The organism is Streptomyces sp. I05A-00742, assembly GCF_013055795.1.
Taxonomy (GTDB): Bacteria; Actinomycetota; Actinomycetes; order Streptomycetales; family Streptomycetaceae; genus Streptomyces.
Window position 1 is genome coordinate 56541 of sequence record NZ_JABETO010000002.1, and the last position, 230686, is coordinate 287226.

At 72.0% G+C, this 230686-nt stretch carries 177 protein-coding genes and 1 riboswitch (2 of these 178 only partly in view); of the genes, 65 read left to right on the top strand and 112 right to left on the bottom strand.

Annotation, left to right across the window (positions count from 1 at the left end; all coding sequences use genetic code 11):
- The 3 genes from murC to HN013_RS02300 form a co-directional block, all read right to left on the bottom strand.
- On the bottom strand, positions 1-867 hold the 5' portion of the coding sequence (gene murC / locus HN013_RS02290) for a UDP-N-acetylmuramate--L-alanine ligase (RefSeq protein WP_171162363.1). The gene continues 531 nt to the left of window position 1, outside the view; only the first 867 of its 1398 coding nucleotides appear in the window; the start codon lies at positions 865-867; its stop codon lies off the left edge, out of view.
- Between the two features lie 273 nt (positions 868-1140).
- Positions 1141-1629: an indole-3-glycerol phosphate synthase gene (locus HN013_RS02295; RefSeq protein WP_171162365.1), complete on the bottom strand. Its 489-nt coding sequence runs from the start codon at positions 1627-1629 to the stop codon at positions 1141-1143.
- 158 nt (positions 1630-1787) lie between these two features.
- On the bottom strand, positions 1788-2570 hold the full coding sequence (locus tag HN013_RS02300) for a pyrimidine reductase family protein (RefSeq protein WP_171162367.1): 783 nt from the start codon (positions 2568-2570) through the stop codon (positions 1788-1790).
- A gap of 95 nt (positions 2571-2665) precedes the next feature.
- On the opposite strand from HN013_RS02300, the gene zapE reads away from it, so the two are divergent.
- Positions 2666-3757: a cell division protein ZapE gene (gene zapE, locus HN013_RS02305; protein ID WP_171162369.1), complete on the top strand. Its 1092-nt coding sequence runs from the start codon at positions 2666-2668 to the stop codon at positions 3755-3757.
- Between the two features lie 231 nt (positions 3758-3988).
- Here the strand turns inward: zapE and HN013_RS02310 are convergent, their stop codons facing one another.
- Complete coding sequence (locus HN013_RS02310) at positions 3989-4654, bottom strand: ABC transporter (RefSeq protein ID WP_171162371.1); 666 nt, start codon at positions 4652-4654, stop codon at positions 3989-3991.
- On the bottom strand, positions 4651-5502 hold the full coding sequence (locus tag HN013_RS02315; RefSeq protein WP_312018473.1) for an ABC transporter ATP-binding protein: 852 nt from the start codon (positions 5500-5502) through the stop codon (positions 4651-4653). The genes HN013_RS02310 and HN013_RS02315 overlap by 4 nt, the downstream gene beginning before the upstream one ends.
- 75 nt (positions 5503-5577) lie before the next feature.
- Between HN013_RS02315 and HN013_RS02320 the strand changes: the two genes are divergently transcribed.
- Both HN013_RS02320 and HN013_RS02325 read left to right on the top strand, forming a co-directional pair.
- Complete coding sequence (locus tag HN013_RS02320) at positions 5578-6306, top strand: peptidyl-tRNA hydrolase (protein ID WP_171162376.1); 729 nt, start codon at positions 5578-5580, stop codon at positions 6304-6306.
- Positions 6307-6733: 427 nt separating this feature from the next.
- Positions 6734-6982, top strand: a complete 249-nt coding sequence (locus tag HN013_RS02325; protein ID WP_171162378.1) for a BlaI/MecI/CopY family transcriptional regulator — start codon at positions 6734-6736, stop codon at positions 6980-6982.
- Positions 6983-7003: 21 nt separating this feature from the next.
- Here HN013_RS02325 and HN013_RS02330 read toward each other — a convergent pair whose 3' ends face one another.
- The 6 genes from HN013_RS02330 to HN013_RS02350 all read right to left on the bottom strand — a co-directional run bounded on the left by HN013_RS02330 (position 7004) and on the right by HN013_RS02350 (position 14087).
- Complete coding sequence (locus HN013_RS02330) at positions 7004-7876, bottom strand: hypothetical protein (RefSeq protein WP_171162380.1); 873 nt, start codon at positions 7874-7876, stop codon at positions 7004-7006.
- Positions 7877-8053: 177 nt separating this feature from the next.
- On the bottom strand, positions 8054-9862 hold the full coding sequence (locus tag HN013_RS02335; protein ID WP_171162382.1) for a phospholipase C: 1809 nt from the start codon (positions 9860-9862) through the stop codon (positions 8054-8056).
- A complete protein-coding gene (locus HN013_RS34075; RefSeq protein ID WP_398978052.1) occupies positions 9859-10050 on the bottom strand; it encodes a hypothetical protein in 192 nt (63 codons plus the stop codon). The genes HN013_RS02335 and HN013_RS34075 overlap by 4 nt, the downstream gene beginning before the upstream one ends.
- On the bottom strand, positions 9960-11165 hold the full coding sequence (locus tag HN013_RS02340; protein WP_398978213.1) for a Dyp-type peroxidase: 1206 nt from the start codon (positions 11163-11165) through the stop codon (positions 9960-9962). Before HN013_RS02340 ends, HN013_RS34075 begins: the two co-directional genes overlap by 91 nt.
- Before the next feature lie 238 nt (positions 11166-11403).
- Positions 11404-12585, bottom strand: coding sequence for an EfeM/EfeO family lipoprotein (locus HN013_RS02345; protein WP_171162384.1), 1182 nt, complete (start codon positions 12583-12585; stop codon positions 11404-11406).
- Positions 12586-13379: 794 nt separating this feature from the next.
- Entirely contained in the window at positions 13380-14087 is a 708-nt protein-coding gene (locus HN013_RS02350; RefSeq protein WP_171162386.1) for a nuclease-related domain-containing protein, read from the bottom strand.
- A gap of 163 nt (positions 14088-14250) precedes the next feature.
- On the opposite strand from HN013_RS02350, the gene HN013_RS02355 reads away from it, so the two are divergent.
- Together HN013_RS02355 and HN013_RS02360 are read left to right on the top strand one after the other, a co-directional pair.
- Positions 14251-15030 (top strand): TIGR04222 domain-containing membrane protein, encoded by a 780-nt coding sequence (locus HN013_RS02355; RefSeq protein ID WP_171162388.1) that lies wholly within the window; start codon positions 14251-14253, stop codon positions 15028-15030.
- A gap of 140 nt (positions 15031-15170) precedes the next feature.
- On the top strand, positions 15171-16784 hold the full coding sequence (locus tag HN013_RS02360; RefSeq protein ID WP_171162390.1) for an alpha/beta hydrolase: 1614 nt from the start codon (positions 15171-15173) through the stop codon (positions 16782-16784).
- 82 nt (positions 16785-16866) lie between these two features.
- Here HN013_RS02360 and hemQ read toward each other — a convergent pair whose 3' ends face one another.
- Together hemQ and hemG are read right to left on the bottom strand one after the other, a co-directional pair.
- Positions 16867-17583, bottom strand: a complete 717-nt coding sequence (gene hemQ / locus HN013_RS02365; RefSeq protein ID WP_171162392.1) for a hydrogen peroxide-dependent heme synthase — start codon at positions 17581-17583, stop codon at positions 16867-16869.
- A 5-nt stretch (positions 17584-17588) separates the two neighbouring features.
- Positions 17589-19013 carry a protoporphyrinogen oxidase gene (gene hemG / locus HN013_RS02370; RefSeq protein WP_171162394.1) on the bottom strand — a complete coding sequence of 475 codons (1425 nt, stop codon included), beginning with the start codon at positions 19011-19013 and terminating at the stop codon, positions 17589-17591.
- Positions 19014-19167: 154 nt separating this feature from the next.
- Here hemG and HN013_RS02375 point away from each other — a divergent pair, with 154 nt between their 5' ends.
- The 4 genes from HN013_RS02375 to pcaG are packed head-to-tail and all read left to right on the top strand — an operon-like array spanning position 19168 to position 22873.
- Positions 19168-20361, top strand: coding sequence for a thiolase family protein (locus tag HN013_RS02375; protein ID WP_171162396.1), 1194 nt, complete (start codon positions 19168-19170; stop codon positions 20359-20361).
- A gap of 57 nt (positions 20362-20418) precedes the next feature.
- Complete coding sequence (locus tag HN013_RS02380) at positions 20419-21606, top strand: 4-hydroxybenzoate 3-monooxygenase (RefSeq protein ID WP_171162398.1); 1188 nt, start codon at positions 20419-20421, stop codon at positions 21604-21606.
- Between the two features lie 44 nt (positions 21607-21650).
- On the top strand, positions 21651-22334 hold the full coding sequence (pcaH, locus tag HN013_RS02385; RefSeq protein ID WP_171162400.1) for a protocatechuate 3,4-dioxygenase subunit beta: 684 nt from the start codon (positions 21651-21653) through the stop codon (positions 22332-22334).
- Positions 22334-22873 carry a protocatechuate 3,4-dioxygenase subunit alpha gene (gene pcaG, locus HN013_RS02390; RefSeq protein ID WP_171162402.1) on the top strand — a complete coding sequence of 180 codons (540 nt, stop codon included), beginning with the start codon at positions 22334-22336 and terminating at the stop codon, positions 22871-22873. Before pcaH ends, pcaG begins: the two co-directional genes overlap by 1 nt.
- Before the next feature lie 127 nt (positions 22874-23000).
- Here pcaG and hemE read toward each other — a convergent pair whose 3' ends face one another.
- Entirely contained in the window at positions 23001-24056 is a 1056-nt protein-coding gene (gene hemE / locus HN013_RS02395) for a uroporphyrinogen decarboxylase (RefSeq protein WP_171162768.1), read from the bottom strand.
- 100 nt (positions 24057-24156) lie between these two features.
- Between hemE and HN013_RS02400 the strand changes: the two genes are divergently transcribed.
- From HN013_RS02400 to HN013_RS02425, 6 genes are all read left to right on the top strand, one after another.
- On the top strand, positions 24157-24819 hold the full coding sequence (locus HN013_RS02400) for a DUF3000 domain-containing protein (RefSeq protein ID WP_171162404.1): 663 nt from the start codon (positions 24157-24159) through the stop codon (positions 24817-24819).
- Positions 24820-24993: 174 nt separating this feature from the next.
- Positions 24994-25653, top strand: a complete 660-nt coding sequence (locus HN013_RS02405) for a response regulator transcription factor (RefSeq protein ID WP_171162406.1) — start codon at positions 24994-24996, stop codon at positions 25651-25653.
- A gap of 75 nt (positions 25654-25728) precedes the next feature.
- Positions 25729-27006, top strand: a complete 1278-nt coding sequence (locus HN013_RS02410; protein WP_171162408.1) for a ribonuclease D — start codon at positions 25729-25731, stop codon at positions 27004-27006.
- Between the two features lie 308 nt (positions 27007-27314).
- A complete protein-coding gene (locus HN013_RS02415) occupies positions 27315-28529 on the top strand; it encodes an acetyl-CoA C-acyltransferase (RefSeq protein WP_171162410.1) in 1215 nt (404 codons plus the stop codon).
- Positions 28526-30655 (top strand): 3-hydroxyacyl-CoA dehydrogenase NAD-binding domain-containing protein, encoded by a 2130-nt coding sequence (locus tag HN013_RS02420; RefSeq protein WP_171162411.1) that lies wholly within the window; start codon positions 28526-28528, stop codon positions 30653-30655. Before HN013_RS02415 ends, HN013_RS02420 begins: the two co-directional genes overlap by 4 nt.
- Before the next feature lie 214 nt (positions 30656-30869).
- The gene (locus tag HN013_RS02425) at positions 30870-33467 is read left to right on the top strand and encodes an MXAN_6230/SCO0854 family RING domain-containing protein (protein WP_171162413.1); all 2598 of its coding nucleotides are present in this window, start codon (positions 30870-30872) and stop codon (positions 33465-33467) included.
- A 212-nt stretch (positions 33468-33679) separates the two neighbouring features.
- Here HN013_RS02425 and HN013_RS02430 read toward each other — a convergent pair whose 3' ends face one another.
- Positions 33680-34756 carry a hypothetical protein gene (locus HN013_RS02430; RefSeq protein ID WP_171162415.1) on the bottom strand — a complete coding sequence of 359 codons (1077 nt, stop codon included), beginning with the start codon at positions 34754-34756 and terminating at the stop codon, positions 33680-33682.
- 148 nt (positions 34757-34904) lie between these two features.
- Here HN013_RS02430 and HN013_RS02435 point away from each other — a divergent pair, with 148 nt between their 5' ends.
- Entirely contained in the window at positions 34905-35300 is a 396-nt protein-coding gene (locus HN013_RS02435) for an NTP pyrophosphohydrolase (protein WP_171162423.1), read from the top strand.
- A 21-nt stretch (positions 35301-35321) separates the two neighbouring features.
- On the opposite strand, the gene HN013_RS02440 is transcribed toward HN013_RS02435, so the two are convergent.
- The 10 genes from HN013_RS02440 to ngcE form a co-directional block, all read right to left on the bottom strand.
- Complete coding sequence (locus HN013_RS02440) at positions 35322-36815, bottom strand: glycosyltransferase family 39 protein (protein WP_171162425.1); 1494 nt, start codon at positions 36813-36815, stop codon at positions 35322-35324.
- A gap of 99 nt (positions 36816-36914) precedes the next feature.
- A complete protein-coding gene (locus HN013_RS02445; RefSeq protein ID WP_171162427.1) occupies positions 36915-38432 on the bottom strand; it encodes an amino acid permease in 1518 nt (505 codons plus the stop codon).
- A 222-nt stretch (positions 38433-38654) separates the two neighbouring features.
- Positions 38655-40634, bottom strand: a complete 1980-nt coding sequence (gene dxs / locus HN013_RS02450; protein ID WP_171162429.1) for a 1-deoxy-D-xylulose-5-phosphate synthase — start codon at positions 40632-40634, stop codon at positions 38655-38657.
- Positions 40635-40879: 245 nt separating this feature from the next.
- Positions 40880-42157 carry a sugar ABC transporter permease gene (locus tag HN013_RS02455; RefSeq protein WP_171162431.1) on the bottom strand — a complete coding sequence of 426 codons (1278 nt, stop codon included), beginning with the start codon at positions 42155-42157 and terminating at the stop codon, positions 40880-40882.
- Positions 42154-42933: an ATP-binding cassette domain-containing protein gene (locus HN013_RS02460; protein ID WP_171162432.1), complete on the bottom strand. Its 780-nt coding sequence runs from the start codon at positions 42931-42933 to the stop codon at positions 42154-42156. Before HN013_RS02460 ends, HN013_RS02455 begins: the two co-directional genes overlap by 4 nt.
- 30 nt (positions 42934-42963) lie before the next feature.
- The gene (locus tag HN013_RS02465) at positions 42964-44073 is read right to left on the bottom strand and encodes a sugar ABC transporter substrate-binding protein (protein ID WP_171162435.1); all 1110 of its coding nucleotides are present in this window, start codon (positions 44071-44073) and stop codon (positions 42964-42966) included.
- Positions 44074-44255: 182 nt separating this feature from the next.
- Positions 44256-45452, bottom strand: coding sequence for an ROK family transcriptional regulator (locus tag HN013_RS02470; RefSeq protein ID WP_171162769.1), 1197 nt, complete (start codon positions 45450-45452; stop codon positions 44256-44258).
- A gap of 295 nt (positions 45453-45747) precedes the next feature.
- Positions 45748-46668, bottom strand: coding sequence for a carbohydrate ABC transporter permease (locus tag HN013_RS02475; protein ID WP_171162436.1), 921 nt, complete (start codon positions 46666-46668; stop codon positions 45748-45750).
- A 55-nt stretch (positions 46669-46723) separates the two neighbouring features.
- On the bottom strand, positions 46724-47638 hold the full coding sequence (locus HN013_RS02480; RefSeq protein ID WP_171162439.1) for a carbohydrate ABC transporter permease: 915 nt from the start codon (positions 47636-47638) through the stop codon (positions 46724-46726).
- 50 nt (positions 47639-47688) lie between these two features.
- Positions 47689-49131 (bottom strand): N-acetylglucosamine/diacetylchitobiose ABC transporter substrate-binding protein, encoded by a 1443-nt coding sequence (ngcE, locus tag HN013_RS02485; protein ID WP_171162441.1) that lies wholly within the window; start codon positions 49129-49131, stop codon positions 47689-47691.
- A 403-nt stretch (positions 49132-49534) separates the two neighbouring features.
- Between ngcE and HN013_RS02490 the strand changes: the two genes are divergently transcribed.
- From HN013_RS02490 to HN013_RS02505, 4 genes are all read left to right on the top strand, one after another.
- A complete protein-coding gene (locus HN013_RS02490; protein WP_171162443.1) occupies positions 49535-53416 on the top strand; it encodes a GH92 family glycosyl hydrolase in 3882 nt (1293 codons plus the stop codon).
- A 106-nt stretch (positions 53417-53522) separates the two neighbouring features.
- Positions 53523-54413, top strand: coding sequence for a VCBS repeat-containing protein (locus HN013_RS02495; RefSeq protein WP_171162445.1), 891 nt, complete (start codon positions 53523-53525; stop codon positions 54411-54413).
- Positions 54414-54526: 113 nt separating this feature from the next.
- Positions 54527-55405, top strand: coding sequence for a VCBS repeat-containing protein (locus HN013_RS02500; RefSeq protein ID WP_171162447.1), 879 nt, complete (start codon positions 54527-54529; stop codon positions 55403-55405).
- A 123-nt stretch (positions 55406-55528) separates the two neighbouring features.
- A complete protein-coding gene (locus HN013_RS02505) occupies positions 55529-56449 on the top strand; it encodes a VCBS repeat-containing protein (RefSeq protein WP_171162449.1) in 921 nt (306 codons plus the stop codon).
- 83 nt (positions 56450-56532) lie between these two features.
- Here HN013_RS02505 and HN013_RS32615 read toward each other — a convergent pair whose 3' ends face one another.
- Positions 56533-58011 carry a DUF5701 family protein gene (locus HN013_RS32615; RefSeq protein WP_249374670.1) on the bottom strand — a complete coding sequence of 493 codons (1479 nt, stop codon included), beginning with the start codon at positions 58009-58011 and terminating at the stop codon, positions 56533-56535.
- Positions 58012-58114: 103 nt separating this feature from the next.
- Between HN013_RS32615 and HN013_RS02515 the strand changes: the two genes are divergently transcribed.
- From HN013_RS02515 to HN013_RS02525, 3 genes are all read left to right on the top strand, one after another.
- Positions 58115-58774, top strand: a complete 660-nt coding sequence (locus tag HN013_RS02515) for a TetR/AcrR family transcriptional regulator (RefSeq protein ID WP_212763870.1) — start codon at positions 58115-58117, stop codon at positions 58772-58774.
- Positions 58775-58906: 132 nt separating this feature from the next.
- The gene (locus tag HN013_RS33850) at positions 58907-59818 is read left to right on the top strand and encodes a VCBS repeat-containing protein (protein ID WP_171162451.1); all 912 of its coding nucleotides are present in this window, start codon (positions 58907-58909) and stop codon (positions 59816-59818) included.
- A gap of 55 nt (positions 59819-59873) precedes the next feature.
- Positions 59874-60707 (top strand): helix-turn-helix transcriptional regulator, encoded by an 834-nt coding sequence (locus HN013_RS02525; protein ID WP_171162453.1) that lies wholly within the window; start codon positions 59874-59876, stop codon positions 60705-60707.
- Between the two features lie 103 nt (positions 60708-60810).
- Here HN013_RS02525 and acnA read toward each other — a convergent pair whose 3' ends face one another.
- From acnA to HN013_RS02540, 3 genes are all read right to left on the bottom strand, one after another.
- A complete protein-coding gene (gene acnA, locus HN013_RS02530) occupies positions 60811-63528 on the bottom strand; it encodes an aconitate hydratase AcnA (RefSeq protein WP_171162455.1) in 2718 nt (905 codons plus the stop codon).
- A 265-nt stretch (positions 63529-63793) separates the two neighbouring features.
- Positions 63794-64279 carry a MarR family winged helix-turn-helix transcriptional regulator gene (locus tag HN013_RS02535; RefSeq protein WP_171162457.1) on the bottom strand — a complete coding sequence of 162 codons (486 nt, stop codon included), beginning with the start codon at positions 64277-64279 and terminating at the stop codon, positions 63794-63796.
- Between the two features lie 422 nt (positions 64280-64701).
- Complete coding sequence (locus tag HN013_RS02540) at positions 64702-66198, bottom strand: MFS transporter (RefSeq protein WP_171162459.1); 1497 nt, start codon at positions 66196-66198, stop codon at positions 64702-64704.
- A 300-nt stretch (positions 66199-66498) separates the two neighbouring features.
- On the opposite strand from HN013_RS02540, the gene HN013_RS02545 reads away from it, so the two are divergent.
- Positions 66499-67488 carry a glycerophosphodiester phosphodiesterase family protein gene (locus tag HN013_RS02545; RefSeq protein ID WP_171162461.1) on the top strand — a complete coding sequence of 330 codons (990 nt, stop codon included), beginning with the start codon at positions 66499-66501 and terminating at the stop codon, positions 67486-67488.
- A gap of 88 nt (positions 67489-67576) precedes the next feature.
- Here the strand turns inward: HN013_RS02545 and HN013_RS02550 are convergent, their stop codons facing one another.
- From HN013_RS02550 to HN013_RS02565, 4 genes are all read right to left on the bottom strand, one after another.
- Entirely contained in the window at positions 67577-67732 is a 156-nt protein-coding gene (locus HN013_RS02550; RefSeq protein ID WP_171162463.1) for a hypothetical protein, read from the bottom strand.
- A 176-nt stretch (positions 67733-67908) separates the two neighbouring features.
- Entirely contained in the window at positions 67909-68313 is a 405-nt protein-coding gene (locus HN013_RS02555; protein ID WP_171162465.1) for a DUF1992 domain-containing protein, read from the bottom strand.
- Between the two features lie 78 nt (positions 68314-68391).
- Positions 68392-68754 (bottom strand): GntR family transcriptional regulator, encoded by a 363-nt coding sequence (locus tag HN013_RS02560; protein WP_171162467.1) that lies wholly within the window; start codon positions 68752-68754, stop codon positions 68392-68394.
- 1 nt (position 68755) lies between these two features.
- Entirely contained in the window at positions 68756-69751 is a 996-nt protein-coding gene (locus HN013_RS02565; protein ID WP_171162469.1) for a DUF1648 domain-containing protein, read from the bottom strand.
- 117 nt (positions 69752-69868) lie between these two features.
- Here HN013_RS02565 and HN013_RS02570 point away from each other — a divergent pair, with 117 nt between their 5' ends.
- Positions 69869-71398, top strand: a complete 1530-nt coding sequence (locus HN013_RS02570) for a UDP-N-acetylglucosamine 1-carboxyvinyltransferase (protein ID WP_171162471.1) — start codon at positions 69869-69871, stop codon at positions 71396-71398.
- A 41-nt stretch (positions 71399-71439) separates the two neighbouring features.
- Here HN013_RS02570 and HN013_RS02575 read toward each other — a convergent pair whose 3' ends face one another.
- The 4 genes from HN013_RS02575 to HN013_RS02590 form a co-directional block, all read right to left on the bottom strand.
- Positions 71440-71835 carry a cupin domain-containing protein gene (locus HN013_RS02575; protein ID WP_171162473.1) on the bottom strand — a complete coding sequence of 132 codons (396 nt, stop codon included), beginning with the start codon at positions 71833-71835 and terminating at the stop codon, positions 71440-71442.
- A gap of 46 nt (positions 71836-71881) precedes the next feature.
- The gene (locus HN013_RS02580) at positions 71882-72385 is read right to left on the bottom strand and encodes a DM13 domain-containing protein (RefSeq protein ID WP_171162476.1); all 504 of its coding nucleotides are present in this window, start codon (positions 72383-72385) and stop codon (positions 71882-71884) included.
- Between the two features lie 69 nt (positions 72386-72454).
- Positions 72455-72910 carry a RidA family protein gene (locus tag HN013_RS02585; protein ID WP_171162477.1) on the bottom strand — a complete coding sequence of 152 codons (456 nt, stop codon included), beginning with the start codon at positions 72908-72910 and terminating at the stop codon, positions 72455-72457.
- Positions 72907-74046, bottom strand: a complete 1140-nt coding sequence (locus tag HN013_RS02590) for an acyl-CoA dehydrogenase family protein (RefSeq protein WP_398978217.1) — start codon at positions 74044-74046, stop codon at positions 72907-72909. Before HN013_RS02590 ends, HN013_RS02585 begins: the two co-directional genes overlap by 4 nt.
- A 196-nt stretch (positions 74047-74242) precedes the next feature.
- Here HN013_RS02590 and HN013_RS02595 point away from each other — a divergent pair, with 196 nt between their 5' ends.
- Together HN013_RS02595 and HN013_RS02600 are read left to right on the top strand one after the other, a co-directional pair.
- Positions 74243-75883 carry an AMP-binding protein gene (locus tag HN013_RS02595; RefSeq protein ID WP_171162481.1) on the top strand — a complete coding sequence of 547 codons (1641 nt, stop codon included), beginning with the start codon at positions 74243-74245 and terminating at the stop codon, positions 75881-75883.
- Positions 75876-76730: a PaaX family transcriptional regulator C-terminal domain-containing protein gene (locus HN013_RS02600; protein WP_171162483.1), complete on the top strand. Its 855-nt coding sequence runs from the start codon at positions 75876-75878 to the stop codon at positions 76728-76730. The genes HN013_RS02595 and HN013_RS02600 overlap by 8 nt, the downstream gene beginning before the upstream one ends.
- Before the next feature lie 174 nt (positions 76731-76904).
- Here the strand turns inward: HN013_RS02600 and HN013_RS02605 are convergent, their stop codons facing one another.
- The 5 genes from HN013_RS02605 to HN013_RS02625 all read right to left on the bottom strand — a co-directional run bounded on the left by HN013_RS02605 (position 76905) and on the right by HN013_RS02625 (position 83958).
- Positions 76905-79145 carry a bifunctional salicylyl-CoA 5-hydroxylase/oxidoreductase gene (locus HN013_RS02605; RefSeq protein WP_171162485.1) on the bottom strand — a complete coding sequence of 747 codons (2241 nt, stop codon included), beginning with the start codon at positions 79143-79145 and terminating at the stop codon, positions 76905-76907.
- A 1-nt stretch (position 79146) separates the two neighbouring features.
- Positions 79147-79974 (bottom strand): enoyl-CoA hydratase family protein, encoded by an 828-nt coding sequence (locus tag HN013_RS02610; protein WP_171162487.1) that lies wholly within the window; start codon positions 79972-79974, stop codon positions 79147-79149.
- 71 nt (positions 79975-80045) lie between these two features.
- Entirely contained in the window at positions 80046-81110 is a 1065-nt protein-coding gene (gene argF / locus HN013_RS02615) for an ornithine carbamoyltransferase (RefSeq protein ID WP_171162489.1), read from the bottom strand.
- 75 nt (positions 81111-81185) lie between these two features.
- Positions 81186-82487, bottom strand: a complete 1302-nt coding sequence (locus HN013_RS02620) for an arginine deiminase (protein ID WP_249374671.1) — start codon at positions 82485-82487, stop codon at positions 81186-81188.
- Positions 82488-82506: 19 nt separating this feature from the next.
- On the bottom strand, positions 82507-83958 hold the full coding sequence (locus HN013_RS02625; protein WP_249374672.1) for an MFS transporter: 1452 nt from the start codon (positions 83956-83958) through the stop codon (positions 82507-82509).
- 71 nt (positions 83959-84029) lie between these two features.
- On the opposite strand from HN013_RS02625, the gene HN013_RS02630 reads away from it, so the two are divergent.
- Positions 84030-85127, top strand: a complete 1098-nt coding sequence (locus HN013_RS02630) for a GlxA family transcriptional regulator (RefSeq protein ID WP_249374673.1) — start codon at positions 84030-84032, stop codon at positions 85125-85127.
- A 52-nt stretch (positions 85128-85179) separates the two neighbouring features.
- On the opposite strand, the gene HN013_RS02635 is transcribed toward HN013_RS02630, so the two are convergent.
- The 4 genes from HN013_RS02635 to HN013_RS02650 form a co-directional block, all read right to left on the bottom strand.
- On the bottom strand, positions 85180-87906 hold the full coding sequence (locus HN013_RS02635) for a polynucleotide kinase-phosphatase (protein ID WP_171162492.1): 2727 nt from the start codon (positions 87904-87906) through the stop codon (positions 85180-85182).
- On the bottom strand, positions 87903-89567 hold the full coding sequence (locus HN013_RS02640) for a 3' terminal RNA ribose 2'-O-methyltransferase Hen1 (RefSeq protein ID WP_171162494.1): 1665 nt from the start codon (positions 89565-89567) through the stop codon (positions 87903-87905). Before HN013_RS02640 ends, HN013_RS02635 begins: the two co-directional genes overlap by 4 nt.
- 88 nt (positions 89568-89655) lie before the next feature.
- Positions 89656-90627: a homocysteine S-methyltransferase gene (gene mmuM / locus HN013_RS02645; protein WP_171162496.1), complete on the bottom strand. Its 972-nt coding sequence runs from the start codon at positions 90625-90627 to the stop codon at positions 89656-89658.
- 51 nt (positions 90628-90678) lie between these two features.
- Positions 90679-91602 (bottom strand): LLM class F420-dependent oxidoreductase, encoded by a 924-nt coding sequence (locus HN013_RS02650; protein ID WP_171162498.1) that lies wholly within the window; start codon positions 91600-91602, stop codon positions 90679-90681.
- 248 nt (positions 91603-91850) lie between these two features.
- Between HN013_RS02650 and HN013_RS02655 the strand changes: the two genes are divergently transcribed.
- Entirely contained in the window at positions 91851-92054 is a 204-nt protein-coding gene (locus HN013_RS02655; protein WP_212763872.1) for a hypothetical protein, read from the top strand.
- 11 nt (positions 92055-92065) lie between these two features.
- Here HN013_RS02655 and HN013_RS02660 read toward each other — a convergent pair whose 3' ends face one another.
- The 6 genes from HN013_RS02660 to HN013_RS02685 all read right to left on the bottom strand — a co-directional run bounded on the left by HN013_RS02660 (position 92066) and on the right by HN013_RS02685 (position 95898).
- A complete protein-coding gene (locus HN013_RS02660; RefSeq protein WP_171162500.1) occupies positions 92066-92524 on the bottom strand; it encodes a DUF6099 family protein in 459 nt (152 codons plus the stop codon).
- 117 nt (positions 92525-92641) lie between these two features.
- A complete protein-coding gene (locus HN013_RS02665) occupies positions 92642-93031 on the bottom strand; it encodes a nucleotide pyrophosphohydrolase (RefSeq protein WP_171162502.1) in 390 nt (129 codons plus the stop codon).
- Positions 93028-94212 (bottom strand): AAA family ATPase, encoded by a 1185-nt coding sequence (locus HN013_RS02670; protein ID WP_171162504.1) that lies wholly within the window; start codon positions 94210-94212, stop codon positions 93028-93030. Before HN013_RS02670 ends, HN013_RS02665 begins: the two co-directional genes overlap by 4 nt.
- A gap of 24 nt (positions 94213-94236) precedes the next feature.
- A complete protein-coding gene (locus HN013_RS02675) occupies positions 94237-94650 on the bottom strand; it encodes a cell division protein SepF (RefSeq protein WP_171162506.1) in 414 nt (137 codons plus the stop codon).
- Between the two features lie 235 nt (positions 94651-94885).
- The gene (locus HN013_RS02680; protein WP_398978100.1) at positions 94886-95197 is read right to left on the bottom strand and encodes an AzlD domain-containing protein; all 312 of its coding nucleotides are present in this window, start codon (positions 95195-95197) and stop codon (positions 94886-94888) included.
- Complete coding sequence (locus tag HN013_RS02685; protein ID WP_171162508.1) at positions 95194-95898, bottom strand: AzlC family ABC transporter permease; 705 nt, start codon at positions 95896-95898, stop codon at positions 95194-95196. The genes HN013_RS02680 and HN013_RS02685 overlap by 4 nt, the downstream gene beginning before the upstream one ends.
- Before the next feature lie 46 nt (positions 95899-95944).
- Here HN013_RS02685 and HN013_RS02690 point away from each other — a divergent pair, with 46 nt between their 5' ends.
- From HN013_RS02690 to HN013_RS02700, 3 genes are all read left to right on the top strand, one after another.
- Positions 95945-96529, top strand: coding sequence for an XRE family transcriptional regulator (locus HN013_RS02690; protein WP_312018475.1), 585 nt, complete (start codon positions 95945-95947; stop codon positions 96527-96529).
- A gap of 185 nt (positions 96530-96714) precedes the next feature.
- Positions 96715-97020: a hypothetical protein gene (locus HN013_RS02695; protein ID WP_171162512.1), complete on the top strand. Its 306-nt coding sequence runs from the start codon at positions 96715-96717 to the stop codon at positions 97018-97020.
- A 1279-nt stretch (positions 97021-98299) separates the two neighbouring features.
- Entirely contained in the window at positions 98300-99934 is a 1635-nt protein-coding gene (locus HN013_RS02700) for a translation initiation factor 2 (RefSeq protein WP_171162514.1), read from the top strand.
- Here the strand turns inward: HN013_RS02700 and HN013_RS02705 are convergent.
- Positions 99922-102018, bottom strand: coding sequence for an NB-ARC domain-containing protein (locus HN013_RS02705; RefSeq protein ID WP_171162516.1), 2097 nt, complete (start codon positions 102016-102018; stop codon positions 99922-99924). The two genes, HN013_RS02700 and HN013_RS02705, sit on opposite strands and share 13 nt — an antisense overlap.
- 136 nt (positions 102019-102154) lie before the next feature.
- On the opposite strand from HN013_RS02705, the gene HN013_RS02710 reads away from it, so the two are divergent.
- Entirely contained in the window at positions 102155-102574 is a 420-nt protein-coding gene (locus HN013_RS02710) for a hypothetical protein (RefSeq protein ID WP_171162517.1), read from the top strand.
- On the opposite strand, the gene HN013_RS02715 is transcribed toward HN013_RS02710, so the two are convergent.
- The gene (locus HN013_RS02715) at positions 102502-103413 is read right to left on the bottom strand and encodes a polyphosphate polymerase domain-containing protein (protein WP_312018476.1); all 912 of its coding nucleotides are present in this window, start codon (positions 103411-103413) and stop codon (positions 102502-102504) included. The two genes, HN013_RS02710 and HN013_RS02715, sit on opposite strands and share 73 nt — an antisense overlap.
- Entirely contained in the window at positions 103410-104042 is a 633-nt protein-coding gene (locus HN013_RS02720; RefSeq protein WP_171162519.1) for a DUF4956 domain-containing protein, read from the bottom strand. The genes HN013_RS02715 and HN013_RS02720 overlap by 4 nt, the downstream gene beginning before the upstream one ends.
- 499 nt (positions 104043-104541) lie before the next feature.
- On the opposite strand from HN013_RS02720, the gene HN013_RS02725 reads away from it, so the two are divergent.
- Positions 104542-106224, top strand: coding sequence for a hypothetical protein (locus tag HN013_RS02725; RefSeq protein WP_171162521.1), 1683 nt, complete (start codon positions 104542-104544; stop codon positions 106222-106224).
- Positions 106225-106239: 15 nt separating this feature from the next.
- Here HN013_RS02725 and HN013_RS02730 read toward each other — a convergent pair whose 3' ends face one another.
- Together HN013_RS02730 and HN013_RS02735 are read right to left on the bottom strand one after the other, a co-directional pair.
- The gene (locus HN013_RS02730; protein ID WP_312018477.1) at positions 106240-108417 is read right to left on the bottom strand and encodes an NB-ARC domain-containing protein; all 2178 of its coding nucleotides are present in this window, start codon (positions 108415-108417) and stop codon (positions 106240-106242) included.
- Between the two features lies 1 nt (position 108418).
- Positions 108419-108871 carry a hypothetical protein gene (locus tag HN013_RS02735; RefSeq protein ID WP_171162524.1) on the bottom strand — a complete coding sequence of 151 codons (453 nt, stop codon included), beginning with the start codon at positions 108869-108871 and terminating at the stop codon, positions 108419-108421.
- 373 nt (positions 108872-109244) lie between these two features.
- Between HN013_RS02735 and HN013_RS02740 the strand changes: the two genes are divergently transcribed.
- The 4 genes from HN013_RS02740 to HN013_RS02755 are packed head-to-tail and all read left to right on the top strand — an operon-like array spanning position 109245 to position 117507.
- Positions 109245-110837: a TIGR02677 family protein gene (locus HN013_RS02740; RefSeq protein WP_171162526.1), complete on the top strand. Its 1593-nt coding sequence runs from the start codon at positions 109245-109247 to the stop codon at positions 110835-110837.
- Positions 110834-112081 carry a TIGR02678 family protein gene (locus tag HN013_RS02745; RefSeq protein WP_171162528.1) on the top strand — a complete coding sequence of 416 codons (1248 nt, stop codon included), beginning with the start codon at positions 110834-110836 and terminating at the stop codon, positions 112079-112081. The genes HN013_RS02740 and HN013_RS02745 overlap by 4 nt, the downstream gene beginning before the upstream one ends.
- On the top strand, positions 112078-116211 hold the full coding sequence (locus HN013_RS02750; protein WP_171162530.1) for a TIGR02680 family protein: 4134 nt from the start codon (positions 112078-112080) through the stop codon (positions 116209-116211). Before HN013_RS02745 ends, HN013_RS02750 begins: the two co-directional genes overlap by 4 nt.
- Positions 116212-116259: 48 nt before the next feature.
- Entirely contained in the window at positions 116260-117507 is a 1248-nt protein-coding gene (locus tag HN013_RS02755; RefSeq protein WP_171162531.1) for a TIGR02679 family protein, read from the top strand.
- Positions 117508-117775: 268 nt separating this feature from the next.
- Here the strand turns inward: HN013_RS02755 and HN013_RS02760 are convergent, their stop codons facing one another.
- A complete protein-coding gene (locus tag HN013_RS02760; protein WP_171162533.1) occupies positions 117776-118756 on the bottom strand; it encodes a serine/threonine-protein kinase in 981 nt (326 codons plus the stop codon).
- Between the two features lie 247 nt (positions 118757-119003).
- Here HN013_RS02760 and HN013_RS02765 point away from each other — a divergent pair, with 247 nt between their 5' ends.
- From HN013_RS02765 to HN013_RS02775, 3 genes are all read left to right on the top strand, one after another.
- A complete protein-coding gene (locus tag HN013_RS02765; RefSeq protein ID WP_171162535.1) occupies positions 119004-124289 on the top strand; it encodes a DEAD/DEAH box helicase in 5286 nt (1761 codons plus the stop codon).
- A gap of 119 nt (positions 124290-124408) precedes the next feature.
- Positions 124409-127360, top strand: coding sequence for a helicase-related protein (locus tag HN013_RS02770; RefSeq protein WP_171162537.1), 2952 nt, complete (start codon positions 124409-124411; stop codon positions 127358-127360).
- Positions 127357-131490 carry an Eco57I restriction-modification methylase domain-containing protein gene (locus HN013_RS02775; protein ID WP_171162539.1) on the top strand — a complete coding sequence of 1378 codons (4134 nt, stop codon included), beginning with the start codon at positions 127357-127359 and terminating at the stop codon, positions 131488-131490. Before HN013_RS02770 ends, HN013_RS02775 begins: the two co-directional genes overlap by 4 nt.
- A 161-nt stretch (positions 131491-131651) precedes the next feature.
- On the opposite strand, the gene HN013_RS02780 is transcribed toward HN013_RS02775, so the two are convergent.
- Genes HN013_RS02780 through HN013_RS02795 form a run of 4 tightly spaced genes read right to left on the bottom strand, consistent with a single transcriptional unit; the run spans position 131652 to position 134982 of the window.
- Positions 131652-133391, bottom strand: coding sequence for an ABC-three component system protein (locus HN013_RS02780; protein WP_171162541.1), 1740 nt, complete (start codon positions 133389-133391; stop codon positions 131652-131654).
- On the bottom strand, positions 133369-133635 hold the full coding sequence (locus HN013_RS02785; protein WP_171162543.1) for an ABC-three component system middle component 6: 267 nt from the start codon (positions 133633-133635) through the stop codon (positions 133369-133371). Before HN013_RS02785 ends, HN013_RS02780 begins: the two co-directional genes overlap by 23 nt.
- Positions 133632-134573, bottom strand: coding sequence for an ABC-three component system protein (locus HN013_RS02790; protein ID WP_171162545.1), 942 nt, complete (start codon positions 134571-134573; stop codon positions 133632-133634). The genes HN013_RS02785 and HN013_RS02790 overlap by 4 nt, the downstream gene beginning before the upstream one ends.
- Before the next feature lie 25 nt (positions 134574-134598).
- Positions 134599-134982 (bottom strand): DUF4357 domain-containing protein, encoded by a 384-nt coding sequence (locus HN013_RS02795; protein WP_171162546.1) that lies wholly within the window; start codon positions 134980-134982, stop codon positions 134599-134601.
- Positions 134983-135098: 116 nt separating this feature from the next.
- Here HN013_RS02795 and HN013_RS02800 point away from each other — a divergent pair, with 116 nt between their 5' ends.
- Positions 135099-137258 (top strand): UvrD-helicase domain-containing protein, encoded by a 2160-nt coding sequence (locus HN013_RS02800; RefSeq protein ID WP_171162548.1) that lies wholly within the window; start codon positions 135099-135101, stop codon positions 137256-137258.
- Between the two features lie 94 nt (positions 137259-137352).
- On the top strand, positions 137353-139374 hold the full coding sequence (locus tag HN013_RS02805; protein WP_171162550.1) for an N-6 DNA methylase: 2022 nt from the start codon (positions 137353-137355) through the stop codon (positions 139372-139374).
- Between the two features lie 50 nt (positions 139375-139424).
- Here HN013_RS02805 and HN013_RS02810 read toward each other — a convergent pair whose 3' ends face one another.
- Entirely contained in the window at positions 139425-140909 is a 1485-nt protein-coding gene (locus HN013_RS02810; protein ID WP_171162552.1) for a serine/threonine-protein kinase, read from the bottom strand.
- Positions 140910-141090: 181 nt separating this feature from the next.
- Here HN013_RS02810 and HN013_RS02815 point away from each other — a divergent pair, with 181 nt between their 5' ends.
- The 5 genes from HN013_RS02815 to HN013_RS02835 all read left to right on the top strand — a co-directional run bounded on the left by HN013_RS02815 (position 141091) and on the right by HN013_RS02835 (position 153003).
- Entirely contained in the window at positions 141091-142836 is a 1746-nt protein-coding gene (locus HN013_RS02815; protein ID WP_249374674.1) for a PD-(D/E)XK nuclease family protein, read from the top strand.
- Entirely contained in the window at positions 142829-144106 is a 1278-nt protein-coding gene (locus HN013_RS02820) for a hypothetical protein (protein WP_171162554.1), read from the top strand. The genes HN013_RS02815 and HN013_RS02820 overlap by 8 nt, the downstream gene beginning before the upstream one ends.
- Complete coding sequence (locus HN013_RS02825; RefSeq protein WP_171162556.1) at positions 144099-147824, top strand: hypothetical protein; 3726 nt, start codon at positions 144099-144101, stop codon at positions 147822-147824. The genes HN013_RS02820 and HN013_RS02825 overlap by 8 nt, the downstream gene beginning before the upstream one ends.
- A 95-nt stretch (positions 147825-147919) precedes the next feature.
- Complete coding sequence (locus HN013_RS02830) at positions 147920-150982, top strand: pPIWI_RE module domain-containing protein (RefSeq protein WP_171162558.1); 3063 nt, start codon at positions 147920-147922, stop codon at positions 150980-150982.
- Positions 150983-151035: 53 nt separating this feature from the next.
- Positions 151036-153003: a DUF262 domain-containing protein gene (locus HN013_RS02835; protein ID WP_249374675.1), complete on the top strand. Its 1968-nt coding sequence runs from the start codon at positions 151036-151038 to the stop codon at positions 153001-153003.
- A gap of 343 nt (positions 153004-153346) precedes the next feature.
- Here HN013_RS02835 and HN013_RS02840 read toward each other — a convergent pair whose 3' ends face one another.
- The 9 genes from HN013_RS02840 to wrbA all read right to left on the bottom strand — a co-directional run bounded on the left by HN013_RS02840 (position 153347) and on the right by wrbA (position 164364).
- On the bottom strand, positions 153347-154675 hold the full coding sequence (locus HN013_RS02840; protein WP_171162560.1) for a class I SAM-dependent RNA methyltransferase: 1329 nt from the start codon (positions 154673-154675) through the stop codon (positions 153347-153349).
- An 85-nt stretch (positions 154676-154760) separates the two neighbouring features.
- The gene (locus tag HN013_RS02845; RefSeq protein ID WP_171162562.1) at positions 154761-156815 is read right to left on the bottom strand and encodes an APC family permease; all 2055 of its coding nucleotides are present in this window, start codon (positions 156813-156815) and stop codon (positions 154761-154763) included.
- A 122-nt stretch (positions 156816-156937) separates the two neighbouring features.
- A complete protein-coding gene (locus HN013_RS02850) occupies positions 156938-158050 on the bottom strand; it encodes a cytochrome P450 (protein WP_312018478.1) in 1113 nt (370 codons plus the stop codon).
- Entirely contained in the window at positions 158047-159711 is a 1665-nt protein-coding gene (locus tag HN013_RS02855) for a cytochrome P450 (RefSeq protein ID WP_398978125.1), read from the bottom strand. Before HN013_RS02855 ends, HN013_RS02850 begins: the two co-directional genes overlap by 4 nt.
- A gap of 722 nt (positions 159712-160433) precedes the next feature.
- Positions 160434-161036 carry an ATP/GTP-binding protein gene (locus tag HN013_RS02860; RefSeq protein WP_171162566.1) on the bottom strand — a complete coding sequence of 201 codons (603 nt, stop codon included), beginning with the start codon at positions 161034-161036 and terminating at the stop codon, positions 160434-160436.
- Positions 161014-161376, bottom strand: a complete 363-nt coding sequence (locus tag HN013_RS02865) for a DUF742 domain-containing protein (protein WP_171162568.1) — start codon at positions 161374-161376, stop codon at positions 161014-161016. Before HN013_RS02865 ends, HN013_RS02860 begins: the two co-directional genes overlap by 23 nt.
- Positions 161373-161798: a roadblock/LC7 domain-containing protein gene (locus HN013_RS02870; RefSeq protein WP_212763910.1), complete on the bottom strand. Its 426-nt coding sequence runs from the start codon at positions 161796-161798 to the stop codon at positions 161373-161375. The genes HN013_RS02865 and HN013_RS02870 overlap by 4 nt, the downstream gene beginning before the upstream one ends.
- An 8-nt stretch (positions 161799-161806) precedes the next feature.
- Positions 161807-163468, bottom strand: a complete 1662-nt coding sequence (locus HN013_RS02875; protein WP_249374676.1) for an ATP-binding protein — start codon at positions 163466-163468, stop codon at positions 161807-161809.
- Positions 163469-163746: 278 nt separating this feature from the next.
- Positions 163747-164364, bottom strand: a complete 618-nt coding sequence (gene wrbA / locus HN013_RS02880; protein ID WP_171162573.1) for an NAD(P)H:quinone oxidoreductase — start codon at positions 164362-164364, stop codon at positions 163747-163749.
- Positions 164365-164616: 252 nt separating this feature from the next.
- On the opposite strand from wrbA, the gene HN013_RS02885 reads away from it, so the two are divergent.
- Together HN013_RS02885 and HN013_RS33560 are read left to right on the top strand one after the other, a co-directional pair.
- Positions 164617-165783, top strand: a complete 1167-nt coding sequence (locus HN013_RS02885) for a transaldolase family protein (RefSeq protein ID WP_171162575.1) — start codon at positions 164617-164619, stop codon at positions 165781-165783.
- Between the two features lie 139 nt (positions 165784-165922).
- A complete protein-coding gene (locus HN013_RS33560) occupies positions 165923-167887 on the top strand; it encodes a helix-turn-helix domain-containing protein (RefSeq protein ID WP_312018479.1) in 1965 nt (654 codons plus the stop codon).
- Here the strand turns inward: HN013_RS33560 and HN013_RS02895 are convergent.
- A complete protein-coding gene (locus tag HN013_RS02895; RefSeq protein WP_249374677.1) occupies positions 167875-169101 on the bottom strand; it encodes a transposase in 1227 nt (408 codons plus the stop codon). The genes HN013_RS33560 and HN013_RS02895 overlap by 13 nt on opposite strands.
- Before the next feature lie 500 nt (positions 169102-169601).
- On the opposite strand from HN013_RS02895, the gene HN013_RS02900 reads away from it, so the two are divergent.
- Together HN013_RS02900 and HN013_RS02905 are read left to right on the top strand one after the other, a co-directional pair.
- A complete protein-coding gene (locus HN013_RS02900; protein ID WP_171162579.1) occupies positions 169602-170270 on the top strand; it encodes a TrkA family potassium uptake protein in 669 nt (222 codons plus the stop codon).
- Positions 170270-170959 carry a TrkA family potassium uptake protein gene (locus HN013_RS02905; RefSeq protein WP_171162580.1) on the top strand — a complete coding sequence of 230 codons (690 nt, stop codon included), beginning with the start codon at positions 170270-170272 and terminating at the stop codon, positions 170957-170959. The genes HN013_RS02900 and HN013_RS02905 overlap by 1 nt, the downstream gene beginning before the upstream one ends.
- A 67-nt stretch (positions 170960-171026) precedes the next feature.
- Here the strand turns inward: HN013_RS02905 and HN013_RS02910 are convergent, their stop codons facing one another.
- The 4 genes from HN013_RS02910 to HN013_RS02925 form a co-directional block, all read right to left on the bottom strand.
- The gene (locus tag HN013_RS02910) at positions 171027-171764 is read right to left on the bottom strand and encodes a DUF3159 domain-containing protein (protein ID WP_398978133.1); all 738 of its coding nucleotides are present in this window, start codon (positions 171762-171764) and stop codon (positions 171027-171029) included.
- A gap of 3 nt (positions 171765-171767) precedes the next feature.
- On the bottom strand, positions 171768-172166 hold the full coding sequence (locus HN013_RS02915; protein WP_171162582.1) for an OB-fold nucleic acid binding domain-containing protein: 399 nt from the start codon (positions 172164-172166) through the stop codon (positions 171768-171770).
- A 133-nt stretch (positions 172167-172299) separates the two neighbouring features.
- Positions 172300-172989 (bottom strand): response regulator, encoded by a 690-nt coding sequence (locus HN013_RS02920; protein WP_171162584.1) that lies wholly within the window; start codon positions 172987-172989, stop codon positions 172300-172302.
- Positions 172990-173062: 73 nt separating this feature from the next.
- Positions 173063-175615 carry a sensor histidine kinase KdpD gene (locus tag HN013_RS02925; RefSeq protein WP_171162585.1) on the bottom strand — a complete coding sequence of 851 codons (2553 nt, stop codon included), beginning with the start codon at positions 175613-175615 and terminating at the stop codon, positions 173063-173065.
- Between the two features lie 350 nt (positions 175616-175965).
- Here HN013_RS02925 and HN013_RS02930 point away from each other — a divergent pair, with 350 nt between their 5' ends.
- Entirely contained in the window at positions 175966-176721 is a 756-nt protein-coding gene (locus HN013_RS02930; RefSeq protein WP_171162587.1) for an SDR family oxidoreductase, read from the top strand.
- Positions 176722-176781: 60 nt separating this feature from the next.
- Here the strand turns inward: HN013_RS02930 and kdpC are convergent, their stop codons facing one another.
- From kdpC to HN013_RS02965, 7 genes are all read right to left on the bottom strand, one after another.
- The gene (gene kdpC, locus HN013_RS02935; protein WP_171162589.1) at positions 176782-177432 is read right to left on the bottom strand and encodes a potassium-transporting ATPase subunit KdpC; all 651 of its coding nucleotides are present in this window, start codon (positions 177430-177432) and stop codon (positions 176782-176784) included.
- A gap of 7 nt (positions 177433-177439) precedes the next feature.
- On the bottom strand, positions 177440-179548 hold the full coding sequence (kdpB, locus tag HN013_RS02940; RefSeq protein WP_171162592.1) for a potassium-transporting ATPase subunit KdpB: 2109 nt from the start codon (positions 179546-179548) through the stop codon (positions 177440-177442).
- Positions 179545-181236: a potassium-transporting ATPase subunit KdpA gene (kdpA, locus tag HN013_RS02945; RefSeq protein ID WP_171162594.1), complete on the bottom strand. Its 1692-nt coding sequence runs from the start codon at positions 181234-181236 to the stop codon at positions 179545-179547. The genes kdpB and kdpA overlap by 4 nt, the downstream gene beginning before the upstream one ends.
- 8 nt (positions 181237-181244) lie before the next feature.
- On the bottom strand, positions 181245-181334 hold the full coding sequence (kdpF, locus tag HN013_RS02950; protein WP_171162596.1) for a K(+)-transporting ATPase subunit F: 90 nt from the start codon (positions 181332-181334) through the stop codon (positions 181245-181247).
- Between the two features lie 314 nt (positions 181335-181648).
- Entirely contained in the window at positions 181649-182416 is a 768-nt protein-coding gene (locus HN013_RS02955; RefSeq protein ID WP_171162598.1) for a DUF3710 domain-containing protein, read from the bottom strand.
- Between the two features lies 1 nt (position 182417).
- Positions 182418-182918: a dUTP diphosphatase gene (gene dut / locus HN013_RS02960; protein ID WP_171162599.1), complete on the bottom strand. Its 501-nt coding sequence runs from the start codon at positions 182916-182918 to the stop codon at positions 182418-182420.
- Positions 182915-183499, bottom strand: coding sequence for a PaaI family thioesterase (locus HN013_RS02965; protein WP_171162601.1), 585 nt, complete (start codon positions 183497-183499; stop codon positions 182915-182917). Before HN013_RS02965 ends, dut begins: the two co-directional genes overlap by 4 nt.
- A gap of 59 nt (positions 183500-183558) precedes the next feature.
- Between HN013_RS02965 and HN013_RS02970 the strand changes: the two genes are divergently transcribed.
- Positions 183559-184002 carry a DUF3093 domain-containing protein gene (locus HN013_RS02970; protein ID WP_171162603.1) on the top strand — a complete coding sequence of 148 codons (444 nt, stop codon included), beginning with the start codon at positions 183559-183561 and terminating at the stop codon, positions 184000-184002.
- Between the two features lie 28 nt (positions 184003-184030).
- Here the strand turns inward: HN013_RS02970 and HN013_RS02975 are convergent, their stop codons facing one another.
- From HN013_RS02975 to HN013_RS02990, 4 genes are all read right to left on the bottom strand, one after another.
- A complete protein-coding gene (locus HN013_RS02975) occupies positions 184031-184882 on the bottom strand; it encodes a hypothetical protein (protein WP_249374678.1) in 852 nt (283 codons plus the stop codon).
- A gap of 13 nt (positions 184883-184895) precedes the next feature.
- A complete protein-coding gene (locus HN013_RS02980) occupies positions 184896-185192 on the bottom strand; it encodes a DUF4193 domain-containing protein (RefSeq protein WP_004949312.1) in 297 nt (98 codons plus the stop codon).
- A gap of 415 nt (positions 185193-185607) precedes the next feature.
- Entirely contained in the window at positions 185608-186900 is a 1293-nt protein-coding gene (locus HN013_RS02985) for a cell wall metabolism sensor histidine kinase WalK (protein ID WP_171162605.1), read from the bottom strand.
- 4 nt (positions 186901-186904) lie between these two features.
- Positions 186905-187558 (bottom strand): response regulator transcription factor, encoded by a 654-nt coding sequence (locus HN013_RS02990; protein ID WP_171162607.1) that lies wholly within the window; start codon positions 187556-187558, stop codon positions 186905-186907.
- Positions 187559-187928: 370 nt separating this feature from the next.
- Between HN013_RS02990 and HN013_RS02995 the strand changes: the two genes are divergently transcribed.
- Positions 187929-188096, top strand: a complete 168-nt coding sequence (locus HN013_RS02995) for a hypothetical protein (protein ID WP_171162609.1) — start codon at positions 187929-187931, stop codon at positions 188094-188096.
- A 76-nt stretch (positions 188097-188172) separates the two neighbouring features.
- On the opposite strand, the gene HN013_RS03000 is transcribed toward HN013_RS02995, so the two are convergent.
- Positions 188173-188982 carry an inositol monophosphatase family protein gene (locus HN013_RS03000; RefSeq protein ID WP_171162611.1) on the bottom strand — a complete coding sequence of 270 codons (810 nt, stop codon included), beginning with the start codon at positions 188980-188982 and terminating at the stop codon, positions 188173-188175.
- Positions 188983-189025: 43 nt separating this feature from the next.
- Positions 189026-190153, bottom strand: a complete 1128-nt coding sequence (locus tag HN013_RS03005) for a ferrochelatase (protein ID WP_171162613.1) — start codon at positions 190151-190153, stop codon at positions 189026-189028.
- Between the two features lie 192 nt (positions 190154-190345).
- Here HN013_RS03005 and HN013_RS03010 point away from each other — a divergent pair, with 192 nt between their 5' ends.
- Both HN013_RS03010 and HN013_RS03015 read left to right on the top strand, forming a co-directional pair.
- A complete protein-coding gene (locus tag HN013_RS03010) occupies positions 190346-191623 on the top strand; it encodes an MFS transporter (protein ID WP_171162614.1) in 1278 nt (425 codons plus the stop codon).
- Entirely contained in the window at positions 191589-192902 is a 1314-nt protein-coding gene (locus HN013_RS03015) for a D-arabinono-1,4-lactone oxidase (RefSeq protein ID WP_171162617.1), read from the top strand. The genes HN013_RS03010 and HN013_RS03015 overlap by 35 nt, the downstream gene beginning before the upstream one ends.
- Positions 192903-192911: 9 nt before the next feature.
- On the opposite strand, the gene HN013_RS03020 is transcribed toward HN013_RS03015, so the two are convergent.
- The gene (locus tag HN013_RS03020; RefSeq protein WP_171162619.1) at positions 192912-193946 is read right to left on the bottom strand and encodes a hypothetical protein; all 1035 of its coding nucleotides are present in this window, start codon (positions 193944-193946) and stop codon (positions 192912-192914) included.
- A 379-nt stretch (positions 193947-194325) separates the two neighbouring features.
- Here HN013_RS03020 and sepH point away from each other — a divergent pair, with 379 nt between their 5' ends.
- Complete coding sequence (gene sepH / locus HN013_RS03025; RefSeq protein ID WP_171162621.1) at positions 194326-195348, top strand: septation protein SepH; 1023 nt, start codon at positions 194326-194328, stop codon at positions 195346-195348.
- 118 nt (positions 195349-195466) lie between these two features.
- Here the strand turns inward: sepH and HN013_RS03030 are convergent, their stop codons facing one another.
- Positions 195467-196306, bottom strand: a complete 840-nt coding sequence (locus HN013_RS03030; protein ID WP_171162623.1) for a sulfurtransferase — start codon at positions 196304-196306, stop codon at positions 195467-195469.
- A gap of 312 nt (positions 196307-196618) precedes the next feature.
- On the opposite strand from HN013_RS03030, the gene HN013_RS03035 reads away from it, so the two are divergent.
- The gene (locus HN013_RS03035) at positions 196619-197416 is read left to right on the top strand and encodes a VOC family protein (protein WP_171162625.1); all 798 of its coding nucleotides are present in this window, start codon (positions 196619-196621) and stop codon (positions 197414-197416) included.
- On the opposite strand, the gene HN013_RS03040 is transcribed toward HN013_RS03035, so the two are convergent.
- The 4 genes from HN013_RS03040 to HN013_RS03055 form a co-directional block, all read right to left on the bottom strand.
- Positions 197391-198080 carry a thymidine kinase gene (locus HN013_RS03040; protein ID WP_171162627.1) on the bottom strand — a complete coding sequence of 230 codons (690 nt, stop codon included), beginning with the start codon at positions 198078-198080 and terminating at the stop codon, positions 197391-197393. The two genes, HN013_RS03035 and HN013_RS03040, sit on opposite strands and share 26 nt — an antisense overlap.
- A gap of 67 nt (positions 198081-198147) precedes the next feature.
- The gene (locus HN013_RS03045; RefSeq protein ID WP_171162628.1) at positions 198148-199356 is read right to left on the bottom strand and encodes an alkaline phosphatase family protein; all 1209 of its coding nucleotides are present in this window, start codon (positions 199354-199356) and stop codon (positions 198148-198150) included.
- Positions 199356-199943 (bottom strand): DUF5998 family protein, encoded by a 588-nt coding sequence (locus HN013_RS03050; RefSeq protein ID WP_171162630.1) that lies wholly within the window; start codon positions 199941-199943, stop codon positions 199356-199358. Before HN013_RS03050 ends, HN013_RS03045 begins: the two co-directional genes overlap by 1 nt.
- Positions 199944-200032: 89 nt before the next feature.
- The gene (locus tag HN013_RS03055; protein ID WP_171162632.1) at positions 200033-202819 is read right to left on the bottom strand and encodes a bifunctional GNAT family N-acetyltransferase/acetate--CoA ligase family protein; all 2787 of its coding nucleotides are present in this window, start codon (positions 202817-202819) and stop codon (positions 200033-200035) included.
- Between the two features lie 108 nt (positions 202820-202927).
- Between HN013_RS03055 and HN013_RS03060 the strand changes: the two genes are divergently transcribed.
- Positions 202928-203209, top strand: coding sequence for an HPr family phosphocarrier protein (locus HN013_RS03060; protein ID WP_171162634.1), 282 nt, complete (start codon positions 202928-202930; stop codon positions 203207-203209).
- A 171-nt stretch (positions 203210-203380) separates the two neighbouring features.
- On the opposite strand, the gene HN013_RS03065 is transcribed toward HN013_RS03060, so the two are convergent.
- From HN013_RS03065 to HN013_RS03080, 4 genes are all read right to left on the bottom strand, one after another.
- On the bottom strand, positions 203381-204088 hold the full coding sequence (locus tag HN013_RS03065) for a GntR family transcriptional regulator (RefSeq protein ID WP_312018480.1): 708 nt from the start codon (positions 204086-204088) through the stop codon (positions 203381-203383).
- Between the two features lie 314 nt (positions 204089-204402).
- A complete protein-coding gene (locus HN013_RS03070; protein WP_171162637.1) occupies positions 204403-205209 on the bottom strand; it encodes a M23 family metallopeptidase in 807 nt (268 codons plus the stop codon).
- A 13-nt stretch (positions 205210-205222) separates the two neighbouring features.
- Positions 205223-205379: riboswitch (cyclic di-AMP (ydaO/yuaA leader) on the bottom strand.
- A 224-nt stretch (positions 205380-205603) separates the two neighbouring features.
- Positions 205604-206971 (bottom strand): pitrilysin family protein, encoded by a 1368-nt coding sequence (locus HN013_RS03075; RefSeq protein ID WP_171162796.1) that lies wholly within the window; start codon positions 206969-206971, stop codon positions 205604-205606.
- A gap of 44 nt (positions 206972-207015) precedes the next feature.
- Entirely contained in the window at positions 207016-208389 is a 1374-nt protein-coding gene (locus tag HN013_RS03080) for a pitrilysin family protein (protein WP_171162798.1), read from the bottom strand.
- A 247-nt stretch (positions 208390-208636) separates the two neighbouring features.
- Between HN013_RS03080 and HN013_RS03085 the strand changes: the two genes are divergently transcribed.
- Positions 208637-211096: a DNA topoisomerase (ATP-hydrolyzing) subunit A gene (locus HN013_RS03085; RefSeq protein ID WP_171162639.1), complete on the top strand. Its 2460-nt coding sequence runs from the start codon at positions 208637-208639 to the stop codon at positions 211094-211096.
- 6 nt (positions 211097-211102) lie between these two features.
- Here HN013_RS03085 and HN013_RS03090 read toward each other — a convergent pair whose 3' ends face one another.
- Entirely contained in the window at positions 211103-212137 is a 1035-nt protein-coding gene (locus tag HN013_RS03090; RefSeq protein WP_171162641.1) for a GTP-binding protein, read from the bottom strand.
- A 163-nt stretch (positions 212138-212300) separates the two neighbouring features.
- Here HN013_RS03090 and HN013_RS03095 point away from each other — a divergent pair, with 163 nt between their 5' ends.
- Together HN013_RS03095 and HN013_RS03100 are read left to right on the top strand one after the other, a co-directional pair.
- A complete protein-coding gene (locus HN013_RS03095; RefSeq protein ID WP_171162643.1) occupies positions 212301-213239 on the top strand; it encodes a sucrase ferredoxin in 939 nt (312 codons plus the stop codon).
- Positions 213240-213356: 117 nt separating this feature from the next.
- Positions 213357-214034, top strand: a complete 678-nt coding sequence (locus tag HN013_RS03100) for a response regulator (protein ID WP_171162645.1) — start codon at positions 213357-213359, stop codon at positions 214032-214034.
- Between the two features lie 58 nt (positions 214035-214092).
- On the opposite strand, the gene HN013_RS03105 is transcribed toward HN013_RS03100, so the two are convergent.
- The 4 genes from HN013_RS03105 to HN013_RS03120 all read right to left on the bottom strand — a co-directional run bounded on the left by HN013_RS03105 (position 214093) and on the right by HN013_RS03120 (position 218867).
- Entirely contained in the window at positions 214093-214815 is a 723-nt protein-coding gene (locus tag HN013_RS03105; protein WP_171162647.1) for a response regulator transcription factor, read from the bottom strand.
- Positions 214816-214915: 100 nt separating this feature from the next.
- On the bottom strand, positions 214916-216112 hold the full coding sequence (locus HN013_RS03110) for a histidine kinase (RefSeq protein WP_312018481.1): 1197 nt from the start codon (positions 216110-216112) through the stop codon (positions 214916-214918).
- Positions 216105-216593 (bottom strand): DUF1453 domain-containing protein, encoded by a 489-nt coding sequence (locus tag HN013_RS03115; protein ID WP_171162649.1) that lies wholly within the window; start codon positions 216591-216593, stop codon positions 216105-216107. Before HN013_RS03115 ends, HN013_RS03110 begins: the two co-directional genes overlap by 8 nt.
- Before the next feature lie 153 nt (positions 216594-216746).
- Positions 216747-218867, bottom strand: coding sequence for a type IIA DNA topoisomerase subunit B (locus HN013_RS03120; RefSeq protein ID WP_171162651.1), 2121 nt, complete (start codon positions 218865-218867; stop codon positions 216747-216749).
- Positions 218868-219300: 433 nt separating this feature from the next.
- Here HN013_RS03120 and HN013_RS03125 point away from each other — a divergent pair, with 433 nt between their 5' ends.
- The gene (locus HN013_RS03125; RefSeq protein ID WP_004949045.1) at positions 219301-219531 is read left to right on the top strand and encodes a hypothetical protein; all 231 of its coding nucleotides are present in this window, start codon (positions 219301-219303) and stop codon (positions 219529-219531) included.
- A gap of 142 nt (positions 219532-219673) precedes the next feature.
- On the opposite strand, the gene HN013_RS03130 is transcribed toward HN013_RS03125, so the two are convergent.
- The 7 genes from HN013_RS03130 to HN013_RS03160 form a co-directional block, all read right to left on the bottom strand.
- Positions 219674-220543: a serine protease gene (locus tag HN013_RS03130; RefSeq protein ID WP_171162653.1), complete on the bottom strand. Its 870-nt coding sequence runs from the start codon at positions 220541-220543 to the stop codon at positions 219674-219676.
- A gap of 134 nt (positions 220544-220677) precedes the next feature.
- Entirely contained in the window at positions 220678-222231 is a 1554-nt protein-coding gene (locus HN013_RS03135) for an RNA polymerase sigma factor (RefSeq protein WP_312018482.1), read from the bottom strand.
- A gap of 422 nt (positions 222232-222653) precedes the next feature.
- On the bottom strand, positions 222654-223592 hold the full coding sequence (locus HN013_RS03140; RefSeq protein WP_312018483.1) for an FCD domain-containing protein: 939 nt from the start codon (positions 223590-223592) through the stop codon (positions 222654-222656).
- Positions 223593-223846: 254 nt separating this feature from the next.
- On the bottom strand, positions 223847-225640 hold the full coding sequence (locus HN013_RS03145; protein ID WP_171162659.1) for an ATP-binding cassette domain-containing protein: 1794 nt from the start codon (positions 225638-225640) through the stop codon (positions 223847-223849).
- A 145-nt stretch (positions 225641-225785) separates the two neighbouring features.
- A complete protein-coding gene (locus HN013_RS03150; protein WP_171162661.1) occupies positions 225786-226547 on the bottom strand; it encodes an NUDIX domain-containing protein in 762 nt (253 codons plus the stop codon).
- A gap of 98 nt (positions 226548-226645) precedes the next feature.
- Positions 226646-228688, bottom strand: coding sequence for a glycogen debranching N-terminal domain-containing protein (locus HN013_RS03155; protein ID WP_398978165.1), 2043 nt, complete (start codon positions 228686-228688; stop codon positions 226646-226648).
- A 111-nt stretch (positions 228689-228799) separates the two neighbouring features.
- Complete coding sequence (locus HN013_RS03160) at positions 228800-230197, bottom strand: DUF4192 domain-containing protein (RefSeq protein WP_171162664.1); 1398 nt, start codon at positions 230195-230197, stop codon at positions 228800-228802.
- 139 nt (positions 230198-230336) lie between these two features.
- Between HN013_RS03160 and HN013_RS03165 the strand changes: the two genes are divergently transcribed.
- A protein-coding gene (locus tag HN013_RS03165) for a RecQ family ATP-dependent DNA helicase (RefSeq protein WP_171162666.1) crosses the window boundary here: on the top strand, positions 230337-230686 show its beginning. The gene runs 1816 nt beyond the window's last position; 350 of the gene's 2166 nt are visible here — the first part of the coding sequence; it begins with the start codon at positions 230337-230339; the stop codon falls past the right edge of the window.

The window sequence follows — 230686 nt, forward strand, 5'->3', positions numbered from 1 at the left end:
GTGGGCGTAGTGCCGGCCGGGGACGGAGACGCCGAAGGTGAGCTCACGGCCGTCGAGGGCCACGGTGACCTCGCTGGTCAGGCCGCGCGGGGTGACGTCGAGGACGCGGACGTCGGCGCCCTCGGACTCGCCGTAGGTGACGACCCGGACGTCACCGGTGCGCCCGGCGAGCCGGCGGGTCAGCTCTCGGGCGCCCTCCTGGTCGGCCGCGACGACGAGCGTGCCGCCCGGGCGGATCCGGCCCACGAAGATCTCGAACGACTCGTGGATCTCCTCCATCGAGGCATAGTTGGCGTGGTGGTCCAGCTCCGCGTTGAGGATGATCGCGACCTCGGGCGCGTACTTGTGGAAGCTGCGGTCGCTCTCGTCCGCCTCGGCCACGAAGATCTCGCCCGCGCCGTGCCGGGCGTTGGTCCCGGGGCCCTGGAGGTCACCGCCGATGGCGTACGACGGGTCGAGGCCGAGGGCGTCGAGCGCCACGGCCAGCATGGAGGTGGTGGTGGTCTTGCCGTGCGTCCCGGCGACGGCGATCGGGCGCAGCCCGTCCATCAGCCGGGCGAGGGCGTCCGAGCGGTGCACGACGGGGACGCCGCGCTCGGCGGCGGCCACCAGCTCGGGGTTGTCCTGCCGGATGGCGCTGGAGACGACCACGCAGGTGGCGTCCTCGGCGAGGTGCTCCGCGGCGTGCCCGACGTGGACGGTGGCCCCGAGGGCGCGCAGCGCCTCCGCGGTCGCGGACTCCTTCGCGTCGCTGCCCGCGACCCGGGCGCCGCGCTGGGCGAGGATCTTCGCGATGCCCGACATGCCGGCGCCGCCGATGCCGATGAAGTGCGGACGGTCCATCGTCGGGGGGACGGCCGGTGCCATGGTGACGGTGCTCCCTGGGGTCGGTGCTGGGGCTACAGGCTTGATTGTTGCACCCACCGCCGACAGTCCCGCCCGCCCCCGTCGTGCCGGGCGGACCGGCCCCCGCGGCCGGGCTCCCCGGGGCCCCGGCCCGGGCCCCGGCGACCGCCCCCGCGCCGGGGCTGTTCACCCCATCGAGCGTACGGACCGGGGGCGGGCGGCCGCCGCAGGGCCAGTGGTCCGGCCGTCCCGGCCGCGGGGCCGATCCGCCGCCCCGGACGCCGGCGTCACTCCTCACTCCTCGGCCGCGACCCGCTCCTCGTCCGCGTGGGCGTACAGCTTGAGCACGGGCACGCCGACCTTGTGGCGGGCGCGCGAGGCCCAGTCGCGGTGGAAGAACTCCTCGACGAGATGGGGCGCGGTCAGCACGATCACCTCGTCGGCATGGGTCTGTTCGACGACGGACCGCAGCAGGTCGAGCGGGTGGTCGTCGATGATCTGGCCCACCGCCTCGCAGCCCGCCGCCCGCAGGCTGCGCAGCGAGTGCTCCAGGGCCAGCGCGGCCGGCCGGAGCGCGGCCTCGCCCTCGGGCTCGTCCGCCTCGTGGACGGCCTGTTCCAGCTCCCCGAGGGCCACGTCGTCGATGGCGCGCAACAACCGGTCCTCGGCGCCTCTGGGCTGCATCAGGACCACGAAGGACATGTCGTCGTCGTGCAGGCCGGTGACGAACTCGACGTCCGTCGCGGACAGCGGCTGCTCGATCATCAATACGCTCGTGAACACGGTCGGCGCCCTTCTCCTCCGTGGGCCCCGGGCCCACACAGAAACCATCCTGCGCGTGCTCCCTCGGAGCCCGCTGTTTCGAACCCGTGCCCCCGGGGGAGCGTCCGACACAATTCTGCCCGTCGGACGGTAAGCGGAACAGGGAATTCCGCCGATTGTCAGATTCCTTCGCCCACCCGGTACCGGGTGAAGAGGAACCCGCCCTCCTCCAGCACCGAGGCCAGGGCGAACCGCCGCGGAACCTCCAGCGGCGGACCGCCCGCGATCCGGGGGGCCACTCCGGCGGCGACCATCGGGGCGAGCGAGAGGCACAGCTCGTCCAGCACCCCGGCCGCCGCGAACTGCCCCAGCAGCCGCGGGCCGCCCTCGGTCAGCAGCCGCGGCATCCCGCGCGCGGCCAGCAGCTCCGGTATGCGCGCCACGTCCACCGTCCTCCCCTCGCCGGCCACGACCACCTCCACGCCCGCCGCGGCCGCCGCGTCCCGCCGCTCGGCGGGGGCGGCCTCACCGGTCAGCACCAGCGTCGGCACCAGCGGCTCGGTGAACAGCGGCAGCGAGAAGTCCAGGTCGAGCCCGGCGCTCACCACCGCGATCACCGGCGCCGGTGACTGGCCGAGCGCGGCACGGCGGGCGGCGAACGCCTCGCGGGCGCGCGCGGGGCGGTAGCCCTCCTGCCGTACGGTCTCGGCGCCGACCACGACGGCGTCGGCGAGCGCGCGCAGCGTACCGAAGATCCGCATGTCGGCGGAGGAGGAGAGGGGCTGCGACCGGCCCTCGTGGTGGGCGGCGCCGTCGAGCGAGGAGACCATGTTGGCCCGCAGCCAGGGCCGGCCGTCGGCGGGGGGCCCGGGGTACGCGTAGAGGTCGGCCAGCTCGTCGAGCCCCCATTCGCGGTCTTCCAGGTCGTTGGGCACGGTGGGCGGGGGGAACAGGCGTCGCATGGGCCGCAGTCTGACACGCCTCGCCGTCCCCGGTGTGACATGCCTCGCTCCACCCCCGGCCGTCCCGCTCCCGTCAGCGGCTACGCTGGAGAGTTGTGCCGTCCTCCACCGCAGCATCCCCAGACGCCCGCGCGACGGGCGAACAGCCCGTCGCGCTCACCTCGCGCGCCCCGCACGTCCCGGCCGAGCGCCTGGTCGCCGAGATGGTGCCGCCGCCGCGCTTCGACGCGGTGCGGTTCGACACGTACATACCGGACCCGAACCAGCCCAGCCAGACCGAGGCCGTCCGGGTGCTCTCCGGCTTCGCGGCCGGGCTCGGCGGCGCCCCCGCCGACGGCGGCCGCAGGCGCTGGTTCCGGCGCGAGGCGAAGCCCGCCGCGAGCGGCCCGCGCGGCGTCTACCTCGACGGCGGCTACGGCGTCGGCAAGACCCACCTGCTGGCCTCGCTCTGGCACGCGGCACCGGCCGCCCCGGAGCAGAAGGCGTTCGGCACCTTCGTCGAGCTGACCAACCTCGTCGGCGCGCTCGGCTTCCAGCAGACCGTGCGGACGCTCGGCGAGCACAGGCTGCTCTGCATCGACGAGTTCGAGCTCGACGACCCGGGCGACACCGTCCTCGTCTCCACCCTGCTCGGCAAGCTGGTCGAGGCGGGCGTCGCGCTCGCCGCCACCTCCAACACGCTCCCCGGCAAGCTCGGCGAGGGCCGGTTCGCCGCCGCCGACTTCCTCCGCGAGATCCAGGGCCTCTCCGCCCACTTCCGCGCCCTCCGCATCGACGGCGAGGACTACCGCCACCGCGGCCTCCCCGAGGCCCCCGCCCCCCACGACGACGAAACCGTCAAGCGGGTCGCCCACTCCGTCGCCGGAGCCTCCCTCGACGACTTCCCCGCCCTCCTCACCCACCTCTCCCGCGTCCACCCCAGCCGCTACGGCGCCCTCTGCGACGGCGTCCAAGCCGTCTGCCTCACCGGCGTCGAGCCCATCCCCGACCAGTCCACCGCCCTCCGCCTCGTCGTCCTCGCCGACCGCCTCTACGACCGCGAGGTCCCGGTCCTGGCCTCCGGCCGCCCCTTCGACCAGCTGTTCAGCGAGGAGATGCTCGCGGGCGGCTACCGGAAGAAGTACTTCCGCGCCATCTCCCGCCTGACGGCCCTGGCGCGGGACGCGAAGCCTTTGGCGGAGGGCTGACTTCAGCCCGTTGGGGGTGCCCCCTCTGGGGGAGTTTGAGGACGCGCGCCGCAGGCGCGCTCAGGGGGTGCGGGGGCGCAGCCCCTGCAAGAAACGGTGAAATGGGGGTGCCCCCTCTGGGGGAGGGGCCGGGGCATCTCCCACCACGCCGCGCCACAGTGCCGCGGTGCCGGGCGAATACCCGGCCCGGCTCGGCCGTGGCAATACACCGCACCCGCAGCGCCGGGCGCCCTACCGCCGGGAGCTCAAGGCACAGGCCACCGCCGTGGCCCCCGCCGCGAACACAGCCGCCACGGCAAGCGGCAGCAGCAGCCAGGTAACCGTCCCACTGCGGGAGCCGGTGACCAGCTCGGTCACAGCCGCATGAGCGGGCGACCCCCCGGGAAGCAGCACCAGAAAGACGGCCAGCACAGTGGCCGGCACCGACCGGACGGTGCTGCGCAGCAACGGCCGGTTGCAGAGCGCACCGACGGCCGTACCGAGCAGCGCACAGCTCACGGCGGCCAGAAACCCGGCCCCTGCGGCGGACGCGAGCGGCACGGCCGTCCGCCGGTCGCTGCTGTGCGGATCGGAGATCAGCGCCACGACCGCGGTACCGGCCGCCGCGAGGACGAGCGACGCCGACAGCGCGGTCAGCACGCCCGCGAGATGGACGCGCCAGGGCCCGGCCGCGGCGGCGGCGCAGTCCCGGGCGGCGTCCGGCTCGTTGGTGACGCACACCCGCACCAGCCAGGCGGCCACCGGCAGCAGCACACCCGCGGCGAGGCCGAAGGAGCCGAGGACGGGCTCCCCGGCGCGCACCCCGATCGTCAGGAGGACGGCGTACAGCAGCAGCGGCGGGAGCCAGCGGTGCGAGCGCAGCAGCAGAACGGTCTGATAGCGCAGGAGCGCGGTCATCGGGGCGGGTCCTCCGGAGCGGGCACGGGGGTCACCGAGCGGACATGCCACGGCGGCACGGCGGTGAGCAGGGCGCGGAGCAGGGCGTCGGAGTCCCGCGCGGCCACGGTGAACCGGACGGCGCCGCCGAGCGCCTCGCGGACCGGTTCGCCGGGCAGGAGCTCCGGCAGCGGGGAGGCACCCTCCGCCTCCACGCGAACACGCGGTCCGGGCGACAGGGGCACGGCCTCCGCGCCGAGGGACACCGGGACGAGCCGTCCCGCCGCGACGCGATGGACCGCGTGGCAGGCGCCGGCCAGCCGCCGGGGATCGTGGTCGACGAAGACGACGGTGGCGCCGTCGGCGACGCGGTCGAGGACGGCCCGGTCGAGGACCGCGCGGGAGTCGCGGTCGAGGCCGGTCCACGCCTCGTCGAGGACGAGCAGGTCCGGGCGGCCGAGCAGCCCCTGGGCCACGGCGACCTTCTGGCTCGTGCCCTTGGAGAGTTCCGGCATCGGGGTGTGGGCGTGCCCGTCGGCGCCGAAGCGTTCGAGCCAGTCGCGGGCGGCGCGGTCGGCCGCGCGCCGGCCGAGCCCGTGGACGCGGCCGAGCCGGGTGAGGTAGCCGAGGGCGGTGAGCGGCAGCGCCGCGGGGAACCGCTCGGGCACGTACGCGGTGCGGGGCCGGCCGGTGATCCGTCCGGTGCTGGGGGCGTCGATGCCGGCCAGCAGCCGCAGCAGGGTGGACTTCCCGCTGCCGTTGCCGCCCTCGACCCTCAGCAGCGTGCCCCGCCGCACCCGCAGATCGACGTTCCTCAGCACCCACCGGCCGCGCACACCGTACCGGCGGCCCACGTCCCGGAGTTCCACAGAATCCCCCTTCCCCGTCCCCGCGATCACCATAGCGGCCTCGGGCCTCCCGGTGACGGCTGGCAGACTGGGCGCGTGACCAGCTCCGAAACCGGTATCCCCGCCGATTCCTCCGACCCGCGCGACAACGCGCGGCAGTTCGTCCTGCCCCTGGTGGTGCGGATCGAGAAGACCGACCCGCCGGCCCGTACGGACGCCCTGGAGACGGCGGCGCGCGCGGTGCTCGTCCTGCTGTCCGACGAGCGCTCGCTCACCGGGCCCGACGGCGACGGGGAGTGGGCCCGGGCCGTGCAGGGCTGGCAGGACGCCCGGATCCGCAAGGTCGTCCGCCGGGCCCGCGGCGCCGAGTGGCGCAAGGCCACCGGCCTGCCGGGGATCACGGTCACGGGCGGCTCGGCCGAGGTACGCGTCTTCCCGCCGGTGCCGCTCGACGGCTGGCCCAAGGAGCTGGCGAAGCTCCAGGTCTCCGGCACCGACCTCGACGACCCCGCCGCCCCCGCGCCGGCCGCCCCGGACCGCCCGGTGCTGTGGCTCAACCCGGCCCTGGACATGTCCGCCGGCAAGGCCATGGCCCAGGCCGGTCACGGCGCCCACCTGACGTGGTGGGAACTGGACGACACCGCCCGCAAGGCCTGGCGCGAGGACGGCTTCGCCCTGTCCGTGCGCACCGCGGACCCCGCCCGCTGGGCCGAGCTGACGACGAGCGGACTGCCGGTCGTCCGCGATGCCGGATTCACGGAGATCGCCCCCGGCTCGTGCACGGTCGTCGCCGACCACCCCGCGCTGCGCGACCGCCGGCCGTAGGCGGGCCGCGGCCCGCTGCGTCACGCAGCGGGTGAGCAGACCGCTCACAGCGATGAGGACGGCCAGGGCGATCACCGAAGAGTCCCATGACGCCACCTCGAAGGGGGCAAGGCTCTCTCTCCTCCTGCTCTCCTCCTGTCCGCTCCTGTCCACGCCATGGCGGGAGGCCGACGGGTGCGCGCCGAGCTGTGGTGACCGGGTCGCACGGGGCGCCCGCGCCCCGCGCACCCGGCCGGCAGCAGGCTGACGAACCCCGCACCGCGCGACCGTTCCCGACCGCGTTCCCCCGAGGACCGGCCGCTTCCCCCGCCGGACCCTTACACTCGTCTGTCGGACCCGACGAACCACGTCGGACAGCCGAACCATGCCGGACGGACGAACCCCGTCCGCCGGACGTGTCACGCCGGACACCGGAGGAACCGAGGACATGGGAGCGGGCACACCTGCCACCGCGGTGCGCCGCGGGCGCCGCAGCGCGAGCGGCGCGCTGGAGTGCGAGGTCCTCGCGGCGCTGCAACGGGCCGACGGCCCGTTGACCCCGCGCGAGGTGCAGGACGAGCTGCCGGGCGCGTTCACCTACTGCACGGTGGTGACGATCCTGCGGCGGCTGCACGGCAAGCGCGTCCTGACCCGGACCCGCCAGGGATTGTCGTACGCCTACGCGGCCGTCCGCTGACCCGCTCCGCCCGCCCGCGGTTCAGCCGCGCCGCGCCTTCTCCATCGCGTCCTTGAGCATGCGCGCGAAGTCCACGGTCTCCTTGGCCGGTGGCGCGGTCACCCGGTGGCGGGTGCTGTAGTCCGTGAAGTCCGATGACGTCGTGACGGTGCCCTTCGGGGTCTTCATCTCGACCTTCATCCGGACCGGAAGGTCGCCGTCACCCACCCAGACGTCCGTCCCGCACCCTTCCAGCCCCTGCTGCTTCATCTTCTTGTAGGCCTTCTCCCGGTCCTTCTGGTCGAGGAGCCGGACCGCCTTCCTGCTTTCGAGCATCTGCTTCGGCGTCAGCGTGCCCCGGTAGTGCTGGGTCCGCACGCCGTTGACCTTCTCCTCGCCGACATGCTGGAGGTCGGACGAGGAGAGCAGCAGGGCCATCTGCTGGTCGGGGCTCTGGTTCCAGTCGTCCAGACCGGCGGCCATCTGCTTCCTGACCTCCGGGCCGCGCTCCTTGCCGAGCTCGCTCGCCAGGCCTCCGAGGTCCAGCTTCATCCACTTCCTGCCGCGCATCTCCGGCGGTGCGTCCGTCATCTCGTCCGGCCGCATCTCCCCGTAGAAGGCGGTACCGATGACGATCATGCGTCTGCGCTCCGGGACGCGCATCGTGACGTCCATCGACGAGGACGACCCGTCCCAGGTCATGATCCCGTCCCCCGTCGTGTCCCCGCCGTCCTTGGGGTCGACGGACTTGGGCACCGACATGGTCATGTGGACCTTCGCGGCCTTCGCGGCGGACGTCTTCTCGTACGCCGCCCGCACGGCCCGCACCGGCGAGTCCCCGCCCGACTTCCGGTCTCCGGTCTCCTGGCCGCAGGCGACTGCTCCCCCGAGCAGAGCGACAACGGAAACGGACAACGACACCCTTGTGCGGCGATTTACTGACATAAAACCGGACAACTGCTTCCCCACCCCTGAAATTCTTCCCGCCCCCGGAAAACGACTCATTCGTTTTCGACCCTCGCACGATAGTGCGGGGGTCTGACAACGGTGCCTGATTTTCCCGGAATCCGGCCTCCGTCGCCGTCCCGGTCCCTACCGCTTCCGCATCCTCCGCACCGCCACCACCGCCGCGACGACCGCCCCCGCCGCCACGACGTGGGCCCACCGCGGCGGCCCGGACGTCCCGGTGTGCCGGACCGCGGCCACGTACCGCGCGTCCACGGTGGCGGCCTCGGCCACCGGCACGGAGCGCGGGATCCGCCCGGCCGAGCGCACGGAACCGTCGGGGTTGAGAAGCACCCGCCTGCCGTTCGGGTGCCGGAAGTCGAAGAGGTTGAGCAGGGAGCCGGCGCGGGCGTCGAAGGAGGTGCCGCCGATGCGGCCGGTGTGCCAGTTGTCCTCGATGAACCGGAGGACGGAGGTCTGTTCGGTGGGCGTGTGGTCGACCGCGTTCACCTTGCTGTAGGGGGAGATCACCAGCAGCGGCAGCCGGGGACCGGGGCCGCAGCGGCCCTGGTGGCGGCCGGCCGGCGCGGGGCCCGACCGGCAGGCCGGGGCGTCGAGGGGGAGGCCGCCGCGGCCCTTGTCCCGGAGGCCCGAGCCGTTCAGCGGCCGGGCCCAGGCGTGGTCGTACCAGCCGTCGGAGTCGTCGTAGGCGAGGACGACGGCCGTGTGCTTCCACTGCGGCGCGCTCTGGATCCGGTTGATCCAGGTGACCAGGAACCGCTGTTCGTCGAGCGGCCCGGAGTAGCCGGCGTGCCCGTCCTGGTGGGCGGGGGCCTTGAGGAAACTGACCGCCGGGAGGCGGCCGGTGCGCAGGACGGCGTCGAAGTCGGCCAGGTCGTACTGGTGGTTGGCCTGCCCCGCGTGCCCGATCTCGGCGAGGGAGGCGGGTGGCAGGTGGTGCGGGTTGGCCGTGGAGCGGTAGTACTGGAAAGGCTCGTGGTGCGGGATGTAGTCGATCACCTCCGCGCCGCCGGAGTTGGTGTGCGTGGTGCCGGAGCAGCGCGCGTGGTGGCCCGGCCGTCCGTTCCAGGGGGTGCTCGGCCGGAAGCCGCCCTGGAACCAGCCCCAGCTGACCTTCCGGGCGTTCAGCAGGTCACCGATGTTCCGGCCCCGGAGGGCGGCGAGTGAACTCCGGCTCGTCCGGTCCGCGCCCGAGCAGTCGTCGTGGGCGGGGTGCGGATCGGTGAGGAGCGTGCCCACGCCATGGGCGTCGGGGGCCGTCACCACGCGCGGGTCGGGCGTACGGGTCTGCCGGGGCCGCTCGCTGCCGGAGGCGGGGTCGGTGGAGACCACCCCGTGGGTCTGCCCGGAGACGAGGTTGACCGCGCCGGGGGTGGAGGGGCCGTACGTCGTGCCGAAGGACCGGTCGTTCAGGGCGTAGTGCTGGGCGTAGTTCCACAGCGCGGTGACCGTGTTGCCGTCGTAGTGGTCCATGACGAGCCCGGGTTCGCCGTAGAGGCGCCCCGAGCACCGCCCGGAGTCGGTGTGCTCGACGTACCGGTCGGCCCTGCCCCCGTCGGCGGCGTACTGCTCGGGCCCGTAGGAGTGGTTCTGGTCGCAGGTCAGGGCCTGCGCGGGGCCGAGGCGGCGGGGCGGGTACCGGTTGGGGTTGCGCGTCAGCAGCCCCGCCGTGCGGAGGTTGTCGATGTCCCGGGGGGTGCCGCGGGCCGGGACGAAGCGCGTCCCGTCGGTGTTCGCGGCCCGCGGGTAGGTGGCGAAGTAGTGGTCGAAGGAGACGTTCTCGCCGAAGACGACCACCAGGTGTTCGACGGGGGTCGCCGTGGCGGGGGTGCCCGGGCCGGCCCCGGGGGCCTTCGCCGGGGCGGTGGCGCCCAGGGCGGCCACGGCGGCGAGGGCCGCCACCGTCGTCCGGGCGCGTCTGCCGCTGCGGGTCATGCCGGGGTCCGCCTTTCGCTCGTCATCGCGCGCCCGAACCAGTCGGCGCGGTCGCGCACTCCGGGGAGCACGAAGAACCAGCCGCCGCCGAACGGCGTCACGTAGTCGGTGAGCGGTTCGCCCGCCAGCCGCCGCTGCACGGCGGTGAACTGCCGTACGGGGTCCCGCTGGTAGCAGCAGAAGAGCATGCCCACATCGAGGTCGCCGTCGGTCCGCGTCCCCNGCCGCCGCCGAACGGCGTCACGTAGTCGGTGAGCGGTTCGCCCGCCAGCCGCCGCTGCACGGCGGTGAACTGCCGTACGGGGTCCCGCTGGTAGCAGCAGAAGAGCATGCCCACATCGAGGTCGCCGTCGGTCCGCGTCCCCCGGTCGTAGCTGTACGAGCGGCGCAGCAGGCGCTGTCCGCGGGTGCCCGGGGTGCGCGGGTCGGCCGCGCGGATGTGGCTGTCCAGGGGGATCACCTCGCCCTCGGGGTCGTGCGCGTACCGCGGGACGTCGTCCTCCCGCTCGCCGTCGAGCGGTGCGCCGGTGTCGCGGGCGCGGCCGAGGAGCCGTTCCTGCTCGGTCAGCGTGACGCGGTCCCAGAACTCGACGTGCATCCGGATCAGGCGGACGACCTGGTACGTCCCCCCGGCCGCCCATCCGGGCTCGTCCGGTCCCGGTCCCGTCCCCGGTCCCGTCCACACCAGACGGTCCATCAGCCGGGCGTCGGCCGGGTCGGGGTTGGCGGTGCCGTCCTTGAAGCCGAAGAGGTTGCGGGGGGTGCCGGAGGGGCGGGGCGGGCCGGTGAAACCGTTGAGGCGCCAGCGGATCTGCATCGCTCCCCGGGTGTGCCGCGCGAGGTCGCGCAGGGCGTGCAGGACCGTGTCCGGGCTGTCGGCGCAGAACTGGACGGCGAGGTCGCCGTGGCACCAGGCCGGGTCGAGGTCGTCGTCGGGGAACACCGGCATGGGCCGCAGCCTGCGCGGCGCACGGCCGGCCAGTCCGTACCGGCCGTCGAAGAGCGAGGCCCCGACGGAGACGGTGACGCGGACGGCGTCCTCCGCCGGTACGCGGGGCCCCAGGAGGCCGGAGTCCGCGGGCGGCGCGGTGATGCCCGTGGGCGGCGGGGTGCCGCCGGTGGTGAGGAGGCGGGCCCGTTCGGTGACCGTCCGCAGCAGATCGGTGAGTTCGGCCGGGTTCTCGGCGGTGACGTCGAAGGCCGTGAAGGCGGTGCAGCGGGCGGGCGGCGTCAGGACGGCCCGCTGCCGCGCGTCGTGGAAGGGCACTCGGGTGCCGTGCCGCGCGGCGGCCGGTCCCGCCACGGCGCACGCCGCGCCGACGACGGCACCGCCCNCGTCGAAGGCCGTGAAGGCGGTGCAGCGGGCGGGCGGCGTCAGGACGGCCCGCTGCCGCGCGTCGTGGAAGGGCACTCGGGTGCCGTGCCGCGCGGCGGCCGGTCCCGCCACGGCGCACGCCGCGCCGACGACGGCACCGCCCAGGAAGCGACGGCGGCGGACGGCGGTCACGGCAGTCTCCCGGAGATCACACTGGTCACGGTGATCACGGCACCCTCCTCACGTCGCACACCGCCGCCACCGACGCCAGCCGCTCGGCCAGGTCGCCGAACCGGGCGTCGACCGCCTCCCGGTCGGCGCGGCCGAGCCGGGCGAGCGGGGTCCAGCCGGCGCCCCGGTGATGGCGGTCCAGGGTGTGCCGGGCGCGGTCGAGGCGGCGGTCGAGGGCCGTGGTGTCGATGTGGCGGGCGCGGAGCAGGGGGCGCAGCGGGGCGAGGGCCCGGCGGGCGCCGTCGAGCCGGGCGCGGGCGGCGGCGAGGGAGGTGCCGCTGCCGTGGTCGGTACGGTCGGTGAGGTCGCGCAGGAGGGCGTCCTCGACGACCTCGTGGGCCCGCCGACCGAGCTCGGCGGGGTCCATACGGGCGCCCCGCACGCCCCAGTCGTCGCGCAGGGCGCGGACGTCGGCGGCGAGGCGGTGGGCGGCAGCACGCAGGGCGGGTCCGCGTTCGCCGTGCCACAGGCCGTGCTCCACGCGGTGGAAGCCGGTGAAGCGCGGGTCGCGGAGGCCGGCTGGCAGGCCGGCCGCGGTCCGGTCGACGGCCTCGCCCAGGTCGCCGAAGGCGCCGTAGGCGGCGCCCAGGCGCAGATAGCGGAGGTGGGCGACGAGCCAGGCGGCCCTGGCGCGCTCCCACCGGCCGGCGTCGACCTCGTCCCGCAGCCGGCGGACCGCCCCGTCCACGCCGCGGAGTTCGCGTCCGGCCCACCGCTGGTAGGCGAGGGCGGCCGGGATCAGCTCGCCGCGGGTGACGGGGACGACGGCGGGCCCGGACACGCCGCGCCCGGTGACCCGGACGACGGGCCCGGTACCGGGGTCGCCGTCGTCGGGCAGGCAGACGAAGGTGTACGTGCCGGCGCCGATCCTCGCCGTCAACTGCCGGGCGGTACCGGGGGCGACACCCTCCACCTCACCGAGGACCGCCCCGGTCCTGGCCTCCTGGAGCCGGGCCTCCACGGGCCCGGCGGCGGTGTTGCGCACCGCGAACGTCCGGACCCCGGCCCGCCCCGACGCCCACCCCCGCCCGCAGCCGCCCGGCGAGACGTCGACGGTGACGGCGGCGGGCTCCCCGGCGGCGTCCGGACCGGCCACCGGCTGCCGGGACGCCGCACCGCACGCGCAGAGGACGAGCGAGAGAGCACCGGCACCGAGGACCGCCCGACGGGACGTCACGCGAATCCCGCACCCCGCACGCCCGGGGACCGCGAAGGGCCGGTCCAGGGGCACTCCCCCGCACCGGCCCACCACACCCACCGCGCCTCCCGGATCCACGGGCCCGTCCGGGCGCCACCGTCTCGCGAGCCGCCATCGTAGGCAGCGCTCCACGCCACGAGCGGCGCCACCCGGCCGCGCGGAGAGCGCGCCGCCCGGACTTCACCCGTCCGTCCGCACCCGCACCGACAGCGAACCGGCGGCGGAGCCGGAGGGGCTGGCGGCCCGGGGTCACCGCGTGGGCATGGCCCACCCGGCGGGTACAGCGCGCCGCCATGGACTCAACCGCGGCCCCGCATCCCGCCGACCGCGGGCCCAGCAGCGCAGCCGGAGGCGGCGGTCGCCGCCGACCGTCCGGCCACGGGGCACGCGTCCAGATGAAGCGCGCCGCCGAAGACCCCTGGCCCAGCGTCCGAGTCCTCGCCGATGACCGCTCGGCAACGCAGCCGGAGACGACGGCCACGCGCCACCACCCGGACACACCCCACCCGGCGGACGCAGCACGCCACCCAGGACTCACCCCCGGCGTCACACCCCCACCGACCGCAGCTCAGCAGCGCAGTCAGAGGTGACGGTCACAGACCACCCCGTGAACTCGGTCCCGACCCCGACGTCCCATCCCGCCGACCCCAACTCAGCAGCGGAGTCGAAGGCGGCGGTCGCCGCCGACCGTCCTGCCACGGGGCACGCGTCCACAGTGAAGCGCGCCACCGAAGGCCCCCGGCCCCAGCGTCCACGTCCCCGCCGATGACCGCTCAGCAACGCAGCCAGAGGCGGCGGTCACGCGCCACCGTATGGACACGGTCCACACGGTCGGGGTGAAGCGCTCCCCCAAGCGCCCCCAGCCCCGGAACCTGATGCTCCATCAGAACCCGGACATCCTCCGGGGCATCCGTGACATCCACGTCCGCGGCACCGACCAGGACCACCACAGGACCCACCGGAACCGGGAAGCCGCAGCCGCGGGTGAGGGCGAGGGAGGCGCGGGCCGCGCTCTGGCGGGCGTGGCGGACGGTGGGGCGGGGGTGTCGCTCACCGGCGACGCGGATCAGGGCGCCGTCCACGCGGGCCGGGGCCCGGCGGGTCGGTTCGACGAGGACGGAGAAGACGCCGCCGGGCCCGATGAGCAGGTGCGGGACGACGGCGTCGCCGGGCAGCAGGACGGAGTGCACGACCTCCCAGCCGCCGGGGGCCAGGGCGTCCAGGGCGGCGCCGACGAGCTGTTCGGCGGCCAGGGCCCTGCGCCAGCGGTCCTCCACGGGACGGCGGCCCAGCAGCCGGGCCAGCAGGAGGGTGCCGCGGCCGGAGGGGGACGCGTCGAGCCGGGCGCGGAGGGTCTCACCGGGGCGGTTGGGGGCGAGGTCGTCGTCGGGCGGCAGGAACAGCCGGTCCGGGTCGTACCTCTTCCCGACGGCTCCGCTCTTGGCTCCCGTTCCCGGTCCCGATCCCGGCCGCTCGCGCACGCCATCACCCCCACCCGCCATCTTGCCGCAGCGGGACGGGCTCCGGCCCGGGTCCAGCCGATCGTCACCCGCTGTTCCGAAGGACTCGGCGCTCCGGAACAGCGGGTGACGGATTCCGGGAACGGAGGTGCGCACGGGGCGGCCCGTCGAGTAGAACACCCGTATGTGGGTCGTCCTGCTGATCGTCACCTGTGCCGTCGCCGTCGCCGCCTGTGCCCGGCTGTGCTCCGCCGCGGTGGCCGCCGCCCGTCCCCGGCTGAGCCCGGCCGCCGCCGGGATAGATGTGCTGACGCTGTACGAGACGGCGTTCCTGAGCGGCGGCCCGCACCGGGTAACGGACCTCACACTGGTCTCGATGGCCCGCCAGCGGCGGCTGCTGCTGGCCCGTACGGGGTGGGCGACGGTCGTCGACCCGGTCGGCCGGGACGAGGTCGAACGCTCGGTGATCACGGCGATAGGCCCCGGGGGCCAGTCCCCCGTCCCGCAGATCCGTGTCGCCCACGGCGCTGCCGACGCGGTGCGCACCCTCGCCGACCGGCTCACGACGGCCGGCCTGGCGGTGCCCGCGCAGGTCCGCCGGGAGGTGTCCGCGGCGGTCCGGCAGGTCCGGGCGGCCTGCGCGCTGTCGGTGCTGACCGCGGCGGCCACCCTGCTGACCCTGCCGGACGGCGCGGCGTTCGGGCAGGCCGTCGGCTGGCTCGTCCTGCCGCTGGTGCTGACGGGCGGATGCCTGGCGATCGCCCACTACGAGGTGAACCCGGAGACGCACTGGGCCTCCCCCGCCGGCCGGGCCCTGCTGGACCACGCGCCAGTCGTCCACCCGGCCGGCGCCCGGGACGAGCAGGGCCTGCTGACCACGCTCGCCGTCCGGGGCCGCCGCGCCCTGCGCGACCCAGAACTGCGCGCCGCCCTCGCCGAGACGCTGGCAGCCCACCGCTACTGAGGCCGCCGCCGGGCGCCGAAGGGCTGTTCCACCGCCACCTCTTCGGGCACAACGCGGCCGACATCGGGGCCGGGTCCTTTACTTCGCCGGGCCGTCAATCAAATATCCCTTTTGTCACAAATAGACACGAAGGGACGCCAGTGCGCGCAGTCGCCCTCTACGGAACCGTCGGATCCCTCCTCCTCACCGGCCTCACCGGTCTCACCGCCACCGCCTCCGCCCCGGCCGCCGCCCATGGCACCGGGGCGCTCGTCCCCGGAACCCCGGGAATCCCCGGAAACCCCGACAGCCCCGCCGAGGCCCGCGGCGTGGTCCTGGCCGCCGAACGGGCCGCGGCCAAGGGCATCGCGTTCGGCGCCTGCCCGGCCGCCGAGGGCCTGCCCGCGCCGGTGGAGTGCGGCACGTTCTCCGTCCCGGTGGACTACGCCCGCCCCAACGGCAAACACATCAGCCTCACCGTCAGCCGGGGCCACGCCCTCGGCAGCCGCTCCGTGCGGCAGGGTGCCCTGGTCTTCAACCCGGGCGGTCCCGGCGGCTCCGGCATGATCTTCCCCCTGCTGGCCGGGCTGTCGCAGTGGCGCAAGCTCGCCGAGGCGTACGACTTCATCGGCTACGCGCCACGCGGCGTCGGCCGTTCCGCGCCGCTGTCCTGCGCGGACCCGGCCGGCTACGGCCGGGGCCCGAGCGAGGCGCCCGAACACCCCACCGCCGCCTACAAGAAGCGGCAGATCGCCAGGGCGAAGGCGTACGCGCAGGGCTGCCTCCGCAGGTCGGGCCCCGACCTGAAGCACTTCACCAGCCGCAACAACGCCCGCGACCTCGACGTGCTGCGCGCCGCCCTCGGCGAGCAGCGGCTCAACTTCGTCGGGGCGTCGTACGGCACGTACTTCGGCGCCGTCTACGCGACGCTCTTCCCCGGGCACGTCCGGCGGATGGTCTTCGACAGCGTCGTCAACCCGTCCCCGCAGAAGATCTGGTACCGGAACAACCTCGACCAGTCCGCCGCGTTCGAACGCCGCTGGTACGACTGGCGCCGCTGGGCGGCCCGGCACCACGCGGTGTACCACCTGGGCCGCACCGAGCGCGAGGTGCTGGCCTCGTACCACAAGGCCGTCGAGCGGCTGGGCCGCCGGGCGGCCGGCGGCAAGGTCGGGCCCGGTCAGCTCCAGGGCGTGTTCGTCAAGGCCGGTTACACCGACAGCGCCTGGGCGTCCGGGGCGCGGGCGCTCAGCGCCTACCTGCGCGGCGACGAACGGCCGCTGGTCGCGCTCGCCTCGCCCAGTGCGGCCGGGGCGCCGGCCGCCGAGAACGGCAACGCCGTCTACACGGCCGTCGAGTGCAACGACGCGCCCTGGCCGCGCTCCTGGTCGCGGTGGGAGCGGGACAACGACCACCTCGCCCGGCGGGCGCCCTTCGAGACGTGGAGCAACGCCTTCATGAACCTGCCGTGCGCCTACTGGAAGGTGCCCCGGCAGCGCCCGCTCGACGTCGGCACGGCCCGCAAGGCCCTCCCGCCGGTCCTGCTGCTGGCCGCCGAACGGGACGCGGCCACCCCGTACTCGGGGGCCCTGGAACTGCTGCGCCGGCTGCGGGGCTCGGCGGCGCTGGTCACCGAGCGGGGCGCGGGCACGCACGGGATCGGGGGCGGGCCGAACGCCTGCGTCAACGGCTACTTCGAGAAGTACCTGCTCACAGGGGTGCTTCCGAGCCGGCGCACCACGTGCGCGGGGCGCCCGGAGCCGCGGGCGAGCTGAGCGCGCACCCGCGGGAAGCACGCGGACGGGCCGGGAGACCGGCCCGTCCGGCGTTTCCGGGACCGGGCCGGATCGGGCCGGCTCAGGCCAGCCCGGCCACCAGGTCGGCGACGGCCTTGCGGCGGCCCGTGTAGAACGGGACCTCCTCGCGGACGTGCATCCGCGCCTCGGACGCCCGCAGGTGGCGCATGAGGTCGACGATCCGGTACAGCTCGTCCGCCTCGAAGGCGAGGATCCACTCGTAGTCGCCCAGCGAGAAGGAGGCGACCGTGTTGGCCCGGACGTCCGGGTAGCCGCGGGCCATCTTGCCGTGGTCGGCGAGCATGCGGCGGCGGTCCTCGTCCGGCAGCAGGTACCAGTCGTACGAGCGCACGAAGGGGTAGACGCTGACGTAGTCGCGCGGCGTCTCGTCCGCGAGGAACGCCGGGATGTGCGACTTGTTGAACTCGGCGGGGCGGTGCAGCGCCATGTTCGACCACACCGGCTCCAGCGCCCGCCCGAGGCGGGTGCGGCGGAAGCGGTTGTACGCGTCCTGGAGCGCGTCCGAGGTCTCCGAGTGCCACCAGATCATCACGTCGGCGTCGGCCCGGAGCCCGGAGAGGTCGTACGTGCCGCGGACGGTGACGTCGTCCTTGGCGAGCGTCGCGAACAGCTCCTCGACCTCCTCGGCGTAGCCGGCCCGGTCCTCGGGGAGCACGTCGCGCAGCTTGAACACCGACCAGAGGGTGTAGCGGATGACCTCGTTGAGGTCCTTGGCCTTCTTGCCGGCGTTCGGGGTCTTCTGGGCGTCAGTCGTCATGCCCCCTATTGTCCCCCCGCGCCGACGGCGCCCACGGGCAGGGTCGCGATGAGTTCCTCGGCCGCCCGGCGGGCGTCGCCGACGCACGCCGGGATGCCGACGCCGTCGTAGGCGGCGCCGCAGATCCGCAGCCCGGGCAGGCGGCCCACCTGCTCGCGGACGCGGGCGACGCGCGCGAGGTGGCCGACGGGGTACTGCGGCAGGCCGTGGTCCCAGCGGGTCACCCGGCTCGCCAGCGGCACGGCGTCCAGGCCGACCGCCTCGCCGAGGTCCGCCAGCGACAGCCGGACCAGGTCGGCGTCGTCCCGGCCCAGGTCGCGCTCGTCCCCGTACCGGCCGACGGAGGTGCGCAGCACGAAGACGCCGGGGTCGGCGGCGGCGATCCAGCCCCACTTGTTGCTCGCGAAGGTGGACGCCTTGATCCGCCGTCCGTCGCCGGGCGGTACGAGGAAGCCGCTGCCGCGCGGCAGCCCGGCCACGTCGGCGCGGCGGAAGGCCAGGGTGACGAGGGCCATGGACGCGTACTCGACGCCGGCGAGCTCGGCGGCGGCCGCGGGCACCGGGCCGGCGAGCAGCCGCGCCGCGGCGGGCGCGGGCGTGGCGAGGACGACGCCGTCCACCTCCAGGGCGGAGTGGCCCAGGTCCAGCCGCCAGCCGTGGCCGTGCCGGGCCAGCCCGGCGACCGGGGTGAACACGCGGATCTCGCCGCCGGCCGCGCGCACGGCGTCCGCGACGGCGAGCGGCAGCAGGCCGACCCCGCCGTCGATGCCCGCGAAGACCGCTCCGGCCTGCGGCGTGACGGAGGCGGTCAGCGCGCGGACGGCCTCGGTGAGCGAGCGGTGGGTGCGGGCGGCCTCGAAGAGCCGGGGGACGGCGGCCCGCAGGGAGGTGCGGTAGGCGTCGCCCGCGTAGACCCCGCCGAGCAGCGGTTCGACGAGCCGGTCGACGACCTCGGGGCCGAGCCGTTCGGCCACGTAGGTGCCCACGGCGATGTCCTCGCCGATCTCGGTGGGCGGCAGTTCGGCGTCGCGGGCGACCGCGGCCAGGCCCTGCTCCGAGAGCACCCCGGAGGCGGCGAGCGCCGCGAGGTCTCCGGGGACGCCCATCATGTGGCCCTTGGGCAGCGGCCGCAGTCCGTCGCGGGTCCACACGCCGGCGGTGGTGGTGGCGGGCGCCTGGAGCCGGGCGCCGAGGCCCACGTCCCGGGCCAGCTCGACCGCCTCAGGACGCCGGGCGAGCATCGACTCGGCACCCAGGTCCACGGGGACGCCGGCGATCTCTCCGGCGAGCAGCTTCCCGCCCAGGCGCCCCGAGCCCTCCAGGACCGTGACGCGCACGCCCCTCTCCAGCAGCCGGAGGGCCGCCGTCAGCCCGGAGATGCCGCCGCCGACGACGGCGACATGGTGCGCGTGGGTGTGGACTTCGCTCATGGGCCCACTGTCTCAGACGTCCCGGGGCCGCTTCTCCACACCCCATTGACACGCCCGGGGCGCCCGCGAAGACTCTCGACCGAACGGTCAGTAGGGACCGAGGGAAGGCCGTTCACCGAGCTCCGCCGTCCGCCCGACCGCTTACGGAGACCCCATGAACGACCGCATCCGGGACGTGTACGTCGTCGACGCCGTCCGCACCCCCGTCGGCAGATACGGCGGCGCCCTCGCCGGCGTCCGCCCCGACGACCTGGCCGCCCACGTCGTCCGGACGCTGGTGGGCCGGGCCCCCGCGCTCGACCCGGCGCGGATCGACGAGGTCGTGCTCGGCAACGCCAACGGCGCGGGCGAGGAGAACCGCAACGTGGGCCGGATGGCCGTGCTGCTCGCGGGCCTGCCGGTGACCGTGCCCGGGTCGACGGTCAACCGGCTGTGCGCCTCCGGTCTGGAGGCCGTCGTCCAGGCGTACCGGGCGATCGCCGTCGGCGACGCGTCGGTGGTGGTGGCGGGCGGCGTGGAGTCCATGAGCCGCGCCCCCTGGGTGCTGCCCAAGCCCGGGCGCGCCTTCCCGGCGGGCCACCAGGAGCTGTACTCGACGACGCTCGGCTGGCGGATGACCAACCCTGCGATGCCCGCGCGGTGGACGGTCTCCCTGGGCGAGGGCGCGGAACTGATCGCCGACAAGCACGGCATCGGCCGCGAGGCGCAGGACGCCTACGCCCTCGCCAGCCACGAGAAGGCGGCGCGGGCCTGGAAGGACGGCGCCTTCGCCGACGAGGTCGCGTTCCTGCCGGACGTGGACCTGGCCCGGGACGAGAGCATCCGCGACACCACGTCGGCGGAGGCCCTGGCCCGGCTGAAGCCGGCCTTCCGGACGGACGGCGGCACGGTCACACCCGGCAACTCCTGCCCGCTCAACGACGGCGCTGCGGCCCTGCTGCTCTGCGACGAGGAGGGGCTGCGGGAGACGGGCCGCGAGCCGCTGGCGCGGATCCGGGCCTCGGCCGTCACCGGCACTGAGCCGGATCTCTACGGGCTGGGCCCGGTCGAGGCGGTGCGCCGGGCGCTGGCCAGGGCCGGACGCTCCTTCGCCGACCTGACACATTTCGAGCTCAACGAGGCCTACGCCGCGCAGGTCCTGGGATGCTTCGCGGAGTGGCCGGAACTCGACCCCGACCTGGTGAACCGGCGGGGCGGGGCGCTCGCCATCGGGCATCCCCTGGGGTGTTCCGGCGCCCGGCTGGCCGGTACGGTCGCCCATCAGCTCGCGGCCGCCGGTTCCGGCACCGGGGTGGCGGCTCTCTGCATCGGCGTGGGCCAGGGCCAGGCACTGGTGCTGGAACGCTGACCCCGGCGGTGCCGCGGCCCGCCGTCGCCCGCACCGGATTCTGGAGAGGCATCGCGCATGCGCACCACCGTCGGCATCATCGGGGCCGGCCCCGCCGGCCTCCTGCTCGCCCGGCTGCTGCGCCGGGCGGGCGTCGACTGCGTGGTGCTGGAGGCGCGCGACCGGGCGCACGTCGGGCGGCGGCAGCGGGCCGCCCTCCTCGAACAGGGGACGGTGGACGTCCTCCGGGCCTGCGGCGCCGCCTCCCGGCTCGACCGGGAGGGCGTACGGCACGACGGCTTCGAGCTGCGCCACGGGGACCGCGCGCACCGGTTCGACGTGGCGTCGCTGACCGGCGGCCGGGCCAACACGCTGTACCCGCAGACCGAGATCGTCAAGGACCTGACCGCGCTCGCGGAGGCCGACGGAACGCCCCTGCTCTTCGGCGCCCCGGTGACCTCCGTGGACGGAACCGAAGGCGACCGGCCCGTGCTGCGCTACACCCACCGGGGGCGCGAGGAGACGCTGGAGTGCGACTGGGTGGCGGGCTGCGACGGCTCGTACGGCGTCGCCCGCAGGACCGCGTTCGCCTCCGGCCGCGCCCGGCTGTACGAGCGGACCTACCCCTACGCGTGGCTGGGCGTCTTCGCCGACGCCCCGCCCTCCTCCGACGAGCTGGTCCTGGCCTCCCACGAGCGCGGCTTCGCCCTCCACAGCATGCGGTCGCCGGCCGTCTCCCGGCTCTACCTCCAGGTCCCGGCCGGCACCAAGCCGGACGAGTGGCCCGACGACCGGCTCTGGGCCGAGCTCGACGCCCGGCTGGCCGTGGCGGAACGGCCGCTCCAGCAGGGCCCGGTGACCGACCGGAGCGTCATCCCGCTGCGCGGCCAGGTGGTCGAGCCGATGCGCCTCGGCCGGCTGCTGCTGGCCGGTGACGCCGCCCACCTCGTCCCGCCCACCGGCGCCAAGGGCCTCAACCTCGCCGTCGCGGACGTCGTCACCATGGCCCGGGGCTTCGCCCACCGGCGGCGGACCGGCTCGACCGCGCTCCTGGACCGGTACTCGGAGCTCTGTCTGCGCCGGGTGTGGCAGGTGCAGCAGTTCTCGCACGCCATGACGGTCCTGCTGCACCCGGGGCCGGACGACGACTCCTACGACCGGCGGCTGCGCGGGACCCGGCTCGACCGGCTCGCGCACGGCACGGCGGCCGCCGCCGAGTTCGCCGAGAACTACGCGGGGCTGCCGATGGACGCGCCCGTCGTCTGACGGCCGCGCGGGTCGCCCCGGCCGCCCCTGGGTAGCCACAGCCCATGACGGCACCCTTCGACACCGCGCCGGCCCCGTACGGGGGCATACCGCAGAGACGGCCCCAGCACCCGCCGGTGCCCCTGTTGTCGGATCCCGACGCGGTCGAACTGACCGGCCCGGTCTTCGGCATCGCCGACGTGGGCCCCTACGACTCCGATCTGACCCGGCAGCACCCTGGCGAGCCGATCGGCGAACGCATCACCGTCCGCGGGTGTGTGACGGACCGTCACGGCCGTCCGGTGCGCGGCCAGCTCGTCGAGCTGTGGCAGGCCAACGCGGCGGGCCGCTACGCCCACCCGGCCGACCGGCACCCCGCCCCGCTGGACCCCAACTTCACCGGCGCGGGCCGCTGCCTCACCGACGACGAGGGCCGCTACCGCTTCACCACCATCCGGCCCGGCGCCTACCCCCAGGACGACCGCTCCTCCGTCTGGCGCCCGGCGCACCTGCACTTCTCGCTCTTCGGCACGGCCTTCGCCCAACGGCTCGTGACCCAGATGTACTTCCCGGGCGACCCGCTGCTCGCCCACGACGCGATCGCCCGTACCGTCCCGGACCCCGCCGCCCGCGAGCGGCTGATCGCCTCCTACGACCCGGCCCTCAACGTCCCGGGCCACGCGCTGGGCTACCGCTGGGACATCGTGCTGGGCGGCCCGGCCGCGACCTGGACCGAGGGGGAGCACTGATGCCGACGGCACCCGGCACCCCGTCCCAGACGTCCGGCCCGTACTCCGGGCTCGGCCTGCCCTTCCCCGGCGGCGGCGACCTCGTCCCCGCCGGGCACCCCGGGGCGGTCGCCCTGCACGGCCTCGTCCTCGACGGCGAGGGCGCGCCCGTGCCCGGGGCGCTGCTGGAGTTCTGGCAGCCGGGGCCGGACGGCTCCCGCGCGGGCGCCCCCGGCAGCCTCCGCCGCGACGGCCTGACGTTCACCGGCTTCGCCCGCGTCGCCACCCGCGGCGACGGCCACTACGTGCTGCGCACGCTGCTGCCCGGCGGTGTCCCGTACGTGTCCGTGTGCCTGCACGTCCGGGGGCTCCAGCGGCACCTGTTCACGCGGGCGTACTTCTCGGAGCCTTCGGACGATCCGCTGCTCGCCGCGGTTCCGGAGGAGCGGCGGGGGACTCTCCTGGCCGTTCCCGAGAAGCGGGGGGCGGGCGGCTGCCCGGTTTATCGGTTCGATGTGCGGCTGCGGGGCGAGGGGGAAACGGTTTTCCTGACGGTTTGAGGGGTGCCCCGGTCCCTCCCCTTCACCGCTTCTTGCGGGGGCAAGCCCCCGCACCCCCCGAGCGCGCCTGCGGCGCGCGTCCTCAAACGCCGGACGGGCCATTCGGCCCGTCCGGCCCCGAACACCCCTAGCGCGCCGTCCGCTCGTGCACGAACTCCACCAGCCGCGTCAGCGCCTCCGGCTCCGTCGTCGGCAGCACCCCGTGCCCGAGGTTGAAGACGTGCCCCTCCAGTCCGCGGGCCGCCTCCAGGACGTCGGCCGCCTTGGCCTCCACCGCCTCACGCGGGGCGAAGAGCACGGCCGGGTCCAGGTTGCCCTGGATCGCCTTGCCGGGGCCGACCCGCCGGGCGGCCTCGTCCAGCGGCACCCGCCAGTCCGCGCCCACGACGTCCGCGCCCGCCTCGCCCATGAGGCCGAGCAGCTCGCCGGTGCCCACTCCGAAGTGGATGCGCGGCACGCCGTAGCCGGCGACCGCGTCGAAGACCTTGCTGGAGGCGGGCATCACATGGCGGCGGTAGTCGGCCGGGGCGAGGGCGCCGACCCAGGAGTCGAAGAGCTGCACCGCGGAGGCGCCCGCCTCGATCTGGACCTTGAGGAAGGCGGCGGTGATGTCCGCGAGGCGGTCCATCAGGTCGGCCCAGAGCTCCGGGTCGCCGTACATCATCGCCTTGGTGTGCTCGTGGTTGCGCGAGGGGCCGCCCTCGACCAGGTAGCTGGCGAGGGTGAAGGGCGCCCCGGCGAAGCCGATGAGCGGGGTGGCGTCCAGCTCGGCGGTGAGCATCCGGACGGCCTCGGTCACATACGCCACGTCGCCGGCCTCCAGCGGGCGCAGCCGCTCCAGGTCGGCGCGGGTGCGGATGGGCCGCTCGACGACCGGTCCGACGCCGGGCTTGATGTCGAGGTCGATGCCGATGGCCTTCAGCGGGACGACGATGTCGCTGAAGAAGATGGCGGCGTCGACGTCGTGCCGGCGCACCGGCTGGAGGGTGATCTCGGTGACGAGCTCGGGCCGCATGCAGGACTCCAGCATGGGGATGCCCGCGCGGACCTTGCGGTACTCGGGGAGCGAGCGGCCCGCCTGCCGCATGAACCACACCGGGGTGTGCGGCACGGGCTCGCGCCGGCACGCCCGCAGGAAGGCCGAATCGTATGCCGCGCCGCGGCCCGTCTGCTGCTCGCCCATCTCACTCATGCCCCAAATCTTCGCACGGGCCGAACGAGTGACCCGCGCATGTGGGTGTCCCTACCCGGAACCGGCGGTCGTTCCGCCTAGTCTTCCGGGCATGGCTGCGGCGCACGGACACCACGAGGACAGTCCGGACGACGTGGGTGGGGAGGGCTCCCCGTCCGTCTTCCGGCAGGCGGTCGCCGGGCTGCAGGGCGTACTCCTGCGGCCCGAGATCGAACTCGACGCCACCCCGCCGCCCCAGCGGCTGGCCCCCTTCTCCTACGCACTGGAGGCGGCGGTCGTGGTGGACGACGAGGAACTGGCGGACGGGCGGCTGATCCTGCTGCACGATCCGGCGGGACACGAGGCATGGGGAGGGACCTTCCGGCTGGTGACACTGGTCCACGCGGACCTGGAGGAGGAGATGGCGGCGGACCCGCTGCTGCCCGAGGTGTGCTGGTCCTGGCTGACCGGGGCGCTGGAGGCGCGCCGGGTGCCGTACGCGGCGCCGAGCGGCACGGTGACCCGGGCCGGCTCGCACTACTTCGGCGGGCTGCGGGAGCGGCCACCCTCCACGCAGATCGAGATCCGGGCGTCGTGGTCGCCGATCGAGCCGGGCGGGCAGGGCGCCGGCGGCGCGCGGTCCGCGCCCGACACGGCGGCCCATCTGTCGGCCTGGTGCGACCTGCTCTGCCAGATCGCCGGACTGCCGCCCGGCGGGGCGCCGGAGGCCGGGATCGTGACGCTGCCTCAGCGGCGGGGGCCGCAGAGCCGCTGACCGGGCCACCCCGAGGCGTAGCCGGAATTGCCCGAATTGTTACTCATCAATTCGTGATCATTCCCTAAAGCCGGGCGGTTTGTCTGCCGAAGGAGCTTGTGACCCTTCCCGTACGGATCGCCCCGGCTTACCCAAAAGTCGGCACCCGTCCCCGCCACTCCCTCTGGAGGCCTGGTGTCCGTTCTCCTTGAGCAACCTGCGAGCCTCGCCTATCGCCCGACGAAGCCGACCGCCATGGTCGTCGTCGCCGACCCCCGCGTCCGGTCCACCGTCACCCGCCACCTCTGGGCGCTGGGGGTGCGGGACGTGATCGAGGCCTCGTCCATCGCGGAGGCCCGGCCCCGCATCAGCAGCCCGCGCGACATCTGCGTCGCCGACGTCCACCTCCCCGACGGCTCCGGACTGACCCTGCTGTCCGAGACCCGCGCCGCGGGCTGGCCCAACGGGCTCGCCCTCTCCGCCGCCGACGACATCGGCGCCGTGCGCAACGCCCTCGCGGGCGGCGTCAAAGGCTATGTCGTCACCGGGACCCGCACCAATCTCGGCGTTCCCGGCCGGCCCGGCCTCTCGCCCATCGGCGCGGCCGCCGCGCGGATGCAGCGCCGCCCGCCCGGCGCACCCGGCCACCCCGGCGGCTACCGCGAGCTGTCCGGCCGTGAGGTCGAGGTCCTGCGGCTGGTTGCGGAGGGCCAGTCGAACAAGGCCATCGGCGTCTCCATGGGCCTGTCCGCCCTCACCGTCAAGAGCCACCTCGCCCGGATCGCCCGCAAGCTGGGCACCGGCGACCGGGCCGGAATGGTCGCCGTGGCCCTGCGCACCGGCATCATCCACTGACCGCGCTCGTCGCCCACGCCCGCCGACGGAACGTTCCGTCGGCGGGCTTCCGTCATCCCCGGATACCCTTGACCGGTGACCGACGCCCAAGAGACCGCAGCAGACCCACCACTGCGAACCACCGGGGGCGCCCCCCCGGACGACGTCGATTCGGCGCCGATCCCTCTGCTGGAGCCACGTGAGGGCATTCCCCCGGTCGTCGCCGACCGCGACGCCCTCGCCGCCGTCGTCGCCGCCTTCGCCGGGGGCCGCGGGCCCGTGGCCGTCGACGCCGAGCGCGCCTCCGGCTACCGCTACGGGCAGCGCGCCTACCTCGTCCAGCTGCGCCGCGAGGGGGCCGGTTCGGCCCTGATCGACCCCGTCGGCTGCCCCGACCTCTCCGCGCTCGGCGAGGCCATCGGCGACGCCGAGTGGGTGCTGCACGCCGCCACCCAGGACCTGCCCTGCCTTCGGGAGATAGGGATGGCCCCGGCCCGGCTCTTCGACACCGAGCTGGCCGGACGGCTCGCGGGCTTCGCCCGGGTGGGACTCGGCGCCATGGTCGAGAACGTCCTCGGCTACGCCCTGGAGAAGGGGCACTCCGCCGTCGACTGGTCCACCCGCCCGCTGCCCGAGCCCTGGCTGCGCTACGCCGCGCTCGACGTGGAGCTGCTGGTCGACCTGCGGAACGCGCTGGAGAAGGAGCTCGACCGGCAGGGCAAGCTGGAGTGGGCCCACCAGGAGTTCGACGCGATCGCCTCCGCGCCCCCGGCCCCGCCCCGCAAGGACCCCTGGCGGCGCACCTCCGGCATGCACAAGGTGCGCCGGCGCCGGCAGATGGCCGTGGTCCGCGAGCTGTGGACCGCGCGCGACCAGATCGCGCAGCGGCGCGATGTGTCGCCCGGCAAGGTGCTGGGCGACACCGCGATCATCGAGGCCGCGCTGAACATGCCGCCCAACGCGCACGCCCTCGCCGCACTGCCCGGGTTCGGGCAGCGGATGAGCCGGCGTCAGCTGGAGCAGTGGCAGGCCGCTGTCGACCGCGCCCGCGCGGTACCGGAGTCCGAACTGCCGCAGCCGGGACAGCCGCTGACCGGTCCTCCGCCGCCGCGCGCCTGGGCGGACAAGGATCCCGTCGCGGCGGCGCGGCTCTCGGCGGCGCGGGCCGCGGTGTCGGCGCTGGCGGAGCGGCTGACGATGCCTCAGGAGAATCTGATCACGCCGGATACGGTGCGGCGGGTTTGCTGGGAGCCGCCTCGGGATCTCTCGCCGGAGGTTGTGGCGGCGGCGCTCGCCGGCCATGGCGCCCGCCCCTGGCAGGTGGAGCAGGTGACGCCGGTGCTGGTGCGGGCCCTGCGGGAGGCTTCTGTCTGAGGGGGGTGCCCCGGTCCCGCCCTTTCACCGTTTCTTGCGGGGGCGCCCCCCGCACCCCCGAAGCGCGCTGCGCGCGCTGTCCTCAACCGCCGGACGGGCTGAAGTCAGCCCGTCCGGCGTTTGAGGACGCGCGCCGCAGGCGCGCTCACCCCGGGGGTGCGGGAAGCGCGGAATGTGACCTTCGCCGCTCCCGCCCGGAGGGCTGTGCAGCTTGGTTACCCGTAAGTAGCATGAGGGTGTCAGCCCGCACCGCGGCGGAGCCGTCCCGGCATGCCCGCGCAGCGATCCGCACCTGGAGGAGAGCCAACGTGCCTCGTACCGCTAGGGACGTCGTTTTCGTCGACGGCGTCCGCACCCCGTTCGGCAAGGCGGGCCCGAAGGGCATCTACCACGAGACCCGCGCGGACGACCTGGTCGTCAAGTGCATACGGGAGCTGCTGCGCCGCAACCCCGACCTCGACCCGGGCCGGATCGAGGAGGTCGCGATCGCGGCGACCACGCAGATCGGCGACCAGGGCCTGACGCTGGGCCGCACGGCGGGCCTGCTGGCGGGTCTGCCGCAGTCGGTGCCGGGCTACTCCATCGACCGGATGTGCGCCGGTGCGATGACCGCCGTGACGACGGTGGCGGGCAGCATCGCGTTCGGTGCCCTGGACCTGGCCGTCGCGGGCGGCGTGGAGCACATGGGCCGCCACCCGATGGGTGAGGGCGTGGACCCGAACCCGCGGTTCGTCTCCGAGAAGCTGGTGGACGAGTCCGCCCTCGTCATGGGGATGACGGCCGAGAACCTGCACGACCGCTTCCCGCAGCTGACCCGGGAGCGCTCGGACGCGTACGGTCTGCGCAGCCAGGAGAAGGCCGCCAAGGCGTACGCCGACGGCAAGATCCAGGCCGACCTGGTGCCGATCGCGATCCGCCGGACCAACCCGGAGACGGGTGAGACCGGTTGGGGTCTGGCGACGGCCGACGAGCCGATGCGCCCGAACACCACCATGGAGGCGCTGGCGGGTCTGAAGACCCCCTTCCGCCCGCACGGCCGGGTCACGGCCGGCAACGCGTCCGGTCTCAACGACGGTGCCACCGCCTCGCTGATCGCCGCCGAGGACGTGGCGCGCGAGCTGGGCCTGCCGGTGCGGATGCGTCTGGTGTCGTACGCCTTCGTGGGCGTCGAGCCCGAGGTGATGGGCTACGGCCCGATCCCGGCGACGGAGAAGGCCCTCGCCAAGGCGGGCCTGACCATCGACGACATCGGCCTGTTCGAGATGAACGAGGCCTACGCGGTGCAGGTCCTGGCGTTCCTGGACCACTACGGCATCGCCGACGACGACCCGCGCGTCAACCCGTACGGCGGCGCCATCGCGTTCGGCCACCCGCTGGCCTCCTCGGGCGTGCGCCTGATGACGCAGCTGGCGCGGCACTTCGAGGAGCAGCCGCACGTCCGCTACGGCATCACCTCCATGTGCGTGGGCTTCGGCATGGGCGGAACGGTCATCTGGGAGAACCCCCACTGGGAGGGCAAGTGAGCAACACCGCTGAGCTGCTGAAGGGGGCGGCCGAGCTCTTCCCGGGCGAGGTCGTGACCCAGGCGCACGTACGCCACCTCGACCTTCCGCTCGGGGCGGGGAAGTTCGCGCTCATCACGCTGGACAACGGCCTGGACCACACCAAGCCGACCACCTTCGGCCCGCAGTCGCTGGCCCTCCTCGACGCGGCGATCGACCAGGTCGAGGCCGAGGCGAAGGCCGGGCAGATCGTCGGCGCCGGCGTCACCGGCAAGCCGTTCATCTTCGCCGTCGGCGCCGACCTCAAGGGCGTCGAGCTGCTGAAGACCCGTGAGGACGCGCTGGCCATCGGCAAGGGCGGCCACGACGTCTTCAAGCGGCTGTCGTCGCTTTCGGTGCCCACCTTCGCGTACTACAACGGCGCGGCGATGGGCGGCGGCGTCGAGGTCGGCCTGCACTGTTCGTACCGGACGGTGTCCAAGGCGATCCCGGCCTTCTCGCTGCCCGAGGTCTTCCTCGGTCTCGTCCCGGGCTGGGGCGGCTGTGTCCTGCTGCCGAACCTCATCGGCGCGGACCGCGCGGTCTCGGTCGTCATCGAGAACTCGCTCAACCAGAACCGGCAGCTGAAGGGCAAGCAGGTCTTCGAGCTCGGGATCGCCGACGCGATCTTCGAGGGCGCGGACTTCCTGGAGCAGTCGCTGGCCTGGACCGCGGCCGTCCTCAAGGGCGAGCTCCAGGTCTCCCGGCCCGAGGTCGACCGCGGTGAGGCGTGGGACGCGGCGGTCGAGCGCGGCCGCGCGTTCGCCGACTCCAAGGTGCACGGCGCGGCCCCGGCCGCCTACCGGGCGCTGGACATCATCTCCGCGGCGAAGAACGGCGACCTGCGCCAGGGCTTCGACGCCGAGAGCGAGGCGCTGGCCGACCTGATCATGGGCGGCGAGCTGCGCAGCGGCATCTACGCCTTCAACCTGGTGCAGAAGCGCGGCAAGCGCCCCGCCGGTGCCCCGGACCGTTCGCTGGCCCGCCCGGTCACCAAGGTGGGCGTCGTGGGCGCCGGTCTGATGGCCTCCCAGCTGGCGCTGCTGTTCGTCCGCCGCCTGGAGGTGCCGGTCGTCCTGACCGACATCGACCAGGAGCGCGTCGACAAGGGCGTGAAATACGTCCACGACGAGATCGACAAGCTGCTGCTCAAGGGCCGCGTCAACCAGGACAAGGCCAACCGCCTCAAGGCCGCGGTGACGGGCTCCCTCGACAAGGCCGCCGCCTTCGGCGACGCGGACTTCGTCATCGAGGCCGTCTTCGAGGAGATGGGCGTCAAGCAGAAGGTGTTCGCCGAGGTCGAGGCGGTCGTGCCGGAGCACACCATCCTCGCCACCAACACCTCCTCGCTGTCCGTCAGCGAGATGGCGTCGAAGCTGAAGCACCCCGAGCGGGTCGTCGGCTTCCACTTCTTCAACCCGGTCGCGATCCTGCCGCTGCTGGAGATCGTGCGCGGCGAGCAGACGGACGACGCGTCGCTGGCCACCGCCTTCGGCGTCGCCAAGAAGCTGAAGAAGACCGCGGTGCTGACGAAGGACGCCCCGGCGTTCGTCGTCAACCGCATCCTGGTCCGCTTCATGGGCGAGATCCAGAACGCCATCGACGAGGGCACCCCGGTCGCCGTCGCCGAGAAGGCCGTCGAGCCGCTCGGTCTGCCGATGTCGCCGCTGGTGCTGCTGGAGCTGGTGGGTCCGGCGATCGGTCTGCATGTCTCGGAGACGCTGGCCGGCGCGTTCCCCGACCGCTTCAAGGTCTCCCCCAACCTGGCCGCCCTGGTCAAGGCGGGCAAGCGCGGCTTCTACGTCTACGACTCCGGCAAGCCGGAGCTGGACCCCGAGGTCGCCGCGCTCCTGAAGCAGGGCGACACCGTCCTGACCGAGGAGCAGGTCCGCGCCCGCGTCCTGGACGGCGTGGCGCAGGAGATCGGCCTGATGCTGGACGAGGGCGTCGTGGCCGAGGCGCAGGACATCGACCTGTGCCTCATCACGGGCGCCGGCTGGCCCTTCCACCTGGGCGGCATCACGCCGTACCTGGACCGTGAGGGCGTCTCGGAGCGCGTCAACGGCAAGCGGTTCCTGGAGCCGGGCGTCGCGAGCGTCCCGGCGTAACGGCCGGAGCCAGGCGCCTGGGGGCCGTGCGGACACCGTCCGCGCGGCCCTCGCCATGTGCCGACGGTAATTCCGTGGCCCGTGGTCTCCGTGCTTTGTTAGCCTCGGTCCCGCGGGGCGGCTCCTGAACGTGCTTCCTTCTCAACTCCTTCTGATACGAGTGCGTTCGCTTCCCGCCCCGCCACCACTTCTTCAGGTCCGGGGGACGAGAACGATGACGGCGACCACCGCGACCGGAACCACCGGCACCGAGCGGAGTCTCGCCGCTGTGCTGTTGTCCCGGCGCGGGGTCGTCCACCTGCCGCCCGTCGCGCCGGGCACCCGGCCGGCGACGGGGGACGCCGTCACCCTGCTGGAGACCGACCTGCTGGACCGGGGCCACCTGCTCTCCGCCGGGCTCCGGCAGGCCCTGTCCCTGCTGGACGCCCCGACCCTGGCCGCCGAGGGCCGCGCGCTGCTGCGGGACGTCGACCACGCCCTGGGCGCCGACGTCGACCACACCCCGCTGTTCCACGGCTTCCCGCACACGATTCCCCACGACACACTCGCCTTCTGGGTCGACCGGGTCCTCACCCTGCTGTTCCAGTCGCCGCACCGGCCCTGCGTGCTGTGCGGCACCGAGGGCACCGTGCACGCCGTCGACCCGTGCGCGCACCTCGTGTGCCGGGCGTGCTTCGACGGCGCCAACTTCTCCGCCTGCCCCGTCTGCCACCGCCGCCTCGCGGCCGACGAGCCCTTCCTGCTCCCGAAGGCCCCGCGCCCGGCGGGCGGCGCCGAGCGCGCCCTCCCCGACCGGATGCGCGTCCTGACCCACGGTGGCGGCCCCGACGCCCGCGACGCGGCCGCCCGTGACGAACTCGCCGGCCTGCTCGCCCGCACCGGCGCCCTCTCCCCGCAGGACGGCGACGACCTCGACGTCCTCCTCGCCGCCCGGGACCGCACCGCGCTCGACTGGCTCCCGGCGGAGGTCCCCGGCCGGGAGACCAAGGCCCGCCTCCTGGCCTGGCTGCTCGCCGACCCCGCCGCCCACCCGGTCACCCTGCCCGCGGCCGCCGCCCTCCTCACCACCGCGACGGACGTCCTCCGGCTGCTCGTCGTCCGCTCCGGGGGCGACGCCGGCCTGGTCGACATCCCGCGCTTCGGCCCCGTACCGCGCCCGCTGCGCCGCGCCCTGCTGTCCGTCCTGGACGGGCTCGACCCGGAGCTGGCCGCCGAGGACCTGCGGCGCCACGCGACGGCCTGGAAGCACGCCGCGGAGCGCCTGCACCCCTTCGAACACGCGGCGCGCCACCCGCGGGCGGCCCTCGCCTTCGCCGCCCTGCGCGGCTTCCGGCTCTCCGACGACCGTCTGTCCCACCTGCTCCGCGCGGCCGCGGAGCGGACGCCCGCGGCCGTCGCGGGCAAGGACGGGGACGTGGTGACCCTGCCCCTCTGGGCCTCCCGCGTGGAGAGCGCGCTCGCCGCCGGCGACGTCCCGGCCGCCCTCCCGCTGCTCGCCGGGCGCCCGGGCGAACTGCTGCGCCGGCTCGACCACGTGCTGCGCCTGGCGACCGGCCCGGGCGGGGGCGGCCCGGACGCCGTCCTGTCCGCGCTCCGCCCGGCGGCGGCCCGCGTCTCCCCCGCCGTACTGCTGTCGGCGCTCGGCGAACTCCGCACCCGGGGCGCCGGGGGCCGGGACCGGGTGTTCTTCCCCAAGGGCGGCACCGCGAAGGCACACATCGTCCCCGACGGCCGTCCCGCGCTGCCCGCCGACGTGGTCGCCCGCACCGCGGACCTCCTGACCGGCGAAGTGCTGCGCCGCGCCGGCTCCCTGCCGCCGGTCGACGTCGCGGTCGTCGACACCGCGCTCGACGGCGTGACCGCCCCCTTCACCGAACGCACGGCCTCCCGCGCCCTGGTGACCCTCCCCCGCGGCAGCGAACTCCCCGTCCCCGACGGGCGGACCCTGCGCCTTTTCCTGCACTGGACCGAGAGCGCCGCCTCCGGCAGGACCGACCTTGACCTGTCCACCGCGATGTACGACGCCTCCTGGCGGCACGTCGGCACCTGCGACTACACCAACCTGCGGTTCCGCGAGTCCGCCGCCGTCCACTCCGGCGACCTCACCAGCGCGCCGCCCCCGGACGGCGCGAGCGAGTTCGTCGACCTCGACCTCGACAAGCTGGCCGCGGCCGGGGTCCGCCACGTCGTCGCCGTCGTCTTCTCCTTCAACAGCGTGCCCTTCGAAGACCTCGCCGAGGGGTTCGCCGGGCTCATGCTCCGCGACGAACCCGGCGGCACCGGGCGCGTGTTCGACCCGCGCCAGGTCGAGCAGCGCTTCGACCTGACCGGGCCGGCCCGCGCCTGCGTACCGCTGCTCGTCGACGTGACGGGGCGGACGATGCGCTGGCTCGACGTCGTTCGCGGCGTCACCGGCGACGGCCATGCGGTGCACCGGCACGCGGACGATCTCTCGTTGCTCGGGCGGGGGCTCACCGAGCTCTTCGCGTCCGGGGCGCGGGTGGGGATCGGGGAGCTCGGGCGGTTGCAGGCGGCGGCTCGGGCTCGGGTGGTCGTGCTGCGGCGCCCTGATGGTTCGTCGGTCACGTACCGGCGGCGCGTCGGTGAGGGCGTCGCCGCCTTTGCCCGGCGCATCGGGACCTCCGACGCGGATGCGGCGGTTGATGGTGCGGGGGCCGGGCTGGCTTTCCTGTATCGCGGTGATCTCGAACTGGCGCGTGGGGCTGAGGTGTTCGCTCTGCATCCGCGTGAGATCGACGCGGGTGCGGTGCGGTTGCTGACGGCGTCGGATGTGGTCGCGGCGCTGGCTTGAGGGGGGTGCCCCGGTCCCACCCTTTCACCGTTTCTTGCGGGAGGGCCCGCACCCCGTGAAAGCGGCTTCGCCGCTTGTCCTCAAACGCCGGACGGGCTGAGTCAGCCCGTCCGGCGTTTGAGGACAGCGCGCGCAGCGCGCTTCGGGGGTCTGGGGGCTCGCCCCCAGGAATCGGGAAAGGGGCGGGACCGGGGCACAGCCCGCCGCAGGCGCTACACCCGCACCCAGCGCCCCAACGCCAACCCCGCCTCATCCTTCTGCCGCGCCACGCACAACCCCCCGTCAGGGGCGAAAGCGGCCAGCACCACCCGCCCGAGCGCATCGAGCGCCATCGCCGGCGCCCCGGCACACACCTCCCCGGTCTTCGACCAGAAGGCGCCCGCGGACTCGTCCCCCGTCGGATAGGCGGCCACGGCGGGCAGCCCGGAGGCGGTGCGCTGGGCGAGGACGGTGCAGTCGTGGCCGTCGATGGTGGTGCGGAGGACGGCGACGGGGCCGGTGCCCTCGTCGTCGGAGGGGCCGAGGGGGACGGGGACGACGTCGTCCTCGGGGTCGCCAGGGGCGCGGGTGTGGACGCGGAGGGCGGAGTCGGAGGCGTCGCGCCAGAAGTGACTGACGCGGCCCTCGCCGGAGGGGGCGCAGGAGGCGGAGCCGGGGAGCGGCTCGGCGGTGATGTTGCGGACGCGCCGCAGGGGACCGCCGGGCTCGTCCTGGCGCCAGCTCTGGGCGCTCCCGTCGCAGAGGGCGAGCAGTTCGGCGCGGCCGTCGTCGGTGACGGCCGTGGCGAGGGAGTCGAGGACGTTGCTGCCCTTCATATCGGTCCAGGCGCCCCAGACGCCCTTGGCGTCCTGGCGGCGGCCGCAGACGCCGCCGCCGGCGTTCCGCACGAAGACCTGCGGGCCGTTCTTGTCGACGACCGCGGCGGGGGCGCCGATCAGGGCCGCCCGTTCGCGGTCCTGGCCGTAGGGGGTGCCGATCGAGCGCCAGGGGGTCAGGGCGCGGCCCGGCTGGAACTGCGTCGCGTAGACGACGTCGGTCTCGGTGCGGCCGTCGTCCGTCACCCGGGTGCGGACGCCGAACAGATAGACGTAGCCCTGGGGGGTCCGGCACAGGGAGAGGTACGGCTCCAGGCCCGGGACGACGAGCTGCTCGGGGCCCGTCCACCCCGGTCCGCCGGGGTGCGTCTCGGTCCAGCGCAGCAGGCCGCCCTCGGCGGGCGCGTAGGCCGTCAGCCGGCCGTCCTGTCCCCGTACCAGCCAGCCGGTCGTGGGGGTGGCCGTCCGTGCCATGACTCGCTGCCAGCCTCTCGTCTGCCCCAATTCCGCGTCGCGCGGAGCCGTTTCACCGGCGTTTTCCGACCCCCGACAATAACATTGCGCAGGTGGGCGCCTTCCGCTCGGAATCGGCCGTGCGAACCCGGCGTGCGAACCTGTCGGTATGACGCCTGATCCCGCCGTACTCGTCGTCGATGCCGCGAATGTCGTGGGCAGTGTGCCCGACGGATGGTGGCGGGACCGCCGCGCCGCCACGGAGCGGCTGCGCGACGCGCTGGCCCGGTACGCGGCCGACGGCCTGCCGGACGTGCGGCCCGCGCTGCCCGGCCCGCTGGACGTCGTCCTGGTGGTGGAGGGCGCGGCGCGCGGGACCGAACCGGTGCCGGGGGTACGGGTGGAGGCGGCGGACGGCAGCGGGGACGACCGGATCGTCGAGGTGGTCGCGGCGGAACGGGCGCGGGGGCGCCGGTGCGTGGTGGCCACGGCCGACCGGGAGCTGCGCGAACGGGTCACGGCGCTGGGCGCGGAGACGGTGGGACCGCGGTCCGTCCGGCCCTAGCCCGGCGCCGCCCGGGCGCCCTCACCGCCGGGCGTACAGCACCGCCCCCTCCACGCTCCCCACCCGCTCGTACCCGCCGCGCAGGAACGCCCGCAGGCTGGGCACCCGTCCGACCGCGTACGGCTTCCCCCGCGAGTCGTCCACGACCAGCGCGGGCGGCCGCGTCCGCAGCTCGCGGCGGAGCACGGGCCAGCCGCCGGGGACGCCGTACGCCTCCCCGACGGCCGAGGCGTCCCGGCCGCCGCTGTAGTTGGTGAGCAGACCGGCCGTCAGGAAGCGGCCGGCGGGCGGTCGGTCGGCGAACCAGTACTGCTCCGGGTGCATGCCCCAGATCAGCACGGGGTCGGCGGGCGCGGTCCTGGCCCGGACGGCGTCGGCGATCCGCAGTGAGTGCGGCAGTTCGGGCGGGGTGCCGAGGAGTCCCGCGCCCAGGAAGGCCGCACAGGACAGCGCGCACAGGCCGCCGGCGACGGGCAGCGCCGCGTCGGGGAGGGCGCGCAGGGCCGCGGTGGCCAGCAGGGTGAGGGGCGGGATCAGCTGGAGGTAGTAGTGGCCGAAGAAGTGGAAGCCGGTGGTGACGGCCACTCCCGAGGCGATCAGCCACAGCCACAGCTCGGGCGGGGCGAACCGGCGGCGGGCCAGCAGCAGGAGGCAGACCGGCGCCAGGAGCCCCGCGCAACTGGTCGTCAGAACACCGGCGTTGGCGACGGCACGGGCCGCGGAGGCGCCCACCGAGCCCTCGATGGAGGCGTACGAGCCCGAGCCGGTCACGCACCAGAACAGCAGCCGGGCGGGGCCGCACGCCCAGGCCACCGCCGCGACGGGCAGGGTGGTGCCGAGCCCGAGGGCGACCGCGCCGCCCCGGGCGGCCGGGCGGGCGGTCCAGAGCATCAGCAGGACCGGGGCGAGGACCGCTCCCCCGGTCTGCTTGGTCAGCAGCGCCGCCGCCGTCGCCAGCCCGGCCCGGCCCCAGCGGCCGCGGTCGGCGCACCACATGGCGGCGGCGGTCCAGGGCACGGCGAACACCTCGAAGGTGGCGGCCTGGGCGTCCTCGGGTTCGAGCCCGATGGAGACCAGCAGGTACAGCACCCCGGCCGTGCACCCGGCGCGCTCGCCCCAGCGGCGGCGCGCGAGCGAGGCCAGCAGGACGGCCGTCACCAGCTGGGCCACGACGGCCAGGGACTTGACGGGCAGCAGCGAGCCGTCGCCGAAGGCGCGGAAACACGCCTCGTAGAGCCAGGGCAGCAGGGGCGGCTTGCGGTCGACGACGGTGCGGTAGAGGACGGCGCCGTGGGCGAGCATGCGGGCCTGGGTGGCGAGGAAGCCCTCGTCCGGGTTCCACAGCGGGCGCAGGAAGGAGGGCAGCCGGGTGGCGAGGGCCAGGGCGGTCAGGACGGGCAGCAGTCCGGCCCAGAAGGGCAGCCCCCGCCGGGGTCCCGTGGACGGCTCGGCGCTCGGCCGGGGGCGCGGGACGGCGACGGGGGCCGGGACGGCGACGTGCTGCGCGGCTGGCATGCGGCCAACCTAGGGGTCCGCGTGGACCGGTGGCGGGTGACATACGGGTCCATCACGAGGGAAATCGGAGGGCGCCGAGATGATCGGCGCGAACGGGACCTACCGGCCCGGCGGCGCCTCGGCGGCCACCCGGCTGTGCCGCTTGCCGTACAGGAAGTAGACGAGGACGCCCAGAACCATCCACACGGCGAACCGCAGCCACGTCTCCGCCGGGAGATTGAGCATCAGCCACAGCGAGGCCAGCACGGACAGCACCGGGACGAAGGGCACGAACGGGGTGCGGAAGGCGCGCGGCAGGTCGGGCCGGGACCGGCGCAGGAGGACGACGCCGAGGGCGACGACGATGAACGCGAACAGCGTCCCGATGTTGACCAGCTCGGCCAGGACGTCGATGGACGTGAACCCGGCGACGACGGCGACGACGCCCCCGAGCAGGAGGGTGGAGCGGTAGGGCGTGCCGAAGCGGGGGTGCACGGTGGAGAAGACCCTGGGCAGCAGGCCGTCGCGGCTCATCGCGAAGAACACCCGGCTCTGCCCGAGCAGCAGGATCATGCAGACGGAGGTGAGGCCGACGGCCGCGCCGAAGCTGATCAGCCCGGCCCAGAACGGCTGCCCGGCGTCCTTGAAGGCGTCGGCGAGCGGCGCGTCGACGGAGAGCCGGCTGTACTTCTGCATGCCGGTGACGACGACGGACACGGCCACGTAGAGCACGGTGCAGATGGCGAGCGAGCCGAGGATGCCGCGCGGTACGTCGCGCTGGGGGTTGTGGGTCTCCTCGGCGGCGGTGGCGACGATGTCGAAGCCGATGAAGGCGAAGAAGACCACGGCGGCGGCGGAGAAGATGCCCATGACGCCGAAGTGGGACGGGGTGAAGCCGAACATCAGCTGGACGAGGGGTGCGGCCATGCCGCTGCTTCCCTCGCTGCCCCGGGAGGGCGGGATGAACGGGTCGTAGTTGGCGCCGGAGATGAAGAACGAGCCCGCGACGATGACGATGAGGACCACCGTCACCTTCACACCCACGACGACCGAGGTGACGCGCGACGACAGTTTCATCCCGGCCACCAGGATCGCGGTCAGCACCAGCACCAGGACGCAGGCGAGGAGGTCGAAGCCGAAGCGGCCGCTGTGCGGCCCGGAGAGGGCCGCCGGGAAGTGCCAGCCGGCCGTGTCCAGCAGTGAGCGGATATAGCCGGACCAGCCGACGGAGACGACGGCGCAGCCCAGCGCCAGTTCCAGGATCAGGTCCCAGCCGATGATCCAGGCGGGCAGTTCGCCGAGCGAGGCGTACGAGAAGGTGTACGCGGACCCGGCCACGGGCACCGTCGAGGCGAACTCGGCGTAGCAGAGCGCCGCGAGCCCGCAGACGATGCCGGCGAGGACGAAGGACAGCGCGACGGAGGGGCCCGCGCTCTCCCTGGCGACCTTCCCGGTGAGGACGAAGATGCCGGTGCCGATGACGACGCCCACGCCGAAGACGGTGAGGTCGAGGGCGGAGAGCGACTTCTTGAGGACGTGTTCCGGTTCCTCGGTGTCCCGGATGGACTGCTCCACCGTCTTCGTCCGGAACATCCCGCTCCTGCCGCGGTCGTTCCGGGTCGGTCGCTCCGTGCTCATCGGCCCACCTCCACCAGCTCGGTTGCGTCACCCTCGTGCGGGCACTGCCCTCGTCCCTGAACTGAGCGAGTGTCCGCGATGTTCGGTGCCCGCCCCGGGGGGCCACAGCCTCCCTGCCGCCGGATTCACCCGATGGAGGGCAGGCGCGGGTATGCGCGAGGGCCGGCCGGACCACCCGGGAGGATGGTCCGACCGGCCCTCGTGAGCCGCCGGTGGGCGCGGTCAGTCGCGGGCGGCCTCGGCGGGCTCGCCCGGCCCGTCCGCACCCGGGAGCACGGCGGCCTCGGCGGCCTCCGTGACGCTGCCCGCGGCGGGGGCGCCGTCGAGCTTCGCGACCAGACCGGTGACCTGACGGGCGATGTCCGGGGCGGTCAGCCCGATCTCGGCCATGACCTCCTTGCGGGAGGCGTGGTCGAGGAAGCGCTGCGGGATGCCGAAGTCGCGCAGCGGCAGGTCGACGCCCGCGTCGCGCAGCGCCTGGGCGACGGCCGAACCGACGCCGCCCACACGGCCGTTGTCCTCGACGGTGACCACGACACGGTGCTCCCGGGCCAGCCCGGGCAGCGCCTCGTCGACCGGCTTGACCCAGCGGGGGTCGACGACGGTGGAGGAGATGCCCTGCTTGTCGAGCAGGTCCGCGATCTCCAGGCACATCGGGGCGAGCGCGCCGACGGAGACGATGAGCGCGTCCGGACGGACGGCGTCGTCGGCCGGGCGGCGCAGCACGTCCATGCCGCCGACGCGGCCCACGGCGTGGACCGCCGGGCCCACCGTGCCCTTGGAGTAGCGCACCACGGTCGGCGCGTCCGCGACCTCGACGGCCTCGCGGAGCTGGGCGCGGACCTGGTCGGCGTCGCGCGGGGCGGCGATCCGCAGGCCGGGGACGACCTGGAGGATCGACATGTCCCACATGCCGTTGTGCGAGGCGCCGTCGTCGCCGGTGACGCCCGCCCGGTCGAGGACGAAGGTGACACCGCACCGGTGCAGGGCCACGTCCATCAGCACCTGGTCGAAGGCGCGGTTGAGGAACGTCGCGTAGACGGCGAAGACCGGGTGCAGACCGCCGGTGGCCAGACCCGCCGCGGAGGTGGCGGCGTGCTGCTCGGCGATGCCCACGTCGTAGACGCGGTCCGGGAACGCCTTGGCGAACTTGCCGAGTCCGACCGGCTGCATCATGGCGGCCGTGATCGCGACGATGTCCTCGCGCTCGCGGCCGAGGGCGACCATCTCGTCGCCGAAGACGGACGTCCAGCTGGCGCCGGACGCGGCGACCGGCAGCCCGGTGTCCGGGTGGATGACGCCGATGCCGTGGAACCGGTCCGCCTCGTGCTGCTCGGCCGGCTGGTAGCCGCGGCCCTTCTCGGTGAGGCAGTGGACGATCACCGGGCCGCCGAAGCGCTTGGCACGCTGGAGGGCGGACTCCAGGGCCTCGATGTCATGGCCGTCGATGGGGCCGACGTACTTCAGGCCCAGGTCCTCGAACATGCCCTGCGGGGCGATGAAGTCCTTCAGGCCCTTCTTCGCGCCGTGCAGGGTCTCGTACAGCGGCTTGCCGACGACCGGGGTGCGCTCCAGGAGGTCCTTGCCGCGGGCCAGGAAACGCTCGTAGCCGTCCGTGGTGCGGAGGGTGGCCAGGTGATTGGCGAGCCCGCCGATGGTGGGCTCGTAGGAGCGCTCGTTGTCGTTGACGACGATGACGAGCGGGCGGTCCTTGGCGACGGCGATGTTGTTCAGCGCCTCCCAGGCCATACCGCCGGTGAGCGCACCGTCCCCGATGACCGCGACGACGTGCCGGTCGTCCCGGCCCAGCACCTGGTTGGCCTTCGCGAGGCCGTCTGCCCAGCCCAGGACGGTCGACGCATGGCTGTTCTCGATGACGTCGTGCTCCGACTCGGCCCGCGACGGATAGCCGGACAGGCCGTCCTTCGCCCGCAGCCCGGAGAAGTCCTGGCGGCCGGTGAGCAGCTTGTGCACGTACGACTGGTGCCCGGTGTCGAAGAGGACCTTGTCCTTGGGCGAGTCGAAGACGCGGTGCAGGGCGATGGTGAGCTCGACCACTCCGAGGTTGGGGCCGAGGTGGCCGCCGGTCTTGGAGACGGCGTCGACGAGGAAGGTGCGGATCTCCGCGGCGAGCCGGTCGAGCTGCTCGGGGCTCAGCCGGTCAAGATCGCGCGGTTCCCTGATGCGGGTCAGCAGGGCCACCCGTGCCTCCTTAAGCTGTCGAGCTTTTGCCGGTCGGTCGAGTCTAATCTTCCGCTTGGGATGGCGGTGAACGGGTGAGGGGAACTATGTCACCCGGACGGCCCGCGTCCTCAAACGCCGGACGGGCTGTTTCAGCCCGTCCGGCGTTTGAGGACAAGCGGCGAAGCCGCTTTCAGGGGGTCTGGGGGCTCGCCCCCAGGAATCGGCGAAGGGGTGGGACCGGGGCACAGCCCGCCGCAGGCGCGCTACGCGCGCCCCGCCGTCCGCTGCGTCCGCCGCGAGACCGAGTCGATCACCACCGCGGCCAGCAGAACAGCACCCGTGATCATGTACTGCACGGCGGAGGCGATACCCAGCAGCGCCATCCCCGAAGCGATCGACTGGATCACCAGCACACCCAGCAGCGCCGACCACGTCTTGCCCCGCCCCCCGAAGAGGCTCGTACCGCCGATCACCGCCGCGGCGATCGCGTTCATCAGCAGGCTGCCCGCCCCCGACGACTGATTCGCCGCGTTGATCTGCGAGGCCAGGAACATCCCGCCCAGCGCCGCCATGGTCCCGGACAGCGCGAAGACCGAGATCCGCACCATGGCCACGTCGATGCCGGCCCGGCGGGCGGCCTCGACGCCGCCGCCGAGGGCGAAGACCTTGCGGCCGTAGCGGGTGCGGCGCAGCACCAGGTCGAAGGCGACCACGATGCCGAGGAAGATCACCACGGCCAGGGGGAGGCCCTTGTACTGGTTGAAGACCCACGCCACCGCGTACGCGGGCACCGCGAGGGCGGCCGTGCGCAGCACGGTCTCGACGAGCGGCCGGCTGGGCACCCCGGCGGCGGCCCGCCGGCGGGCGTCCCGGTGGGCGACGAGGAAGTAGCCGAGGACGGTGGCCGTGGCCAGCCCGTACGCGGCGGAGATGTCCTCGAAGTAGTGGTTGGTCAGCGCGGCGACCAGCCCCGAGTCGTCGAGGTTGATCGTCCCGTTGGAGCCGAGGACCTCCAGCATCAGGCCGTTCCAGCCGAGCAGGCCGGCCAGCGTCACGACGAACGCGGGCACGCCGATACGGGCGAAGAAGAAGCCGTGCAGCACGCCGGCGACGGTGCCGGAGAGGATCGCGAGGATCAGTGCCAGCCACTCGGGCATGCCGCGGTCGACGTTGAGCACCGCGAAGACCGCCGCGGCCAGGCCGCTGACCGAGCCGACGGAGAGGTCGATCTCGCCCAGGATGAGGACGAAGACGATGCCGACGGCGATCAGCCCGGTGCCCGCGGCGGCGATGAAGAGGTTGGAGAGGTTCTCGGCGCCGAGGAAGGCCGAGTCCTGGAGCTGGAACACCAGGCAGATGACGATCAGGCCGACGACGACGGGCAGCGAGCCCAGCTCGCCGCTGCGCAGCTTGCGGAGGAATTCGCCCCAGTAGCCGGCGAGGCCCTCCTCGCGGACGAGCAGCCGGGGGTCGACGGGGGTGACGGCGGCCGGAGCCACGGGCTGCGGGCCGTCGGGGGTCTTCGACAGGTCGGTGGTCATGCCCGGTCCTCCGCGGTACGGGCCTTACGGCGGGTGACAGCGTTGTCAGTGGCGCCGGTGATGGCCGAGACGATCTCTTCCTGGGAGGTGGTGCGCACGGCGAAGACTCCGTTGTTCCGGCCGAGGCGCAGCACCGCGACCCGGTCGGCGACGGCCTGGACGTCGGCCATGTTGTGGCTGATGAGGATCACTCCGAGACCCCGCTCGCGCAGCCGTTCCACCAGGTCGAGGACCTGTGCGGTCTGCTCCACGCCGAGCGCGGCGGTGGGCTCGTCGAGGATGACGACCTTGGGCTCGCCCAGCAGCGAGCGGGCGATGGCGACGGTCTGCCGCTGGCCGCCGGAGAGCGAGGCGACCGGGATCCGGACGCTGGGGATACGGATGGACAGGGTGGCGAGCAGCTCGCGGGCGCGCCGCTCCATCTCGACCTCGTCCAGCACCCCGAGGCGCCCGATCTCGCGGCCGAGGAAGAGGTTGCCGACGACGTCGAGGTTGTCGCAGAGCGCGAGGTCCTGGTAGACGGTCGCGATGCCGAGCTCCTGGGCGGTGTGCGGCCGGTCGATGGTGACGGGCCGCCCCTCCCACTCGATGACGCCGTCGTCGGCGGGCGCGACGCCCGCGATGGTCTTGACGAGGGTGGACTTGCCGGCGCCGTTGTCGCCCACCAGGGCGACCACCTCACCGGGACGGATCTCCAGTTCCACGTCGGTCAGCGCCTGGACGGCACCGAACCGCTTGGAGATCCCGCGCAACGCCAGCACGGGCGCAGCGGACATGTGGATCAGCTCCTCGGGGTGGGTGCGTCCCTACTTGAGGCCGGCCACGTCACAGGCGGCCCTGTACTTGGCGGTGCAGATCTCCTGGAGGGTGAAGAACCCCTCCTTGCCGACGTACTTGGGGATGTCGGCCTTGGTGAGGGCGAAGGGGTCCACGATGATCGCGGGGATCTTCTTCTGGGTGCCGCTGTCGACCGTCGTCTTCGCGACGGTCTCCACCTTCTTGCCCTGCGCGAGATGGACCGCCAGCGTGGCCGCCGCCTCCGTCTCGGGCACGTACGGTTTGTAGACGCTCATGAACTGCTCGTCCGCGAGGATCCGCTGGACGGCGGAGAGCTCGGCGTCCTGGCCGGTGACCGGCGGGAGCCTGTCGAAGCCGGCGCTCTTGAGGGCGGTGATGATGCCGCCCGCCATGCCGTCGTTGGCCGAGTAGACGCCGACGACGTTCTCCTTGCCGAGCGAGGAGATCGCGCCCTTCATGTTCTCGTTGGCGTTCTCCGGCTTCCACTCCTTGGTGTCGTACTCCTTGCCGATCTTCACCTTTCCGTCGAGCACGGAATGGGCGCCGTCCTTGTACATCTTGGCGTTGGGGTCGGTGACCGAGCCGTTCATCATGACGATCTGGCCCTTGCCGGCGTGGTCGCCGAGTTCCTTGAGCAGCGACTCGCCCTGGATCTTCCCGACCCGCTCGTTGTCCACGGAGGTGTACGCGTCGACCGGCCCTTCCGCCAGCCGGTCGTACGCGACGACGGGGATTCCCTTGTCGTGCGCCTTCTTCACCGAGCTCGCTATCGACTTGGCGTCCACCGCGTCGACGATCAGCGCGTCGACCTTCTTGGTGATCATCGTGTCGACCTGCTGCTGCTGGACGGACGCGTCCTGCTTGGCGTTCTCGTAGAGGACGGTGGCGCTGGTGCCCGCCAATTCCTTGATCTTCTTTTCGAGCAGCGGCTTGTCGAAACGCTCGTAGCGCGCGGTCTGGTTCTCCGGAAGGAGCAGCCCGATGGTCAGCGAGCCCTTGCCTTCCTTCTTCTTGTCCCCGTTGTCGCCGGCCTCTTTGGCCTTGCCGCAGGCGCCGAGCGCCACGGCCGTCGAGAAAGCGGCGACGGCCACCGCTGCACGACGCAGATGCGTATTCACGTACGGATACCTCCCTGACATGGCCGCGCCGTTGCGGCCGAGGTGACCGGAAGTCAACTCGGACCGCAAAGGGGCGTCAAGAAGTAAATCCTTAACGAGATGGCAACGATGCCATGCGTTATGAGCGTGAACTCAAGAGGTGTGTTGCCCGGGCGGCGGGCAGCGGGTTGCGCGGAGCGGCTTCAGACGGAGTCGGGCGTGTCCGCCGACGCGGTCCCGTCCAGCAGCGAGGAATCGCCCATCTCGCTGAGCACCAGCGCCAGCGCCCCGAGCACCTCGGCCCGGCCGCCCAGCGCACCCGGCACGACCTCCAACTGCCGTGCGGCGCTGGGGATCGCGTACCGTCCGACCGACTCCCGGATGGGCGCGAGGACGAGCTCGCCGGCCTCCGCGAGGTCCCCGCCGAGCACCACCCGACTGGGGTTGAGGAGGTTGCAGAGGCTCGCCACGCCGCTTCCGATGTGCCGGCCGACGTCCGCGATCACCCGGCGGCAGCCGGCGTCGCCCTCGCGGGCCAGCCGGACCATGCGCGGCGCGGTCAGGTCGGGGCCGTGGGCCGAGTGCAGCAGCGGCAGCACGTAGCGGTGGGCGGTGAAGGTCTCCAGGCAGCCGCGGTTGCCGCAGCGGCAGACGGGACCGGACTCGTCCAGGGTGATGTGGCCGATCTCACCGGCGGTGCCGCCGGGCCCCCGGTAGATCTGGCCGTTGATCACCAGACCGGCGCCGACGCCGCTGGCGACCTTGATGTAGGCGAGGTCACCGGCCCCGCGGCCGGCCCCCCAGACCAGCTCGCCGAGGGCGCCGAGGTTGGCGTCGTTGTCGACGTGCACCGGGACGCCCAGCCGCGCGGCCAGGTCGTCCCGGGGGTTGGTGCCGGCCCAGCCCGGCAGGATCGCGGTCGAGCCGAGCACCCCGGCCACATCGATCGGCCCGGGCACCCCGAGGCCCACCCCGACGATCTTCCGAGGGTTGATGCCCGTGGCCGCGATCAGCGTCTTGACCAGGTGTTCCGCCCGCTCCAGGCCCTGGGCGGCGGAGGCGTCCACGTCCAGCGGCTCGGCCTCCTCGGCCAGCACCCGGTGGGCCAGGTTGCCGACGGCGACACGCAGGTGGGTATGGCCGAAGTCGACGCCCACGACGATCCCCGCGTCGCCCGAGAGGGAGACGCTGCGGGCCCGCCGGCCGCCGGAGGAGGTGGGGGTCACCTCGACCGTGCCATTGTCCTTCAGCTCACGGACGATGTTGGAGACGGTGGCCGCCGACAGCCCGGTGGTCCGGGCGATCTCCGCCTGGGTGAGCGCCCCCGACCTTCGCACCGCGCGTACGACCCGCTCCAGGTTGGCCCGGTGCAGCGACGACTGCGACCCCGGAGTCTCCACGCCCATCCACTCCCGCCTCATCGGCACGGCACGACCGCCGTACCGGCCGCCGGACTACGACAGTGGAGCCCGGCATCCATACAACATATGAACTCTAAGCTCAGCCGCACACCCGGGAACCCGTCAAGGTCCCGAACACCCCCGAACACGTCGGGTCGGCCGGGCGGGGCCCTCCCATGGTACGGATCACTTGTTACGGATCACTCCCGCGAGGCGAGGCGAGGCGGGACGGGAGCGGTCGCGAGGGGCGGGGGCGGGGGCGGGGGCGGGGGCGGAGCGGGGAGCCGCCCGGGGGCTACTTCAGCGCCCCGGCCGTCAGACCGGACTGCACCTGGCGCTGGAAGACGATGTACGCGGCCAGGACGGGCAGCATCGCGATCACCAGACCGGCGAAGAGCCCGGACCAGTCGCCCCTGTACCGCTGGCTGGCGGCGAGCGCGACCAGGCCCTGGGGCAGCAGCTTCTTGTCCTCGTCCCCGATGTTGAGCACCGCGGGCAGCAGGTACTGGTTCCACTGGCCGAGGAAGTTGAAGATGCCCACGCTGATCAGCCCGGGCTTGGCCATCGGCAGCATCACCTGGAAGAAGGTCCGGGTGTGCGAGGCGCCGTCGATCATGGCCGCCTCCGCGACGGAGGAGGGCAGCGTCCGGAAGAAACCGGTCATGAAGAAGACCGTGAAGGGCAGCGAATAGGCGATGTAGACGAGGATCAGCCCGGGATAGGTGTTGAGCAGCTGCATGTTCTTCATCACGAAGAACAGCGGCACCAGCGCCAGGATCACCGGGAAGCTCATCCCGCCCACGAACAGGTAGTAGACGAAGCGGTTGCCGGGGAAGTCGAAGCGGGCCAGCACATAGGCCGCCATCGAGCCGATCAGCATCGTCCCGGCGAGCGAACCCGCCACCACCACGGTCGAGTTGAGGAAGTACTGGCTCATGTGGGCCTGGGACCAGGCGCGGCTCCAGGCGTCGAAGTGCAGGCTCTTCGGCAGCGCCCACGGCGAGGAGAAGATCTCCTTGTCGGTCTTGAAGGCGCTCATCACCGCCCACAGCAGCGGCAGGGTGACCATCAGGCCCCAGATGACCAGGACGCCGTGCGAGAAGACGTTGAGGGTCCTGCCCTCGCCCTTCTCCCGGCCCGCCCGCGTCCGTTCCCCCGGCGGGGCGGCCGGCGCGGGGGCGTCCGGGCGGTCCGACGGCTCGGCTTGCACGGTCACGGTGCCACCCCCGGGTGGTTGTGCGGACGGACGGTCGGCGGGAGACGCCCCGGCATCAGTACTCCAGCCGTTCGCGCCGGCCGAGCTTCATGACGATGCCCGCGAAGACCATGGTGACGATCAGCAGTGCGACGCCCAGGGCCGTCGCGTAGCCGGCCTGCCCGTCGGTGAACGCCTTGGAGTAGAGGTAGTAGGTGAGCAGCTCGGTGGAGTAGTCGGGGCCCGGCCCGTCCATCATGATCTGAACGACCGCGAAGCCGTCCAGGGCCATGATGCCCATATAGACCCAGCCCGTCTGGACCGTGTCCCAGAGCAGCGGAAGTGTGATCCGGAAGAAGGTCTGGACGCGATTGGCCCCGTCCAGCAGCGCCGCCTCGTAGAAGTCCTTGGGAATGGCGCTCATTCCGGCGGAGAACAGCACGACGTAGAAGCCGACGTTGCTCCAGACCATCACCGCCATCACGCACCACAGCGCCAGGTCGGGATCGCCCAGCCAGTCGGGGCGCACGGAGTCCAGACCGACCGCGTCCAGGAGGGAGTTGATCGCCCCGCTGTTGGGGTTGTAGGCGAACTTGAACAGCAGGGCGACGATGGCGATGGACAGGACCTGCGGGAAGAAGTAGACGATTTTGTAGAAGCCCGAGCCCCGGACCCCGGCCACCGCCGCGTTCTTCCTGCGGCGGCCCCCGACGTTGAGCATGAACGCGAAGAACAGCCCGAGTCCGAGCGTCACCAGCGGCAGCAGGAGGAGCAGCAGGACATTGTGTCCCAGTGCTTTCCAGAACAGCTCGTCGTCCCAGAGGCGTTGGTAATTCTTGAGCCCCGTGACCTTGAACTTCGAACTCAGTCCGGTCCAGTTGGTGAACGAGTAATAGATGGCCTGGACGAACGGCGAGACGACGAAGATCCCGTAGATCGCCAGGGGCACGAGCAGAAACCCGGCGATGAAACGGTACTTACCGTGCTGCATGACCTCGGACCCCGATCTTCCGTGACGGGTGCCGCCGCTGGCGAAACGGGCTACTTGTGCTTGTACTTCTTGACGGAGTCGTCCTTGCGGGTCTCGTCGGTGAACTTCTGGATCTTCTTGATGGCCTCGTCGGGGGTGAGCCGGCCGGCCATCATCTCGCCGAGCGCCGCCTTGCCGATCTTCTCCTTCTCCAGGGAGACGTACCAGTCCTGGATCCGGGGGTTGACCACGTTCCGTCCGGCCTTCGTCAGCGCCTCCTGGGACGAGGCCAGGCCGGGCGGCAGCGTGATGCCCTCGGTGCCGCCGTTGAGGGAGGTGAGCGAGGAGACGGCCTTGATGAAGTTCTGTGTGGACTTCTTGCCCAGCATGATCCGCAGCAACTCCATGCCGCCCTGTGCGTTCTTGGCGTTCTTCGGCACGATGAACGGCTCGCCGCCGGAGGCCCAGATGGTCCCGAACGGCATCTTGTCGCTCTTGTCGAGGCCGGACGGCGCGGCGACCGCCATCCGGAAGTCCTTCGGCGTCATCTGCTTGGACTCGTTCTCCACCCAGGAGCCGTTCGGGATGAACAGCGCCTTGCCCTCGTTCCACGCCGTCTGCGACTGGATGTGGTCGAGGCCCGGGGTGCCCCGGAGGATGTAGCCCTTCTTGTAGAGCTCGTAGTACGCCTCGAAGGCGGCCTTGACGGCCGGGTGCTTCCAGGCGTCGGGCTCCAGGTTGTCGATGCGGGTCAGCACCTCGGTGCCGCCGATCTTGGCGATGAACGGGTAGAGGCTGAACGGCAGGTAGTACGGGTGCTGTCCGGCGTACGTCCAGCCGGCGATGCCCTTCTTCTTCGCCTTCTCGCAGACCTTGAGCATCTCGTCCCAGGTCTCCGGGTACTGGGCGTCGAGCTTCTCCAGATTGGTCCTGGAGTACCAGACGCCGTAGACCGTGTAGGCGTAGTAGAAGACCCAGACCTCCTCGCCGTCGAACTTGCCCATGTCGACGACGCCCGGGCGCAGGGTGTCGCGCACCTTCTTCTTGGGGTCGTCGAGGGAGGGCGCGTCGAGGAGGGCGTTGAGGTCGGTGAGCTGTTTGAGGCCGACGAGGGTGCCCAGGTCCATCTGTTTGGCACCGGAGTTGTCGATGAGGTCCGGCGGGGTGCCGCCGTTGAACCGGGGCTGGATCTGCGGGGCGATGTCCTGGGTGCCGGTGTGCTTGATCTCGGCCTGCGGGTAGGCCTTCTTGTACTCGGCCTCGGCGTCCTTCGCGTACTGCTGGCCGAAACCGCCGTCGAAGATGACGACGTCGAGCGGTGCCGAGGCGTTCACGTTCAGCGGCTTCATCTCGCCCGACCCGGTGCGGCCGGGCTTGTCCGGCTTGGGGTCGCCGCTGTCGTCGTCGCCGGTCGCGCAGGCGCTGAGCGCGCTCATCGCCGGGACGGCGACCAGGCCGAGCGCCGCGGCGCGTTTGATCAGGTCGCGCCGGCTGAATTCCGAGGTGGATCCCATGCTCAAGTCCTCGCCTTCTCCAGGACTCAGGCGGTGTGGCGGTCTCCCCTGTGCAGTCGGCTCGACGAAGGGCACGACACCGCGGATCGGTCGAAGCTGGGCGTGCTGGGTGTGCGCCGGGGACGTGTCCGGGACGGGGCCGTATCAGCCGCCTTCATCCCGGTTGTTCCCCCGGTCCGCCACGGCGACGCGGGGTCGCCCCGGACGCCGACAGGTATAGTCCACTTCTCACCAACTGGGCAAGATCGGAAGCAGCTTTGGCCGTCAGTCTTTCCCGAGTTGAGACCTCTCCGACACCGGGCGACACCAGCCCCGTGACCCTTGACACCACTGAAGCGTCACGCCCTACTTAACAGAGCGCGATCCGGGTGACAACGTTGTCAGCCTTCGGGAGAGGCAAGGGATGAGACAGAGACTCAGACGTCGCCGACGGGCGCTCGCCCGTCCCGCGGCCCTCCTCGTGGCCGCCATACTGGTGACGGCCCCTCAGATCGCCCCGGGCGGCGCCCTCGCGGCCCCCGCCGGGAGGGCCGCGGACGGAGCGGCCCAGGAGCGCTTCGGCTCCTCCTTCGAGCCGGGTGACCCCCGCCCCGACTGGCGCAACACGGCCGAGACCGGCCCGGACGGCCGGGCCCGGTCGTCGGGGGTCGACGGCGGTGACGGCCAGGGCATCCCCGGCAACGCGACCGACAAGGTCACCGCGGTCCGGGCCAGCGCGGAGAACAGCGAATCCGGTGAAGTCAAGGAGAACCTGGTCGACGGCGAGTCCACGTCCAAATGGCTGGCCAGGCAGCGGACCGCCTGGCTGGAGTTCGACCTCTCCGAGCCGGTCGCGGCCGTGCGCTACGCCCTGACCTCCGCCAACGACGCCCCCGGCCGCGACCCCAGCGACTGGATCCTCCAGGGCTCGGCGGACGGCAAGACCTGGACGACCCTCGACACCCGCCGGAACGAGTCCTTCGAAAAGCGCCTCCAAACCCGGGAGTTCACCCTCTCCGGCGGCGGCGCGTACCGCCACTTCCGCCTGGACATAACCCGCAACGCCGGCGACGGCCTCACCCAGCTCGCCGAGGTGCAGTTCGCCACGGCGGACACCGGACCGCCCCCGCCCGCGGCCATGCGCAGCTACACCGACAGCGGCCCGGCCGGCTCCCCCACGGCCAAGGCGCGCGCGGGCTTCACCGGGACCCACGCCCTGCGCTACGGAGGCACCCACCGCGTCCGGGGGCACGCCTACGCGTACAACAAGGTCTTCGCCGTGCACGTCCCGGTCACCTCGCGCACCCGGCTGGCGTACAAGGTCTTCCCGGCCATGGCCGAGCGCGACCCGAGGTACCCCGCCACCCATGTCTCCCTCGACCTCGCCTTCACCGACGGCACATACCTCAGCCAGTTGGACGCCCGGGACCAGCACGGCGCGCCGCTGACCCCGCAGGGGCAGGCGGACTCCAAGACCCTGTACGTCAACCAGTGGAACAACAGGGAGGCGGCGATCGGCCGCGTCGCCGCCGGGAAGACCGTGGCGCGCGTCCTCGTCGCCTACGACGCGTCCGACGGCCCGGCGCCCTTCCGGGGCTGGATCGACGACGTCTCCCTGGCGCCCGCCCCGGAGGAGAAGACCCCGGCCCACCCCGCGGACCGCGCCCTCACCACCCGCGGCACCCTCTCCAGCTCGTCCTTCTCCAGGGGCAACACCTTCCCCGCCACCGCCCTCCCCCACGGTTTCAACTTCTGGACCCCCGTCACCGACGCGGGTTCGACCACCTGGCTCTACCGGTACGCGGCCGCCAACAACGCGGACAACCTGCCCACCCTCCAGGCGTTCTCCGCGAGCCATGAGCCCAGCCCCTGGATGGGCGACCGGCAGACCTTCCAGGTGATGCCCTCGGTCGCGGCCGGCACCCCCGACGCCTCGCGCACCGCCCGTGCCCTCCCCTTCCACCACTCCCGCGAGACGGCCACGCCGCACCACTACGGCGTCACCTTCGACAACGGACTGCGGGCCGACGTCGTGCCCACCGACCACGCCGCGATGATGCGATTCACCTTTCCCGGTGAAAACGCCAGCGTGATCCTTGACAACGTTACCAACGACGGCGGTCTGAAACTCGACCTCGCGCACGGGACGTTCACCGGCTGGTCGGACGTGCGGAGCGGGCTGTCGACCGGAGCCGGCCGGCTCTATGTGTACGGGGTCTTCGACACCCCGGTGTCCGGCGGCGGGCAGCTCCGGCGCGGCGGCGCCTCCGACCGCAGCGACGTCACGGGCTATCTGCGGTTCCGGCCCGGCGCCGACCGCACGGTCACCCTGCGGCTCGCGACCTCGCTCATCAGCACCGACCAGGCGAAGGCCAATCTGGAGCAGGAGATCCCGGCCGGCACCCCGTACTCCCGCGTCCACGACCGGGCCCGGGCGGCCTGGGACGCGCTGCTCGGCCGGGTCGAGGTCGAGGGGGCGACGGCCGACCAGCTCACCACGCTCTACTCCGGCCTCTACCGCCTCTTCCTCTACCCCAACTCCGGCTTCGAGAACACCGGTTCTGCCGAGAGCCCACGGCACCGCTACGCCAGCCCGTTCTCCCCGCCCACCGGCCAGTCCACCCCGACCCGCACCGGCGCGCGGATCGTGGACGGCCGGGTCTACGTCAACAACGGCTTCTGGGACACCTACCGCACCACCTGGCCGGCCTACTCCCTGCTGGCCCCCGGGCAGGCAGGCCGGATGGTCGACGGCTTCGTCCAGCAGTACAAGGACGGCGGCTGGGTCTCCCGCTGGTCCTCCCCCGGCTACGCCGACCTGATGACGGGCACCAGCTCCGACATCGCCTTCGCCGACGCGCACGCCAAGGGTGTCCGCTTCGACGCCGAGGCCGCGTACGAGGCGGCGCTGAAGAACGCGACGGTGGCGCCGACCGACCCGGGCACCGGCCGCAAGGGCATGGACACCTCCGTCTTCCTCGGCTGGACGAGCACAAAAACGCACGAGGGAATGTCCTGGGCCCTGGACGGCTACCTCAACGACTTCGGGCTGGCCCGGATGGGGCAGGCCCTCTACGCGAAGACGCACAAGGAGCGCTACCGCGAGGAGTCGGACTACTTCCTCAACCGCGCCCGGAACTACGTCACGCTCTTCGACCGCCGCGTCGGCTTCTTCCAGGGCAAGGACGAGGACGGCTCCTGGCGGCGGTCGCCCGAGGCGTACGACCCGCGGGTCTGGGGCCACGACTACACCGAGACCAACGGGTGGAACTTCGCCTTCACCGCCCCGCAGGACACCCGCGGCCTCGCCGCGCTGTACGGCGGCCGCACGGGCCTGGCGAAGAAGCTGGACGCCTACTTCGCCGTCCCCGAGACGGGCGACCCCGAGTTCGCCGGCTCCTACGGCGGGGTCATCCACGAGATGACCGAGGCCCGGGACGTCCGGATGGGCATGTACGGCCACAGCAACCAGCCCTCGCACCACATCGCCTACCTCTACGACGCCGCCGGGCAGCCGTGGAAGACGCAGGAGAAGGTCCGCGAGGCGCTCTCCCGCCTCTACCTCGGCAGCGAGATCGGGCAGGGGTACCCCGGCGACGAGGACAACGGCGAGATGTCCGCCTGGTACGTCTTCAGCGCCCTGGGCTTCTATCCGCTGGTGATGGGTCAGGGCGAGTACGCGATCGGGTCGCCGCTGTTCACCAAGGCCACGGTGCATCTGGAGAACGGCCGCGACCTGGTGGTCGAGGCCCCCCGCAACAGCGCCCGCAACATCTATGTGCAGGGGCTCAAGGTCAACGGCAAGCCCTGGAACTCCACGGCCCTGCCCCACTCGGTGGTGGCCGAGGGTGCCACGCTGACGTTCGACATGGGCCCCGAGCCGTCGTCCTGGGCCACCGGCGCGGACGCCGGGCCCACCTCGATCACCCAGGACGACAAGGTCCCCGCCCCGCGCTCCGACGTCTCCGTCCCGGACGGCTCCTCCCTCACGGACAACACCTCCCGCACCGACGCGGCCTTCACCACGGCCCCCCTGGAGGCCGCCCCCGGTTCGCGCGTGACGTCGTACACCCTCACCTCCTCGGACCGGACGCGGGCGCCGCGCGGCTGGGTTCTCGAAGGTTCGGACAACGGGAGTGACTGGAGTGCAACCGATCGACGTGATGGAGAGTCCTTCACATGGGACAGGCAAACACGCGTGTTCTCCTTGCACTCTCCGGTCACCTACCGTCACTACCGGCTGAAAGCTGTCGGTGGCGAGGCAACCTTGGCGGAAATCGAGCTGTTGGGTACGCCACAGCGGTAGTTGGGACCCGGAAACCTGTGCAAAGATCGTGAAGATCCTGTGGTGCCCTTCTTCACGCAAAGGGCACCACGGTGTACCTTTTTTCATGTTTTTGGGGGGAGCTTTTATGGCTCATGTTTCCGGGCGCACGCTGTCGCGTGTCGTCACCGCTGCGGTCGCGGTCGCTCTGGCCGGGGGGACGGCCGCGGGCACCGCGTCGGCGCACTCCGCGGGCGACCAGTTCGCCGGCGTCCGGGCGGCCGCCGCGAAGAAGCCGACCGCCGCCGCTCCGGTCTTCCCGGTCGGCGCCGTCACCAAGGCGAACGACTTCTACGCCTACGCGCCCGACGGCAAGGGCGGGTTCGGTCACCGCCAGGGCCCGTTCGCCAAGATGGACGACGTGGACGCCGTCCAGGTCGACCGCGACGCCGACGGCCGCCGCGACGCCGACTACTTCATCGCGAAGAACGGCGACCTCAAGTGGCACGCCGAGACCGGCCGCGACCGCACCATCGCCCGCAAGTTCGGGTTCCACCACCTGGTCTCGCCGGGCAACCTCGGCGGCTCCAAGGAGGGCGACCTCCTGGCCACCGGCCCCAAGGGCACCCTGTGGCTCTTCACCACCAAGTTCAACGGTGACATCGCGAGCAAGCAGCAGGTCGGCAACGCCAAGGAGTGGGGCGGCTACGTCCAGCTCGCGGGCCGCGGCGACCTCAGCGGCGACGGCAAGGCCGACGTCGTCGCCAAGGACACGAAGGGCGTGCTCTGGCTGTACAAGGGCACCGGCAACGCCAAGAAGCCCTTCTCGGAGCGCACCCGGGTCGGCGGCGGCTGGGGCAAGTACACCAAGCTGTTCTCCAACGGCGACCTGAACGGCGACGGCCACAGCGACCTGCTCGCCGTCGACAAGCAGGGCGCCCTGTTCCTCTACAAGGGCACCGGCAAGGCCGCCACGCCCTTCAAGTCCCCGGTGAAGATCGGCAACTCGGGCTGGAACCAGTACCGCCTGGTCTTCTGACCGGTCCGACCGGCCTTCACGGCCGGCACGCACGACGGTCGCGCCCGCGTCACGGACGCGGGCCTTCCGAATCGCCGCATCACATTCATTCCATCTGTTTGGGGGGAGCCCTCATGGCTCAGATTTCCGGGCGCGGTCTGTCGCGCCTCGTCACCACCGCCGTCGCCGTCGCTCTGGTCGGGGGATCTGCCGGCGTCGCCGCCGCGCAGACGACCGGTGAGCAGGCCGCCGCCGCGAAGAAGCCGTCGGCTTCCGCTCCGGTGTTCCGCGTCGGCGCCATCACCGACAAGACGGACAAGTTCTACGTCTACGAGGTCGACGGCAAGGGCGGCCTCAAGGCCCGCCAGTTCGCCGACGGCAACTGGAAGAACGTCCGGCAGGTCGCCAATGTCGACCGCGACGGGGACGGGCGCCAGGACGGCACCTTCTACGTCGAGAACAGCGACCTGAAGTTCATCGGCAGCGCGGGCAAGGCCCGCAACGTCGTCCCGGACTACGGCTTCTTCTACCGCGGCCTCATCTCCCCGGGGAACCTCGGCGGCTCCCAGCAGTCCGACCTCGTCGCGCTCAGCAAGGGCGGCACCGCCCAGGTCGCCACGGTCCGGGACAACGGCACCATCTCCGGCGAGACCCGGCTCGGGGGCGCCGAGTGGGGCACCTACGTCGACCTCGCCGGCCGCGGTGACCTGACCGGTGACAAGAAGACCGACATCGTCGCCCGCGACACGAAGGGCGTGCTCTGGCTGTACAAGGGCACCGGCAACGCCAAGAAGCCCTTCGAGGCCCGCACCAAGGTCGGCGGCGGCTGGGGCAAGTACACCAAGCTGTTCTCCAACGGCGACCTGAACGGCGACGGCCGCAGCGACCTGCTCGCCGTCGACAAGCAGGGCGCCCTGTTCCTGTACAAGGGCACCGGCAAGCAGGCCGCGCCCTTCAAGGCCCCGGTGAAGATCGGCAACTCGGGCTGGAACCAGTACCGCCTGGTGTTCTGATCACCCCACGGTGACATCTCGGCGGGCCGTGCCTCCTCCCGGGGGCACGGCCCTGCCCGGCTCTCCCGGGCGACTCCGCTGCATTCCTCTCCCGTTCCCTTCGTTCCTCGTACGGAGTTCTACGTGACCCACGCTTCCGGCCGCCTCGGCGGCCGTGTGCTCTCCCGCACCGTCACGGCGGCGATCGCCGCCACCCTGGTCGCCGGCACCGCCGGCACGGCGCTGGCCGACGGCGGTGCCCCGCAGGCCGCCGTGGTGCAGGACGCCCGGAGCCTGGCCGCCGCGCCCGGTGTGGCCGCGGCCGCGCCGACGGCCTCGGCTCCCGCCCTGGCGGTCTTCGGTGCCGACGGCAAGAGCTACCTCCACACCTACGCCCTCAACGGCAAGGGTGGCTTCAAGCCCGTTCTGAAGGACAAGAAGCCGGGCGGCTGGAAGAACTACAAGGCCGTGTCCCAGGCCCACGACGTCCTGGGCGGCAACTCCGGCTTCTACTTCCTGAACAACAAGAACGAGGCCATCTTCGCCGACCGGTTCGGCCCCGTGCGCCTCGGCAAGAACTGGCAGTACGACACGTTCTTCTCCCCCGGCAACCTGGGCGGCGCGAAGACCTCCGACCTCGTCGTGCGCGACAAGGCGGGCGTGCTCTGGATCTACCAGGGCAAGGCCGACGGTTCGGTCGAGGGCCGCAAGAAGGTCGGCGGCGGCTGGGGTCAGTTCACGCAGATCGCCGGTCGCGGCGACCTGACCGGTGACGGAAAGACCGACCTCGTCGCCCGCGACAAGCAGGGCACCCTGTGGCTCTACAAGGGCACGGGCAACATCAACAAGCCCTTCGAGGGCCGCACCAAGGTCAGCGGCGGCTGGAACAAGTACAACCTGCTGGTCTCCACCGGTGACGTGGACCTGGACGGCCACAGCGACCTGCTCGCCCGTGACAAGGGCGGCGTGATGTGGCTGTACAAGGGCACCGGCAAGCAGGCCGCGCCCTTCAAGGCCCCGGTCAAGGTCGGCAGCGGCTTCAACCAGTACCGGCTGGTGTTCTGACGCTCCGTCAGTTCATCCCGACAGCCCTGCGGCGTCCCTCCCGGTGGAGGGGCGCCGCAGGCGCGTGACGGCCCGACGCGGCCCTACACGGCCCCGGTGCGCCGGCCGCCCGCGGAGGCCATCCCCAGCCAGGTGTGCGGGTTGCCCTCCCAGCACCAGCCCAGCTTGGGGGCCTTCTTGCTGATCCAGATCGCCGGGACCCGGCGGTCGCCGCAGCGCGAACCGCCCAGTGAGAAGCACTTGTTCTTGACCAGCGCCTCGGGGAAGTGCGTGATCAGTGCGATCCCCTCCTCGATGGTCAGCAGGGTGCGTCCCCGCTCGGCGATGGCGGCCATGGCCGTCTTGGGCACGACACCGCAGAACTCCTCGCCGCGCTCCACGCCGTACAGCAGGTACGCCCTGAGCCCGGCGGCCTCCGTCTCCTCAGTCGCGACGAACCGTTCCAGCGACCCCGGCTCGAAGGACCGGTCGACGAACCCAGGAAGGCGGCCGCCGGGCAGGGTGGTACGCGGCATGGTCTCCTCGACCGGCACCACGTCCCGGGCGACCACCAGCAGGAACGGCACCTGCCCGGCCTCGGGTTCGAAGGGCCCATACTGCGCGTCCGTCAGGGCGGCGGCCTCGGCGCGGAGGGGTGCGACGAGGGCCTCGAACTTCTCGGCGTCGAGACCGGCGAGGGCCGGGTAGCCGTGGTCGATCAAGTTCCGCACCTGACGGTCGAATTCGGCTTCGGCGTCGAACCCGGGCGCCGCCTCCGGCTCGCCGAGCCACCGCGCCATCCGGTCGAACAGCACGTCCCCCTGCGCGGAAGACAGGTGGAAGGCGTGCGGCATGCCCTCGTACAGGTCCAGGCACACGCTCACCCCAGCCGCGTCGGCCGCCTCGGCGAACCGCCGGGCGTCGTCGAGCAGCACCTCGTCCGTACCGGCGGCGAGCAGCAGCCGCGGCAGACCGCGCAGGTCACCATGGAGGGGCGACTGCGGCGCGGCCGTCGGGCTCGCGCCGGCGAGGTACTGGTCGCGGCAGCCGTCGAGGACGGCCCTGCTCATCACGTCCTTGCCGTCGTTGGCGGCGAGCGACGCGCCCGTGAGGGCGAAGTCGGTGATGGGCGAGACCGCGACGGCGGCTCCGGGCAGGGCCGCGCCGGTCCGCCGCAGCTCCAGCAGGGCGGAGAGGACGAGGGTCGCCCCGGCCGACTCGCCGAAGAAGAGCGTCTCGGAGGCGAGTACGCCCCGGTCCAGTACGCCCTGCCAGGCGGCCAGCAGGTCCTCCAGGGCCGAGGGGTAGGGGTGGGCGGGCGCCAGCCGGTAGTCCACCCGCAGCACGGGACGGCCGGTGGCCTTCGACAGCCGGTACGCCATGAGCCGTTCGGCGTCCGGCATGGTGTGGGCGAACCCACCGCCGTGCACATAGAGGACGGCGCCGTCGCCGGCGCCCGGGGCGGAGACCCAGTCGCCGGACACCTCGGCGTCCGGCGGCAGCGGGACGGACGGCATCGCGGCCAGGCCGTCGCGCACCTCCCGGGCCTGCTCGGGCGACGAGGGAACGGTCGTGACGTTCAACAAAACGGTCCTCCTGGGAAGCCAGAAACTTACGACAGGCGTAAACTTACTCCCGACGAATCGAAGTGTCAACGTAAAAATACAACGAGGATAAGATTCCTTCATGGGTACCGACACGACCGCGGAGCCGGGCGCCATGCCGTCAGGGCTGCGCGAGACCAAGAAGCGCGAGACGCGCCGGCTGATCTCCGACCGCGCGACACAGCTCTTCATCGAGCAGGGCTTCGAGCGCACCACCATCGCCGAGATCGCCGACGCCGCACGCGTCGCCAAGAAGACGGTCACCAACTACTTCCCGCGCAAGGAGGACATGGCCCTCGACCACCAGGAGGAGTTCGTCCAGGGACTCGCCCAGGTCGTCGCCACCCGTGAGCCCGGCGAGTCCGCCCTCGCGGCCCTGCGCCGCTCCTTCCTGACGGCCGTCGCCGCGCAGGACCCCGTCGCGGGGTTCGCCGGACCGGAGTTCAGCCGCATGATCGCCGAGAGCCCCACGCTCTCCGTCTGCCTGCGCGGCCTGCACGACCGGCGCGAGGACGCCCTCGCCTCCGCGCTCGCCGAGACGACCGGCGCGGCCGCGGACGACGTCACCCCGCACGCGGCCGCCGCCCTGCTGGGCGGCGTGCACCGGGTCCTCTTCGGCCGCATCCAGGACCTCACCCTCGCCGGGCGCACCAACCCGGAGGTGGCCTCCGTCGTCGAGATGGAGGCGATCCGCGCGTTCGACCTGCTGGAACCGTCCCTCGGCGAGTACGCGCGGACCTGACGGGAATGGGGCCTCAACTCCGGTGCGGCCCGGACCGTGTGACACCATCACCTGATCACGCGGGGGGCGCGGCACACACGTACGCGGTACCTCCGCCGTGCCGTTCCCCTACGCACCCGTACGGAGTCCTACGTGCCCCACGCTTCCGGCCGTTCCCGCAGACGCGCCCTCTCGCGCGCCCTCACCGCCGCGACCGCCCTCGCCCTGGCCGTCGTCACCGCCGGCACCGCGTCGGCGGACGTCCCCGGCAACGGTCCGGCGGTGCGTCCGCCGCTGCCCCTGTCCGCCGGCGCCGACGCGCGGCTGTCGCCGAACGCGCCCTTCTTCTCACTCCAGACGGTCGACGGCAAGGGCGACTCCTACTACTACGTGCCCGACGGCAAGGGCGGGCTGTCCCCGCGCAAGCGCTCGGGCGGCGGCTGGGACGCGGTCAAGGCCGCGACGCAGATCGACCACGACCGCGACGGCTACGCGGACGGCACGTACTTCATCACCACCAGCAACGCGGTCGGGTACGCCGGTGACAACGCCGCCCGGCAGGTCGCCACCAACTGGGGCCAGTACGACAGCTTCTTCTCCCCCGGCACCCTCGGCGGCTCGAAGCAGTCCGACATCCTCGTCCGCGACCGCGCGGGCGTCCTGTGGCTCTACCTCGCCAAGGCCGACGGCTCCCTCTCCGGCCGCAAGCAGGTCGGTCCCGGCTGGGGCCAGTACACCGCGATCACCGGCCGCGCCGACCTCACCGGCGACGGCAGGACGGACATCGTCGCCCGCGACCGCAAGGGCACCCTCTGGCTCTACAAGGGCACCGGCGACACCGCCAAGCCGTTCCGCTCCCGCACCCGGGTCGGCGACGGCTGGAACCAGTTCAACCTGCTCCTCGGCACCGGTGACGTGGACCTCGACGGCCACAGCGACCTGACCGCCCGGGACGGGAAGGGCGCCCTGTGGCTCTACAAGGGGACGGGCCGGGCGTCGGCGCCGTTCAAGTCCCGGGTGCTGATAGGGAAGTCGGGCTGGAACCAGTACCGGCTGCTCTTCTGAGGGCGCCTCGCCGTTCTGCCCACGCGCGGCAGGCCCACCGGGCTACGTTGACCCGGTGAATGCATCCAAGGCCCCGGATCCGTACACCGATCCCCGCGCGTTCTACGGCTCCGAGCTGCGCCGCCTGCGGGAGGCCGCCGGTCTCACGCAGGCTCAGCTCGGAGCACGCGCCTTCTGCTCGGGTTCGTACGTGGGGCAGTTCGAGGCGGCCATCCGCGTCCCGCAGGTGGAGCTGTCGAGACGGTTCGACGAGATCCTGGGAAGCGACAAGCACCTGCAAAGGCTGTGCAGGCTGGCTCGTGAGGCGAAGGGCGTGGCCGACTATGCCGTAGACGTCATCGACCTGGAGCCGCGCGCCAAGAGCATCACCGAATACTCCCCGGTGCTGGTGCCCGGCCTCTTGCAGACCGCGAACTACACGCAAGCCGTCACCCGTGCTGGGCAGCCCTTTGCACCAACGACGAGGGTGAACGACTGTGTCCGCGCCCGGATGGAGCGCCAGAAGATCCTGAGCGACCCGTCCCGCCCCATGCTGTCAGCGGTCATCTGTGAGTCAGCCCTGCGCTCCCACATCGGCGGTCCTGCCGCCATGCGGCAACAGACCAGCCACCTGGTCGACATGGCCCAGCGGTCACGCGTCGTCGTGCAAGTGCTTCCGTTCACCGCCATGGCGGAAGCGTTCATGGACAGCATCGTGGCGCTCATGGACTTCCCCGGCAGCCCGCCCCTCGTCTACACCGAGGGGGCGCGCAGCGGTCGGCTCATCGAGGAGCCGGACGCGGTGGAGCACAGCCGGCGGCTGTTCGATCTGGTCAGGACCGCAGCGCTTTCGCGCGCGGCGTCCCTGGACTTCCTGCGGACGGTGCATGACGAGTACGCGGCCATGTGAAGGGCGCCCGGACCGCGAGCGCCTACGGCGCTTCCCGCACACGGCAAAGGCCGCACCCCGCGCGAACGCGGGATGCGGCCCTCCGCCCTACGGCGCCCGCCGCCTACTTGCGGATCAGGCTGCGCAGCACGTACTGCATGATGCCGCCGTTGCGGTAGTAGTCCGCCTCACCCGGGGTGTCGATGCGGACGACCGCGTCGAACTCCACACCGGTGTCGGTGGTGACCTTGACCGTGCGCGGCGTGCGGCCCTCGTTGAGCTCGGTCACGCCGGTGAAGGTGAAGGTCTCCTCGCCGGTCAGGCCGAGGGACTCGGCCGAGGTGCCCTCGGGGAACTGGAGCGGGAGGACGCCCATGCCGATGAGGTTGGAGCGGTGGATGCGCTCGTAGGACTCGGCGATGACGGCCTTGACGCCGAGGAGGGCGGTGCCCTTGGCGGCCCAGTCGCGGGAGGAGCCGGAGCCGTACTCCTTGCCGGCCAGGACGACGAGCGGGATGCCCTGCTCGATGTAGTTGCGGGAGGCGTCGTAGATGAACGACACCGGCGCGTCGGCCTGGGTGAAGTCGCGGGTGAAGCCGCCCTCCGTGCCCGGCGCGATCTGGTTGCGCAGGCGGATGTTGGCGAACGTGCCGCGGATCATGACCTCGTGGTTGCCGCGGCGGGAGCCGTAGCTGTTGAAGTCGCGACGCTCCACACCGTGCTCGGTGAGGTACTTGCCGGCCGGGGTGTCGGCCTTGATCGCACCGGCCGGGGAGATGTGGTCGGTGGTGACGGAGTCGCCCAGCTTGGCGAGGACGCGGGCGCCGGCGATGTCGGTGACCGGGGTGGTCTCCATCGTCATGCCCTCGAAGTACGGGGGCTTCCGGACGTAGGTGGACTGGGCGTCCCACTCGAAGGTGTTGCCGGTGGGGATGGACAGCGCCTGCCACTGGGCGTCGCCCGCGAAGACGTCGCTGTAGGACTTGTTGAACATGTCCTCGCCGATGGCGTTGGCGACGACGTCGTTGACCTCGGCCTCGGAGGGCCAGATGTCCTTCAGGAAGACCGGGTTGCCGTCCTGGTCGGTGCCCAGGGCGTCCTTGGTGATGTCCACCTTCATGGAGCCGGCGAGGGCGTACGCGACGACCAGCGGCGGGGACGCCAGGTAGTTCATCTTGACGTCGGGGTTGATGCGGCCCTCGAAGTTGCGGTTGCCCGAGAGGACCGAGGTGACGGCGAGGTCGTGGTCGTTGACCGCCTTGGAGACCTCGTCCGGCAGCGGGCCGGAGTTGCCGATGCAGGTGGTGCAGCCGTAACCGACGAGGTTGAAGCCGACCTTGTCGAGGTAGGGGGTAAGCCCGGCCTTGTCGAAGTAGTCGGTGACGACCTTCGAACCCGGGGCGAGGGTGGTCTTGACCCACGGCTTGCGGGTCAGCCCCTTCTCCACGGCCTTCTTCGCGACGAGCGCGGCGGCGACCATGACGTAGGGGTTCGAGGTGTTGGTGCAGGAGGTGATCGCGGCGACGGTGACGGCGCCGTGGTCGATCTCGTAGGTCGAGCCGTCGGGGGCGGTCACGGTGACCGGCTTCGACGGGGCGCCGTTCGGCGTGTTCGCCGGGGCGTCGGAGGCCGGGAAGGACTCCTTGCCCGCCTCGTCCACGGCGTCCACGTAGTTGCGGACATCCTGGGCGAACTGGGCGGCGGCGTTCGCGAGGACGATGCGGTCCTGCGGGCGCTTCGGGCCGGCGATCGACGGGACGACCGTCGCCAGGTCGAGCTCCAGCTTCTCGGAGAAGTCGGGCTCGGCGGCCGGGTCGAGCCAGAGGCCCTGCTCCTTGGCGTACGCCTCGACGAGCGCGACCTGCTGCTCGGAGCGGCCGGTGAGCTTGAGGTACTTCAGCGTCTCGCCGTCGATCGGGAAGATCGCGGCGGTGGAGCCGAACTCGGGCGACATGTTGCCGATGGTGGCGCGGTTCGCGAGGGAGGTGGCGGCGACGCCCTCACCGTAGAACTCGACGAACTTGCCGACGACGCCGTGCTTGCGCAGCATCTCGGTGATCGTGAGGACCAGGTCGGTGGCGGTGGTGCCGGCCGGCAGCTCGCCGGTCAGCTTGAAGCCGACGACGCGCGGGATGAGCATGGAGACCGGCTGGCCGAGCATCGCGGCCTCGGCCTCGATGCCGCCGACGCCCCAGCCGAGCACGCCGAGGCCGTTGACCATGGTGGTGTGCGAGTCGGTGCCGACGAGGGTGTCGGGGTATGCCTGGCCGTTGCGGACCATGACCGTGCGGGCCAGGTGCTCGATGTTCACCTGGTGGACGATGCCGGTGCCCGGCGGGACGACCTTGAACTCGTCGAAGGCGGTCTGGCCCCAGCGCAGGAACTGGTAGCGCTCCTTGTTGCGGCCGTACTCCAGCTCGACGTTCTGGCCGAAGGCGTCCTTCGTGCCGAACTTGTCGGCGATGACGGAGTGGTCGATGACCAGCTCGGCCGGGGCCAGCGGGTTGATCTTCGCCGGGTCGCCGCCGAGCTCCTTGACGGCCTCGCGCATGGTGGCGAGGTCGACGACGCAGGGCACGCCGGTGAAGTCCTGCATGATCACGCGGGCCGGCGTGAACTGGATCTCCTGGCTGGGCTGCGCCTGGGAGTCCCAGCCGCCCAGCGCGCGGATGTGGTCGGCGGTGATGTTGGCGCCGTCCTCGGTGCGGAGCAGGTTCTCCAGCAGCACCTTGAGGCTGTAGGGAAGGCGAGCGGAGCCCTCGACCTTGTCCAGCCGGAAGATCTCGTAAGACTCGTCGCCCACCTGCAGCGTGCTGCGGGCGTCGAAGCTGTTCGCCGACACGACAGTCTCCTTCATGTGCATGAATGCGCGTACTGCGGCCATCCTGCCGCGACAAGGTCGCGCCGGTCCGCTAAGGTTGCCCTAACTTAGGTTCGCCTTAGTGGCGCGACAGCGGTACGCCTCTCTCGGCATATATCTCGATGTCGAGATAACTCTAGTACATCACCCGGGATCGGTCATGTCCGGAGGGGGCGCGGCGCCGACGGGCTCGTCCAGGGGCCGCGGGCGGGCCCGGAAGCCGCGGCAGGGGCAGGGGGCAGGCCGCCTACCCCTTGGTCGCCCGGTCGTAGGCGGCCACCGCACGTTCGAGAAACGCCACCACCGTGGCCTGCTCCTGGGCCGTCATGGACCGGGCGATCTCGCCGATGCCCATGACAAGGGGCTCGATGTGTTCGAACGCGGCCTCCTCCCAGCGCTCCGCCGGTGTGACGAGCACCTTGCGCCGGTCGCTGGGATGCGGCTGCCGGCTCGCGTGCCCGGCGTCCGCCAGACGGTCGATGACCAGCGTCATCGCCGCCGTCGACGTACTGAGTTCGCGTGCCAGTTCGCTCGGCGTCGCCGGACCGGCGCTGACGAGGCGGTCCATCACCGCGAGCCCGGCGGGATCGACGTGCATCTGCCGGCCCAGGTACCGCTCGAACCGCTGCTGGCGGCGGATCAGGTTCTGCAGCTGGTCGCGGATGGGACCCTTCGCGACGGGGTCCTGCGCCGGGGCCGCGGGCTGGGGATCGGTGGGCTGGTTGGCGGTCATGGCGTGGAAGCTGCTCCTGGACTGGATTGCTGAAGGCGTCGGCACCCAATGATGCGTGAGACCTACAGGTGATGCGTGAGATCTACAGGCTGCAGGAGAGCAGGGCGAAGGTGTCGGCGGGCGGGACGAGGAAGCGGTTCGGCCACGCGGACACGCCGGGCCGGGCGGTGGCCCCCGGGGCCAGGTGGAGGGTGCGGATACCCGCCCGGGTACGAGGTACGGGGTACGGCGACGCGCGGCACGCCGGGAGGCAGGTCCTGGGCCCGCTCGGCGCAGGGACGCAGCGCCCCGCGGCGGGTGAACACCTGCTCACGATGGGCACAGCGGGCGAGTTCACCGGCCAGGACGTCTCGCGCCCGGCCTCACGCGCGCTCCGCACGCGCCGGTCCGGGGCCGGCGTTCGGGCGGCACCGGACCGGGGATCACGCGGTGACGTCCTGTTTCGCGTCGGAGCCGGCAGAACCACTGTCGGAGGCAGAAGGGGTGATGCCGTGCTGCTCCTCCTCGGGCCGGCCCTTCTTCGGCAACAGGAAGGTGATGGCCAGGAACGCCACCAGCAGACACGCCTGGACGATCAGCGCGTGGTGGAAGGCGGCGGTGAAGTCGCCGGTCTTCGCCTGCGCGAAGAACACCGAGCCGAAGACCGCCACACCGATGGAGCCGCCGATGGCCTGCACCGCGGACAGCACGCCGGAGGCGGAGCCGATCTCGTCGTTGTCGACCGCGGCGAGGATGAAGCCGAACAGGGCGGCGATCACCATGCCCGCTCCGATACCGGCCACCGCCACACCCGGGGCGATGTCCCAGATCGAGAACGAACCGGCGCTCAGGCTGTCGAGCTCGAACCAGAGCAGTGCCGCACCGGCGAGCTGAATCAGCGGCCCGGCCTGGAGGACCTTGCGGCCGAGCCTGTCGGCGAGGAACGCGCCGCTGACCGCGCTGCCGATCGCCGTACCCACCGCGAGCGGCAGGTTGCCCAGGCCCGCGTCCCCGGCGCTGAAGTGCCGGCCGAGCTGCAGGAACAGCGTGAGCACGAGCTGCGTGCCGGCCAGCCCGCCGAAGAACAGGGTGATACCGCCGAGCCCGACGGTGAAGGCGGGCTTGCGCAGCAGGCCCGGGGTCACCAGGGGCTCACGGCCCGCCGCGGCGGTACGGCGCTGCCGCAGCGCGAACAGGCCGAATCCGACGACCGAGGCGGCCATGCACAGCCAGGTCCACAGCGGCCAGCCGTCCTCCTGCCCCTGGTTCAGCGGCAGCACCAGCAGCCCGCAGGACGCCACGACCAGGCCCGCGCCGACCAGGTCGACCCGCACGGTGCGGTCGCCCCGCTTCTTCGGGACGATTCTCGCCGCCATGGCCAGGGCCGCGAGCCCGATGGGCACGTTGACCAGGAACACCGAGCGCCACCCGAGGCCGAAGAAGTCGCCCTCGATGAGGAAGCCGCCCAGAACCGGACCGATGATGCCGCCCAGGCCGAGCACAGGACCGAAGACCGCGAAGACCTTGGTGAGCTCGGGCCCGGCGAAATTCTCACGCAGCAGGCCCAGGCCCTGCGGGAGCAGCATCGCCCCCGCGGCGCCCTGGAGCAGCCGGAAGGTGATCAGCGACTCGATGTCCGGCGACAGCGCGCACAGCAGCGAGCTCAGGGTGAAGGCCGCCAGACCGGTCAGGAACATCCGGCGCCGCCCGTACCGGTCACCGAGCCGCCCGCCCAGGACCAGACCGGCCCCCAGCGTGAGGGCATAGCCCCCGATCACCCACTGCAGACCGACGGAACCGGCACCGAGGGACTCCTCCAGCGCGGGACCCGCGACGTTGACGATCGACACGTCCAGGAGATCCATGACCTCCACGACGATCACCGTCACCAGGATCAGCCATCGCCACCGGTACGGCTCGGTGGTCGGGTCGGCGCTCATTTTACCTCGGTCCATTTATTATCAATTTTTTTAGCAATATTGAGAGTAACCAGTGCCCGGCAGATGTCAACCGCACCCCGGCGCCGCGGCGTTCCATCCGGGCGTTCCAGGCCGCCGGCCTCTCCCCCGGTCAGAGCTCGCCTGCGCGTTCCGGCGTCCCGAAGTGCCCGGCTTCCGTAGCGGCCGGAAGGCATTACCCCGCAAGCTCTGATGGCCCAGGCGCCACATCCGACGATCTGGTGCGCACGAAGAGATTCGGGAGTGCCGGCTCGCGGCACCGACACGGAGGAGCACCTTTTCTTGACCACTCACCTTCGACGTGGCGCCGGTCCGCGGACGGTACTGGCGCTGTTAGCGGCACTCTGCGGGATCGTCGGCGTCACCTCGCTCGGTACGACCCCGGCGGCGGCGGCCGACCAGCGGCAGGCGATCTACGCCATCGCACACCGGGTCGACACCGTGGAGGGTGTGGACGCCGCGCTCAACCATGGCGCCAACGCCATCGAGATCGACGTCTGCGCCTGGTGGAACCCGAACGAATGGCGCGCCTACCACGACTGTTCCTCGGCCGGTGACAACCGGCGGGGTCCCAGCTTCGACAGCATGATCGACCGGATTCTCTCCAACGCCAAGGCAGGGCGCCGGCCGGCGCTGGTCTGGCTGGACATCAAGGACCCGAACTACTGCGGGGAACAGCCCAACCGCACGTGCAGCGTCGCCGGACTGCGCGACAAGGCGCAGCGGCTGACGGCCGCCGGGATCCAGGTGCTCTACGGCTTCTACGAGTACCACGGCGGCAGCGACCCGGACGTCGGCGGCCGGGGCTGGAAGAGCCTGGAGGGCAAGCTCGGCAAGCTGGAGGGCATCACCACCACCGGGACCCGCGATCAGGTCCGGAACGCCTTCAACCGGTCCGGTTCCGGGTTCCCGAACGGTCGCCGGGTGATGGACTACGGCGACAGCAACATCCCCAACGGGTTCGGCAACTGCACGGAAGCCGGCCGCAGCACGTGCGCGGAACTGAAGAAGGGCGCCGCGGACCGTGCCGCAGGACAGCTCGCGGCCACGCTGTCCTGGACGACCACCTACAACGACCCGTGGTACGTCGACAAGCTGCTGGGCGACGCGCGGGTGGACGGCATCATCGCGGGCTACGGCAACTTCACCGGAGAGCACGAGTACGACAACGGCTGGCAGTGCGCCAACGCCATCAACCTCATCCGCGACTGGGTGAACCGCCACAGCTCCACCCACCGCATGGCCACCGGCGCCGACCGGATGTTCAGGTAACGGACGGCGCCGGGCAGGGACCCCCGCGGGTCCCTCGGGCCGTCGGCCGGCATCCCGGCCGACGGCCTTTGCGCACTCCGCGCACGCCCTAGTCGTCCCCGGAGTCGGACGTCCCGCCGCCGTTGCCCCCGCTCCTCCGGCCCGCGGACTTGAACAGGGTGAGGAGGAGGTCGGCGGTCACAGAGACGACGTTCATCCAGCGGGGTACGTCTGCGTCGGGAGTGTCCTCCGGTGTCGTGGTCATGGCGGTTGATCCTAGTTCCGCCCCCAACGCCCGTACCAGGGGACGTGGTCCGTCGACCTCCGCGAGGAACTCCGGTACACGGCTGTTCGCCTCCACCGCCGGGATCCCCCTCGCCGTACGCGTGGACCGGGGTGGTACGCCCGGGCGGGCGGACGAGCGGCAGGCCTGCCCGTCTTCTACTCCTCGGTCCGCCGCTCGCGCCAGTCGCGCACCACGGTCGCCATGTCGAAGGGCACGAGGTTGAGGGGAGGGCCCTCCGGAGGACGCCGGAGCGCTTCGGCGATCTTCTCGTTGATCGCGGTGACGATGCCTCGGACCTCACGCTCCGACCCCGCGCGGGACACCGCCGCGAGGGCGTCCTCGGCCTCCTTGCGCAGCACGAGCGAGGGCGGCAGGAACGACAGGTTCTCCCGTCGCATCTTCTCCTTGACCCACCACATGTCGTCGTAGGGCCGGTCCAGGCCGGGCAGCGGCTTGCCGAAGCCCGGGAGGTCGGCGAACGCGCCGCGCGCCTCGGCCTCACGGATCTGGCGGTCGGCCCAGGTCTCGAAGTCGATCCCGGGCGGCTTGCGTTCGGTCATCGGGCGGCTCCCTCACCTGCCGGCAGTTCACGGAGTGCTCGGGTCCCTTCCAGTGTCCCGCACCGCCGTCGGGAGACGTCAGGCGGTGCCCAGGCCGGCGCGGACGAGGTCGAGGATCGCCTCGTCGCCCAGGCCGGAGGCGCGGGCCTCGGAGACCAGCCGGGCGGCGGCGGCGAGCAGCCGGGCCCGGTCGGCGACGGCGTCGCCCGCCGTGACCACCGCCCCGCGGCCGCGCCGCAGTTCGATCAGCCCTTCCTCGCGCAGCCGCTGGTACCCCCGGAGCACGGTGTGCACATTGACACCGAGCGAGTCGGCGAGGGCGCGGGCGGCGGGCAGCCGCTCCCCCGGGCGGACGGAGCCCTCGGCGACGGCGGCCCGGACGGAGGCGGCGATCTGGTCGCCGAGCGGTACGGGTGCGGCGTGGTCGAGCCGGACGAGCACGTCAGCCCCCTTCCCGCACGCGCCGGCGGTCACGGTCGACGAGCGCGTTCAACAGGGCGGCCGCGGTGGCGGCTTCGTCCACCGTGACCACGAACTCGCTGCCGGTCGTCAGCCGGATCACGAGGGCGTCGCCGGAGCGCAGCACGAGCCCGCTGCGGCCCGGGCGGGCGCGGTATCCCCAGCCGCCGAACTCGCGGAGGGCGGAGATACCGCGGCTGTCCGCCGACTCGACGCGGTCGAGCCCGATGCGCAGCCGGGGCCGGGGTGTCCACAGGGGTACGGCGGTCAGGCCGTGCCGGTCGACGGTGACGCGCGCGCCCGGCAGTGCGAGCAGCAGGCCGCCCACGCCCAGCATGACGAGTCCGGAGCCCCAGCCTGCCGTGAGGCCGATCGCGAGGCCCGCGACGAGCATGGCGGCCCCGACGCCCAGCAGCGGGCGCGAGACGACCGACCGGGTCCACACGGCGCCCTCGGACGCGCCGAGTGCCAGGCGGGGTCCGGAGGCCACCGCGGTGACGTCCGTCCGCCGGGCGGGCGGCGCGAGGACGGCCAGCAGCAGCCCGAGGCCGCCCGCGGCGGCGGCCACCCCGAGCACCGCCACCAGTCCGTCGAGGCGCAGCCGGACGTCCTCCGGCGAGTCGCCGGCCGCGTTGCCGAGGACGGTCCAGGTGAGCAGGGAGGCGACGAGGGCGGCCACCGCGTAGGCGATTCCGGTGAAGCAGCGCCAGCCGAACGGTTCGAGATCGAGGAAGGGGGCCAGCACGGCGAAGACGACCGCGGGCACCAGGACCAACGCCAGGGCCTGGTACGGGAACGCGCCCACGGACGTGAACCCGTCCGCCCTGCCGGAGCCGGTGAAGTGGACCGCCATCCGGTCCGGCAGCCGGTGCCGCTCGCCGCCGAAGACCGCGAGGAAGACGCCGAGGCCGAGCAGGTGGGGCAGGGCGATGAGGACGGTACGCCAGGGCCGTCCGACGGTACGTACGGGCAGGTTCACCAATCCACCTCCATTGTTCACATGACTATAGAACAAACCATAGAACAAGGTGGAGAAGAAGAGCAGATCACCGACCCCTCCCACGAAAGATCTCATATTTGAGATACCGTCTGACTCATGACAGACGCTTACCTCTCCCGCATCGGCAAGCTCATCCGTGACGCGCGGCAGCACCGCGGCTGGACCCAGTCACAGCTGGCCGACGCGCTCGGCACCAGTCAGAGTGCGGTCAACCGCATCGAACGGGGAAATCAGAACATCAGTCTTGATATGATCGCCCGTATCGGTGAGGCGCTGGACAGTGAGATCGTCTCTCTGGGCTATGCCGGCCCCATGCACCTCCGGGTCGTCGGCGGGCGCCGCCTGTCCGGCGCGATCGACGTGAAGACCAGCAAGAACGCCTGCGTCGCGCTGCTCTGCGCCACGCTCCTCAACGCCGGCCGCACCACCCTCCGGGGGGTGGCCCGGATCGAGGAGGTCTACCGGATCCTGGAGGTCCTCGGCAGCATCGGCGTCCGCGCCCGCTGGATCAACGACGGGAACGACCTGGAGATCGTGCCGCCGGCCGACCTCGACCTGGACGCGATGGACCGCGAGGCGGCCCGGCGCACCCGGAGCGTCATCATGTTCCTCGGCCCGCTGCTGCACCGCATGGACCAGTTCGGCATCCCGTACGCCGGCGGCTGCGACCTCGGCACCCGCACCGTCCAGCCGCACATGACGGCCCTGCGCCACTTCGGCCTGGAGATCACGGCCACCGACGGCACGTACCACGCCAAGGTCGACCGCAGCGTCTCGCCGACCCGCGCCATCGTGCTGACCGAGCGCGGGGACACCGTCACCGAGAACGCCCTGCTGGCCGCCGCCCGCCACGACGGCGTCACCGTCATCCGCAACGCCAGCTCCAACTACATGGTCCAGGACCTCTGCTTCTTCCTGGAGGAGCTGGGCGTCCGGGTCGAGGGCGTCGGCACCACCACGCTCACCGTGCACGGCGTGACCGACATCGACCGCGACGTCGACTACGCGCCCTCCGAGGACCCGGTCGAGGCGATGAGCCTGCTGGCCGCGGCCGTGGTCACCGAGTCGGAGCTGACGATCCGCCGGGTGCCCGTCGAGTTCATGGAGATCGAGCTCGCCGTCCTGGAGGAGATGGGCCTCGACCACGAGCGCAGCCCCGAGTACCGCGCCAACAACGGCCGCACCCGCCTCCTCGACCTCACCGTGCGCCCCTCCAAACTCCGGGCCCCCATCGACAAGATCCACCCCATGCCGTTCCCCGGCCTCAACATCGACAACGTCCCCTTCTTCGCCGCCATCGCCGCCTCCGCCCTGGGCCAGACCCTCATCCACGACTGGGTCTACGACAACCGCGCCATCTACCTCACCGACCTCAACCGCCTCGGCGCCGACGTCAAACTCCTCGACCCCCACCGCGTCCTCGTCGAGGGCCCCACCCGCTGGCGCTCCGCCGAAATGATGTGCCCGCCCGCCCTGCGCCCCGCCGTCGTCGTCCTGCTGGCAATGATGGCGGCGGAGGGGACGTCCGTCCTGCGCAACGTGTACGTCATCAACCGCGGGTACGAGGACCTGGCGGAGCGGCTGAACTCGATCGGCGCGCAGATCGAGATCTTCCGGGACATCTGAGCGCGGTGGCCCCGGAGGGGGACTCCGGGGCCGCCCGCGGCCTAGAGCTCGTGCCCCGTCGTGGTGTCCACGTGGGCGGGGATGTCGCCCTCGTGGCGGTCGCCCGTCGTCGGGGTGCCCGTGGGTTCGAACATCAGGATGGAGGCGCCCTCGGGAGAGGACGGTTTGTGTTCGGTGCCCTTGGGGACGACGAAGGTGTCGCCCCGGTGCAGTTGGACGGTGCGCTCGGTGCCGTCGGGGGCGCGGAGGGCGAGGTCGAAGCGGCCGTCGAGGACGAGGAAGAACTCGTCGGTGTCGTCGTGGGCGTGCCAGATGTGCTCGCCGCGGGTGTGGGCGACGCGGACGTCGTAGTCGTTCATGCGGGCGACGATGCGGGGGCTGTAGACGTCGTCGAAGGAGGCCAGCGCCTCGGTGAGGTTCACGGGTCGGTTGCTCATGGGCCGATCGTCGCCGGGCGGCGCGGGGGTGTCTTGTACGTTGCTGTCATGTCCGGGCGAGGGGGCTCGCGCCGAAGGACACGTCGAAGCGGTCGCACCAGATGCTGACGCTGGTGTACCGGTCGAGGTCGAGGTCCTTGGGGAGGGCGTAGTTCTGGTCGCCCTTGTTGCCCTTCAGCGAGCCGAGGCTGATGTGGGCGCCGTCGTCGAAGACGTGCCAGCCCGCGCGGCCCTGCTTCACGGGGGCGTCGCTGAGCAGGACCTTCACGTCCGGGCCGTTGCTGGTGTCGAGGCCTTCCAGGCGGAGCGTGCGGCTGCCGTCGGGCAGTTGGAGGACGCGGACGGCGCCGGAGGTGGTGTGTTCGTGGCTGATGAGGTTGCCGGTGGCCAGGGTGCGTGCGGTGGCGGTGGGGGCGGCCTCGTGGACCGTCTCGTCCTGCCACAGTTTCCAGGGCTGGAACCAGTACGCGGCGGCCGCGGCCGCCAGGAGCAGCACGCTCGTCGTCCCGATGACGAACGGCTTCCCGCACCACTGTCGTACGCGTCCCATGGCCCCGTCTCCCGTCTTTCGTTCTCCGGCGGCCTGTTTGCCGGACTGTGACGGTTAACGTCCGAGGCGTCAGGTTTTCTCCCGGGGCAGGACCGCGAGACCGTCCAGTTCCACCACCGCCTCCTCGTCCCAGAGCCGGACCGCGCCGATGAGGGCCATCGCCGGATAGTCCCGTCCCGCGAGCCGGCGCCAGACGGCCCCCAGTTCGCCGGCGCTCGCGCGGTAGGCCGCGACGTCGGTGGTGTAGACGGTGACGCGGGCGAGGTCGGCGGGGCCGCCGCCGGTCGCCGCGAGTGCGGTGAGCAGGTTCGTCAGCGCGCGGTCGAACTGCGCCACGAGGCCGCCCTCGACGACCTTCCCGGTGCCGTCGGTCCCGGTCTGGCCCGCCAGGAACACCAGCCTGCCGCCCTCGGCGGTCACCGCGTGCGTGAAGCCGCGGGGTGGGGCGAGCTCCGCGGGGTTGAGGCGTTCGAGGTGCGCCGTCCTCTGCTCCTCGCTCGTCTTCTCCTCACGCGCTGCGCTCATCGGTAGAGCTCCCTCGCGATGATCGTGCGCTGCACTTCGGTCGCGCCCTCGTAGATCCGGGGCGCCCGCACCTCCCGGTACAGGTGCTCCAGGAGGTGCCCCTGTTCCAGGGCGCAAGCGCCGTGGATCTGGACGGCGGTGTCGACGACGTACTGGGCCGTCTCCGTGGCGTAGAGCTTGGCCATGGCCGACCGCCCGGCGACGCCCGGCTCCCCCGCGTCGTACGCGGCGGCCGCGGCGTGGACGAGGAGGGACGCCGCCTCGGTGCGCGTGGCCATCTCGGCGAGCTGGTGGGAGACGGCCTGGAGGTCCTTCAACGGGCCGCCGAAGGCGTGCCGTTCGCCGGCGTGGACGAGGGTGGCGCGCAGGGCGGCGCGGGCCATGCCGACGGCGAGGGCTCCGACGCTCGGCCGGAAGAGGTCGAGGGTGCGCAGGGCGACGCGGAAGCCCCCGTCCACCTCGCCGAGGACGTCGTCGGGGCCCACGGGGACGCCGTCGAAGGTGAGGGTGCCGATGGGGTGCGCGGCGACCATGCGCAGCGGGCGGCCGCCGAGGCCGGGCCGGTCGGCGGGGACCAGGAAGGCCGTGATGCCGTGGGCGCCGGCGTCCGGCCGGGTCCGGGCGAAGACGGTGTAGAAGTCGGCCTCCGGCGCGTTGGAGATCCATTTCTTCTCGCCGTGCAGGGTCCAGTCCGAGGGGCCGGCAGGTACGGCGCGCAGCCGCAGGGCGGCGGCGTCGGAGCCGGCGTCCGGCTCGCTCAGCGCGAAGGCGGCGACGGCCCGGCCGGCGACGACGTCGGGAAGCCAGCGGGCGCGCTGTGCGGCGGTGCCCTCCCGGGCGATCGGGTACGCGCCGAGGCCCTGGAGGGCGAGGGCGGTCTCCGCCTCGGTGGACTCCTGGGCGATCGACTCGCGCAGGAGGCAGAGGTCGACGGCGCGGACGCCGCCGGCGGAGGGGAAGAGCCGTGCCAGCAGCCCGAGTTCGCCGAGGGCGGCCACCAGCGGGCGGTTGACGCCGCCGGGCTTGGCGCCGGCGGCGCTTTCGACGAGGGGGCGTAACCGCCGGGCGGTCAGGGTGCGCACCATGGCGCACCACTCCCGCTGTTCGCGGTTGAGCGCGAACGAGTGCTGGACCAGGGGGTGTTCTCCGGCGGAGCCCGGAGCGGAAGCCTTCGGCACCGTCCGTCCTTTCTGTCGCGCTCTGTTGGCTGTCATCTCTGTCGCGCTCTGTTGACTGTCGTCACGGTCTCGTTACGCTGGCAGCGCATCCGTACGGCTGGCAAGACCCCCACGCACCTCCACCCGTCCTCGGCACGAGGGGGCGCAACCCGTCATGGAGCTCATGCCGTCGGCGCACGTCGACACCTTCCCCCGCGACAGCCTGCCGCCCGCCGCCCAGTGGCCGGACCTCCGCTTCGGCCCCGGCGTCCCGCCCTACCCGGACCGGCTCAACTGCGGTGCCGAACTGCTGGACGCGACCGTCGCGCGGTGGGGCCCGGACCGCCCGGCGATGCGGGACAAGTCCGGGAGCGTCTGGTCGTACGGGGAGCTGCGGGAGCGCGTGGACCGGATCGCGCACACGCTCACCGAGGACCTGGGCGTGGTCCCGGGCAACCGGGTGCTGCTGCGCGGCCCCACGACGCCGCTGCTCGCGGCCTGCTGGCTGGCGGTGGCGAAGGCGGGGGCGGTCGCCGTGACGGTGCCGGCGGCCCAGCGGGCGCGCGAGCTCGCCACCATCTGCCGCATCGCGCGGGTGCGGCACGCCCTCTGCGACGCCCGGTCGGCCGGGGAGCTCGTCAAGGCGGCCGTGCCCTCCCTGCGGATGACGCCGTTCGGCGGCGGTTCACCGGGCGATCTGCTGCGGCTGTCGGCAAAGAAACCCCCATCGTATGACGCGGTGGCGACCTCCGCGGACGACGTGGCGCTCATCGCGTTCACCTCGGGCACGACGGGACCGCCCAAGGGCTGTCTGCACTTCCACCGGGACGTGCTCGCCGTCGCCGACACCTTCTCGGCTCAGGTGCTGCGGCCGCGCCCGGACGACGTCTTCGGCGGCAGCCCGCCGCTCGGCTTCACCTTCGGGCTCGGCGGGCTCGTGGTGTTCCCGCTCCGCGCGGGCGCCTCGACGGTGCTCGCCGAGTGGTCGGGGCCCGGGCAGCTGCTGGCCGACGTCCAACGGCAGCGCGTCTCGGTGCTGTTCACCGCGCCGACGGCGTACCGGGCGATGCTCGAACGGATCGGCCCGTACGACACGTCGTCGCTGCGCAGATGCGTCTCCGCCGGTGAGCACCTGCCCGCGGCGCTGTGGCACTCCTGGCGCGCGGCGACCGGCCTTTCGCTGATCAACGGGATCGGCGCGACGGAGATGCTGCACATCTTCCTCGCCGCCGCCGACGACACGGCCCGCCCCGGTACGACGGGGCGCCCGGTGCCGGGCTTCGAGGCGCGGATCGTCGCCGCCGCGGACGACATGTCCCGTCCGGTGCCCGACGGCTCGCCCGGACTGCTGGCCGTGCGCGGGCCCGTGGGCTGCCGCTACCTCGCGGACGAGCGGCAGACGACGTACGTCCGGGACGGCTGGAACCTCACCGGCGACCGCTACGTCCGGGACGCGGAAGGGTACTTCACCTTCCTCGGCCGCGCCGACGACATGATCGTCTCGGGTGGGCACAACATCGCGGGCCCGGAGGTCGAGGAGGCCCTGCTCCGCCACCCCGACGTGCTGGAGGCGGCCGTCACTGGGCGGCCGGACGAGCGGCGGGGCGAACTCGTCGTCGCCCACGTGGTGGTGCGGAACGGCGTGCCGCGGTCCGAGCGGACCGCCGACGACCTGCGGGAATTCACCAAAAAGGAGATCGCCTCCTACAAGTGCCCTCGCGAGATCGTGTTCCTCGACGCACTGCCGCGCACGCCCACGGGCAAACTCCAGCGGTTCCGGCTGCGTTCGGGCGCTTTACAGTTTCCCCGTGACTGACCACCAGCCGTCCCCCACCCCCCGCTCGCTGATCGTCTCCTTCTACGGTGCGTACGGCCGCGGGGCCGCCGGGCGACCGGCCGGCCCGCTGCCGGTCGCGGCGCTGATCCGGCTGCTCGGCGCGGTGGGCGTGGACGCGCCCTCGGTGCGGTCGGCCGTCTCCCGGCTCAAGCGGCGCGGCCTGCTGACCGCCGGCCGGACGCCGGACGGCGCGGCGGGCTACGGACTGTCCGACGCCGCCCGGCAGCTGCTCGACGACGGCGACCGGCGGATCCTCGGGCGGCCCGCCGCGCGCCCGGGGCAGAGCTGGCTGCTGGCGGTCTTCTCCGTCCCCGAACAGGAGCGCCACAAGCGCCACCTGCTGCGCTCACGGCTGTCCCGGCTGGGCTTCGGGACGGCGGCGCCCGGGGTGTGGATCGCCCCCGCCCATGTGCACGAGGAGACCCGGCACACCCTGGACCGGTTGGGCCTCGCCTCCTACGTGGACCTCTTCCGCGGCCGCCACCTGGGCTTCGAGCCAACCCCTGAGGCGGTGGCCCGCTGGTGGGACCTGGACGCCCTCGCCCACCGGCACCGCGCCTTCCTGGAGGCGCACGAGCCCGTGCTGCGCCGCTGGGCCCGGCGTCGGCCGCTGCCGCCCGAGGACGCCTACCGCGACTACCTCCTGGCCCTGGACGCCTGGCGGCGCCTGCCCTACGCGGACCCGGGCCTGCCCGCCGCCCTGCTGCCGGCGGACTGGCCCGGGGCGCGGTCGGCGCGGGTCTTCACGGCGCTGCACCGGAGGCTGCGGGACGCGGGCGAGACGTTTGTGGCAGGGGTGCTGGACGGGGGGCCGGCGGGGGTCTGAGGCGGCGCGGCGATGCGGGCCCGGCGGCAGTCCGGGCTCGTGTATCAGGGGCTTCGCCCCGGGGCCCCCGGGACCGCGCCCCGCGCGAGGACGCGCGCCGCAGGCGCGCTCAGGGGGTGCGGCGGCCTGCCCCCGCAGAAACGGTGAAAGGGAGGGACCGGGGCAGGACACCCCCTAGACCCGCCGCCCCACCGGCGGCCTGCGGCTCCCCGCCCGGTACTGCACCGGCCAGGACACCCCGGGCCCGGCGTACCCCTGCTCCGCCGCGGCGTGCAGGGTCCAGTGCGGGTCGTAGAGGTGTGGCCGGCCGAGCGCGCACAGATCCGCCCGTCCGGCCAGGATCAGGGAGTTGACGTCGTCCCACGACGAGATGGCGCCGACCGTGATCACGGGGACGCCGGCCTCGTTCCGTATCCGGTCCGCGAACGGCGTCTGGTACGAGCGGCCGAACGCGGGCCGTTCCTCGGGCACGACCTGGCCCGTCGAGACGTCGACGGCGTCCGCGCCGTGCCGGGCGAAGGCCCGGGCGACGGTGACCGCGTCGTCGGCGGTCGTGCCGCCCTCCGCCCAGTCCGTGGCCGAGATCCGGACGGTCATGGGGCGCTCGGCGGGCCACACGGCGCGGACCGCGTCGAAGACCTCCAGGGGGTAGGCGAGGCGCCGGCCGAGGTCACCGCCGTAGGCGTCGTCGCGGTGGTTGGTGAGGGGGGAGAGGAAGGAGGAGAGCAGGTAGCCGTGGGCGCAGTGCAGTTCGAGCAGGTCGAAGCCCGCGCGGGCGGCGGATTCGGCGGAGGCCGTGAACTGGTCCTCGATCGCGCGGAGTTCTCCCGTATCAAGCGCGCGGGGCACCTGGCTGACGCCCGCCCGGTAGGGCAGTGGCGACGGCCCGGCGACCGGCCAGTTGCCGTCCGGCAGCGGGTCGTCGATGCCCTCCCACATCAACCGGGTCGACCCCTTGCGCCCGGAATGCCCGAGCTGCACGCCGACGGCGGTCCCGGGGGCCGCCTCGTGCACGAAGTCGGTGATCCGGCGCCAGGCGGCCTCGTGGGCGGGCGCGTAGAGCCCGGTGCAGCCGGGGGTGATCCGTCCCTGAGGGCTGACGCAGACCATCTCCGTCATCACCAGCCCCGCGCCTCCCAAAGCCCGCGCCCCGAGGTGGACGAGGTGGAAGTCACCGGGGGTGCCGTCGGTGGCGGAGTACATGTCCATCGGGGAGACGACGACGCGGTTGCGCAGGGTCAGTCCGCGCAGCCGGAAAGGGGTGAACATGGGGGGTGTGCCGGGCGGAACGCCGGCCTCCTCCTCGACGGCGGCGACGAAGTCCGGGTCGCGCAGCCGGAGGTTGTCGTGGGTGACGCGGCGGCTGCGGGTGAGGAGGTCGAAGGCGAACCGGCGGGGCGGCCGGTTCCGGTGCCACGCCAGGTCCTCGAACCACTCCAGGCTGGCGCGGGCGGCGCGCTGGGTGGACTCGACGAGGGGTCGCCGCTCGGCCTCGTACGCGGCCAGGGCCGAGGGGACGTCCGGGTGGGCGGCGAGCTGCCCGGTCAGGGCGAGGGCGTCCTCGACGGCGAGCTTGGTGCCGGAGCCGATGGAGAAGTGGGCGGTGTGGGCGGCGTCGCCGAGGAGGACCGTGCGGCCGTACGACCAGCGGGCGTTGACGACGGTGCGGAAGGCCGTCCAGGCGGAGCGGTTGGCGCGCAGAGGCCGTCCGTCCAGCGCCCCGGCGAACAGGGCGCCGCAGGCGTCCAGGGTCTCCCGCTCGGTACGGCGGTCGAAGCCTGCCCGGCGCCACACCTCCTCGCGCATTTCGACGATCACGGTGCCGGAGTCGGGGGAGTAGGGGTAGCCGTGCAGCTGCATCACACCGTGCTCGGTCTCGGCGATCTCGAAGCGGAAGGCGTCGAACGCGACGTCCGCGGAGAGCCAGATGTAGCGGCAGCGGTGCGAGGTGAGGACGGGCCGGAAGTGGCCGGCGTGCGCGGTGCGGGTGGCGCTGTGGACGCCGTCGGCGGCGATGACGAGGTCGTGGGTGCGGGCGAGTTCGGCGGCGGGCGGCGCCTCGGCGCGGAACCGGAGGGCGACGCCGAGGCCGCGGCAGCGCTCGTGCAGGATCTCCAGCAGGCGGTGGCGGCCGAGCGCGGCGAAGCCGTGGCCGCCGGAGCGCAGGGTCCGTCCCCGGTGCACCACGTCGATGGCGTCCCAGCGCACGAACGCGCGGCGGAGCGCGGCGTACACCTCGGGGTCGGCGCTCTCGATGCCGCCGAGCGTCTCGTCGGAGAGGACCACGCCGAAACCGAAGGTGTCGTCGGGGGCGTTGCGCTCCCAGAGGGTGACCTCGTGCCCGGGGTCCTGACGTTTCAGCAGGGCGGCGGCGTAGAGCCCGCCCGGGCCGCCGCCGATGACCGCGACCCGCACGTCAGACGCCCCGCCACTCGGGAGGCCGCTTGGCGGTGAACGCGGCGTGGAACTCGGCGTAGTCGGCGCTGTTCATCAGGAGGGCCTGGGTGGCCGCGTCGAGTTCGACGGCGGCGGAGAAGGGCATGTCGAGTTCGGCCGCGAGCAGGGCCTTGGTCTGGGCGTGGGCGAGGGCGGGCCCGTCGGCCAGCCGGCGGGCCAGGGCGCGCGCCGCGTCGGCCGCCTCCCCGTCCGGTACCAACTGGCTGATCAGTCCGATGCGTTCGGCCTCGGCGGCGCGGACGGTGTCGCCGAGCATCAGCAGCCGGGTGGCGTGGCCGAGGCCGACGACGCGGGGCAGGAGGTAGGCGGCGCCCATGTCGCCGCCGGAGAGCCCGACCTTGGTGAAGAGGAACGCGAAGCGGGCCGTGGGGTCGGCCACCCGGAAGTCGGCGGCAAGGGCGAGCACCGCGCCCGCGCCCGCGGCGACGCCGTGCAGGGCGGCGACGACGGGGAACGGGCACTCGCGCAGGGCCCGGACGACCTGGCCGGTCATGCGGTTGAAGTCGAGCAGCCGCCGGGTGTCCATGGCGAGGGTGGCGCCGATGATGGCGTCGACGTCCCCTCCGGAGCAGAAGCCGCGCCCCTCCCCGCCGAGGACGAGGGCCCGTACCGAGCCGTCCCGGGCGAGTTCGGGGAGCAGGTCGCGCAGGTCGGCGTAGGCGCCGAAGGTGAGCGCGTTGAGCTTGTCGGGGCGGGCGAGGGTAATGGCGGCGACGCCGGAGTCGACGGTCAGGCGCAGGTGCCGCCATTCCTCGGTCGTGGACGCGGATCCGGTGAACGGACTCATCGAGCACGGCCTCCTTCAGCCGGGTGGGCTGGTGCCTGCCCGGCGAAGCTATCACCGATGTGTGACTGTCGTCACGAGTGCGCGATAGGGAGGGCGGGGTCCCCGGGGTGGGCGTTCCCGGGAACGGCGTTGTCCGGACGAGCGAGGGAGGACACGAGGATCGCCTTGATGGTGTGCATCCGGTTCTCCGCCTGGTCCCAGACGACGGAGTGCACGGACTCGAAGACCTCGTCGGTCACTTCGAGCGAGGTGAGGCCGTGCCGTTCGTGGATCTCGCGGGCGACCGAGGTGCCGAGGTCGTGGAAGGCGGGCAGGCAGTGCAGGAACTTCACGGCGGCGTTGCCGGTGGCCCGGAGGACGTCCATGGTGACGGCGTAGGAGGCGAGCAGGGCGATCCGCGCGTCCCACACCTCACGGGGCTCGCCCATGGAGACCCAGACGTCGGTGGCGACGAAGTCCGCGCCCGCCACCCCCTCGGCGACGTCCTGGGTGAGCGTGATCCGGGCGCCGCTCCGGCGGGCCAGCTGCCGCGCCTGTTCGACGATCTCGGGGGCGGGCCAGAGCTCCTCGGGGGCCACGATGCGGACATCCATGCCGAGCAGGGCGCCGGTGACGAGGTAGGAGTTGCCCATGTTGTAGCGGGCGTCGCCGAGGTAGGCGAGGGCCGCGTGCTCCAGGGGCTTGGCGGTGTGCTCGGACATGGTGAGGACGTCGGCGAGCATCTGGGTGGGGTGCCACATGTCGGTCAGCCCGTTGAAGACCGGGACCCCGGCGTACGCGGCCAGCTCCTCCAGTACCTCCTGGGCGTGCCCCCGGTACTCGATGGCGTCGTACATCCGGCCGAGGACGCGGGCGGTGTCCTTGACCGACTCCTTGTGGCCGAGCTGGGAGCCGGCGGGGTCGAGGTACGTCGTCCGGGCGCCCTGGTCGGCGGCGGCGACCTCGAAGGCGCAGCGGGTGCGGGTCGAGGTCTTCTCGAAGACCAGCGCGATGTTCCGGCCGGTCAGGCGGGGCACCTCGGTGCCGGCGCGCTTGGCGGCCTTCAACTCGGCGGCCAGCTCGACGAGGCCGTGGAACTCCCCGGCGCTGAGATCCGTCTCCTTGAGCAGGCCGCGGCCCGCGAGGACTGTCGCCATGAGGACTCCCTGGAATGCCGTGCGCCGAATGCCCTTGCACTGGAATTCTATGCGCTTGATCGCAACATTATGCACTCATGGTCTCAGCTCCTCTCCCTGGGGGTTCCCCCCGGGACCTCCCCCGGGCCTCCCACCGGGGCTTTGGGCGGGGCCTTCGACGGGGTCCCGCTCCACCGGACAGCTCATGCAGCGCGGGCCGCCCCTCCCCCGCCCCAGCTCGCTGCCGGGGATGGTGATGACCTCGATTCCATGTTTGCGCAGGAAGGTGTTGGTCGTCGCGTTGCGCTCGTACGCGACCACCACGCCCGGCTCTATCGCCAGCACGTTGCAGCCGTCGTCCCACTGCTCCCGCTCCGCCGCGTGCACGTCCTGCGTCGGGGTGAGCACCCGGATCCCGTCCAGCCCGAGGGCCGCGGCGATCGCGCGGTGCATATGGCCCGGCGGGTGGTCGGTGACCTTCAGCTCCCGCTCGCCGACGCCGGGCTCGATGGTGTACGAGCGGAGCATGCCCAGCCCCGCGTACTGGGTGAAGGTGTCACCGTCCACCATCGTCATCACCGTGTCCAGGTGCATCACCGCGCGCCGCTTGGGCATGTCCAGCGCCACGATGGTCCGCGCCGAGCCGGCGGCGAAGAGCCGGTGCGCCAGCATCTCCACCGCCTGCGGGGTGGTCCGCTCGCTCATCCCGATCAGGACCGCGCCCCGCCCGATGACCAGCACGTCCCCGCCCTCGATGGTCGACGGGTAGGCGGCCTGGCCCTCCGACCAGATGTGGAAACCGGTCGCGGCGAACAGCGGGTGGTGCCGGTAGACCGCCTCGTAGTGCACGGTCTCGTGCCAACGGGCGGGCCAGCGCATGGCGTTGATGCACACCCCGTCGTAGATCCAGGCCGAGGTGTCGCGGGTGAAGAGGTGGTTGGGCAGCGGGTTGATCAGGAAGTCGTCGAGGTCCATCACATGGAAGCGGACGGAGACCGGCTCCGCGTGCCGTTCCAGGAACTCGCGCTTGGTCATCCCGCCGACGAGCCAGGACGTCAGCTCGGCGGCGGGCATCCGCTCGAAGGCCGCGCGCAGCGGGCCGGTGGCCAGCGGGCCGTACTCCTTCTCGTCGAAGACGCGGTCCAGGACGAGCGTGCGCGCGGCCGGCACCGTCAGGCTCTCCTCCAGCAGGTCCTGGAAGAGGTGCACCTCGACGCCGCGCTCGCGCAGCACGTCGGCGAACCCGTCGTGCTCGGCGCGTGCGCGGCGAACCCAGAGCACGTCGTCGAAGAGGAGAGCGTCCTTGTTGGAGGGCGTGAGCCGCTTCAGCTCCAGGTCGGGGCGGTGCAGAATGACCCGCCGCAGCCGTCCGGCCTCGGAATCGACATGGAATCCCATCCCTCCATCCTCACCTGATTCAGGCGAGATCACCCCGTGTGCCACGACGGAACGTCAGGCAGGCCACCAGGGCGAGGGCGGCGGTCACCGCCGCGAACCACCAGCCCGCGCGGAGAGTTCCCAGGCCCAGGCGGTGGGCGCCGCCGCCCAGGGCCACGAGGACCGCCACGCCGAGGGCCGTGGCGCCCTGCCGCGACACCATCAGGACGCCGGAGCCGAGCGACATCCGGTGCTCCGGAAGCCGTCCTGCGGCCGCGAACATCACCGACTGGCAGAGCGCCGTCCCGATTCCGGCGAGGATCAGGCCGGGCAGGAGCGCCGCGGCGTAGTGCGGGGCGCCGTGCACGGCGGTCAGCCACCACAGCGGGGCGGCCGTGAAGCACACCGCGCCGAGGGTGGCGGCCCCCCGTTCCCCCATCGCCCCGACGACGCGGCCGGAGAGGGCGGAGATCACGAGGACCGTGCCGGGCCAGGGCGCGAGGGCGAGCCCGGAGCGCTGCACGGACCAGCCCCAGACGTCGGAGCAGAGTACCGACGCGGCGAGCAGCATGGCCGAGTAGGCGAGGAAGTAGCTGAACAGGCCGAGGGTGGCGGCCGTGAAGCCCCGGGTGCGGAACAGCGCCGGGTCGACGACCGGCTCAGGGACGCGCCGCACATGCCGGACGCCGAGCACCGCCGCCACGATCCCGGCCGCCAGCACGCCGAGTGTGGCCGGCGAGCTCCTGCCCCAGTCACCGGCCTCGACGACGGCGGTCGTCAGGGCGCCGACGGCGACGAACACCAGCACCGTCCCCGGCGGGTCCCAGCCCTGCCGGCCGGCCGGAACGGGCCGGGGCAGCAGGCGGACGCCCGCCACCAGGGCCGCCAGCACCACCGGGACGTTGATGAGGAAGACCCAGCGCCAGTCGGACGCCGCGAGCAGCCCGCCGATCACCGGGCCCGCGCTGGCCGCGAGGGCGCTGATGGCCGTCCAGGCGCCCACGGCCGTGGCGCGTTCGGCGGCGGGGAAGGCGGGCAGCGCGAGGGAGAGCGAGGTGGGGACGAGCACGGCCGCGCCGATGCCCTGCGCGACCCTGGCCGCGACCAGCCACCCGAGTCCGGGGGCGAGGCCGCAGCCGACGGAGGCCAGCCCGAACAGGATGAGGCCGAGGAGGAACGCCCGCCTCCGGCCCAGCACGTCGGCCAGCCGCCCGGCCGGGATCAGCAGGGCCGCGAGGACGATGGTGTACGCGTTGAGCACCCACGAGAGGCCGGCCGCCGAGGCCGAGGAGAAGTCCTCGCCGATCACCGGGAAGGCCACGTTGATCGCGGAGACGTCGAGGACAGCGAGGAACTGGGCGGCCGACGCGACGGCGAGGACCAGCCAGCGGCGGGGGTCAGGGCGGGATGCGGGGCGGGGTTCGGGATGGGGTCCGGGATGGGGCCCGGACAGGGGGTTTTGGGGCTTCGCGCTCTCCGGCAAGGACTTCATGCACCCCAGCATCGGGAGGACGGCGCACGGCCACGAGTGGCAAGAACGACAACGCCCGGTACATTGCTGCCATGCCTTCGATCGCCGTGGCAGCCACTGACGGCATGCCGTTCTTCGAGCTGGCCATCCCCTGCCATGTGTTCGGCACGGACGTCTTCGGCAGGGGCGGCGTCCTGGCATGGGGCGGCGCCAACGGGCGGAGTGGCGACGGCGGGCGGCCGGGCGGCGCCGCCGCCGGGGGCATGCCCGGCGGGGACGGCTCCGGCGAGGACGTGACCGGGGGGAGCCGGGTGGCGGCCCCCGAGGGCTGGTACGACCTGCGCGTCTGCGCCATCGGTACGGCGGAGGGCGACGCCCGCGCGCGCTCGTGGTTCCGGGCGTCGACGCCACACGGCGCCGAGGAACTCGTCACCGCCGACACGGTGCTCGTCCCCGCCTCCGCCGATGTGCACGGGGACCCTCCGGGAGAGTTGCTGGATGCCCTGCGCGAGGCGCACCGGCGTGGCGCGCGGGTGGTGTCGTTGTGCTCGGGCGCGTTCACGCTCGCGGCCACGGGCCTGTTGGACGGCCGGACGGCGACGACGCACTGGGGGTACGCCCGGCTGCTCGGCGAACGCTACCCGGCGGTGCGGGTGGACCCGTCCGTGCTCTACGTCGACCACGGCGACGTCATCACCGGCGCGGGGGCGACCGCGAGCATCGACGTCTGCCTGCATCTGATCCGCAAGGACTTCGGCGTCGAGGCCGCCAACGCGGTGGCCCGCCAGCTGGTCGCCCCGGCCCATCGGCCGGGCGGCCAGGCCCAGTTCATCGAGGCACCGCTGCCCGAGCGGACCGACGACTCACTGGCGCCCCTCCTGCACTGGGCCGGGCAGCGGCTCGGCGAGCCACTGACCGTCGCCGACCTCGCCCGCCACGCGCACACCAGCCCGCGCACTCTCGCCCGCCGCTTCCACGCGGCGACGGGAACCACGCCCATGCAGTGGCTCCAGGCCCAGCGCATCGCGCGGGCGCGGGAGTTGCTGGAGGCGAGCGACGCCTCCGTGGACCGCGTGGCGGAACTCTGCGGCCTGGGCACCGCGGCGAACCTGCGCCGCCGCTTCACCAAGGCGGTCGGCGTCCCTCCCAACGACTACCGGAGGACGTTCCGGGCACGGCGGACGGCGTAGGGGACGGGGGACGTGCCCCGTGCGCATATACCGGCGCACGGGGCGCGGCCCCTCACAACCGGGGGTCCACCGGCTCCGACTCCAGCGCGAGCACCGCGAACACCGCCTCGTGCACCCGCCACAGCGGCTCCCCGTCCGCCAGCCGGTCCAGGGCCTCCAGCCCCAGCGCGTACTCGCGCAGGGCGAGCGACCGCTTGTGGCCGAGGTGGCGGTTCCGGAGCCGGGCGAGGTTCTCCGGCCGGGTGTACTCGGGTCCGTAGATGATCCGCAGGTACTCCCGGCCGCGGCACTTGATGCCGGGCTGGACGAGCCTGCCGTCCTCCTTGCGGACATACGCCTCCAGCGGCTTGACCACCATGCCCTCGCCGCCGCCGGCGGTGAGGTCGAGCCACCACCGGGTACCGGCGGCCACGGACGTCTCGTCCTCGGTGTCGACGACGAGGCGGCGGGTAGGGGTCAGGACACGGTTCATCCATGTGGTCGGCGGGTGGGCGCAGGGGTGGTTGTTGGCCTCGGCGCCGGACTCCTCGGCCTCGATCATCCGGTCGATCAGCGCCAGTTGCCCGTCGTGCGGTATTCGGGTGAGCGCCCGCCCCTCGGCGGCGAGTATCTGGAAGGGCGCCAGCCGGATGCCGTCCAGGCCGTCGGTCTCCGACGTGCCCAGGGGGCGCGGGCGCCCGTCCGGGCCCGGCTCGCCGGGCCGGCCGCGTGCGAGGTCACCGACGGGCCAGCAGTAGCGTCCGTACGCCTCCGAGAACGCCGCCGCGTCCGCGGAGCGCTCGCGCTGGTGGCCGAGGAGCCCGGCGACGTCGACGCCCCGGCCGGCCGCGGCCTCCAGCGCGGCGAGCGCGGAGGGGAGGACGGTGCGGGAGGCGGCGCCGACGGCCGCGTACTGGTTGCGGAGCAGTCCGCCCGCCTTGAGGGACCAGGGCATCAGCTCGGCGTCCAGCAGCAGCCAGTCCGTGCCCAGTTCGTCCCACAGACCGGCGGCCCCGACACACCGGGCGACCCTGTTTAGGAGACGTCGCGCCTGCTCGGAGTCGTCGAAGAACGGCCGTCCGGTACGGGTGAACACCGCTCCGGGGACGCCCTCCACCGTGCGGAACCGCTCGCGGGCCGTCTCCGCGTCGCGGCAGACGAGGAGCACCGCCCGCGAACCCATGTGCTTCTCCTGGCAGATGACCCGCCGCACGCCTTCCGCCCGGTAGGCGGCGAACGCCTCGGCCGGGTGCTCCAGATAGCCGTCCTCGTGGGAGGTGGCGCAGGGCGCCATCGTGGGCGGCAGGTAGAGCAGGTGCTGCGGGTCGACGGCGAAGCGGCTCATGACCTCCAGCGCCGCCGCGGCGTTCTCCTCCCGCACGGCGAGGCGGCCCATGTGCCGGGTCTCCACGACGCGGCGTCCGGTGACGTCGCCGAGGTCGAGCGGCCGGCCGTCGGCCCCGCCCGGCGCGTCCTGCGCGAGGGGCCGGACCGGCTCGTACCAGACCCGCTCGGCGGGCACGTCCACCAGCTCGCGCTCGGGCCAGCGCAGTGCGGTCAGCCGGCCGCCGAAGACGGCGCCGGTGTCGAGGCAGAGGGTGTTGTTGAGCCAGGTCGCGGTCGGTACGGGGGTGTGCCCGTAGACGACGGCCGCGCGGCCCCGGTAGTCCTCGGCCCAGGGGTAGCGCACGGGCAGGCCGAACTCGTCGGTCTCGCCCGTCGTGTCGCCGTACAGGGCGTGCGAGCGGACGCGGCCGGACGTCCGGCCGTGGTACTTCTCGGGCAGCCCCGCGTGGCAGACCACGAGCGCCCCGCCGTCGAGCACGTAGTGGCTGACCAGCGACCGGACGAACTCCCGTGCGCGCTCCCGGAACTCCGGGTCCTCGCGCTCCAGCTGCTCGATCGTCTCGGCCAGGCCGTGGGTGTGCTGGACCTTGCGTCCGGACAGGTACCGGCCGAGCTTGTTCTCGTGGTTGCCGGGGACGCACAGGGCGTGCCCGGCGGCGACCATGCCCATCACCAGCCGCAGCACACCGGGGCTGTCGGGGCCGCGGTCGACGAGGTCGCCGACGAAGACTGCGGTGCGGCCCTCCGGGTGGACGGCGTCCACCGGGCGTCCCGCGTCGTCGCGCTCGACGGCGTAGCCGAGCCGGGCGAGCAGGCTCTCCAGCTCGCCGCGGCAGCCGTGGATGTCTCCGACGATGTCGAACGGGCCGGTGAGGTGGCGCAGGTCGTTGAAGCGGCGCTCCCGCACGATCTCGACGGACGCGGCCTCCTCCACTCCGCGCAGGACGTGCACCTTGCGGAACCCCTCGCGCTCAAGGTGACGCAGTGAGCGGCGCAGTTCGCGCTGGTGGCGCTGGATGACGCGGCGCGGGAGAGTCGCCCGGTCGGGCCGGGCGGCGTTGCGCTCGGCGCAGACGTCCTCGGGGACGTCGAGGACGATCGCGACGGGCAGGACGTCGTGCTCGCGGGCCAGCCCGACGAGGTGCTTGCGCGCCTCGGACTGGACGTTGGTCGCGTCGACGACGGTGAGGCGCCCGGCGGCGAGCCGTTTGCCGGCGATGTAGTGCAGGACGTCGAAGGCGTCCGGAGTCGCGGCCTGGTCGTTGGTGTCGTCGCTGACCAGCCCCCGGCAGACGTCGGAGGAGAGCGTCTCGGTCGGCGCGAAGTGCCGGGCGGCGAAGGTGGACTTGCCCGATCCTGTGGCACCGATGAGCACCACGAGGGAGAGGTCGGGCACGGCGAGGGTACGGACCCCCGCTTCCGGTGCGGTGTGCGGGGTGACGGGGGTGCTCATGCTGCCTTCTCCTCCTTCGGGGTCGTGGCGGTGTCCGGGGTCGTGGCGGTGTCCGGGCTCGTGGCGGCCGGGGTCGTGGCGGCCGGGGTCGTGGCGGCCGGGGTTGCGGCGGGCGGGGTTGCGGCGGGCGGGGACGCGGTGGTCTCCGTGCCCGGGGTGGGGTCCGTGGTGTCACGGTGGCGGCCGGGGCCGCGGCGGTCGGTGGGGTTGTTGGTGGGGTCGGTGGCGTCGCGGTGGAAGACCGCCATCTGGGTGGGCGGACCGACCTCGGGGTCGTCGGGCCCCACGGGACGGAACTCGACCCCGTAGCCGTATCGTTCGGCCACCGTGCCGGCCCAGCCGCGGAACTCCTCGCGCGTCCACTCGAACCGGTGGTCCGCGTGCCGCACATGTCCGGCGGGCAGGCTCTCCCAACGGACGTTGTACTCGACGTTCGGTGTGGTGACGACGACCGTCGCCGGGCGCGCGGCGGCGAACACCGCGTGCTCCAGGGCCGGCAGCCGCGGCAGGTCGACGTGCTCGATGACTTCACTGAGGACGGCGGCGTCGTACCCCGTCAGCCGCCGGTCGGTGTAGGCGAGCGACCCCTGGAGGAGACGCACCCGGGCGGCCTGCCGCTCGGACTGCCGGTCCAGCCGCAGCCGTCGCGACGCCTCCTTCAAGGCGCGCATCGACACGTCGAGTCCGACGATCTCGGTGAACCGGGCGTCCTTGAGCAGCGCCCCCACCAACTGGCCCTGCCCACACCCCAGATCGAGCACCCGCGCGGCACCGGACTCGCGGAGGGCACCGACGATGGCCTCACGCCTCTGGACGGCCAGCGGCACCGGCTTCTCCTCGGTGTCGACCGATTCGTCCACGGCGTTGTCGAGCTCCTCGGACTCCGCCCCCTCGGTCTCGGCGAGCCGGGCCAGGGCGAGCCGTTCGAGCGCGTCCCGGGTGAGGGACCAGCGGCGGGTGAGGAAGCGGCTGGTGATCAGCCGCTGCTCGGGGTGGCCCTCCAGCCATCCCTCGCCGGTGCGGAGCAGCTTGTCCACCTCGTCGGGGGCGACCCAGTAGTGCTTGGCGTCGTCCAGCACGGGCAGCAGCACGTAGAGCTGCCGCAGCGCGTCGACGAGCCGCTGCTCGCCCTCCAGCAGCAGCGAGACGTATCGCGAGTCCCCCCACTCCGGGAACCTCTCGTCCAGCGGCAGCGGCAGCGCCGTCACCTTCCAGCCGAGGGGCGCGAAGAGCCGCTCCACCAGCCCGGCCCCACCGCGCGCGGGCACTACCGGCAACTCGACCCGCAACGGCAGTCTGCGGCCGGGCAGTTCGGGCCGTGCGGCGCACTGGCCCTTCATGGCGCTGGAGAAGACGCTGCCCATCGCCACGGCCAGCAGCGAGGACGCGGCGTAGGGCCGGTCGTTGACGTACTGCGCCAGGGCCGAATCGGGCGCGCCGCCGCGCCCCTTTCCCTTGCCCCGCCGCACGAGCGCCACGGGATCCACCTCCAGCAGCAGCGCTGCCGTGCAGCGCTCCGCCGTGGCCTCCGGATAGAAGACATGGGCGGTGCCGTGGGAGGTGGAGAACCGCTGCGCCCGCTCGGGATGCTTGTGCAGCAGGAACCCCAGGTCGGTCGCGGGAACGTCGCTGTCGCCGGTGGTACTGATAGTCAGGAACACCCGTCCGATTATTGCCGTTCGTCCACCCCTTCCCCCACTGGTTTTCCGCTTCCCACCCCGATTCCGACTCCCGCGAGGTTCCTGCCCCTCACTGGCTCCCCATGCCGCCCTGCCGACCACCGGTCCGGTCGGCCGGCCCCGCGGTCCAGTCGGCCAACTCCGTGACTCTGACCGCCAACTCCGCGATCCGGTCCGGCCCGACGCGACAGCAGCCGCCGACGAGCCGGGCGCCCGCATCCCACCAGGCGTCCACCATGCCGGGGTCGAAGGCGGAACGCCCCCGCCACTGCCGTGCCCCTTCATCCCACCCCTCCCCGCTGTTCGGATACACCACGACCGGCTTCCTCGTCACCCGCGCGGCGATCCGCACGGCGTCCTCCACCTCCCCCGGCGCACAGCAGTTGACCCCCACCGCGATGACCTGGTCGTTCCCGGCGGCGAGCGCGAACGCCTCCGCCAGCGGCTGCCCGGCCCGGGTCTTCCCGCCGGCGCAGCTGTACGACAGCCAGACCGGCACTCCACACCCGCGCACCGCCCGCAGCAGCGCCCGCCCCTCGTCGGCGTCCGGCACGGTCTCCAGCGCCAGCACGTCCGGCCCGGCCGCGGCCAGCACCTCGATCCGCGGCCGGTGGAACCGCTCCAGCTCCGCCACGCTCAGCCCGTACCGTCCCCGGTACTCACTCCCGTCCGCGAGCATCGCCCCATAGGGACCGACCGACGCGGCGACCCACACCTCCCGTTCCCCCTCCGCGGCCGCCCGCCGCGCCAGTTCGACACTGCGCCGCAGCAGTTCCGCGGTCTCCTCCCGCCCGACCCCGCGCCGGGCGAACCCCTCGAAGGTGGCCTGATAGCCGGCGGTGATCAGCACCCGCGCACCCGCCCGCACATAGGCCGCGTGTGCCCGCTCGACCTGCCCCGGGTCGTCCGCCAGCAGCCTGGCCGACCACAGGGCGTCGGACAGGTCGCAGCCCTGCGCCTCCAACTGGTTGGACAGCCCGCCGTCGAGGACGAGCGGCCCGCGCCGGAGCGCCTCGGCGAGTGCCGTACGGGGTTCGGTCATCGCGGCTGCTCCTGCTCTCCGGCTCCGGCCTTCCTCCTCCGCCTCGTCGTCTCAGCCCAGTTGGGACTGGACCTGTCCCGAGATCAGCTCCAGGTGGTCGAGATCGTCCAGATCCAGGATCTGGAGGTAGACACGGGACGCGCCGGCCTCCGCGTACCGGCCGATCTTGTCGACCACCTCGGCCGGAGAACCCGCCAGACCGTTCGCCCTGAGCTCGTCGACCTCCCGGCCGATGGCCGCCGCCCGGCGCGCCACCTCGGCGTCGTCCTTGCCCACGCACGCCACCAGGGCGTTGGAGTACACCAGGTCGTCCGCCTTCCGGCCCTCTTCCTCGGCCGCCGCCCGGACCCGGCCGAACTGCCGCCGGGTGGCCTCGACCGACTCGAAGGGCACGTTGAACTCATCGGCGTACCGGGCGGCGAGCCGCGGCGTCCGGGACGCCCCCATGCCCCCGATGAGCACCGGCACCTTGGGCTGGGCCGGCTTGGGCAGCGCCGGGGAGTCGGCCAGTTGGTAGTACTCGCCGTCGAAGTCGAATGTCCCGCCCACCTCCGTTCCCCACAGTCCCGTGACGATCGCCAGCTGCTCCTCCAGGCGCCCGAACTTCTCCTTCGGGAAGGGGATTCCGTACGCCGTGTGCTCCGCCTCGTACCAGCCGGCGCCCAGCCCCAACTCGACGCGCCCGCCCGACATCCGGTCGACCTGGGCCACCTGGATGGCCAGCACACCCGGCAGCCGGAACGTCCCCGCGGTCATGAGCGTCCCGAGCCGGATGCGCCGGGTCTCCCGGGCGAGCCCGGCCAGGGTGATCCAGGCGTCGGTGGGACCGGGCAGCCCGTCGGAGGACCCCATGGCCAGGTAGTGGTCGGAGCGGAAGAAGGCGTCGAAGCCGAGATCTTCGGTGGCCTTGGCCACGGTGAGAAGGGTGTCGTAGCTCGCCCCCTGCTGGGGCTCGGTGAAAATGCGCAGGTCCATACCTCCCATCCTGCACCTTCGAACACAGGTCAACCGCACGGCCCCCGCGCCGCCGCACCGGCCCCTGTCGGGTGAATCTCCCCCGCTCGCACCGGCCGTCCGGGCAGCGGCCAGTATCCGGCACGCACGGTGATCGTTGGCCTCGGCGGAGCCGGACCGCCCGGCCCGCGCACCGGTTTTCCCTGCCGGAGGCGACGACCGCAACGCCGCTCCTCCGCCTCGGAGGAGCCCAGGGCCGAGGAGGCCACATGCACCAGGAAGCCGTGCCCACCGAGGCGGTGCCCAACCAGGCCGCTTCCCCGCAGCAGAACGCGCCCAAGGGCCTGCTGCAACAGATGGAGGAGCTGATGGCAGCGCTGAACGCCGATCTGTCGCAGCTCGACGCCGATCTCCAGTCCTCCGCCGAAAGGCCGGCGCCCACCCACGAAGCCGAGACCGAGGCCGACGGCTGACCGCTCGCGCTTCACGCGGCACCCCCTCTCTCCCGCAGGGCGATCCGTCTCAACAGCCCGCCCACCCGGTCCCCGGTCTCGTCGGCCGCGTCGATCGCCTCGATGCACTGCCAGTAGAGGCCGTCCTCCTCGCAGGCGCAGGCCACTCCGACCAGAGCGATACCCACGTCCCCGAGGAGCGCGGCGAGCTCCGTCAGCGTCCCCCACGGGTCACGGACCACCGAGAGCCGCGCCGCCCGTAAGCCTCCGGCGCGCAGGGCGACCTGCCGCAGCGCGCCGGAGGCCCGGCCGCCCGCTTCGCTCAGCCCGCACGCCGCCGCCCGGACCTCGAAGGGCCCGTGGGCCGCGAGGTGCCCTCCGACAGCCTGGGCCAGAGCTTGGGTCTGCCATGCCTCGGCGACGATGTCCTGCATCGTCCTCGCCTCGGCCAGGGCGACCCGGGTGGCCTCGATCAACCGCAGTGCGTCCATTGCCGGTCCCCCAGTTTCCGCCTGTGCGCTCTCACTACTCAGAGTGATGGCTAACCGCCGGAAAAGCCAGGGGAATTCAGAAATCTGTGGATACCAAATGCGCTGTGGACAACACAATCACTCCGGAGAGTGACGAGCAGAGGAACCCTGACTCCCGGCAGCCCGCTCCCCCGCTACCGGAAACCGCCGCTCGTTCCTTTCGATCTTGGCGGACAGCGCCTCCAGCACATCGACCCCCAACACCTCGCAGAACTGGAGCAGATAGGCCAGCACGTCCGCGACCTCGTCCTTCACCCGTTCCGCCGTCGCCGCGTCGGCCATCACGCGCGTCGACTCCTCGGGCGTCAGCCACTGGAAGATCTCCATCAGCTCGGCCGCCTCGACGCTCAGCGCCGCCGCCAGGTTCTTGGGCGTGTGGAAGGGCTGCCAGTCGCGGGCGGCGGCGAAGGCCGCCAGCCGCCGTTGCAGAACCTCAAGATCCCCGGGTGCTCCGTTGTGCTCCGTCATGCCCCCAGATCTACCATCGAGGCGCCCGGCACCTCTGCCGCCACCTCGGCCGCTTCCCCTCGCACCGTGCCCACCAGCCTGATGTGCCCCCTCTCGCACATGCGCGCCGCCAGCCCCAGCAACTCCCGCGCCTGGACCGGATCGAGACACCGGTCGAACCCGTCCGCGAGCACGGTCAGCGTCTGGAGCGCGGGCAGCACCTCGGCGGCAAGGTCCACCGCGAGCACGCCCGGGCCCGTGAGCAGGACCAGGCACAGCGCCAGATACCGCAACTCCCCGTCCCCGAGCCGTTCCAGCGGAGTCGCCGCTCCCGCGCCCCGCGCCAGGACGGCCCGGACGAAACCGCCGTCCAGCCCCTGCACCCCCACGCCCTCGACCGGCCCGCGACAGCCGGCGTCCGCCGCGGAGACCAGGGCCGCGTGCCGGATGACGCACTCACTGCCGGTGCGGCCCAGTACGGCGGCAACGTTGTCACAGGCGCTCCGCAGCCGTCCGTCCCGCGCCGCGACCGGTGCCCGCATCAACTCGGGCCGCGGATCGCAGGGGAACACCGAGCGCAGCGCGACGACGACCTGCTCCGCGGCGTCAAGCACCAGCCGCTGTCCGGCCGTCTTGCCCGCCACCCGCAACGGCAGCAGCGCGGTTCCCAGCCGGTCGCCCGGCAGGGGAGCCCGGGTCACCGGGACCGCCCCGGCCGTGTGCCACGCCGCCTCGACGGTCGGCAGCCCCGGGTCGCGCAGCGCCGTCGACAACAGCGTCCGGCCGGCTCCCGTCAACCGCTCGCCGACCACCCGCACGTCGGGTTCGGCCTGCACCGCCAGGTCCAGGGCGACCGGCCCGACGGGCCCCTCGACCGTGCAGCCGATCCGGAACCCGCGCCGCCCCTGCGCGTCCGGCCGGGCCCGGTGCGGGACGCAGGCCGGGGCGCCGCCCGCCACCGGGGCGAGGGCCTCGTCCAGACCGTCACCCCCGGCGAGCCGGGCCAGCACCTCGTACGCCTGGAGCACGCTCGACTTGCCGCTTCCGCTGGCGCCCCGGAACAGGGTCAGCGGCCCCAGCGCGAAGGTGGCGTTGCGGTGCGACTTGAAGGCGGAGAGCCGCAGTTCGGTGACGAAGGGGCGGACGACGGCGGGGCGTCGGGGCCGGGGCGCGGCGGCCGTTCGGGCACTGCTTGCTTCCATGCCCGGACCGTATGGTGCGTCCGGTCAGCCAAACCGTTTCAGCCTGTCGTTCTTCCTACGATCGGAGTACGTCGTGGCGACCTCGGTGCCTTCGGGCGCGAGCAGGAAGACATTGGTGTCGACGCGGTGCATGCCGCTGCCGAGCCCGAAGACGACGCCGCTGGAGAAGTCGAGGATGCGCTTGGCGACATCGGTGTCCGCGCTGGTGAGGTCCAGCAGCACGGGCGTCCCGTTGATCAAGTGCTCCGCGACCTCGCGGGCGTCCGCGAAGATCTGCACCCGGAGGACCACGAGCCTCCGCTGGTTCGGTTCCGTCTCCGGCTCCTCCTCGGGGAGCGACCGGTGGTTGGACCAGGACGGCCAGGTGTGATGACCGCGCAACGGCACGACCTCGGCCAGCCCCTCCCACTGCTCGTCGGTGGCCTCTGACCTGTTCACCGGATCACCCCTCCGGGGAACGCGCTGGTTATGTACATCCGGCGATTCTAGGGAGACGGGCGCCCCCATTCGGCCCAATGACACGCGCGGCGCCCCTATCGCACGACTTGACGGGACATGTCCTGGGCGGACAGGAGGCTGACTGGCGCCTCTCTACTCACGAGGGGAACTCCGCGGCTCCCATTTCACGATGGCCACTTTGGCCTTTCGGCGAACGGAAGTCGTTCTGCACCTCTCAGCTCACACCGGCCATCCGGAGCAACGCGGTGGTCGCCGCGGCCGCCACCACCACGACCAGGAACGACACCTTCCGGAGCGCCAGCACGGCGCCGACGAGGACTCCCGCCGGGCGGGACCAGCCCGCGAAACCGTGCCCCACGGTCAGTGCCGAGACGGCCGCCATGGCGCAGAGCAGCACGGTCGCGGAGGTCGACAGCGCAGCGCGGACCCGGCCCGACAGCTCGAACCGACTGTGGACGAGCGGGCCGCAGACGCGCAGCAGATACGTGCCGACGGCCAGCATGAACACGGCCTGAAGGGTCATCATCCGCGCTCACCCGCCTGCGGAACAGCCGCGCCCGACCTCGTACGCAGGGCCGCCGGCAGACCCACGAGCGCCAGCAGCACCGGCAGCCCGCTCGGCAGGAAGGGCGCGGCGGCCAGCGCCACCGCGGCCCCCAGCAGTGCGGCCCGGCGGGCTCCGGAGTCGCGCAGCGCGGGCAGCACCAGGGCCAGAAGCACCATGGGTTCGGCGGCGTCGAGCCCCAGGGCCCGCGCGTCACCCACCGCCCGGCCGGCCAGGACGCCGAGGAGGGTGCCCGCGTTCCACGTGACGAACAGCACGACACCGCAGACGAGGTAGGCGGCCCGGCGCCGCTCGAGTTCCCGCTCGGCGCCGGCGAACGCGACCGCCTGGTCGACCAGGACGTGGCTGCCCAGCAGCCGGGCTGGCCAGCGGACGGACAGGACGTCGGCGACGGTCAGTCCGTAGACCAGCAGGCGCGCGTTGAGCACCAGCCCGGCGATCACGGCCGCGACGGTTCCTCCACCGCCGAGCACGATGTCGAGCGTGGCGAACTGGGCGCCCCCGGCGAAGACCGCGAGGGACATGGTCAGCGGCACCCACGCGGGCTGCCCGGCGGAGACAGCGATGGCGCCGAAGGAGGCCCCCACCACCCCCATCGCAGCGCCCACCGCGCCTATGTCGCGCAGTACAGCGCGGTCGAGTGTTCTCCAGAACGAACGCATGGTCGCTAGAATGAACACCGTCGCCGTCGTTCGTCAAGGAGAACAAGTGGTCCGACACAACGAACAGGGGGCTCGCGACGCCGCCCGCCCCCCTCTCGCCCGCATCGCGGCCTCGATCCGCCGCGAGCGGGACCGCATGGACCTCTCGCTGTCGGAACTCGCCAAGCGGGCCGGCATCGCGAAGTCCACGCTCTCCCAACTGGAGTCCGGGACGGGCAACCCGAGCGTGGAGACGCTGTGGGCGCTCGGCGTCGCCCTGGACGTCCCGTTCAGCAGGCTCGTCGACCCACCCCGCCCCCAAGTGACGGTGCTCCGCCTCGGCGAGGGCGCCACCGTCCCGTCGGAGCACGCCGACTACACGGCAAGCCTCCTCGCCTCCTGTCCGCCGCACGCCCGCCGGGACCTGTACCTGCTCCAAGTGGAACCGGGCACCCCACGCACCTCCGAACCCCATATGCCGGGCACCACGGAGCATGTGGTGATCGCTTCGGGGCGCGCCCTGATCGGCCCCAGCGACGAGCCCGCCGAACTCGGCCCCGGCGACTACATCGCCTATCCGGGCGACGTGCCGCACATCTGCCGGGCCCTGGAGGCGGGGACGATCATCGTGATGGCCATGGAACACAAGTGACCGCGGGAGCGTGAGGCGACCGTCCACGCCGTCGTCAACCAGAGCTGTATCCCTATAAAGCCACTGACAGCATGTCATCTCCTGATGAAGGGCCCTCTCACCCAATAGAGGGAATGCGCGTAGAGTAGCTGCTCGATTACTATGCGCATATGCCTCGGTGGGGTCAGACGCGTACACAGTCCGTGATGCGGACTGTGTCGGTCGTGCTGATCTCCCTGCTGCTGATGGTGTCGGGGGGTGACCCGGCGATGGCCGCCGCCGACCCGGCCCGGGAGGAGAGCTCCATCTCCACGGAGTTCCGCCTCTCCGACGACCGCGCGGCGGACGCCGTCCCTCCGGAGAGCGTGATCACGGGCACACAACGCCGATGCGGCACCCAGCAGGACGGCTCCGCGACGCCCTCCTCCGCCCCGAACCCCTCTGCCGCTCCCCGTGGTCTCCCGTCCGCACTGCGGACGCATCACGCGCGGAACGCCGTCCTGCGCTGCTGAGGTGACCCGCGCCGCCCGCCGAACGGCGGCGCCGCAGCGTCCCTCCGACCGCAGGCAAGAGAGCAGAGACGTGATGCCCCTCGACCCCGCGCGGGCCGTGAGCGCCTACCTGCGCGCCCAGGCGTACCGCGATCAACTCCGTCCCCCTTCCCCTGGTTTCAACTCACCCTCCTCAAAAGCCCTCACCGACCCATGCGCCCCGCAGAACACAGCGGACTCGCATCCCCTGGATCACGAACCGACCTCCCTCGCACCACCGGAGGCCGGTCGCCGGGATCGCCGTCCAGCACGACCGTTCGCCCGCTTCCTGCCGTTCCTCCGCAAGGGCCGCACCTCACCAGTCCCGTCCACCACATCCGGCTCCCCGCCATGTGGTCCACCCAGGGGAGAGCCGTCGCGCTCCACGAGTTGAGGGAACCGTTTCCTCACTCCGGACCGCTAGCGCTCCGGCGCTCGGCGCGGGTGTTTCCCGTGCCGGGCGCCGGAGGGGGCGTGAGGCGATCTCAATGCCTCACTGAGGTGGCCTGCCCCCTGCTGGAGCGAGCGCACCGGAGGCAGCCGACACACGCCGCAGTACGATCGCGGTCATGCGCAACGGGCTCCTGAAGCATTCACTCAGACCGGTTTGGGCGGTTTGTATCTGTTCGGGGCGCCCGGTACGATGATCAACTTTGGCAAGCGGGCAGCGGGCAGCGGGCAGCGGGCAGCGGGCAGCGGGCAGCGGGCAGCGGGCAGCGGGCAGCGGGCAGCGGGCAGCGGGCAGCGGGCAGCGGGCAGCGGGCAGCGGGCAGCGGGCAGCGGGCAGCGGGCAGCGGGCAGCGGGCAGCGGGCAGCGGGCAGCGGGCAGCGGGCAGCGGGCAGCGGGCAGCGGGCAGCGGGCAGCGGGCAGCGGGCAGCGGGCAGCGGGCAGCGGGCAGCGGGCAGCGGGCAGCGGGCAGCGGGCAGCGGGCAGCGGGCAGCGGGCAGCGGGCAGCGGGCAGCGGGCAGCGGGCAGCGGGCAGCGGGCAGCGGGCAGCGGGCAGCGGGCAGCGGGCAGCGGGCAGCGGGCAGCGGGCAGCGGGCAGCGGGCAGCGGGCAGCGGGCAGCGGGCAGCGGGCAGCGGGCAGCGGGCAGCGGGCAGCGGGCAGCGGGCAGCGGGCAGCGGGCAGCGGGCAGCGGGCAGCGGGCAGCGGGCAGCGGGCAGCGGGCAGCGGGCAGCAGGCAGCAGGCAGCAGGCAGCAGGCAGCAGGCAGCAGGCAGCAGGCAGCAGGCAGCAGGCAGCAGGCAGCAGGCAGCGAGTGTGCTTTTTGCCGTTCGTTCGGCCGGCGCCCTGCACCGACTCCTCGACGTCCTGCCGGTCTTCGAGGGCGACGAACGAATCGTCAGCCGCTTCACACTCGTCCCGGGCTCCGACTTCGACGTGGACGCCCTCTCGGCTCTCGACCGCTCCGGCGCCCGGTTCATCAGCTGGAACACCGCACGCAGCCAGGCGCATGACCTGATCCTGACGGCGAGCCCCAAAGGCGCGATACGGGTCCTGCCCGGCCCACAGGTACTGCTCCCCCACGGCGCCGGGTTCAACAAGGCGATTCCGCAAGAAGGTTCGCCCCATCTGCCGTCCGGCCTCGACCCCCACTACCTGCTCGTCGACGGCACGCCCTGGGCAACCCTCCACGCCCTCGCCCACGGCGACCAGCTCGACCGCCTCGCCGAACTCTGCCCACCGGCGGCGGCCAGGGCCACGGTCGTGGGCGATCCGACGCTGGACCGCGTACTCGTGTCGCTCGCCCACCGGGACGAATACCGTGCCGCCCTGGGCACGGGCGAACGCCGGCTCGTCGTGCTCACCTCCACCTGGGGGTCCGAATCACTGCTGGCGCGGCGGCCGGAGCTGCCCGCCGAACTCGCGGGTGTCCTCCCCCACGACGCGTACCAACTGGCGCTCGTCCTGCACCCCAACGAGCACAGCCGCATCGGTGCGTACGACCTCTCCCGGCACCTCGCGCCCGCGTTGCGCGCGGGGGTGATCCTGGCCCGGCCGCATGAGGAATGGGCGACTCTCCTGGTCGCCTGCGACGCCGTCGTCACCGACCACGGCTCCACCGCCCTCTACGCCGCCGCCCTGGGCCGGCCCGTCGTCGGTGCCTACGACGGTGGCAGCGAGCTGATACCCGGGAGTCCGATGGCCACCCTGCTGGAGCAGGCACCGCGGCTGGCCGGACCCGCCGGTCTGGCGGAGGCCCTGCGGGCGGCAGTGGCCCAGGATGTCCGCAAGTGCGCCGACGCGGCCTTCGACCTGCCGGGCGAGTCACTGTCGCGGCTCCGCGACGAGCTGTACCGGCTGCTGGAACTACCGCCCAGGACAGCGCCGGTGCAGCCACCCCCGCTTCCCTGCCCGAGCACGCCGACCGCGGCGACCGGCCGGCCCAGGGCCCACGCGGTACGGGCCCGGGTCAGCGCGACCCGGATCGGCATCGAGCGTTTCCCCGTCGCCTCGTCCGTGGCGGCGCACCACGTGGCGGCCGAGTACCCGGACGCCGGACCGCGGGAGACGCAGAGCGCGGCGGTGCTGTGGCGCCGTTCCCGGCCCGTTCCCCGTACACCGCACACGAGCACGTGGACGGCCGGCGGCTGGACGGCGAAGATCCTCGACGAGGCCCCTGGCTGCCGGACGGCGGCCGCGATCCTCACACCGGAGCGGTGTCTGGTGAGGCACCGCTCCGCCGGACTGTTCAGTGTCGGCATCGAGCCGCGCAGGACGGGCGGGCGCGTGCTCCGGGTTGATCCGGCGGCCGTGATCTCGGCGGTCCACGCCTGGCTGGCCACGGCCTCCGAACGCACGGTCCCGGTCACGCTCGTGTGCGACGTCGGCCCGCTCTCCGTCCGGGCCGTCCTGACGCCGGCGGACCGGTCCGACCTCGACTACGAGCTCTGACCCGCGCCCGACAGGCCACCCGAACGTTCGACCAGCAGCCGAGCCGCCGTCCGATGCTCTTCCGCCTCCGCGCCCTCCCCCGTCTCGTCGGCGAGAACTGCGAGCTCCTCCAGGACGCGCACCTCGTCAGCGGTAGAGCCCCGCTTCCTGGCTCCGTCCAGGGCGGACCGGACCAGCGCGGCCGCCTCCGCCGCCCGCCCGACACGGCGCAGCGCACGCCCGAGTTCGAAGCCGGTGCGTGCGGTCATCCGCTCCCGGCTCTGCTCACGGGCCATACGGTGCGCGTCCGTCAGCAGGTCGACCGCCCGTCCGTGCTCGCCCATGCCGAGGGCGGCGCACCCGAGGAGGTAGGTCTGGAGCAGCACGCCGTACGCGTTCCCGATCGCCGCATGCTCCTGCCGGGCGCTCTCGAAATCCACCACGGCGGATGCCCAGTCGCCTCGGACGGACTTCAGCTTGCCCCGGAACTCCACCACCGAGGCCTTGAGCTTCCGTTCCTTCTCCGAATCCCCCAGGGTCCCGGCGGCGCTCACCGCGTGCCGCAGTTGCTCCGCCGCTTCCTCGTACCGCTCCTGTTCCCACAGGGGCCTGGCCAGTTGGCAGCGCATCCGGATCAACGCCGGCAGGTGTTCCATGTGCTCGGCGGCCGTCACTCCCCGGCGGAAGGCGTCCGTGACGTCCGCGTAGTGCTGGTGGTCGAGGAAATGCGTCCACAGCGGCTCGCACAGGGCCCACACGTCCTCGTACAGGCCGGATTCGGAGGCGAGCCGGACACAGCCGTACAGGGCGAGCCGCTGGGACTCCATCCACCGCAACGCCTCCGCCTTGCCGCCGAACTCGACGTCCGGGACGTCGGGGACGGGCGGACCGGGCGCCGCGAACGTCATGCGCGGACCGGCCGCGAGGAGATCGGCCCGGATGGCCTGACGCCGGTACCAGCGGATCAGCCGACGGCGAGCCTCCCGCCGTTTCGTCCCGGAGGGATCCGCCTCGCGGGAGCGGCGCTCGGCGTGTCCGCGCAGCAGATCGTGGATCCGGTGGCCTTCCGGCCGGTTCTCCAGGAGACCTGCCGCCTCCAGTTCCTCCAGCGCGTCCTCGGCCGGCTGCGGACCGCCGGCCAGGAGGACGGCGGCGGCCGGAGCGGTGACCACGGGGGCGGGGAACTCCGGCAACAGGCGGTACAGCCGCGCGGCCTCCGGCCCGAGCCCGGCGTACGCCGCGTCCCACACCGCCTCCACCATCGGAATCCCCCTCTCGTGCAGCTCCGCCGTGAGCTCGGCGACCAGACGGGTCAGACTGCGCCGCCGGTGCCTGCGGATCCACTGACCGGCCACGCGGAGCGCCGCCGGCAGCCCGCCACAGCCCCGGGCGAGCTCCACCAGGGCGTCCGGTTCCTCCCCCAACCGCGGGTCGTCCACCATGTGCCGCAGCAGCCGCACGGCGTCGTCGACGGCCAGCGGGCTCATCGGCACCTCCACCGTGGCCACTCCGTCGAGGTCGTACAACTGCCCCTGACTGGTCACGATCGCCAGGCTCTCCGCCGACGACGGAAGCAGCGGCAGGACCTCGGCACCGAACCGGGCGTTGTCGACCACCACAAGCAGCCGCTTGCCCCGCGTACGCGTCCAGTACTGCTTCGAACGCCCGCCGAGCGACCGTTCCAGCCACTCCGGAGAGACCCCCAGCCCGGTCAGCAGTTCACCGACCGCGTCCGCGACCTCGACCACTCCGTCCCGGCGCAGGTCGTCCAGGTCGACGTACAGCACCCCGTCCGGAAACCGGTCACTGATCCGGCGTGCGACGTGGAACCCCAGCGCTGTCTTGCCGACCCCACCGATCCCCGTCAACGCGACGACCAAGGGGCCACCGCGGTCCGCCTGACCGCTCACGGCCCGCAGGATGCGTTCCTGTTCGGATCGCCGGTCCTCGAAGTGAGCGAGGGCGGGCGGGAGCTGATACGGAGTCGATGGAGGGGAACCGGCCGCGACATGCACGTGATGGTGCACCTCACCGATGTCCCGGGCCTGGTAGACCGCCCCTACCTGCGGCTCCCCGCCCAAGCTGTTGTACGTGTCCTCGGCCACGCGCCAAACCCTACGCCGATCACGTGGGTTTGACGGGCGAACAGCTATGTTCTTCTGTCGCCCCGAAGCCCCTGCGAAGGACCACACCGACGCCCTACTATGTGCACCCACCACAGACAACCCAGGGAGCGCGTCCATGGATCCGATCTCCGTAAGCGTTCTCGCGGCCCTCGTCGGAGGCGCCGGCGGAGAAGCCGGCCGCCAGGCCTGGCAGGGCCTGGCCACCCTGGTCCGCCGTCCCTTCCGCCGCGACGACGACACCCCCGGTTCGGACCCCCTGCCCCACATCAGCACCGGCCTCCCCGAACTCACCGCCCTCCAGAACGCCCCCACCGACCCGGCCCGAGCCCAGGCCCTCGTCACGGCACTCAGCGTCCGCGCCGCCCTGGACGCCGAGTTCCGCGGTTTCCTGGAGGAATGGTGGCAGCGCGCCCAGTCGGTGGGAACCGGCGGCAACGTCCACAACAACATCGGCGGCGGCACCTACAACGCGCCTGTCGTGCAAGGGCGGGACTTCTCGGGAATCTCGTTCACCACGCCGCCGGCGGGGCCGTAGGGCCGCCCGGCCCGACCGTCGGAGTCGAGGGAGCTCACTGAGTCGTCGGAGCCGAACACGCGGCGTGCGGCACGGCGCCAGCGGTTGGCAGGTAGGAGCGGGCGCAGGGTCGCCAGGGCCCCGCAGTATTTGGTGAAGACAGCCGGCCGCAGTCCGCAGGAGTGCAGCATCCGGTCGACGTCGCTGAGGTGTCCGGCCGTCTTCGTCTCGACCAGCACGAGATCGGCGTCGCAGCGCACCATGCGCCCCGTACCCAGATCGGCGCAGGACAGTCCCGCGTCGCAGGTGATGCGCTCACCGTCGCCGACCAGCGTCGCGCGCAGGTAGTCGGTACTGAGGGAGGGGCTCAGCGCGTCCGGTGCGGCGATCCCGTAGGCGCACCGCAGGGTCTCCGCGAGAAACGTCCGGGAGCCGGCGTCCGTCGGTGCCTCCGAACCGGACAGGAGGCGGCGGTGTTTGGCCGTACTCCCCCGCCCTCCCTTCACCTTGATCTCGAACTGCCGCTCTCCGGAGTCCTTGTACACCCGCTCGCGGATCTTGAAGCGGGCTCTGCGCCCCTGCCGGTGGTCGTGGAAGGAGCGCAAACCGGGGGTGTCGTAGTAGACGGAGTGGTAGCGGAAGACGCGCCGTCCGCCGATGGCCAGCGCACGGAACGGACCGCCGGGACGTCGGGGGTCGGTGAGGCACTCCGCGATGCGCAGGAAGGTGTCCGCGGGGACGAGGTAGCTGCGGTCGAAGCGGACCAGCAACTCCGAGCGTTCGTTGACCTCGGCCAGGGAGATCGGTGCGGCACCATCGACCGCGTCGGCGATGACTTCGGTGGCGGTCGGCGTGCTCACACCGGCTCCCCGGCCGGGACCCTGCGACGGACCTGCTCGGAGACGGCGGCCGGACCGGATCCCCCGCCCGGCCGGGGCTCGCGGTAGCGCACGTCCACAACCATCAGGTCGCGCACGAAGTCCACTTCCCTCACCGTCCAGTTGAGCGGCTCCCCCAGCCGCAGGGCAAGATCGGTGCGCAGTGCGGCGGGGCATCCGTGCACGGTGTCGAGGGTGACGACGGCCCGGCGGGACCGGGCCAGGAGGCGGGGACTGTCTGCTGCCCATACGACCAGCAGCAGGATCCCGCTCAGACCGGCCTTGGCGGGGAGCGCCAACTGCGGGAGACCGCAGACCAGTCCGAGGACGAGCGTCGTGAAGTAGTACGCGACCTCCTCGTGCTGCACCGCGTCGGACCGCAGCCGGACGATGGACAGCACCCCGAACAGACCGAAGCCCAGCGTCGCCCCACCGCTGCCGCCGGCCTCGGCGAGAGCAACGACGACGGTGAACAGCCCGGCGTTCAGCGCCAGATAGGCCGGCACGAGATCGCGGCGGCGATGGCGCGGATAGTAGATGGCGAGGGTCAGCAAGCAGACGGCGATGAGGTCGAGTGCCGTGTAGGCGGCGATGTGCCGCAGAGCGTCCATGACGTGACTCCCCCTGTGCGTCGAGTGGAACACAGAGAGTAGCCGGATCGCGACTGAACGCGTCGGGCCTGTGGAGAAACGTCTCTCCACAGCGCTTCGCAACGCAAGGGCCGGGGGCAGGCACGCGGTGAAGTGATGGCCCCCGCTGTAGACACCGGGCTCCGGCTTGAAGCATGATCGCCAAGCCGTCCAGCATCTCCTCCACGCCGTGAAGCGGGGCACGGGCCGGACGAGGCGGGCCACCCGCCCCGGTATCGTAGGTCCCCTCTCCTGATCAGTCCGATCCTCAGAAGGGTTGCCCCGCCGCTTGAATTGCTATACGCAACCATGACCGCGAACCGCGAACCGCGAACCGCGAACCGCGAACCGCGAACCGCGAACCGCGAACCGCGAACCGCGAACCGCGAACCGGCTGAGTCGCACCTGGCCGCCGAGAGGCCTCGGCTAGTCGTCCGGAGCGGCCGTGGACGGTAGGGGCGGCACTCATCTTCGTGTTCCCGTGGGCGACGACGCGCATCGGTGGAGCACGTTCCACGGCGAGAAGACGCTGGTCGTGGCAGCGCGCACGGTCACCTCGACCGCCCGGGTTCTGGAATGTCTGCCGGCACTCCTACGGGATGACAACCGGGTCACCGTCGTGTTCGCCTACGACCCCACGTCCGCCTTCAACGACGGAGTTCTCGATCTGCTCCGTGACGCCGGCTGCCGGATCATGCCCTGGTCACAGCTGGGGAGCATCGCAGCTGACCTCATCCTGTCCGCCAGCGAGAACATCGAGGTTCCTCAAGGCGACTGCCCGGTCCTTGTACTCCCGCACGGCATCGGCTTCCAAAAGCTCGTGCCGGATTCCCGGACCCCACGGTCCCGGTTGTCCGGCGTCGTACCGGACTCGCTGCTCGAGTCCGGGCGGGCATGGCTGGCCGTATCGCACCCTGATCAGGAAGAGCAGCTACTCGTCACCCATCCGAAGACCTCGGGCCGCACACTGTTGATCGGGGACCCGTGCTTCGACGAGCTGGCCATCAGTCTCCCTCAAGCCTCCGCCTACCGGCGCGCCCTGGGTGTTGCCGATGGCCGGCGTCTTGTCGTGGTCAGCTCCACCTGGGGCCCGACGTCGTTGCTCGGCCGGCACCCGCAGTTGCCTGCCGAGCTGCTGGCCTCGCTGCCCTATGACGAGTACCGGGTAGCTGCGATCATCCATCCCAATGTGTGGTCCTCACACGGGTCCTGGCAGATCCGTACCCTGCAGGCTGCGGCGCTGGAGGCCGGGCTGCTGCTGATGCCGACGATCCACGCCTGGCGGTCCGCGCTCGTCGCGGGGTCCGTCGTCGTAGGGGACCATGGGTCGGTGACGCTCATGGGCGCCGCGCTCGGCAAACCAACACTGCTCGCGGCTTTCGGCAGTGACGCGGTATCCGGCACAGCGGTCGCCCACCTGGGGCGATCCGCGCCCCGCCTCGATCCGCAAGGCAACCTGCGCCGGCAAATCGAGGCCGCAGTGCAGGACCACACTCCCGAGCGATACGCCGCGATCTCCGAGCTCGCCTTCGCGGAACCGGGACAGGCTCTCGCTCGGCTCCGTACGACTCTGTACCGCCTGCTGAAGCTGACGGAGCCCGCCTCCGGTCCACCGCCCCTGCTGTCGCTGCCCCAGCCCGACCCGCCGGGCACGACCGTTACCTCATGGATGGTGACGACCGCCGTCACCTCGTCCGCAGCCGGACACCCCTTGGTCACGGTACGGCGTCACCCTGCGGCCGTTTCCGGCAACCGCGAGGAGGCAGCTGATACGTATCTGCATCTTGCTTGCGACGAGGAGGAACGTGACCACCGTCTCACTGAGAGCGCCTCGGTACTGGTGCGGCGACGCTTTGCTCCCACCACCATCAGCGCCCTTGTCTGGATCCAGGACGCACTGAGCCGTTTCCCCGGCAGCCGCGTCGTTGCCGTGGCGCTGAGCACAGGCGGCTTCCTGATGGGCACACGTGACGGGCGGATCGTGGAGGCGACAGTCACCGGTCCGGTCATCGCCCCGGGGCTGCCTGCGGCCTTGGTCTACAGCTGTCTGCGTGCCGGGCTCCCACTCGACGATGCTTTCATGACGTTGCGCATCGGTGACGTGCGTGAGGAAGACGTCACGCTGCGCCTGCGGCCTCTGCCACCGACCGGCTCCTGGCCCTGAGACGAGACTGCCCCGTCAGCCCGTACCGTCGTCCGATACCTCCATGCGGTCAAGGCGTTCCGACAGCTTCTCGGCTTCCGGGCTGCCGCCTGCCTGGTAGATCTCACGGGCCCGCGTCAGGTGTTCGCGTACGGCGTCCTGGGCGCCGCCCGTCCGCTCGATGATGTCCGCGAGCCGGAGCCGGGCCTGCGCCTCGTAGTGGCTCGCCTGCACCGCCTCAAGTTCCCGGACAGCGTCACTCAGTACACGCCTCGCCGTGTCCATGTCGCCGAGGTGCTCGTGGACGGTACCGATGGCAATCATGGCCCTGGCGGCCATACGCCTGTCACGGCGGTCCACGAGTCCCTGGTGGGCGCTGCGCAGAGTGGCCAGCGCCTTGTGATGGTGGCCGGCAGCGTCCTGCGCGCAGCCCAGGAAGTACGTGGCGATGGCCACCCCGCGCCACTCCTCGGCCATGACATTGAGCTCGACCGACCGCCGGTACGCCTGTACGGCGTGGTCGGCGTCGAAGCGGTCCCAGTAGCGCCCGAAGAACTCGTGGACGGAGGCGCCCAGTGCTGTGTGAGCAGAGACCTCCGCACACGCGACGGCTGTCTCGAGCTCCGTGCGCGCCTGGTCGTACTGCCCGAGGTCCATGAGCGGACGCGACAACAGGCTGCGCATCCGTGCCTCCGCCGCCGGCACCATGGCCTCGGCCGCAGCCCTCGCGCCCAGCTCCAGGGACTCCTTCCACTCCCCCAAGTAGCGGCGGTGCAGGAACAGCACGGTGAAGGCCTCCGCCAGCTGCCACACATGTTTGTGCAGAGCCAGTCGTGATGCCTCCCGTAGTACGGCGAGGATCGTGGCGCGCTCAGTGTCCAGCCACTCCAGAGGGGCCGGCCCCTCTTTGGCCGAGAAGGGGTCCGGGGCGTCGTGAAGGAGGTCGGTCAGGTTCGCAATCCGCAACCGGTCCTCCCGTACGGCACGGTCGGCGAATGCAGTGAGAACGAGATAGTGGGTGGCCACGCGCTCCACCACTTCGCGCCGCACGGACCGCGGCTCCTGCCGCTCGGCGCACTCCCGGGCGTGCAGGCGCACAAGGTCGTGGAAGCGGTAGCGACGATCCTCCGTCATATCGAGGAGGTGCGACTTCACCAGGGTGCCCAGCAGAACCTTGGCCGTCGGCACGTCGATGTCCGCGGCGCAGGCGACCGTCCCGGCATCGAAGACGCGACCGGGAAACCATCCCAGGATGCGGTACAACTGGGCAGCGCCTGGTGGCAGATCGCGGTAGCTCACTTCGAGTACGGCGGACACGGAGTGGTCCCCTCCCAGCGACAGCCCTTGCAGGCGGCGGGTTTCGTCAGCCAGCTCCTCAGCGAGCTCACTCATCGTCACGTCGCCCGCGGTCAGGAGGCGTGCTGCCACCAGCTGCAGGGCCTTCGGCAGGCCCCCGCAGAACCCCACGAGTCGCTCGGCCGCCTGCCGCTCGGAGGCCACGGCCGCTTCGCCGCACCGGTCGGCCAGCAACCGCAGGCCGCTGTTCACATCCAGTGGGGCCAGGTGAACCGGACGAGCCCCGTCCAAGGCCAGTTCGGAAAGCCTGCCGTTGCTCGTGACCAGCACGACGCTCCCCGGCCCCTTGGGTACGAGGGGTCTGACCTGGGCGGGCTGGTTGACGTCGTCGAGAAGCACCAAGATGCACCGGCCCGCGGTCCTCGACCGGAACAGCGAAGCCCGCTCTTCCAAGGACTTCGGGATGTAGGCATCCTCCACCCCAAGGGCCCTCAGGCACATGCCCACCGCCTCTGACACATCACCCCCCGCCCGGCTGCGCAGCGCCGCATAGTCGACGTAGATCTGCCCGTCCGGGAACTGCTCCCGAGCCTGGTCCGCCCACCGGCAGGCCATAGCGGTCTTACCGACTCCAGGCATCCCCGAGATCACGCCATAACCCACTCTGCCCGAGCCGCTTCCACTCTCACTCAAACAGTCGTCCAGCGATGCAAGATCCGCCGAGCGGTTGATGAACCTGACCGTCAGCGAGGGCACTTGATCCGGTCTGGCCTCGGGACCGGACGGGGACGACGCCTGCACGTTAAACGTGATGCCGCCATAAATGCGCTGCGCCTGAATGCTCGGTCCGTTGACGCTCCCGGACAGCTCGTTCCTGACGAACGGATCCGCGCGCCGATCACCGAAACCCTCAGTCACCTCACTGCCCCGCACTCTGTGCCGGCGGAACGGGCCCCGAGTTGTGGAACGTGAGGTTGGAGAACTGCTGCCCCTGAAGCACGGGCCCGTTCTGTACACCACCACTGACACTGTTGTGCACGGTGACGGACGTGTCACTTCCCGCTCCCGGCGCAAGCTCCGCCAGCATCAACCGAAGCTCCTCCGCAGCCCCAGGGTCTGCCTGTAGAGCACGACGCAGCTTCATCCGCCACTCCGCCTCGATGTCCGCCATGGCCAGTTCGTCCTCAGACTCACGAGCCACCACGAGCTCTTCCCCGGACAACCGCAGCTCCTCGTCGACTGCCCCACCAGCCCCACGCCGGGCAAAGAACCGCACCACCCGCTCACGCGCCTGCGACCAGGTCTCCGACACCATCAGCCCGACCAACGTCGTCGCCCCCGACGCCGCCAGCGCCGCCAATTCGGCCTCCATCGATCCCCCTCGCACCACAGACCGGCCAGCTCACCGAAGCCACCGTAGGGAGATCACGGGGACTTGGGTAGTCGGCAATCGGCGTGGCAGCCTCCGTCGATCGCGCCAGTCACCCTTACGGACCGCAGACGCTCCAGTGCCTCCCATCCTCCCCAGGCCAGGCCTGGTGCCTGCCACCCGCCCAAACAGTGGGCCGCCGCTCGGCGGCGTTTCCTGACTTCCCTGCCGGACACGACGCCGGCTCGTTTCGCGGGCAGTTCGGCGGGCATCGGGCGGCCTGCCATCACGAATCCGGGCTCGGCCTGCGCCGCAATCAGCGGGAGTCCGCCCCGGGATATGCCCCGGGATACGCGTCGGGGAGAATGCCGGGACGATGACGTCACAGCCTTCCGGTCCGCGCGGCGGCGGGTACGCGCCGTTCGCCCATCTGACCGCGCCGAACGCCGCCCTCTACCGTCGGGTGATGCGTGCGTTCCTCACGGCGAAAGACCGTTTCGCGGTGCATCTGCGGCCCGAGGACGTGCATGCCGCGCTGCCACCGGAGCACCGGCCTCCAGACTTGGAAGCGGTGGTGAAGGCGCTGGACAGCCTTGTGGAGTGGGGCAATCTGCGAGCGGACCCGGATACCTCCCGGGTCACCGCGGTCGAGGACTTCTACCGGAAGCGGTTCATCTACCAGCTCACACAGGCCGGGGAAGCTGCCGAGCAGGCATTGTCGGTGTACGACGAGGCGCTGGGGCGGCGCGGTGCCCTCCAGGCGGTGGCGCTGCATGACATCGTCACCCACCTGCGGTCCCTGCTGGTAATCATCACCGAGCAGGAGCATGGCGAGCCGGACGCGGCCAAGGCGCACCTGACGCTGACGGCACTGACGGACCGGTTCGAGGCTCTGGCGGAAAACGCCCGGGCCTTCATGGGGTCGTTGCAGCGCACCATCGACCTGCACGGCGTGGAGATCGAGGTGTTCCTTGCCTACAAGGACCGGCTGATCCAGTACCTGGAGCGGTTCATCCAGGACCTGATCACGCTGGGCGGGCGGATCGCGGTGCTCATCGGTGAGCTGGAGCAGGGCGGCCGGGCCCGTGTGCTGCTGCGGTTGGCAGCAGCCCGGGAAGCCGCCGACGCCGCGCCCGAGGACGCGGAGAGCGCCGAAGAAGCGTACGTGCGGTGGGCGTCCAAGTGGTCGGGGCTTTCGGCATGGTTCGTGTCCACGGACGGCCGCGAGTCGCAGGCCCGGCTGCTGCGCGGGCGGGCCCTCGGGGCGATTCCGCAGCTCCTGGCGGTCGTACGCCAGTTGAACGAAAGGCGAGCCGGACGTTCGGACCGGTCCGCGGACTTCCGCACGCTGGCCCGCTGGTTCGCCGAGGCACCGGACGACGAGGCGCGGCACCGGCTGTGGCGTGCTGCCTTCGGTCTGTATTCCGCACGTCACCTCACCGTGGATGCCGAGACCGTCGCTGAGCGCGCGGTCCGCCCAGTCCCCCCGTCCACGCCATGGGCCGAGGCCGAGCCGCTGCGGATCAGCCCGCAGCTACGTCGTACTGGCAGCTACGAACGTCGTGGCAGGGCCCGCCGGGTGCAGGACCGGTCCGAGCAGCGGCGGGAGCTCGCCGCGATCGCCGCCAAGCAGGCGCAGGAGATCGCCGCCGCCCGCGCCCGCCTCGCGACGGACGGCGTCATTCGGCTGTCCGGGCTCGGAGAGCTCGACCCGATGGCGTTCGGGCTGTTTCTGCAGCTGCTCGGCGACGCTCTGGCCACTTGGCGACCGGGCATGACGAGCACGGTGGCGACCAGCAACGACGGCTCGATGGAGATCCGGCTGACGGCGCTCGCCGACGGATCGACGGCCGAGATCCGCACACCCGGCGGGGTCTTCCGCGGTCCCGACCACTTAGTCGAGATCACCGACCTGGCGTCGCCCGGGATGTCAGGGCTGGATGACGCGCCGGTGCAGGAGGAGCGATGACCACACCCCTGGGCGAGGTGCTGGACGGGCGGCGCACGGCCGAGATGCACAAGGCCGCCCGGGCACTGCTGAAAGAACCGCTGCTGCTGGCGCAGGGGCCGTACGCAGACGAGCTCCGCCTGGTGCGGCAGTACGCGGCTGTGCTGCGCGAGTGGTTCGAGCGCAACACCGGCTGGTCGCTGCGGGTGGACGCGGAGGCCGCCCGGCTGGCCCGGACGCCCGGCAGTCCGGCCGACCCCACGCATCCGGCGCGCGAGGCATCCCGTGCCCGCGCCGCGTTCACACGCCGCCGGTACGTGCTGCTGTGCCTCGCGCTGGCCGCGCTGGAGCGGGGCGAGGCACAGATCGCTCTGGGCCGCCTGGCCGAGCAGGTGGTGCTGGACGCCGCCGACCCCCATTTGAGCGCCGCTGGGGTGGAGTTCACCATGGAGCGCCGCGACGAACGCCTGGACCTGGCGGCGGTGGTCCGGCTGCTCCTGCGCTACGGGGTGTTGCGACGGGTGGCCGGCGAGGAGGAGGCGTATGTCACGGGAACCGGCGATGTGCTCTACGACGTGCAGCGCCGCATCCTGGCGGGGCTTCTGGCCGCCCGCCGCGGCCCGTCGACGATCACCTCGGTGGACTTCGAGACCCGGCTGGCCGAGCTGACCGCCGAGTCTGCGCTGGACAGCGACGAACTCCGCTTCCGCGCCATCCGCCAGACGCTGACCCGGCGGCTGCTGGACGACCCGGTGCTGTACTACGACGAACTGAGCGACGAGGAACTCGCCTACCTGACCCGCCAGCGCGCCTTTCTCACCGCTCGTATCACCGAACTCACCGGCCTGGTCCCGGAGGTGCGTGCCGAGGGCATCGCCATGGTCGACCCGCTGGACGATCTGACCGACGTGCGGATGCCCGAGCAGGGCACACATGGGCACATCACCCTGCTGCTCGCCGAACACCTGGCGGCCACAGGCGGCGAGGTGAGCCGCGGTGATCTGGAGCGCCGGGTGCGGGAGCTGGCCGCCGAACACGGTGCCTTCTGGTCGAAGAGCGCCAAACAGCCCGGCGCGGAAGCGGAGCTGGTCGGCCACGCGCTGGAGAGGCTGACCGCGCTCGGCCTGGTCACTCATACCGCAGGGGGCGTCACCGCGTTGCCGGCGCTCGCGCGGTACGCGGTCGGTGAGCCAGTCATGACGCAACCGGGGCCGCCCGCCTCCCGCGTTTCCCGCACCTCTCGGCGAAAGGCACCGCAGCCGTGACCATCCTGCCCGACCCCACGCCCGGCCGGTGGCGGCCGCTGCGCATCGGCCTGGTCGACCTCTTCCACTACGACACCGAGGAGTTCCGGTTCCGCGATGGCCGCTTGCTGCTGCGCGGGAACAACGGCACCGGCAAGTCCAAGGTCCTCGCTCTCACCCTTCCCTTCCTCCTGGACGGCGACCTGTCGGCGCGGCGTGTGGAGCCCGACGCCGACCCGGGCAAGCGCATGGAGTGGAACCTGCTGCTCGGCGGCCGGCACCCGTACCCCGAGCGGCTGGGCTACACCTGGATCGAGTTCGGCCGCCGCGAGAAGGATTCGGGCCGGGCGCACTTCCGAACGCTGCTGTGCGGCCTGAAGGCCGTATCGGGCCGCGGTATCGCCCGCCACTGGTACGCGGTCACCGAACAGCGCGTCGGCGAGGAGCTGAGCCTGCTCGACGCGACCGGCACAGCGTTGTCACGGGACCGTTTGGCGGAAGCCGTCGCTGGGCGCGGAATGGTCTACGACCAGGCGAAGGCGTACCGCAGGGCGGTCGACGAGGCCCTTTTCGGGCTGGGTGAGCGGCGCTACGCAGCCCTGGTGGAGCTGCTCATCCAGCTGCGCCAGCCTCAGCTGTCCAAGCGGCCCAACGAGGCGGCGCTCTCCCGCGCTCTGACCGAGGCGCTGTCGCCCATGGACCAGGCGGTGATCGCTGATGTGGCCGAGGCGTTCCGGTCCCTGGACGACGAGAAGGAGGAGCTGCGGGCGGCCAGTGAGGCCGAGCGGGCCGCATCGGCTTTCCTCGGCCACTACCGCCGCTACGCTCGTGTGGCGACCCGCAGGCGGGCCCGGCTGCCTCGTAGCGAGCACGCCCGCTACGAACAGCTGCACCGCGACCTGTCCCGGGCACGGTCCGAACGGGAGGAGGCCGAGCGGCAACGGATCGAGGCCGCCGAGCGGATAACTCAGCTGGAGGAGACGGCCGTGCGGCTGGCCGCCCAGGACGCCGCGCTGCGCACGGGTCCGGAGATGCGCAGCGCCCGGGAACTGGAGCAGGCGGCAGCCGACGCGCGCCGCACCGCCGACGAGCGGACCCGTGCCGAGAGCGACCGGGAGCAGGCGGCCCAGGCCCACTCCCGCGCCCTGGGCCGCCTGGCGAACGCCGAAGGACGGCTGACCGCAGCCGAGCAGCACGTCGGGAACACATGGGACCAGGCACGTGAGACGGCCCTGGCGGCCCGGCTGGACGACGTGCTCGGCGACGACGCGGCGCCGGAGGCCGAACTGCGCCGGGCGGCCGAGGAGTCGGTGGCTCGCAAGCGGCGCGCCCTCGACCACGTGGAGAAGCTGGCCGCCGAAGCCGAACAGGCCGCAGCCGAACGGCGGGACGCCACCCGGCGCCTGGACGAGGTCCAGACGGAGGTCGCCCACACCGCCGAACGCAAGGCTCAGGCGGAGACGTCCGTCGAGGAGGCAGGGCTGGAGCTGGTCTCCGCCGTACGCGAACACCTTGACCAGTGCGCGGAACTGGATCTTGCCGACCGGACCGGGCTCCTGGACGCTTTGCAGGACTGGGTTACGCACCTGCACGGCCCCGGCCCCGCCCGGGAACAGACCGCGGCGGCCCACCGCGCACGGGCCGCGGATCTGGCCGACCGGGCCGCCGCATTCGGCCGCCGTCTGGCCGAGCTGACCGAGCAGCGCACCGCCGCCGAACGGGAGCTGGCCGAGCTGGAGGACGGAGGCCAGAGGGGCCCGGCGGCACCCCACACCCGCGCCCCTGGCTTGCGCGACCGGATCCCGGGAGCACCCATGTGGCGGCTGGTCGACTTCCACGACCACGTCACCCCCGACCAACGGGCAGGGCTGGAAGCCGCGCTGGAGGCTGCGGGGCTCCTGGACGCGTGGGTATGCCCCGACGGCACCATCTTGGAGCCGGCCGGGCACGACGTGCTGCTGTCCCCACTGTCTTCGGACGCGGCGCCCACCGGACCCGTGCTCGCCGGCATGCTGCGGCCCGCCGTCGACCACGGAGATCCCCGGGCCACTCAGGTCGGTGAACAGGCGGTGTCCGCGCTCCTGGCGGCCATTGGTCTCGGGGACACCGATGGCCCCGGCACCTGGGTGGCCGCGGACGGCCGGTTCCGCGTCGGCGCGCTGACCGGCAGCTGGTCGAAGAAGACCGCCGTGTACGTGGGCGAAGGCGCCCGTGAGGAAGCCCGCCGCGTCCGGATCACCGCCCTGCGCGGCGAACTGGATGCCCTCGCGGACAGCACGGCCCGCCTCGAAACCGAACGCGCCACGGTGACCGAACGTCGCCGCGTCCTTGACGCCGAACTGGCCGCCGTCCCCGACGAGGCCACGCTGCGCCACGCCCACGCGGTAGCCGCCGCGGCGGCGGACGCCGCCCATCGGGCCCGCGCCCGCCAAGAGGAACGCACGGCCGAACTCACCGAGGCGGCCGGCCGGGAGACCGAGACGGCCACCGAACTGACCGAGACGGCCGAAGCCGTGAACCTGCCCGCCGACCGGACGGCCCTCACGGCCGTCCGTCAGGCATTGGCCGATCACACAGTTGCCCTCGCCGCTCTGTGGCCCGCCCTGCGCGAGCGTGCCGAAGCGCGACGCGCCGTCGCCGACGAGCGGACGGAAACAGGCCGGACCGGGGAACGGGTGGCCGAACTGGACCGGCGCATGGCTCAGGCGGCCCGCCTGGCCGCCGCCGCGGACCAGCGCCACACCACGCTGCGCTCCACCGTCGGAGCCGCCGTCGCCGAGCTGGAGCGTCGTCTGGCCGAGACGGCCGACGCCCTCGTCGCGTGCGAGCGGGACCAGAAGCAGGCTCGTCACGACCACTCCGTCGCGGACCGTCGAACCGGTCGCGCCGAGGGCCGGATCGAGCAACTGGAGAAGGACGTCCACGAAGCGGCCACCACGCGCGGCGAGGCCATCACCGCTCTCCAGCGGTTCGCAGCCACCGGCCTGCTGACCGTCGCCCTGCCCGAGACGCCCGTGCCGCCACTGCATGGTGGCCCCTGGGCGGCCAGCCCCGCGATCACGCTCGCCCGCGCGATCGAAGCGGAACTGTCCGGCACGGACGACTCGGACGGCGCCTGGGAGCGTGTGCAGAAGCGGCTCAGTGAGGAGTACAAGAAACTCCAGGACGTCCTCTCCCGGGGCGGCCACAGCGCCACTGCTCACATGACCGAGGACGGGATGGTCGTCGACCTCGTCTACCAGGGCCGGGAACGAGCCGTCCCCGAGCTGGCCGAAGCCCTGGCCACCGAGGTCCAGGAGCTGACCCGCATCCTGTCGGCGCACGAGCGCGAGATCCTGGAGACCCATCTGCTGACCGAGGTCGCCGGCACCTTGCAGGAACTGATCGGCGCTGCCGAGCGCCAGGTGCACGCCATGAACACCGAACTCGAGCAGCGGCCAACTTCCACCGGCATGAAGCTGCGCCTGCTCTGGCGGCCCTCCCGCAAGGCACCGGCGGGACTGGCGCAGGCGCGGGCACGGCTGCGCCAGTCCGCCGACGCCTGGGCGACGGAGGAACGGACGGCGGTCGGCGAGTTCCTTCAGGCCCAGATCGCCCGCGCGCAGGCCGACGACGCGACCGGCAGCTGGCTCGACGTACTCACCACGGCGCTCGACTACCGCTCCTGGCACGAATTCGGCATCGAACGTCACCAGCACGGCACCTGGGTGCCGGCCACCGGACCCGCGTCCGGCGGAGAACGCGTCCTGGCTGTCTCGGTACCGCTGTTCGCCGCGGCCTCCGCGTACTACGCCACCGCCGCCTCGCACGCCCCGCGCCTGGTCACCCTGGACGAAGCCTTCGCCGGCGTCGACGACGACTCCCGCGCCAAGTGCCTGGGCCTGCTCCACGCCTTCGACCTGGACGTGATGATGACCAGCGAACGCGAATGGGCCTGCTACCCGCAGGTGCCCGGCATCGCCATCGCCCAGCTCTCCCGCGTCGACTACATCGACGCGGTCCTGGTGACCCGCTGGGAGTGGGACGGCACCCGGCGGGCACGGGTTGCCGACCCTGACCATCGTCTGGCGATGCTCCCCGCACCAGAGCACTCCCCCGAGGTACCGGAGCCCGAGTTCGCCGCCCCCGAGCAGGACGCCCTGTGGGAATGAAACCTGTGGGAACGAAGGAGAGCAGGAGACGATGGTGACGGTCATCGCATGAGCACACTCGACACCTCCACCGTACGCGTCGACCGCGACCGCCTCACCCGGCTCCTCGGCGATCCGGGCTGTGCCTGGCTGGTGAACCGAGCGCGCCGCCGCATGGAACGCGGCGAGCCCCTCACCGGCCCGGTCACCCTGGCCGCCCCTACCGACGGCGAGCGGACCGCCGCCGAGCGACTACTGGGCCGTGCCCCGGGCACCGGGCGCTCACTGAGCGTACGGCTCGACGAGGTCGACGCCCTCCTGCGCCGCTCCGGCGTCAGCCCCGACGGCCTGGCCGTCGCCGTCATCGCCCTCACCGGGCCCGTCACCCTCCTCAGCGACGCCCGCGAACAGGAAGCGAACGCCTGGCGGGACGCCTACGCGCCGCTCACCGCCCTGTGCGTCGAGCGGCCCGAACTGGCCGACTGGAGCGCGCAGATACGCCGTAGCGGCCTCCTCCGCCGCCTCGCGCATACCCCGGACGCCGCCCGGGCCCTCCTCGCCTCCACCGCCACCGTCCTGCGGGGCCTGCCCGCCGATCCGGCTGTCTCCCTCCCGGCCTTCGCCGCCCGCACCCTGGGCAATGCCCACGCCCTCGATGACAACACCCCGCTCGCCACCCTCGTCCTGTCGGGCATCCGCGCCCTGACCGGCTTCCCCGACGGCACCGGAGCCGAGTGGCGCCGCGAGGCGTGGGCCTCCACGGGCCTGCTCAAGGACGCCCTGTCCTCCACCGTCCTCACCCTGGGCCTGCGCGGCACCCCCGCCCTCGACTGGACTGCCGGCACAGGGGAACCGGCCGTACTCACCCTGCGCCAGCTCACCCGCACCCCGCCCCTCGCAGAGCCCCGGGTGGTGCACGTCTGCGAAAACCCGACCGTGCTCGCGACAGCGGCCGACGCCCACGGCCCCGCCTGTCCGCCCCTGGTCTGCCTCCAGGGCCAACCCTCAGCCGCCGCCCTCACCCTGCTGCGCCACCTGCACGCCCGCGGAGCAAAACTGCTCTACCACGGCGACTTCGACTGGGGCGGCCTCCGCATCGCGACCGCCTTGTTGCAACGCGTCCCCTGGCACCCCTGGCGCTACACCACCTCCGACTACCGCACGGCCGCCGCCACCAACCCCCTGGCCCCACCCCTGACCGGCACACCCGCCGACGCCTCCTGGGACCCTGAGTTACGCCCGACCCTCACCGAACTCGGCGTACGCGTCGAGGAGGAGACCGTCCTCGACGACCTCCTGACCGACCTCGCGTCCTGACGCCTCCATGGCGTCCTTCGGCAAGATCGGCCGCCGATCACGGCTTGGCCTCGCTCGCACCGGAGGTCCAGAGAATCAGCAGCGGACCGACATCGACGTCGGACCACCCGGGCATCGCTGTCGCGGGTGCCATGAGCAGCGCCAATGGCACCTGACAGCCCATCGGAACAAGCGTCAAATGAGCAACACGAGCGCCATTTCGGTGTCAGGAAACTGCCCGTACCACCCACACCGCACACAATATGCACTCGTACCGCCCGCTCAGCCGTCAAGGCCTCACTTTCAGACGGTCCGGCCGCCACATATTCGCCCATGCGCGTACCGGCCGCGCTTCTGGTCCCATCGGATGCCGGAAGGGGCGCAGAGGATCAACCTCAGCCCAGGGGGTCAGTGCCGCCGCGGGGTCGCCACGCTCGGGAAGCCAGGGAGCGAGCCGCTGCCAGACCTCGCCCGCGTGGGCGGGACGGTCGAGCGGGTCCTTGGCAAGCAGCTGGAGTACGAGGGCTTCCAGGTCGCTGGGGGTTTCGGGGCGCAGATCGCGCAGAGGGGTGGGAGGCCGATCGAGGATAAGGCCGGGGAGCATGAGTTCCGAGCGGTGCTCGAAGACGGGTTCGCCGGCGAGCATCTTGTGAAGCAGACAGCCGAGGGCGTACAGGTCGGTGCGGTGGTCAATCGGTTTGCACAGCACCTGTTCGGGGGCCATGCACTCCAGGCTGCCGGGCCGCTCTCCAGTGGCGGTGAGCTTGGCGGTGCCGGGTTCCAGGAAGGCGGCGACGCCGAAGTCGAGGACCTTGACCACGCCGTCGGTGCGGATGACGACGTTGCGGCCCTTGAGGTCGCGGTGGACGACGTCGCGGGCGTGCACGGAGCCGAGGACAGAGGCGATCTGCACCCCGACCGAGGCGGCCTCCTGAACGCTCAGCCGTTCCTGTTCGGCGATCCGGTCGTCCAGGTCGATGCCAGTCACATACTGCATGACCAGGAACCGGGTGCCCTTATCTTCACCGAGGTCGTAGACAGTGGCGATGCCGGTGTGGTCGAGGCGGGCGGCGGCCCGGGCTTCACGCTGGAACCGTTCGGCATCTCGGGACCGCTCGTTCTCAGTCAGGCCAGGAGTCACCTTCATGGTCTTGAGCGCGACATCGCGGCCAAGGTTTTCGTCGTGGGCGAGCCAGACGACGCCCATCCCGCCGGATCCGATCTCCTGCTTGATCCGGTAGCGCTTGGCGATCACAGGTCCGATGTCCATGTGCGGGGCGACTCCGTCCGGGTCAGTCTGGTCCGTGGCCCGATGCGGCCGCGGGGCGGGCGCATCGGAGAGAGTGTGGCATGGGCACGGCGCATCCGTGTCCCACACACCACCACAGTTACGTATTGACTGAGTTCACAGCTACATGTTGTGATGTGCAACGTACGATCAAGGGGAGTGCGGCGCGCTGCTGACGCCGGGTCGATACCTTTGCTCCCGGACCGCTTCTGGAACGAGTGGGGAACACGTGGACGTCTTCGAAGTGCACCGGCGGCTCATCCGGGACTACAAGGAGTACACCTCCGGGTCAGTGGTGATCGACGACCGCCGGATCGACGAGAAGGTGTCGAAGTCGCTCGCTGACGGAGACCAGTGGCCCGACCCCTACCTCTCCCTCAACCCGAGCTTTGCATCCGGCGGGTCGGTCGAGGATCTTGCACACCCGTCGGGGCTGCTGCACCCGGAGTGCGCGAATATCTTCCGTACGGGCAAGGAAGAGCGGGGCGAGACCGTACGCCCGATCCGCTTCCACCAACACCAGCGGGAAGCAATCGAGGCTGCCCGGTCGAGGTGCTCATACGTTCTGACCACCGGCACTGGCTCCGGCAAGAGCCTCGGCTACATCGTGCCCATCGTCGACCGGGTACTGCGCGAGAAGGAGGACGGTGCCGCACCCGGCATCAAGGCGATCATCGTCTACCCCATGAACGCCCTCGCCAACAGCCAGGAGCGCGAGCTGAAGAAGTTCCTCACCGCCGGATACGGCAAGGGGAACGAGCCGGTCACCTACGCCCGCTACACCGGCCAGGAGACGCAGCACGAGAAGGATGCCGTCCTCGATTCGCCGCCCGACATCCTGCTCACCAACTACGTGATGCTGGAGCTGATGCTCACTCGGCCCGCCGAGCGAAGGAAGCTCATCGGGGCGGCCAAAGGGCTGCGCTTCCTCGTCCTCGACGAGCTGCACACCTACCGGGGGCGGCAAGGCGCCGACGTGGCCATGCTGGTGCGGCGGGTGCGCGAGGCCTGCCAGTCGCCCGCCCTGCAGTGTGTGGGCACGTCCGCGACGATGGCCACCGGCGGCACGCCCGCCTCGCGCCGCCGTGAGGTCGCCCGAGTCGCCTCAACCCTCTTCGATACGGAGATCTCCCCGGAGCACGTCGTCGGCGAGACCCTGGTACGGGCAACCGGCGACGCCACGCCCACGCCAACCGAACTCGCCGCGTGCGTAAAGGAGAACAACCCGCCTGCGGAGTACGATCAGCTCGCCGCCTATCCGCTGGCCCGGTGGATCGAGACGACCTTCGGCCTGGTCGAGACCGAGGACGAGGACGGCAGCACGCTCCTGGTGCGCGCCGCCCCCGTCACCGTGGAGGCCGCAGCCCGGCTGCTGCGCTCCGAAGCATTCGACATCGAGGACGGCGACCCCGAAGAGCGGTGGTACGCCGCCTGCGCTGAGGCCATCAGGGCCACCCTCCAGGCGGGCTCGCGCGCCCGCGGCCCCGAGGACCACCGCCCTCTGTTCGCCTTCCGGCTGCACCAGTTCCTTTCCAAAGGTGGTTCCGTCTACGTCTCCCTGGAGCCGGCGAGCGAACGCCACATCACCCGCACCTATCAGCAGCGCGTCCCGAACGCCCCCGAGAAGCTGCTGCTTCCGCTCTCCTTCTGCCGCGAGTGCGGGCAGGAATACCTGACGGTGGCCCGCGAGCAGCTCGACGACGGCAGCATGTCCTTCCGTACACGGGAGGATGAGGACGACGAGCAGGGGTATCTGTACGTCTCGGCCGTCAACCCCTGGCCGGAGAAGGTCGGAGACGCCATCGAGCAGCGGCGCTTCCCCGACAGCTGGCTCACCTTCGACGAGCGCAAGGGCGCCCCGGTACTCACCGCAAGTCGCAGGAAGCGGGCGCCACAGCCGGTGTGGGTGCGCCCGGACGGCACCGGTGGGGGCAAAGTGAATGGCGGGCTGTACGCGGCCTACATGCCGGCCCCGTTCCTGTTCTGCTTGGAGTGCGGCGTCGGCTACGAGCAGGTCAAGGAACGGGACTTCGCCAAGCTGATGACCCTCGACCAGGAGGGCCGGTCGACTGCCACCTCGGTCGTCAGCGCCTCGATCGTGCGTCACCTGAAGAGCCTTCCCGCGTCGGAACTCAAGAAGGACGCACGAAAGCTGCTCACCTTCGTCGACAACCGACAGGATGCGAGCCTCCAGTCGGGGCACTTCAACGACTTCGTCATGGTGACCCAGCTGCGCGGCGCCCTCTACCGGGCGATGGTCACGGCCGGCGAAAAGGGACTGCGCTGGAAGCGGCTCGGCGAGGAGGTGGTAGCGGCGATGGGGCTCTCCCCGCACGAGTACGCGGCCAACCCCACCGAGATCGACGAGCTGGCCGAGGGCACGCTCGAAGCGCTGGCCGCAATCGCCGAGTACCGCCTCTTCCTGGATCTGGAGCGCGGCTGGCGCGTCACCATGCCCAACCTGGAGCAGACAGGGCTCCTCGGCTTGGAGTATGGGGGCCTGGACGCGATCGCCGGCGACGAGGACCGGTGGAAGGACGCCGCGGGCCCGTTGCGGACGGCCACGCCCGAGGTCCGACGCCGGCTGTCCACGGTCCTCATGGACGAGCTGCGCCGCCAGCGCGCCGTGGACACCCCGTACTTCACCGAAGCCAAGTTCGCCGAGCTGCGCAAGGAGTCGGCGAGGCTCAACGATGCGTGGGGGATCGCCGACACGGAGTCGGCGCCGCCGATGGCCGGTGTCGCCGTCGCCCGGGCAGGGCGACCGGGCCGCACCGGACGGGGCCGTAGCGAGCTGAACCTCACGGGCCGCGGTGCCTTCGGCCGTCATGTCCGCAAGCCCGCCACTTTCCCTCAGTGGGGGCAGGGACTCTCACTGGACGAAGCCCAGGACGTCATCCGCGACCTGCTCGCTGTCCTGGCAGCCGGCGGGGTCCTCACCGAAGTCTCCCAGGGGCGGGGCGAGGAGCCCGGCTACCGGATCAACCACACGGTGATCCGCTGGCACGCCCGGGATGAGGACCACGGCGCGGTGGACCGGCTGCGCCGCACCTACCGCGACGAACGCGGGCCCCGCGTCAACGCCTTCTTCAAGCGCCTCTACCAGGACATCGCCGCCACCTTCGCCGGTCTGCACGCCGCCGAGCACACGGCGCAGGTCCACCCAGAGATCCGCCAGGAGCGCGAGGACCTGTTCAGCGAAGGCACCCGGCTTCCGCTCCTGTACTGCTCACCGACGATGGAGCTCGGCGTCGACATCGCCAGCCTCAACGCGGTCAACCTGCGCAATGTGCCACCGACGCCCGCCAACTACGCGCAGCGTTCGGGCCGTGCAGGCCGCAGCGGGCAGCCCGCCCTCGTCACCACGTACTGCGCGACCGGCAACAGCCACGACCAGTACTACTTCACCCGGCGCGACCAGATGGTGGCCGGCGCCGTCGCCCCGCCGCGTCTGGACCTGGGCAACGAAGATCTGCTCGCCTCACACGTCCACGCGATCTGGCTCGCCGAGACCGGGCTCGAGCTCAGCCGCTCCATGACCAAGCTGCTCGACTCCGACGGCAAGAATCCCTCGCTCACGGTGGTGCCGTCGGTGGCCCAGCAGATCGACGACCGGGACGCGCAGCGGCGCGCCCTGGTCCGGGCCAGCACCGTCCTGGACGGATGTCTCGACCTGCTGCGTTCCACCTCCTGGTGGCACGAACAGTGGCTGGAGCAGACCGTCAAGGCCGCGCCGGGCAGCTTCCGCAAGGCCTGCGGACGCTGGATGACCCTCTTCCGACGCGCCCTGCAGGAACGGGAGATCCAGCACGACAACATCCTCAACCGCACCGCCACCGGCCGCTCCAAGGATCAGGCCAAGCGCCGCCGCGCCCAGGCCGAGAGCCAGCTCGCCCTGCTCCGCAATGAGCAGGGCGGCGAGCGGACCGTGATGTCCGACTTCTATCCGTACCGCTACTTCGCCTCCGAGGGCTTCCTGCCGGGCTACTCCTTCCCCCGGCTGCCGCTCGCCGCCTACATCCCGGGCACGGGCCGCACCAGCCGCGGCGGCTACGACGGCGACTATCTGCAGCGGTCCAGATTCATCGCGATCCGCGAGTTCGGGCCCGGCGCGCTGATCTACCACGAGGGCAGCCGCTACAAGGTGGACCGGGTACAGCTGCCGCCGGACACCGCCGGCGAGCTGACCACCGAGAGCGCGAAGGTCTGCGGGCGCTGCGGCTACCTGTCCCCGGAGGAGCTGCGGGAGGACACCTGCGGGGGCTGCGAGAGCGGCCTCGGTGACGCCCGGACCGGCCTGCTGCACCTGCACACCGTCTTCACACACCGCCGCGACCGGATCTCCTCCGACGAGGAGGAACGCCAGCGCACCGGCTACAAGGTGGAGATCTCCTACCGCTTCAAGAAGCACGAGGACGGCCGGGACGGTTCGCTGCGGGCCACGGCGCAGGCCGCGTCCGGACGCGCCCTCGCGGAGCTGGCCTACGGCGACAGCGCCACCGTCCGGCTCACCAACCTCGGCTACCGCCGGTCCGTCGGCAAGGGCGAGATCGGCTTCTGGATGGATCCGGTGACCGGAGAGTGGCTTGCAGGCAACACCTCCAAGCCCGGCGCGGCGGGCCCCGGCCGGGAATCGCTCCAGGAGCAGGAGGGCCTCGCGGACGCCGAGAAGGCGAACCGTAAGATGCCCGTGATCCCATATGTGCAGGACACCCGGAACATCCTCGTCGTCAAGCTGGCCGAGCCGGTCGACCGGGACACCGCCGTCACCCTCCAGTACGCCCTGGAGCGCGGCATCGAGGCCGAGTTCCAGCTGGAGGACTCCGAGCTCGACACCGAGGAGCTGCCTCCGTTCGAGGGGCCGCGTGAGCGGCTGCTGTTCATCGAGAGCGCGGAGGGCGGCGCGGGAGTGCTCCGGCGCCTCCAGGCCGAGCCGGACGCCCTCGCGCGCGCCGCCCGCAAGGCACTGGAGATCGCCCACTTCGACCAGCTGGGCCGCGACCGCGGCGACGAGAAGAGCAACGGCGACCCCTGCGAGAAGGGCTGCTACGACTGTCTGCTCTCCTTCGGCAACCAACGCCACCACCGCGCCATCGACCGCCATCTGGTGAGCGAACTGCTGCAGGCCTTCGCGGGCGGGAGCGTCGGCGGCAGCACCCCGGGCCGGTCGCGGGACGAGCATGCGGACTCGCTCAGGCAGGGGGCCGACTCCCGCCTCGAGGAACGCTTCGTCGAATACCTGAGGTCGCACGGCCACCGGCTCCCCGACCACCAGCAGGTCAAGGTGCGCGAGGCCCTGTCCAAGCCGGACTTCGTGTACGACACCGGATTCGGCCCGGTCGCGGTCTTCGTCGACGGCCCGCATCACGATCACTCCGACATCGCGCTGCGCGACGAGGAGGCGGAGGAACGGCTGAAGGAGATCGGTTGGGACGTGGTCCGGGTCCGGTACGACGACGACTGGTCGAAGAAGGTCGCCGAGTACCCTCAGGTGTTCGGCGAACCACGCCGCTGATCGCGGCCGGACACGCGTTCCGCTGTTCCGGCCGACGGGATCGTGCACCCCGCCGGCCGGCTGTTCCCAGCACGACTCACCGCCCGATCCGCCCACGACATCCATCCCGGAAGGCCCGTATGACCACCGCCGTCCCGCCGGCCCCGAAGTACGCCGTCGGCTCCCTCGTCCACGCCCGGGGCCGTGAGTGGGTAGTGCTGCCCGACTCCACCGAGGAGCTGCTGGTGCTGCGCCCGCTGGGCGGGGCCGATGTCGACATCGCGGGGGTGCTGCCCGGACTGGAGACCGTGGTGCCCGCCACGTTCGCCCCGCCCACGCCCTCCGACCTCGGCGACCAGCACACCGCAGGTCTCCTGCGCACGGCCCTACGGATCGGGTTCCGGGCCGGGGCCGGTCCCTTCCGGTCACTGGCGTCGATCGCCGTGGACCCACGTCCGTACCAGCTCGTGCCGCTGATGATGGCGCTGCGCCAGGACACGGTGCGGTTGCTGATCGCCGACGACGTGGGCATCGGCAAGACGGTCGAGTCGGGGCTGATCGCCGCCGAGCTGCTCGCGCAGGGCGACGCCCGCGGCCTGGTGGTGCTGTGTTCACCCGCGCTGGCCGAGCAGTGGCGGGCCGAGCTGCACGGCAAGTTCGGCATCGACGCGCGTCTGGTGCTGCCCGCCACCATCGGCCGTCTTGAGCGCGAGACGCCGTACGGGCAGTCGGTTTTCCGCCAGGACGGCGCTTACGTCGTGTCGACCGACTTCATCAAGTCTCCCCGGCACCGCGAGGACTTCCTGCGCAACTGCCCCGACCTGGTGATCGTCGACGAGGCGCACACCTGCGTCGCGGACTCGACTGCCCGTGTCTCGGAGCGCACCTCGCAGCAGCGGTACGGGCTGCTGCGTGCACTCGCCGACGACCCCACCCGGCACCTGCTCCTGGTCACGGCTACCCCGCACAGCGGCAAGGAGGAGCCCTTCCGCCGACTGCTCGGGCTGCTGGACGAGCGCCTCGCCATGGTCAGCTTCGACACCCGTGCAGGGCGTGAGCTCCTCGCCGAGTTCTTCGTCCAGCGCCGCCGGGCCGACATCCGCGAGGACTTCCAGGACGGCGCACACTTCCCCTCCACCCGCGACTCCGCCGAGGTCTCCTACACCTTGCACCGCGACTACCGCAGGTTGCTCGGCGAGGTCCTGGCCTACGCTCGCGAGACGGTGCGCTCCGCCGACGGTGCGCTCCAGCAGCGGCAGCGCTGGTGGTCCACGCTCGCGCTGCTGCGCACCCTGTCCTCCTCGCCCGCCGCCGCCGTACGATCCCTGAACACCAGGGCGGGCGTGCAGGAGGCGGACACCCCCGACGAGGTGGACCGCACCGGGCAGTCGACGGTCTCCGACCCGGCCGACAGCGACAGCACGCAGACCGCCGACGAGGTCCCGGGCAGCCTGTTGCCCACTGCCGTGCCCACGGACGGCGACGAGATCGGCGACGAGGAGAAGGCCCGGCTGGTGGCCATGGCCGTGGCTGCCAAGAAGCTCGCCGGGCCCACCCGTGACGCCAAGCTGAAGAAGCTCGTGACGACGGTCACCGACCTGCTCGACGCCGGCTACCGGCCGATTGTGTTCTGCCGCTACATCGCGACCTCCGACTACGTGGCCGACCACCTGACGAAGGTGCTCAACAAGAAGGGGACCGAACACCGGGTGGCGGTCGCCTCAGTCACCGGCGAGCTCTCGCCCGATATGCGGCTGAACCGGATCGCCGAGCTGACCGGCGCCGACGAGAACGGCGATCCGGCACCTGAGCGACGCGTCCTGGTGGCCACCGACTGCCTGTCGGAGGGCGTCAACCTCCAGGAGTCCTTCGACGCCGTCGTCCACTACGACCTGGCCTGGAACCCGACCCGCCACGAGCAGCGCGAAGGCCGAGTCGACCGCTTCGGGCAGCGCACCGACACCGTGAAGGCACTCACCCTGTACGGGGCGGACAACCCGGTCGACGACATCGTCCTGAAGGTGCTGCTGCGCAAGCACGAGCACATCCGCCGCGCCACCGGCATCTCGGTCCCCGTGCCGCAGCAGGCGGAAAGCGCCATGCAGGCGGTCTTCGAGGAGCTGATCCTGCACGGCGAAACCCCCGCCTTCGAACAAGAGGGGCTGTTCGAGCGGGACCAAGTACCCGCCGCCGAACAGTTGGAGATCGCCTGGGAATCCTCCGCCGAACGCGAGAAGGTGTCCCGGTCCCGCTATGCCCAGAACACGATCAAGAAGGAGGAGGTGGCTGCCGAGGTCGCCGAGATCCGTGCCGCGCTCGGCACCGGCGAGGAAGTCAGGGAGTTCACCCGCCGCGCGCTCAACGCGCTGCGCGGCGTGCCCGCCGATCGCAAGCAGGGCGGTTTCACCGTGCACACCGACGCCCTGCCGCAGGGCCTGCGGGACGGCGTCACTGCCGCTCTCGGCCCCCGCCATCCGCGCCCGGTCGTCTTCCACGACGCGCCGAGCGCCCCGCGCGGCGAGGTGGCGCTGACCCGTACCGACCCGGTGGTGGCAGCGACGGCCCGCTTCGTCCTGGACACTGCGCTGGACGAGAAGTTCCCGGACTGGCAGCGCCCGGCCCGCCGCTGCGGAGTGGTACGCACTACCGCTGTGCGGCGACCCACCACAATGCTGCTCGTCCGGCACCGTTTCCAGCTGAACCTGCCGACCCGCGACGGCGGGGTCCGCACCCAACTCGCCGAGGACGCAAGGGTGGTGGCCTTCCAAGGCAGGCCCGAAGCACCGCAGTGGCTCCCGGAGGAGGAGGCTCTGGCGCTCCTCACGGCCCGCGCGACCGGCAACTCCGACCCGGGGTTCGCCACCGATCACATCACTCAGATCCTCGCCGCCCTGCACACCGGCCTGATGGACGAACTGCGCTTCCGTTCCAAGGCCGCCGCGAAGGAGCTGGAGGCCTCGCACCACCGCGTCCGCACCGCGGCCAAGGCGCGTCTCGCCGGCCTGAGGGCCGCCCCGCAGGGCGACCCGGACGTTCTGGGCGTCTTCCTCTACCGCCCGGCCGCCACGATCCAGCTGGGAGCGGACGCATGAGCATCGCCAGGACCCTGGTCACCGACACGGTCGCCACCGTGGGCGGCCTGCTGCCGTACGACCTTCTGGTACGGATCAAGGAGGGCAAGGAGCAGTCGGGCGCCAAGCCCGCCGACTACCGGCTCTTCGCCAAGGGCGAGTCGGTACGGGATGCCGCTGAACGCTCCTGGGGCTATCTGAACGGCGTCTGGGCCGCCTACCAGGACGCCCTCGCTCGCGACGGAGCGGACGACGACACCGGTGTGCACGCGGTCGGACTCACCACCGAGCGCTGGCTGCTGCCCCTGTTCGAGCAGCTCGGCTTCGGCGCACTGTCTGCCGTGCCGGAGCCCGGCCTGCCCGCCCACGACGAGGCGAAGGACTTCCCGGTCAGTCACCGGTGGGCGCACGTGCCCGTGCACCTCACCGGCTGGAACGTGTCCCTGGACCGCCGGACCCCCGACGTGGCGCCGCAGGCCCCGCAGTCCATGGTCCAGGAGTACCTCAACCGCTCCGGCGACACAGCCCTGTGGGGTGTCCTGTCCAACGGCCGCCAGCTGCGACTGCTGCGCGAGTCCGCGTCGCTGACCGGCGCCGCGTTCATCGAGTTCGACCTCCAGGCGATCTTCGAGGGGAAGCGGTCCGACGACTTCGTCCTGCTGTGGCGGCTCCTGCACCGCACCCGCTTCGACGGCGAACCGGCCGCGTCCTGCCCGCTGGAGAAGTGGCGCACCGAAGCCATCGATTCCGGCACCCGAGCGCTGAAGGAGCTCCGCAAGGGCGTTGAGACAGCGCTCACAGTGATCGGCAGCGGGCTCATCGCCCACCCCGACAACGGAAACCTGCGCGAGGCCCTGCGCACCCGCACCACCACCGTCCGCGACCTCCACCCTGCCCTGCTCCGACTCGTCTACCGGCTGCTCTTCCTCTTCGTCACCGAAGACCGCGGCCTGCTCCTCGACCCGGAAGCCGCCGACGGCCCACGCGGCCGCTACGAGAAGTACTTCTCCACGGCCCGCCTGCGCCGCCTCGCCCGCCGCACCGGCACCCCGCACGGCGACCAGTGGGAGGCCCTCACCCTCGTCATCAAAGGTCTCGGCGAGCCCGGCGGCCGCCCCGAGCTGGGCCTGCCCGCGCTTGGCGGCCTCTTCGAGTGCACCGACGCCGACCGGCGGTTGGATGGTCTCGCCCTCACCAACGAGGCCCTGTACGAGGCGGTCCGGGCCCTCGCCGTCATCTTCGATGCCAAGCTCGGCAGGCCCCGCAAGGTCGACTACCGGCACCTGGGCGCGGACGAACTCGGCTCGGTCTACGAGTCGCTGCTCGAACTCGAACCCCGCCGGGAGGACGACGGCTCCTACGTCCTGAAGAAGCTTGACGGCAACGACCGCAAGACCTCCGGCTCCTACTACACTCCCTCGCCGCTGATCGACTGCCTCCTCGACTCCGCCCTCGACCCGGTCATCGAGAAGGCGGTCCGCTCGGGGACGACGAAGGAGGAGCGGGAGGCGGCCCTGCTCGCCCTGACCGTCTGCGACCCGGCCTGCGGCAGCGGCCACTTCCTGGTCGCCGCGGCCCGCCGGATCGCCCGCCGCCTCGCGGAAATCCGCACCGACGACCCGGAGCCCGGCGCCGAGGATGTACGGCACGCCCTGCGCGACATCATCTCCCGGTGCGTGTACGGCGTCGACCTCAACCCGATGGCCGTCGAACTGGCCAAGGTGTCGTTGTGGATCGAGGCCATGGAACCGGGCCGTCCGCTCACCTTCCTCGACGCGCACATCAAGCACGGCAACGGGCTTCTCGGCACGACGCCGAAGCTGCTCGCCGACGGTCTGCCGGATGAGGCGTTCAAGGTCCTGGAGGGCGACGAGTCCAAGCTGGTCAGGAACCTGAAGGCTCGTAACGCGAGCGAGCGGGAGCGGTGGCAGGCAGCACTGTGGCACGGTGCCAACCAGGACGCCCTGTTCTCCGAGCAGCATGCGCTGGAGATCTCCAACGCGAGCCTGAGCAGTTCGACTTCGGCCATCACGAACGCCCGGTCGGAGGTCCTGGAGGACGTTCGGAATCAGGCCCGCGCCTACCACGAACTGACCACCTCCAAGGACTACCTGCGCGCCCTGGAACTGGCCGACGCGTGGTGCGCGGCGTTCGTGTGGCACAAGGCCGAGAAGGCAGCCCCGCCCGCCCTCACCACGGACTCCCTGCTCGCCCTGCACTCTGCCGACGGCGGCGCGAGCCTGCCGGCGGGCACGGTGGAGGAGGTGGCGCGACTGCGCGAGGAGTACCGCTTCTTCCACTGGCACCTGGAGTTCCCCGAGGTGTTCCGGGTGCCGGCAGACCCGGCGGCACCGGGGGTGGACGCGCGGACGGGGTGGAAGGGCGGGTTCAGCTGTGTACTGGGGAATCCGCCGTGGGAGCGGGTCAAGCTCCAGGAGCAGGAGTTCTTCGCCACCCGCGACGAAAAGGTCGCCACCGCCGCGAACAAGGCGGCCCGCGAGCGCCTGATCGACGCCCTCGCCGACAGCGCGGAAGAGTCGGACCGGGCGCTGCACGCCGAGTTCGTCGCCGCGCGCCGCCTCTCCGAAGGGGTGAGCCATCTGCTGCGCGGCTCCGGTCGCTTCCCGCTCACCGGGCGCGGCGATGTCAACACGTACGCGGTCTTCGCCGAGGCCGCCTCCCTCGGCATCGCCCCCACAGGTCGCTTCGGCCTCGTCCTGCCGACCGGTATCGCCACCGACGCGACCACCGCGCCGTTCTTCTCAGACCTGGTCCGCTCCTCACGGCTCGCGTCTTTCCTGGACTTCGAGAACGAGGCGTTCATCCTCAGCCGGGACGTGCACCACTCGGTCCGCTTCTCGCTGCTGACCGTCACCGGCCAGGGCGAGCGGGTGGAGCAGGCGTCCTTCGCGTTCGGCACCCGGCATATGGAGGACCTCGACGAGCGTCGCTTCGCCATGCCGCCGGAGGAGATCCTCCTCGTCAACCCCAACACCGGTACCCTGCCGGTGTTCCGCAGCCGCCGAGACGCGGAGATCACCCTCGGCATCTACCGGCGCGTCCCGGTCCTCAAGCGTGAGCCGGACGCGGAAGGGAAAGGAGCCACCAACCCGTGGGGCCTCACCTTCATGACCATGTTCCACATGGCCAACGACTCGCACCTGTTCCGCGGCAAGGCGGAGCTGGAGGCCGAGGGCTGGAAGCTGAAGGGGAACGTCTTCACGGACCCGTCCGACGGACGGCGCTACCTACCGCTGTACGAGGCGAAGATGCTCCACCACTTCGACCACCGGCTCGGCACGTACGAGGGGCAGACGCAGGCCCAGGCGAATGTGGGGACGCTGCCCCGGGTCACGCCGGAACAGCACGACGACCCGGACTTTGCGCCGCTGCCCCGGTACTGGGTGCCTGAGTTCGACGTGGACTCGGGGAAGCGGGACAAGAAGCTCAACCCGATCATGTGGCCGGGGGTGGCGTCGCGGTTGAGGGAGCGGGAGTGGTGGCACGGGTGGCTGATGGGCTGGCGAGACATCGCACGGTCTACGGATACACGGACCATGATTGGCTCAGCTCTGCCAGCCTACGGTGTCGGAGACAAGTTCCTCCTGGCCCTTGCACCACAAGCACCAGCCATCTTGCTGGCAATCTTCGACTCATTCGTCTTCGACTACGTGACGCGACAGAAGGCGTCGGGCACGGCGCTGAAGTACTTCACAGTGCGGCAGCTTCCAGCTGTTACACCCAATGAGCTCAGTCAGATGGACGGGCTCCTGGGAGGTTGCGCCACGAGCTGGATCGTCAATCGGTCCTTGGAACTCTCCTACACCTCCCGCGATATGGCGGAGTTCGCCAAATGCAACGGTGATGAAGGGGCACCGTTTCGTTGGGATGGGGAGCGCCGTGAGCATCTGCGCGCCGAGCTGGACTCTGCACTCTTCCACGCGTACGGGCTCGGCCGTGATGACGTGGATTACGTGATGGAGACGTTCCCCACGGTTAAGAAGCGGGAGCAGGCCATATACGGCACCTATCACACCAAGGACCTCATCCTCGACGCCTACAACCGTATGGAGGAGGCCCGAAGGGCTGGCAACGCGTACCAGACTCAGCTGGACCCACCACCGGGTGAGGGACCCCGCCACGACGCCTGAGTGCGAAGGTCGCAGGCGGAGACGGTCAGTTGGACCGGCTCCGTCCGACGTCCGCAACCCAGTCCATGCTTCGGGCATCCGCCCGCGCCACCCCGTCGGAAGACGATGTGGGGCCGTGTGCCACCGCTAAGCGTTAGTCACCCCTCCTCGCCCTTCAACAGTCAGAACCAAAACCCGAACAACCCGCCTTCGTCGTAGGTGTCGTCGAGGCGGGGCTCGATCAGGTGGGAGGAGGGGTCGAAGCCGCCCAGCCGCGCCCGCTCCAGCTTGTCGGAGTTGAACGTCGCGATGTATTGGAGTCCCTCCTCGTCGGCGACCTCCGACGCCAGTGCCAGCGCTTCGGTGACCTGGCGGTCGTCCACCCCGTCGAAGAGATGACTGTCGTGGACGAGGAAATCCGGTCCTCGGCCATGGCGGTGGGCGATGACCGCGGCCGTGAGATCGAGACAGAAGATCACCATCTTATTGATCCCGACGCTGTCCCGGCTGTCGACGTGCGCCGTGATCTCCATGCTGCTCGTGCCGGCCCTGATGGTCAGGTAGGCGTCCCGGTCCTGGCCGTAGAGGCGGCGGGCGAACCGGGAGAACAACCAGGTGGCTTCCCTGGTCTGTTCACCACGCTCCTCGAGGTCGAGTTCCAACGCCTCCTGGAGTTCCACGCGCCTCGCGGTGATCTCCCGCTGGCTGGCTTCCATGAACTGTGCCGTCTCGTGCTGTTTGCGCAGTGCCTCCAGCGCTGCCTGCTTCTGCGCGAGCAGCTGCTGGAGTGCCGTCAGACCATCGAGAGCGCCTCCCTCGCGAAGCGCGGTAAGTGTCTCGGTGAGCTGCTCGCCGAGACGGGCACGCTCACGCTCCGCGAGCCGGGCTTCCGTCTCGGTGGTCTCGTCTGCGAGGTAGCGCCGCCGATTGCGCACGATGGAGGCGTGGAAGCCGCGCACGTCCTCGAAGGTCCGGTGCACCCGGCCGGGGAGAGTGATGCCCAGCTCCTGGTACACCGCGTCCACGTACGCCATGTCCGGATCGTTGGCTTCGTCGACGGCACGACGCAGGTCCGCCAGATTGCGGCGGTCGATGACATCCTGCTCCGGTAGCGAACGAACCCTCTGATCCAGCTCGTCCGCCCGCCGTTGGAGCTCCTCATAGGCCGGCACCACGCGGAACGCGGCGATCTCCCGCCTGAGGCGGTCCACGTCCCCCTCCGCGACAATGATCTTGCCTCGCAGGTCGGCCGTCGTGCCGACGACCTGGTTCCACGTGGGGTCATTCATCGCCGACCGCAGTTGTCTGCGCGTCGCCTCTCGCACGGCGATATCCCGGTAGCCGGAGGCGAGCCGCCAGTCCAGGCCCAGCAGGTACGCGAGATTGGCCGCCGCCTCGGCAGCGGACTGCTGAGGGTAGGTCCGCACCGGATCGTTAAAGGCATGCGAGCCGACGCGGCGCACGAGCAGCGACATCAGAGAGCGCCCGGAGACACCGGGATGGTCGCCCGGCAGCCGGAAGAGGTCCGTTTCGATCCGAGCGGTCCACTCCGGCAATGGCATCTCTCGCGTGAGTCGGATCGCGAAGAGCCCTCCGTCCTCGGCGACACCGGGCAGATCGGTCAGGACGATCCCGGGCTGGGCGCCCCGCCGGCTCACCTGTAGCGGATCGTCCTGCCCGGGCCAGTCCATCGTCAGGGTGAAGAGGGTATTCCGAAGCTTGGGACGGGTGGGGAGGGAGCCTTTGCCTGCCCGGGCCCCCAGGGCGAAGTGCAGCAGCTCCACGAGGCTGGACTTGCCCGTACCGTTACGGCTGTCCGTTCTGGCCGCCCCGGGGTGTGCCTCGGCGAGCAAAAGGTTGAGGCCCGGCCGGAAGTCGACCGTGCGGAACCGCGGATCGTCAGCGCTCAGACGTCGCAGCATCGCCCCTCCTTCTGGCCAGCAGGTCGTTGCGGAACTCGATCACGCCGAGCGCGTACAACACGTCGAGCCCAAGGACGAACCACTGGAAGGAAACCGGCGAATGGTGTCCCAGACGGGTACGCTCCGCACGAAGCCTGGACCACGTCTGCGTCACGGTCATCGGCATGTCCAGCACTCTCGCGATCTGCGCGCCGACGGCCAGCAGGGAGCGATCGGGGGAGATCCCCTTCGTCGGCGTGATCACGTACTGCTCCTGCCCGTCATGTCCGGGACCCATCCGTCCGGCGGCACATCGAAAACGTCGCGCCTCTGGAAGAAGTAGGCGATGACGATCCAGGCGCAGTACATGGAGCTGAGGCTCGGATTCGCATTGCCGAGGATGTATTCCTGCAACGCGCTCCACAGCTTCTCCTGGTCGTCGGTCCTGCCCCTGGCCTGGTCGTAGTACACCCGAAATCCCTGGGCGACCTGATCGGCCTCGTCCGGTACTGCGAGTCCGGCGTAGTAGTCCTGGACAAGGTGGCTGTGCTTGATGCCCTGGATCAGCGCGCCGCGGACGTCGCCCATGAGGCGATTCCACTCAAGCTTGTACTTGTTGACGTCCGGAATGGCGGCGAGCGGCTCCGCCGTGTGCCGTTGCTGGCACAGCTGGGCCAGCAACGCCTCAAGGTCGGTGAGACCGATGCCGTATGTCTTCGCCTGGACGGGAAGCTCACACCCCAGCAGGTCCTCGGCAGCCACCTGGTCAAGCTTCAGGACGTCGGCCCACAGGTGGTGCCAGCCGTAGGGCAGCACCCGGCGCGGGCGCAGCTTCTCCTGCGCCTCGGACATCAGCATGCTCAACTCCGGATGGACGCCTCTGAGGTCGTTGATCGCGAAGCGAAAGGTGTCGAAAGTGTCCGAACGCTTGCCGAGTGCTTTGTCCAGATCGGAGCGGAACTTCGCTTTGACCTTGCTCATGTTCTCGGTCTGCGGCGAGTAGCAGGCCCAGAGCTCTCGCTGCCACAGCAGAAGCCCGTCGGCGCCCATGTCGCCAAGGTTGCCGTGGGTGCGCACCGCCACGAAGTCCGGGTGCACCAGGCTCAGCAGATGATGGATCAGCTGCTCGAAGCGCTCGCCCGGCATGTCGGTGAGCTGGCTGCGTAAGGTGAGGCGCGCGAGCATGCGCTGAGTGAAGTCCACGTGATCGGTTCCCCCGTCGAAGTGATTAGCGCCTGCCGCGCAGCACGCTCAGGGACATGCCTTCGTCCGTACGCCAGGCGTCCCATCCGTTGACCTTGCAGTGGGCCACCGCGTCACATGCACCGGAGGGGGAGCCGCAGACACGGCCGTCGTCCAACTGAAGGCAGCCTTCGGCGGTGACGTGCGCGTGGTACTCCTGCCCGAGATTGCGGCGCCGCCAAGTCAGTCGCTGCCCCGGCTGCAGCTTGCCCGCGTCGATCAGCGGCGCGAGCGCACCGGGCCGGGCTGCAGCCGAATCGAGGGCGAAAAGGCGGCTCAGCACGCTGTTAGGCGTATCGATCAATGGCTGCGCCTCACGCTGAAGGCACTCGAAGACCTCGGCGTCGACAGTGATGGTGTGCGCGGGCATCCGCCCTCCCCCTCGCTCTCTGGTTTTCTCCCTGAGCGGTGCGGAGAAAAAGCCTCGACACTGTAAACTCAGTCAACGGATTCCAGCCTGTGCGGTTTCAGGGGAAGGGCAGGGGTATGCCGCAGATCGCGATCACCAACACCTTCTGGGAGGGCGTGGACCGGCTGGACAAGCCGGCCCGCGCCCGGGTCCACAAGGCGATGGGGAAGTTTCAGCAGATGTCGGTCCATCAGCTCCACTCGGACAAAGGGCTGCATCTGGAGTCCGTGGTCAGCTCACGCGATCCGCGCATGCGTACGATCCGGGTCGACAAAGGGCTGCGCATCGTGTTGCTCGCCCCCGACGACGGCAGCGACCTGTTCGTCTTCGTGCACGTCGTCTCCCACGACAAGGCGTACTCATGGGCCAAGCGGCGCCTCTACACGGTCAACGCGGTCACCCGCTGCCTCGAGGTGCGCGACCTCACCGCCATGGAGCAGATCACCCCGGTCTTCGCTCAGGAGGCCGAGACCGCGCCCCGGCTTCTCTTCGCCGCCTGGTCGGACACCGTGCTCCGCCATCTCGGCATCGACGACGTCACCCTGCGCGCCGCCCGCACCATCACCGGCAGAGCGCAGCTGGACGCCTTCGGGGCGCTGATGCCGGAAGACCAGTTCGAGGCCCTGTGGCTGCTCGCCGAGGGCTTCGACGCCGACGACGTCTACCGCGATCTTGTCACCGCACGGCAGGTCGCAACCGTCGATGAAAGCGACGCAAAGCAGAGCGAGCTGGCGGCCGCCGCCGGCCGTACGCGGAGCCGGATCGCCCTCGTCACCGGGCCCGAGGAGCTCGCCGACACCCTCGCCAAACCCTTCGCCGCCTGGCGCGTCTTCCTCCACCCCGCCCAGCGACGCATCGCCTACCGGCCTGGCTACGCAGGCCCCGCCCAGATCACCGGCGGACCCGGCACCGGCAAGACCGTCGTCGCCCTGCACCGCGTCAAGCACCTCCTCAGTCGCTCGCCCGACACGCGCGTCCTGCTCACCACATACACCAGCGCACTCGCCCGCTCCCTGCGCGCGGGGCTTGCCCTGCTCCTCGACCACGACCAAGCGCTCCTCAACCGGGTGACCGTCACCACGGTCGACGCACTCGCCCGGCGCACCGTGCTGGAGCTGCACGGCAACCCGGACACCGTCCTCGGCGACAAGGACGAGCGGCAGCGCTGGCAGCGCCTGGCCCGCAGACTCCAACTGCCGTGGAGCGATGCCTTCCTGGCTCAGGAGTACCGGCATGTGCTGCTCGCCCATGACCTGCGTACCCCCGAGGAGTACGCCGTCTGCCGACGGCGCGGGCGGGGCAGCGCGCTGGGGCAGTCGCAACGCGAGCGCGTGTGGCAAGCGATGACCCGGTTCGAGGACGAGCTCGCCCGCGACCGGTCCTGCACCTGGCTCCAGCTGTGCGCCCAAGCCGCCCGGCTACTGCACGACAAACCGGGCGAGGGGCCGTCGTACGACCATGTGGTGGTGGACGAGGCACAGGACCTGCACCCCGCCCAGTGGCGCCTGCTGCGAGCCCTGGTCACAGAAGGGCCGGACGACCTGTTCCTCACCGGCGACCCGCACCAGCGGATCTACGACGCCCGGGTCTCCCTCCGCTCGCTCGGCATCTCCGTCACCGGGCGTGGGGCGAGGCTGCGCCTCAGCTACCGCTCCACCGAGGAGATCCTGCGCTGGTCGCGGGCGCTACTCGACGGCGAACCGGTGACCGACCTGACCGGCGACGAGCCGGACTCGCTGTCCGGCTACCGGTCCCTGCTGCACGGGGAGCAGCCCGTGTGCGAGGGGCACGGGACTGAGGCAGCCGAGGTCGACGCTGTCGTCCGCCGGGTACGCGACTGGGTGGCAGCCGGGGTCGCACCATCGGAGATTGCGGTCTGCGCCCGGTTCCACACGCAGACCGCGTGGATAGGGGTGCGGCTCGCCGAGGCCGGGCTGCCTGTCGTACGGGTCAAGGACGGGGAACCCGACGACACGGCCGGGGTGCGGCTTTCGAGCCTGCACAGCCTGAAGGGACTGGAGTTTCGCTGCGTGGCCGTGGCCGGGGTTACGGCCTCCGCTTTCCCGTTCCAGAAGGCGGTGACGCCGGCCGAGGTCGACCCAGTCCAGCACTCGACGGACCTCGCCAACGAACGGTGTCTGCTGTTCGTGGCGTGCACCCGTGCCAGGGAGGCACTGTACGTGTCGTACAGCGGGCGGCCGAGCACATTCCTCTGTGAACAAAGTCAATGCTCGTAGTAGCCTGGCAGGCGCGGGGAGGAAGGGTGGCTTGATCAAGCACCCACAGTTGGGGGAAAGTCTTCGTTCAATCAGAAACGCCCTGGGAGTGCAGATGTCCACGTCGAGTGCCGTACCGGTGACCTTGGCGGAAATCGCCCGTCTCGCGGGCGTAGGGCGAGCAGCAGTGAGCAACTGGCGGCGGCGGCATCCGTCCTTCCCCGAGCGGATCGCCGGCACCGACGTCAACCCTCAGTTCTCCATGACCGACATCGAGAACTGGCTGCGCAACAACAAGAAGCTCAAGAAATCCGCCGAGCGGGAATGGCTCTGGCCCCGCTTCGAGGCGCTCGGTGGGCGCGACGAGACCGGGGCCGCCATCGCAGAGGCAGGGCGACTCCTCTCCAGCCGGGAAATCGAGGAAGGCGATGAGCTCCCGGACGAGACGCGGGCGCTGATCGAACGGGCTGTGGACCTCGGGCGGCGCGAAGGAGGCGCGCAGACCTTCGCGTTCTTGCTGCGCCGGTGGCTTGACGTCCATGTGCGCCAGATCGCCACCACCCCGGAGCCGCTGGCTGCACTCATGGCGGACCTCGCCCTCGGTGCGGCCGACCGCGCGGGCGGGACCACGGTCATGGACCCGGCCTGCGGCACCGGGCACCTTCTCGCGGCCGCGGCCGAAGCGGTGAAGGAGTCCGGTCCCGGGGCGGTCACCGTGCTCGGCAGCGACCGCGACCCCGTCCTCGCCGCACTGGCGGACGCCCGCCTGTGCCTCGCCGAGGGTAAGAGGGAAGGCGAGCGGACGCGCATCGACGTACGGGCGGGAGACTCCCTACGCGACGATCCCTTCGCCGGCACGCCCGCCGACATCGTCCTGTGCAACCCGCCCTTCAACGAACGGGACTGGGGGTACGAGGAGCTGGCCACCGACGCCCGCTGGAGCCACGGGCTACCCCCGCGCACCGAGCCCGAACTCGCCTGGGTTCAGCACTGCCTGGCCCAGCTGCGTCCTGGCGGCGCCGCCGTGCTGCTGCTGCCGCCTGCCGTGGCGGCCAGGAAGGCCGGCCGGCGCATCCGCGGCTCGCTGCTGCGCACCGGCCATCTGCGGGCCGTCGTGGCACTGCCGCCGGGATGCGCGGCGCCGCACAGCGTCTCCCTGCACCTGTGGGTGCTGCGGACGCCCGTACCCGGAGAGGAGGCGCGGGTGGGCGGACGGCTCCTGGTCGCCGACGCCGCGTCACGCTTCCCCCGGCCGTCGGCACGGGAGTGGGCCCCCGACTGGGCAGCGATCGGCACCTTCGTACGCGAGGCCGCCGAGGAGGCTGACTCCCCGCAGGCACCCGCCCATGTACGGCAGGTGCCCATCATCGACCTCCTCGACGACGAGGTCGACCTCACCCCAGGACGTCACATCGTTCCGTCCCCGGTGGACGCCGCGCCCCGACTAGCCGAATCCTGGAGGACGTTCACCGAGCTCACCACGAGTGTGGGCAAGTCGGGCCGGATGCTCGCGGCGCTCGATCTCGCCGCAGCCACTGCGGACACTCCGACGGCGACCACGGTCGCCGAACTGGCCCGGGCCGGGGCTCTCACCCTCCGTGGCGGGCAACAACCGCCGGACGAGTCGATCCGCACCGGCCCGTCGTCCGACGACGACATCCCGCTGCTCACCGTCCCCGACCTGCTGGTGGACGGCGAACCGCGAGGCTGGCTCGCGCCCGACGACCCGGCGGCCCGCGAGGCCGTGATCGCCGAACCCGGGGACGTCGTGGTGGTGGGGGTTGCCCGCGCATTCTCCGCCTGGGTCCACGAGGAGCCACCGACCGCCCTCGGCCCACAACTGCACGCCGTGCGGGTGCAGCCCGAGCAGTTGGATGCCTGGTTCCTCGCCGGTTCGCTCCGGGCCCCGGCCAACGCCCGGCAGGCCGGCACACACACGACGAGCTCTTCCCGCATCGACGTCCGCCGCCTCCAGGTCCGCCAGGTACCCCTTGGCGAACAGCAGCGCTACGGCGAGGTATTCCGCGAACTGGCCTCCTTCGAGCGGATGGTGCGCCGCGCGGCCGACCTCGGCGCGGATCTCGTCCGCGACCTCGGCGACGAACTGGCGGCCGGACGTCTGGCAGGCAGGACATAGGGGACGGATCCGCCGCCTGACCGCACATGCACTGCTGGTGCCACCTGTGGTCACGCCTCCATGTCCGTGGGATCAGCGAGCCGGGCCGTGAGCTGGGCGTCAACCCCACGTCGTACGGCCTCGACCCGTGCCCCGAATTCAGGCGGCAGGCCCGCAGCCGCGCGTCCCGCCGTGTCGACCGCGGTGATCGCGGCCTCCAGTTCACCGAAGGCGAGACGGCATTCGGCGAGGCGGAGCCGGATCACCGTGCGTTCGGCCCGCTCGGCCGGACCGTCCCCGTGGATGAGGTCGTTGCCGATTCCCCGGTAGAGGCGGGCCGCGGAGCCGAAGTCACCGGCGAGGCGGAGTCCATCCGCCGCTCCCTGCCACACGCGGCGCACCAGGGGGCGGCGCTCGCCCCACTCCTGGCGGACCCGCACCGTCAGCCCGCGCAGGCGGTCGGCCGCCTCGCCCGGTTCCCCGGACTCGATCTCCGACTCGGCCTGCACACAGAGTCGTTCAACCGTGCGAGCATCGAGCCACTCTTCCTCGACCGGCGCAGATGCGGTAGGCGGGGCGACGAGGGCGGGGCGCGGCCGTGGACCCCTGTCCGATGGCCGGCGCAAGGGGGCCGTGGGGTCGGGGCGGGTGCGCGGCCGGGGCGCGGGGTCACCGGGCCGGGGCCCGAACGGGGCCAGGACTTCCAGGACCTCGTCGACGGACGGGCGCCGCTCGGGCTTCTTGGCGAGCATCCGCACCACCAGGTCGTCGATCGCCTCGGGGATGCCCGCGGCGTATACGCTCGGCGGCAGCGGTTCCTCGTGGAGATGTTTGTCGGTCAGACCGGAGTCTGCGCCGAGCGGGAACGGTGGGCGCCCGGTGAGGAGTTCATAGAAGATGCAGCCGAAGCAGTACACGTCCGTACGCGTAGTGGGCTCCCGTTCCAGGAGCTGCTCGGGCGCCAGATAGCCGCGGGTGCCCAGCGTCGAACCGTGGGCCGTATAGCGCGTGGCGTCGGCGCGCAGCGGCTTGGCGATGCCGAAGTCGATGAGGAGGACTGCCCCCTCGTCGTCGATCATGATATTCGCCGGCTTGAGATCTCGGTGCACCACAGGAAGGGTGTGCGCGCAGGCCAACGCCTCGGCCACCTGCACGGCGACGGCAACCGCCGCAGCCAGGGGCAGAGGATTGTGCTCGTCAAGGTAGGTCCGCAGACTCACCCCGGACACCAGACGCATGGCGATGTACGGCATACCCTGATGCGAGCCACTCCCGTACAGCTCCGTGATGCCCGGATGGTCGAGTGTACCCAAGAGGCCGGCCTCGCGCCGGAACCGCGCGTTTCTGACGGTGAGTTCGGCCTCACGCTCGTGCGGGTCGAGGCAGTACAGGGCCTCGGAATCATGGCGCAGGAACTTCACCGCCACCTCCCGACCGCCGGACACCTCACGGGCCCGCCAGACGTGGGCCATCCCGCCTTTGCCGAGCGAGTCCTTCAGCTCGTAGCGCCCGTCAATCAGATCACCCGCGCCGGGCTTGTACGTATCCGCGTCCACCGCCGTGCCCCTTCACACTCCTGCGCCATCAGGCACACCAGAGTAGCGTGAAGGGATCATTACGCAGGATATCCATGGACTAAGTTTACAACTCTATGGCATGCTCGGTTGTACCCGGATCTCCTCGGAGTTACGTCGGTTCCGGGCCCTCCTGCCCATGCCGCCCTCCACGGGGGTCACCATGCAGAATTCATCGGGCGTCACCGGCCACGACTGGCTGATCAAGGCGAGCCCGCGGATGGCCCGGCCCGACGCCGCGGCTTGCCCGACCCACCGGCGCACCGCGATGCGGCCCCTGCTCATCGCCGAGCCACCCGTGCCGTTTCGCCCCGACCCACGCGAGCAATTCGCGTTCGGGCCGCTCTTCACGGCCCTCGACCTCTGGGAACACGAGAACTGGCCCGTCGAGCGGGTGCGCGAGGAACTCCGCAGCACCCGCGGCCCCTTCCGCGGGCGGGGCGCACCGGTCCACCCTGCCCACCTGGCCTGGACCGCCCACGCCCTGGAGCGCTACGTGACCGCACGCACCCGGGAACAGGCCGCCGCGATCAAGGTCGGGCTGCCCCCGACCACACCGGTCGAGCAGCCGTGGACGTGGCGCACCCGCCGCACGGACGCCCCCGATTCGCGCGGCGTCCGGCAGTACGAGCACACCCTCTGGGGCCGCATGTACACCTCCACCGACGGAACGGTGCGCGACCTGTGGCTTCCCTCCATGGGCCGGGCCAAGACCGGCCGCCCCGACGCGGAACTCGCGGCGGTGGCCCAGGTGATGGCGCACGGCGCGCCCACACCCCGGCGCAAGGCGCGCACCGAGCCCCCGCCCATCGCGACCAACAGCACGCGCTTACCGGGTCTGGTCCGCGTCTTCGACATCGGATGCGCCGACGGCTCCGTGGTGAGGCTGCTCTCCGAAGGTCCCACCGAGGCGAAGCAGCGGTTCGCGAACGACGCGGCGCCCGTCTTCCTCGCCGCCGCGACCGGAACCGGCGCACAGCCCGGCGAGAGCTGTGTCGACTGCAAGGCCATCGCCGGCTGTACGGACCTGAAGCGTGCTCCACAGCTGTGGGGCGGGCAGCCCTCAACCCTCGTACGCAAACGACGCTCCATCTCCGCCTGGGACCTGCGTCTGCATGCCGAATGCCCCGCCCAGTACCACCTGGTGCGGCGGCTGCACCTCAACGACCTGTCCACCGAGGACCGGGGAGCGCAGCGCGGCCGAGCCGTCGACGCCTGGCTCAACGCACAACACGCCCAACGCCCGGTACGTGGCTGCCAGGACCGCGAGGTCCCTGATCTGGCCGCGATACGCGCCAGGACCGGACTCGACGACTCATCCGCACATGAGGCCGCGGGAATGCTCGCCGAACACCGGTTACTGTGTCCGCTCAACGGTCTTGGCGCCGACGAGAAAGTGCTCGCACAACATCGGGTGACGGCCTACGTGCCCGAACTCGACATCGTCGTCCTCGCCGTACCCGATCTGGTGTACACCCATCGCAGCCGGTGGATCTGGCGCGAGACCAAGACGTCTGCCCGCCCTCTGTGGGAACGACAGTCCTTGCTCCGCACGTACCCTCAACTCGCCCTGGCTGTACTGCTGTTCCACGCCGGAGCACTCGGGAACGACCCGCGTCGGTCCTGGGTCGAACTGGAGCATCTACGCGAGGGCCACGGCGAGAGCCGGCTCGAAACCATCGACCCCGGACGCGCCGAGAACATCGACGAAGCCCGGACCGTCATCGCCGAACTAGCCCAGCCGCTCCTGGACGACACCGCGTACGAGCCGAGGACCGGACGCCACTGCCACGGCTGCCAGGCACAGGCCTGGTGCCGCCCCGGCACCGCCTACGTCACCGACCATCCGCGCCCGGGAAGCCCTGAAGCGCAGACCGCGGCGCGAGGAGACATCCCGGCCCATGACTGACCAACAGCTCGTACCGGACTGGCTCTCCAACCCCGACGTCGTGCTCCTGCGAGACGTCGCCACCGCCGTCCTGCACCTGGCAGCTGTCGACCGCCTCGACTCCTTCACCCTGCCCTACCCGGCCACCGCGCAGCGGGCCTTGGACGCCCTGGTGCTCCAGTGCCTGCGCAACGGGGCCAAGCCCCCGGCCGGGGTGCCCGAGATGATGCGGTGGGCCGGCGCCCGTCCCCTGGGCAGTTGGCCCCTCGACCGACTGCCCACCGACCTGTTCGACATCGCCGACCGGCTGATCAACGAGGACTCGGGAGAGCCGACACAGCTCTGCCACGAACTCGCCGTAAGGGGATATGGCGACAGCACCGGACGGCAGTACGACCGCTTGGTGATCCACGAGGCCCTTCGCGCCTGCCGCGCCATGTCGTCGCCCGAGTCGTACGCGGCCTTCCGCCGTCTCCTCGTCACCCGGCCTGTTCTCACCCAGGCGGACTGGGCCGAGGTCAGCAGCGATCTCTTCCTCGACCCCGTCCGCTTCCTCATCGAGGAGATCTACGCCCCCGTCCCCCTCGGGTTCCGGCGGGGTGGCTCATACCTGTGCTGCCACCGCTGCCTGACACTGCTCCACCCGGTGTCCGACACCGAGTGGTGGTGCGAGCGCGATCAGTGCCGGCACCGGGGCCCCGCGCCGCGCGGCCGGGAACTCGTCGCGTCAGAGATAGGGGACCTGCGTCAGCTGCGCAAGCCGCTGCGACAGTTCGTCACGGGACCCGGGCAGGCCGAAACCTCGCTGGAGATTGAGCTGCGCGCCCTGGGGCTCACCGTCGAGATGTGGCCCGGATTCGACGCGTACGACCTGCGCGTCACCTTCCCTGATGGATACGTGTGGGCCGTCGACGTGAAGGACTGGGCACACCCCGCCTTCCTGGGGCGTTCTGCGACCGCTGTCCGCGCCGAACCCCCGTACGACGAAGCATGTTGGGTCGTGCCGGGCTTCAGGGTGCGCGCACGCCGCGACTACCTCGACATCTACACCAAGGAGCGGGGCGAGGGCGCGGGCGGGCTACGTCTGCTGACGGACGACCAGCTGAAGAGGGCCGCGCGGCTTCGGCTGTCCGGCGAACGCGGGCCGGACGCGACCATCGGGCCCCTCCACACCGACCGGACCATGCCACCGGGAAACGACCGGGTGGCCGTGCATACGGCGTCACCCCCGTCCGGAGAACATGCGGCGCCGACGGACGGCACCGGGAAGAACGGAGCGGAGCATGCGTGACCGCAGCAGCTGGTACCAGCCGGTCGTCACCGCACTGGGCCCGTGGCCCGAAGAGCACGCCGGGACCCGGCCCGCCCTGCTCTGCCAGGTCGAACTCGCCCTCCGGATGATGGAGACCGTTGCGCCCGGCCACTCCGCCGACGGAGCGTGGACGCTCCTCGGCGGCTACGGTCTCCACTTCGTGCGGGCCGCGAAGCTCCCCACCGGCACGGCCGAACAGGTCGCACTGACCGCGGCCCGGCACCTGCTCTGGCCGATGCGCCGCGGCCGGATGTGGCGGCAGAGCCTGGATGCCTACCTGGAACTGCCCGAACGGCTGCGCGCGTACCGTGTCCCGGCGGCCGGGGAGCCCGCTCATCAGGTCCCCCTGAAGGTGGCCGCCGACCGCTTCGCCACCTACGACGATGCGCTCGCGAACCTCCCTGACTTCTCCACCAAGCCGCTTCCCCGGGCGGAGGCCGGCGAACACCGCTTCATGGATCGCCGGCACCGGCGTACCTCCGTCACCATCCCCGCCGACCTCGTCCGGGACCCCATGCCCGGTCATCCCCTCACCGCCGATCGCCCGGCCACCGCAAGCCCGCTCGATGTACCGCTCGGCGAACTCGCCGACGTGGCCCGGTGGATGGACGAGGAGGAACAGCGGCGCGGACTGAAGGCGGGAAACTGGGCGCAGCGCCTCGACCACCTCGACCTCGACACCCGTACGCCGGACGAGACAGCTTTCGAAGCAGCATCTGTCCTGCCGCTCGACCGGCTCACCCACCTCGTCGGCATGGTCGGCGCCGGCAAGTCGACTCTGATGACGCTGCTCGCCGTCTGGGCGCACCAGAACGGCCTGCGCATCACGCTCGTCGTCGGCGATGTGGCCGAACAGCTGGCCCTGACCGAACTGTTCCGCGCACTCGGCCTGAGTGCTGCTCCGGTTCAGGGCGGCACGACGCGGCCCCAGCACACCCAGCGGCTGCACCGCCGGCTCGCCGCACGCGGAGCGCACTCGCTGCTGGCCCATACCGACCCCGTCTTCACCCACCTCAGCACCGCCTGCCCGCTGGACGCCCTACGCGCACTCGACACGTCGGAGCCGCTGCGCTACGCCGACGCGCCGTGCGGCGCCCTCCACCCCGCACGGCGCCAGGAGACCGCTGAGGAACCGGCGGCCGAGCGCGCCGTACGCAAGCTCGAAAGCGCTCGAGGAGTTCCGGGGAGAGAGGCAATCGCGGATGACACCGACGAGGAGGAGATGGGCTCTCCGCACGCCTGCCCCCTGTGGAGCGTCTGCCCCCGGCACTCCTCCGCGCGCGACCTCGTGGATGCGCTGATCTGGGTGGCCAACCCCGCCAGCCTTGTCCAGACCGCGGTGCCGCGCCAGCTCAACGCCGAGCGGCTGCGGTATCTGGAACTGGCCTGCCTGCGCAGCGACATCGTGATCGTCGACGAGGCCGACCGCGTACAGATGCAGCTCGACCAGATGTTCGCGCCGTCGGCCACGCTCGTTACCACCGGTGTCTCCGACTCCTGGCTGGACCAATTGCAGACCCACGAGATCGCCGAACTCTCCCGGCAGGGACGACTGCAACTCTCCGACCAGGACGTGGAACGGTGGTCCGCCGCCTTGGACGTCGTCGGATCCGCCGCAGACCGGCTGTACGCCATGCTCATCGACGACGAAGGGCTACGGAACTGGGCACAGATCGACTACTTCAGCGCGTGGACGCTTCAGGAAAAGCTGCTGCACGCCTGGTACCCGCCGGCGCAAGGCCGGGCCACGGGGCGACCGGACAGCACGGGCGAAGAGGACGTCGAGGACGAGAGCACGCTGTACGAAGACGAGGACGGTCCCACGAACGACGGCAATGCCTCTGCGCAGAAGGCTCCCTGGGCGGAGCGCCGCGCCGAGATCACCGGGTTCTTCGACACCTTCCGCGACGATCCGCTCGGCGGGCGCGGCCCCTACCTGACCCCCGCTGACGAGCTGACCGCTCTCGCCCACGACGTCCTGCACACCCTCGACGAGAAGCGGACGCGACGCCGCGTCCGGGCGCTCCTCGACTCGTTCCTCGTCGGAGCACCGGGGCCGGATCAACGCCCTTCACCCGTCATCAAGCGCGGCAAGGGACCGGCGCCCGAGGACGTTCCCCTCACCGAAGAGTGGCGTGACCTCAACGCGCGTCGCCTGGAGTTCACCCTTGCCCTCGCCGCCCTGCATCAGCGCCTGGACCGGGTGACGTTCCTGTGGCCCCAGGTTGAGGCCGCGCTGCGGCTCGACTCGGCAAGCCACGAACTGACCCGCCGCCCGCCCCTCGACTACGCGCCGTTGCTCCCCGAAGCGCCCATGGGCAACGTCCTCGGATTCCAGTACCTGGTGGACGAACGGGCCGCCGCCCGCAACAAGGACGGACACCGCACCGGCACCCTGCGCTTCTTCCGCTGCGCGGGCGTGGGCCGCGAACTGCTCCTCAACCTTCCCCAGCTCGGCGCCGACCTCGGCCGGGGGCAGGCCGGCCCGCACGTCCTGCTCATGTCGGGCACCAGTTGGGCCGGCACCTCCACCCGAGCCCACGTCCTCGCCCCCGTCCGCGCGGTGCTCAAACCGCAGAGCAAGGCGCTGCGCTCCATCCGGGAAACCGTGTTCCGCACCGAGTTCCTCTACGACGCAGCCGGGCAGCCGATCCGGCTCTCCGGGCAAGACCCCGACAAGCGCGAGGACGTCCTGCGCCTGATGATCGACCGGCTGGCCCGGCCCCGGGGCGACGGAAGCGCCTCCCCGCTGCAGAGCGAACTCGCCCAGATTCCCGACCAGCGCCGCAAGCGCGCCCTGCTCCTGGTGGGCAGCTACGCGGAGGCCAAGGTGGCCGCCGCCGCCCTGGACGAGATCCCACGCTGGCGCGGCCGAGTACGCGTCCTGGCTGCCGACGACGCCGAACTGGAGACCGCCATCGACGGCGCAACACCGGCGGGGACTCAGGCGCCGAGTGCGGGAGCGGTGCGGCGCGGAGACCTCGCCTCCTTCGCTGACGACCCGGATGCCGAACTGCTCGTGGCCCCCCTGCTCGCCGTGGAGCGAGGGCACAACATCCTGACCACCCCCCAGCGGCCCGGCGAGGAGAGAGTGGCGGCGTTCGGGACGGTGTTCTTCATGGTTCGCCCACACCCCCGACCCGACGACCTCTCCCTGGCCGTCTTCGCCATCAACGACTGGGCAACTCGCTTCGTACGCGGTCAGCTGAGGAGTCCAGAAGGGACGTTCAGCGACATGGTGGCCGAGGCCGACAGCCTGTATGTGGCCGGCAGCACCTTCAGGACCACTGCGCGCCGCGTATGGCGGCACGTCCTGTCACGGCCCTACATCTACTCCTCGCTCTCCGACGACGAGAAGAAGTCCTTCGCCTGGGACCAGCTCGTCACCATCTGGCAGGTCATCGGACGCCTCGTCCGCGGCGGCGTCCCCGCCCGCGTCGTGTTCGTCGACGCCGCCTTCGCACCGCAGCTCGCGGCCGCACAGGCACCCGTTATCGGGCGAGAACGGCGTCCGCGCCGCGCCGGCGACCCGGGACTGCTCGTGCGGCTGCGGGACGTCCTCGCCCCGTATTTCGCGGATACCGACACCGCTGCCGTCGGCACGTACCCCGACCCTGCTGACAGCGAACTCGTCAAGCTGCTCTACCGCCCGCTGTACGAGGCACTGTGCGCCATGGGGGCGCCGCCCGGCCCGTGAGGCGCCGGCTGAGGCTCCTCAACGTCCTCCAGGTTCAGGACTGTTGAACAGGCGGCGCCCACCCGATCACATACGACATCGCAGGGAGAACCGACATGTACAAGAGCATCCGCCGATCCGCGTACCACCTGGCCGAGGACAGCACCCCCTGGACCGAGGACTTTCAGGCACTCTCCTTCCCCGAGCACTGGCACGCCGGTCTCCTCGAACTGCACAACCACGGGCGAGACGAGGAGAAGCAGCAGCTGACCCTGCCCACCCGCCGGCTCGACGGCGTTCTCCAGACCCTCGCCCCCGACGTGATCGTCCGCCCCCGGCCCCGGACCCCCGTCGATTCGGGGCCGCAGACCGCCGAGGACTTCTGGATGTACGTCCCCGCCTCGGCGCCCGACCCTCTCCCGAACCGCTCGTTGCAGCAACTCCTCGACTCCTGGCTGCGCACTCTCGGCCCCAAGGACGCCGCACAGGATCCCGGGTTCCGCGCGCTGCTGCTCGCGAGCAGCGCCGACCTGAAGCGGAACCTGCCCGCGTGGCAGCCGGTCACCGGCGTCGAACTGCTCACCACCCCGACCACCCCCGGCGGTACTGCCGCCCCCGAACCACGGCAGTTCCAGCTCGCCACCGACGCACTGGCACGCCGCATCCTGACTCTCGACGCCTACCCCTTCGACGGCGGGGAGCTGCGCTTCCGTGCCCTGCCCCGCGGGCCGCGTGACCAGGGAGCCGAACTCATGTCGCAACCCCTGTGCCGGACCGTCAAGCGCAAGGAGTGGTGGTTCTCCGTCGTCCTGAACATCTCCCTGCACACCACGCCGTTCGCCCCCAGGCCACGCCTCCACCTGCACTGGGGCGTACGCCGATGGGCCACCCACCCCCGGGCGACCACCAAACGCCTTGATCTGCCCTACCGGGAGGCCACTACCGTCCATCTACGGCCCACTATCCCCTGGCTGCCCGGAGCGCCACTCACCGAACGCTACGCACTCGCCCGCCTTCGCCGCGACCGGGCGGCCGACACCTTCGTCTGGTCGGAGAACGACGCGGCCGGCATCCTGCGCGGACTCAGCCTCGCCGGTAACTTCCCCGACCCCGAACAACTCCTCACCGAGCCGGTCTCCTGGATCGGCGAGGGCCGCGGCGTCCGCGCAGCCGTGGTCCACAGCACCAGGATGGGGAAGCACGAGATCGGCACCGGCTTCATGCCCAACCAGCGAGCTCAGCTGACCGAATGGGCCGAGCAGGCCCTCCCCGAAGCGGTGGTCCGGGTGCCCGACCTGACCCGCGGGCGCGGCAAGGGCATCGGAGCACCGGGGAACCGGCGGCCCAAGCCGAGGACCGACGAGGCCAAGAAGACCGAGCTGCTGTGCGAGACCCAGGCGCGGCGCGTGGCACTCGCGGCGCAGTCCCGGATCGCCGGCCACGACCCGGAACAGGACGGCCCGCCGGTGGTGGAGGCCCGGCTGCTGTGGCAGTCACCCGAGGTTCGAAAGGAAGCGGTGGCGCAGTTCGCCGAGGCCCTGGGACTGGACGGCGATGGCGGCGCCTCCGCCGGCAAGGTCACGGGCCGGGACTTCGACGATGCCAGGCCCGGATCACCGGTCGTCCTCGAATGGCGGTCGGCGGAACTCACCCTCCGGCTGCGCTGCCTGCCCCTCGCCCACGGACTCGGTGACCGGCTCGTGCCCGACCCGGCCGTCAAGGGAAAGGGCGCGGCCATCGCGGCCGCCGTCAGCGAACGCCGTCGTGCCCTGCGCTCATGGCTCCGCGCGGACGGTGCGGACCCCTCTCGCCCCGGACTCGCCCTGGTGGAGGTCGCCCACCGCAGCACCTTCCGCCCGGCGTCGACGGACCCCAAGTTCGCCGTCCGTCTGGGGTGCGCCGACGCCGGGCTGCTGACCCAGTTCGTCGTGACCCCGTCCACCGACCGGCAGATCAACAACGTGGACAGCCTCGACCACCGCACCCACAGCTCCTGGCTCGACGGCCTGCGCCAGCTCGGCGTACGCGTCCTGCCTCAGCACACCCTCGGCGACGACCTCCCCGACGCGCTGCAGTACGCGGCGGTGTGGATGGTGAAGCGCCGCAAGGACGGTCCGACCCGGCTGCCCAAGCACCTTCCCGTGGCCGTCCTGGTCACCCCGCTGCCGGAGGGGAAGGGCCTCGCGGCCGTACGCGGCTGGGACGACAGCGCAGGGACGTGGGTGCCCTATCCGCGTTTCCTCCTCGGCCTGGTGAAGCAGGCCGAGATCGCCCCTGAAGCATTCGCGGAACCCGAGACTACGGACGATGGCCCCTGTTCCGGGACTCCCCGAGTCACCAGCAAGCAGTGGCGCACTAACCTCAGCCAGCAGCGCATGGAGACCGCGGCATTCCTCCAACGCGTACTGCATTCTCTCCGCGGGCAGCCCACCGCGCTGATCACCCACGCGCAGAACAGCAGGTTGCACTGGCCGTGGCTGCAGGATGGCCGGACCGAACAGGACCTGATCAAGACCGGTCACGCCCCGGCAGGCCGACTCGACGACGAACTCCGCCTCGTGCGCGTCCGTGGGCGCGGCGGGCGTGAGACCGCCCAGTGGTGGGGCCTGGCCGAACCCGCCAAGCCGCATGGACAGCCGGCCGGCTTCTGGACGCAGACACTCCAGAAACAGGACGGGGCGCCCCCACTCGAGCGGGTCTTCTACAGCACCACCGAACGCCCCGGAACCCATGCGGTCTCGCCGGCCCTCGACCGCCTAGCCACCCGGGTCAACGCGGCAGGCAACCTCACCTCACAGGCCGGCACCAGCGCCTGGAACCCGACCCTGGTGGAAATCGCGGTACTGGGCTGCCACGAGGACGACAACCCGGCGGCACCGGTACCGGGAAGACCCGACGATGCCGAGGCGCTGGCCCTTGCCGTACACCAGCTGCGGCAGGCGCCGGACTACGCCGCAGCGCTGTCCCTCCCGCTCCCTCTCCATTTGGCGGGACTGGCCCAGGCGTACGTCCTTCCGATGCTGGCCGAGCACGTTGGGAACTCCAGCGAGGAAACGGAAGAGTCTGCTGCGGAGCAGAGTGGGAACGGCCTGGACCCGGACCTGACCGACGAGGCCGGACTGACCACCGAGCCCGACGTGGACGATGACGATGCGGCGGAGCCGCGCAGCGCTTCGTGAGCCGGGTCGTCAATTGATCGCCGGCGGAGTCTTCGAGTTCTTGCTGGCACCGGATGCCGGATCCGCGAGCAACTGGCGGCACGACCATCGTCTCTTCCCCACCAGCTGCCCCCTACCTCGATCATCGGCAACGCGCCACCGGGGTACACATGTTCAGTCGTTTAGCCAACACCAACGGGGCACGTCAGGTATACCTGATGTGCCGATCAGGTTCGCGCATCAGCCAGCTGAGGGAAACAGCACAACCTCACTTTAAGCGCAAATCACCCGCACAGGACACCTACATCTTAACGAAAGTGACAACATTGAACACTGCCGGCCTCGACACTCAACCCAGTGCCGATACTTATGAACTCGAAGATCTGATCCCTCGCGCTTGGGCAGGACACGTACGCATTCCACACTTCCAGCGAGGTTTCCGCTGGGGCGCCGAAGATGTACTTCGCCTGTTCGATAGCATTGTCCGCGGATATCCCATTGGCAGTCTCCTTCTCTGGGTACGGAACTCGCCCGCCGAGCATCTCAAACTGGGCTCTCTCTCAATAGCTGCCCCTCACTCCGAGAATGCTCTCTGGGTAGTCGACGGCCAGCAACGCATCACGAGCCTCGCCAACGCCCTACACCCTGACGGGAATCGTAACAGTCCGTTCACAGTTCACTACGATCTGGCAGAACAGGAATTTATCGCTCGATCAATACACCCATCTCCCCACCAAATCCCCGCCCACACCCTCTTTGACCTCGACAAGCTGCTTGATTATTTCGACACTACCGGCAAGAGCGCCAAAGCGTATTTTCCAATCGCCCGCCAAGTCGCCAAGAGACTACGCCAGTTCAAAATCCCAGTCTACCTTGTCAAACAAGAAGACCAGGATGTCCTCACCGACATCTTCGACCGAATGAATAATTTTGGCAAAAGATTGAGTCGTGCCGAGATCTTCTCCGCCCTATTCGCCGGCGACGAGGAGGGGGCAGACGATCGACTCACCATTTCCACCATTGCTGCGCAAATCGATTCCTTGACCGGATTTGGGTCAATTGATTCCGACACCGTACTGCACGCGATACTGGCCCGCCGTGGTCCCGACCCCTCGCGCGAAATTCGCCTGGAGTTCGACGATGCCAGACGTCGAACAAAGTCAGACTTCCCAGGAGAAGATCGGGATACCGCCTTCGCAGAGGGCCAAGTGGCACTCCAACGTGCCGTCCAGTTCCTACAGCAGACTGCAGGAGTCCCGCATCTGTCGATGGTCCCCTACAAGGCCATGCTCGTCGTACTCACTCGATTCTTTGCACACTTCCCGGAACCAGGGGAACGACACCGCCAGTTGCTAAGACGTCTCTACTGGCGCGTAGTGCTCACCGGCCCTGCCGTCTTCAAAGGAAGCTTCACTTCACTTGCACGAGTACTGTGCTCGTACATCTATCCTCACAACGAACAGCGTTCCATCCGGGATTTGCTGGGCTCCCTCAAAGACGCTACTCCCTACAGCCCAAGCACACTTAAGTTTCGGACGAATGAGGCAACATCCAAGATTATTCTGTGTTCGTGGTGGGAGCTACGACCGCGCTCCCCCTTCACCGGAGAGGCCTACGATCTCCGAGATCTCGCAGAAGCGCTTATCCAGCAGACCACCGCTGCCGGAGTAGTGCACCGAATTTACCAACGCGGCATCGAACAGACGCAACAGCTCTGGGCCGCCAATAGACTGTTCGTGCCAAGCGCCACCGAGCCGGCGCACGAGTTCCCCACAAGATTCACACAGCGCCCTTTCGGCCTAGATGACGTCACCTGGAGCGCGGTTCTCCGCTCGTACTGCCTGGATGGCCAAACCGTCGCACACCTCAATAAAGGCAATCTCAAGGGGTTCTTGAATCGACGTCAAGAGCTTATCGATTCCCAGCTCGAGAGCTTCCTGTCCCGCATGGCCGAATGGGACTATGCAGACACACCGCCACTGCAAGAGCTAAATTTCGACGAAATCGACGAGTGGACCAATCTACCCGATACCTCAATGTGAAAGGTTCTACGCCGCCCCACTCCATAAAGCTGACCCGAGCGCTCTGCCGACAAAACGGATACTACTCGCATTATTGGCAGCGATACCTATCCCGAGCAAGAAGAGTCCACTCGCGTCCGGCTGTGCCCGACAGGCCGAGCACAGCATCCACCGAGAACATTTAGTGGGAGCACACCCACAGAACCGAGGAACACTGGCACACCTATTCGAGAGCGCATATCTTCGCTTCAATGCTCACAGAGCCCACAAGACGTGTTGCGCGAAAGACCTGTCTCTCGAACCACTGATAGGCGTGGGCAGAAGAGTGTCTGGACGCCATTACCACGTCTTCAGGTATAGATGATCAGACGCCCTTTGCCGCAGGCTTCAGGATCGCCACGCACTCCACATGGTGCGTCACCGGAAACAGGTCGAACGCCCGCAGCGTCGCCGGCCGGTAGCCCTCCTCGGCGAAGTACTTCAGGTCGCGGGCGAGGGCGGCCGGGTCGCAGGCGACGTAGGCGATGCGGCGGGCGCCCAGGCCTGCGAGGTGGCGGACGGTGGAGCGGCCGGCGCCGGCGCGTGGGGGGTCGAGGACGATGATGTCGGCGGTGTCGATGCCGGTGCGGGGGAGGATGTCCTCGACCTTGCCCTGTTCGATGCGGACGCGGTCGAGGTCCTGGAGGTTGTGGCGGGCGTCCTCGACGGCGCGCTTGGCGGATTCGATGCCGAGGACGGCGCCCTTGTCGCCGACGCGTTCGCCGAGGGCACCGGCGAAGAGGCCGACGCCGCAGTAGAGGTCGAGGGCCATGTCGCCCTTGCGGGGCATGAGGCCCTGCATGACGGCCTTGACGAGCATGTCGGCGGCCTGGGGGTGGACCTGCCAGAAGCCGCCCTCGCCGACGCGGTAGGTGCGGCCGTCGGCGCGTTCGCGGACGAAGGGGCGGCCGTGGACGCGGTGGATGCGGTGGTCCTTCTCGCCGACGCGGAGCACGGAGACGGGCTTGTCGAGTTCGACGATGGGGAGACGGCCGCCCGGCTTCGGGGTGAGGACGACCTGGCGGTCGGCGGAGCCGGTGGCGGCGATGGCGTCGACGGAGGCGATCTGCGGCCATTCGCGCTTCTCGATGCCGAGTTCGCCGACGCCCGGGGCCGCAATCAGGCAGCGGTCGATGGGCTGGACGTCGTGCGAGCGGTGCTTGCGGAGGCCGGCATGGCCCTCGGCGTCGATCGTGTACTGGACGCGGGTGCGCCAGGCGGGGACCTCGCCCGCCGGGACCTTGTCGCCCTCGGCCGGCATCACGGTGCCGTCCCAGCCGGCCTCCTCGGGGGTGAGGCCCGCGAGGCGCTGGAGCTGTTCGGCGATGACCTCGCCCTTGAGGCGGCGCTGGGCGCCGGGCTTGACGTGCTGCCAGTCGCAGCCGCCGCAGCGGCCGGGGCCCGAGAACGGGCAGGGGGCCGGGACGCGGTCCTTGGAGGCGTCCAGGATCTCGACGGCGTCCGCGCGCAGGAAGCGGGAGGTCTCCTCGCCCTCGGTGACGCGGGCGGTCACGCGCTCGCCGGGGAGGGTGTGACGGACGAAGAGGACGCGGCCCGACTCCGTCCGGGCGACGCAGTGGCCGCCGTGGGCCACCGGGCCGACCTCGACCTCGTACTCCTCGCCGACCAGCGACTTCGTCGGTTCCGTCTGCATGGGGGAAGAGCTCCTGAGGTGGTGGGTGGTGCGGCGGGACAACAGCCGGTCAGTCTACGTCCCGCCGCACCACCCCCGGCACCGGCTACTTCTTCGCCGCGGCCTTTTCCTTCTTCTGCGGCGGGGCGACCGGTCCGCGCCGCACCGCGCCCGGGGCGTTCCACTCGGCGCGCTTGCGGGCGCGGCGGCGGGCCACCTCGGAGGAGTCGAGCTGCCAGGGGACGGAGGTGACCATCACGCCCGGGGTGAAGAGCAGCCGGCCCTTGAGCCGCAGGGCGCTCTGGTTGTGCAGCAGGTGCTCGTACCAGTGGCCGACCACGTACTCGGGGATGTAGACGCTGACCACGTCGCGCGGGCTCTCCTTGCGGAGGCTCTTGACGTAGTCGATGACGGGCCGGGTGATCTCGCGGTAGGGCGAGTCGAGGATCTTCAGCGGGACGTCTATGCCCCGGGTGTGCCACTCCTCGCGCAGTCCCTTGGTCTCGGCCGGGTCGACGCTGATGCTCAGCGCCTCCAGGGTGTCGGAGCGCATCAGCTTGGCGTAGGCGAGGGCCCGCAGGGTCGGCTTGTGGACCTTGGAGACCAGGACGATGGAGTGCACCCGGGAGGGCCGGACCGCCTCCTCGCCCGGCATGTCCGCGAGGGCGATCTCCTCGGCGACCCGATCGTAGTGGCGGCGGATCGCGGTCATCGTCGCGTAGAAGATCACCATGCCGAGCAGGGCGACCCAGGCGCCGTGGGTGAACTTGGTCAGCAGCACGACGACCAGGACCAGTCCGGTGAGGAAGCCGCCGAAGGTGTTGATCGCCCGGGAGCGGATCATACGGCGGCGCTTGCCGGGGTCGGTCTCGGTCTGGAGGTGGCGGTTCCAGTGCCGGACCATGCCGATCTGGCTGAGCGTGAAGGAGACGAAGACGCCGACGATGTACAGCTGGATCAGCTTGGTGGAGTCGGCCCCGTAGATGTAGACGAGGACGATGGCGGCGCCGGAGAGGAGCACGATGCCGTTGGAGAAGGCGAGCCGGTCGCCGCGGGTGTGCAGCTGGCGCGGCAGGTAGCGGTCCTGGGCGAGGATCGAGCCGAGCAGCGGGAAGCCGTTATAGGCGGTGTTCGCGGCCAGGAAGAGGACGAGCGCGGTGGCGGCGGCCAGGATGATGAACAGGAACGAGCCGTGGCCGAAGACCGCCTCGGCGACCTGGGAGATCACCGGGTTCTGGGTGTAGTCGTCGCCGAGCGGCTTGCCGTCCTTGAGCAGGCCGGTCGCCGGGTCCTCCGCCATCCGCACCTTGGTGGCCATGGCCAGGCCGATGATGCCGCAGAACATGGTGACGGCGAGGCCGCCCATCAGTGCCAGCGTGCTGGCGGCGTTCTTGCTCTTGGGCTTGCGGAAGGCGGGCACGCCGTTGCTGATCGCCTCGACGCCGGTGAGCGCGGCACAGCCGGACGAGAAGGCACGCAGCAGCAGGAAGACCAGCGCGAAGCCGGCCAGACCCTGGTGCTCGGCGTTGATGGTGTAGTCGGCGGTGGGGGCCTTCATGGTGTCGCCCATGATCGCGCCGCGCACGATGCCCCAGGCGATCAGCAGGAAGACGCCGCCCACGAAGACGTAGGTCGGGATCGCGAAGAGCTTTCCGGACTCCTTGACGCCTCGCAGGTTCATCAGGGTCAGCAGCACGATCACCGCGATGGCACAGGCGGTCTTGTGCTCGACGACGAAGGGGATGGCGGAGCCGAGGTTCTCGATGCCGGAGGAGATGGAGACGGCGACCGTCAGGACGTAATCGACGAGAAGGGCGCTGGCAACGGTGAGTCCGGCCTTGGGGCCCAGGTTGGTGGTGGCGACCTCGTAGTCGCCGCCGCCGCTCGGGTAGGCGTGGACGTTCTGGCGGTACGAGGCGACCACCGTGAACATCAGCACGACGACCGCCACGGCGATCCACGGGCTGAAGTGGTAGGCCGACACACCTGCCACGGAGAGGACGAGCAGGACCTCGCCCGGCGCGTACGCCACAGAGGAAAGAGGGTCGGACGCGAAGACGGGGAGCGCGATGCGCTTGGGGAGAAGGGTTTCTCCCAGCTTGTCGCTGCGCAGCGCCCGCCCGATCAGGATCCGTTTCGGCAGGTCGGTCAGTTTGGACACGCAGAGGATCGTAAGCGTTCGGTCCCTGCCTCGCCCACCCGCCACCCACCGGAGCGGAAATCGGATTTCGGACAGTGCCGTTCCGGTGGGTGTCGGAGGAGGTCGGAAGAGATAGGAGGAGGTCAGCCGTGCAGGAGGGCCGGGAGGGAACGGTGGCCGTTGGAGATGAAGGACTCCACCGGCTCCAGACGGCCGGAGCCCTCGGCGAGGCGCAGTTCCGGGAAGCGCTCGAACAGGGCGGGAAGAGCGACGGCCGCCTCCAGCCGGGCCAGCGGGGCGCCGAGGCAGAAGTGGGCGCCGTGGCCGAAAGCGAGATGGTCCTTGGTGGCACGGGTCACGTCGAAGGCCGCCGCCTCGGCCCCGTCGCCGTACAGCTCGGGGTCGCGGCCGGCCCCGGCGTAGGCCGCGACGATGGCGTCGCCCTTGCGGAGGGTGATCCCGCCGTCGAGCTCGATGTCCTCGACGGCGTAGCGGAGCGGGAGGTTGGCGACGGGCGCCTCGACGCGGAGCGCCTCCTCGATGACGTCGTCCCAGCCGGCCCGGCCCTCGCGGACGAGCGCGAGCTGATCGGGGTGGGTGAGCAGGAGGTGGATCGCGTTGTCGAGGAGGTTGACGGTGGTCTCGTGACCGGCGCTGATCACCAACAGCATGGTGTCGACGAGCTCCTGCTCGCTGAGCCGGGTGCCGTCCTCGTCGTCGCGGGCGGAGATGAGCACGCTGGTCATGTCGTCACCGGGCGTCTCGCGCTTGACGGCGACGAGCTCGCCGAGCAGCCGGTAGATCTCGGTGTAGGTGGCCGTGACCTCGGCAGGGTCGGCGGAGGTGTGGAAGATCGAGTCGACGCAGCGGCGCAGGCCCTCGCGGGCCTCCTCGTCGTCGATGCCCATGAGCTCACAGATGACCTGGATGGGGATCGGGTACGCGAAGCCCTCGCGGAGGTCGACGGTCGCACCGGGCTCCGTGGCGGCCAGGGCGTCCAGCAGCTCCTCGGTGATCTTCTCGATGCGCGGGCGCAGCGCCGCGGTGCGGCGGGCGGTGAACGCCTTGGCGACCAGGGACCGGAGCCGCCGGTGGTCGGGGCCGTAGGCGGTGAACATGTTCTGCACGGCGACCCAGGTGTAGAGCGGCCACTCCGGGGAGACCTCGCCATTGATCCAGGTGGGCCAGTGCTGCCGCGGGTCCTTGGAGACGCGCGGGTCGGTGAGCAGGCGCTTGAGCAGGGCCTGGGAGCTCACTGCCCACGCCACCACGCCCCCAGGGAGCTCCACGGGGACCGCCGGTCCGTGGGCCCGGATACGGGCGGCCTCGCCGTGGATGTCCCGGCCGGAGGGGTCGATCGTGACGGGGCGGGAGGGGCGTTCCATCGGCTGGCTCCAGGGGTGTCGGAGGCGGAGGAGGTGGAGGGGTCGGAGGCGGAGGTGTCGAAAGTGGGTGTGCCGAAGGTGGGGGCGGAGGGGACGTCTGGGGCGTAGGTACCGGAAGCCATTCCGGCGGGCCGGTGCCCCGGCTGCCGGCCCGGGCGGTCCGGGCGGTCCGGGCGGTCCGGGCGGTCCGGGCGGTCCGGGCGGTCGGCGCGATGCCCGGTCAGGCCGGGGCGATGCCCGGCGGGGTCGGGTGCGGGCACGGGCTGCGGCGGGAAGCGGACGGGCAGGGCGGTCAACGCCCGGTGGAAGGGGCCCGGCCGCCAGACCAGCTCCTCGGCGGGGACCGCCAGCTCCAGGTCGGGGAGCCGGTCGAGGAGCCGTTCGACGGCGGCGGAGGCGATGAGCCGGGCCGGGTCCTTGGCCGGGCAGTGGTGCGGTCCCGCGCTCCAGGCGAGGTGGGCCCGGTTGCCGGTGCGCTGTCCCGAGTGGCGCTCGGGGCGCAGGGCCGGGTCGGTGTTGGCGGCGGCGAAGCTGACGACGACCGGGTCGCCCGCGCGCAGCCGCACCCCCGCGAACTCCAGGTCCGCCGTGGGGTAGTGGACGCCGTAGTTGGCCATCGGCGGGTCGAGCCAGAGGACCTCGTCCAGGGCGTCGTCGACGGGCATGCTGCCGCCGGCGAGGTCGCCCGCGAAGCGGTCGTCGCAGAGCAGCAGCCGCAGGGCGCCCGCGATGAGATTCTGCTGGGGCTCGGTGCCGGCTCCCATCAGCACCACGAGTTGGTGGATCATCTCCTCGTCGGACAGCTGGGCCGGGTGGGCCATCAGCCACGAGGTCATGTCGGCGCCGGGCTGCCGTCGTTTGAGGGCGATGAGTTCGGTGAGGGTGGCGGTGATGAGGGTGTTGGCCCGTTCGGCGTCGACGCCGTCGAAGATCCCGGACATGCCCTCGACGAGCCGGTCGCCGAGCGCGGGCGGACAGCCGAAGAGCTGGTTGAAGACGAGCAGCGGCAGCACCTTGGCGTACGAGCCGAGCAGGTCGGCCTCGCCCAGGGTCGTGAACCGGTCGATGAGCACATCGGCGCTGCGCTCGACGTAGCCGCGCAGGGCGTTGGGGTCGATGCGCTCCAGGCTGTCGGTGACCGCCCCGCGGAGCCGCCGGTGGGCTTCCCCGTCGGTGAAGAGGCAGTTGGGCCGGTAGGCCATCATCGGCACGACCGGATTGTCCGGCGCGACGCGTCCGTCGGCCAGGGCGCGCCAGCGGCGGGCGTCCTTGGCGAACGCGTCGGGGCTGCGCAGCACTTCCAGAGCGGCACGGTAGTCGGTGACGAGGTGCGCCCGGACGCCCGGCGCGAGTTCGACGGGGGCGACCGGGCCGAACCGGCGCAGCCGCTGGTAGACGGCGTGCGGGTCGGCGGCGAAGTCCGGTCCGTGGAGCGGGGTCACGCGGTGGTCCGGGCGCATGCCGTTGCCCGGGGGCAGGTTGATACCCAGGGGCGGGTTGCCGCTCGGGGGTGGGGTGTTGCTCGGGGACATGCTGTGGTCCGAAGGCATGTCGTGGTCCCGGGGGACGCCGTGATCCGGGCGCACGCCGCTGCCCGGGGGCGGGTTATTGCCCGGGGGCAGGGTGTTGCCCGGGGGCAGAGTGTTACTCGGGGACATGCTGCGGTCCGAAGGCATGTCGTGGTCCCGGGGCACGCGGTGATCCGGGCGCACGCCGCTGCCCGGGAGCAGGTTGTTGCCCGGGGTCATGCCGTGGTCACGGGGCACGCGGTGGTCCGCCGGAATGGCGTGCTCCGGTGGTGTGGCGTGCCCCGACGACATGGCGTGGCCAGGGTGCGGGGCGTGACCAGGAGGCGCGCTGTGGCGAGGGGTGTCACTGTGCTGAGACGTGCCCGCGTGCTGAGAGGTGCCCCCGTTCTGGGAGGCGGCATGGCGCTGCGGAGCCTCACCACCCTGCGACACACCACCCCACTGCACAGCCTCACCCCGCTGAGGGGCGACGCCACGCTGAGAGGCAACGTCAAGCTGAGAGGCGACGTCACGCTGCGATGCACCACTGCGCTCAGGTACGACACCCTGCTGCGGGGCACCACCGTGCTCCGGTACAACACCCGGCTGCGGCAACCCACCACGCGCAGCCGCAACACCGTCCTGCCACGCACCACCACCATGCTCAGGTACAAAACCGTGCCCCGGCGCACCGCCACGGTGTGCGGGGCAGCCGGGCGGCGGGCCGCCGGGGGCCTGGGGGTGGCTCACACGGGCTCCTGGGCGGTACGGGCGTGCAGGTGGTCCACGAGGGTGATCAGGGCGCGGGTCGCGGAGATCCGGTCGCGGGCGTCGCAAGTGACCAGCGGGGTCTCGGGGAGGAGGTCGAGGGCCTCGCGGATCTCCTCCTCCGGGAACGCGGGCGCGTCGTCGAAGTGGTTGACGGCCACGGCGTACGGCAGGCCGTGTTCCTCCAGCAGCCCCATGACGTCGAAGGACTGGTCCAGCCGCCGGGTGTCGGCGAGGACGAGCGCCCCGAGGGCGCCGTGGGTCATGTCCAGCCACAGGCGGGTGAAGCGCTGCTGGCCTGGGGCGCCGAAGAGGTAGAGGACGAGGCTGTCGCTGAGGGTGATCCGGCCGAAGTCCATGGCGACGGTGGTCGTGGTCTTGCCGTCGAGCCCGGCCAGGTCGTCCACGTGCGCGCCGGCCTGGGTCATCGTCTCCTCGGTGCGCAGCGGCCGGATCTCCGACAGGGAGCCGACGAAGGTCGTCTTGCCCACACCGAAGTGGCCGACGACGAGGAGCTTGGCCGCGGTGCGCACGGTCCGTGGCAGATAGACGCCGCTGTCAGAGGCGAGCGCGGAGTCCATCGAGCACCTCCTGCAGGATCTGGGCCTCGGGCAGTTGTGCCGAGGGGATGGGGGCCCTGGTGCTGAGGTGGCCGCTGTCCACGAGGTCGCTCAGCAGCACCTTGGTGACGCTGACGGGCAGCGCCAGGTAGCCGGCGATCTCGGCGACGGACAGGGCGCCGCCGAGGCAGAGCTCCATGAGCTTGCGTTTTTCCGGGCCGAGCCCGTCGAGCGGCCGGTCGCCGTGCGCCATGACCAGGGTGACCAGGTCGAAGGTGTTGCGGGTGGGATGGGACCGGCCGTCCGTGACGACGTACGGCCGTACGAGCCCCTTCTCGCGCCGCGGCACGGCCGGGGTCATGCCGGGCTGCCCGGGCCCTGCCAGCCGGCGTCGTGCCGCGGGGGTGTGACCAGTTCCTTGCCGAGCCGGTCGACCGTCTTCTGCATGCGGTAGCTGACGGCTTCCATGTCGACGTTCTCGGTGGTGGAGACGGCGAGGTAGGCACCGGGGCCGGCGGCGATGAGGAAGACGTAGCCGTGGGCGAACTCCACGAGCGTCTGCCGCCAGGGCGTGTCGTGGCGCGTGGGGTGGGTGCAGAAGTCGGCGGTCGAGCGGCTGATCGACTGGAGGCCGGAGAGCGCGGCCGCCTGGCGTTCGGCCTCGTCGCGGGCGATGCCCGCGGAGTGGGCGCGCAGCATGCCGTCGGCCGAGAGCAGGATCGCGTGGCGGGCCTCGGGGATCTTCACGACCTCGTCCAGCATCCAGGCCAGATCGTTGTTCATATGGTCGTTCACGCGTGCGGGTTCCCTTCGTCTTCTGCGGGTGCGGGGGGTCGGCCGGGGGCGGGAGACCGGCCGGGGAAAGCCTGGGAGCCGGGGGCCGAGGGGGCGCCCTCGGCGTACCGGCCGGCGCGCCCGGAGCGTCCGTAGCGCGTACCGCGGGCAAACGCGCCCATGCGCCGGGCGGTCTCCTCGGCCGTGCGCTCGGGGGGCGCCTGGGACGCCGCTGCGGGTGGCAGGGGTACGGAGGCCGCCGGGGGCGCGGCGGGACGGCGCCGACGGCGCTTGGGCAGACCACCCGCCGTCGTGCCGACCACGGGGCTTCCGGCGGACTGCGGCGGCTCCCCGGCAGGAGGAACGGCGGGTGGAACGGCAGATGGAGCGGTGGGCGGCACCGCGGAAGGCACGGACGCGGCCGGCCCCTGAGCCACCGGACCGGAAGACCCTGAGGACCCGACCGGACCGGCCGACCCGACCGGAGCAGGATGCCCCGCCGGCCTCTCGTCCCCCCTGTCTTCCCTGGCCCGCCTGGCCACCCTGCCCGGACCGCCCTGTCCGCCCTGCCCACCCGGCCCGTCCGCTCCGCCCGCACTCCGCCCAGGACGCCCGGACGCATCCCCCCGCCCGTCACCGCGCCCCGGGACGACCAGCGGCGTGGTCCCCGGCCCGTCGAGGTCCAGGTGGGTCAGCAGCGCGGCGGGCAGGAAGACCACCGCCCGCACGCCGCCGTAGGGCGAGCGGGTGTCGACCGAGACGCCGAAGCCGTAGCGGGCGGCGAGCGCGCCCACGACGGGGAAGCCGAACTGCGGGGGGTCGCCCAGCCGGGAGACGTCCACGCCGCGGCGGCCGGAGAGCAGGGCGACGGCCCGTTCGATCTCCTGGCCGTCCATCCCCACCCCGGCGTCGTCGATGACGATGCAGGCACCGTTGTGCACCGGCTGGAGGCTGACCTCGACGGTGGTGTTGGGCTGCGAGTGCCGGGCCGCGTTGTCGAGGAGTTCCGCGACGGCGAGCACCACGGGCTCCACGGCCCGGCTGACCACGGCGAGCTCCCCCTCGCCGTGCACCCGGACCCGGCGGTAGTCGCGGATGCGGGAGGTGGCGCCGCGGACGACGTCGGTCAGCGGGGAGGCGACGCGCTGCCGTCCGGGCCACGAGCCGCAGAGGACGCCGATGGCCTGGGCGCGCCGCCCGAACTGGGCGTTGGTGTGGTCGATCTCCAGCAGGTCGCGCAGCACGTCGGGGCTGTCGTGCCGCTCCTGCATGCCGGAGATGGCCTGCTGCTGCTCGTGCGCCAGTCCCTGGAGGGCGCGCATCGACGCCCGGAGCGCGGCCTTGGCGGACTGGTCGGCGCGCTCCTGGGCCTTGTCGACCGACTGGGCGAAGAGTTCCATCACGGCCTGGAGGCTGTGGGCGAACGCGGTGCCGGTGAGCCGCTCGTCCAGGAGGCCGGGCAGCGGCGCGGACTTGTTCACCGAGTCCGTGACGGCCGGCAGCCGCACATCGACCAGGCGCGCGGCCTCCTCGTCACGCTCCCGGACGTTCTCCTCCAGTGCGGCGGCGCGGGCCCGCAGCGCGGTGGTGATCCGCCGCTGACGGACCAGCAGGACCGCCACGGCGACCAGTGCCACCACCAGGCACCAGATCCCCGCCTCCGGTATGTGATGCGACATCAATTCCTCTTGGACGCCGAGGTACGCGGGCGGCAGGACAGGTCAACGGCGTCCTGACGTCCCGTCCAAAAGCGGAATACGTGGATCATCCAACCACACCCGTGACCCTGCGTCCGCTCTCCTTCTCGAATTGCGAACATACAAACGCCTCCCGGCCGCCCATGACGGGGCGAACGAGAGGCGATAGGAGTATTTCCGGCCATGATCCCGCGAGATCCGGCGGGATCCGGCCGATGTTCATCGATGGACGGACGGCGGCCCGTCCGCGCCGGAGACCGTCAGGCGGTGGCGAGCCCGGTCCGGAGGGCCGTGGCGATCTCCACCACCCGGGTGGCCTGGAAGGCGACGGCGGAGAGGTTGTCCGCGTGCACCTGGCCGGGGACGCCGTCGGTGACGCTGCTCGCCCCGTACGGGTTGCCGTTGGCCTTCTCGAACTGGACCGGGTCGGCGAAGCCGGGCGGGACGATGATGGCACCCCAGTGGTAGAAGGTGTTGTTGAGGGCCAGGATGGTGGACTCCTGCCCGCCGTGGACGTTGTTCGTCGAAGTGAAGGACGAGACGACCTTGTTGATCAGCTTTCCCCGGAACCAGAGACCACCGGTCGTGTCCAGGAACTGCTTCAGCTGGGCGGCCGGCAGGCCGAACCGGGTCGGGGTGCCGAACAGGACGGCGTCCGCCCACTCCAGGTCCTCCAGCGTCGCGACGGGGACGTCGCGGGTGGCGGCGGCGTGCGCGGCCCACGCCTCGTTGCCGTCGATCGCGCTCTGCGGCGCGAGCTCGGCGGCCCGGCGCAGCCGCACCTCGGCGCCCGCCTTCTCCGCCGCGGCCGCGGCGGCCTCGGCCATCCTGTGCACGTTTCCGGTGGACGAGTAGTAGATGACGGCGACATTGGTCATGGCCGCACGGGCTCCTTCACTGGTCGGCTGGGGAAGAATCGGTGCCGCACCATCCTGGGCCGCCGCCGGACGCCCGGCCACGACAGACCGCGCAGTACGTCAACTCTCCGGCGCATCACCCGCATTCGGCTGTCCGGGGCCCTTGGGTCCGTATGTGACGAAGTAGTGGCGGACCGTTCGACCGCGGGGCGTTCCCGCCCTAAAGTGCCAGCGAGTGTGGGGAGTTCCGACCTGGAGGAGGGGCCGCGTTCCATGGGAGAGCACGTGATCGGTTCGACCGCGAGCCCCCTGCACGCCCTGGCCGCCGAGGGCGTCTCCCCCTGGCTCGACGGCTTCTCCCGCTCACAGCTCACTCCCGAGCGGTGTCCCGCCCCGATGGCCGCCGGGCTGCGCGGCGCCGCCTCCGATCCGGACGTCCTCGCCGCGGATGTCGCGGCGGACGACGGCTGCCGGGAACAGCTGCGTCACCTCGCGCGCCGCTCGGTCGACCCGGACACCGCCGTCCTGGCCCTGTGCGCCTACGACCTGCGCTCCGCGTGTGACGCCCTGCGCCCGGTCTTCGACGCCTGCCGGGGCCTGGAGGGGTACGCCTCGATGGACCTGGACGCCCGCCTGGTCCACGACCCCGGCGCGACGGTCGCCGCCGCAGAGGAGCTGCACCGCGCCGCGTGCCGCCGCAATGCCCTGGTCAAGATCCCGGCGACCGCCGCGGGCCTGGAGGCGGCCCGCACCTGCCTGAGCCGGGGCATCGGCGTCCATCTCACGGAGATCTTCTCCGTGCGGCGCTACGGCGAGGCCCTCGACGCCTGCTTCGACGGCCTGGAACAGGCGCGCGCGGCGGGCCTGGACCTCTGCCGGACGCCGGTCTGCACCTCGTTCGCCATCGGCCGGCTGGAGGACGCGGTCGACGCGCGCCTCGCCGCCCTGGCCACGGCGGAGGCCGACGCCCTGCGGGGCGCGGTGGCGCAGGCCGTGGCCCGGCTCGCCTACCGGTGCTACGAGGAGCGGCTGGGCAGCGTCCGGTGGCGGACGCTGGCCGGTGCGGGGGCGCGGCCGCCCCGGCTCCTGTGGCACGTCGGCGGCCCCGGGGCCGGCACCGCCCGGGTGCTCCGCCGGGTGGAGTCCCTGGTCGCCTGGGGCACCGGCGTCGCCGTGTCCGCGGCCGGCCTGGAGGCGGCCACCCGGGAGTGCCGGCTGACGGGCGACACCCTCACGGACGAGCACGGTCCGGCCCGCACCGCGGTGGCCCGTGTGGAGCGGCTCGGGATCTCCCTCGACAGGACGGCGGACGAGCAGGAGGCCCGGCGCCTGGCGGAGCTGGCCGCCGCGTGGGAGGCGCTGAGGACGTCCGTCACCGAGCAGCTCCGGGCCCCCGGCGGCCCCGCCCCCTCCCGGAATGATCCCGGGACGCCCTCTTGACCCTTGCATCACTTGTGTGCTTCGCATACCTTGGCGCATTGGCCCAGTAGGTGACACAACGGGGGGTTGGGGCTTACCGGTCCACCTGCGGCCGAGCGTGCCGTGCCGTACGAGCGCGGTCAGTACCAGGGAGGGGCACGTGTCGCGAGACACAGCGGGCGACGCGATGTTCGCCGTACTGGAACTACTGGACGGCGGCGCGCCGCCGGACCGGTACGAGGCGCTCCTGGCGGACGCGCGACGGGCGGGCGCCGACGCCGGGCGGCTGGCCGCGCTGGAACGGGCCGTCCGCCTGGGCCTGTCCGTCCGGTCCCGGATCGAGGCCGAGCAGCAGCAGGCCGCGGACCTCACCGCCCTTCTCGACACCTCGTTCGACATGGCGGCCCACCGGAACCTGGGCACCCTGATGAAGGCCGTCGTCCGGCGGGCACGCCTGCTGCTGTCGGCGGACATGGCCTGGATGGCCCTCCACGACGAGAGCCAGGACGGCCCTGTCGTCCGCGCCTCCGAGGGCCACATCACCGACCGGAACATGGGCCTGCGCGTCGCCCCCGGCACCGGCCTCGGCTCCGCCACCATCCGGCAGGACAACCCGTCGCCCTTCTGGACCCCCGACTACCTCGCGGACGAGCGCATCGACCACAGCCCCGCGATCGACGACGTGGTGCGGGTCGAGCGGCTGCGCGCCATCCTCGCCGTGCCGATGGTGCACGGCACCCGCCCGGTGGGCGCCCTGTACATCGGGGACCGCCAGGTGCGGCACTACACGCCCGCCGAGGTCACACTGTTCGGCTCGCTCGCGAGCCTGGCCACCGTCGCCATCGAGCAGGTCCGGCTGACGGAGCGGAACGCCTCCCTCATCGCCGAACTCGAACACCGCACCACCACCGTCGAGGCGGGACTGCGGGGCGCCCGGGGGCTCAGCGACACACACCACCGGCTGATCGAACTGGTCCTGGACGACGGCGACCTGTCCGCCCTCGCCGCGGAGGTCCGCCGCGAACTGGACGCCGACGTCCGGATCTTCGCGGCCGACGGCACCCTGCTGACGACGGCCGGCGACCCGCCCGAGTGCGGGGCGGACCAGGTGCTGATCTCCGGTCTGAGGACGCACGCCGCCCGCGAGCCCGTCGAGGTGGCCCGCGGGTTCTGGGCCGTGCCGATCGCCGCGGGCACCGGCCATCTGGGCATGCTCATGCTGCGCCGCGAACGCCGGTGGACGGCGGCGGAGGAACGGCTGATCCGGCTGGTCGCCCAGGCCGTGTCCGTCCAGCTGCTCGTGGAGAGCAGCCGGACCGCCATCACCGAGGGCCAGGTCCGCGAGGACTTTCTCGGCCATCTGCTGCTCGGCCCGCAGCGCCCGCCGCGGCAGCTGGAGCTGAGCGCCCGCCGGCTGGGGATCGACCTCGCGAAGGACCATGTGGTCGTCGTCGCCCGGCCCGAGGGCGAGGTGCGCGGCAGACCCGCCGTCTGGGCGTCGTCGTACGCCTACCGGCAGAAGGGGCTCAAGGCCATGCACCACGGCTGCGCCGTGCTGCTGCTGCCGGGCACGGACCCGGGGGCCGCGGCGCGCGCGGTCTCCGCCGAGCTGGCCCCGCTGCTGGAGCACCCGGTGACGGTGGGGGCGGCGGGGCCGGTCGCCGACCCGGCGTCGGTCCCGCGCGCCTTCCAGGAGGCGCTGCGCTGTCTGGAGGCGATGACCTCGCTGGGCGCCACCGGACGCGCCGGCTCCCTGCGCGACCTGGGCTTCCTCGGGGTGCTGCTGTCGGACCACCACGACGTCGAGGGGTTCGTCCACTCGGCCCTCGGCCCCGTGCTCGACTACGACGAGCAGCGGTTCACGGACCTCACCCGCACCCTGGAGACGTACTTCGAGGCGGGCGGCAGCCCGACCAACGCGGCCAAGAAGCTCCACGTCCACCCCAACACCGTCGCCCGCCGGCTCGAACGCATCGGCGAGCTGCTGGGCCCGGGGTGGCAGGAGCCCGCGCGGGCCCTGGAGGTGCAGCTTGCGCTGCGCGTCTTCCGCGTCCGGGACACCCTGGGCCGCCCGGCGGCGCCCCCGGCGCCGGACGCCGCCCCGGACGGGCCTCAGGACACCTGACCCAGGCACGCGCCGCCCGCCTCGTCGGCCTCCGCGGCGCCCGCCGCGTCCCGGCGCCGCAGCGCGGCGACCGCGTGCGCGGCCGAGGCGAGGGTGACGTGCCGGTGCCAGCCGTCGAAGGCGCGCCCGGCGAAGTCCCGGACGCCCACCTCGTCGGAGATGTCGTGGAAGTCCCGGTCCACCCGCTCCAGCAGCCGGGTCAGCCGCACCAGCACGGCCGGCGGCACGTTCAGCAGGTCGGTGAGCCAGAGTTCCTCGGGCCACCGCCCGGCCCTGTCGCCCAGCCCGAGCAGCAGCATCTCCCGGCGGCGGACGGGCCCGCCGACCGCCTGCCGCCGCGCCGGCAGGCCGACCCGCACGGCCGCGGTGAGGGTGGTGCGCACCCCTCCGTGGGCCCCGTGGTCACGCCGGAGAACGGGACGCCGGAGGTCCCGGGCGGCGCCCATGATGTGCTGGGCGGACAGGGTGCCGCCGCGCCCCGGCAGGGTGGGCTCGGACAGCGTCAGCCGCAGGCTGCAGCCGACCCGGGCGAGCACGGGGACGCCGGCCGCCCGCAGCCGGGGAAGCGCCGCCAGGGTGTCCGCCTCCCGGGCGTCCAGCACCACCGGCCGCACCGGCAGGCCCCAGCCCTTCGTCATGCCGGTGTACGCCTCGACCGCGCACTCCCCCAGGGTCTCCTCGGTCACCGAGTCCGGTATCGCCGCCTGGCGCCTGCGCACCGGGTCGTCCAGCCAGGTGCCGGACAGATGGAGCCGCCAGCTCACCGGGACGCTGAGCTCGGGCGAGGCCGCCCACACCCCCACGGCCTGCTGGGAGTTGAGCACCTGGCCGGCGACCGCGCTGAAGCGGCGCTCCACGCCGACGGAGTTGTCGCCCGCCTTGGGGATCGTCATGGGGCGCACCACCCACGCCTGCGGGGGCGCGGCCCGCACCACGTAGTCCGCCAGGGCCCGGCGCACCGGCGCCCAGTCCCAGGTGGAGCTGGAGATGAAGTGGTGCAGGCTCTGCTCGGCGGCGGGGCCCTCGGTCAGCGCCGCGATGTTGCGGATGGACTTGCGCCCCCTCACCCCCAGCAGTCCGCGCAGGTACGCCTCGCCCCGGCGGCGCTGGTCGTTGCGGGGCAGAGAGGCGAAGAGGGGCGCGCAGAGGTCGGTGAACACCGGGTCGCGCGCTTCGGACCCGGCCGGCAGCGGCAGACGTCCGGACCTCGGCATGTGCACAGCCGTCCCACTCATCCCTGTCCCCACTTCGTTGTCACGCACTGGCTGGGCTTGACACCAGCCTCGCCGCGGGGCCCTCACCGGGCACAGGTGCGCTGGGCACCCGGCTGACCTGTCCGGGGGTGGTGCGGCCACCAGGGGCCGCCGGGGAGCCGCCGGGGAGCCGGAACGCGCCCCCGCCGACGGCCGTGCGCCGTGTACACGGGTGTGCCGGGGCCACCGCGCGCCCCTCCGGGCGCCCTCCGCGCACCGGCGGCCGGCGGTGGTGCGGCCGGACGGCGGGTCCGGGGGGTCGGCCCACGGGGCGTTGCGGCTACCGTGGTGCCGTGCGCCGACGGAACGAGACACCCGTGGGCGCGGTCGAAGCGGTGACGTCGGCCGTCGCAACAGGGAGCGAGGGCCGGCCGGTGCCGGATGGGCTCGGATGAGCAGGAAGAAGTGAGCAGGGTGTTGGTGCAGGTCAACGCGGAATTCCGGAGTACGGGGCAGGCGTCGTGCACATTGTGATCATGGGGTGCGGGCGGGTCGGCTCGGCCCTGGCCCAGACCCTGGAGCAGCGAGGCCACACGGTCGCGGTCGTCGACCAGGACCCGACCGCCTTCCGGCGCCTCGGCTCCGGCTTCGGCGGACGACGGGTGACCGGTGTCGGCTTCGACCAGGACACCCTGCGCGAGGCGGGCATCGAGGAGGCGGGTGCCTTCGCCGCGGTGAGCAGCGGCGACAACTCCAACATCATCGCCGCCCGGGTGGCGCGCGAGATGTTCGGCGTCGAGAACGTGGCGGCCCGCATCTACGACCCGCGCCGCGCCGAGGTCTACCAGCGGCTCGGCATCCCCACGGTGGCCACCGTCCGGTGGACCGCCGACCAGATGCTGCGGCGGCTGCTGCCGTCCGGCGCGGAGCCCCTGTGGCGCGACCCCACCGGGGGCGTCCAGCTCGCCGAGGTCCCGGCCGCCGAGGCCTGGGTCGGGCACCGGATCAGCAGGCTCCAGGAGGAGACCGGCGTACGGGTGGCCTTCCTCACCCGGCTGGGCGAGGCGATGCTCCCGTCGTCCTCGACGGTGCTGCAGGAAGGTGACCTGGTGCATGTGGTGATGCGCACCGACGAGGTCGAGAAGGTGGAGGCCGCGTTCGCGCAGGGCCCCGAGGAAGGTGGGCACTGATGCGAGTTGCCATTGCGGGCGCCGGCGCCGTCGGCCGCTCGATCGCCGGCGAGCTGCTGGAGAACGGGCACGAGGTCCTGCTGATCGACAAGGCGCCGTCCGCCATCTCGGTGGAGCGGGTGCCGCTGGCCGAATGGCTGCTGGCCGACGCCTGCGAGATCACCTCCCTCGACGAGGCCGCGCTCCAGCGCTGCAACGTGGTGATCGCCGCGACCGGTGACGACAAGGTCAATCTGGTGGTCTCGCTGCTGGCCAAGACGGAGTACGGCGTGCCGCGCGTCGTGGCCCGGGTGAACAACCCCAAGAACGAGTGGCTGTTCAACGAGTCGTGGGGCGTGGACGTGGCCGTCTCGACGCCGCGCCTGATGTCGGCGCTGGTCGAGGAGGCCGTGAGCGTCGGCGACCTGGTCCGGCTGCTGCGCTTCAGCCAGGGCGACGCCAACCTGGTCGAGCTGACGCTGCCCCCGGAGGCGGCGCTGGCCGGCACCCGTGTCGGCGACGTGGACTGGCCCGAGGACACCTCGCTGGTCACCATCATCCGCGGCAACCGCGTCCTCACCCCCAACAAGGAGGACGCGCTGGAGGCCGGCGACGAGCTGCTGTTCGTCGCGGCGCCCGCGCGCGAGGAGCAGCTGGAGGACCTGCTGTCGGTCCGCCGCGAGGAGAGCCCCGAGGAGAACGCCGGCTGACCGGCGCGAGGACGGCGGAGGGCCCCCGGGACGTGTCCCGGGGGCCCTCGGCGTTCCGTACGCGGCGTTACGGGGTCACCTTGTCCGCCGCGGCCTTCGCCTCGCGCTCGGCCGCCTCCGCGGCCTCCTGCTCCGCGAAGACGTCGATCGGCGGCGGCGCCTTGGCCAGGAAGATCCAGGTCAGATAGACGGACAGCAGCATCGGCGGGATGCCGAGGGCCACCTTGACCCAGCCGAGCTGGGTGGCGTCGCCCCACCAGTAGAGTGGGAAGAGCACCGCCGACTTGGCGAGCAGGATCAGCCCCCAGGCCCAACTGGCCTTCGTGTACGCCTTCTTGCGGCCCGGGTTACGGGTGCGCCAGGAGAGGTTCTCCTTGAACACCGGGCCGAGGATCAGGCCGAGCAGCGGGACGCCGAGCATCGCCGTGACGATGTAGGCGACCGCCAGGCCCAGGGAGTAGAGCATGCCCGGCAGATAGAAGTTCTTGGCGTCGCCGGACATCATCGCGAAGACGGCGCCGAAGGCCACCCCGAAGACACCGCCGAAGGCGTGCTTGAGCGTGTCCTTGCGCAGCAGCCGGGCCGCCCCGAGCACGAGGGACAGGGCCAGGGCGGCGATGGCCGCCGTGTGGATGTTCCGGTTGACCGTGAACACCGCGACGAACACCAGGCCGGGCACGGTGGTCTCCACCATGCCCCGGACACCGCCGAACGCCTCGAACAGCGCGGCTTCGGTGGCCGAGCGGGACCCGTCGTCCCGGTGCTTTCCGGTCGGCCGGTCCATCGGCTCGTCGAGAGACGACAAGGGCTACTCCTGTCCGAGCGGTCGGAGTTCGTATCGGGGGTTGAACAGCACTCTCCGGCCACGGCTCATGGATATCCGGCCGGAGGCGATCAGCTTACGGCCCGGTTCTATCCCGGCGATGGAACGGCGCCCCAGCCACACGACGTCCAGGGCGGCCGACCCGTCGAACAGCTCGGCCTCCAGGGCGGGCACCCCGGCGCGCGGACGCAGGGTGACGGTCCGCAGCGTACCGGTGACCTTGACTATCTGCCGGTCGCCGCAGTCGCCTATCTTCGTGCAGCCCACCGCTTCCGCGTCCTGCTGCAGCTCGGCGTCGTGCAGCTCCTCCTGCGAGGTGGAAAGCCGGTCGAGCATCCGGCGGAAACGGCCGGTCGGCTTCTCGGAACGGGGTACGGCACTCATGAACCCAGCGTACCGGGGTCGGGCAGACCCCTTGCAGCCCTGTGACGACAGCTTCTCCGCACCTGGCCGGACGCCCCGGGCGCAGCGGGTGCCCCGGGCGCCTCCGGGAGCATTCCTGTCCGCCCCCGCCGCCTCACGTCTCGAACCGATACCCCATCCCCGGCTCCGTGATGAAGTGCTTCGGATGCGACGGATCCTGCTCCAGCTTGCGCCGCAGCTGTGCCATGTAGACGCGCAGGTAGTTGGTCTCGGTGCCGTACGACGGGCCCCAGACCTCCTGGAGGAGCTGCTTCTGGCTGACGAGACGGCCCGTATTGCGGACCAGCACCTCCAGCAGATGCCACTCGGTCGGCGTGAGCCGCACGTCCCGGCCCCCGCGGTTGACCTTCTTCGCCGCCAGGTCGACGGTGAAGGCCGCCGTCTCGACGATCGCGTCGTCGCCCGCCGCCGCGGCCCCCGTGGGCTCGGCGCGGCGGACCGCGGCGCGCAGCCGGGCCAGCAGCTCGTCCATGCCGAACGGCTTGGTGACGTAGTCGTCGGCCCCCGCGTCCAGCGCCTCGACCTTCTCGTCGGAGGTCTGGCGGGCCGAGAGCACCAGGATCGGCACCCGGGTCCAGCCGCGCAGCCCCTTGATCACCTCGACGCCGTCCATATCGGGCAGGCCCAGGTCGAGGATGACCACGTCGGGGTGGCGGGCGGCGGCGAGCTGGAGCGCGGTGGCGCCGTCGGGGGCGGCGTCGACCTCGTACTTGCGGGCCTTGAGGTTGATCACAAGAGCGCGGACGATCTGCGGCTCGTCATCCACCACGAGCACCCGGTTCATGCGGAACCACCTCTGCTGTTCATGCGGGCCCCGTCCTGGGGCCCGGGAAATCGACGGGGAGCGGCCGGACGGTTCATGTGGTGGCCTGTGCCGGGAGGTCGGGGCGCACGGGCGGGCGTCCCGCCGCCATCCGCAGGGTGAGCACCATGGTCATACCACCGCCGGGGGTGTCCTCGGCCGCGAGCGTGCCGCCCATGGCCTCGGCGAAGCCGCGGGCCACCGCGAGGCCGAGGCCGACGCCGGCACCGCGCGGGGCGTCGCCGTAGCGCTGGAAGGGCTCGAAGATCCGGTCCTTGGCGCTGTCGGGGACGCCGGGCCCGCGGTCGGCCACCCGGACCTCGACCCGGTCGCCCAGGGCGCTGGCCGCGACGTGCACGGGCGTGCCGGCCGGGCTGTACTTGACGGCGTTCTCGACGATGTTGGCGACGCTGCGTTCCAGCAGGCCCGGGTCGACGGCGACGATCGGCAGGGTCTCGGGGATGTCGAGGGTGACACTGCCCTCCGGGACGCCGCCGAGCGCCATCGGGACCACCTCGTCGAGGTCGATCTCGCGGATGAGCGGGGTGACGGTGCCGGTCTGGAGCCGCGACATGTCGAGGAGGTTGCCGACGAGGTGGTCGAGCCGGTCGGCGCCGTCCTCGATGCCGGCCAGCAGCTCGGCCTCGTCCTCCTCGGACCAGGCGACGTCGTCCGAGCGCAGCGAGGTCACGGCGGCCTTGATGGCGGCCAGCGGGGTGCGCAGGTCGTGGCTGACGGCGGCCAGCAGGGCGGTCCGGATGCGGTTGCCCTCGTCCAGCCTGCGGGCCCGTTCGGCCTCGCCGACCAGCCGCTGGCGGTCCAGGACGAGCGCCGCCTGGGCCGCGAAGGCGGCGAGCACCCGGCGGTCCTCGGCGGGCAGGACGCGGCCGGCGAGGACCAGCGCCATGGTGTCGCCGACCGGCATGTCCACGTCGCCGTCCTCGGGGCGCAGCAGCGGCTTGCCGGTGTGGGTGACGACGCTCGCGGCGCAGGTCCAGGGGTCGACGTCGCTGGCGCGCTCCAGGAGGGCGACGGAGTCCATGGCGAAGGTCTCCCGCAGCCGCTCCAGCAGCGCCTCCAGGCTGTTGTCGCCGCGCAGCACGCTGCCGGCGAGGAAGGAGAGGATCTCCGACTCGGCCCGCAGCCGGGCCGCCTGGTGCGTGCGGCGGGCGGCCACGTCGACCACGGACGCGACGGAGACCGCGACGAAGACGAAGATCGCCATGGCGACGATGTTCTTCGGGTTGGTGATGGTCAGCCGGTGCACCGGCTCGACGAAGTAGTAGTTCAGCAGCAGCGAGCCGAAGGCCGCCGAGGCCAGCGCCGGCAGCAGGCCGCCGAGCAGGGCGGCGGCCACCGTCGCGCACAGGAACAGCAGCATGTCGTTGGCCAGCCCCAGGTCCGGGACGACGTGCGTGAGCAGCAGGCTGAGCAGGGCGGGGCCGAGCACGCCGACGATCCAGCCGGCCACGATGCGGCCCCTGCCGAGCCGGGCGCCGCGGGCGACGGGCAGTCCCCGCCCCTTGGCGGCCTCCTCGTGGGTGACGATGTGGACGTCGAGGTCGGGGCCCGAGTCCCGGGCGACGGTCTGTCCGACGCCGGGCCCGAAGATGTACTGCCAGGTCTTGCGGCGGCTGGAGCCGAGGACGATCTGGGTGGCGTTGACCCCGCGCGCGAACTCCAGCAGCGAGGCGGGCACGTCGTCGCCTATGACGTGGTGGAACGTGCCGCCCAGGTCCTCCACGAGGGTGCGCTGGACCGCCAGCTCCTTGGGGGAGGCGGAGGTCAGCCCGTCGCTGCGGGCGATGTAGACGGCGAGGATCTCGCTGCCGGAGCCCTTGGCGGCCATCCGGGCGGCGCGCCGGATGAGGGTGCGGCCCTCGGGTCCGCCGGTGAGGCCCACGACGATGCGCTCGCGTGCCTGCCATATCGTCGAGACGTCGTGGTCGGTGCGGTACTGCCGCAGGTACTCGTCGACCCGGTCGGCGGTCCACAGCAGCGCCAGCTCGCGCAGGGCGGTCAGGTTGCCGGGGCGGAAGTAGTTGGAGAGCGCCGCGTCGACCTTGTCGGGCTTGTAGATGTTGCCGTGCGCCATGCGCCGGCGCAGGGCCTGTGGCGACATGTCGACCAGCTCGATCTGGCCGGCCCGGCGGACGACCTCGTCGGGGACGGTCTCCTGCTGCCGTACGCCCGTTATCGACTCGACCACGTCGCCCAGCGATTCGAGGTGCTGGATGTTGAGGGTCGAGACGACGTCGATGCCGGCCTGGAGCAGTTCCTCGACGTCCTGCCAGCGCTTGGTGTTGCGCGAGCCGGGGACGTTGGTGTGGGCGAGCTCGTCCACGAGGGCGACGGCCGGGCGGCGGGCCAGGACCGCGTCCACGTCCATCTCGGTGAACGTGCTGTCACGGTAGGTGATCTCATGGCGGGGCACCTCCTCCAGGCCGTGCAGCATGACCTCGGTGCGTGGGCGCCCGTGGTGCTCCACGAACCCCACGACGACGTCGGTGCCGCGCTCCACGCGGCGGTGGGCCTCGGAGAGCATGGCGTAGGTCTTGCCGACGCCCGGTGCCGCACCGAGGTAGATCCGGAGATTGCCGCGTCCCATGGCCCCATTGTCTTTCAGGCGTTCGCGACGGTGACCGGGCCGGTTCTCCGTCCTGAGTGCTGCACTGCCGCAGTCGAAGCTTACGGCGGACGGTCCGGACATATCGGTCCGGAGGGGAGCGTACGTCAGGTATTGACGCAGCTCTGACGCCTGCCGCTCCCCCGTGACCAGCGCGGACGCCTGCGCCGCCGCAGGAACCCGGGCCCTCGGGGTCCCGGCAGGCGAAGCGGGACGATCCGGAATAGCGTGGCATAAGCGGCATCCGCAGCGGGCCACGACGGCCACACGGCCGTCCAGGAGCGCCCGCTCCCGCCGCGAACCGTCCCGACACCCCTCGACGAGGAGGGACCATGCCCACGCGCACGCTCCAGGACAAGGTCGTCGTCATCGGTGGCGCGTCGAGAAACCTCGGCAGCCTCATCGCCAGGGAGATCGCTCCCGACGGGGCCAAGGTGGTCGTCCACTACAACAGCGATTCCTCGCGGGACAAGGCGGAACAGACCGCGGCCGACGTCAGGGCGGCCGGCGGGGAGGCCGTCACGCACCAGGGGGACCTCACCCGGGTCGCCGAGGTCGAGCGGCTCTTCGACGCGGCGGTACAGGCGTTCGGCAAGGTGGACTGCGTGGTCAACACCGCGGGCATGGTCATCAAGAAGCCGATGACCGAGACCACCGAGGAGGAGTTCGACAGGATGTTCGCCGTCAACACCAAGGCGGCGTACTTCATGATGCGCGAGGCCGCCAAGCGCGTCGAGGACGGCGGGAAGATCATCACCATCGTCACCTCGCTGCTGGCCGCCTACACCGGTTTGTACTCCGTCTACGCCGGCAGCAAGGCGCCCGTCGAACACTTCACCCGCGCCCTGTCCAAGGAGCTGTTCGGCCGGAACATCTCGGTCAACAACATCGCACCGGGGCCGATGGACACCGGGTTCTTCTACCCGGCGGAGTCGGACGACTCCATCGCTTACCACAAGTCGTCCGCCATGAACGGCGATCTGACCAAGATCGAGGACATCGTGCCGTATGTGAGGTTCCTGCTCACCGACGGCTGGTGGCTCAACGGGCAGACGCTGTTCGTCAACGGCGGCTACACCACCCGCTGACGGACGCGCGGAGGGGCCGCGCCGGACGGATCCGGCACGGCCCCTCGAAGCACCGCCTCCCTACCGGGACGCGGCCAGCTTCTTCAACGCCACGTTCAGCTTCAGGACGTTGACGTGCTCCTCGCCCATGAAGCCCAGCTGCCGCCCGTCCGTGTGGTCCTTCACCAGCCGCTCGACCTCGTCGGCCGGCAGCCCGTTGGCCTTGGCGACCCGGGCCGCCTGGAGGCGCGCGTACGCCGGGGAGATGTGCGGGTCAAGGCCGGAGGCCGAGGCGGTGAGGGCGTCCACCGGGACCGACGACGGGGAGACCCCGTTGAAGGCGGCGACGTCCGTACGGCGCTGTTCGACGGCGTCACGCAGGACCTTGCTGTCGGCGGCCAGGTTGGACGCGCCCGAGACGGTCAGGCTGTAGCGGGTGTTCTCGGCGTTGGGCCCGGCCGCCGAGGGGCGCGGCTGGAAGAACTTCGGGTCCGGCAGCGGGTTGCCGTCCTTGTCCTTCTTGTCCAGCGTGTAGCTCTGGCCGAGGAGCGCCGAGCCGACGGACTTGCCGTCCACCTTCACCTCGGAGCCGCTGGCCTTGTCATGGAAGGCGAGTTGGGCCAGGCCCGTGACGACCAGCGGGTAGATCACCCCGCAGACCACGGTGAGGACGAGCAGGGCGCGGAGCCCCGCCCCCATCAGCCGGGCTGCGCTGCGTACGGAGTAGTTCATGGTGTCGTCACCCGATGCCAGGGATGAGGGAGATGAGCAGGTCGATGATCTTGATGCCGATGAACGGGGCGATCAGCCCGCCCAGTCCGTAGATCCCGAGGTTGCGCCGGAGCATGCTGTCCGCGCTCATGGGCCGGTAGCGCACGCCCTTGAGGGCGAGGGGGACCAGCGCCACGATGATCAGCGCGTTGAAGATCACCGCCGACAGGATCGCGGACTCGGGCGAGTGCAGGCTCATGATGTTGAGCTTGTCCAGGCCCGGGTAGGCCACCGCGAACATCGCCGGGATGATCGCGAAGTACTTCGCGACGTCGTTGGCGATCGAGAAGGTGGTGAGCGCGCCGCGCGTGATGAGCAGCTGCTTGCCGATCTCGACGATCTCGATGAGCTTGGTGGGGTTGGAGTCCAGGTCCACCATGTTCCCGGCCTCCTTGGCGGCCGAGGTGCCGGTGTTCATCGCGACACCGACGTCCGCCTGGGCCAGCGCGGGTGCGTCGTTCGTCCCGTCGCCGGTCATCGCGACGAGCTTGCCGCCGGCCTGCTCGCGCTTGATGAGGGCCATCTTGTCCTCGGGGGTGGCCTCGGCGAGGAAGTCGTCGACGCCGGCCTCCTCCGCGATCGCCTTGGCCGTCAGCGGGTTGTCACCCGTGATCATGACGGTCTTGATGCCCATGCGGCGCAGTTCCTCGAACCGCTCGCGCATACCGTCCTTGACGACGTCCTTGAGGTGGATGACGCCGAGGACGCGCGCCCCCCTGTCGTCCTCCAGCGCGACGAGCAGCGGGGTGCCGCCCGCCTGCGAGATCTCGTCGGTGAGCTTGCGGGCGTCCTCGGCGACGGTGCCGCCCCGCTCCTCGACCCAGGCGAGGACCGAACCGGTCGCGCCCTTGCGGACCTTGCGGCCGTCGACGTCCACGCCGGACATCCGGGTCTGCGCGGTGAACGGGATCCACTCGGCGCCGACGAGCTCGCCCTCGTGCCGCTCCCGCAGCCCGTACTTCTCCTTGGCGAGGACGACGATCGAGCGGCCCTCGGGCGTCTCGTCCGCGAGCGACGAGAGCTGTGCGGCGTCCGCCACCTCGGCGGCCATCGTGCCCTTCACCGGGACGAACTCGGCGGCCTGCCGGTTGCCGTAGGTGATGGTGCCGGTCTTGTCGAGCAGCAGCGTCGAGACGTCGCCCGCGGCCTCCACCGCGCGCCCGGACATCGCCAGGACGTTGCGCTGGACGAGCCGGTCCATGCCCGCGATGCCGATCGCCGACAGCAGCGCTCCGATGGTGGTCGGGATGAGGCAGACCAGCAGGGCCGCCAGGACGATCATCGTCTGCTCGGCGCCCGCGTAGATCGCGAACGGCTGGAGGGTGATGACCGCCAGCAGGAAGACGATGGTCAGCGACGCCAGCAGGATGTTGAGCGCGATCTCGTTCGGCGTCTTCTGCCGTGCCGCGCCCTCGACCAGATTGATCATCCGGTCGATGAAGGTCTCGCCCGGCTTGGTCGTGATCTTGATGACGATGCGGTCGGAGAGCACCTTGGTGCCACCGGTGACGGCCGAACGGTCGCCACCGGACTCGCGGATGACCGGGGCCGACTCGCCGGTGATCGCCGACTCGTCGACGGAGGCCACGCCCTCGACGACGTCGCCGTCGCCCGGGATGATGTCCCCCGCCTCGCAGACGACGAGGTCGCCCACCCGCAGCTCGGTGCCCGGCACCGACTCCTCGGTGCCCCCGGACAGCCGGCGGGCCACCGTGTCGGTCTTGGCCTTGCGCAGGGTGTCGGCCTGGGCCTTGCCCCGGCCCTCGGCGACGGCCTCCGCGAGGTTGGCGAAGAGCACGGTCAGCCAGAGCCAGACGGTGATCGTCCAGCCGAACCAGTCGCCCGGGTCCTTCAGGGCCAGCACGGTGGTGACCAGCGAGCCGATCTCCACCACGAACATCACCGGGGACTTGACCATCACCCGGGGGTCAAGCTTGCGGAAGGCGTCGGGCAGCGACCGCACCAGCTGCGCCGGGTCGAAGAGACCGCCGGAGACCCGGCCCTGCTCCTCGGAGCCGTGCGGCCGCTCGTCCTTCGGGTCCTCGGGAGCGGTACGGACAGGGGTGGTCGTGCTCATGAGAGTCCCTCCGCCATCGGGCCAAGGGCCAGGGCCGGGAAGTAGGTCAGTCCGGTGATGACGATGATCGCGCCCACGAGCAGACCGGCGAAGAGCGGCTTCTCGGTGCGCAGCGTGCCCGCCGTCTCGGGCACGGGCTTCTGCTCGGCGAGCGAGCCGGCCAGCGCCAGGACGAAGACCATCGGGAGGAAGCGGCCGAGCAGCACGGCGAGGCCGATCGTGGTGTTGTACCAGGGGGTGTTGGCGTTCAGGCCGGCCATCGCCGAGCCGTTGTTGTTGGCACCGGACGTGAACGCGTACAGGACTTCGGAGAAGCCGTGCGCGCCGCTGCCGTTCACGGAGTTCCCCGCCGTGTTGAGGATCGACTCCGGCGGGCCGTTCAGCGCCATGGACAGGGCGGTGAAGCCCAGCACCAGCGTCGGGGTGATGAGGATGTAGCACGCGGCGAGCTTGATCTCGCGGGTGCCGATCTTCTTGCCGAGGTACTCGGGCGTACGGCCGACCATCAGGCCCGCGATGAACACGGCGATGATCGCCATGACGAGCATGCCGTAGAGGCCGGAACCGACACCGCCGGGCGCGATCTCGCCGAGCATCATGCCCAGCAGCGTGATCCCGCCGCCGAGGCCGGTGAACGAGGAGTGGAACGAGTCCACCGCGCCGGTCGAGGTGAGGGTCGTGGTGGTCGCGAAGATCGCCGAGGCGCCGACGCCGAACCGCTGTTCCTTGCCCTCCATCGCCCCGCCGGCCGCCTGGAGCGCGGCACCGTGGTGGGCGTACTCGGTCCACATCATCAGCGCGGTGAAGCCGAGCCAGATCAGGCCCATGGTGGCCAGGATCGCGTAGCCCTGCTTGACGTTGCCGACCAGCTTGCCGAACGTGCGGGTGAGCGCGAACGGGATGACGAGGATCAGGAAGATCTCGAAGAGGTTGGAGAACGCGTTGGGGTTCTCGAACGGGTGGGCCGAGTTGGCGTTGAAGTAGCCGCCGCCGTTGGTGCCCAGCTCCTTGATGACTTCCTGCGAGGCCACGGCACCGCCGTTGACCTGCTGCGTGCCACCCGTGAGCTGACCGATCTCGTGGATGCCCGCGAAGTTCTGGATGGCGCCGCAGGCGACCAGGACCAGCGCGCCGATCACCGAGATCGGGATGAGGATGCGGACCGTGCCGCGCACCAGGTCGGCCCAGAAGTTGCCGAGTTCACCGGTCCGGGACCGGGCGAAGCCCCGGACCAGCGCGATGGCGACGGCCATGCCGACGGCGGCGGAGACGAAGTTCTGCACCGCGAGACCGAGCGTCTGCACGGCGTGGCCCATGGCCTGCTCGCCGGAGTACGACTGCCAGTTGGTGTTGGCGACGAACGACGCGGCGGTGTTGAACGCCTGGTCCGGGCTGATCGCGGTGAAGCCGAGCGACAGCGACTTCGGCAGGACGCCCTGGGCCCGCTGGAGCAGGTAGAGGAACAGGATGCTCGCGAGCGAGAAGGCGAGGACGCCGCGCAGGTACGCGGGCCAGCGCATCTCGGCGCGGGGGTTGGCGCCGACGAGGCGGTAGATCCACCGCTCGGCGCGCAGGTGCTTCTCGGAGCTGTACACGTGGGCCATGTAGTCGCCGAGCGGGCGGTAGACCAACGCCAGCGCCGCGACGAGCGCGGTGAGCTGGAGGACTCCGGAGAGGACGGGGCTCATATCTGTGCTCAGAACCTCTCCGGGAAGACGAGGGCGAGGATCAGGTAGCCCAGCAGGGCGACGGCCACGACCAGGCCGACGATGTTCTCGGTGCTCACAGCTTCGTCACCCCCTTGGCGACGAGAGCCACCAGCGCGAAGACCGCGATTGCGGTGGCGACGAAGGCCACGTCGGCCATCGTGTGCTCCTAGAGAGTTCGGATATGAACGGACCTCTAGAGGAAACCTCTGTTACCGAGGTGTACGGCAGGCGTTGACGCCTCTCTTACGGCCATTAGCGCCCCCTTGACGAGTTTCATACGGAGACGCCGTGGACCTGCGAAAACGCCGCCGGGCCGGAACCCCTGGGAAGGGGTTCCGGCCCGGCGGAAGGGCACAATCCGGCCGCTCGGAGCGGCCGTTGGCGGTCTGGGTCAGCGGATCTCGGAGATCTCCGGTCCGCGCTGGAGGCGCTCCACGCCTCCGGCGAAGCGCGAGCCCTGCTGCTCGTCCTGCATGCCCTCGGCGACCATCTGGGCGTCGTCGGGCAGCTTCAGGACGATCGGGTCGCGGGGCGCCATCGGCGACTCACCACGCACCACGACGGTGTCACGGAAGATCTGCTCCAGCATTCCGGCGGTCTGCGGCTGCACCGCGCCCTGGCCCGAGATCACACCGCGCAGGAACCAGCGCGGTCCGTCACAGCCCACGAAGCGCACCAGCTGCACCCCGTTCGTCCCGTCCGGGAGGGTGACGGGCACCTGTGCCCGCAGCTCCCAGCCCAGCGGGCCCTGCACCTCGTCCACGACACCGCCCTGCTGGGTGATGCCGCCGGCGATCTCGTCCCGCACCTCGTGCCAGATGCCCTCGCGCTTGGGGGCGGCGAACGCCTGGAGCTGCACCGCGCTGTCGCGCAGCACGACGGTCGCGGCGACGATCGCGTCCCCGGCGACCTCGACCCGCAGCTCCATTCCCTCGACCCCCGGCACGAACATCCCGCCCAGGTCGACCCGGTCCTCGGCGGGTGCGTGGACCTCGGAGACGTCCCACGGCCCGTCCGGGCGCGGTTCCGGCTCCAGCCGGACCCGGCTCTCGGCCGCGGCGTCCTGTGCGGACTCCGCGTCCTCTGCGGACTCCTCGGAGGTCACGTCGTCGAACTGGTCGACGGCGTCCTCGCTGCGCTTGCGGCGACGACCGAACACGTCACTGTCCTTCCCGGTCAGAGGCGACCGAAGCGAATCCATGCCCCACGGCTGCGTGGCCCCCGGTGGACCCGAAGCCCCCTTCGCCCCGCGCCGAGCCGGGAAGCTCCGCCACCTCGTGGAAGCGGACCTTCTCGACCTGCTGGACAACCAACTGGGCAACGCGGTCGAACCTCTCGAACCGCACGCTCTCGCGCGGGTCCAGATTGACCACAATCACCTTGATCTCTCCACGGTACCCGGCATCGATGGTCCCCGGGGCGTTCACCATGGAGACCCCGCACCGGGCGGCCAGGCCCGAGCGCGGATGCACGAAGGCCGCATACCCGTCGGGCAGCGCGATCGACACCCCCGTGGGCAGCACCATCCGCTCCCCCGGGGCGAGCACGGCGGCCTCGGTGGTCACCAGATCGCATCCGGCGTCGCCCGGGTGACCGTAGGAGGGGATCGGCACCTCGGGGTCGACGCGGCGGATCAGGACGTCGACGGGCTCACGGCTCACGGGTTCACCTCGAAGGCTCGGACGACCTTGACCTGATCGGGGTCGGCGAGCGCCGCCTTGATGTCGGCGGGGCGGCCGTTGTTGATGAAGTGCTCGACCTCGACCTCGATGAAGACCGCGTCCGCGCGGACCGCGACGGGCCCGTCGGGACCGCCGAGCCGTCCGGTGGCCGTGCAGTAGATCTTGCGGTGGTGGACGGCGACGGCCTCGGCCTCCAGGTACAGCACGCTGTCCACGGGAACGGGCCGCAGGAAGTCCGTCTCCAGCCGGCCGGTGACCGCGATGACCCGGGTGAGCCAGTTCAGCGATCCCAGCGTCTCGTCCAGCGCCGTGGCCAGCACACCGCCGTGTGCCAGGCCGGGGGCTCCCTGGTGGGCCTCCTTGACCCGGAACTCGGCCGTCACGGCCACGCCCTCGCGGGCCCGTACCTCCAGGTGCAGGCCGTGCGGTACGCCACCACCGCAGCCGAAGCAGTTCTCGTAGTGCGCCCCGATGACCTCACCCGGCGCGGGGGCCTCGGGGTGCCGCACCGGCGGCCCGGCGTCGGCCGGCGGTGTCAGCGCTGTCGTTCTTCCACTCACAGGGGCTGACCTTACCCGCGCGAGAGGTGCCCGGTCCCGCCCGTGCCAAGCTTGGGCCCATGCAGCATTACGAAGAACGCCTGACCGCGCCCCGTTCCTGGTGGACCGTCGCGGTTCTCGTCGGGGTGGCCATGGCCCTGATCACGCTGCCGCTCGGCACCATTCCGATGCTCGTCGGTCTCGTCGGAGGCGTGGCGCTGGCGACGATCGGGGTCAGCGCCTACGGCTCGGTGCGGATCCGGGTGGTGGGGGACACCCTGCTGGCGGGGGACGCGCGGATCCCGTGCGAGGCGCTGGGCGAGGCCCGGGTGCTGGACCCGGAGGAGGCCCGTGCCTGGCGCACCCACAAGGCCGACAGCCGGGCGTTCATGCTGCTGCGCGGGTATGTGCCCACCGCCCTGCGGATCGAGGTCACGGACCCGGCCGATCCGACGCCCTACCTCTACCTCTCCACCCGCTCCCCCGAGCGGCTGGCCGCCGCCGTGGCGGCCGGACGCGGCTGAGCGGGCCGCGGGGGCCGGAGGAGGCGGCTCAGGGCCCTTCCGGGGCCGGCAGCGCGTCCCAGGGCACCTGGCTCCGGCGCAGGTCGGTACGGACCTTGTCGGCGAGCCTGCGGGTGTCGCGACGGTTCATGACCGCCCCGACGGTCGCGCCGATCATGAAGGGCGCGAGGTTGGGGAGGTTGCGGAAGGTGCGCTTGAGGACCCGCTGCCGCAGTTCGCGCCGGAGCTGGACGCCGAGCGCCGCGTTGACGCTGGTGGGCTTGGTGACGTCCACGCCGCGCTCGTCGGCCCACGCCGCGAGGTAGGCGACCGCGCGCTGGCGGGTGGTGCCGGGCGCCCGGAGGCCGTAGACCTCGTGCAGCTCGGCGATGAGTTTGAATTCCAGGGCCGCGACGCCGACGATCTCGGCGGCGAGCTCGGCCGGCATGGCCGGCGGGACGGGCAGCATGGCCGCGGCCCCGATGCCGGCCCCCACGGTGGACGTGCCGTAGGCGGCGCCGGCCACCAGTTTGTCGGCGATCTCCTCCGGGCCGAGGCCCGGGAACTGACCGCGCAGGGTCGCCAGGTCCCGTACGGGGATCCGGGGGGCGTTGGCGATGATCCGGTCGGCGACGGCGGTCAGCCCCGCCCGTGCGCCCCGGCTCCATCGCCTGGCCTTCCCGGTCACCGCGGACCGGCCGTCGGGAAGGGAGTCCGTGCCCTTCACGACCTTGCCGCCGCGGCCGACCGCGGCGGCGAGCGAGGCCAGGGGGCCCCGCTCGGCGTTCGTGTCGGCCGCATCGCGCTCCACGGCCTCGTCGGGCCTCGCGGCGTCCCCCGTACGCCCAAGGGCCCCGGACCGCCGCGAGAGCCGCTTCCGGAACGGTTCCGAGCCTGCCATCGCAGACCCTTGCCTACTCGCAGTCGCGGCAGATCGGCTGGCCGTTCTTCTCACCGGCCAGCTGGCTGCGGTGGTGCACGAGGAAGCAGCTCATGCAGGTGAACTCGTCGGCCTGCCGGGGCAGGACGCGCACGGACAGTTCCTCGTTGGAAAGGTCCGCGCCCGGCAGCTCCAGGCCCTCTACGGCCTCGAACTCGTCGACGTCGACGGCCGAGGCCGACTTGTCGTTCCGCCGGGACTTCAGTTCCTCGATGCTGTCCTCGTTGACGTCATCGTCGGTCTTGCGTGGGGTGTCGTAGTCCGTTGCCATGTCGCTCTCCCCCTCTGGGTGTCTGCGGTGTCTCCAGCGCACGTAACGCGTGAGAGGCCGGACTTGTGCCCGACCCGAGGCGGAGATTTTGCCTCACATCAAGGTCTGTTACTCAATCGACACCCAACCGCACACCTGAAGAGGTGATCGGATCGGGTGGCGAACGGGACCGTACACGGTCCGCAGGCCGCTCGTGGCAGCGCCATCTCCTGTACTTCCCGTGATCAAGACCCCCGGAAACCCCCATTTTCCAGGCGTTCCCGTCGGGCACCCGATCACGGAGAGTAGATGGCCGGAAGTCTCTGCGTGTGATCGATCACACACATCGACAGCGTCCATCAGACCGGGAAAATTCCGCCCAAAGCGAACCAGTGTCCGCGCCATTGTCTCAGAATTCCCGGCCTCGTGGAGTCTGTCAGGTCGGCAGCACCACCCTCATGACCAGCCCGCCGCCCTCCCGGGGCGTCGCGGTGATGCGCCCGCCGTGCGCCCTGGCCACCGAGCGGACGATGGACAGGCCGAGGCCCACGCCCTTGTCGCTGCCGGTGCGCTCGGTGCGCAGCCGGCGGAACGGCTCGAAGATGTTGTCCAGCTCGTACGCGGGCACCACCGGACCGGTGTTCTCCACCACCAGCACCGCCTGTCCCGGCCGGGACTCGGTGGTGACCTCGACCCAGCCGTCCTCCGGCACGTTGTACCGGACGGCGTTCTGCACCAGGTTCAGCGCGATGCGCTCCAGCAGGACGCCGTTGCCCTGGACCACGGCGGGCTGCCGGGTGCCCCGCAGCTCCACCCCCTTGGCCTGGGCCTCCCCGCGGGCCTGGTCGAGCGCCTGGGAGGCGACCTCCGCCAGGTCCACGGGCTTGCGGTCCACGATCTCGTTGTCGCTGCGCGCGAGCAGCAGCAGGCCCTCCACGAGCTGTTCGCTGCGCTCGTTGGTCGCGAGCAGGGTCTTGCCGAGCTGCTGGAGCTCGGGGGGCGCCCCGGGATCGGAGAGATGGACCTCCAGCAGGGTGCGGTTGATCGCCAGGGGCGTGCGCAGCTCGTGCGAGGCGTTGGCCACGAAGCGCTGCTGCGCCGTGAACGCCCGTTCGAGCCGGTCCAGCATCTCGTCGAAGGTGTCCGAGAGCTCCTTCAGCTCGTCGTCCGGACCGCCCAGCTCGATGCGCCGGGTCAGGTCCGTGGCGGCGACCCGGCGGGCGGTGCGGGTGATCTTGCCGAGCGGCGAGAGGACCCGTCCGGCCATGGCGTAGCCGAAGGCGAAGGCGATCACCGCGAGGCCGAGCAGGGCCAGCAGGGAGCGGCGCAGCAGGCCGTCCAGGGCGATGGCGCGCTGGTGGTTCATGCACGCCTGGACGGTGTTGCTGAACTCGTCGGAGTTGAGGGTGCCGGGGCGGAGGGAGGGACAGGCGCTGCCGGTGCTCTCCAGGTTGCCCTGGATGAAGCGGAACGGCAGGTAGCTGCCCTCCCGCATGGCGTCCGCCGCCAGCAGGTAGATGATCGTGAGCAGCAGGACGCCCGCCATCAGGAACATCCCGCCGTACAGCAGGGTGAGCCGTATGCGGATGGTGGGCCGCAGCCACGGGAACGGCCGCACGACCGGCTGGCGGGGGTCCCAGGCGGGGCGCGGCGGGCCGGACGGCGGGGGCGGCGGGGCCTGGGGCGCCGCCGCCGGCGGGTGCGGGGAGGAGGGGGACGCGGGAGGCATCGGATCAGATCCGGTATCCGGAGCCGGGCACCGTGACGATCACGGCCGGTTCGCCGAGCTTGCGGCGCAGCGTCATGACGGTGACGCGCACGACGTTGGTGAACGGGTCGGTGTTCTCGTCCCAGGCCTTCTCCAGGAGCTGCTCGGCGGAGACCACGGCTCCCTCGCTGCGCATCAGCACCTCCAGCACCGCGAACTCCTTCGGCGCCAGCTGCACCTCGCGTCCGTCGCGGAACACCTCGCGGCGGTTGGGGTCGAGCCGGATGCCGGCCCGCTCCAGGACCGGCGGCAGGGCGACCGTGGTGCGCCGGCCCAGGGCCCGGACGCGGGCGATCAGCTCGGTGAAGGCGAAGGGCTTGGGGAGGTAGTCGTCGGCGCCGATCTCCAGGCCCTCGACGCGGTCGCTGACGTCGCCGGAGGCGGTCAGCATCAGGATGCGGGTGGCCAGCTGGAGCTCCACGACCTTGCGGCAGACGTCGTCGCCGTGGACGAGTGGCAGGTCACGGTCGAGGACGACCACGTCGTAGTCGTTGACGGCGATGCGCTCCAGGGCGGCGGCCCCGTCGTACACGACGTCGACGGCCATGGCCTCCCGGCGCAGTCCGGTGGCGACGGCATCGGCGAGCAGCTGCTCGTCCTCGACGACGAGTACGCGCACGGGCTCTTCCTTCCTCAGGGGCCCGACGGGCCTGGGGGTACGGGGGTGGTTCCGGCGGCCCGGCAGGCAGGCCGGACGACCGCCGGTGGTCCCTCCATCCTGCCCCGAACACCGATAAACCGGCGGTAAGGGGTTCCGGGCTGCCCGGGGAGGCGGGTTCCCGTCCGTTTCCGGACGGCAGGTTTCCGCGTCGACGGCCGTGGGGAAGACGTCTGCACACCCGCGATCACGACCCTGTGCCGCGGTACGCCATGACCAGGCCGTACCGCAGGGTTACCACCACGCACGTGATCGTCCTCCCCGGCTCCCGGTCGGGGACACCCCCCGGCACACCCCCGTGCCACCGAGCCGACCCAGGAGGGGGCGCAGCATGGACGCGTTCACCGCTGGCATTCTGCAGCGCATAGAGAGCACTCGGAGTGATCTCGACCAGGCCCGCCGCAGCGGCGACGACTTTCTCGCCGACATGGAACAGGCGGAGCTGGAAGACCTGCACCGCCTCGCGGCGGAGCACGGTGTCGAGGTCAGCGCCGCCTGACCCCTGATCCGTCCGCGGGCGGGCGGAGCGCCCCGGTGCGATGTGCGCCGGGGCGTTCCGCTGTGCCGCGGCGGGCTCAGTCGTGCCAGGCGCCCAGCTCCTCCAGACGGCCCTGGAGCGGCTCGAAGAAGCCGGGCGGGGCGGCGACCACCAGCTCGCCGGAGGCCGGGGCGCCGGGGCGGCCGCCGGTGAGCGCCCCCGCCTCGCGGGCGATCAGGTCACCTGCCGCGAGGTCCCAGGGGTTCAGCCCGCGCTCGTAGTAGCCGTCCAGCCGTCCGCAGGCGACGTCGCACAGGTCGATGGCGGCGGAGCCGCCGCGCCGGATGTCGCGGACCTCGGGCAGCAGCCGGCGCACCACCTCGGCCTGGGCGGTGCGGCGGGCGGCGAGGTAGCCGAAGCCGGTGCCGAGGAGGGCCTGGGGGAAGTCCGGCGCGGGGCGGACGCGCAGCCGCCGGTCGCCGGCCCAGGCGCCCTGGCCGAGGACCGCGCGGTAGGTCTCCCCGCGCAGGGGGGCCGCCACGACACCGACGACGGTCTCTCCTGCGTGCTCGGCCGCGATGGAGACGGACCAGGACGGCAGCCCGTAGAGGTAGTTGACCGTGCCGTCGAGGGGGTCGATCACCCAGCGCACGCCGCTGGTGCCCGGCGCGCTGGCGCCCTCCTCGCCCAGCACCCCGTCGTCCGGGCGGCGCTCGGCGAGGAAGCCGGTGATCAGCTTCTCGGAGGCGATGTCCATCTCGGTGACGACGTCGATGGGGCTGGTCTTGGTGGCCGCCACCCCGAGGTCGGCCGGGCGGCCGTCCCTCAGCAGCGCGCCGGCCCGCTCGGCGGCCTCCAGGGCGACGGACAGCAGTTCGGCCTTGAGGGCGTCGGTGAGGGCGTTCACGGGTGTGCTCCTTGCCTGGTGGCGGGTGGTGGGTGCGGCCGGCTCACCGGTAGGGGCTGTCCGCGCCCGCGGCGGCCGGACGCGGCGCCCTGGCCGGGCAGCAGCCGACGGGGCAGAGGTCGTGGGAGGGCCCGAGGGCGCCCAGCGCGCACCGCTCGGGCCGCTCGCCCCGCTCGGTGGCGGCCCGTTCCAGCACCAGCTCGCGGACGGCGGCTGCGAAGCGCGGGTCGGCGCCCACCGTCGCCGCGCGGGCGACGGGCAGGCCCAGCTCGACGGCCTTGGCTTTGGCCTCCGTGTCGAGGTCGTACTTGACCTCCATGTGGTCGGAGACGAAGCCGATGGGGATCATCACCACCGCGGGGGCGCCCTCGCCGTGCGCCGCCTCCAGGTGGTCACAGATGTCCGGTTCGAGCCACGGGATGTGCGGGGCACCGCTGCGGGACTGGTAGACGAGGCGCCAGGGGCGGTCGGCCCCGGTCTCCGCGCGCACGGCGTCGGCGATGGTGCGGGCCACGTCGAGGTGCTGGGCGACGTACGCGCCGCCGTCGCCGTGGTCCTCGGCGCGGCCCGAGGTGTCGGCGGCGGCCGTGGGGATGGAGTGGGTGGTGAAGGCCAGGTGCGCCCCGGCCCTGGTCTCCTCGGGCAGTTCGGCGAGGGCCGCCAGGGTGGCGTCGATCATGGGGCGGACGAAGCCGGGGTGGTTGAAGTAGTGCCGCAGCTTGTCGACGCGCGGGACGGGCAGCCCCTCGGCCTCCAGGGCGGCCAGCGCGTCGGCCAGGTTCTCCCGGTACTGGCGGCAGCCGGAGTACGAGGCGTAGGCGCTGGTGGCCAGGGTGAGCACACGGCGGTGCCCGTCGCGGACCAGCTCGCGCAGGGTGTCGGTCAGATACGGCGCCCAGTTGCGGTTGCCCCAGTGGACCGGCAGGTCGACGCCGCTCGCCGCGAACTCCTCGCGCAGGGCGCGCAGCAGGTCGCGGTTCTGGTCGTTGATGGGGCTGACGCCGCCGAAGAGGAAGTAGTGCTGCCCGACCTCCTTGAGCCGCTCCCGGGGGATGCCGCGGCCTCGCGTCACGTTCTCCAGGAACGGGACGACGTCGTCCGGGCCCTCGGGGCCGCCGAAGGAGAGCAACAGCAGGGCATCGTACGGGGCGTGGGCTGGCTGATCCGACATGACCACGATCCTGCCACCCCCCACTGACAGCCGCGTCACCCGGCACCGCCCGCCGCGCCGGAGGCGGTTCCGGGGCGGCGGGAAATACCGCGCGGCGAACACAGGTTCACCCGTAATCTGTATGGGCCACCCAAGATCCTTACGGCACCCTCGTCTCGAACCCCTCGTTCCTCTTTCCAGGGCGGAGCCGGCTTGTCCAGTCCCTACCGTGCGATTTTCGCCGCGCCCGGCGCCAAGAGCTTCTCCGCGGCCGGGCTGCTCGGCCGCATGCCGCTGTCGATGATGGGCATCGGCATCGTGACGATGGTTTCGGAGCTCACCGGGGAGTACGGGCTGGCGGGGGCGCTCTCCGCGACGCTCGCCCTGGCCACCGCGGCGATGGGGCCGCAGGTCTCGCGGCTGGTCGACCGGTACGGGCAGCGTCGCGTCATGCGTCCGGTCACCCTGCTGGCGCTCGCGGCGACGACGGCGCTGCTGCTCAGCGCGCAGTTGCGATGGCCCCACTGGACCCTGTTCGTCCTCGTGATCGGTGTCGGCGCGGTGCCCAGCGTGGGCTCGATGGTGCGGGCCCGCTGGGCGGCTCTCTACCGCGACTCCACCGGCGACCTGCACACCGCGTACTCCGCCGAATCCGTCATCGACGAGGTCGTGTTCATCGTCGGCCCGATCCTCTCCATCGGCCTGTCCACCGGCTGGTTCCCGGAGGCCGGGCCGCTGCTCGCCGGCGTCTTCCTGCTGACCGGCGTCTTCTGGCTGACCGCGCAGCGCGCCACCGAGCCGGCGCCGGCCGGGCCCGCGCACGGCGGTGGCGGCTCCGCCCTGCGCTCGCGCGGACTGCAGGTGCTCGTGGGGGCCTCCGTCGCGATGGGCGCCCTGTTCGGCTCCACCGAGGTGGTGACCGTCGCCTTCGCGGAGGAGCTGGGCCACAAGGCGCTGTCCAGCGTGGTGCTGGCCGTCTGGGCGCTCGGATCCTGCATCGCGGGCACGGTGTTCGGCCTGCTGCACCCCAAGGGGGACCCCGCCCGCCGGTGGCTCGTCGGGGTGTGTGTGATGGCCGTGAGTATGATCCCCCTGCAACTGGTCGGGAACCTGACGTCCCTGGCCGTGGCGCTCTTCTTCGCGGGCCTCGCCATCGCACCCACGATGGTCACCACCATGGCCCTGGTCGAGCAGTACGTACCGCGCGCGAACCTGACCGAGGGCATGACCTGGACGAGTACCGGGATGGCGGTCGGGGTGGCACTTGGTTCGTCCGCCGCCGGTGCGGTGGTGGACGCCGCGGGGGCCGGTGCGGGGTACGCGGTGCCCGGCGTGGCGGGGGCGCTGGCGGCCGTCGGGGCGTTCCTCGGGTACCGCCGGCTGCGGCCGGCGCCGGAGTCGGGGTCCCGGCGGGCAGGGACATCCGTTCCGCAGGCTCGGGGAGGGGCTGGCGCACATGACGGAGACAGCGAGGACGAGCGCGTGGCGTAACTGGGCGGGGAACGTGACCGCCGGTCCGGCGCGCACGGTGACACCGGGCTCGGTCCGCGAACTGGCCGACGCGGTGACGTCCGCGGCCTCGGCGGGACTGCGGGCGAAGGCCGTCGGCTCGGGGCACTCGTTCACGGCGGCGGCCGCCACGGACGGTGTGCTGATACGCCCGCACCGGCTGGCCGGGCTCCGGTCCGTCGACCGGGCGGCCGGCACGGTGACGGTCGGGGCCGGGACCCGCCTCGCCGACTTCAACAGGACGCTGTCCGCCCAGGGCCTGTCGCTGACGAACATGGGCGACATCATGGAGCAGACGGTCTCCGGCGCCGTGAGCACGGGCACCCATGGCACGGGCCGCGACTCCGCCTCGATCGCCGCCCAGATCCGGGGCCTGGAACTGGTGACCGCGGACGGCTCGGTGCTCACCTGTTCCGCGACCGAGCACCCGGAGGTGTTCGCGGCCGCGCGGGTCGGCCTGGGCGCGCTGGGGGTGATCACCGCGATCACCTTCGCCGTGGAACCGGAGTTCCTCCTCACCGCACAGGAGGAGCCGATGTCCTTCGGACAGGTCACGGCGGAGTTCGACCGGCTCGCGACGGAGAACGAGCACTTCGAGTTCTACTGGTTCCCCCACACCGACTACTGCACCACCAAGCGCAACAACCGCAGCACGGGCCCCGCCGCTCCCCTCGGCCGCCTCGGGGCCTGGGTGGACGACGAGCTGCTCTCCAACGGTCTGTTCGGCGCGGTGTGCGCGGTGGGCCGGGCCGTCCCCGCGGCCGTGCCCGCCATCGCCAGGGTCACCGGCCGGGCGCTGTCCGCCCGTACCTACACCGACATCCCCTACAAGGTCTTCACCAGTCCGCGCCGGGTCCGCTTCCTGGAGATGGAGTACGCCCTCCCGCGCGACGCGGCCGTCGCGGCACTGCGGGAGCTGCGCGCGGTCATCGAGCGGCGGCGGCTGCGGGTCGCCTTCCCGGTCGAGGTCCGCACCGCCCCCGCGGACGACATCCCGCTGTCGACCGCCTCCGGACGGGACACCGCGTACCTCGCCGTGCACATGTACCGGGGCGCTCCGTACCGGGCGTACTTCTCGGCCGCGGAAGAGATCATGACGGCGCACGGCGGGCGGCCGCACTGGGGAAAGCTGCACGGCCGCGACGCCGCGTACCTGGCCGGGGTCTACCCGAGGTTCGCCGAGTTCACGGCGGTCCGGGACCGGCTGGACCCGGACCGGGTGTTCGGGAACCCGTACCTGCGGCGGGTGCTCGGGGACTGAGCCCCGGGGTCAGGAGCCCGCGGTGGGCTGCCCGCCCGCGTCGCCCGTCCCCTCGGCCGTGCCGCCCTTGCTCCCGCCGTCGCCCTTCCCGGCGTCCGGCGAGGCACCCGCGTCCGGGGTCCGGTCCGGGTCCGGGGAGGCGCCGCCCGAGGGGGACTTCCCCGGGTCCGGGGTCTGCTTGCCGGAATCGCCGCCCGACGGCGAGGCGTCGGGCGTCGGCGTCGCATCGCCCTTGCCGTCGCTCTTGCCGTCGTCCTCGCCGCCGGTCCCCGAGGTGCCGGCGTCCGGCGAACCGGACGGCCCGGGGCCCGGACCGTCGCCGGTCCCCTTCCCGGGGTCGGCGTCCTGCTGGTCCCGCCGGTCCTTGTGGTCCTGCTTCGTGTGCTTCTCCTGCTGGAACGGGCGCAGGATCGTCGTCCCGTCCTTCCGGCCGTCCGCGCTCTGCCCGGACACCAGCTCGACCGCCGTCACGGTGCCCATGGCCAGGACGAAGACGGCGCCGGCGGCCAGCAGTGGCCGTTTCCAGCCGCGCCACCGGGTGCCGTGCGTCGTTCCTGCAGAGAACGTGCCGGAAACCCTTTCGGAGCCGTGAACGGGGTGCGCACTGTCGTGCGCGCCGGGGTACGCACCGGCGTGCGCTTCCGGCAGCATCCGCGTCGCGTCGTCGTCACGGTCCGTGCCGACTTGCTTCAGCAGCTGAGTGCGGTCGAGGCCGGCGGCGGGCGGTGCGTCGGCGGCGCGCGCCCGGTCGACCGCGCGCCCCGCGTCGTCGACCGGCACCTGGCGCAGTGTGGGCCGCGCGGCCTGCACGGCCACGTCGCGGACCTGCTCGCCCGTCCTTCTGAACAGGTGCTGGAAGACCGTGCCGCCGGTGGTGGCCACGACGCTGACGACGCCCGCCCCGATCACCGTGCCGTACACACCGAGCTTGCCGGCGAGCAGGGCGGCGACCACCGCCGCCAGCGCACTGCCCGCGACCTGGGCGACGCTCAAGTCCAGGCGTTTGCCCTTGGCTTTTGCGTCGCTTTCGGCTTTGTCGTCCATCTCCGACCTCTGTCGATCCTTTCGCACCTCTTGCAGTAAGAAGAGACATTCGAGCGTAACGAACAGTTCCGAATCCGGTGATTGTGTGAACCTCGCCACCCATGGGAAGGTCTCCGGCGCAAGAGGGGGCAATCAACTCCCTTGCCGGACGTGAACATCGATGGCGCGCCGCTCCACCCCCAGTGGTCCGAATGGAGTACTGTGGCGAGCCCGGCCCCGGTATCCCGTCCGGTTGCCCGGACCCAACGGGAGGGGCCCGGGCGGCTCTCGCCCCGTCAACTCGGCAATGTTGTGGCAGGCTGCTACCCGGGCAGGCCACACTCGACCAGCGGAAGCAGCGACGCACGTGACGTCGGCAGGCACCACCCGGGAGGTCCCCATGCCCGAACTGCGTGTCGTGGCCGTCTCCAACGACGGCACACGGCTGGTGCTCAAGGCTGCGGACAGCACGGAGTACACCCTTCCCATCGACGAGCGGCTGCGTGCCGCCGTGCGCAACGACCGCGCACGCCTGGGCCAGATCGAGATCGAGGTGGAGAGCCACCTCAGGCCCCGTGACATCCAGGCCCGGATCCGGGCCGGCGCCTCCGCGGAGGAGGTCGCGCAGCTCGCCGGCATCCCCGTCGAGCGGGTGCGCCGCTTCGAGGGGCCGGTCCTCGCGGAGCGCGCGTTCATGGCCGAGCGCGCCCGCAAGACCCCGGTGCGCCGCCCCGGTGAGAGCACCGGTCCACAGCTCGGCGAGGCGGTCGCGGAGCGGCTCCTGTTGCGCGGCGCCGAGAAGGACACGGCGCAGTGGGACTCCTGGCGACGCGACGACGGCACCTGGGAGGTGCTGCTGGTCTACCGCGTCGCCGGTGAGCCGCGCGCCGCGAGCTGGACCTACGACCCGCCGCGCCGGATCGTCTCTGCGCTGGACGACGAGGCGCGGGCGCTGATCGGGGAGACCGAGGACACCCCGGAGCCCAGCTTCCCCTTCGTCCCGCGCATCGCCCGGCTGCCCCGGGAGCGGGCACAGGACCGGCCGGCCCCCGAGCCGGCCGAAGCCGCCGCGGCGCCCGCCGCCGAGGACGGCGGCAAGGAGCGCGACTCCCTGACCAGCCTGCTCGAAGCCGTACCCAGCTTCCGGGGCGACATGGTCGTACCGGAGCCGCCCCCGGCGGCCCCCGCGGCCGACGTCCCGCCGGAGGAGGCGGAGGCCGTCGAGCCGCCCGCCCCCGCGGCGAGCGCGGGGTCGGCGTACGCGGATGTGCTGATGCCCCGGTCGGTGGCCGGGCACCGGGAGCGGCTGGTCGGTACGACGGACCGTCAGGCCGAGGCGGACGGCGTCCGGCCGGGCCGCAGGGCGGCGGTCCCGAGCTGGGACGAGATCGTCTTCGGGACGCGGCGCAAGAAACAGGACTAGGGCAGGGAGCCGGGCAGGGGAGTTCTGCCCGGCTCCAACCCTTTCGCGTGTTTCCGCGAGGACCTTCCCCCGTAACCCTTTTGCCTGAATTGCCGGGCGACGGGACGTGACGGGACCGTCAGCCGGGCTGTGCCCCCGTGGCCACCGGCCGGGACGGGTCCGCCGTCCACTCGCTCCACGAGCCCGCGTACAGAGCCGCCGGCACACCCGCCACCGCCAGCGCCAGCACCTCATGCGCACCGGAGACCCCGGAGCCGCAGTAGACGCCCACCTCCGCGTCCGGCACCGCGCCCAGCGCCGCGAAGCGCTCGGCCAGCCGGGCGGCGGGGCGGAACAGCCCCTCGGCGTCCACGTTCTCGGTGGTCGGGGCGGAGAGCGCGCCCGGGATGTGGCCCGCGACCGGGTCGAGCGGCTCCACCTCGCCGCGGTAGCGCTCCCCGGCGCGCGCGTCCAGCAGCACGCCCCTCCGGGCGAGCGCCGCCGCACCGTCCGCGTCGAGCAGCGGCACGGCGCCGGGCTCCGGGGCGAAGTCGCCCTCGGCGACCGCCGGGACCTCGGCCGTCAGTTCGCCGCCCGCCGCCGTCCACGCGGCCAGGCCGCCGTCGAGCACCCGTACCGAGGGATGCCCCGTCCAGCGCAACAGCCACCAGGTCCGCGCTGCCGCCCAGCCCTGACCACCGTCGTACACGACCACGTCGCGGTCGGCGGTGACGCCCGCGCGGCGCAGCGCGGCCCCGAGGACGGCCGGGTCCGGCAGCGGATGACGGCAGCCCGTCCCCCTCGGGCCCGTCAACTCGTCCTCCAGATCGACGTAGACGGCGCCGGGAAGGTGACCGGCGTCGTACTCCGGCCGGCACGACGGGCCGCCCGACTGCCAGCGGACGTCCAGGAGATGCGGTGGCCGCTCCCCCGCCGCCAGCCGGTCCGCCAATTCCCTTGCGCTGATGATCGGATTCATGGCAGCCATCCTGGCGTAGTCACCCCTGCGTCCGACAGGCACCCTGGCGGGACGGCAACCGAGCGATCGATACTGGACGGCAATGGCGCCGAATCGGAAGCGAAACGCGAATTCCGGCCTCTTCCTGCTGGATCCCGCGGGAACCAGTGTCATCCGGCGCGGCCGGGGGGCATGACACGACCGGTGGTGCAACGATCTGCACAGGCACCGTCCTGCACCACCCCGCGCGCCGCAACCCATGGGGCTACCTCCCCTACCGTCAGGCTGGGGAGGGTCGCGCGGCCACCACGATGGTCCGAGGAGAGAGCGACGATGACCGAGGTATGGGGTTCCGCCCCACAGCGGAACAGGGTGCAGGTCCGGCACGTCCCCGGCACTCCGTGCTGGACGAGCCTGCTGGTGCACGACCTGGAAGCGACGAAGGACTTCTACGGCGGTCTGTTCGGCTGGACCTACTCCGACCCCGGGCCGTGCCGGCTGGGCCCCTGTGTCCGCGCCACGATCGACGGCCGCGATGTCGCGGGCCTCGGTGAACTGCCGCCCGACCGGCGGCTGCCGACGGAGTGGACCACCTATCTGGCGAGCGACGACGCGGACGTCACCGCCGAGTGGATCCGCTGCTCCGGCGGCACGGTGGGCGTGGGGCCGATCGCCGCCGAGGACGTGGGCCGTCTGGTGCTGGCCTCCGACCCGGCCGGCGCCCCGTTCGGCGTCCGGCAGGCACAGGACGCGTCGGGGCCCCGGACGCCGGCGGTGCCCGGGACACCCGTCTGGCACGAACTGCTCACCCATGACGCGGCCGTCGCCGTGAAGTTCTACAAGGCCCTGTTCCCCTACGAGCTCAAGCCGGCCGACTCGGTCGACGCCGACCGGCTCACGCTGCACCTGGACGGCCGGCCGGTCGCCTCCGTGCGCGGCGCCGGGGCGGCCTTGCGGCGCCCGCACTGGACCACCTGGTTCGAGGTGGCCGACACCGACGCCGCGGCCCGGCGCGCCGAGGAGCTGGGCGGACGGGTGCTGCGGGGCCCGCACGACGAGCCGGCCGGGCGGACGGCCTCGGTCGCGGACCCGGAGGGCGCCGTCCTCACACTGGTGCGGACACCCCGTTAGCCCTGCCGTTGGCGGGCTCCGGGTCCACCGGCAGCACGTCCGGGGAGAGCGTGGCCGCCCGGGCCGCCGCCGAGGTGAGGCGGCGGCGGTGGTGACGGCGGCACAGCACCTCGTAACCGACCGCCGCCTCCGGCTGGTTGACGTCGCCGACGACGACCTGGGCACCCTCGACGACCATCTGCCCGCCGACCGTCCGGGCGTTGTGGGTGGCGCGCGCGCCGCACCAGCAGAGCGCCTCGACCTGGAGGACCTCGATGCGGTCGGCGAGCTCGACCAGGCGTTGGGAGCCGGGGAAGAGCTTGGTGCGGAAGTCGGTGGTGATGCCGAAGGCGAAGACGTCCAGTTCGAGGTCGTCGACGATGCGCGCCAGCTGGTCCACCTGTTCGGGAGCGAGGAACTGGGCCTCGTCCGCGATGACATAGTCCGCCCGGCCGCCCGCGGAGAGGTGGCCGACGACGTGCGCGTAGAAGTCGAACCCCTCCCCCGCCTCGACGGATTCCGTCACCAGACCGAGCCGGGAGGACAGTTTGCCCTCGCCCGCGCGGTCGTTGCGGGTGTAGATCATCCCTTGCAGGCCGCGGGCCGAGCGGTTGTGCTCGATCTGCAGAGCGAGGGTGCTCTTTCCGCAGTCCATGGTTCCGGAGAAGAACACCAGCTCGGGCATGCGAAGGCCAATGCCTTTCGTTCGTGGGTGAGACGGGGGGGGAGGAAGGGACCGGAGGGGCCGGGGCTCAGGACCGGACTTCGAGGAGCGGCACCAGCTGCTCGACGGGCGTCATGGAACCGTGGAGGCCCACCATCATCGACTCGTTGGGCTCGGTCTCGGTGGCGACGATCGCGACGTCGTCCCGGGCGGCGGCGACCACGTCACCGATCCGCGCGTACACCCGGTCGTCCACGCCCGCGCCCGGCGGGCCGAACCAGCCTGCCTCGATGGCCTCGTCGCGCCCCGCCACCCACATCTGCTCCCCCAGCACCTCGCGCCAGACCGCGAGCACATCGGCGGCCGCCCCCGGCACGGCGTAGACGTGCCGGGCCCGGGCCTCGCCGCCGAGCCGCGAGACACCGGCGCGGAGCTCCCAGTCCTCGTCGAAGTCGATGCGCGCGTCCGGGGTGAACGGGATGTCGATCATGCCGTGGTCGGCGGTGACGTAGAGCGCCGAGCGCGGCGGCAGCTGCTCGGCGAGGCGCCGGGCCAGCAGGTCCACGTACATCAGCTGGCCGCGCCACTCCTCGGAGTCGACGCCGAAGCGGTGTCCCTTGCCGTCCACTTCGCTGTAGTAGGTGTAGACGAGCGAGCGGTCGGCGGCGCCGAGCTGTTCGGCCGCGAGGTCCATCCGGTCCTCACCGGACAGCCGGCCGTGGAACGTGCCGCCGCTGAGGGCGATCCGGGTCAGCGGGGTGTGCTCGAAGTCGGGGGCCGAGACCTGGCAGGTGTGGATCCCGGCGTCGTCCGCGAGCCGGAAGACGGTGGGGTACGGCTGCCAGTGGTGCGGGTCCGTCCACGGGCGCCAGCGCAGCTGATTCATCAGCTCGCCGGTCGCCGGGTCGACGACCGTGTATCCGGGCAGGCCGTGGACGCCCGGCGGCAGGCCGGTGCCCACCGAGGCCAGTGAGGTGGCCGTGGTGGACGGGAAACCGGCGGTCATGGGCGTACCGGTGCCGTTCATCGAACTGCCGAGCAGCGAGTGGAGGAACGGCGCCTCGTTCGGGTGGGCGCGCAGCAGTTCCCAGCCCAGACCGTCGATCAGGAAGACGCAGACCCGGTCGGCGGGCGCCAGTTCCAGCCCCGAGCGGAAGCCCGGGACGCCCATGCCCGCCACCGCGGCGGGCAGCAGGTCGGCGAGGGAGCCGGTGCCGTAGCGCGGCAGCGGGGCGGAGCGGGGGTCCAGCGGGGCGGGCTCGTGCCAGGCGGCGCCCGCGGGGCTCGGGTACGACATCAGCGGCCGGTGACCGCGGTCGCCTCGGAGATCGCCTGGGCGAAGGCGAGGGTCTGGCGGACGCTGTCGGGTCCGTCGCCCGCCTCGCTCACGCGCAGGCTCAGGTCGTCGGCCGTCGAGGAACCCGTGTAGCCGTGGTCCGCGTCGCAGTTGGGGTCGCCGCAGGCGGCGGGCTCCAGGTCGATCCGGGACACCGCTCCCCAGCCGATCGTCAGGACCACCTCGCGGGGCAGCGAGCCCGGCGTGTAGGACTCGGGGTTGGCCACGACCCGGCTGACGACGACCGACGAGATCCGGTCCAGCTTCACCGACTCGGTGGAGGTGGTGGCGTACGGGGACGGCGAGGTGCCGTCGGCCGCCTGCTCGTCGGTGTGGCTGACGATGAACCGGGTGCGGGTGAGGACGAGAACCGTCACATGGCGGCGGACCTCGTTGGAGTCGAAGGTCGTCTCCTGGTGGACCAGGTACGACACGACCGGCTCCCCGCCCACGGCCGCCTCCACGGCCTCGGCCACGAGGGCCGGGTAGTAGCCGCTGCGCTCGATCGCCGCGCGCAGCCCCTGGGTCGTCGTACCGGTCTTCGCCATACGCCCATCCTACGGGGCGTACGGAGCCCCGCCGCCGCCGATGCCCGGTCCTGTCCCCTCCGTCCCGGCGGTCGCCGCCGCCCGCCGCGTCAGTACGTCGGCAGGCTGCGCGGCCCGAGGTCGGTGCGCGGCGGGGGCGCGGCCAGCCGTATGGAGGCGCCGAGGACGTGGATGCCGTGCGGAGCGACGATCACCGGCTCCAGGTCGGCGCCGACGACCTCCGGATGGTCGTCCATCAGTCGCGATACCCGCAGCAGCAGCTCCTCCAGGGCCCCGGTGTCCACGGGGGCGGCCCCGCGCCAGCCGAAGAGCAGCGGCGCGGTGCGCACGGACCGGATCAGCTCGGCGGCGTCGCGGTCGGTGGCCGGGACGAGGCAGTGCGCGGTGTCGCCGAGGAGCAGCGAAGGGGCACCGGCGAGGCCGAAGGAGAGCACCGCTCCGGCCGCCGGGTCGATCGCGGCGCGGACGACCGTGTCGACGCCGCGCGGGGCCATCGACTGGACCACCAGGCGGGTCTCCGAGGGCTTGCCGAGCAGCTCGGTCAACTCGGTGTAGGCGCGCAGCAGTTCCGCCTCGCCCCCGACGTCGAGGCGGACGCCGCCGAGGTCGGCGCGGTGGCGCAGGTGGGGGGCGGTGGGTTTGAGGGCCACGGGGAAACCGAGCCGGTGGGCCGCGGCCACGGCGCTGTCGGGGTCCGGGGCGGGCAGCGCGGGCAGGACGGCGATGCCGTAGCGGGCGAGGAGGCGCTGGGTGTCGGCGGCGGAGAGGGTGACGGCACGCGGTCCCGCGGCGTCCCGGTCGGTGATGCCGTGGGCGGTGAGCAGCACCTCGATGTCGGCCGCGGCGCCCGCCTCGTCGATGTCGTCGTACTCGGGGACCCGGCCGGGCTGTTCCTCGCTGCGGCGCCGCCACTGGGCGTACCTGGCGGCCTGGGCCAGGGCCCGGGCGGCCCGCTCGGCGGCGGGGTAGGCGGGGATGCGCACCGACCCGGGGCCGGCCGGGAGGCCGTCCTCCGGCGGGGCGGCCAGGGCCTCGGCGAGGTCGGGGATCTCCAGGTGGACCACGCAGACGGGCTTGGCCTCGGGGGCGGTGGCGACGGCCTCGCGCAGGGCCGCGGCGAGGCCGGCGGCCGAGCCGCCGTCGACCCAGGGGATGGCGGTGACCACCACGGCGTCGCAGCCCGGGTCGGTCAGGGCGGCGGCGACGGCCCGGCGGAAGTCCTCCGGCCCGGCGGCCGTGGTCAGGTCCTGCGGGGGCAGCGGGCGCAGTCCGTCGGTGAGGCAGGCGTCGTAGGTGAGCAGCGCCAGCGACTGGGAGTTGCCCAGGATGGCCACGCGCGGGCCCGCGGGCAGTGGCTGGGCGGCGAGCAGCAGCCCGGTGTCGGAGAGCTCGGTGACGGTGTCGACGCGGATCACCCCGGCCTGCCGGAGCAGGTGGGAGACGGTGGCGTCGGGCATGCGGGTGGTGGGCACGGTGTGCCCGGCGGGGGCGGCGGTGCCGTGCCGGGCGCCCTTGACGACGACGACCGGCTTGCGCCGGGCGGTGCGCCGGGCGAGGCGGGTGAACTTGCGCGGGTTCCCTATGGATTCGAGGTACATCAGGGCGACGTCGGTGTCCGGGTCGTCGTGCCAGAACTGGAGGAAGTCGTTGCCGGAGACGTCGGCGCGGTTGCCCGTCGAGACGAACGTGGACACCGAGGCCAGTCCGGCCAGGCCGGCCGCCCTCCGCTGCAGTCCGGAGAGCAGGGCGATGCCGATCGCGCCGGACTGGCTGAAGAGCCCGACCCGGCCCGGGGCGGGCAGCTCGGGCGAGAGGGAGGCGTTGAGGCGGACGCCCGCGGCGGTGTTCACCAGGCCGAAGGAGTTCGGGCCGATGATCCGCATGCCGTACGAGCGGGCCTGCCGGACCAGCTCGCGCTGGCGGGCGCGGCCCTCGGAACCGCTCTCCGCATACCCGGCGGAGAGCACGACGAGGCCCTGGACGCCGTGCTCCCCGCAGTCGTCGACGACGGACGGCACATGGTCGGCGGGCACGGCGACGACGGCGAGGTCGACGGGTTCGCCGGCCTCGCGGAGCGAGCGGAGGGCGGGGACGCCTTCGGGTTCGAGCCGTGTGAGGTCGTCGGGGAAGGAGGTGTTGACCGCGAGGACCCGTCCGGTGAACCCGCCGGCCAGCAGGTTGTGCAGGACGGCCCGGCCCATGCCGCCGGGTTCGCGGCCGGTGCCGAAGACCGCGACGCTGCCGGGGGCCAGGAGGCGCTGCACCGAGCGGGCCTCGGCCCGCTGCTCGCGGGCGCGCTGGACGGCGAGCGACCGGTCCGTCGGTTCCAGGTCGAGCTCCAGGCGGACGACGCCGTCCTCGAAGCTGCGCTTCTGGGTGTAGCCGGCGTCCGTGAACACCTTGATCATCTTGGTGTTGGCGGGCAGCACCTCGGCGGCGAAGCGCCGGATGCCGCGTTCGCGCGCGACGGCCGCGATGTGCTCCAGCAGGGCGGAGGCGACCCCCCGGCCCTGGTGGGCGTCCTGGACCAGGAAGGCGACCTCCGCCTCGTCGGTGGGGCCGGAGGCCGGGCGGCCGCGGGAGTCGATGCGGTCGTAGCGGACGGTGGCGATGAACTCGCCGCCGACCGTGGCCGCCAGGCCGACGCGGTCGATGTAGTCGTGGTGGGTGAAGCGGTGCAGGTCGCGGTCGGACAGCCGGGGGTAGGGCGCGAAGAAGCGGTAGTACTTGGACTCGTCCGAGACGTGCTCGTAGAAGCTGACCAGGCGCTGGACGTCGTCGGGGGTGATGGGACGGATACGGGTGGTGCCGCCGTCGCGCAGGACGACATCGGCTTCCCAGTGGGCCGGGTACGCGTGCTCGGACGGCGTCTGCATGGGATCAGCGTACGGCGGCCCACTGACAGCGCGGAGGCCGCGGCGGAGCACTGTCCGCATCGTGCGACACTGGTCTAGACAACCAATAGCGACTCGAAGGGCAACACCATGGTTGAGCGCCGCGTAAACGTCGGCTGGGCCGAGGGCCTGCACGCCCGCCCGGCGTCGATCTTCGTCCGTGCGGCGACCGCTGCCGGCGTCCCCGTGACGATCGCCAAGGCCGGCGGCACCCCCGTCAACGCCGCCTCCATGCTGGCCGTGCTGGGCCTGGGCGCCCAGGGTGGCGAGGAGATCGTCCTGGCCACCGAGGCGGACGGTGCCGAGGCCGCGCTCGACCGTCTGGCCAAGCTGGTCGCCGAGGGCCTCGAGGAGCTTCCGGAGACCGTCTGATCCACGTCCCGCCCCACCGGCGGGAACACGACAGGGCCGCGGCGGCCGGTGATCCGGCCGCCGCGGCCCTGTGTGCGCACCGCCCCGCACGGGGCGGGCGGAATCCGTCCGGAAACCGCCACAATTCCCGGCCGGGGATTTCTCCGCACTCCCTGGAATAGCGGACCGTTGTTAAATGCGGGCGCTCGCCGTGTTTACGGCACGTTTCCGGTCCGCCGCCCGGGGGACTTCCGGCGCTGTCACCGGGCGCCGGAGCCGGAATGCGCCCGGCGGCCGTCCGGCCCGTTCGACGGCGAGTGACCTGGCGCGTTCCGCGTCCCTTCTGACCACCGCGTCGACGAGCGCCGCGTGCGTCTCCCAGGTCTCCACGGGCCGTGCGGGCGGCTCCGGCACGTACACCCAGGCGATCTTGCGCCGCACCTGGGTGAGCAGCGCGGCGAGGCTCGGGCTGCCGGACGCCTGGGCGAGGGTCTCGTCGAACCAGTCGCCCAGCGGGCACAGCTCGCCGACCTGCCCGGCCCTGGCGCGCTCCCTGCCGAGCCGGACCAGTCCGCGCAGGACCTTGAGGTGCGCCTCGGTCCGCCGCTGCGCGGCCCGGGCGGCGCCCAGCGGCTCCAGCAGGGCCCTGACGTCGAGCAGGTCGGCGGCCTCCTGCTCGGTCGGCTCGGCGACACAGGCGCCCGCGTGCCGGCGGGTGGTCACGAAGCCCTCCGACGCCAGCGTGCGCAGGGCCTCGCGCACCGGGACGCGGGAGACGCCGTAACGGCGGGCGAGGAGTTCCTCGATGAGCCGGCTGCCGGGCGGGAACGCGCCGGAGACGATGTCGTCGCGAATAGCCGTACAGACGGCGTGCGCGGAAATGCGGCGGGTCTCGGACACCCCGTCACCCTCGCCGTTCACGAACGTCCCGCATTGGACGAACCTCCGAATAGACCCCGAATCGCTCCCGAATCAAGCCCGCCGAATGCGGCCGCCCCGCACATGATTGACGCCTCTTCAGGGACGCGATCGACTCTATGGCAATCACGTGCGATTTCCGATGGCCGTCGGGAATCCATGGAAATGATTTGGCCAAGCGGAGGGCGGGGCCGGGCGGGCCGCGCGCGAAGCGGCCGGCGGTCCCCAGGCAGCCGAAAGCCCCGCTCCGGCACTCGGGGGCCGGGCGGGGCTCGCGGGAAGGTCGTTCGCGCGTCCTACAGGGCGACGCCGTGCGAGCGCAGGTAGGAGACCGGGTCGATGTCCGAACCGTAGGCGGGACCGGTGCGGGCCTCGAAGTGCAGGTGCGGACCGGTCACGTTGCCGGTGGCGCCGGAGAGGCCGATCTGCTGGCCGGGGATAACGGCCTGGCCGACGCTGACGGAGATGGACGACAGGTGGCCGTACTGGGTGTAGGTGCCGTCGTTGTGCTTGATGACGATGTTGTTGCCGTACGCGCCGCCGTTGCCGGCCTCCACGACGGTGCCGGCGCCCACGGCCTGCACGGTGGTGCCCGTCTCGGCGTGGAAGTCGACGCCGGTGTGGCTGCCGGACGACCACAGGCCGCTGGAGGCGTGGTACTGGGTGGAGACGAAGGAGCCTGCGATCGGCATCACGAAGGTGTTGAGGCGCTTGCGCTCCGCCTCGCGGGCCGCGCGCTCCTTCTTGGCGCGCTCGGCCTCGGCCTTGCGCTTGGCCTCGTCCGAACGCTTCTTGACGAGGGCGGCCTGCTCCTTGGCCTCGTTCTCGGCCCGCTGTTGGGCGGCGTCCTTGACGGCGACGCCGTGCTGCATCTCGGCCTGCTCGTCGACGCTGTCGGCCACGTGGTTGGAGAGGACGACGGCCTGGGTGAGGCCCGTGTCCTGGACGCGCGGCGCCTCGTCCGGGGAGGCGGCGAACGCGGGGGCGGCGACACCGGCGACAACGCCCGCGGCGCTGAGGGTGGCTATGCCCGCGACATTGGCGCTGACACGCACGGCACGGCTCGGACGACGGTGCTTCCCGGTGGCACGGGTGAACGCCATAGTTGCGGCTGTTCCTTTCCTTCCCTCTCGCCTACCGGGTTAGCTGACGGGTTCGGAGCAGGAAGGTCTCCTACGGCCCCCTCCGGAGAGGGACCCGATTCACCCCAGGGAACATGTGGTTCCCCGGCTCCCCTGGCTCACGCCGTACGGGGACTCGGCGATGGCTGCCCGGGGCCGCGGTTGCGGACCCGATCCGACGGACTGCCGCCCTGAAGCTAATCGTCGTCAGATTCGAACGGCAAACGGAACCACGTTTTCGTGACGCACGCCACACAGGAGGGGTGCAACCGCTCCTATAAATCGGGCATAACGGAGGCGCGTGGCTCCCGAGGGACCCACGCGCCTCCGTCTTCACCCACGTACGCCGGAGCGCGGGCGCGGTGCTGAGCCGCCGTCAGGCGGAAACGACCGTCACCTCGCCGATCCCCAGGGCCCGGACGGGCTCGGCGATGGCCTCGGCGTCGCCGACGAGGACGGTGACCAGACGGTCGGCCGGGAAGGCGTTCACGACGGCCGCGGTGGCCTCCACCGTCCCCGTCTCCGCCAGGCGTTCGTACATCCGGGCCTGGAAGTCGTCGGGCAGGTGCTGCTCGACCTGGTCGGCCAGGGTGCCCGCGACGGCCGCCGCCGTCTCGTACTTGAGCGGGGCGACACCCACGAGGTTCTGCACGGCGACGTCGCGCTCGGGGTCCGTCAGCCCGTCGGCGGCGAGGGTGCGCAGCACGGTCCACAGGTCCGCCAGGGCGGGCCCGGTGTTGGGGGTGTCCACGGAGCCGCTGATGGCGAGCATCGCGACGCCCGTCCCGTCGGGGGCGGAACGCAGCACCTGGGCGAAGGCACGGACGCCGTAGGTGTAGCCCTTCTCCTCGCGCAGGACGCGGTCCAGGCGGGAGGTGAGCGTGCCGCCGAGGCAGTACGTGCCCAGGACCTGGGCGGGCCAGACCCGGTCGTGCCGGTCGGCGCCGACGCGGCCGATGAGCAGCTGCGTCTGGACGGCGCCCGGCCGGTCCACGATGACCACGCGGCCGGCGTCGTCGGCGGAGACGGCCGGGACGGGCCGGGGCTCGGCCTGGGAGCCGGTCCAGGCGCCCAGCGTGTCCGCCAGGGCCTGGTCGAGGTCGACGTCGGTCAGGTCGCCCACGACCACGGCGGTGGCGGTGGCCGGGCGGACGTGGGCCTCGTAGAAGGCCCGCACGGAGGCGGCGTCGATGCGCTCGACCGTCTCCTCCGTGCCCTGCCGGGGCCGGGACATCCGCGACTCGGCCGGGAAGAGCTCGGCCGAGAGGGCCATGGCCGCGCGGCGGGCCGGGTTGGCGAGCTCGTGCGGGATCTCGTCGAGGCGGTTGCGGACGAGGCGCTCGATCTCGTTGTCGGGGAAGGCCGGGGCGCGCAGGGCGTCGGCGAGCAGCCCGAGCGCCTTGGCCAGCCGGGAGGCCGGGACCTCCAGGGAGAGCCGGACGCCGGGGTGGTCGGCGTGGGCGTCCAGGGTGGCGCCGCAGCGCTCCAGCTCGGCGGTGAAGTCCTCCGCGCTGAGCTTGTCCGTGCCCTCCGAGAACGCGCGGGCCATGATCGTGGCCACGCCTTCGAGCCCGGCCGGCTCGGCGTCCAGGGGCGCGTCGAGGCTGACCTCGACGGCGACGACCTGCTGGCCGGGGCGGTGGCAGCGCAGCACCGTCAGGCCGTTGGGCAGCCGGTCGCGGCCCGGGGCCGGGAAGTTCCAGGGCGTGGCCGCGCCGGGCCGGGGCTGGGGGTGGAACTGCATGGCGGGCTCGGCGGTGTCCGTGGCGCCCACGACTGCGGCTTCGCTCACTGGGCCGTCTCCTGTTCCTGTGCGATGTCGTCGGCGGTGGCGGCGTCCTCGGAGTCTCCGGCCACGGCCTGGGGGCTCGTGGGCTCGTACACGAGCACGGCGCGGTTGTCGGGGCGCAGCCGCGCCTTGGCGACGGCCTGCACCTCCTCCGGGGTGATGTCCAGGACGCGCTGGACCGCGGTGAGGGCGAGCTGCGGGTCGCCGAAGAGGACGGCGTAGCGGCAGAGTTCGTCGGCCCGTCCGCTGACCGTGGCCAGCCGGTCGAGCCACTCGCGCTCCAGCTGGGCCTGGGCGCGCTCCATCTCCTGCGCGGTGGGCCCCTCCAGGGCGAAGCGGGCCAGCTCCTCGTCGACGGCCGCCTCGATGGCGGGGACCTCGACACCGGCGGACGCCTTGACGTCCAGCCAGCCCAGCGAGGGGGCGCCCGCCAGGCGCAGCATGCCGAAGCCGGCCGCGACGGCGGAGCGGTCGTGCCGGACCAGGCGGTTGTGCAGCCGCGAGGACTCGCCGCCGCCGAGGACGGTCAGCGCCAGGTCGGCGGCGTCCGCCTCGCGGGTGCCGTCGTGCGGGAGGCGGTAGGCGGCCATCAGGGCGCGGGAGGGCACCTCCTCGCGCACCACCTGGCGCACCTGCTCGCCGATGGTGTCGGGGAGCCGGCCGTCGCGCGGGGGCTGCTTGCGGTCGTGGGCGGGGATGGACCCGAAGTACTTCTCGACCCAGGCCAGCGTCTGCTCGGTGTCGATGTCGCCGACGACGGCGATGACGGCGTTGCCGGGCGCGTAGTACGTGCGGAAGAACTCCCGCGCGTCCTCCAGGGAGGTGGCGTCCAGGTCGGCCATGGAGCCGATGGGCGTGTGGTGGTACGGGTGGCCCTCGGGGTAGGACATCGCCGTCAGCTTCTCGAACGCCGTGCCGTAGGGCACATTGTCGTAGCGCTGGCGGCGCTCGTTCTTGACGACGTCGCGCTGGTTCTCCATGGACTCGTCGTCGAGCGCGGAGAGCAGCGAGCCCATCCGGTCGGCTTCCAGCCACAGCGCCAGCTCCACCTGGTGGGCGGGCATGGTCTCGAAGTAGTTGGTCCGCTCGAAGCTGGTGGTGCCGTTGAGCGAGCCGCCGGCGCCCTGCACCAGCTCGAAATGGCCGTTGCCCGTCACCTGTGCCGAGCCCTGGAACATCAGGTGCTCGAAGAGGTGGGCGAGGCCGGTGCGGCCCTTGACCTCGTGGCGCGAGCCGACGTCGTACCAGAGGCAGACTGCCGCGACCGGGGTCAGATGGTCCTCCGAGAGCACGACCCGCAAGCCGTTGGCCAGGCGGTGCTCAGTCGCTGTCAGGCCGCCGGTACCGGCCTGTTGCGCGGCCGTGTGACCCATGGGCATGTACGTCCCTTCGATCGCTTGATATCTCGCTGCATCCCGCGCCGCCGTTTCCTGCCCGCAGCCCGCGACGACTCGCGTGATGAACACTGCTGTCACTGTATGCAAGCCCACCGACATCCCGCGAAGTTCCCGGACCCGTACGGCTCCGCGGACGGGTCGCGGTCGGCGTTGTCAGTGGGGAGGTCCACAATGGTCGGCGTCAGTCCGCCCCCGGCAATCGACCGAAGGAGCCGCAGCCGCGATGGCCCGCCGCAGCACGAAGACCCCGCCGCCGGAAGAGTTCGAGGAGCGCATCCTCGACATCGACGTCGTCGACGAGATGCAGGGCTCCTTCCTCGAGTACGCCTACTCGGTCATCTACTCCCGGGCCCTGCCCGACGCACGGGACGGCCTCAAGCCCGTGCAGCGCCGCATCCTCTTCCAGATGAACGACATGGGGCTGCGGCCCGAGCGCGGCTACGTGAAGTGCGCGCGCGTGGTCGGCGAGGTGATGGGCAAGCTGCACCCGCACGGTGACGCGTCCATCTACGACGCGCTGGTGCGCATGGCGCAGCCGTTCTCGATGCGCGTCCCGCTGGTCGACGGCCACGGGAACTTCGGCTCGCTGGGCAACGACGACCCGCCCGCGGCCATGCGGTACACCGAGGCCCGGATGGCGGCCACGACCTCGCTGATGACGGAGTCGATCGACGAGGACACGGTCGACTTCACGGCGAACTACGACGGCAGCGAGCGGGAGCCGGTCGCTCTGCCGGCCGCCTATCCGAACCTGCTGGTCAACGGCACCACGGGGATCGCGGTCGGCATGGCGACGAACATGCCGCCGCACAACCTGGGCGAGGTGATCGCCGCCGCCCGGCATCTGATCCGGCATCCGGGCGCCGACCTCGACACCCTGATGAAGTACGTCCCCGGCCCGGACCTGCCCACGGGCGGCCGCATCGTCGGCCTGAACGGCATCCGGGACGCGTACGAGACCGGCCGCGGCACCTTCAAGATCCGCGCCACCGTCTCCGTCGAGAATGTGACGGCCCGTCGCAAGGGTCTGGTGGTGACCGAGCTGCCGTTCGCGGTCGGCCCGGAGAAGGTCATCTCCAAGATCAAGGACCTGGTCGGTTCGAAGAAGCTCCAGGGCATCGCCGATGTGAAGGACCTCACCGACCGCTCCCACGGTCTGCGGCTGGTCATCGAGATCAAGAACGGCTTCAACCCCGAGGCCGTGCTGGAGCAGCTCTACAAGCTGACCCCGATGGAGGAGTCCTTCGGCATCAACAACGTCGCGCTGGTGGACGGCCAGCCGCTGACGCTGGGGCTGAAGGAGCTGCTGGAGGTCTATGTCGACCACCGCTTCGAGGTGGTGCGGCGGCGCAGCGAGTTCCGTCGCGGCAAGCGGCGCGACCGGCTTCACCTGGTCGAGGGCCTGCTGGTGGCGCTCGTTGACATCGACGAGGTCATCAGAATCATTCGATCGAGTGAGAACGCGGCGGAGGCGAAGGCGTCACTCGTCGAGCGCTTCTCGCTCTCCGAGGTGCAGACGCAGTACATCCTGGACACCCCGCTCCGCCGGCTGACGAAGTTCGACCGGATCGAGCTGGAGGCGGAGCGCGACAAGCTCACGAAGGAGATCGGTGAGCTGACCCGGATCCTGGATTCCGACGCCGAGCTGCGCAAGCTCGTCTCCTCCGAACTGGCGGACGTGGCGAAGAAGTTCGGCACGGACCGGCGCACGGTCCTGCTGGAGTCGGCCGGCGCCCCGGCGTCGGCGGTGCCGCTCCAGGTCGCCGACGACCCCTGCCGGGTGCTGCTGTCCTCCACCGGGCTGCTGGCCCGTACGGCCACCGGCGAGCCGTTCCCGCCCGGCGCGGGCGAGACCAAGCGCGTGAAGCACGATGTGATCGTCTCGGCGGTCCCCGCGACGGCGCTGGGCGAGGTGGGGGCGGTGACGTCCACCGGGCGGCTGCTGCGGCTGCGGGTGATCGACCTGCCGCAGCTGCCGGAGACGGCCGCCGCGCCGAGCCTGGCCGGCGGTGCGCCGCTGTCGGAGTTCCTGTCACTGGCGGACGACGAGCGGGTGGTCTGCCTGACCACGCTGGACGAGTCCTCGCCCGGCCTCGCCATCGGCACGGAGCAGGGCGTCGTCAAGCGCGTGGTCCCCGACTACCCGGCCAACAAGGACGAGCTGGAGGTCATCTCCCTCAAGGACGGCGACCGTGTCGTGGGCGCGGTCGAGCTGCGGAACGGCGAGGAGGATCTGGTCTTCATCACCGACGACGCGCAGCTGCTCCGCTACCAGGCCGCCCAGGTGCGTCCGCAGGGCCGCCCGGCGGGCGGCATGGCGGGCGTCAAGCTGACGTCCGGGGCGAAGGTGATCTCCTTCACCGCCGTGGACCCCGCGGAGGACGCGGTGGTCTTCACGGTGGCGGGGGCCGTGGGCGGCCTGCCCGGCGCCGCCTCCGAGGGGACGGCGAAGCTGACGCCGTTCGACCAGTACCCGCGCAAGGGCCGGGCCACCGGTGGGGTGCGCTGCCAGCGCTTCCTCAAGGGCGAGGACTGCCTGGTCCTGGGCTGGGCCGGAGCGGCCCCGGCCCGCGCCGCGACGGCCAACGGCACCCCCGCCGTGCTGCCGGACCCCGACCCGCGCCGCGACGGCTCGGGGACGCCGCTCGCCAAGCCCGTGACGGTGGTGGCCGGACCGGTGTGATCCCGCTCAGCCCTGTGTGTACCGCAGGACGCCCCACATGCTGTGCTCGTCGGCGTCCTGCGGTGCCGCGGTCCTGCAGGCGTCCAGCCCCGCCCGCAGGGCACCGCCGTCGATGCCGCTGCCGATCATGACCAGCTGGGTGAGGCGCGGCTCCGAGCGGGCCCAGGGCGACCGGTACATCCGCAGGAAGTCGCCGACCGCGTGGAGTGCGAACTTCTGCCGGTGCCCGGGCACCCCGAAGTACACGAAGCCCTTGATCCGGTAGAGCCCTTCCGGCCTGCCGTCCAGGAACTCCATGAACCGGCGCGGGTGCAGGGGGTCCTCGGAGACGAAGTCGACGGTCTCGTAGGCCGAGTGCAGATGGCCCTCGTGCCCGTGGTCGTGCTCCTCGTGGGCCAGGTCCTCGAAGGACAGCTGCCGTATCGCCTCCAGCCTGTCCTCGCGCGGCTTGCGGTCGAAGAGCAGCTCGGGGTCGACGCGTCCGTACGAGGAGGCGACCACGGGGGTGCCGGGCGCCAGGCCGGCGAGGGTTTCCTCCAGCGCCGTGCGCTCGGCGTCCGCCACCCGGTCCGTCTTGTTGAGCACCACGAGGTCCGCGATGCCCAGGTGCCGGTCGAGCTCGGGGTGCCGTTCACGGGTGCGGGCGAACTCCGCCGCGTCGACCACCTCGACCAGGCCGCCGTAGACGATGGCCTGGTTGTCACTGGCCAGGATCATCCGGACCAGTTCCTCCGGCTCGGCCAGGCCGCTGGCCTCGATCACGATGACGTCGATCCGGGCCGCCGGCCGGGCCAGCCGTTCCAGGAAGCCGTCCAGCTCGCTGGTGTCCACCGCGCAGCACAGGCACCCGTTGCCCAGCGACACCATGGAGTCGACCTGACCGGCCACGCTCATGGCGTCGATCTCGATACTGCCGAAGTCGTTGACCACCACCCCGACGCGGCTGCCGCCGCTGTGCGCGAGCAGATGGTTGAGCAGGGTCGTCTTGCCCGAGCCGAGGAAGCCCGCGAGCACGATGACGGGAATCTGTCGCTTGGCCACGCGGGCGCCCTCCGTCGTCGGTCGATCGCGGCGACCGGTGCACGGTCGCCGGCGGTGGCCCCGGGGCCCCCGCCCGCCCCAGGATATGGTCGTACGGAACCGGGAGGTCCGGCCGCCCCGGCCCGGTGCGCGGAGCCGTTCAACCCAGGTTAGGCTCACCTATGTGAGCACGTGCGCCACCGCCTCCCGACTGCTGACCGAGCCACTGAGCGGCACCGCGGTCACCGCCCCCACCTGGCTGCTGATCGAGCAGACCGGCCCCTGGGGGGCCGAGGCCCTCACCGCCAGCCATCTCGATCCGGCCGTCGGACGGGCCCTGGAGGCCGCGGCCGCCGGTACGGGCGTCCGCGTCGCCCTCATCCGGCGCCCCGGCCGGCACGCCGACTGCGGCCGGCCGGCCACCCACCGCGTCTTCGTCGCGCACACGGCCCCCGGCTGCTCCTGGATCCGCACCACCGAGGTCACCGACCCGGCGCACCTCCTCGGGCTGGACCTCCCCGCGCTGGGGGCCGGGGACCACGGGGGTCTGTGGGAGCCGTACGACGGGGAACCGCTCGCCCTGGTGTGCACCAACGGCAAGCGCGACCGCTGCTGCGCCCTGCTGGGCCGCCCGCTCGCGGCGGAGCTGACCGCGGCCGGGGGCACCGAGGTGTGGGAGGTCACCCACATCGGCGGCCACCGCTTCGCGCCGACCCTCTTCGTCCTCCCCTTCGGCTACGCCTACGGCCGGGCCACCGCGCACGGCGTCAAGGAAGTGCTGGAAGCCGCCCGCGAGGGCCGCGTGCTGACCGTGAACTGCCGCGGCCGCTCCGCCTGGGAGCGCCCGGCCCAGGCCGCCGAACTGGCGATACGCGAGCTGACCGGCGAGGAGGACGCGGACGCCCTCGACGTGACCGCGACCGCCGGTTCCGGCCCCCGCTGGGAGGTGACCGTGGCCCACACCGACGGCCGCGCCTGGCAGGTCGTCGTCGACCGCGGCGTCACCGATCCGCCCCGCCCCGAGAGCTGCGGCCGGGCCCTCGGCTCACCGGCCCGCATGGACGTGGTCGCCGTCACCCCGCTCGCCCGGGCGCACGGCCTTCTGAGCGTTGTGCCCGCTTGAACGCACGAACCCTGTTCTGCTCGTTCTGCGCACGCTAGAACAGGTGACGGTACGACGGGGGCAGGGCAACGGGCGGAACCGGACGGTCTCCGGCCACGCCGCTCGAAGGAGTGAACAATGATCGAAGTCCTCGTCGTGGACGACGACTTCCGTGTGGCGGAGATCAACGCGGCGTACGTGGAGCGGGTTCCGGGCTTCCGGGTGAGAGCCACCGTCCACAACGCGGCGCAGGCCATGGCCGTCCTGGAACGGGAACGCGTCGACCTGATGCTCCTCGACCACTACCTGCCGGACGAGACCGGGCTGTCCCTCATGGGCCGCGTCCGGCAGTCGGGCCACCTGACCGACGTCATCATGGTGACCGCCGCCCGGGACGTCACCACCGTCCGCACGGCGATCCGTTACGGAGCCCTTCAGTATCTGGTCAAACCGTTCTCCTTCCCGGGACTGCGGGTGAAGCTGGAGGCCTACGCGCAGTTGCGCCGCGCCCTCGACGGAACGGAGGAGGCCGAACAGGAACAGGTCGACCGGATCTTCGGCACCCTGCGCACGGCCGCCACCGCCGCGCCACTGCCCAAGGGCCACTCCGCCCCGACCGCGGAGCTGATCCGTCGGGTGCTCTCCGACGCCGCCCAGCCCCTCTCAGCCCACGAGGTCGCCACCCGCGCCGGACTGAGCCGGTCCACCGCCCAGCGCTACCTCAAACGCCTGGAGGAGTCCGGCCGGCTCAGCCTCACCCTGCGCTACGGCACCACAGGCCGCCCGGAACACCGCTACGCCTGGTCCGGCCGGTAGCTCCTCCCCGGCACACGCCCCTCGATGTACGCAGTTCCGCCGGGGACTTGAGAGGCCGTCACCGACGGGACGGACCCGGCGGGGCGATTCCGTGGTGGAAGGCGTAGCGGACCGCCTGCGCCCGGTCCCGCACCCCGGTCTTGGCGAAGAGATTGTTGATGTGCGTCTTCACCGTCGCCGTGCTCACATGCAGCCGCCGGGCGATCTCCGCGTTCGACAGCCCGTCGGCGACCAGAGCGAGCACCTCCGCCTCGCGGACCGTCAGCCCGTCCGGCAGGGCCTCGGGCGCCTTGCGCGAGGCCGCCGGCTGCTGGGCGACCGGCTCCGGAGTCCTCGCCGACAACCGTTCCAGCAGCCTCCGTTGCACCTGGGGAGAGAGCCCCGCCGCCCCCGACCTCACGTCCTCGATCGCCCGGACGATCTCCTCCGCCCCGGCGTCCTTGGTGAGGTAACCACGCGCGCCGGCCTGGAGGGCGGGGAAGAGCGAGCCGTCGTCGCCGAACGTGGTGAGCACCACGACCTGGGTGTCCGGGTGGTGGTCACGGATCCTCCGGGTGGCCTCGACGCCGTCGCAGCGCGGCATGCGCAGATCCATCAGCACCACGTCGGGGGCGTGTTCGGCGACGAGCCGCACCGCCTCCAGCCCATCGGCTGCCGCGCCGACGACCTCCACTCCGGGCAGCAGCCCCAGCAGCATCACGATGCCCTCCCGCACCACGGTCTGGTCATCGACGACCAGAACCCGCGCCGGTGGCCGCTCCACCTCACTCGCCCCGCTCACACCACTCCCACTTCCCACGCCACCAGCCCCCGCACCCAGCACCGAACCCTCTCGTGCTTCCCCAACCACCTTCGCCCGCCCCCGTCTCCCGCATCCCTCGTCATGCGGGCACTCGCAACCGCACCACGAACCCCTCCCGCTCCGGACCGCCCGGCCCTGCCTCCAGACTGCCGCCCAGCAACTCGGCCCGCTCCCGCATGCCGAGCAGACCGTACCCGGCTCCGGAGGCCGCCAGACCGTTGGTGTGCCCGCGCGCTCCTCCGTCGTGAACCGACAGCTCCACCTCTCCCTCCAGATAGGAGAATTCCATGTCGACCCGGGCGCCCGGAGCATGCTTGCGCACGTTGGTGAGCGCCTCCTGTGCCACCCGGCGCACCGCCAGTCCGGCCTCCGCGGGCAACCGGCGCGGCTCGCCGGTCACCTGCAACCGGGCTCCCTCCGAAGCCGCGACGTCCCGGAGGAACTCCTCCGGCCGCGTCATCTCGCCCCGCAGCGCGGACAGCGCCTGTCGCGTCTCGGACAACCCCTCCCTGGCCATCCCCCGTGCCGACACGATCCGTTCCAGGACCGCCTCCCGCTCCGCCCCGCTCTCGACCAGCAACCGGGCGGCCTCCAGGTGCACCAACTGGGCCGAGAGGCTGTGCGCGAGGACGTCATGGATCTCCCGGGCGATCCGGGCCCGTTCGGCCAGCGCGGCCGACTCCGCCTCCGCCCTGCGCGCCGCGCGCTCCTGGGCCAGCATCCGGAAGCCCGCCCCCCGCGCCTCCTCGTCGAGTCGGAGCGAATACCCGATGAGCAGGACCGCGGCCACCGTTCCCGCCGCCGGCACCAGCCGCTCGCTCGTCGGGACGTACAGGCCCATGGCGACGGCGGCGACGCCCAGCCCGGGCCCGAGCGGCAGCCGTTCCACCGCGACGACCGCCCCGACGCACCACAGCCCGGTGGCGGTGGCGTGCGATCCCGCCCCCAGGGCGACGGCGCCCGTGACGAGAAGCAACGACAGCAAACCGATCGACGTCCACAACCGCTGCTGAAGCGTCGTGGTGTAGCAGCGCCACACCGCGACGGCACAGAGCATGATCCCGGCGGCGACCGCCGCGTACTGCCCTCCGCGGAGAACGTCCTCGTGCAGCACGCTCACGAGGAAGACCACGACCAGAACGCCCCGCACGACCCAGGTCAGCACCCGGCGCCGACGTGGCACGCCGACCAGGGAGAGCGCCTCCCGGGCGGGCCACGCGGTCCAGTTCTCGATGGGCACGTCCGTCTCCTCCACCCGTGCGACGGTCTCAGCCACCGGCGACAACACGGTACGACGGAAGCAACCGCCGGGCCCGGTGCACCACCACCCCGGTGCGGCCCGCCAGCATGGCGGCGAGCGTGATCAAGGTGGCCGGCGTTCCCTGGTGGACGCCCACCAGCGCGCCTGTCCCGAACAGCCCCAGCCGCAGGACGATCCCACCGGCCCATATCGCCGCCGTTGCCCTGGTGCCCTGGGCCCAGACCGCCCCCGCGTCGTCCGTCCATATGCGCGTGGTCCACGCCCACGCGGCCCCGGTGGCGAGCCCCGCCGCGACCCCGGCCACCAGCAGCCCCACGGACGCCTCCCGATGGGCGGCGTCCACCAGCCCCGGCTCCCGCGCGGCGACGACGACCAGCACCGCGGGGACGACCCACCATTTCCGGAGGTCGGACATCACCTTCTGCGGCTTCAGCTGGCGGCCGATCACGACCACCACCACCGCGACGATCAACCCTGCGTCGATCACACCGGACATCGAAAGGCCTCCGTAGAGCGCGGACACGGCTGTCGAACGCAGGTGAACGCGCTGCTGGACGACACATCCGACGCTACGGAGCCGGCGTCCGGCACGGATCGGAGCAGGGGTGGAGCCCGGGTGGAGATCTCCTCTCCACCCGGGGGTGGAGGCTCAGGCGTCGATGCGCGAGCGGTCGAGCGTCGCCGCCGAGTTGGTGATGAACTCCTTGCGCGGCGCGACCTCGTTGCCCATCAGCAGATCGAAGGTGCGCTCCGCGTTCTCCAGGTCGCTGATGTTGATCCGGCGCAGGGTGCGGTGGCGGGGGTCCATCGTCGTCTCCGCGAGCTGGTCCGCGTCCATCTCACCGAGCCCCTTGTAGCGCTGGACGGAGTCCTTGTACCGGGTGCCCTTGCGCTCCAGCTCCAGCAGGGTCTGCCGCAGCTCGTTGTCGGAGTACGTGTAGATGTACTTGTCCTGGCCCTTCTTCGGGTGGGTCAGCTCCACCCGGTGCAGCGGCGGCACCGCGGAGAAGACACGCCCCTGCTCCACCATCGGCCGCATGTAGCGCTGGAAGAGCGTGAGCAGCAGGATGCGGATGTGGGCGCCGTCGACATCCGCGTCCGCGAGGAAGATGACCTTGCCGTACCGGGCGGCGTCGATGTCGAAGGTCCGGCCGGACCCCGCTCCTATCACCTGGATGATCGCCCCGCACTCGGCGTTCTTGAGCATGTCCGAGACCGAGGCCTTCTGGACGTTGAGGATCTTGCCCCGGATCGGCAGCAGCGCCTGGAACTCGGAGTTCCGCGCCAGCTTGGCCGTGCCCAGCGCCGAGTCGCCCTCGACGATGAACAGCTCGCTGCGGTCCACGTCGTCGCTGCGGCAGTCGGCGAGCTTGGCCGGCAGCGACGAGGACTCCAGTGCCGTCTTGCGGCGCTGGGCCTCCTTGTGCTGCCGGGCCGCGATACGCGTCCTGGCCGCCGCGACGATCTTCTCGAGCACGGCCCGTGCCTGCTGCTTCGCGTCGCGCTTGGTCGAGGTCAGGAAGGCCTTGAGCTCCTTGGCGACCACGTTCGCGACGATCCGGGAGGCGGCCGAGGTGCCCAGGACCTCCTTCGTCTGCCCCTCGAACTGCGGTTCCGCCAGGCGCACGGTCACCACGGCCGTGAGGCCCTCCATGGCGTCGTCCTTGACGACGTCGTCCTCGGCGACCCGCAGCAGCTTGGCCGAACGCAGCACGTCGTTGACCGTCTTGGTGACCGATCGCTCGAAGCCCGCGACGTGGGTACCGCCCTTGGGGGTCGCGATGATGTTGACGAAGGACCGGAGCGTGGTGTCGTAGCCGGTGCCCCAGCGCAGCGCGATGTCCACCCCGAGTTCGCGGGTGACCTCGGTCGGCGTCATGTGCCCGCGGTCGTCGAGGACCGGGACGGTCTCCTTGAACGTGCCGTGCCCGCTCAGCCGCAGCACGTCACAGACGCCCTTGTCCTGGGCGAGGTACTCGCAGAACTCGCTGATGCCGCCGTCGTAGCGGAACGTCTCCTCGGTGACGTCCTCGCCGTCGAGACCGCGCTCGTCCCGGACCACGATGGTCAGCCCGGGAACCAGGAAGGCGGTCTGGCGGGCCCGCCCGTACAGCGTCTCCAGGGAGAGCTTGGCGTCCTTGAGGAAGATCTGGTGGTCCGCCCAGTAGCGAACCCTGGTGCCGGTCCGGGCCTTGGGCACCTTCTTGCCCTTGAGCAGCCCGCTGGCCGGGTCGAAGGGCGCGTCGGGGCCGGACTCGGTGAAGATGCCCGGCACGCCGCGCCGGAAGCTGATCGCGTGGGTCCTGCTGTGCAGGTCCACCTCGACGTCCAGCCGCGCGGAGAGCGCGTTGACGACGGAGGCGCCCACACCGTGCAGACCGCCGGAGGCGGCGTACGCGCCACCGCCGAACTTTCCTCCCGCGTGCAGCTTGGTCATGACGACCTCGACGCCCGAGAGCCCCGTCTTGGGCTCGATGTCCACCGGGATGCCCCGGCCGTTGTCGCGGACCTCCACGGAGCCGTCCTCGTGGAGGACGACCTCGATGCGGTCGCAGTAGCCGCCCAGGGCCTCGTCGACGGAATTGTCGATGATCTCCCAGAGGCAGTGCATCAGACCGCGGCTGTCCGTGGAACCGATGTACATGCCCGGGCGCTTCCGGACGGCTTCCAGTCCTTCGAGGACGAGCAGGTGCCGCGCGGTGTAGTTGGATCCGTCCCGGTCTGCCCCGGTCAGCAATGCGGTGGACGGCACGGACGTATCGGCGGTCACGCGGTTCGCTCCTCGCTGAATTTCTTTCTGGCCCGACTGCGGGCGCACGGCTGGCTCGTTCGCCGTTCAGAGCCTACCGAGGCCCGGTAGAGCCTTTGTGCCGCCACCCGCGGCGACGGCCATGCTAGTCGAGCATCGAACAGAGATTCGATGACTCGATGGGGTGACGTGCACATCACGTTCCCTTGGAGGCATGAACCATTTAGGCTCCGGGCACGTCCTGAAGAACAACCCGGCAAGCCGGCCGGGTGGACGAGGACCCCCCAGCGATGTGAAACCGTAGACCCACGCAATACGGCTCATTCGCCGCCAAACGTCAAGATCCGGCTCACTCGGAAGGAAGTTTCGAGGAAAAGCCACGAGCGGGAACGTTTTCGGCCTGGTTGGATGTTGACCCTGGTACGACAGCTCGTCGAGCTAGAGAAGAGGCGACGTGACTACTGTTCTGACCCCCGCGAGCCCGCTGACGGCCGCTGACCGCTGCGACCGGTGCGGCGCTCAGGCCTACCTGCGCGTCGTTCTCCTGAGCGGTGGTGAGCTGCTGTTCTGCGCCCACCACGGACGCAAGTTCGAGCCGGAGCTCAAGAAGATCGCCGCGGAGATACAGGACGAGACCGAGCGACTGACGGCCGTCCCGGCCTCCGCGTCCGACGAGGACCGCTGAGGTCCTCCCGAGGACCGTCGAGTCCACCGCTGGAACGCTGGCACATCGCACCCACGACGAGCGAGGTCCGGCCCCGTGGGCCGGGCGGCGACGGGCGGCACCCCTACGGGGGCGGCCGCCCGTCCGCGTCCGGTCCCGGAGGTCATGACGGGACCGCCGGACGCGCCAGCTGTGCGGGCCCCTGAGGCCCGTGGGGCCTGGCGTCGACACTGTGCGCCGTAACCATCGCGGAAACGGCGGAGATGCGCGTATAGACCCCGGGACGGCCGGGCTGGGCGCATCCGCTCCCCCACGACACGAGCCCCACCAGTCGACCGTCGGCCACGAGGGGACCGCCGCTGTCTCCCTGACAGGCGTCCTTGCCGCCCTCCGGCCAGCCGCCGCAGAGCATGGTCGTCCTGTCGTAGGAGCCCTCCAGGCCGCCCGGATACGCCTGCTCGCACAGCTCGTCGCCCAGCACCAGGACGGCGGCGCCGCGCAGGGTGTCCGAGTACGAGCCGTTGCCCTGGGTGTCACCCCAGCCGTACACCATGGCCGGCGTATTGGCGGCGTAGACCGCCTCGCCCTGCTGGGCCATGGCGATGGCGTAGCCGTCGGGCAGCGGTTCCGCCAAGGTGATGACCCCGACGTCCCCGGCGTTGCTCATCGCGTTGAAGTCAGGGTTGACCCAGGTCTCCCGGACGGCCAGCTCCATCCCGGCCGTACCGCGCAGGTCGTCCCGCCCCACGATGACCCGGAGGTCCGTGGCCGCGCTCGGCTCCGTTCCGAGCACCTCACGGGTGAGGCAGTGGGCGGCGGTGACGACGGTGGAGCGCCCCACCACGGCGCCGCCGCAGAACTGCCCGGACCGTGTCGAGCCGAAGCGTTGCCTGCTCGCCAGTGCCACCACCCAGGGGACGTCCGAGGTCTTCACCTCCTGCCCGCCCACGACCAGCCTCTCATCGGCCGTCGCGGGTCCCGGCAGCGCGAGCAGCAGCGCGAACGCGGCGGCCAGCGGACACAGGGCGCGCATACAGTCTCCTGACCCAGCGGAGTTGCTTGTATCCCCAGAGTCAACCCCAGGATCGCCCATCGCATCCGGAAACAGCAGGGCCCGGCCCCTCCGAAGAGGTGGCCGGGACCTTTGCCGGGATGTCGCCCCGTGGATCAGTCCAGGTAGTCGCGGAGGACCTGGGAGCGCGAGGGGTGACGCAGCTTGGACATCGTCTTCGACTCGATCTGGCGGATGCGCTCACGCGTCACCCCGTAGACCTTGCCGATCTCGTCGAGCGTCTTCGGCTGGCCGTCGGTGAGACCGAAGCGCATGGACACCACGCCGGCCTCCCGCTCGCTCAGCGTGTCCAGAACGGAGTGCAGCTGCTCCTGCAGAAGCGTGAAGCTGACCGCGTCCGCCGGAACGACCGCCTCGGAGTCCTCGATGAGGTCACCGAACTCGCTGTCGCCGTCCTCGCCCAGCGGGGTGTGGAGGGAGATCGGCTCGCGGCCGTACTTCTGGACCTCGATGACCTTCTCCGGGGTCATGTCGAGTTCCTTGGCCAGCTCCTCCGGGGTGGGTTCGCGGCCCAGGTCCTGGAGCATCTGGCGCTGCACGCGCGCGAGCTTGTTGATGACCTCGACCATGTGCACCGGGATACGGATGGTGCGGGCCTGGTCGGCCATCGCTCGCGTGATCGCCTGGCGGATCCACCAGGTGGCATAGGTCGAGAACTTGTAGCCCTTCGTGTAGTCGAACTTCTCGACCGCACGGATCAGACCGAGGTTGCCCTCCTGGATCAGGTCCAGGAAGAGCATGCCGCGGCCGGTGTAGCGCTTGGCCAGGGAGACCACCAGACGGAGGTTGGCCTCCAGGAGGTGGTTCTTGGCACGCCGCCCGTCCTCGGCGATGATCTCCAGCTCGCGCTTGAGCTTCGGGGCGAGCTTGTCGGCGTTGGCCAGCTTGTCCTCGGCGAACAGACCGGCCTCGATCCGCTTGGCGAGCTCCACCTCCTGCTCGGCGTTGAGGAGGGGGACCTTGCCGATCTGCTTGAGGTAGTCCTTGACCGGGTCGGCGGTGGCACCGGCCACCGCGACCTGCTGCGCGGGAGCGTCGTCCTCGTCCTCGTCGGACAGGACGAAGCCCTTGTTCTCGCCGGTCTCTTCCTCTTCTTCGCCCTTGCCCGGGGTGGGGGTCTCGTCGACGAGCTCGTCCTCAAGAAGCTCGTCGGCGTCCTTCTTGGCGGTGGCCTTCTTGGCCGTCGTCTTCTTGGCGGTGGCCTTCTTGGCCGCCGTCTTCTTCGCGGCCGTCTTCTTCGCGGCGGCCTTCTTGACGGGCGTCACGGCCTCGTCATCCGCTTCGTCCTCGTACCCCGCGGCCGGGGAGGCGGCGGGCGACGCGGACGACTGACGGGACGCGACCGTCTTGGAGGAGACGGCCTTGGTGGCGGTGCGCTTCGCCGGGCTCTTCGCTGCGACGCTCTTGCGGGTGCGCTTGGGCGCCTCTGCCGCACTGACCATCAGCGTCACACCTTCCTCATCGAGGACCTGGTTGAGGCTGCGCAGAACGTTCTTCCACTGGGTTGGCGGAATCTGGTCAGCCTCGAAGGCCCGACGCACGTCGTCGCCGGCGATCTGCCCCTCGGCCTTTCCCTGCTCGATGAGCGCCATCAGAGACTCGGATTCGGCGATCTCCGGCGGGAGCGTACGGGATGTGCTGGCCGACACGAACAACCTCTCGGAACGATGGAAACGGCTTCCGGCTCCATCCGTTGCGGATCGGAGCCGACGACCGCCGGCAAGGATGAACCGACGGCGCGGGCGATAGTTGCGGTGCAACACAGCGCCTCGATGAGGCTTGTATTCCCTCCGCGGCCACCGCCTCTTTAGTCATCGCGCTGCCTCAAGGAGCGTTACGCCCAATCCCCGTGGCCCGAGTCACACCTCAAAGTGACGCGAAAAGCCACTGAACAGGACAGAACGATGCGCTCCTCCGCAGCCCGACCCAAGACCGACGGCGCGTTCCCACTCGCACGCGCCCGTACGGGGCGCCCCGCGCGGTCCTGCGACCCCGCGCGCGGCCATACGCGCGGGGCGGACGAGCAGTCCCGCGCGTACCTCTCCTTCTCCGTACGGCCCGTTCCCGCGGATCAGTGCTCGCGCGGCGCGGGTACCGCCCGCTCGACCTCCGGGTGCGAGACCAGGAGTTGGCGCATGGCCGACTCCGCCGCGCCCGCGTCGCCCGCGCCGACGGCGTCGACGATCCGGAGGTGGTGCCCGACACCGGCGTCGGTGGGTCGGTCGCAGCCGCCGGCCGTGGCGCCGGAGACGTGCAGGGCGGCGGACACGATGCCCGAGAGGTGCTCCAGCATGCGGTTGCCCGCGACCTGGAGGAGCAGGGTGTGGAACTCGGCGTCGGCGCGGGAGAAGGTGAGCGAGTCACCCTGGGCCAGGGCGTGCCCCATGATCTCCGCCATGTCGGCGAGCCGCTGCTGGACGTCCTCGCGGCCGTGCCCCGCGGCCAGCCGTGCGGCGAGCGGCTCGATGATCCAGCGGAGCTCGCACAGCTCGCGGCGCTGGTCGTCCCGCTGGGGGCCGAAGGCCCGCCACTCGATGATGTCCGGGTCGAGGAGGTTCCAGTCACTGACCGGACGGACCCGGGTGCCGACGTTGGGGCGGGCGCTGACCAGGCCTTTGGCCTCCAGTACGCGCAGCGACTCCCGGACGACGGTGCGGGAGACTTCGAAGCGCTGCCCGATCTCTTCCGGCACCAGTGGCCGGTCGGCGCCCAGGTCGCCGGAGACGATCATCTGCCCCAGCTGCTGTACGAGCTGGCCGTGCAGCCCCCGGCCCCGGCTGCCGGCCGCCCGGCGGCCGGCGCGGCCCAGCTCCGCGTCGCCGTCCCAGGCGTGCGCGGAGCCGCGGTCGGGCCCGGGGGCCTCCGCGTAGGAGTAGCGGTCGAGCTCGCCCGGGCCCGTAAGGCCGGAGTCGGCGGGGCGAGCCGCGGTCATCATGGTGTGCGCAAGGGTACTCACGCTTCCTTTGTCGGCGACGGGCCGACAAGCCTTGAGGTCTTTGGTGAAAAGCACACGAAAGGGTGATCGCCCATTACCTCACAATTGACGTCCAAACGGACAGAATTGGGCACTCTCTGAGGTCAGGCGCGTACGGACAGCGAGAGAGGCGCGGTTCCGGAGCGTGTCGTAGGGGTTCTCCTCCCGGACCGGACGCGCGCTCATGACGTCCACCTTTCCCTTTCACCGACGGACGGATGGTCACTCTGAGTCCACTCCGGCGCGGGTCGCCCCGGCCCGGCGGAACCGCTGCGGCCCTAGCACAGCCCTCATCGCGGCCTTCCCCTCACCACCGTGAGGACATACGCGCCGAGGAGTCCGGTGAGCGACAGCACCAGCGCCCAGCCGACGGGCTGGGACATCAGCCGCAGGGCCGTCGAGACACCCTCGTCCACCCCGGTCGGCCACTGCAGCAGCGCCGTGGAACGGAGCCGCTCCGGGAGTCCGGCCAGCGACCGGGCCGCGGGCGGGGCGAGCACGGCGCCGACCACCGGCACCCCCAGGGTCGGGACCACCAGCACGGCCACCAGCCCCAGGGCCGTGGAGCGGAACAGGCCGGCGGCGAGCAGACCCGCCCACGCGCAGCCGAGCGTGAGGGCGATCCACCCGGCGAGAGCACCGGCCCACGCCCCCGGGAGGAGGGACACGGGCTCCCCGAAGAGCAGGCGCACGGCCCCGGCGTCCAGGGCCACCGACAGGAGCGCGAGCAGCAGCGCGGCGGCGGCCGTGATCACCAGCTTGGCGCCGAGCAGCGCCAGCCGCCGGGGGACGCTGCCGACGTCCGGCGCCAGGGCCGGGTAGCGGAACTCCTGCCCGAAGGCGAGCGCCCCGAGCACCCCCGCGCCGAGGGCGGCCGGGGGCAGCGGCAGCGGAGCGGGCCATCCGGCGAGCAGGCTCGGCTCCGGTGCGCCGGCCCGGGCCAGGAGGACCGCGGCGAGCAGGGAGAGCAGGAGGGCGGCGGCGGCCACGATCCAGCCCGTGCGCACCCCGGTGGCCCGGTACAGCTCGTAGCGCAGCGGCCACGCCGGGCCGGGTGCCGGCAGGGGCGGTTGCACGCGGGAGAGCGGGCCCTGGGAGCTACGGCGCTCGGAGCCCGACGGCACTCCGGCGGGGGCGTCGGCGGCGGCCTCGCCGTCGGCCGGAGGGCGGCCGTCGGCCCGTTGCAGCGGGGGTACGGGACCGGCTTCGGTCTCCTCCGCGAGCCGGTGCACGAGGATGCCGTGCCGGAAGGCGGTCTCGCCCACGACGGCACAGCTGCTGCCGTACACCGCGAGCGTGCTGCCGCCGTCGTGCACGACCTCGACCGGGAGGGCCTCGGACGGCGGGGTGGCCGCCTCCGCCTCCGCCGAGATGATGTGCGCGAGGCGGGCCGCCGACGGCGACTGGACGGCGACCCGCGGCCGGAGGCGGGCCCGGGCGAAGACCGCGGCCTCCTGGTCGGCGACGAGGCGGCCCCGGTGGATGGTGACGACCTGGTCGCCGACGCGCGCCGCCTCCCCGGGGGAGGACGAGGTGACGAGCACGGCCCCGCCCTGCGCCGCGTAGCCGCGCAGGAGCCCGTGCAGCCAGGAGGTCTCCCGGGGGGACAGGTCGGCGGCCGGCTCGTCCAGGACGAGCGTGTGCGGGTCGCCGAGCAGGGCGGCGGCGAGCCCCAGCCGGCGGTCCATACCGCGGGAGAAGTCCCCGATGCGCTGGTCGGCCAGTCCGCTGAGCCCCACGACGTCGAGCACCTCGTCGGCGCGGCCGGCGGGGACCCCGGCGGCCGCGCCGAGCATGCGCAGGTGGCCGCGGGCCGTGCGGCCGGGGTGGCCGGGGACGTCGCCGAGGAGGACGCCGACCTCACGGACGGGATGGGCGACGCGGTCGAGACTGCGGCCGCGGAAGAGGGCGATGCCGCGTCCGGGGTCGAGCCGCAGCATGAGGCGGAGGGCGCTGGTCTTGCCCGCGCCGGACTCCCCGAGGAGGACGGTCACGCGCCCGGGGCGGGCCTCGAAGGTGAGATCGTCGACGACGGGCGGCCGGTTGCGGCGGGGGACGCTGGTCAGTCCGATGGCCTGGATCATGACCTTCCTCGCGGGGCGTGGGACGTCCCGCGCGGACGGCGAGGACGGCACGGGAACAGGGGGCGCACCGCAGCACCGTAACCCGATATGTCCTATTTGCTACGCAGTGGAGGCGGCGTGTCCCGATCGGCGCTCCCGTGCGGCGTCACGCCTCCGGTCGCAGCATGGGCGGGTTGAGGAGGGTGGCCCCGCCCGCCCGGAAGAGCTGCGCGGGGCGTCCGCCCTGGCGGGTCGTCGTACCGCCGGTGGGGACCAGGAATCCCGGGGTGCCGGTGACCTTGCGGTGGAAGTTGCGCGGGTCGAGGACGACGCCCCAGACGGCCTCGTAGACCCGGCGCAGCTCCCCGACGGTGAACTCCTGGGGGCAGAAGGCGGTGGCGAGGGACGAGTACTCGATCTTGGAACGGGCGCGCTCCACCCCGTCGGCGAGGATGCGGGCGTGGTCGAAGGCGAGCGGGACCGCCTGCTCGCCGTCCCGGGCGTGCCCGTCCTGGTGCAGCAGGTCCTCGACGGGCGCCCAGCGCACGCTGTGCGCGTCCCCGCCGGCCCGCGGCGCGGGCAGGTCGGGGGCGAGGGCCAGGTGCGCCACGCTGACGACCCGCATACGGGGGTCGCGGTCGGGGTCGCCGTAGGTGGCGAGCTGTTCGAGGTGGGCGGCGTTGGCCGTGGCGGGGCAGGCGGGGTCGTGCAGGACGTGCAGCCCCGTCTCCTCGGCCAGCTCACGGGCCGCCGCCGTGGCCAGATCCTCGTCGGACCGTACGAATCCCCCGGGCAGCGCCCATCGGCCCTGGTAGGGCGGCTCACCGCGGCGCACCGCCAGCGCGCACAGGGCGTGGCGGCGCACGGTGAGCACGACCAGGTCGACAGTGACGGCGAAGGGCGGGAAGGCCGACGGGTCGTAGGGCATGACGCGATCATAGTCGTCTGCCTGACGATAAACAGGTTCTTGTCCATCGTCGGCCGTGACGGAGGGCAGTCCTCCGGTGGACCCGGCGTGCACGGCGCTCACACTCCCAGTTGCAGTCCGTCGGCGGCCTCCTCGACCATGCCGAGGCCGAGCCTGCTGATCCGCACGGCGAACGGCTGCTCGGCCACCCGCAGTCCGGTGAACCGCAGGGCCCCGAGCGGCGCCGAACTCGGCGGACGGACCGTCACGCCGCCCGCCGGCACATCGGGCCGCACCCCGGCGAACGCGGTCAGCAGATGCACGGCGCCCGCCGCCGCGACGGCCGCCGGACGGCAGGCGGCCGGGTGGGGCAGCGGCGCGCTGCCGGTGGTGCGTTGCTCGCCCGCGTACATCTCCGGCAGCCGGTGGGCGAAGGTCTCGGCGGCGTCCAGGACGCCGCGGGCCAGCGCGCCCGCCTCCTTCTCGAAGCCCGCCGCGGCCAGCCCCGCGACGGCGACCGCGGTCTCGTGGACGCGCACGGCGCCGCCGCGGTGTCCGAAGGGGTTGTGCCCCGCCTCCTTCGCCCCCAGGCTGCGCAGGCCCCAGCCCGAGTCGAGGGCGGGGCTGCCCAGCAGCCGGGCCAGCTGTTCGGTGCGCGCCCTGTCCAGCAGGCCCGGGGCGTGGGCCCCTCCCCCGAGCAGACCGGTGTCGAGGAGGTGGGCGGCGGCGGACCCCAGGTGCGGGGTCCGTCGGCCGTCGGGCGCCAGGGCGGCCGCCGGGCGGCCACCTCCGCGGTCGTCGGTCCAGAAGTCCTCCCGGAAGCGGCGCCGCAGATCGGCCGCCCAGTCGCGCCACTCCCCCGCCCCGGGGCGGCCGTACGCCTCCAGGAGGTCGGCGCCCAGCAGGGCCGCCCGGTGGGCGTGGGCCTGCACCTCGCAGCGGTAGGGGCCGCCGGGGGCGGGGTCCGCGAGGTAGCCGCCGTCACCGGCCGCCGACCGCAGCCAGGCCAGGCAGCGTTCCGCGGCCGGGAGGAGCGGTTCGACCTCCTGCGACGGCAGGCCCCAACGCCTGGCCTCCGCGAGGACGGTGGGAAACAGCAGAGTGGCCTCGATCCCGGTGCAGCCGGGTGGCAGGTGCGCCCCGGCGTGCCGGAGCGCACCGGGGATGCGGCCCCGGTCGGGGCCGGGCCCGGGGAGCTGGGCGCGGGCCAGGGTGCGCAGGGTCCCGGCGGCCAGCCGGACGCCGAGCGGCAGCGTCATCCGGGCGGCCCACAGCGCCTCGGCGGGGGCGAGCCCGCCGCAGCGCCACGGGGCGCCGGCGGCGACGTGCACGTCCCCCGGGATCTTGGGGTCGCGCACCAGCAGGGCCCTGAGGTCGTCGAGGCTGGTGGCCAGCAGCGCGCCGGCGCGCCCGTCGTCGCCGTCCGCCTGGGCGTCCCCCCATGGCGCGCCGCTCCGGGTCCTGGCGGCGGAACCCTCGGGCGGGCGGGGCCTGCCGGGGATCTCGGGGCGGACGCGCAGCTCGACGCTCCGCGTCCCGCCCGGCGGCAGCCGTATCTCCCAGCAGAGCAGTCCCGCGGAGGCCAGGACGTCGTCGGGGGGCGGGTCGGCGGTGACCACCGTGTGCAGGCCGGGCGCCGTCCAGCGCAGGCCGGACCCGTGGACCGCGGCGGGCAGTTCGGGCGCCGCGGTGCCGTGGGCGATCACGCCCAGGTCGGCGAGGTCGGTGCCCAGGGAGACCTCGACGCGGAGCCGGGCCTCGCGGGAGGCGGAGCTGCGCAGGGTGACGCGTTCGACGCCGTCGGCGTCCCGGACGCGCTCCACGGTGACGGCGGGATCCGGCCCCTCGTCCACGGCGGTCCGCAGGGTGCCCACGAACCGGGCCCGGCCCGCGTCGACCATGCGGCCCTGGAGGGGGACCGGTTCGGCGCCGTCCACTCTGATCACGCACCGCGCCAGCAGGCGCCGGCCGTTCCGGTAGAAGCCGTCGAGCCCGTGGCCGGTGAGCTGCCCGTGCTCACCGGAGATCGCGAGAGCGGGCAGGGCGACACAGATCAGCGCCGTGTGGACCGGGCGCGGCCCCTGGGGGCGGGCGTCCCCGGCGCGCCGGGGCGCGTTGGCCGGTGGCGGGACGGTCTGGGCATGGGCGGCGGTGCCTTGCACGGGTCTGCGCTCCCTGTGGAGTCACGGGCCGGACGTCGGACGCGGCTGGGGGCCACTCAGGTGAACGGCACCGGCACGGCGGAGGTCACGCCGGGCCGCACGTGACGGGCGTCACCGCCGGTCGCGTGCGGCGCGCCGGTCCGGCTGCCGCCGCATCCGCGGCTTGCCTCCCGGACCACCCACGGGGGCGTCACCGCTCGTCCGCCGGGGCCGCGCCGCGTCCCCGGACGGCTTCCGGCGCCGGGTGCGGGGCACGGTCGCCCGCCCCGTGGGCCGTCCCTCCGGCCGTGGGCCGTCCGTCCGGCCGGCCGGTGCCGGGGTGTCGGCCGCCTCGACGGTGGCCTCGCAGAGGGCCCGGTCGGCGCGCTCCTGTCGCAGGCAGCTCCGCAGGGACTCCGGGTCCAGGCCCTCGTTGCAGGCGTGTTGGAGGAGCTGGGCGAAGAGGTAGTCGGGGTCGGCGGTCAGCGCGCGGCCGAGGGCGACCCTCGCCTCGGCCTGTTCACCGGTGGACCAGGCCACCCAGCCCGCGAGGGTCAGCGGGGCGGCGGCGTGTTCCGTGTACGGCGGGACGCAGCGGCGGGCGAGGGCGCGCCAGAGGCGCAGGACGGCGGGGGTGCGCGGACCCTCCATCCATTCGGCGGCCCGGTCCCGGGCGGCGCGGTCCTGGAGGCCGATGACGAGCGAGGCCACTTCCCCGGCCGTGACGAGCGTGTCGTCCCGGACGTCCGACTCCTCCTTGTCCGGGAGGGCGGGGGCCTCGTCGAAGCGCCGCAGCACCTGTTCCGCCAGGTCCAGGGTCTCCTGGCGCACCGCCTCGCACTCTCCTCCGAGGAAGCGCGGGACCAGGCGGGCCGTGGCGGCGTCCAAGGCCTGCTTCTGTTCGTCGTTCGTCTGCCCGGCGCGCGGCATCAGGCGGGCCTCCATCTCGCGCAGGCTCCCGCGCACCCGGATGCCTGCGTAGGCCGCGGCGGCCGCCATGACGGAGGTGCCGGGGATCGCCAGGGGTACCCCTTCGGGTGAACAACAGCGGGCGTCGGAGCAGCAGTAGGACCAGCAGCGGCCGTCCGAGAGGCACAGCGCCTCGTAGACGGGTACGTCGAGGGCGCCGCAGGCGATCCGGAGCCGCTGGGCGAGGGGGCGCAGCCGTTCCATCACGGCCTGGGCGGTCTCGCCGTCCGCGGGGTCCTTGCAGAGGTAGAGGACGATCCCGTCCGGCGGGGTGCCGCGCTTCGAACAGTTGGTGACGAGCGTCTCGGCGAGTTGGTCGCAGACCTCCGGCCATTCCTCCGGTGCGGCGGGAATGCCGAGCCGCAGGCGGCCGCCGAAGCGCTTCTGTTCGCCGAGCAGCGCCATGAGGACGATGCTGTCGTTCGGGTGGAAGCCGAGCAGGTACGGCAGCGCGTCGGCCAGTTCCGCCGGGGTGCGCAGGGTGACGTGCCCCGGTGGCGGCGGTTCCCAGGGGGAGACGGGCAGGTGTGCGGGGCGGGCTGATTCGTCATGGTTGGCCATGGCCCGAGCGTCCCGCAGAGCGGTTCGCGCCCGCCAGGCCTGTGGATTTCCCGCAGATTGTCGTACGAATCCCTGTGGATGAGAGGGCTTCGAGGGGCCTCGGTCGCGCGATGTCAGTGGCCTCGTGTTGCATGGGTCCATGAGCAACGAAGCCCTCCGCGCCGCAGCGGACGCAGTCCTCGCCCGACTCGTCGGTGACGCCACCGGTACGGCCAGGCTGCGCGAGGACCAGTGGCGCGCGATCGAGGCGCTGGTCGCCGACCACCGCAGGGCCCTGGTCGTCCAGCGCACGGGGTGGGGCAAGTCGGCGGTGTACTTCGTCGCCACCGCGCTGCTGCGCGAGCGGGGCAGCGGTCCGACGGTGATCGTCTCCCCGCTGCTCGCGCTGATGCGCAACCAGGTGGAGGCGGCGGCGCGGGCGGGGATCCACGCCCGCACGATCAACTCCGCCAATCCCGAGGAGTGGGACACCGTGCAGGCGGAGGTCGC

Excerpts from the sequence above, each read along its gene's own strand:
- HN013_RS02780 (WP_171162541.1), bottom strand. The coding sequence starts at position 133,391 with ATGCTGCGACGTCTGAGCGCTGACGATCCGCGGTTCCGCACGGTCGAC.
- HN013_RS03045 (WP_171162628.1), bottom strand. The coding sequence starts at position 199,356 with ATGTCGTACCCGAGCCCCGCGGGCGCCGCCTGGCACGAGCCCGCCCCG.
- HN013_RS02745 (WP_171162528.1), top strand. The coding sequence starts at position 110,834 with ATGACCACACCCCTGGGCGAGGTGCTGGACGGGCGGCGCACGGCCGAG.
- HN013_RS02720 (WP_171162519.1), bottom strand. The coding sequence starts at position 104,042 with ATGGACGCTCTGCGGCACATCGCCGCCTACACGGCACTCGACCTCATC.
- HN013_RS02635 (WP_171162492.1), bottom strand. The coding sequence starts at position 87,906 with ATGAGCACCCCCGTCACCCCGCACACCGCACCGGAAGCGGGGGTCCGT.
- HN013_RS02595 (WP_171162481.1), top strand. The coding sequence starts at position 74,243 with ATGGAGCTCATGCCGTCGGCGCACGTCGACACCTTCCCCCGCGACAGC.
- HN013_RS02915 (WP_171162582.1), bottom strand. The coding sequence starts at position 172,166 with ATGAGTGCCGTACCCCGTTCCGAGAAGCCGACCGGCCGTTTCCGCCGG.
- HN013_RS02655 (WP_212763872.1), top strand. The coding sequence starts at position 91,851 with ATGCACCAGGAAGCCGTGCCCACCGAGGCGGTGCCCAACCAGGCCGCT.
- HN013_RS03150 (WP_171162661.1), bottom strand. The coding sequence starts at position 226,547 with ATGCCCTACGACCCGTCGGCCTTCCCGCCCTTCGCCGTCACTGTCGAC.
- HN013_RS02570 (WP_171162471.1), top strand. The coding sequence starts at position 69,869 with ATGACAGACGCTTACCTCTCCCGCATCGGCAAGCTCATCCGTGACGCG.
- HN013_RS02670 (WP_171162504.1), bottom strand. The coding sequence starts at position 94,212 with ATGGAAGCAAGCAGTGCCCGAACGGCCGCCGCGCCCCGGCCCCGACGC.
- HN013_RS02300 (WP_171162367.1), bottom strand. The coding sequence starts at position 2,570 with ATGCGACGCCTGTTCCCCCCGCCCACCGTGCCCAACGACCTGGAAGAC.
- hemE (WP_171162768.1), bottom strand. The coding sequence starts at position 24,056 with ATGGGCGAGCAGCAGACGGGCCGCGGCGCGGCATACGATTCGGCCTTC.
- HN013_RS03005 (WP_171162613.1), bottom strand. The coding sequence starts at position 190,153 with ATGTCGGATCAGCCAGCCCACGCCCCGTACGATGCCCTGCTGTTGCTC.
- HN013_RS02870 (WP_212763910.1), bottom strand. The coding sequence starts at position 161,798 with ATGAACAACGATCTGGCCTGGATGCTGGACGAGGTCGTGAAGATCCCC.
- ngcE (WP_171162441.1), bottom strand. The coding sequence starts at position 49,131 with ATGGGATCCACCTCGGAATTCAGCCGGCGCGACCTGATCAAACGCGCC.
- HN013_RS02650 (WP_171162498.1), bottom strand. The coding sequence starts at position 91,602 with ATGGACCTGCGCATTTTCACCGAGCCCCAGCAGGGGGCGAGCTACGAC.
- HN013_RS02495 (WP_171162445.1), top strand. The coding sequence starts at position 53,523 with ATGGCTCATGTTTCCGGGCGCACGCTGTCGCGTGTCGTCACCGCTGCG.
- HN013_RS02835 (WP_249374675.1), top strand. The coding sequence starts at position 151,036 with ATGCCGGATCCGCGAGCAACTGGCGGCACGACCATCGTCTCTTCCCCA.
- HN013_RS02825 (WP_171162556.1), top strand. The coding sequence starts at position 144,099 with ATGCGTGACCGCAGCAGCTGGTACCAGCCGGTCGTCACCGCACTGGGC.
- HN013_RS02975 (WP_249374678.1), bottom strand. The coding sequence starts at position 184,882 with ATGGCAGGCTCGGAACCGTTCCGGAAGCGGCTCTCGCGGCGGTCCGGG.
- HN013_RS02430 (WP_171162415.1), bottom strand. The coding sequence starts at position 34,756 with ATGGCACGGACGGCCACCCCCACGACCGGCTGGCTGGTACGGGGACAG.
- HN013_RS02435 (WP_171162423.1), top strand. The coding sequence starts at position 34,905 with ATGACGCCTGATCCCGCCGTACTCGTCGTCGATGCCGCGAATGTCGTG.
- HN013_RS02815 (WP_249374674.1), top strand. The coding sequence starts at position 141,091 with ATGCAGAATTCATCGGGCGTCACCGGCCACGACTGGCTGATCAAGGCG.
- HN013_RS02555 (WP_171162465.1), bottom strand. The coding sequence starts at position 68,313 with ATGACCGAACGCAAGCCGCCCGGGATCGACTTCGAGACCTGGGCCGAC.
- sepH (WP_171162621.1), top strand. The coding sequence starts at position 194,326 with ATGCCCGAACTGCGTGTCGTGGCCGTCTCCAACGACGGCACACGGCTG.
- HN013_RS02820 (WP_171162554.1), top strand. The coding sequence starts at position 142,829 with ATGACTGACCAACAGCTCGTACCGGACTGGCTCTCCAACCCCGACGTC.
- HN013_RS02995 (WP_171162609.1), top strand. The coding sequence starts at position 187,929 with ATGGACGCGTTCACCGCTGGCATTCTGCAGCGCATAGAGAGCACTCGG.
- HN013_RS02445 (WP_171162427.1), bottom strand. The coding sequence starts at position 38,432 with ATGAGCACGGAGCGACCGACCCGGAACGACCGCGGCAGGAGCGGGATG.
- HN013_RS03080 (WP_171162798.1), bottom strand. The coding sequence starts at position 208,389 with ATGGGTCACACGGCCGCGCAACAGGCCGGTACCGGCGGCCTGACAGCG.
- wrbA (WP_171162573.1), bottom strand. The coding sequence starts at position 164,364 with ATGACCAATGTCGCCGTCATCTACTACTCGTCCACCGGAAACGTGCAC.
- HN013_RS02610 (WP_171162487.1), bottom strand. The coding sequence starts at position 79,974 with ATGAGTCCGTTCACCGGATCCGCGTCCACGACCGAGGAATGGCGGCAC.
- pcaH (WP_171162400.1), top strand. The coding sequence starts at position 21,651 with ATGACGGCACCCTTCGACACCGCGCCGGCCCCGTACGGGGGCATACCG.
- HN013_RS03085 (WP_171162639.1), top strand. The coding sequence starts at position 208,637 with ATGGCCCGCCGCAGCACGAAGACCCCGCCGCCGGAAGAGTTCGAGGAG.
- HN013_RS02770 (WP_171162537.1), top strand. The coding sequence starts at position 124,409 with ATGACCACCGCCGTCCCGCCGGCCCCGAAGTACGCCGTCGGCTCCCTC.
- HN013_RS03060 (WP_171162634.1), top strand. The coding sequence starts at position 202,928 with ATGGTTGAGCGCCGCGTAAACGTCGGCTGGGCCGAGGGCCTGCACGCC.
- HN013_RS02535 (WP_171162457.1), bottom strand. The coding sequence starts at position 64,279 with ATGACCGCCAACCAGCCCACCGATCCCCAGCCCGCGGCCCCGGCGCAG.
- HN013_RS02695 (WP_171162512.1), top strand. The coding sequence starts at position 96,715 with ATGCGGACTGTGTCGGTCGTGCTGATCTCCCTGCTGCTGATGGTGTCG.
- HN013_RS03020 (WP_171162619.1), bottom strand. The coding sequence starts at position 193,946 with ATGGACGACAAAGCCGAAAGCGACGCAAAAGCCAAGGGCAAACGCCTG.
- kdpA (WP_171162594.1), bottom strand. The coding sequence starts at position 181,236 with ATGAGCCCCGTCCTCTCCGGAGTCCTCCAGCTCACCGCGCTCGTCGCG.
- kdpB (WP_171162592.1), bottom strand. The coding sequence starts at position 179,548 with ATGAGCACGACCACCCCTGTCCGTACCGCTCCCGAGGACCCGAAGGAC.
- HN013_RS03035 (WP_171162625.1), top strand. The coding sequence starts at position 196,619 with ATGACCGAGGTATGGGGTTCCGCCCCACAGCGGAACAGGGTGCAGGTC.
- HN013_RS02760 (WP_171162533.1), bottom strand. The coding sequence starts at position 118,756 with ATGGACATCGGACCTGTGATCGCCAAGCGCTACCGGATCAAGCAGGAG.
- HN013_RS03115 (WP_171162649.1), bottom strand. The coding sequence starts at position 216,593 with ATGTCCGGTGTGATCGACGCAGGGTTGATCGTCGCGGTGGTGGTGGTC.
- hemG (WP_171162394.1), bottom strand. The coding sequence starts at position 19,013 with ATGAGCGAAGTCCACACCCACGCGCACCATGTCGCCGTCGTCGGCGGC.
- HN013_RS02540 (WP_171162459.1), bottom strand. The coding sequence starts at position 66,198 with ATGAGCGCCGACCCGACCACCGAGCCGTACCGGTGGCGATGGCTGATC.
- mmuM (WP_171162496.1), bottom strand. The coding sequence starts at position 90,627 with ATGACCGAACCCCGTACGGCACTCGCCGAGGCGCTCCGGCGCGGGCCG.
- HN013_RS02580 (WP_171162476.1), bottom strand. The coding sequence starts at position 72,385 with ATGGGACGCGTACGACAGTGGTGCGGGAAGCCGTTCGTCATCGGGACG.
- HN013_RS03100 (WP_171162645.1), top strand. The coding sequence starts at position 213,357 with ATGATCGAAGTCCTCGTCGTGGACGACGACTTCCGTGTGGCGGAGATC.
- HN013_RS02985 (WP_171162605.1), bottom strand. The coding sequence starts at position 186,900 with ATGCCTCCCGCGTCCCCCTCCTCCCCGCACCCGCCGGCGGCGGCGCCC.
- HN013_RS02575 (WP_171162473.1), bottom strand. The coding sequence starts at position 71,835 with ATGAGCAACCGACCCGTGAACCTCACCGAGGCGCTGGCCTCCTTCGAC.
- HN013_RS02840 (WP_171162560.1), bottom strand. The coding sequence starts at position 154,675 with ATGCAGACGGAACCGACGAAGTCGCTGGTCGGCGAGGAGTACGAGGTC.
- HN013_RS02860 (WP_171162566.1), bottom strand. The coding sequence starts at position 161,036 with ATGGACTCCGCGCTCGCCTCTGACAGCGGCGTCTATCTGCCACGGACC.
- HN013_RS02550 (WP_171162463.1), bottom strand. The coding sequence starts at position 67,732 with ATGACCACGACACCGGAGGACACTCCCGACGCAGACGTACCCCGCTGG.
- HN013_RS02805 (WP_171162550.1), top strand. The coding sequence starts at position 137,353 with ATGTCCACGTCGAGTGCCGTACCGGTGACCTTGGCGGAAATCGCCCGT.
- HN013_RS02380 (WP_171162398.1), top strand. The coding sequence starts at position 20,419 with ATGCGCACCACCGTCGGCATCATCGGGGCCGGCCCCGCCGGCCTCCTG.
- argF (WP_171162489.1), bottom strand. The coding sequence starts at position 81,110 with ATGGCGACAGTCCTCGCGGGCCGCGGCCTGCTCAAGGAGACGGATCTC.
- HN013_RS02970 (WP_171162603.1), top strand. The coding sequence starts at position 183,559 with ATGCAGCATTACGAAGAACGCCTGACCGCGCCCCGTTCCTGGTGGACC.
- HN013_RS02355 (WP_171162388.1), top strand. The coding sequence starts at position 14,251 with ATGTGGGTCGTCCTGCTGATCGTCACCTGTGCCGTCGCCGTCGCCGCC.
- HN013_RS02905 (WP_171162580.1), top strand. The coding sequence starts at position 170,270 with ATGCGAGTTGCCATTGCGGGCGCCGGCGCCGTCGGCCGCTCGATCGCC.
- HN013_RS02755 (WP_171162531.1), top strand. The coding sequence starts at position 116,260 with ATGAGCACACTCGACACCTCCACCGTACGCGTCGACCGCGACCGCCTC.
- HN013_RS02500 (WP_171162447.1), top strand. The coding sequence starts at position 54,527 with ATGGCTCAGATTTCCGGGCGCGGTCTGTCGCGCCTCGTCACCACCGCC.
- HN013_RS02455 (WP_171162431.1), bottom strand. The coding sequence starts at position 42,157 with ATGACCACCGACCTGTCGAAGACCCCCGACGGCCCGCAGCCCGTGGCT.
- HN013_RS03145 (WP_171162659.1), bottom strand. The coding sequence starts at position 225,640 with ATGATCCAGGCCATCGGACTGACCAGCGTCCCCCGCCGCAACCGGCCG.
- HN013_RS02490 (WP_171162443.1), top strand. The coding sequence starts at position 49,535 with ATGAGACAGAGACTCAGACGTCGCCGACGGGCGCTCGCCCGTCCCGCG.
- HN013_RS02480 (WP_171162439.1), bottom strand. The coding sequence starts at position 47,638 with ATGCAGCACGGTAAGTACCGTTTCATCGCCGGGTTTCTGCTCGTGCCC.
- HN013_RS02630 (WP_249374673.1), top strand. The coding sequence starts at position 84,030 with ATGCCTTCGATCGCCGTGGCAGCCACTGACGGCATGCCGTTCTTCGAG.
- HN013_RS02775 (WP_171162539.1), top strand. The coding sequence starts at position 127,357 with ATGAGCATCGCCAGGACCCTGGTCACCGACACGGTCGCCACCGTGGGC.
- HN013_RS02710 (WP_171162517.1), top strand. The coding sequence starts at position 102,155 with ATGGATCCGATCTCCGTAAGCGTTCTCGCGGCCCTCGTCGGAGGCGCC.
- HN013_RS03130 (WP_171162653.1), bottom strand. The coding sequence starts at position 220,543 with ATGCGCGCCCTGTGTCCGCTGGCCGCCGCGTTCGCGCTGCTGCTCGCG.
- HN013_RS02925 (WP_171162585.1), bottom strand. The coding sequence starts at position 175,615 with ATGGGACGCGGCAATCTCCGGATCTACCTCGGTGCGGCACCGGGCGTC.
- pcaG (WP_171162402.1), top strand. The coding sequence starts at position 22,334 with ATGCCGACGGCACCCGGCACCCCGTCCCAGACGTCCGGCCCGTACTCC.
- HN013_RS02980 (WP_004949312.1), bottom strand. The coding sequence starts at position 185,192 with ATGGCAACGGACTACGACACCCCACGCAAGACCGACGATGACGTCAAC.
- HN013_RS02325 (WP_171162378.1), top strand. The coding sequence starts at position 6,734 with ATGGGAGCGGGCACACCTGCCACCGCGGTGCGCCGCGGGCGCCGCAGC.
- HN013_RS02885 (WP_171162575.1), top strand. The coding sequence starts at position 164,617 with ATGGGAGAGCACGTGATCGGTTCGACCGCGAGCCCCCTGCACGCCCTG.
- HN013_RS02680 (WP_398978100.1), bottom strand. The coding sequence starts at position 95,197 with ATGATGACCCTTCAGGCCGTGTTCATGCTGGCCGTCGGCACGTATCTG.
- HN013_RS02335 (WP_171162382.1), bottom strand. The coding sequence starts at position 9,862 with ATGACCCGCAGCGGCAGACGCGCCCGGACGACGGTGGCGGCCCTCGCC.
- HN013_RS03015 (WP_171162617.1), top strand. The coding sequence starts at position 191,589 with ATGACGGAGACAGCGAGGACGAGCGCGTGGCGTAACTGGGCGGGGAAC.
- HN013_RS02740 (WP_171162526.1), top strand. The coding sequence starts at position 109,245 with ATGACGTCACAGCCTTCCGGTCCGCGCGGCGGCGGGTACGCGCCGTTC.
- HN013_RS03055 (WP_171162632.1), bottom strand. The coding sequence starts at position 202,819 with ATGCAGACGCCGTCCGAGCACGCGTACCCGGCCCACTGGGAAGCCGAT.
- HN013_RS02625 (WP_249374672.1), bottom strand. The coding sequence starts at position 83,958 with ATGAAGTCCTTGCCGGAGAGCGCGAAGCCCCAAAACCCCCTGTCCGGG.
- HN013_RS03040 (WP_171162627.1), bottom strand. The coding sequence starts at position 198,080 with ATGCCCGAGCTGGTGTTCTTCTCCGGAACCATGGACTGCGGAAAGAGC.
- HN013_RS02875 (WP_249374676.1), bottom strand. The coding sequence starts at position 163,468 with ATGTCGCATCACATACCGGAGGCGGGGATCTGGTGCCTGGTGGTGGCA.
- HN013_RS02685 (WP_171162508.1), bottom strand. The coding sequence starts at position 95,898 with ATGCGTTCGTTCTGGAGAACACTCGACCGCGCTGTACTGCGCGACATA.
- hemQ (WP_171162392.1), bottom strand. The coding sequence starts at position 17,583 with ATGACGACTGACGCCCAGAAGACCCCGAACGCCGGCAAGAAGGCCAAG.
- HN013_RS03075 (WP_171162796.1), bottom strand. The coding sequence starts at position 206,971 with ATGCAGTTCCACCCCCAGCCCCGGCCCGGCGCGGCCACGCCCTGGAAC.
- HN013_RS34075 (WP_398978052.1), bottom strand. The coding sequence starts at position 10,050 with ATGCTCTTCTGCTGCTACCAGCGGGACCCCGTACGGCAGTTCACCGCC.
- HN013_RS03050 (WP_171162630.1), bottom strand. The coding sequence starts at position 199,943 with ATGGCGAAGACCGGTACGACGACCCAGGGGCTGCGCGCGGCGATCGAG.
- HN013_RS02920 (WP_171162584.1), bottom strand. The coding sequence starts at position 172,989 with ATGAACCGGGTGCTCGTGGTGGATGACGAGCCGCAGATCGTCCGCGCT.
- HN013_RS02375 (WP_171162396.1), top strand. The coding sequence starts at position 19,168 with ATGAACGACCGCATCCGGGACGTGTACGTCGTCGACGCCGTCCGCACC.
- HN013_RS02515 (WP_212763870.1), top strand. The coding sequence starts at position 58,115 with ATGGGTACCGACACGACCGCGGAGCCGGGCGCCATGCCGTCAGGGCTG.
- HN013_RS02830 (WP_171162558.1), top strand. The coding sequence starts at position 147,920 with ATGTACAAGAGCATCCGCCGATCCGCGTACCACCTGGCCGAGGACAGC.
- HN013_RS02660 (WP_171162500.1), bottom strand. The coding sequence starts at position 92,524 with ATGGACGCACTGCGGTTGATCGAGGCCACCCGGGTCGCCCTGGCCGAG.
- HN013_RS03070 (WP_171162637.1), bottom strand. The coding sequence starts at position 205,209 with ATGGCGTTCACCCGTGCCACCGGGAAGCACCGTCGTCCGAGCCGTGCC.
- HN013_RS02855 (WP_398978125.1), bottom strand. The coding sequence starts at position 159,711 with ATGTCCCCGAGCAACACCCCACCCCCGAGCGGCAACCCGCCCCTGGGT.
- HN013_RS02930 (WP_171162587.1), top strand. The coding sequence starts at position 175,966 with ATGCCCACGCGCACGCTCCAGGACAAGGTCGTCGTCATCGGTGGCGCG.
- HN013_RS02585 (WP_171162477.1), bottom strand. The coding sequence starts at position 72,910 with ATGAGCGCAGCGCGTGAGGAGAAGACGAGCGAGGAGCAGAGGACGGCG.
- HN013_RS02460 (WP_171162432.1), bottom strand. The coding sequence starts at position 42,933 with ATGTCCGCTGCGCCCGTGCTGGCGTTGCGCGGGATCTCCAAGCGGTTC.
- HN013_RS02620 (WP_249374671.1), bottom strand. The coding sequence starts at position 82,487 with ATGGGATTCCATGTCGATTCCGAGGCCGGACGGCTGCGGCGGGTCATT.
- HN013_RS02400 (WP_171162404.1), top strand. The coding sequence starts at position 24,157 with ATGGCTGCGGCGCACGGACACCACGAGGACAGTCCGGACGACGTGGGT.
- HN013_RS03030 (WP_171162623.1), bottom strand. The coding sequence starts at position 196,306 with ATGAATCCGATCATCAGCGCAAGGGAATTGGCGGACCGGCTGGCGGCG.
- HN013_RS03160 (WP_171162664.1), bottom strand. The coding sequence starts at position 230,197 with ATGGCCAACCATGACGAATCAGCCCGCCCCGCACACCTGCCCGTCTCC.
- HN013_RS02440 (WP_171162425.1), bottom strand. The coding sequence starts at position 36,815 with ATGCCAGCCGCGCAGCACGTCGCCGTCCCGGCCCCCGTCGCCGTCCCG.
- HN013_RS02310 (WP_171162371.1), bottom strand. The coding sequence starts at position 4,654 with ATGACCGCGCTCCTGCGCTATCAGACCGTTCTGCTGCTGCGCTCGCAC.
- HN013_RS02795 (WP_171162546.1), bottom strand. The coding sequence starts at position 134,982 with ATGCCCGCGCACACCATCACTGTCGACGCCGAGGTCTTCGAGTGCCTT.
- HN013_RS02895 (WP_249374677.1), bottom strand. The coding sequence starts at position 169,101 with ATGCCGAGGTCCGGACGTCTGCCGCTGCCGGCCGGGTCCGAAGCGCGC.
- HN013_RS02665 (WP_171162502.1), bottom strand. The coding sequence starts at position 93,031 with ATGACGGAGCACAACGGAGCACCCGGGGATCTTGAGGTTCTGCAACGG.
- HN013_RS02865 (WP_171162568.1), bottom strand. The coding sequence starts at position 161,376 with ATGACCCCGGCCGTGCCGCGGCGCGAGAAGGGGCTCGTACGGCCGTAC.
- HN013_RS02425 (WP_171162413.1), top strand. The coding sequence starts at position 30,870 with ATGACGGCGACCACCGCGACCGGAACCACCGGCACCGAGCGGAGTCTC.
- kdpC (WP_171162589.1), bottom strand. The coding sequence starts at position 177,432 with ATGAACTACTCCGTACGCAGCGCAGCCCGGCTGATGGGGGCGGGGCTC.
- HN013_RS02800 (WP_171162548.1), top strand. The coding sequence starts at position 135,099 with ATGCCGCAGATCGCGATCACCAACACCTTCTGGGAGGGCGTGGACCGG.
- HN013_RS02735 (WP_171162524.1), bottom strand. The coding sequence starts at position 108,871 with ATGGAGGCCGAATTGGCGGCGCTGGCGGCGTCGGGGGCGACGACGTTG.